This is a genomic window from Paenibacillus sp. Root444D2 (assembly GCF_001426375.1).
Classification (GTDB): domain Bacteria; phylum Bacillota; class Bacilli; order Paenibacillales; family NBRC-103111; genus Paenibacillus_E.
In genome coordinates this window covers 40,261-270,946 of record NZ_LMEO01000052.1, presented here as the reverse complement: position 1 = coordinate 270,946, position 230,686 = coordinate 40,261, and the positions used below count along the sequence as shown (strand labels likewise).

218 protein-coding genes, 2 pseudogenes, 1 riboswitch and 1 other annotated feature (1 of these 222 cut by a window edge) are annotated in these 230,686 nt (G+C 44.4%); of the genes and pseudogenes, 156 read left to right on the top strand and 64 right to left on the bottom strand.

Translation table 11 applies throughout. The features are described 5' to 3' along the window. A protein-coding gene (locus ASD40_RS34710; protein ID WP_057307693.1) for an AraC family transcriptional regulator crosses the window boundary here: on the bottom strand, positions 1-793 show its 5' portion. Its footprint begins 122 nt before the window's first position; only the first 793 of its 915 coding nucleotides appear in the window; it begins with the start codon at positions 791-793; the stop codon falls past the left edge of the window. A 126-nt stretch (positions 794-919) separates the two neighbouring features. Between ASD40_RS34710 and ASD40_RS34705 the strand changes: the two genes are divergently transcribed. The 3 genes from ASD40_RS34705 to ASD40_RS34695 all read left to right on the top strand — a co-directional run bounded on the left by ASD40_RS34705 (position 920) and on the right by ASD40_RS34695 (position 4,755). Next, the gene (locus ASD40_RS34705; RefSeq protein ID WP_057307692.1) at positions 920-2,272 is read left to right on the top strand and encodes a glycoside hydrolase family 30 protein; all 1,353 of its coding nucleotides are present in this window, start codon (positions 920-922) and stop codon (positions 2,270-2,272) included. Next, positions 2,269-4,272: a beta-galactosidase gene (locus tag ASD40_RS34700; RefSeq protein WP_057307691.1), complete on the top strand. Its 2,004-nt coding sequence runs from the start codon at positions 2,269-2,271 to the stop codon at positions 4,270-4,272. Before ASD40_RS34705 ends, ASD40_RS34700 begins: the two co-directional genes overlap by 4 nt. Before the next feature lie 303 nt (positions 4,273-4,575). After that, entirely contained in the window at positions 4,576-4,755 is a 180-nt protein-coding gene (locus ASD40_RS34695) for a hypothetical protein (RefSeq protein ID WP_057307690.1), read from the top strand. An 833-nt stretch (positions 4,756-5,588) separates the two neighbouring features. Here the strand turns inward: ASD40_RS34695 and ASD40_RS34690 are convergent. Further along, entirely contained in the window at positions 5,589-6,638 is a 1,050-nt protein-coding gene (locus tag ASD40_RS34690) for a LacI family DNA-binding transcriptional regulator (protein ID WP_156390276.1), read from the bottom strand. 324 nt (positions 6,639-6,962) lie between these two features. On the opposite strand from ASD40_RS34690, the gene ASD40_RS34685 reads away from it, so the two are divergent. The 14 genes from ASD40_RS34685 to ASD40_RS34615 all read left to right on the top strand — a co-directional run bounded on the left by ASD40_RS34685 (position 6,963) and on the right by ASD40_RS34615 (position 28,642). After that, the gene (locus ASD40_RS34685; RefSeq protein ID WP_057307688.1) at positions 6,963-8,396 is read left to right on the top strand and encodes an L-fucose/L-arabinose isomerase family protein; all 1,434 of its coding nucleotides are present in this window, start codon (positions 6,963-6,965) and stop codon (positions 8,394-8,396) included. A 96-nt stretch (positions 8,397-8,492) separates the two neighbouring features. Then, a complete protein-coding gene (locus ASD40_RS34680; protein ID WP_057307687.1) occupies positions 8,493-9,338 on the top strand; it encodes a transketolase in 846 nt (281 codons plus the stop codon). 2 nt (positions 9,339-9,340) lie between these two features. Next, complete coding sequence (locus ASD40_RS34675) at positions 9,341-10,276, top strand: transketolase family protein (RefSeq protein WP_057307686.1); 936 nt, start codon at positions 9,341-9,343, stop codon at positions 10,274-10,276. Positions 10,277-10,287: 11 nt separating this feature from the next. Further along, positions 10,288-11,796 carry a glycerol kinase GlpK gene (glpK, locus tag ASD40_RS34670; protein WP_057307685.1) on the top strand — a complete coding sequence of 503 codons (1,509 nt, stop codon included), beginning with the start codon at positions 10,288-10,290 and terminating at the stop codon, positions 11,794-11,796. Between the two features lie 3 nt (positions 11,797-11,799). Then, the gene (locus tag ASD40_RS34665; protein ID WP_057307684.1) at positions 11,800-13,539 is read left to right on the top strand and encodes a DUF5605 domain-containing protein; all 1,740 of its coding nucleotides are present in this window, start codon (positions 11,800-11,802) and stop codon (positions 13,537-13,539) included. A 141-nt stretch (positions 13,540-13,680) separates the two neighbouring features. Next, on the top strand, positions 13,681-15,426 hold the full coding sequence (locus ASD40_RS34660) for a sensor histidine kinase (protein WP_057307683.1): 1,746 nt from the start codon (positions 13,681-13,683) through the stop codon (positions 15,424-15,426). Position 15,427: 1 nt separating this feature from the next. Beyond that, the gene (locus ASD40_RS34655) at positions 15,428-17,038 is read left to right on the top strand and encodes a response regulator transcription factor (RefSeq protein WP_057307682.1); all 1,611 of its coding nucleotides are present in this window, start codon (positions 15,428-15,430) and stop codon (positions 17,036-17,038) included. Positions 17,039-17,181: 143 nt separating this feature from the next. Beyond that, entirely contained in the window at positions 17,182-18,159 is a 978-nt protein-coding gene (locus ASD40_RS34650; RefSeq protein WP_057307681.1) for an ABC transporter permease, read from the top strand. A 19-nt stretch (positions 18,160-18,178) separates the two neighbouring features. Then, the gene (locus ASD40_RS34645) at positions 18,179-19,060 is read left to right on the top strand and encodes a carbohydrate ABC transporter permease (RefSeq protein ID WP_156390275.1); all 882 of its coding nucleotides are present in this window, start codon (positions 18,179-18,181) and stop codon (positions 19,058-19,060) included. 83 nt (positions 19,061-19,143) lie between these two features. Next, positions 19,144-20,664 (top strand): ABC transporter substrate-binding protein, encoded by a 1,521-nt coding sequence (locus ASD40_RS34640; protein WP_057307680.1) that lies wholly within the window; start codon positions 19,144-19,146, stop codon positions 20,662-20,664. Positions 20,665-20,750: 86 nt separating this feature from the next. Beyond that, positions 20,751-23,456, top strand: coding sequence for a glycoside hydrolase family 78 protein (locus ASD40_RS34635; protein ID WP_057307679.1), 2,706 nt, complete (start codon positions 20,751-20,753; stop codon positions 23,454-23,456). A gap of 375 nt (positions 23,457-23,831) precedes the next feature. Further along, on the top strand, positions 23,832-26,120 hold the full coding sequence (locus ASD40_RS34625; protein ID WP_057307677.1) for a glycoside hydrolase family 3 C-terminal domain-containing protein: 2,289 nt from the start codon (positions 23,832-23,834) through the stop codon (positions 26,118-26,120). A 16-nt stretch (positions 26,121-26,136) separates the two neighbouring features. Beyond that, positions 26,137-27,798: a glycoside hydrolase family 3 protein gene (locus ASD40_RS34620; RefSeq protein ID WP_057307676.1), complete on the top strand. Its 1,662-nt coding sequence runs from the start codon at positions 26,137-26,139 to the stop codon at positions 27,796-27,798. Between the two features lie 118 nt (positions 27,799-27,916). Next, a complete protein-coding gene (locus tag ASD40_RS34615; protein WP_057307675.1) occupies positions 27,917-28,642 on the top strand; it encodes an MtnX-like HAD-IB family phosphatase in 726 nt (241 codons plus the stop codon). A gap of 57 nt (positions 28,643-28,699) precedes the next feature. On the opposite strand, the gene sspI is transcribed toward ASD40_RS34615, so the two are convergent. Beyond that, on the bottom strand, positions 28,700-28,903 hold the full coding sequence (sspI, locus tag ASD40_RS34610) for a small acid-soluble spore protein SspI (protein ID WP_057307674.1): 204 nt from the start codon (positions 28,901-28,903) through the stop codon (positions 28,700-28,702). A 157-nt stretch (positions 28,904-29,060) separates the two neighbouring features. Between sspI and ASD40_RS34605 the strand changes: the two genes are divergently transcribed. The 3 genes and pseudogenes from ASD40_RS34605 to ASD40_RS39585 all read left to right on the top strand — a co-directional run. After that, positions 29,061-29,720 carry a potassium channel family protein gene (locus ASD40_RS34605; RefSeq protein WP_057307673.1) on the top strand — a complete coding sequence of 220 codons (660 nt, stop codon included), beginning with the start codon at positions 29,061-29,063 and terminating at the stop codon, positions 29,718-29,720. A 10-nt stretch (positions 29,721-29,730) separates the two neighbouring features. Beyond that, a complete protein-coding gene (locus tag ASD40_RS34600) occupies positions 29,731-30,546 on the top strand; it encodes a TrmH family RNA methyltransferase (protein ID WP_057307672.1) in 816 nt (271 codons plus the stop codon). 311 nt (positions 30,547-30,857) lie between these two features. Then, positions 30,858-30,998 (top strand): annotated as a pseudogene (locus tag ASD40_RS39585) (helix-turn-helix domain-containing protein); the annotation flags it as partial. Between the two features lie 756 nt (positions 30,999-31,754). Here ASD40_RS39585 and ASD40_RS34595 read toward each other — a convergent pair. After that, positions 31,755-32,510: an IclR family transcriptional regulator gene (locus ASD40_RS34595; protein ID WP_057307671.1), complete on the bottom strand. Its 756-nt coding sequence runs from the start codon at positions 32,508-32,510 to the stop codon at positions 31,755-31,757. A gap of 20 nt (positions 32,511-32,530) precedes the next feature. Then, positions 32,531-33,988: an MFS transporter gene (locus tag ASD40_RS34590; protein WP_057307670.1), complete on the bottom strand. Its 1,458-nt coding sequence runs from the start codon at positions 33,986-33,988 to the stop codon at positions 32,531-32,533. An 874-nt stretch (positions 33,989-34,862) separates the two neighbouring features. Here ASD40_RS34590 and ASD40_RS34585 point away from each other — a divergent pair. Then, a pseudogene (locus ASD40_RS34585) lies at positions 34,863-35,213 on the top strand (cache domain-containing protein); the annotation flags it as partial. Between the two features lie 121 nt (positions 35,214-35,334). Here ASD40_RS34585 and ASD40_RS34580 read toward each other — a convergent pair. Then, a complete protein-coding gene (locus tag ASD40_RS34580; protein ID WP_057307668.1) occupies positions 35,335-36,045 on the bottom strand; it encodes a FadR/GntR family transcriptional regulator in 711 nt (236 codons plus the stop codon). Positions 36,046-36,187: 142 nt separating this feature from the next. Between ASD40_RS34580 and ASD40_RS34575 the strand changes: the two genes are divergently transcribed. The 7 genes from ASD40_RS34575 to ASD40_RS34545 are packed head-to-tail and all read left to right on the top strand — an operon-like array spanning position 36,188 to position 42,658. Beyond that, positions 36,188-37,342 (top strand): ABC transporter substrate-binding protein, encoded by a 1,155-nt coding sequence (locus ASD40_RS34575; protein WP_057307667.1) that lies wholly within the window; start codon positions 36,188-36,190, stop codon positions 37,340-37,342. Continuing rightward, positions 37,339-38,496 carry a CaiB/BaiF CoA transferase family protein gene (locus ASD40_RS34570; protein WP_057307666.1) on the top strand — a complete coding sequence of 386 codons (1,158 nt, stop codon included), beginning with the start codon at positions 37,339-37,341 and terminating at the stop codon, positions 38,494-38,496. Before ASD40_RS34575 ends, ASD40_RS34570 begins: the two co-directional genes overlap by 4 nt. 52 nt (positions 38,497-38,548) lie before the next feature. Continuing rightward, positions 38,549-39,730: a CaiB/BaiF CoA transferase family protein gene (locus tag ASD40_RS34565; RefSeq protein WP_057307665.1), complete on the top strand. Its 1,182-nt coding sequence runs from the start codon at positions 38,549-38,551 to the stop codon at positions 39,728-39,730. After that, positions 39,708-40,232 (top strand): MaoC family dehydratase, encoded by a 525-nt coding sequence (locus ASD40_RS34560; protein WP_057307664.1) that lies wholly within the window; start codon positions 39,708-39,710, stop codon positions 40,230-40,232. The genes ASD40_RS34565 and ASD40_RS34560 overlap by 23 nt, the downstream gene beginning before the upstream one ends. 6 nt (positions 40,233-40,238) lie before the next feature. Beyond that, positions 40,239-41,072, top strand: coding sequence for an amidohydrolase family protein (locus tag ASD40_RS34555; RefSeq protein ID WP_057307663.1), 834 nt, complete (start codon positions 40,239-40,241; stop codon positions 41,070-41,072). Positions 41,073-41,094: 22 nt separating this feature from the next. Then, the gene (locus ASD40_RS34550) at positions 41,095-41,535 is read left to right on the top strand and encodes a MaoC/PaaZ C-terminal domain-containing protein (protein ID WP_057307662.1); all 441 of its coding nucleotides are present in this window, start codon (positions 41,095-41,097) and stop codon (positions 41,533-41,535) included. A gap of 19 nt (positions 41,536-41,554) precedes the next feature. After that, positions 41,555-42,658, top strand: a complete 1,104-nt coding sequence (locus tag ASD40_RS34545) for a Gfo/Idh/MocA family protein (protein ID WP_057307661.1) — start codon at positions 41,555-41,557, stop codon at positions 42,656-42,658. 564 nt (positions 42,659-43,222) lie between these two features. Here the strand turns inward: ASD40_RS34545 and ASD40_RS34540 are convergent. From ASD40_RS34540 to ASD40_RS34530, 3 genes are all read right to left on the bottom strand, one after another. Further along, positions 43,223-43,693: a hypothetical protein gene (locus tag ASD40_RS34540; protein ID WP_235549498.1), complete on the bottom strand. Its 471-nt coding sequence runs from the start codon at positions 43,691-43,693 to the stop codon at positions 43,223-43,225. Between the two features lie 1,379 nt (positions 43,694-45,072). Beyond that, the gene (locus ASD40_RS34535; protein WP_057307660.1) at positions 45,073-45,963 is read right to left on the bottom strand and encodes a helix-turn-helix domain-containing protein; all 891 of its coding nucleotides are present in this window, start codon (positions 45,961-45,963) and stop codon (positions 45,073-45,075) included. 30 nt (positions 45,964-45,993) lie between these two features. Then, the gene (locus tag ASD40_RS34530) at positions 45,994-46,785 is read right to left on the bottom strand and encodes an AraC family transcriptional regulator (protein WP_057307659.1); all 792 of its coding nucleotides are present in this window, start codon (positions 46,783-46,785) and stop codon (positions 45,994-45,996) included. Positions 46,786-46,954: 169 nt separating this feature from the next. Here ASD40_RS34530 and ASD40_RS39580 point away from each other — a divergent pair, with 169 nt between their 5' ends. The 3 genes from ASD40_RS39580 to ASD40_RS34515 all read left to right on the top strand — a co-directional run bounded on the left by ASD40_RS39580 (position 46,955) and on the right by ASD40_RS34515 (position 48,748). Continuing rightward, positions 46,955-47,371: a hypothetical protein gene (locus ASD40_RS39580; RefSeq protein ID WP_057307658.1), complete on the top strand. Its 417-nt coding sequence runs from the start codon at positions 46,955-46,957 to the stop codon at positions 47,369-47,371. 103 nt (positions 47,372-47,474) lie between these two features. Next, complete coding sequence (locus tag ASD40_RS36850) at positions 47,475-47,834, top strand: SGNH/GDSL hydrolase family protein (protein WP_082562645.1); 360 nt, start codon at positions 47,475-47,477, stop codon at positions 47,832-47,834. Between the two features lie 68 nt (positions 47,835-47,902). Continuing rightward, complete coding sequence (locus tag ASD40_RS34515) at positions 47,903-48,748, top strand: ATP-dependent DNA ligase (RefSeq protein WP_063870892.1); 846 nt, start codon at positions 47,903-47,905, stop codon at positions 48,746-48,748. Between the two features lie 75 nt (positions 48,749-48,823). Here ASD40_RS34515 and ASD40_RS34510 read toward each other — a convergent pair whose 3' ends face one another. Next, positions 48,824-49,042, bottom strand: a complete 219-nt coding sequence (locus ASD40_RS34510; RefSeq protein WP_029195127.1) for an alpha/beta-type small acid-soluble spore protein — start codon at positions 49,040-49,042, stop codon at positions 48,824-48,826. A 177-nt stretch (positions 49,043-49,219) separates the two neighbouring features. Here ASD40_RS34510 and ASD40_RS34505 point away from each other — a divergent pair, with 177 nt between their 5' ends. The 7 genes from ASD40_RS34505 (at position 49,220) to ASD40_RS34475 (ending at position 55,229) form a co-directional block, all read left to right on the top strand. Next, entirely contained in the window at positions 49,220-49,801 is a 582-nt protein-coding gene (locus tag ASD40_RS34505; RefSeq protein ID WP_057307656.1) for a TetR/AcrR family transcriptional regulator, read from the top strand. 902 nt (positions 49,802-50,703) lie between these two features. Then, complete coding sequence (locus ASD40_RS34500) at positions 50,704-51,411, top strand: metal ABC transporter ATP-binding protein (RefSeq protein WP_057307655.1); 708 nt, start codon at positions 50,704-50,706, stop codon at positions 51,409-51,411. Further along, entirely contained in the window at positions 51,357-52,241 is an 885-nt protein-coding gene (locus ASD40_RS34495; protein WP_057307654.1) for a metal ABC transporter permease, read from the top strand. The genes ASD40_RS34500 and ASD40_RS34495 overlap by 55 nt, the downstream gene beginning before the upstream one ends. Before the next feature lie 16 nt (positions 52,242-52,257). Then, complete coding sequence (locus tag ASD40_RS34490; protein ID WP_057307653.1) at positions 52,258-53,202, top strand: metal ABC transporter substrate-binding protein; 945 nt, start codon at positions 52,258-52,260, stop codon at positions 53,200-53,202. Between the two features lie 71 nt (positions 53,203-53,273). Beyond that, on the top strand, positions 53,274-54,494 hold the full coding sequence (locus tag ASD40_RS34485) for a GTP-binding protein (protein ID WP_057307652.1): 1,221 nt from the start codon (positions 53,274-53,276) through the stop codon (positions 54,492-54,494). 34 nt (positions 54,495-54,528) lie between these two features. Further along, positions 54,529-54,678, top strand: coding sequence for a 50S ribosomal protein L33 (rpmG, locus tag ASD40_RS34480; protein WP_029195131.1), 150 nt, complete (start codon positions 54,529-54,531; stop codon positions 54,676-54,678). An 86-nt stretch (positions 54,679-54,764) separates the two neighbouring features. Next, positions 54,765-55,229 carry a hypothetical protein gene (locus tag ASD40_RS34475; RefSeq protein ID WP_057307651.1) on the top strand — a complete coding sequence of 155 codons (465 nt, stop codon included), beginning with the start codon at positions 54,765-54,767 and terminating at the stop codon, positions 55,227-55,229. Positions 55,230-55,466: 237 nt separating this feature from the next. Here ASD40_RS34475 and ASD40_RS34470 read toward each other — a convergent pair whose 3' ends face one another. From ASD40_RS34470 to ASD40_RS34460, 3 genes are all read right to left on the bottom strand, one after another. After that, positions 55,467-56,897, bottom strand: a complete 1,431-nt coding sequence (locus tag ASD40_RS34470; protein WP_057307650.1) for a M23 family metallopeptidase — start codon at positions 56,895-56,897, stop codon at positions 55,467-55,469. 342 nt (positions 56,898-57,239) lie between these two features. After that, positions 57,240-58,253: a hypothetical protein gene (locus tag ASD40_RS34465; RefSeq protein ID WP_057307649.1), complete on the bottom strand. Its 1,014-nt coding sequence runs from the start codon at positions 58,251-58,253 to the stop codon at positions 57,240-57,242. Between the two features lie 168 nt (positions 58,254-58,421). Continuing rightward, entirely contained in the window at positions 58,422-59,393 is a 972-nt protein-coding gene (locus ASD40_RS34460; protein ID WP_082562644.1) for a LysR family transcriptional regulator, read from the bottom strand. 222 nt (positions 59,394-59,615) lie between these two features. Here ASD40_RS34460 and ASD40_RS34455 point away from each other — a divergent pair, with 222 nt between their 5' ends. The 35 genes from ASD40_RS34455 to ASD40_RS34285 all read left to right on the top strand — a co-directional run bounded on the left by ASD40_RS34455 (position 59,616) and on the right by ASD40_RS34285 (position 94,914). After that, the gene (locus ASD40_RS34455; protein WP_057307648.1) at positions 59,616-61,037 is read left to right on the top strand and encodes an NAD-dependent malic enzyme; all 1,422 of its coding nucleotides are present in this window, start codon (positions 59,616-59,618) and stop codon (positions 61,035-61,037) included. 45 nt (positions 61,038-61,082) lie between these two features. Continuing rightward, positions 61,083-61,790 (top strand): gamma-glutamyl-gamma-aminobutyrate hydrolase family protein, encoded by a 708-nt coding sequence (locus ASD40_RS34450; RefSeq protein ID WP_057307647.1) that lies wholly within the window; start codon positions 61,083-61,085, stop codon positions 61,788-61,790. Between the two features lie 67 nt (positions 61,791-61,857). Then, positions 61,858-63,414 carry an ABC transporter substrate-binding protein gene (locus tag ASD40_RS34445; RefSeq protein WP_063870891.1) on the top strand — a complete coding sequence of 519 codons (1,557 nt, stop codon included), beginning with the start codon at positions 61,858-61,860 and terminating at the stop codon, positions 63,412-63,414. Between the two features lie 109 nt (positions 63,415-63,523). Beyond that, positions 63,524-64,441 (top strand): ABC transporter permease, encoded by a 918-nt coding sequence (locus ASD40_RS34440; protein ID WP_057307646.1) that lies wholly within the window; start codon positions 63,524-63,526, stop codon positions 64,439-64,441. A 13-nt stretch (positions 64,442-64,454) separates the two neighbouring features. After that, positions 64,455-65,375, top strand: a complete 921-nt coding sequence (locus tag ASD40_RS34435) for an ABC transporter permease (protein ID WP_057307645.1) — start codon at positions 64,455-64,457, stop codon at positions 65,373-65,375. Between the two features lie 35 nt (positions 65,376-65,410). Next, complete coding sequence (locus ASD40_RS34430; protein ID WP_057307644.1) at positions 65,411-66,409, top strand: ABC transporter ATP-binding protein; 999 nt, start codon at positions 65,411-65,413, stop codon at positions 66,407-66,409. Beyond that, a complete protein-coding gene (locus tag ASD40_RS34425; protein ID WP_057307745.1) occupies positions 66,409-67,428 on the top strand; it encodes an ABC transporter ATP-binding protein in 1,020 nt (339 codons plus the stop codon). The genes ASD40_RS34430 and ASD40_RS34425 overlap by 1 nt, the downstream gene beginning before the upstream one ends. Beyond that, positions 67,421-68,911, top strand: a complete 1,491-nt coding sequence (locus ASD40_RS34420) for a gamma-glutamyltransferase family protein (RefSeq protein WP_057307643.1) — start codon at positions 67,421-67,423, stop codon at positions 68,909-68,911. The genes ASD40_RS34425 and ASD40_RS34420 overlap by 8 nt, the downstream gene beginning before the upstream one ends. Positions 68,912-69,623: 712 nt before the next feature. Continuing rightward, entirely contained in the window at positions 69,624-70,463 is an 840-nt protein-coding gene (locus tag ASD40_RS34415) for a hypothetical protein (protein WP_057307642.1), read from the top strand. Between the two features lie 373 nt (positions 70,464-70,836). After that, entirely contained in the window at positions 70,837-72,420 is a 1,584-nt protein-coding gene (locus ASD40_RS34410; RefSeq protein ID WP_162251363.1) for a sensor domain-containing diguanylate cyclase, read from the top strand. A gap of 183 nt (positions 72,421-72,603) precedes the next feature. Continuing rightward, positions 72,604-73,494 (top strand): LysR family transcriptional regulator, encoded by an 891-nt coding sequence (locus ASD40_RS34405; protein WP_057307640.1) that lies wholly within the window; start codon positions 72,604-72,606, stop codon positions 73,492-73,494. A gap of 146 nt (positions 73,495-73,640) precedes the next feature. Next, positions 73,641-74,507, top strand: coding sequence for a transporter substrate-binding domain-containing protein (locus tag ASD40_RS34400; protein ID WP_057307639.1), 867 nt, complete (start codon positions 73,641-73,643; stop codon positions 74,505-74,507). Between the two features lie 44 nt (positions 74,508-74,551). After that, positions 74,552-75,334: an amino acid ABC transporter permease gene (locus ASD40_RS34395; protein WP_057307638.1), complete on the top strand. Its 783-nt coding sequence runs from the start codon at positions 74,552-74,554 to the stop codon at positions 75,332-75,334. Continuing rightward, positions 75,331-76,041, top strand: a complete 711-nt coding sequence (locus ASD40_RS34390) for an amino acid ABC transporter permease (RefSeq protein ID WP_057307637.1) — start codon at positions 75,331-75,333, stop codon at positions 76,039-76,041. Before ASD40_RS34395 ends, ASD40_RS34390 begins: the two co-directional genes overlap by 4 nt. After that, positions 76,038-76,790: an amino acid ABC transporter ATP-binding protein gene (locus ASD40_RS34385; protein ID WP_047679607.1), complete on the top strand. Its 753-nt coding sequence runs from the start codon at positions 76,038-76,040 to the stop codon at positions 76,788-76,790. The genes ASD40_RS34390 and ASD40_RS34385 overlap by 4 nt, the downstream gene beginning before the upstream one ends. A 27-nt stretch (positions 76,791-76,817) precedes the next feature. Then, complete coding sequence (locus ASD40_RS34380) at positions 76,818-77,828, top strand: LLM class flavin-dependent oxidoreductase (protein ID WP_057307636.1); 1,011 nt, start codon at positions 76,818-76,820, stop codon at positions 77,826-77,828. Positions 77,829-77,859: 31 nt separating this feature from the next. Continuing rightward, entirely contained in the window at positions 77,860-79,053 is a 1,194-nt protein-coding gene (locus ASD40_RS34375; RefSeq protein ID WP_057307635.1) for a M20 peptidase aminoacylase family protein, read from the top strand. Further along, entirely contained in the window at positions 79,050-79,532 is a 483-nt protein-coding gene (locus ASD40_RS34370; protein ID WP_057307634.1) for a DinB family protein, read from the top strand. The genes ASD40_RS34375 and ASD40_RS34370 overlap by 4 nt, the downstream gene beginning before the upstream one ends. A gap of 47 nt (positions 79,533-79,579) precedes the next feature. Continuing rightward, positions 79,580-80,110, top strand: coding sequence for a GNAT family N-acetyltransferase (locus ASD40_RS34365; protein WP_057307633.1), 531 nt, complete (start codon positions 79,580-79,582; stop codon positions 80,108-80,110). A gap of 22 nt (positions 80,111-80,132) precedes the next feature. After that, on the top strand, positions 80,133-81,461 hold the full coding sequence (locus ASD40_RS34360) for an LLM class flavin-dependent oxidoreductase (RefSeq protein WP_057307632.1): 1,329 nt from the start codon (positions 80,133-80,135) through the stop codon (positions 81,459-81,461). A gap of 223 nt (positions 81,462-81,684) precedes the next feature. Beyond that, complete coding sequence (locus ASD40_RS34355) at positions 81,685-82,131, top strand: tellurite resistance TerB family protein (protein WP_057307631.1); 447 nt, start codon at positions 81,685-81,687, stop codon at positions 82,129-82,131. A 106-nt stretch (positions 82,132-82,237) separates the two neighbouring features. Continuing rightward, positions 82,238-82,837 (top strand): TerD family protein, encoded by a 600-nt coding sequence (locus ASD40_RS34350; protein ID WP_057307630.1) that lies wholly within the window; start codon positions 82,238-82,240, stop codon positions 82,835-82,837. A gap of 40 nt (positions 82,838-82,877) precedes the next feature. Beyond that, positions 82,878-83,459 carry a TerD family protein gene (locus ASD40_RS34345; protein ID WP_057307629.1) on the top strand — a complete coding sequence of 194 codons (582 nt, stop codon included), beginning with the start codon at positions 82,878-82,880 and terminating at the stop codon, positions 83,457-83,459. A 61-nt stretch (positions 83,460-83,520) separates the two neighbouring features. Further along, complete coding sequence (locus tag ASD40_RS34340; protein ID WP_057307628.1) at positions 83,521-84,108, top strand: TerD family protein; 588 nt, start codon at positions 83,521-83,523, stop codon at positions 84,106-84,108. A 71-nt stretch (positions 84,109-84,179) separates the two neighbouring features. After that, entirely contained in the window at positions 84,180-85,436 is a 1,257-nt protein-coding gene (locus ASD40_RS34335) for a TerD family protein (RefSeq protein WP_057307627.1), read from the top strand. A gap of 32 nt (positions 85,437-85,468) precedes the next feature. Then, a complete protein-coding gene (locus tag ASD40_RS34330; RefSeq protein WP_057307626.1) occupies positions 85,469-86,206 on the top strand; it encodes a TerC family protein in 738 nt (245 codons plus the stop codon). A 76-nt stretch (positions 86,207-86,282) separates the two neighbouring features. Continuing rightward, positions 86,283-87,386, top strand: coding sequence for an HpcH/HpaI aldolase/citrate lyase family protein (locus ASD40_RS34325; protein WP_082562643.1), 1,104 nt, complete (start codon positions 86,283-86,285; stop codon positions 87,384-87,386). Beyond that, positions 87,331-88,746, top strand: a complete 1,416-nt coding sequence (locus ASD40_RS34320; protein WP_235549497.1) for a phosphoribosyltransferase family protein — start codon at positions 87,331-87,333, stop codon at positions 88,744-88,746. Before ASD40_RS34325 ends, ASD40_RS34320 begins: the two co-directional genes overlap by 56 nt. Beyond that, positions 88,719-89,852, top strand: coding sequence for a cysteine protease StiP family protein (locus ASD40_RS34315; protein WP_235549496.1), 1,134 nt, complete (start codon positions 88,719-88,721; stop codon positions 89,850-89,852). The genes ASD40_RS34320 and ASD40_RS34315 overlap by 28 nt, the downstream gene beginning before the upstream one ends. Beyond that, positions 89,849-90,685: an HAD family hydrolase gene (locus ASD40_RS34310; RefSeq protein WP_057307624.1), complete on the top strand. Its 837-nt coding sequence runs from the start codon at positions 89,849-89,851 to the stop codon at positions 90,683-90,685. The genes ASD40_RS34315 and ASD40_RS34310 overlap by 4 nt, the downstream gene beginning before the upstream one ends. Continuing rightward, the gene (locus ASD40_RS34305; protein WP_057307623.1) at positions 90,682-91,704 is read left to right on the top strand and encodes an ATP-grasp domain-containing protein; all 1,023 of its coding nucleotides are present in this window, start codon (positions 90,682-90,684) and stop codon (positions 91,702-91,704) included. The genes ASD40_RS34310 and ASD40_RS34305 overlap by 4 nt, the downstream gene beginning before the upstream one ends. Before the next feature lie 254 nt (positions 91,705-91,958). After that, positions 91,959-92,531 carry a hypothetical protein gene (locus ASD40_RS34300; RefSeq protein ID WP_057307622.1) on the top strand — a complete coding sequence of 191 codons (573 nt, stop codon included), beginning with the start codon at positions 91,959-91,961 and terminating at the stop codon, positions 92,529-92,531. 93 nt (positions 92,532-92,624) lie between these two features. After that, positions 92,625-93,269 (top strand): pentapeptide repeat-containing protein, encoded by a 645-nt coding sequence (locus ASD40_RS34295; RefSeq protein ID WP_057307621.1) that lies wholly within the window; start codon positions 92,625-92,627, stop codon positions 93,267-93,269. 63 nt (positions 93,270-93,332) lie between these two features. Beyond that, positions 93,333-93,893, top strand: a complete 561-nt coding sequence (locus tag ASD40_RS34290; protein WP_057307620.1) for a 5' nucleotidase, NT5C type — start codon at positions 93,333-93,335, stop codon at positions 93,891-93,893. A 157-nt stretch (positions 93,894-94,050) separates the two neighbouring features. Then, a complete protein-coding gene (locus ASD40_RS34285; protein ID WP_057307619.1) occupies positions 94,051-94,914 on the top strand; it encodes a hypothetical protein in 864 nt (287 codons plus the stop codon). A 614-nt stretch (positions 94,915-95,528) separates the two neighbouring features. Here the strand turns inward: ASD40_RS34285 and ASD40_RS34280 are convergent. Continuing rightward, positions 95,529-96,368, bottom strand: a complete 840-nt coding sequence (locus ASD40_RS34280) for a transposase (RefSeq protein WP_162251362.1) — start codon at positions 96,366-96,368, stop codon at positions 95,529-95,531. A 951-nt stretch (positions 96,369-97,319) separates the two neighbouring features. Here ASD40_RS34280 and yunB point away from each other — a divergent pair. Next, positions 97,320-98,111: a sporulation protein YunB gene (yunB, locus tag ASD40_RS34275; protein ID WP_082562654.1), complete on the top strand. Its 792-nt coding sequence runs from the start codon at positions 97,320-97,322 to the stop codon at positions 98,109-98,111. Positions 98,112-98,121: 10 nt separating this feature from the next. Here yunB and ASD40_RS34270 read toward each other — a convergent pair whose 3' ends face one another. After that, positions 98,122-99,171 carry a M23 family metallopeptidase gene (locus tag ASD40_RS34270; RefSeq protein ID WP_414858765.1) on the bottom strand — a complete coding sequence of 350 codons (1,050 nt, stop codon included), beginning with the start codon at positions 99,169-99,171 and terminating at the stop codon, positions 98,122-98,124. 116 nt (positions 99,172-99,287) lie between these two features. Here ASD40_RS34270 and larC (ASD40_RS34265) point away from each other — a divergent pair, with 116 nt between their 5' ends. Next, positions 99,288-99,776, top strand: coding sequence for a nickel insertion protein (gene larC, locus ASD40_RS34265; protein ID WP_057307616.1), 489 nt, complete (start codon positions 99,288-99,290; stop codon positions 99,774-99,776). Positions 99,777-99,824: 48 nt separating this feature from the next. Here the strand turns inward: larC (ASD40_RS34265) and larC (ASD40_RS34260) are convergent, their stop codons facing one another. From larC (ASD40_RS34260) to larE, 3 genes are read right to left on the bottom strand one after another with little or no spacing between them, the layout of a single operon-like run. After that, the gene (gene larC / locus ASD40_RS34260; protein WP_057307615.1) at positions 99,825-100,679 is read right to left on the bottom strand and encodes a nickel pincer cofactor biosynthesis protein LarC; all 855 of its coding nucleotides are present in this window, start codon (positions 100,677-100,679) and stop codon (positions 99,825-99,827) included. 9 nt (positions 100,680-100,688) lie between these two features. Beyond that, positions 100,689-101,465, bottom strand: a complete 777-nt coding sequence (larB, locus tag ASD40_RS34255) for a nickel pincer cofactor biosynthesis protein LarB (RefSeq protein WP_057307614.1) — start codon at positions 101,463-101,465, stop codon at positions 100,689-100,691. After that, a complete protein-coding gene (gene larE / locus ASD40_RS34250; RefSeq protein ID WP_036632720.1) occupies positions 101,462-102,310 on the bottom strand; it encodes an ATP-dependent sacrificial sulfur transferase LarE in 849 nt (282 codons plus the stop codon). The genes larB and larE overlap by 4 nt, the downstream gene beginning before the upstream one ends. Positions 102,311-102,465: 155 nt before the next feature. Between larE and lipA the strand changes: the two genes are divergently transcribed. Both lipA and ASD40_RS34240 read left to right on the top strand, forming a co-directional pair. Beyond that, on the top strand, positions 102,466-103,341 hold the full coding sequence (lipA, locus tag ASD40_RS34245; protein WP_057307613.1) for a lipoyl synthase: 876 nt from the start codon (positions 102,466-102,468) through the stop codon (positions 103,339-103,341). A 40-nt stretch (positions 103,342-103,381) separates the two neighbouring features. Further along, positions 103,382-103,699, top strand: coding sequence for a YutD family protein (locus ASD40_RS34240; protein WP_057307612.1), 318 nt, complete (start codon positions 103,382-103,384; stop codon positions 103,697-103,699). Between the two features lie 62 nt (positions 103,700-103,761). Here ASD40_RS34240 and ASD40_RS34235 read toward each other — a convergent pair whose 3' ends face one another. From ASD40_RS34235 to ylbJ, 4 genes are all read right to left on the bottom strand, one after another. Beyond that, on the bottom strand, positions 103,762-104,574 hold the full coding sequence (locus tag ASD40_RS34235) for an NAD kinase (protein ID WP_057307611.1): 813 nt from the start codon (positions 104,572-104,574) through the stop codon (positions 103,762-103,764). An 11-nt stretch (positions 104,575-104,585) separates the two neighbouring features. Beyond that, positions 104,586-105,260, bottom strand: a complete 675-nt coding sequence (locus ASD40_RS34230; RefSeq protein WP_057307610.1) for a flagellar brake protein — start codon at positions 105,258-105,260, stop codon at positions 104,586-104,588. Positions 105,261-105,387: 127 nt separating this feature from the next. Beyond that, complete coding sequence (gene glgP, locus ASD40_RS34225; protein WP_235549495.1) at positions 105,388-107,988, bottom strand: alpha-glucan family phosphorylase; 2,601 nt, start codon at positions 107,986-107,988, stop codon at positions 105,388-105,390. 1 nt (position 107,989) lies between these two features. Next, complete coding sequence (ylbJ, locus tag ASD40_RS34220) at positions 107,990-109,228, bottom strand: sporulation integral membrane protein YlbJ (protein WP_057307609.1); 1,239 nt, start codon at positions 109,226-109,228, stop codon at positions 107,990-107,992. A 279-nt stretch (positions 109,229-109,507) separates the two neighbouring features. Here ylbJ and ASD40_RS34215 point away from each other — a divergent pair, with 279 nt between their 5' ends. Next, positions 109,508-109,900 (top strand): globin domain-containing protein, encoded by a 393-nt coding sequence (locus ASD40_RS34215; RefSeq protein ID WP_057307608.1) that lies wholly within the window; start codon positions 109,508-109,510, stop codon positions 109,898-109,900. Positions 109,901-109,944: 44 nt separating this feature from the next. Further along, positions 109,945-110,646 carry a DUF2225 domain-containing protein gene (locus ASD40_RS34210; RefSeq protein WP_057307607.1) on the top strand — a complete coding sequence of 234 codons (702 nt, stop codon included), beginning with the start codon at positions 109,945-109,947 and terminating at the stop codon, positions 110,644-110,646. 220 nt (positions 110,647-110,866) lie between these two features. Here the strand turns inward: ASD40_RS34210 and ASD40_RS38960 are convergent, their stop codons facing one another. Together ASD40_RS38960 and ASD40_RS36835 are read right to left on the bottom strand one after the other, a co-directional pair. Beyond that, complete coding sequence (locus ASD40_RS38960) at positions 110,867-111,100, bottom strand: hypothetical protein (protein ID WP_082562640.1); 234 nt, start codon at positions 111,098-111,100, stop codon at positions 110,867-110,869. Positions 111,101-111,103: 3 nt separating this feature from the next. After that, entirely contained in the window at positions 111,104-111,268 is a 165-nt protein-coding gene (locus ASD40_RS36835; RefSeq protein ID WP_082562639.1) for a YycC family protein, read from the bottom strand. A 156-nt stretch (positions 111,269-111,424) separates the two neighbouring features. Here ASD40_RS36835 and ASD40_RS34205 point away from each other — a divergent pair, with 156 nt between their 5' ends. Continuing rightward, entirely contained in the window at positions 111,425-113,233 is a 1,809-nt protein-coding gene (locus ASD40_RS34205) for a M3 family oligoendopeptidase (RefSeq protein ID WP_057307741.1), read from the top strand. A gap of 57 nt (positions 113,234-113,290) precedes the next feature. Here the strand turns inward: ASD40_RS34205 and ASD40_RS34200 are convergent, their stop codons facing one another. After that, positions 113,291-114,550, bottom strand: a complete 1,260-nt coding sequence (locus tag ASD40_RS34200) for a methyl-accepting chemotaxis protein (RefSeq protein ID WP_057307606.1) — start codon at positions 114,548-114,550, stop codon at positions 113,291-113,293. Positions 114,551-114,833: 283 nt separating this feature from the next. Between ASD40_RS34200 and ASD40_RS34195 the strand changes: the two genes are divergently transcribed. Beyond that, the gene (locus ASD40_RS34195) at positions 114,834-115,202 is read left to right on the top strand and encodes a hypothetical protein (protein ID WP_047681433.1); all 369 of its coding nucleotides are present in this window, start codon (positions 114,834-114,836) and stop codon (positions 115,200-115,202) included. Between the two features lie 56 nt (positions 115,203-115,258). Here the strand turns inward: ASD40_RS34195 and ASD40_RS34190 are convergent, their stop codons facing one another. From ASD40_RS34190 to ASD40_RS34180, 3 genes are read right to left on the bottom strand one after another with little or no spacing between them, the layout of a single operon-like run. After that, positions 115,259-116,077 carry an ABC transporter ATP-binding protein gene (locus ASD40_RS34190; protein ID WP_057307605.1) on the bottom strand — a complete coding sequence of 273 codons (819 nt, stop codon included), beginning with the start codon at positions 116,075-116,077 and terminating at the stop codon, positions 115,259-115,261. A 33-nt stretch (positions 116,078-116,110) separates the two neighbouring features. Then, the gene (locus ASD40_RS34185) at positions 116,111-117,160 is read right to left on the bottom strand and encodes a FecCD family ABC transporter permease (protein WP_057307604.1); all 1,050 of its coding nucleotides are present in this window, start codon (positions 117,158-117,160) and stop codon (positions 116,111-116,113) included. Further along, positions 117,157-118,188: a FecCD family ABC transporter permease gene (locus tag ASD40_RS34180; RefSeq protein WP_057307603.1), complete on the bottom strand. Its 1,032-nt coding sequence runs from the start codon at positions 118,186-118,188 to the stop codon at positions 117,157-117,159. The genes ASD40_RS34185 and ASD40_RS34180 overlap by 4 nt, the downstream gene beginning before the upstream one ends. A 179-nt stretch (positions 118,189-118,367) precedes the next feature. Between ASD40_RS34180 and ASD40_RS34175 the strand changes: the two genes are divergently transcribed. Further along, a complete protein-coding gene (locus tag ASD40_RS34175) occupies positions 118,368-119,366 on the top strand; it encodes an ABC transporter substrate-binding protein (RefSeq protein ID WP_057307602.1) in 999 nt (332 codons plus the stop codon). Positions 119,367-120,440: 1,074 nt separating this feature from the next. Here the strand turns inward: ASD40_RS34175 and ASD40_RS34170 are convergent. Further along, positions 120,441-120,680, bottom strand: a complete 240-nt coding sequence (locus tag ASD40_RS34170) for an alpha/beta-type small acid-soluble spore protein (RefSeq protein ID WP_029194830.1) — start codon at positions 120,678-120,680, stop codon at positions 120,441-120,443. A gap of 160 nt (positions 120,681-120,840) precedes the next feature. On the opposite strand from ASD40_RS34170, the gene ASD40_RS34165 reads away from it, so the two are divergent. The 6 genes from ASD40_RS34165 to ilvD all read left to right on the top strand — a co-directional run bounded on the left by ASD40_RS34165 (position 120,841) and on the right by ilvD (position 127,759). After that, positions 120,841-121,338: a hypothetical protein gene (locus ASD40_RS34165; protein WP_057307601.1), complete on the top strand. Its 498-nt coding sequence runs from the start codon at positions 120,841-120,843 to the stop codon at positions 121,336-121,338. Between the two features lies 1 nt (position 121,339). Next, positions 121,340-121,987 carry a ribonuclease H gene (gene rnhA, locus ASD40_RS34160; protein ID WP_057307600.1) on the top strand — a complete coding sequence of 216 codons (648 nt, stop codon included), beginning with the start codon at positions 121,340-121,342 and terminating at the stop codon, positions 121,985-121,987. A 304-nt stretch (positions 121,988-122,291) separates the two neighbouring features. Beyond that, entirely contained in the window at positions 122,292-123,386 is a 1,095-nt protein-coding gene (locus ASD40_RS34155; protein WP_057307599.1) for a sugar ABC transporter substrate-binding protein, read from the top strand. A gap of 69 nt (positions 123,387-123,455) precedes the next feature. Continuing rightward, positions 123,456-124,964: a sugar ABC transporter ATP-binding protein gene (locus ASD40_RS34150; protein WP_057307598.1), complete on the top strand. Its 1,509-nt coding sequence runs from the start codon at positions 123,456-123,458 to the stop codon at positions 124,962-124,964. Between the two features lies 1 nt (position 124,965). Beyond that, a complete protein-coding gene (locus ASD40_RS34145; RefSeq protein ID WP_057307597.1) occupies positions 124,966-125,952 on the top strand; it encodes an ABC transporter permease in 987 nt (328 codons plus the stop codon). Between the two features lie 121 nt (positions 125,953-126,073). Then, on the top strand, positions 126,074-127,759 hold the full coding sequence (gene ilvD / locus ASD40_RS34140) for a dihydroxy-acid dehydratase (RefSeq protein WP_057307596.1): 1,686 nt from the start codon (positions 126,074-126,076) through the stop codon (positions 127,757-127,759). Positions 127,760-128,009: 250 nt separating this feature from the next. Here the strand turns inward: ilvD and ASD40_RS34135 are convergent, their stop codons facing one another. Next, complete coding sequence (locus tag ASD40_RS34135) at positions 128,010-129,140, bottom strand: permease (RefSeq protein ID WP_057307595.1); 1,131 nt, start codon at positions 129,138-129,140, stop codon at positions 128,010-128,012. 158 nt (positions 129,141-129,298) lie between these two features. Next, positions 129,299-129,565: a binding site (T-box leader), on the top strand. A gap of 65 nt (positions 129,566-129,630) precedes the next feature. Here ASD40_RS34135 and trpS point away from each other — a divergent pair. Further along, positions 129,631-130,614, top strand: coding sequence for a tryptophan--tRNA ligase (gene trpS, locus ASD40_RS34130; RefSeq protein WP_057307594.1), 984 nt, complete (start codon positions 129,631-129,633; stop codon positions 130,612-130,614). A 76-nt stretch (positions 130,615-130,690) separates the two neighbouring features. On the opposite strand, the gene ASD40_RS34125 is transcribed toward trpS, so the two are convergent. Continuing rightward, on the bottom strand, positions 130,691-130,873 hold the full coding sequence (locus ASD40_RS34125) for a DUF5325 family protein (RefSeq protein ID WP_057307593.1): 183 nt from the start codon (positions 130,871-130,873) through the stop codon (positions 130,691-130,693). 154 nt (positions 130,874-131,027) lie between these two features. Between ASD40_RS34125 and ASD40_RS34120 the strand changes: the two genes are divergently transcribed. Then, entirely contained in the window at positions 131,028-131,255 is a 228-nt protein-coding gene (locus tag ASD40_RS34120; protein ID WP_056829533.1) for an alpha/beta-type small acid-soluble spore protein, read from the top strand. A gap of 130 nt (positions 131,256-131,385) precedes the next feature. Here the strand turns inward: ASD40_RS34120 and ASD40_RS34115 are convergent, their stop codons facing one another. Beyond that, on the bottom strand, positions 131,386-132,369 hold the full coding sequence (locus tag ASD40_RS34115; protein WP_057307592.1) for a metal-dependent hydrolase: 984 nt from the start codon (positions 132,367-132,369) through the stop codon (positions 131,386-131,388). 200 nt (positions 132,370-132,569) lie between these two features. Here ASD40_RS34115 and ASD40_RS34110 point away from each other — a divergent pair, with 200 nt between their 5' ends. Next, positions 132,570-132,866, top strand: coding sequence for a hypothetical protein (locus ASD40_RS34110; RefSeq protein ID WP_057307591.1), 297 nt, complete (start codon positions 132,570-132,572; stop codon positions 132,864-132,866). 55 nt (positions 132,867-132,921) lie between these two features. On the opposite strand, the gene gerQ is transcribed toward ASD40_RS34110, so the two are convergent. From gerQ to urtA, 7 genes are all read right to left on the bottom strand, one after another. Continuing rightward, positions 132,922-133,506, bottom strand: coding sequence for a spore coat protein GerQ (gerQ, locus tag ASD40_RS39295; RefSeq protein WP_414858763.1), 585 nt, complete (start codon positions 133,504-133,506; stop codon positions 132,922-132,924). Between the two features lie 86 nt (positions 133,507-133,592). Beyond that, complete coding sequence (locus ASD40_RS34100; protein ID WP_057307589.1) at positions 133,593-134,279, bottom strand: response regulator transcription factor; 687 nt, start codon at positions 134,277-134,279, stop codon at positions 133,593-133,595. 225 nt (positions 134,280-134,504) lie between these two features. Then, positions 134,505-135,200 carry an urea ABC transporter ATP-binding subunit UrtE gene (urtE, locus tag ASD40_RS34095; protein WP_057307588.1) on the bottom strand — a complete coding sequence of 232 codons (696 nt, stop codon included), beginning with the start codon at positions 135,198-135,200 and terminating at the stop codon, positions 134,505-134,507. Then, positions 135,193-135,984: an urea ABC transporter ATP-binding protein UrtD gene (gene urtD, locus ASD40_RS34090; protein ID WP_057307587.1), complete on the bottom strand. Its 792-nt coding sequence runs from the start codon at positions 135,982-135,984 to the stop codon at positions 135,193-135,195. Before urtD ends, urtE begins: the two co-directional genes overlap by 8 nt. A gap of 49 nt (positions 135,985-136,033) precedes the next feature. Beyond that, positions 136,034-137,110: an urea ABC transporter permease subunit UrtC gene (gene urtC, locus ASD40_RS34085; protein ID WP_057307586.1), complete on the bottom strand. Its 1,077-nt coding sequence runs from the start codon at positions 137,108-137,110 to the stop codon at positions 136,034-136,036. Between the two features lie 21 nt (positions 137,111-137,131). Next, entirely contained in the window at positions 137,132-138,037 is a 906-nt protein-coding gene (urtB, locus tag ASD40_RS34080) for an urea ABC transporter permease subunit UrtB (RefSeq protein ID WP_057307585.1), read from the bottom strand. A 172-nt stretch (positions 138,038-138,209) separates the two neighbouring features. Further along, positions 138,210-139,484 (bottom strand): urea ABC transporter substrate-binding protein, encoded by a 1,275-nt coding sequence (urtA, locus tag ASD40_RS34075; protein WP_057307584.1) that lies wholly within the window; start codon positions 139,482-139,484, stop codon positions 138,210-138,212. A gap of 283 nt (positions 139,485-139,767) precedes the next feature. Here urtA and ASD40_RS34070 point away from each other — a divergent pair, with 283 nt between their 5' ends. The 8 genes from ASD40_RS34070 to ASD40_RS34035 all read left to right on the top strand — a co-directional run bounded on the left by ASD40_RS34070 (position 139,768) and on the right by ASD40_RS34035 (position 146,349). Beyond that, complete coding sequence (locus ASD40_RS34070) at positions 139,768-140,070, top strand: urease subunit gamma (RefSeq protein ID WP_029194808.1); 303 nt, start codon at positions 139,768-139,770, stop codon at positions 140,068-140,070. Between the two features lie 30 nt (positions 140,071-140,100). Next, complete coding sequence (locus ASD40_RS34065; RefSeq protein WP_057307583.1) at positions 140,101-140,484, top strand: urease subunit beta; 384 nt, start codon at positions 140,101-140,103, stop codon at positions 140,482-140,484. 13 nt (positions 140,485-140,497) lie between these two features. Next, positions 140,498-142,180, top strand: a complete 1,683-nt coding sequence (gene ureC / locus ASD40_RS34060; protein WP_057307740.1) for an urease subunit alpha — start codon at positions 140,498-140,500, stop codon at positions 142,178-142,180. Between the two features lie 41 nt (positions 142,181-142,221). Beyond that, positions 142,222-142,947 carry an urease accessory protein UreF gene (locus ASD40_RS34055; protein ID WP_235549493.1) on the top strand — a complete coding sequence of 242 codons (726 nt, stop codon included), beginning with the start codon at positions 142,222-142,224 and terminating at the stop codon, positions 142,945-142,947. A gap of 55 nt (positions 142,948-143,002) precedes the next feature. Further along, complete coding sequence (ureG, locus tag ASD40_RS34050) at positions 143,003-143,668, top strand: urease accessory protein UreG (RefSeq protein ID WP_057307582.1); 666 nt, start codon at positions 143,003-143,005, stop codon at positions 143,666-143,668. After that, complete coding sequence (locus ASD40_RS34045; RefSeq protein WP_057307581.1) at positions 143,661-144,515, top strand: urease accessory protein UreD; 855 nt, start codon at positions 143,661-143,663, stop codon at positions 144,513-144,515. The genes ureG and ASD40_RS34045 overlap by 8 nt, the downstream gene beginning before the upstream one ends. A gap of 206 nt (positions 144,516-144,721) precedes the next feature. Next, entirely contained in the window at positions 144,722-145,699 is a 978-nt protein-coding gene (gene cyoE, locus ASD40_RS34040; protein WP_235549492.1) for a heme o synthase, read from the top strand. Between the two features lie 17 nt (positions 145,700-145,716). Then, a complete protein-coding gene (locus ASD40_RS34035; protein ID WP_057307580.1) occupies positions 145,717-146,349 on the top strand; it encodes an SCO family protein in 633 nt (210 codons plus the stop codon). Positions 146,350-146,370: 21 nt separating this feature from the next. Here the strand turns inward: ASD40_RS34035 and ASD40_RS34030 are convergent, their stop codons facing one another. Beyond that, positions 146,371-146,724, bottom strand: a complete 354-nt coding sequence (locus ASD40_RS34030) for a toprim domain-containing protein (RefSeq protein ID WP_057307579.1) — start codon at positions 146,722-146,724, stop codon at positions 146,371-146,373. Positions 146,725-146,892: 168 nt separating this feature from the next. Continuing rightward, positions 146,893-148,059: an MFS transporter gene (locus ASD40_RS34025; protein ID WP_057307578.1), complete on the bottom strand. Its 1,167-nt coding sequence runs from the start codon at positions 148,057-148,059 to the stop codon at positions 146,893-146,895. A 111-nt stretch (positions 148,060-148,170) separates the two neighbouring features. Between ASD40_RS34025 and ASD40_RS37650 the strand changes: the two genes are divergently transcribed. From ASD40_RS37650 to ASD40_RS33985, 9 genes are all read left to right on the top strand, one after another. Further along, positions 148,171-148,326 (top strand): hypothetical protein, encoded by a 156-nt coding sequence (locus ASD40_RS37650; RefSeq protein ID WP_156390273.1) that lies wholly within the window; start codon positions 148,171-148,173, stop codon positions 148,324-148,326. 54 nt (positions 148,327-148,380) lie between these two features. Further along, positions 148,381-148,815 (top strand): hypothetical protein, encoded by a 435-nt coding sequence (locus ASD40_RS34020; RefSeq protein WP_057307577.1) that lies wholly within the window; start codon positions 148,381-148,383, stop codon positions 148,813-148,815. A gap of 40 nt (positions 148,816-148,855) precedes the next feature. Continuing rightward, positions 148,856-150,004 carry a transglutaminase domain-containing protein gene (locus ASD40_RS34015; RefSeq protein WP_057307576.1) on the top strand — a complete coding sequence of 383 codons (1,149 nt, stop codon included), beginning with the start codon at positions 148,856-148,858 and terminating at the stop codon, positions 150,002-150,004. A gap of 172 nt (positions 150,005-150,176) precedes the next feature. Beyond that, complete coding sequence (locus ASD40_RS34010; protein WP_057307575.1) at positions 150,177-150,899, top strand: HAD-IA family hydrolase; 723 nt, start codon at positions 150,177-150,179, stop codon at positions 150,897-150,899. An 18-nt stretch (positions 150,900-150,917) separates the two neighbouring features. Next, a complete protein-coding gene (locus ASD40_RS34005) occupies positions 150,918-152,981 on the top strand; it encodes a peptidoglycan D,D-transpeptidase FtsI family protein (protein ID WP_057307574.1) in 2,064 nt (687 codons plus the stop codon). 843 nt (positions 152,982-153,824) lie between these two features. Beyond that, positions 153,825-155,699 carry an asparagine synthase (glutamine-hydrolyzing) gene (gene asnB, locus ASD40_RS34000; RefSeq protein WP_057307573.1) on the top strand — a complete coding sequence of 625 codons (1,875 nt, stop codon included), beginning with the start codon at positions 153,825-153,827 and terminating at the stop codon, positions 155,697-155,699. A gap of 36 nt (positions 155,700-155,735) precedes the next feature. After that, the gene (locus tag ASD40_RS33995; RefSeq protein ID WP_057307572.1) at positions 155,736-156,470 is read left to right on the top strand and encodes a Cof-type HAD-IIB family hydrolase; all 735 of its coding nucleotides are present in this window, start codon (positions 155,736-155,738) and stop codon (positions 156,468-156,470) included. A gap of 50 nt (positions 156,471-156,520) precedes the next feature. Continuing rightward, entirely contained in the window at positions 156,521-157,000 is a 480-nt protein-coding gene (locus tag ASD40_RS33990; protein WP_057307571.1) for a DUF456 domain-containing protein, read from the top strand. 33 nt (positions 157,001-157,033) lie between these two features. After that, positions 157,034-158,707 carry a putative polysaccharide biosynthesis protein gene (locus ASD40_RS33985; protein WP_057307570.1) on the top strand — a complete coding sequence of 558 codons (1,674 nt, stop codon included), beginning with the start codon at positions 157,034-157,036 and terminating at the stop codon, positions 158,705-158,707. Between the two features lie 16 nt (positions 158,708-158,723). Here the strand turns inward: ASD40_RS33985 and ASD40_RS33980 are convergent, their stop codons facing one another. Then, on the bottom strand, positions 158,724-159,992 hold the full coding sequence (locus tag ASD40_RS33980; protein WP_156390272.1) for a DUF2515 family protein: 1,269 nt from the start codon (positions 159,990-159,992) through the stop codon (positions 158,724-158,726). 254 nt (positions 159,993-160,246) lie between these two features. On the opposite strand from ASD40_RS33980, the gene ASD40_RS33975 reads away from it, so the two are divergent. From ASD40_RS33975 to ASD40_RS33960, 4 genes are read left to right on the top strand one after another with little or no spacing between them, the layout of a single operon-like run. Then, positions 160,247-160,624 carry a GntR family transcriptional regulator gene (locus ASD40_RS33975; RefSeq protein ID WP_057307568.1) on the top strand — a complete coding sequence of 126 codons (378 nt, stop codon included), beginning with the start codon at positions 160,247-160,249 and terminating at the stop codon, positions 160,622-160,624. Positions 160,625-160,679: 55 nt separating this feature from the next. Further along, the gene (locus ASD40_RS33970) at positions 160,680-161,369 is read left to right on the top strand and encodes an ABC transporter ATP-binding protein (protein WP_057307567.1); all 690 of its coding nucleotides are present in this window, start codon (positions 160,680-160,682) and stop codon (positions 161,367-161,369) included. Next, positions 161,366-162,199, top strand: a complete 834-nt coding sequence (locus ASD40_RS33965) for a hypothetical protein (RefSeq protein WP_057307566.1) — start codon at positions 161,366-161,368, stop codon at positions 162,197-162,199. Before ASD40_RS33970 ends, ASD40_RS33965 begins: the two co-directional genes overlap by 4 nt. A 12-nt stretch (positions 162,200-162,211) precedes the next feature. Beyond that, positions 162,212-163,438, top strand: coding sequence for a hypothetical protein (locus ASD40_RS33960; RefSeq protein ID WP_057307565.1), 1,227 nt, complete (start codon positions 162,212-162,214; stop codon positions 163,436-163,438). A gap of 492 nt (positions 163,439-163,930) precedes the next feature. Here the strand turns inward: ASD40_RS33960 and ASD40_RS33955 are convergent, their stop codons facing one another. The 3 genes from ASD40_RS33955 to ASD40_RS33945 all read right to left on the bottom strand — a co-directional run bounded on the left by ASD40_RS33955 (position 163,931) and on the right by ASD40_RS33945 (position 165,913). After that, a complete protein-coding gene (locus tag ASD40_RS33955; RefSeq protein WP_057307564.1) occupies positions 163,931-164,293 on the bottom strand; it encodes a hypothetical protein in 363 nt (120 codons plus the stop codon). A 575-nt stretch (positions 164,294-164,868) separates the two neighbouring features. Further along, positions 164,869-165,060, bottom strand: a complete 192-nt coding sequence (locus tag ASD40_RS33950) for a hypothetical protein (protein WP_057307563.1) — start codon at positions 165,058-165,060, stop codon at positions 164,869-164,871. A 13-nt stretch (positions 165,061-165,073) separates the two neighbouring features. Continuing rightward, a complete protein-coding gene (locus ASD40_RS33945; RefSeq protein ID WP_057307562.1) occupies positions 165,074-165,913 on the bottom strand; it encodes an SPFH domain-containing protein in 840 nt (279 codons plus the stop codon). Between the two features lie 164 nt (positions 165,914-166,077). Between ASD40_RS33945 and ASD40_RS33940 the strand changes: the two genes are divergently transcribed. Then, positions 166,078-166,422: a thioredoxin family protein gene (locus ASD40_RS33940; protein ID WP_057307561.1), complete on the top strand. Its 345-nt coding sequence runs from the start codon at positions 166,078-166,080 to the stop codon at positions 166,420-166,422. A 94-nt stretch (positions 166,423-166,516) separates the two neighbouring features. Here ASD40_RS33940 and ASD40_RS33935 read toward each other — a convergent pair whose 3' ends face one another. Then, positions 166,517-167,038, bottom strand: a complete 522-nt coding sequence (locus ASD40_RS33935) for a general stress protein (RefSeq protein ID WP_057307560.1) — start codon at positions 167,036-167,038, stop codon at positions 166,517-166,519. A 245-nt stretch (positions 167,039-167,283) separates the two neighbouring features. Here ASD40_RS33935 and ASD40_RS33930 point away from each other — a divergent pair, with 245 nt between their 5' ends. The 5 genes from ASD40_RS33930 to ASD40_RS33910 all read left to right on the top strand — a co-directional run bounded on the left by ASD40_RS33930 (position 167,284) and on the right by ASD40_RS33910 (position 171,257). Beyond that, positions 167,284-168,183 carry a COX15/CtaA family protein gene (locus tag ASD40_RS33930; RefSeq protein ID WP_057307737.1) on the top strand — a complete coding sequence of 300 codons (900 nt, stop codon included), beginning with the start codon at positions 167,284-167,286 and terminating at the stop codon, positions 168,181-168,183. A 134-nt stretch (positions 168,184-168,317) separates the two neighbouring features. Beyond that, positions 168,318-168,761 (top strand): UbiD family decarboxylase domain-containing protein, encoded by a 444-nt coding sequence (locus ASD40_RS39575; protein ID WP_057307559.1) that lies wholly within the window; start codon positions 168,318-168,320, stop codon positions 168,759-168,761. Next, positions 168,758-169,711 (top strand): DMT family transporter, encoded by a 954-nt coding sequence (locus tag ASD40_RS33920; RefSeq protein ID WP_057307558.1) that lies wholly within the window; start codon positions 168,758-168,760, stop codon positions 169,709-169,711. Before ASD40_RS39575 ends, ASD40_RS33920 begins: the two co-directional genes overlap by 4 nt. A 36-nt stretch (positions 169,712-169,747) precedes the next feature. Continuing rightward, entirely contained in the window at positions 169,748-170,458 is a 711-nt protein-coding gene (locus tag ASD40_RS33915) for a Cthe_2314 family HEPN domain-containing protein (RefSeq protein WP_057307557.1), read from the top strand. A 7-nt stretch (positions 170,459-170,465) separates the two neighbouring features. Then, a complete protein-coding gene (locus ASD40_RS33910; RefSeq protein WP_057307556.1) occupies positions 170,466-171,257 on the top strand; it encodes an SDR family oxidoreductase in 792 nt (263 codons plus the stop codon). Positions 171,258-171,322: 65 nt separating this feature from the next. Here ASD40_RS33910 and ASD40_RS33905 read toward each other — a convergent pair whose 3' ends face one another. Next, positions 171,323-171,568: a NifU family protein gene (locus ASD40_RS33905; RefSeq protein WP_029194781.1), complete on the bottom strand. Its 246-nt coding sequence runs from the start codon at positions 171,566-171,568 to the stop codon at positions 171,323-171,325. Between the two features lie 95 nt (positions 171,569-171,663). Here ASD40_RS33905 and ASD40_RS33900 point away from each other — a divergent pair, with 95 nt between their 5' ends. Continuing rightward, positions 171,664-171,918, top strand: a complete 255-nt coding sequence (locus ASD40_RS33900; protein WP_057307555.1) for a YuzB family protein — start codon at positions 171,664-171,666, stop codon at positions 171,916-171,918. A gap of 2 nt (positions 171,919-171,920) precedes the next feature. On the opposite strand, the gene ASD40_RS33895 is transcribed toward ASD40_RS33900, so the two are convergent. Together ASD40_RS33895 and mqnE are read right to left on the bottom strand one after the other, a co-directional pair. Further along, entirely contained in the window at positions 171,921-172,985 is a 1,065-nt protein-coding gene (locus ASD40_RS33895; protein ID WP_057307554.1) for an NAD(P)/FAD-dependent oxidoreductase, read from the bottom strand. 44 nt (positions 172,986-173,029) lie between these two features. Beyond that, positions 173,030-174,133 (bottom strand): aminofutalosine synthase MqnE, encoded by a 1,104-nt coding sequence (mqnE, locus tag ASD40_RS33890; RefSeq protein WP_057307553.1) that lies wholly within the window; start codon positions 174,131-174,133, stop codon positions 173,030-173,032. A gap of 413 nt (positions 174,134-174,546) precedes the next feature. Here mqnE and ASD40_RS38945 point away from each other — a divergent pair, with 413 nt between their 5' ends. From ASD40_RS38945 to ASD40_RS33870, 5 genes are all read left to right on the top strand, one after another. Further along, a complete protein-coding gene (locus ASD40_RS38945) occupies positions 174,547-174,738 on the top strand; it encodes an aspartyl-phosphate phosphatase Spo0E family protein (protein WP_235549491.1) in 192 nt (63 codons plus the stop codon). Between the two features lie 132 nt (positions 174,739-174,870). Continuing rightward, the gene (gene erpA / locus ASD40_RS33885) at positions 174,871-175,242 is read left to right on the top strand and encodes an iron-sulfur cluster insertion protein ErpA (RefSeq protein WP_029194777.1); all 372 of its coding nucleotides are present in this window, start codon (positions 174,871-174,873) and stop codon (positions 175,240-175,242) included. Positions 175,243-175,377: 135 nt separating this feature from the next. Next, positions 175,378-175,725: a VOC family protein gene (locus tag ASD40_RS33880; RefSeq protein ID WP_057307552.1), complete on the top strand. Its 348-nt coding sequence runs from the start codon at positions 175,378-175,380 to the stop codon at positions 175,723-175,725. A gap of 80 nt (positions 175,726-175,805) precedes the next feature. Continuing rightward, positions 175,806-176,084 carry a hypothetical protein gene (locus ASD40_RS33875; RefSeq protein ID WP_057307551.1) on the top strand — a complete coding sequence of 93 codons (279 nt, stop codon included), beginning with the start codon at positions 175,806-175,808 and terminating at the stop codon, positions 176,082-176,084. A gap of 149 nt (positions 176,085-176,233) precedes the next feature. Next, the gene (locus ASD40_RS33870; protein WP_057307550.1) at positions 176,234-176,914 is read left to right on the top strand and encodes a glycoside hydrolase family 73 protein; all 681 of its coding nucleotides are present in this window, start codon (positions 176,234-176,236) and stop codon (positions 176,912-176,914) included. Between the two features lie 48 nt (positions 176,915-176,962). Here ASD40_RS33870 and ASD40_RS33865 read toward each other — a convergent pair whose 3' ends face one another. Then, on the bottom strand, positions 176,963-177,124 hold the full coding sequence (locus tag ASD40_RS33865; protein ID WP_057307549.1) for a hypothetical protein: 162 nt from the start codon (positions 177,122-177,124) through the stop codon (positions 176,963-176,965). Between the two features lie 330 nt (positions 177,125-177,454). On the opposite strand from ASD40_RS33865, the gene sda reads away from it, so the two are divergent. Continuing rightward, a complete protein-coding gene (gene sda, locus ASD40_RS36825; RefSeq protein ID WP_373460170.1) occupies positions 177,455-177,619 on the top strand; it encodes a sporulation histidine kinase inhibitor Sda in 165 nt (54 codons plus the stop codon). A 311-nt stretch (positions 177,620-177,930) separates the two neighbouring features. On the opposite strand, the gene ASD40_RS33860 is transcribed toward sda, so the two are convergent. Continuing rightward, entirely contained in the window at positions 177,931-178,932 is a 1,002-nt protein-coding gene (locus ASD40_RS33860) for an NAD(P)/FAD-dependent oxidoreductase (protein ID WP_057307548.1), read from the bottom strand. 411 nt (positions 178,933-179,343) lie between these two features. On the opposite strand from ASD40_RS33860, the gene ASD40_RS33855 reads away from it, so the two are divergent. Together ASD40_RS33855 and ASD40_RS33850 are read left to right on the top strand one after the other, a co-directional pair. Continuing rightward, a complete protein-coding gene (locus ASD40_RS33855; RefSeq protein WP_047681609.1) occupies positions 179,344-180,534 on the top strand; it encodes an NAD(P)/FAD-dependent oxidoreductase in 1,191 nt (396 codons plus the stop codon). Between the two features lie 32 nt (positions 180,535-180,566). Then, positions 180,567-180,848, top strand: a complete 282-nt coding sequence (locus ASD40_RS33850) for a hypothetical protein (protein ID WP_057307547.1) — start codon at positions 180,567-180,569, stop codon at positions 180,846-180,848. 321 nt (positions 180,849-181,169) lie between these two features. On the opposite strand, the gene hemQ is transcribed toward ASD40_RS33850, so the two are convergent. Then, positions 181,170-181,916: a hydrogen peroxide-dependent heme synthase gene (gene hemQ, locus ASD40_RS33845; protein ID WP_057307546.1), complete on the bottom strand. Its 747-nt coding sequence runs from the start codon at positions 181,914-181,916 to the stop codon at positions 181,170-181,172. Positions 181,917-182,107: 191 nt separating this feature from the next. On the opposite strand from hemQ, the gene ASD40_RS33840 reads away from it, so the two are divergent. Continuing rightward, a complete protein-coding gene (locus tag ASD40_RS33840; protein ID WP_057307545.1) occupies positions 182,108-182,392 on the top strand; it encodes a YuiB family protein in 285 nt (94 codons plus the stop codon). 90 nt (positions 182,393-182,482) lie between these two features. Continuing rightward, positions 182,483-183,343 (top strand): alpha/beta fold hydrolase, encoded by an 861-nt coding sequence (locus ASD40_RS33835; RefSeq protein WP_235549504.1) that lies wholly within the window; start codon positions 182,483-182,485, stop codon positions 183,341-183,343. Positions 183,344-183,404: 61 nt separating this feature from the next. Here the strand turns inward: ASD40_RS33835 and ASD40_RS33830 are convergent, their stop codons facing one another. Further along, entirely contained in the window at positions 183,405-184,439 is a 1,035-nt protein-coding gene (locus ASD40_RS33830; protein ID WP_235549490.1) for a zinc-binding alcohol dehydrogenase family protein, read from the bottom strand. 126 nt (positions 184,440-184,565) lie between these two features. On the opposite strand from ASD40_RS33830, the gene ASD40_RS33825 reads away from it, so the two are divergent. The 3 genes from ASD40_RS33825 (at position 184,566) to dnaI (ending at position 187,683) form a co-directional block, all read left to right on the top strand. Next, positions 184,566-184,922 carry a winged helix-turn-helix transcriptional regulator gene (locus ASD40_RS33825; protein ID WP_057307544.1) on the top strand — a complete coding sequence of 119 codons (357 nt, stop codon included), beginning with the start codon at positions 184,566-184,568 and terminating at the stop codon, positions 184,920-184,922. Positions 184,923-185,093: 171 nt separating this feature from the next. Further along, positions 185,094-186,614 (top strand): hypothetical protein, encoded by a 1,521-nt coding sequence (locus ASD40_RS33820; RefSeq protein ID WP_057307543.1) that lies wholly within the window; start codon positions 185,094-185,096, stop codon positions 186,612-186,614. 118 nt (positions 186,615-186,732) lie between these two features. Further along, a complete protein-coding gene (gene dnaI, locus ASD40_RS33815; RefSeq protein ID WP_057307542.1) occupies positions 186,733-187,683 on the top strand; it encodes a primosomal protein DnaI in 951 nt (316 codons plus the stop codon). A gap of 137 nt (positions 187,684-187,820) precedes the next feature. On the opposite strand, the gene ASD40_RS36820 is transcribed toward dnaI, so the two are convergent. After that, positions 187,821-187,964: a YqzM family protein gene (locus tag ASD40_RS36820; protein ID WP_082562634.1), complete on the bottom strand. Its 144-nt coding sequence runs from the start codon at positions 187,962-187,964 to the stop codon at positions 187,821-187,823. Positions 187,965-188,173: 209 nt separating this feature from the next. On the opposite strand from ASD40_RS36820, the gene ASD40_RS33810 reads away from it, so the two are divergent. The 3 genes from ASD40_RS33810 to uvrC all read left to right on the top strand — a co-directional run bounded on the left by ASD40_RS33810 (position 188,174) and on the right by uvrC (position 191,585). Continuing rightward, on the top strand, positions 188,174-188,557 hold the full coding sequence (locus ASD40_RS33810; protein ID WP_057307541.1) for a MerR family transcriptional regulator: 384 nt from the start codon (positions 188,174-188,176) through the stop codon (positions 188,555-188,557). Between the two features lie 142 nt (positions 188,558-188,699). Next, positions 188,700-189,014, top strand: coding sequence for a thioredoxin (gene trxA, locus ASD40_RS33805; RefSeq protein ID WP_057307540.1), 315 nt, complete (start codon positions 188,700-188,702; stop codon positions 189,012-189,014). A gap of 612 nt (positions 189,015-189,626) precedes the next feature. Continuing rightward, positions 189,627-191,585, top strand: coding sequence for an excinuclease ABC subunit UvrC (gene uvrC / locus ASD40_RS33800; protein WP_057307539.1), 1,959 nt, complete (start codon positions 189,627-189,629; stop codon positions 191,583-191,585). Here the strand turns inward: uvrC and ASD40_RS33795 are convergent. After that, the gene (locus ASD40_RS33795; RefSeq protein ID WP_162251361.1) at positions 191,545-193,116 is read right to left on the bottom strand and encodes a CPBP family intramembrane glutamic endopeptidase; all 1,572 of its coding nucleotides are present in this window, start codon (positions 193,114-193,116) and stop codon (positions 191,545-191,547) included. The genes uvrC and ASD40_RS33795 overlap by 41 nt on opposite strands. Positions 193,117-193,390: 274 nt before the next feature. On the opposite strand from ASD40_RS33795, the gene ASD40_RS33790 reads away from it, so the two are divergent. The 4 genes from ASD40_RS33790 to ASD40_RS33775 all read left to right on the top strand — a co-directional run bounded on the left by ASD40_RS33790 (position 193,391) and on the right by ASD40_RS33775 (position 197,501). After that, positions 193,391-194,743: a TrkH family potassium uptake protein gene (locus ASD40_RS33790; protein WP_057307537.1), complete on the top strand. Its 1,353-nt coding sequence runs from the start codon at positions 193,391-193,393 to the stop codon at positions 194,741-194,743. A gap of 14 nt (positions 194,744-194,757) precedes the next feature. Beyond that, positions 194,758-195,420, top strand: coding sequence for a potassium channel family protein (locus ASD40_RS33785; RefSeq protein ID WP_057307536.1), 663 nt, complete (start codon positions 194,758-194,760; stop codon positions 195,418-195,420). After that, positions 195,420-196,670 (top strand): cation:proton antiporter, encoded by a 1,251-nt coding sequence (locus ASD40_RS33780; RefSeq protein ID WP_057307535.1) that lies wholly within the window; start codon positions 195,420-195,422, stop codon positions 196,668-196,670. Before ASD40_RS33785 ends, ASD40_RS33780 begins: the two co-directional genes overlap by 1 nt. Positions 196,671-196,763: 93 nt before the next feature. Then, positions 196,764-197,501 (top strand): response regulator transcription factor, encoded by a 738-nt coding sequence (locus ASD40_RS33775; protein ID WP_057307534.1) that lies wholly within the window; start codon positions 196,764-196,766, stop codon positions 197,499-197,501. Positions 197,502-197,581: 80 nt separating this feature from the next. Here the strand turns inward: ASD40_RS33775 and ASD40_RS33770 are convergent, their stop codons facing one another. Next, a complete protein-coding gene (locus ASD40_RS33770) occupies positions 197,582-198,478 on the bottom strand; it encodes a LysR family transcriptional regulator (RefSeq protein ID WP_057307533.1) in 897 nt (298 codons plus the stop codon). A gap of 288 nt (positions 198,479-198,766) precedes the next feature. On the opposite strand from ASD40_RS33770, the gene ASD40_RS33765 reads away from it, so the two are divergent. Genes ASD40_RS33765 through sdhB form a run of 3 tightly spaced genes read left to right on the top strand, consistent with a single transcriptional unit; the run spans position 198,767 to position 201,967 of the window. After that, on the top strand, positions 198,767-199,420 hold the full coding sequence (locus tag ASD40_RS33765; RefSeq protein WP_057307532.1) for a succinate dehydrogenase cytochrome b558 subunit: 654 nt from the start codon (positions 198,767-198,769) through the stop codon (positions 199,418-199,420). Between the two features lie 16 nt (positions 199,421-199,436). Then, positions 199,437-201,200, top strand: coding sequence for a succinate dehydrogenase flavoprotein subunit (sdhA, locus tag ASD40_RS33760; RefSeq protein WP_057307531.1), 1,764 nt, complete (start codon positions 199,437-199,439; stop codon positions 201,198-201,200). A 2-nt stretch (positions 201,201-201,202) separates the two neighbouring features. After that, positions 201,203-201,967, top strand: coding sequence for a succinate dehydrogenase iron-sulfur subunit (gene sdhB / locus ASD40_RS33755; RefSeq protein WP_047680827.1), 765 nt, complete (start codon positions 201,203-201,205; stop codon positions 201,965-201,967). Between the two features lie 665 nt (positions 201,968-202,632). Here sdhB and ASD40_RS33750 read toward each other — a convergent pair. Further along, the gene (locus tag ASD40_RS33750) at positions 202,633-202,818 is read right to left on the bottom strand and encodes a hypothetical protein (protein ID WP_057307530.1); all 186 of its coding nucleotides are present in this window, start codon (positions 202,816-202,818) and stop codon (positions 202,633-202,635) included. A 158-nt stretch (positions 202,819-202,976) separates the two neighbouring features. Further along, a riboswitch (guanidine-I (ykkC/yxkD leader) is annotated at positions 202,977-203,085 on the top strand. A 64-nt stretch (positions 203,086-203,149) separates the two neighbouring features. On the opposite strand from ASD40_RS33750, the gene ASD40_RS33745 reads away from it, so the two are divergent. Genes ASD40_RS33745 through ASD40_RS33735 form a run of 3 tightly spaced genes read left to right on the top strand, consistent with a single transcriptional unit; the run spans position 203,150 to position 205,827 of the window. Continuing rightward, a complete protein-coding gene (locus ASD40_RS33745) occupies positions 203,150-204,172 on the top strand; it encodes an ABC transporter substrate-binding protein (protein ID WP_057307529.1) in 1,023 nt (340 codons plus the stop codon). 23 nt (positions 204,173-204,195) lie between these two features. After that, entirely contained in the window at positions 204,196-205,014 is an 819-nt protein-coding gene (locus ASD40_RS33740; RefSeq protein ID WP_235549489.1) for an ABC transporter permease, read from the top strand. A gap of 3 nt (positions 205,015-205,017) precedes the next feature. Further along, on the top strand, positions 205,018-205,827 hold the full coding sequence (locus tag ASD40_RS33735; protein WP_327205319.1) for an ABC transporter ATP-binding protein: 810 nt from the start codon (positions 205,018-205,020) through the stop codon (positions 205,825-205,827). 397 nt (positions 205,828-206,224) lie between these two features. On the opposite strand, the gene ASD40_RS33730 is transcribed toward ASD40_RS33735, so the two are convergent. Next, positions 206,225-207,112 (bottom strand): EamA family transporter, encoded by an 888-nt coding sequence (locus ASD40_RS33730; protein WP_057307528.1) that lies wholly within the window; start codon positions 207,110-207,112, stop codon positions 206,225-206,227. 187 nt (positions 207,113-207,299) lie between these two features. Here ASD40_RS33730 and ASD40_RS33725 point away from each other — a divergent pair, with 187 nt between their 5' ends. Further along, the gene (locus tag ASD40_RS33725; protein WP_057307527.1) at positions 207,300-208,358 is read left to right on the top strand and encodes a LacI family DNA-binding transcriptional regulator; all 1,059 of its coding nucleotides are present in this window, start codon (positions 207,300-207,302) and stop codon (positions 208,356-208,358) included. Between the two features lie 60 nt (positions 208,359-208,418). Here ASD40_RS33725 and ASD40_RS33720 read toward each other — a convergent pair whose 3' ends face one another. The 3 genes from ASD40_RS33720 to ASD40_RS33710 all read right to left on the bottom strand — a co-directional run bounded on the left by ASD40_RS33720 (position 208,419) and on the right by ASD40_RS33710 (position 212,127). Beyond that, positions 208,419-209,384 (bottom strand): cation diffusion facilitator family transporter, encoded by a 966-nt coding sequence (locus ASD40_RS33720; RefSeq protein ID WP_057307526.1) that lies wholly within the window; start codon positions 209,382-209,384, stop codon positions 208,419-208,421. 150 nt (positions 209,385-209,534) lie between these two features. After that, positions 209,535-211,295 (bottom strand): alpha-glycosidase, encoded by a 1,761-nt coding sequence (locus ASD40_RS33715; protein WP_057307525.1) that lies wholly within the window; start codon positions 211,293-211,295, stop codon positions 209,535-209,537. A gap of 16 nt (positions 211,296-211,311) precedes the next feature. After that, entirely contained in the window at positions 211,312-212,127 is an 816-nt protein-coding gene (locus ASD40_RS33710; RefSeq protein WP_057307524.1) for an SDR family oxidoreductase, read from the bottom strand. 485 nt (positions 212,128-212,612) lie between these two features. Between ASD40_RS33710 and ASD40_RS33705 the strand changes: the two genes are divergently transcribed. The 7 genes from ASD40_RS33705 (at position 212,613) to ASD40_RS33675 (ending at position 224,319) form a co-directional block, all read left to right on the top strand. Beyond that, positions 212,613-215,777, top strand: a complete 3,165-nt coding sequence (locus tag ASD40_RS33705; protein WP_057307523.1) for an ATP-binding cassette domain-containing protein — start codon at positions 212,613-212,615, stop codon at positions 215,775-215,777. A gap of 285 nt (positions 215,778-216,062) precedes the next feature. After that, positions 216,063-218,390, top strand: a complete 2,328-nt coding sequence (locus tag ASD40_RS33700) for a helix-turn-helix domain-containing protein (protein WP_057307522.1) — start codon at positions 216,063-216,065, stop codon at positions 218,388-218,390. Positions 218,391-218,553: 163 nt separating this feature from the next. Next, positions 218,554-219,513 (top strand): ABC transporter permease, encoded by a 960-nt coding sequence (locus ASD40_RS33695; protein WP_082562632.1) that lies wholly within the window; start codon positions 218,554-218,556, stop codon positions 219,511-219,513. Between the two features lie 24 nt (positions 219,514-219,537). Next, positions 219,538-220,434, top strand: coding sequence for a carbohydrate ABC transporter permease (locus ASD40_RS33690; protein WP_057307521.1), 897 nt, complete (start codon positions 219,538-219,540; stop codon positions 220,432-220,434). 50 nt (positions 220,435-220,484) lie between these two features. Next, positions 220,485-222,137, top strand: a complete 1,653-nt coding sequence (locus tag ASD40_RS33685) for an ABC transporter substrate-binding protein (protein ID WP_057307520.1) — start codon at positions 220,485-220,487, stop codon at positions 222,135-222,137. Positions 222,138-222,314: 177 nt separating this feature from the next. Beyond that, positions 222,315-223,325 (top strand): zinc-dependent alcohol dehydrogenase, encoded by a 1,011-nt coding sequence (locus ASD40_RS33680; protein WP_057307519.1) that lies wholly within the window; start codon positions 222,315-222,317, stop codon positions 223,323-223,325. A gap of 115 nt (positions 223,326-223,440) precedes the next feature. Next, positions 223,441-224,319 (top strand): AraC family transcriptional regulator, encoded by an 879-nt coding sequence (locus tag ASD40_RS33675; RefSeq protein WP_057307518.1) that lies wholly within the window; start codon positions 223,441-223,443, stop codon positions 224,317-224,319. Positions 224,320-224,345: 26 nt separating this feature from the next. On the opposite strand, the gene ASD40_RS33670 is transcribed toward ASD40_RS33675, so the two are convergent. Further along, positions 224,346-225,452 (bottom strand): glycoside hydrolase family 172 protein, encoded by a 1,107-nt coding sequence (locus ASD40_RS33670; protein ID WP_057307517.1) that lies wholly within the window; start codon positions 225,450-225,452, stop codon positions 224,346-224,348. A gap of 130 nt (positions 225,453-225,582) precedes the next feature. On the opposite strand from ASD40_RS33670, the gene ASD40_RS33665 reads away from it, so the two are divergent. Then, on the top strand, positions 225,583-226,494 hold the full coding sequence (locus tag ASD40_RS33665) for an AraC family transcriptional regulator (RefSeq protein WP_057307516.1): 912 nt from the start codon (positions 225,583-225,585) through the stop codon (positions 226,492-226,494). Here ASD40_RS33665 and corA read toward each other — a convergent pair. Beyond that, complete coding sequence (corA, locus tag ASD40_RS33660) at positions 226,487-227,437, bottom strand: magnesium/cobalt transporter CorA (RefSeq protein WP_057307515.1); 951 nt, start codon at positions 227,435-227,437, stop codon at positions 226,487-226,489. The two genes, ASD40_RS33665 and corA, sit on opposite strands and share 8 nt — an antisense overlap. A gap of 109 nt (positions 227,438-227,546) precedes the next feature. Here corA and ASD40_RS33655 point away from each other — a divergent pair, with 109 nt between their 5' ends. Then, the gene (locus ASD40_RS33655; protein WP_235549488.1) at positions 227,547-228,305 is read left to right on the top strand and encodes a hydroxypyruvate isomerase family protein; all 759 of its coding nucleotides are present in this window, start codon (positions 227,547-227,549) and stop codon (positions 228,303-228,305) included. A gap of 178 nt (positions 228,306-228,483) precedes the next feature. On the opposite strand, the gene ASD40_RS33650 is transcribed toward ASD40_RS33655, so the two are convergent. Next, positions 228,484-229,863, bottom strand: a complete 1,380-nt coding sequence (locus tag ASD40_RS33650) for an erythromycin esterase family protein (RefSeq protein ID WP_082562631.1) — start codon at positions 229,861-229,863, stop codon at positions 228,484-228,486. Between the two features lie 129 nt (positions 229,864-229,992). Here ASD40_RS33650 and ASD40_RS33645 point away from each other — a divergent pair, with 129 nt between their 5' ends. Further along, entirely contained in the window at positions 229,993-230,493 is a 501-nt protein-coding gene (locus tag ASD40_RS33645; protein WP_057307512.1) for a GNAT family N-acetyltransferase, read from the top strand. Positions 230,494-230,686: the final 193 nt, after the last annotated feature.

Sequence of the window (230,686 nt, the reverse complement as noted above, 5' to 3'; positions counted from 1 at the left end):
GAGGTAGATCGGGCTGCGCAATGAGGACCTTCGCTTCATGCAATTTAAGATCGGACAAATATTGCCGGGGAGACATCCCAAACACTTTGCGAAAAACCTCAAGTCCGTAACCAGAGCTGATCCCAAGTGAGGAAACAATGTCCTCGATCCGAAATTTCTTTTCTAGCGTTTCTTCGTCTATCGGTGAATATGGATTAAAGGATGCTTTGATGGCCTCAGCAATTGCTTTGGCATACTGAACGGAAGTGGGAGGGATGCTTTCATTCTGATCCTGATCCTGTGCCGGACAGACAAATTGAGACAAGATTCCAAATAACTCAAATAAAGCAGCTTGCAAGCGAAATCGATCAGTTGTCGTATAGTCGCGAGGTTGCATGGCCATTTCAACCCAATCATCGAGAACTTTTCGCAGTTTACCATTTTCCTCGGTTTCAGATAAGAAGAGAATCTTAGAGTTTTTGATCATTTCTTGGCGAAATAGGGGGTCATCTACGTTGAAATGGGCTGTGAAATACGTCATGCCTTCCCTGGATATACAACGGTTAGCATGTTTGAATCCTGGCGGAATCAGAATGATATCTCCGGCTTGCAGCAAGTAACGATTCTTTTCCATGACCGTTTCTTGACAGCCCTTTAGAATTAGATTAACTTCAAAGCCAATATGAGATTCTATGGGCATTTCCCAATTGTTTTCCACTTGCTGTAAGTGAGCTCCAAAAAATTTGACATTCCAATCAAACATGGGAAGCCAATTGGCTTTTTCCCAAGACAAATACTGTTTTTCATTAGCCATATGGGTTCACCTTGGTTTTGGGTAAATTTCACGTTGTTTGGACAATCGCGTATAGATCTATTCTCAATCTATAATAAAGAGAGAAAAGGATCAAGTTGTACGAAAAACGGATGGAGGCTATAGATCATGGAAAACGCTAACATACAGTGGATATCAAGTACGAAAGAATCCGTGTGGCAAGAAAAGCCAGTCTCTAATAATGGCAGTGACGCTGCAAACCTTGCATTCACAGATGAAAAATTTCAATTGGTTGAGGGCTTCGGCGGATGTTTCAATGAGTTGGGTTTCGCCGCGCTTGCTCATTTGTCGGAAAAGGAACGCGGGCAGGTTTTACACTCGCTGTTTCACCCGGATGGTGACCATAAGTTTAGTATTTGCCGTCTTCCGATCGGCGCCAGTGATTACGCACTTGAGTGGTATAGTCTAAATGAGACAGATGGAGATTTTGAAATGAAGCATTTCTCCATCGAAAGGGATCTGAAATATTTGATTCCATATATCAAAGAAGCCTTAAGCTATAATCCGGATTTGAAGTTTTTCGCCTCCCCTTGGAGCCCTCCAACTTGGATGAAGTTCCCTAGAGCCTATAACTATGGCACATTACGTTGGGAGAAGGAAATACTAGCGGCATATGCGCTTTATTTCGTCAAATATGTAGAAGCCTACCGCAATGAAGGGATTACGATTCATCAAATTCACGTTCAAAACGAAGTTGTGGCTGATCAAAAATTCCCATCCTGTTTGTGGACAGGGGAACAGCTCCGCGATTTCATTCGAGATTACTTGGGCCCTGCATTCGAGAAGCATGGGATTGATGCTGAAATTTGGCTGGGAACGATTAACGCGCCAGAACCTTGGCAGGAATGGTTGAAAAAATCGTCATCTGATTTCAATGCCTATGCTTTTACCGTGCTGAGTGATCCTGATGCTTACAAGTATATTAAAGGTGTCGGCTACCAGTGGGCCGGAAAATATGGAATCCAGCGAACCGTTCAAAGCTATCCGGAACTTCGTTATATGCAGACGGAAAATGAATGTGGAGACGGCACGAATACGTGGGATTATGCTAAATACATCTTTAATTTGTATCAGCACTATTTCACGAACGGCGTGAATGCCTACATCTATTGGAACATGGTGCTTGAGCCGAAGGGACGCAGCACGTGGGGCTGGGAGCAAAACTCGATGATCACGGTAGATCCAGCGACCAAGGCAGCGACTTTCAACCCAGAATATTATGTGATGAAGCACTTCTCCCACTTTGTTTCTCCAGAATCTATACGCATAGGGTTAAAAGGTCCTTGGACCGGAAATGCGCTTGCATTTGAAAAGCCGAACGGAGAAAAAGTGGTCGTGATCGCCAATCCGTTTGCAGAAACAAAGAATGTTTGTTTATCAGACGGAGCAAAGGTATATACATTTGAACTTGAACCGGATTCGTTCAATACAATTGTTTTTAGTGGAGGAAATGGGCGATGAAAGAGTTGCTATATGGTGTTGCATATTATAGAGAATACATGCCCTATGAACGATTGGACCAAGATATCCAGATGATGAAGGATGCCGGTATTAATTTGGTGCGAATTGCCGAATCGACATGGAGTACGCATGAACCGCAGAACGGGGTATTCGAGTTCTCTCATGTAGATCGCGTGTTGGATGCGATGCATGAAGCCGGCATTAAGGTCATTGTCGGAACTCCCACATATGCAATTCCTACATGGATGGTGAAGGAGCATCCTGACGTTCTGGCTGTAACTCCTAAGGGGCCAGGGCGTTACGGTGCTCGTCAAATTATGGATATTACGAATCCAACGTATTTGTTTTATGCCGAAAGAATCATACGGAAGCTGATCGGTCATGTTCAAAATCACCCTGCGATTATTGGTTATCAGGTAGATAACGAGACCAAACATTATCAAACTGCGGGTTCCAACGTCCAGTTCATGTTCGTGAAATATATGAAAGACAAGTTCGGGACCCTAGAACGTCTCAATCAGGAATTCGGGCTGGACTACTGGAGCAACCGAATTAACAGTTGGGAGGATTTCCCTTCCGTCGTTGGTACGATCAACGGCAGTCTGGGGGTGGAATTCGCCCGATTCCAAAGGAAGCTCGTCACCGATTTTCTGGCGTGGCAAGCATCTATCGTTAATGAGTATAAGCGACCAGGTCAGTTCGTCACGCATAACTTTGATTTCGAGTGGAGAGGTTACTCCTACGGTGTTCAACCGGATGTAGACCATTTCGCTGCGTCATCGTCTTTGGATATTGCCGGAGTGGATATTTATCATCCGTCCCAGGATGAGCTGACAGGAACCGAAATTTCATTTGGTGGAGACGTTACCCGTTCTCTAAAAGGAACCAATTATTTCGTATTGGAAACTCAGGCGCAAGCTTTTCCTAACTGGACTCCTTACCCAGGACAATTAAGGCTTCAGGCATTCAGCCATCTGGCCTCTGGAGCTAACATGGTCTCTTATTGGCATTGGCATTCGATCCACAATTCAGCTGAAACCTACTGGAAGGGCCTGCTAAGTCACGATTTGGAGTCGAATCCCGTTTATGAAGAAGCTAAGACCATCGGTAGAGATTTTAACCGATTGTCGCCGCAGCTTGTGAATCTGCAAAAATCGAATCGGGCCGCGATGCTGGTCAGCAATGAGGCTTTGACGGCGATGGAATGGTTCCCTCTGCCCGGGCGTCAAGTCAACTATAACGATATTGTTCGGCTTATGTACGACCAGTTATATAAAATGAATATCGGTTGTGATATCGTTCATCCGGACAGTGATGCGTTGGAGAATTATGAGCTGATTCTTGTTCCGGCATTATATGCAGCGTCAGATGAACTGCTTGAGCGGTTGAACGCTTTCGTCCGAAATGGCGGGCATGTCGTCTATACGTTTAAAAGTGGCTTTACCAACGAAAATGTCAAAGTCCGCACCACACATCAACCAGGTGCTATCGATGAAGCTTGCGGTATCCACTACAGTATGTTTGTGGAGCCGAAATCTGTTTCATTCAAGGGTGACCCTTTTGAAGTTGGACCGGAGGACAACAACGTGAACACATGGATGGAACTGCTTACTCCTACAACAGCAGAGGTATTGGCCTCATATGAACATCCTCATTGGGGAGCATATGCGGCTATTACAAAGAACCGCTACGGGAAAGGCACTGTGACTTATATTGGCTGTCTGCCGAGGGCTGCCGTGATGAGTAAGGTGTTGGAAATGACGGTCAAAGATGCCGGTCTATGGGGGAAGGATCAAGATATCCAGTATCCTCTTATTGTTAAATCGGGCGTTAATGACCAAGGGAAGACCATTCGTTACTATTTCAATTACTCGGACCGTAGCGAGACGTTGAAGTATCCGCACGGTGAGGGGAAAGAATTGTTGAGTGGACAGGCTGTGAAGCAAGGTGAGGTCAGGGAGCTGACTCGCTGGGGAATTGCGATTATCGAAGAAGCGTAACTGATGAGGTTATACAAAGAAGACTAACTAGAGAGGTAGTCTTCTTTTGTTGCGCGTGGCTACGTATCGATTGGAGAAAATGCATAATTGACTAAACGTTCGGAAATGCCCAATAAGAATTCGTAGAAGCTTCTATTTCGAGAAGAAATGGCTAGTGTGGAAAATGGGAGTCTCTGGAGACTCTTATTTGATGCCGAACACAGCTCAGATTATCAGCGGCTATGCAAGTATCCACGGAGAGTAGAACCGCGTGAGCATGAAGTGAGTTTGGCGCCTCCCACATTTGAGGGGGGGCTTTTTAGTATGGAACAGTACTATAGCTATGAAAAACAGCCTTACGATCAGGGGAGTTTGCATAAAAGCAGAGTAGATGTAAATATAACGATGAAATTCATCGTTAAAGTATTGGTCTTGAGCAGAAGCCCAACTTTAACGATGAAAAACATGCTTACGAGCACGATAATTCACATAAAGGCAGGGTAGATGGAAGTATAACGATGAAATTAATCGTTAAAATATTGGTCTTGAGCAGAAGCCCAACTTTAACGATGAAAAACATGCTTACGAGCAGGAAAATTCACATAAAAGCAGAGTAGATGAAAGTATAACGATGAAATTCATCGTTAAAGTATTGGTCTTGAGCAGAAGCCCAACTTTAACGATGAAAAACATGCTTACGAGCAGGAAAATTCACATAAAAGCAGAGTAGATGAAAGTATAACGATGAAATTCATCGTTAAAGTATTGGTCTTGAGCAGAAGCCCAACTTTAACGATGAAAAACATGCTTACGAGCAGGAAAATTCACATAAAAGCAGAGTAGATGAAAGTATAACGATGAANATCGTTAAAGTATTGGTCTTGAGCAGAAGCCCAACTTTAACGATGAAAAACATGCTTACGAGCAGGAAAATTCACATAAAAGCAGAGTAGATGAAAGTATAAAGATGAAATTCATCGTTAAAGTGATGATCTTGACCACATAGGATCATTCCACGGAAATAAGAGCCCACAGAGGCTTCTATTTCGTGAAAAAGTGGATAATGTTGGGCGATAGGAGTCTCTAAAGACTCTTATTGGACCGCGAACGTAGCTCATTTGGGTTATTCGGCGGAAATAAGAGCCCCCAGAAGCTTCTATTTCGTGAAAAAGTGGATAATGTTGGGCGATAAGAGTCTTTAAAGACTCTTATTTGACCGTGAATGCAGCCCATTTGGATTATTCCGCAGAAATAAGCCCCCAGAAGCTTCTAAATTGTGAAAAAGTGGTTAAAGGTATTTGAATTGAAAAGCCGTAATAGGCTAGGTACACTTTGACCTAGTTTATCGATGCAAGATTCGCTCGCGAGGAAAGTCTCTCGATGAAATGAGTATCGACTTTGATCTTAGTGCCAGCACTTTGCTCTAATTCAATCGATTCAATTAGCAGATCCACAGCGAGATAAGCCATGCGCTGCTTTTCCACATGGACGGTCGTTAATTCTGGCGAAACAATTACCGCTTCGGAGATATTGTCAAAACCGATAACGGACACGTCATCTGGTATTCGGTATCCGAGTTCTTGAAGGGTCTTCATAGCGCTGATGGCGATATAATCGCATTCGCAAAATAGAGCAGTCGGCAAACGATGCCCTTCCTTCAGGAATGCGAGCAACTGAGCTTTGAGCGAATCTTGGGAGGATAGGATGGTAGGCGCTACGGAAAATTTGTGGGTATTCAGAATCTCCCTGCCATGTTCTTGAATGGCTGCGGTAAAGCCACGTTTTCTTTCCTCGAAATTATGAATTCTCACATTCGATTCAATATAGCCAATATCGGTATGTCCTATCTCACAGAGATGAGTGCCTGCCTGATAGGCACCCATAAAATTGTTGATTTCTACAAAATGAATCGGCAGTGTATCAAAGCAGGTGTCTAAAACAACGAGATGCGATTGAAGTTTGTTGGCAATATCTGCGATTTGCTCCTTATTTAAGTTCGTACCTAAAAGGACGACGCCATTACTTTTCTTTTCCTCTGCAACCATCCGAATATCCCTCTCCAAAAACTCCATATCGATGGAGGAAAAAAGTAAGGAATAGCCTTTCGTACGGCATCGTTCCTCAATGAATTGGATAAGTTCCCTAAAAAATGGTTGTTGATAAAACTGCTCTAGTACGATGCCAGAGTTTGATATGACTAAAAAGGTAAGCGATTTAGCTGTATGGTCAATGGATGGGGATTTTGCTCTAGGGAGGTATCCGCTTTCCTGTGCGATTTGCAGGATGCGTTCCCGTGTTTCTGGACTGATTCCAGGCTTTCCACTGAAAGCAAAGGATACGGCAGATTTGGAAACGCCTGCTAATTTAGCAATATCTTCCATCTTCATTATCGGATTCCTCATTTCATGTTAACTAATTCGTTAAGTAAGTTTAGTTTACAACGATTGATTAACATATACAAGTTGAATCTAATTTGTTTAGTTTGGTTTAGTTGATAATGGACTAAATTTTATTTTAAAATAGCTAAAATAAGTCGTTGACACCTGAAATTCAGGGTGATAGGATGATTTCATAAAGTTTGTTAAGTAAATTGTTTACATCATTAAACACTAAAATTAATTAAAGTTTAGTTATTTCGTTGAATTCTTTCTTACAATGTTTAGTTCTTTATTCATCCATTTATCATTTGATTTTTAGAGGAGAGACATGACATGAAGAAATTTAAACTGGGCTACGCCCCTACCCGTCGTTTTGTATTTAGTGCTGAAGATGCTTTCAAGTATAAGGTTCAAATCCGGGAGAAAATCGAGAGCTTCGGTTTGGACATCGACATCGTGGACTTAGAGGGTCTGAATTCCGAGGGGCTGCTTTATGATGATCATATCAATGCGGATGCGATTATTGAACGCTTCAAAGAAGAAAAGGTGGACGCTGTCTTTTTTCCGCATTGTAACTTTGGTACCGAGGATACCGTGGCACGGGTTGGTAAAGCGCTTGGAAAGCCTGTGTTGTTATGGGGACCTCGCGATGAATCGCCTCTAGAGGACGGTATGCGTTTGAGGGATACCCAATGCGGGCTATTCGCCACAGGTAAAGTGCTGCGCCGGTTTAATGTGCCTTTTACGTATGTGACCAACAGTCGGGTGAATGATCCAGTATTTGAACGTGGATTTATCAATTTCATTGCGGCTGCGAATGTGGTTCGTCAAATGCGTAACCTGCGTATTTTGCAAATTGGACCACGGCCAGCGTCTTTCTTAACGATGATGTGTAACGAAGGGGAACTGCTGGAGCGCTTCGGCATCGAGATTCATCCCATTACGCTGATCGATATTCAACGGACATCGAAACAGATTGAAAAAGGAAGCAGTGCTGAGCTGAATGATGCTATTGCCTACATCAAAGAAAAGCTTGATTACAGCGAAGTTACTGAGGATGACGTGAAACGTATCGCAGCACTGAAAGTAGCTATGAAACAATACGCAACCAAAACCGGCAGTACAGCTATCGCTATCCAATGCTGGTCTTCTCTTCAAGATGCTATGGGAATTATGCCTTGTCTGGCTAATGCGATTCTAACGGATGAACAGATTCCGGTAACCTGCGAAACCGACATTCACGGAGCGATTACCTCCATCATGGTGCAAGCAGCTTCGATGAACCAAGCTCCGACATTCTTCGCCGACTTGACGGTCCGTCATCCTGAGAATCCGAACGGAGAGCTGCTCTTTCACTGCGGTAATTTCCCTGTTTCTCTCTCGGTTGAGGATAAGCCAAAGCTGCGCAAGCACTTCTTGTTCGATGACCATGCGCCAGGTACTCACGAAGGGGAAATCAAAGGCGGCGGAATAACGCTGGCCCGTTTTGACGGCGACCATGGGGAATATCAGTTATTTTTAGGGCGTGCACAGGGTATCAAAGGTCCTTATACACGCGGTTCCTATGTTTGGGTTGAAGTCAATGACTGGTCGTTATGGGAAGAGAAGTTGGTGAAAGGTCCTTATGTTCACCATGCCGTCGGTATACACGCTAATGTGATTCCTGCACTATATGAAGCGTGCCAATATATACCAGGTCTTTCCCCGGATCCCGTGGATCCGACGGTACAAGAAATTCAGGCGTGGCTGCGCGGCTCTGATCTGTAAACCAAGCGTTTGCTTACGAAGCCAGTTTTGCTAAAGCAAAACTCAGTTAGAGCTTACGAAGCTAGTTTTCCTACGGAAAACTCAAAGGAGGATAACATGAATCATACAGAACTGAAAGCAAAGGCTATCCAGATCCGTATGGATCTGCTGAAGATGATACACGGAGCCAAGACAGGACATACCGGAGGCTCCCTCAGTAATACGGATATTTTGACGGCATTATATTATAAAATCATGAAAATCGATCTACAGAATCCGAAATGGGCGGAGCGGGACCGCTTCATCGCTAGCAAGGGCCACTCGGTGGAATCACTGTGGTGCATCCTTGCCGATCTAGGCTTTTTCCCGAAAGAAGAGCTTGAGACCTTCAGTCAATTCGGTACACGTTTGATCGGCCATCCTAATAATAAAGTGCCTGGGATTGAAATGAACACCGGTGCTCTTGGGCATGGGCTTGCTATTTCGGTAGGCATGGCACTTGCGGCTAAACGAGATGGTAAAAGCTATCGTGTATTTTGCCTCATGGGTGATGGCGAGCAGGCAGAAGGCTCTGTTTGGGAGGCGGCTATGGCTGGTCCCCATTTTAAGCTTGACAATCTCGTGGGTATTATTGACCGAAATCGCCTGCAAATCAGCGGCAGCACGGAAGAAGTCATGGGGCTGGAGCCACTTGAAGAGAAGTGGGCGGCATTCGGTTGGAACGTTGTTTCCATTGACGGAAACGATATGGAATCTCTGGTTGAGGCTTTCGGGTCAGTGCCAACTGTACCTGGAAAACCTACCTTGGTCATGGCCAATACGGTGAAAGGCAAGGGCGTTTCCTTTGCCGAAAATAATCCTGCGTGGCACCATCATGTGCCTAACGATACACAGCTTTCGCAAGCATTGGAAGAGCTTTCCGCGGCGCTTGAGCTATTGAGTCAAGAAGGGCAGGTGCGCTAAACATGAATACGATCCCTAACCGTCAGGTTATTTGCGAGACACTATTGAAATTGGCGGAAACCGATCCGGATATTATGGTTCTAACTAGCGATTCCCGAGGTTCCGCGGCTATGGCGCCTTTCGCCAATGCGTTTCCTAATCAATTCGTTGAGGTCGGCATCGCCGAGCAAAATATTGTCGGCATCTCGGCTGGTCTAGCCCATAGCGGGAAGAAGCCCTTTGTCACTTCGCCGGCTTGTTTCTTAAGTATGCGCTCCATTGAGCAGATCAAAGTGGACGTGGCTTATTCTGGAACCAATGTGAAGCTTGTAGGCATAAGCGGAGGAGTTAGCTATGGCGCCCTCGGCATGTCACACCATTCTGTTCAGGATATAGCTGTAGCCCGAGCAATTCCGGGACTTGCGGTCGTATTGCCTGCCGATCGTCATGAAACGAAGAGAATGACTGAGGCTTTAGTTAAGCACCAAGGCGGCGTTTATGTTCGTATTGGAAGAAATGCTGTAGAGGATGTCTACGAATCCGATGACTATGAATTCGTCATTGGCAAAGCGGTGACGTTGCGTGATGGCACGGATCTGACGATCATTGCTACTGGAGAAACCGTTCGGGTAGCTCTCGATACGGAGAAAGCTCTCCAAGAGGTCGGCGTATCCTGCCGAGTCATCAATATGCACACGATTAAGCCGTTAGACGAAGAAGCGATCATTCGTGCTGCCGGGGAAACGGGGCATATCATTACGGTTGAGGAGCACAGTATCTACGGAGGGCTCGGAGCCGCAGTCGCAGAGGTAGTCGTCCAGCATCAACTTGTTCCGATGCGTATTATCGGCATTCCGGATGAACCAGCCATCGCGGGCAAAAGCTCGGAAGTATTCAAGCATTACGGGATCCATACAGATAATCTTAAGCGTGTAGCGCTTGAGATGCTTGGCAAGTAGGTGGGCAGCCCATGATTGAAACCTTTATCCTAGCCATAGATCAAAGTACATCGGGTACGAAGGCTTTGATCATAGATCGTTCCGGAAGTATCATCGCCCGCAGTACGGCCGAACATAAGCAGAGTTACCCGCAATCTGGCTGGGTGGAGCATGATCCTCTTGAGATTTATAACAATGTGAAAAAAACAGCTCATCATGTCATGGAATTGGCCGGCATTGACGCCAATCAGTTAGCCGGTCTGACCATTACTAATCAGCGTGAAACGGCTGTGGTCTGGGATCGAACATCAGGTCTGCCGGTCTATCCAGCTATCGTTTGGCAATGTCAGCGGACAGCGGATCGATGCGCGGCATATAAAGCTGCTAATATGGAAGAGATCGTTCGCGCCAAGACGGGCCTGCTTCTAGACCCCTACTTTTCTGCAACCAAGTGGGGGTGGATATTGGAGCATGCTGAAGGCGCTGAGGAGAAGCTTGGACAAGGGAAGCTTCTGGCCGGGACGGTAGACAGCTGGCTCCTGTGGAAGCTCACGGGGGGCAGCGTTCATGCCACTGATTTTACGAATGCTAGCCGAACGTCATTATTCAATATTCATACGCTAGAGTGGGACAAAGAGTTATGCGAATGGTTCCACATTCCATCTGCCATACTGCCGGAGGTTAAATCCTCCGATGAGATTTTCGGCTATACACAGGATCCTGAGCTATTCTCAGCAAACATTCCTATCTCGGGCATCATTGGTGACTCTCAAGCCGCTTTATTTGGCAATCAATGTTTTGATACCGGTATGGCCAAAGCGACGTACGGTACCGGCACCTCTGTACTCATGAACATTGGCGAGAAACATGATCAGCTTGGAAATGGCTTGGTGACTACCATTGCATGGGGAATGAGCGGAGAGATCACCTATGCTCTTGAAGCAATCATTCGCACCTCTGGCGATACGATCAAATGGGTTCGTGACCAATTGGGCCTTTTTAGCAGTTTTAATGAGATGGAGGAATTGATTGCTCAAGCTCCGAATAACGAAGGTGTATATCTAGTACCGGCATTCGTCGGACTAGGCGCTCCTTATTGGGACCCCTATGCCAGGGCAGCTATTACGGGGATGAGCCGGGGAACCGGGAAATCACATATCATCCGCGCCGCACTGGAAAGCATAGCCTATCAAGTGAAGGATGCGGTAGAGTTGATGCAAGCTGAATCCGGCATCCGGCTGAAAGAACTGCGCGCAGATGGAGGCGCTTCCGATAATACCACGCTTATGCAGTTTCAAGCAGATGTGCTGGAACGCAGCGTCATTAAATCGGAGGTTGCCGAGCTTTCTGCGATGGGTTCTGTTTATCTAGGGGGGCTTGGGGTCGGATTTTGGTTATCGCTTGACGAGCTTAAGAACCGGGGCCAAATTTATTCTGCCTATGAGTCAAAGATGCAGGAAAACATACGTGAACAGCATATCAATGGATGGAAACATGCGGTAGCTTTGGTACTATGCACAACTAAAAAGGCGGAGGCTTAGACAATGACGTTTAATGAAGAGTCGAAGATAGGTCAAATTTGGGCGAGTCCAGCAGGTAGAGCCTTGCTTTTGACATATTTACCTCATCTCAAGGATTCCCCATTTCTTTCGTTCATTAAGAAAAATACGTTGCCATCGTACAATGCGTTCAATCCAGCTTGGACAATAGCACCGGAATTGATGGAGACAATACTCACAGAGTTGTCCCTAATCGAAGTTGAAGCAGAAACGGATGAAGGAATCACTCCAGCCGTCGATTATGAGAACGATGATGTAGCTTTGGGGTCAGCGAGGACCAATGCGCCCGATCAAATTGAAAAATGGGGCGTTTACGAGCTAACGCTTCAAGGGCCGCAACACGGTAATCCGTTCGTGGATGTAAGCTTGGAGGCTGAATTCAATTTCGAAGGCCGAGTTGTCCGTACTCTAGGTTTTTATGACGGGCAAGGTATTTATCGGATCCGTTTTATGCCGGATGCGGAAGGTACGTGGACGTACAGTACCAATAGTAACGCGCGCTCCCTTAGTGGACTGACAGGGCAATTTATATGTACAGCCCCGGATGAGGGGAACCATGGACCGGTACGGATCAAGAATACCTTCCATTTCGCATACGAGGACGGGACTCCTTATATTCCGGTCGGGACCACTAGTTACGTCTGGACCCATCAAGGCGATGAGTTGGAGGAAGAGACGCTGACTACGCTTAAATCTGCCCCTTTCAATAAGATGCGCATGTGTGTCTTCCCGAAATCCTACCAGTTTAACGCGAATGAGCCAGTGTATTACCCTTACGAGGGCTCCCTAGAGGAAGGTTGGGATTATACGCGATTCAATCCTGCCTTCTTTCAACACTTGGAAAATAGAATCTCTGACCTTGGGAAGCTTGGCATCGAAGCAGACTTGATATTATTCCATGGGTATGACCGTTGGGGCTTCTCCGAAATGTCCAAGTCCGCAGATGACCGTTACCTGCGATATCTGACAGCCCGGTTATCGGCTTATCGTCATGTTTGGTGGTCACTCGCCAATGAGTATGATTTGATGTGGAAGAAGGAGACGGAGGATTGGGAACGCTTCGCTAAGATCGTAACAGAGAATGATCCGAATCATCATTTAATATCCATTCATAACTGCTTCGGTTTCTACGATTACAGTCGGCCTTGGATCACTCACTGCAGCATCCAGCGGGTCGATGTTTATCGAACTGCGGAAAATACCAACGAATGGCGTGAGCGGTGGCAGAAGCCAATTGTCATTGACGAATGCGCGTATGAAGGGAACATTGATCAGGGCTGGGGGAACATTTCCGGACTGGAAATGGTGCGCCGCTTCTGGGAAGGCGCCATTAGAGGCGGCTATGTCGGTCATGGTGAAACCTATTTGCATGACGAGGACATCCTTTGGTGGTCCAAGGGTGGGAAGCTTTACGGAAGCAGCCCTGAACGGATCTCCTTCCTGCACAAAATTATGGCAGAGGGCCCTGCAGAAGGCCTGAATCCGTTAAAGTCCGAGTGGGATGCTCCGTCAGCGGGCGTTCCAGATGAATATTACTTGTACTACTATGGCTTTAACCAACCCAGTTTCAGGAAGTACAGCATGAAGCCAGGCATCCGTTACAAAGTGGATGTTATCGACACGTGGAATATGCTCATCAATGAGCAGCCTGGAACTTATGAGGGAGACTTCCGGATCGAGCTGCCTGGGACATCGTATATTGCCGTTAGATTTAGGAAGGTATAGAGATTGATTGACAACAATAATGACATGCAAGCTGACAACAGTTTGCTTGTCATTTTTTGCAATGAACACCGCAGGGTGATTTTGTTCCTGTCTTCGTTGTACAATAGGGAGACCTTACACCTTATAGAGGAGAGCGTCTTCATGCGAAAAATGAAATTATGGCTGAACTCCTTACGTTTCAAGCTTTTCTCTGGATTATTATTCACGATTGTTCCTCTTATCATCGTTTTGCTTATAATCAACCATTACTCGGCTCAAGTCGTTCGCAACCAAGTGGCCCAGTCCAATAAAAACATGCTGAGCTTATACATGGGGCAGATCGACCGCAATTTGCAGGAAGTAGACAACTTCTTGATCAACTTATCCCAAACGAATTTGGATTTACTTGATTTGGATACGGACAGGATTGCCAACGAAAATAATTACATGAAAGCTAAGCTTCGTCTGTTTCAAACAATTAATACCAGTGTCAGCTATTACAAAGGAATCGATTCGTTCTTTATATATTCCAGCCTAAACAAAGATCTGCTAATGACTCAAGGTTTCGGAAGCAGCTTTGATGAACGAAATCAGGTGGCAAATGAAATTGTAAAGATGCTGCAGGATACCACGGTGACTCCAAATGTTTATCGCTGGTATACTTGGCAATCGGAAGGCAACCATTATGTCTATCATGTGATTAAAACCGGTAATGTCTATGTTGGGGCATGGGTAGATGCCAATAAGCTGATGATCCCTCTTCAACTCATTAACCTGGGATCTAACGGTGCGGCGCTTTTAACCTCAGATCAACTAGAACCCATGAGTCACGGAGAATTAATTGAACAGAAAGGCATTCAATTAGCTCTAACCAATCAGGCCTACACACTTTCGGGAACGAATGCGGATTATTTAGTCATGGGGGAACCGTCGAAGAAAGGTAACTTTTATTTATTCGCTTTAATCCCCGAGGAAACCGCACTAGAGAATTTACCTTATCTTCAACGTATTTCTTCCATCATATCGATGGGAGCCATTGCATTTCTGCTGATGTTTGTCTTTTACATGAGAAAAGTGTTCTTGCTGCCGATCAATCGAATCATCCTAGCAATGAGAAAGTTAGGCGATGGCCGTTGGAATTCGCAAATCGAGCATTACCCGACATCTACTGAGTTTAGTATGATGAACGAAACCTATAACCGTATGATTACTGAAATTCAACATCTGAAAATTAATGTCTATGAAGAAAAGTTAATGCATCAGCATGCTGAGCTTAAGCATTTGCAGCTTCAGATCAATCCTCACTTCTTTTTGAATTCGTTGAACATCGTCTACAACTTGGCAACGGTAAAGGATTTCAAATTAATTCAGGAGATGACGAAGTGTCTGGTTGCTTACTTCCGGTTTATGTTCCGAAGTAATTCCTATTTGGTAACACTCAAGGATGAACTGCTTCATACCCAGAACTACTTGCGTATTCAAGAGCTTCGATTTCCGGGGATTTTATCGTATCAGATCGAAGCGCCAGATGCTGTTCTTTCGCTGCAGATTCCTCCGCTTGTCATTCAGACGATGGTCGAGAATGCCATTAAACATGCTGTTAATATGGATGAACAGATTCGGATCGATATCCGGGTGAATACGGAGGAAGACGAAGAAAACCAATGGGTGGTTATTCATATTGAGGATACAGGAGCAGGCTTTCCAGATCCTATTTTGGAATTATTGAAGAGCAATATGGATTTGACTAGTGAAGAAGGGGAGCACATCGGGATCTGGAATGTCAAACGTAGACTACACTTGTTGTATTCCGATAAAGCCGCTATTGATTTCTATAATGAAGTCGGCAAAGGCGCTTGCGTGCGAATCCGCATACCCGCAGATGTTCCACCTACAGGAGGTGAGTAAAATGGTTCAGGTGTTAATCGTCGACGACGAAGTGCACGCAGTGAGGGGATTACAGGCTGGCGTTGACTGGGATAAGCTCCATATTTCTACGGTTCACACAGCTCATAGTATGAAGCAGGCACAAGAGATCTTTGCCACATCTCCGATTGATTTGATGATCTGCGATATCGAAATGCCTCAGGGCTCCGGCATGGATTTATTGAGCTGGGTCAGAGAACATTATTCCCGCACAGAGACGATATTTTTAACGTGTCATTCCGATTTCTCGTATGCAAAGCGTGCGATCCAATTGGACAGCTTCGAGTACTTACTCAAGCCTGTGGATTACGAGGAGCTTGAAGATGTGATCCTGAAGGTTTTGGCCAAAATTAAAAAAGATCAGGAGCTTCTTTCTTTCGAGGAAACGTATAAGCATTATTACCAGCTATGGGAGTCCCATCAGCCACTGATGAAAGAACGTTTTTGGCAGGATCTGATCCAACAAACGATTCCCTCCACCAAGGACAAAATAACGGAGCATTTACAAAAGTATAATTTATTATCTTTGGATGCCATGCGGTTTGTGCTGATTATGATTCGCGTTAGGCGTTGGCATAAGAATCTGAATCAGCGGGATGAACGAATTATGGAGTATGCTTTGAAGAATGCTGCGGAAGAGAAGATTACGCGAAACAATCAGCATACAGCGATCATCTCTCCGGACAATGGATGTTTGCTGATCATGATTCCTTACGAACGCCAACATCAAATGAAGGAGCTTCGAGAGGTATGCGAGGAATACGTGCAATCTTGCAACCAATACTTTTACTGTGATCTATGCTGTTACATCAGCGAACCCGCCTCTCTTCATGAAGTCGTTCCTATGGTGCGTAGAATGGACGATTTGGATCGAGACAATGTCTCTATGGTTAATGAAACCATTGTGCTTTGGGATGTGCGAAAAGGGGAGAGCAGGATAGAGCTCCCATCTTTGAATGACTGGGCAGAGTGGATGAAGCAGGGGTCAAAGGAAAAACTGCTAACTGAAGTTAAGTTATTGTTCAAATCGTTAAGGGAGACCAGAGAAGGAATTGGCGCTCCGCTCTTGCATAGCTTCTATCAAGATTTTCTTCAAATGCTTTTCTTCGTTCTTCAGATGAAGGGATTACATGCGAATAAAGTGTTTGCAGCTAATCTATTCACGGAAAAGCCGGAATTAGTACTAAGATCTATTATCGCTTTGGAAGAATGGGTGCAATACGTCATCGAGGTGGCTATGAATCAGATCCATTCAACGGAAGGGGGCATGTCTGTTGTTGAAAAGGTGAAACAATACGTTGCGGCGCATATTTCCGTATCGGAATTATCCAGGGATGTTATCGCGGCACACGTATTTTTAAACCCTGATTATTTGACACGGGTGTTCAAAAAAGAAACAGGCTTATCCATTTCCGACTATTTGCAGCAGCAGCGGATCCAATATGCCAAGGATTTACTTGCGGGCTCGGATAAATCCATTATCGATATAGCGCTATTAGCGGGTTATTCAAATGTTTCTTACTTCTCGACGCTTTTCAAAAAGGCTGTATGTATGAATCCTAATGAATATAGAAAGCAATTTGAGAAAAGATAGAAAGACTCTGCCCTAAAACATAGGCGTGGAGTCTTTTTTTTCGAAAATGTCGGAAAACCTAAAGTATAAAGTCGTATTCGTGGTGAGCAGCCTAGCTCAACTTCTTCTATACTAAACCTATAAAGAGAAGGAGTTGACACCGGATGAACACCAAAGCAGAAGTCCTATACGAAAAAGCAAAGGTTGTAAGGAAGCCGGGTACGCTGCAGAAGACGTTGAAAACGTTTAAACGCTACCGTGCGCTATTTCTAATGGTCTTGCCTGGTATGATTTATTTAATTATTAATAATTATCTCCCTATGTTTGGGATTGTGATCGCATTTAAAAATATCAACTACCGCAAAGGGATATTCGGAAGTGATTGGGCTGGTCTCAAGAATTTCGAATATTTGTTTAAAACCGCTGATGCCTGGGTCATTACCCGAAATACGATTCTATACAATGGGCTCTTCATTATCATCAATTTGGCTCTGGCAGTCGCTGTAGCTATTTTACTGAATGAAGTGAAAAATCGGTTCATTTCCCGTTTTTACCAGAGTATCATTCTATTACCCTATCTGATCTCGATGGTTATCGTCGGATATTTGGCACTTGCCATGTTGAATGGGGAGAACGGATTTCTTAATCATCATATTTTACCGCTTTTCGGAATCGAGCCTATCTCCTGGTATTCAGAACCTAAATATTGGCCATACATCTTAACACTTGTGAACATTTGGAAAAATGTTGGTTACTTATGTATCATCTTCTTGGCAGCCATTGTTGGGATCGATAACGAATATTATGAGGCAGCGACGCTAGATGGCGCGAACAAATGGCAACAAATCCGGACGATAACACTACCGCTTCTATCACCGGCAATCATTATCATGGCCTTGCTAAGCATTGGTCGCATCTTCTACTCTGATTTCGGTTTATTCTATCAAGTACCTCTTAATTCAGGCCCGTTACAGCCAACAACGGATGTTATTGACACGTATGTATACCGGGGGTTAATGACGCTCGGCGACATTGGAATGTCTTCAGCAGCAGGATTCTACCAGTCAGTCGTGGGATTCGTTCTGGTGTTAGTATCTAACTTTATCATTCGCCGCAAAAGCCCGGAACAAGCTTTATTCTAAAAGAAAGGAGCGTGCTACCATGAAATCGAATCACATGAATCAATACGCGGTCAACCTGATCTTTATTCTCATGGCCTGTGCCAGCATCTTCCCGTTTGTCCTGCTTGTTATGGCCTCCTTTACCGATCAGAAAGCAATTATCAACGATGGTTATTCACTCTTACCAAGTGTGTTTAGTCTAGAAGCGTACAAGTATATGATGAAGAGCTCAACTTCGTTGTTTCGGGCTTATGGCATCACGGTGTTCATTACGATTATCGGAACTGTTGTGGGTTTGGCTATCTCGACGATGCTCGCCTATCCTTTATCACGTAGTGATATGCCGCTTCGCAAAGTGATGTCGTTTCTCGTATTTTTCACCTTGCTCTTTAACGGCGGACTTGTGTCGACCTATCTGATCTACACGGAATTTTTCCATATTAAAAATACGATTTGGGCGCTTATCATCCCTGGATTGCTGACGAACGGCTTTTACATTTTACTAATCAGAACGTTCTTCAGTACTTCGATTCCGGCAGCGATAATTGAATCGGCGTATATTGACGGCGCTTCTGAATTTAAGATTTTTTACCGTATCGTGCTCCCGCTTTCGCTGCCGATTCTGGCTACCATCGGACTGATGCTGGGTATATCCTATTGGAACGATTGGTTTAATGGATTGATCTTTGTAACCGACAGCAAGCTCTTCAGTATTCAAAATATGCTGAATCGGATGCTCAGCGATATTCAGTTCCTTCAGAAGAGCAGCATGACCAATGCTGCACAAGCTTCTTCGAACATACCGACAGATTCGGTTCGCATGGCTATTGCTGTTATCGGAATCGTTCCGATCTTCTGCGCCTATCCATTCTTCCAGAAATTTTTTGTCAAAGGTCTTACGCTTGGTGCTGTAAAAGGTTAACGACCGAGGCTACTCTTGAATCCCTTCGGATTCGATTAGTATAGATCAACCATTATTCATATACATTAGGGGGATTATGAACCATGGAAAAGAAATGGAAAAGAGCTAGTGGATTACTAAGTGTTGTTCTTGCAACGTCGACCTTGCTTTCAGCTTGCGGCAGCAGCAGTAGTGATGATGGGAATAAAGCAGCGACAGATAGCGCTAAGCCTGCCAACTCCAAGCCATATGAAATCACGATGGCGTATATACAGCTAAATGATATGCCTGAAGCGAATCTCGTGTCTGAGGCAATCAGCAAAATTACCAAAGAAAAAATCAATGCAACCGTTAAACTGGTGCCGATCAGCATTTCTGCTTGGACCCAACAAATGAATTTGATGCTGGCAGGAAGCGAGAAGCTTGATCTGATGGTCTCCTCCTCAATTATTGGCAACTTTGGCAGCCAAGTCGCTAAAGGACAATTAGAGCCATTAGACGATTTGCTTAAGAAGCATGGAAAAGGTCTTGTAGACACGGTGGGAATGGATTTGATTAATGGATCCAAGATCGACGGAAAAGTATACGGGGTTCCAAGCTTGAGGGACATTGGCTCCGATAATGGCATCATTATGAGAAAAGATTTGGTGGACAAGTACAAGATTGATTTGAGCAAAATCAAAACTTGGGCGGATCTGGACCCTGTGTTCCAAACGATCAAAGAGAACGAGCCAGGACTGGCGCCATTGGTTCAGCAAACGAACACTTCTATGCCGGGAACCAATATGTACAACTCTATCGTGGATACATTAGGGGACAACCTGGGTGTACTTGCCGATCCGGGGAACAGCACCAAAATCGTGAATTTGTTCGAAACGAAGGAATTTACAGATGCTATTGCGTTAGCTCGTAAATGGTATCAAGCCGGCTATATTTTGAAAGATATCGCTACTTCGCAAGAAACAGGAGTTAACTTGGTCAAAGCGGGCAAGGCATTCTCATATACATCGAATATGAAGCCTGGATTTGAGCAGCAGGAAAAGAATTTGTCCGGAAAAGAAATGGTTGCTGTTCGTTTGACAAAACCTTTGCAAACTTCCGTTTCGATCACAGGTTTCATGATGTCGATTACTAAAAACAGTCAAGACCCTGAGAGAGCTATGCAATTCATGAATATGATGTACACAGATAAGGACATTGCTAACTTGGTCTCCCTTGGTATTGAAGGAAAACACTATGTGAAGAAAGCGGATAACATCATTACGCTTCCAGATGGCGTCAAACAAAGCGGTTACCAATTCAACCAATGGGAAGTCGGCAATAACTTCCTAACCTATGTATGGGAAGGTACGGACCCGAAAATTTGGGATTTGACGAAAGCGCACAACGACAAGGCTATTAAATCGAAAGCAGTCGGATTCACATTTAACGTAGATCCGGTTAAAACAGAACTTGCTGCTGCGACTAATGTGATCAATCAATATAAAGTAGGTCTGGAAAGCGGTACGTTAGATCCGGCATTGACTGCTGAATTCAACGGAAAGCTCAAAACGGCCGGTCTTGACAAGATCATCGCTGAGAAACAAAAGCAAATTGATGCTTGGGCTAAAACGGCAGGTAAATAAGGATGAACATGAACCGTACTCTACAACAGGTGGGGTACGGTTTTTATTAATTAGATCGTGCATTCAGAGTAGGAGGTTACATAGTCATGTTTAAAGTAAAGGATCTTCGTTGTGAATATCAAGTGAATCCGATTGGATTGGATCACAGGTCTCCAAGGATTAGCTGGCGATTGCATGCCACTGAAAGAGCCGCTGTACAGTCGGCTTACCGCATAGAAGTGGCGGAAGACGCAGATTTTCAGCAGACGGTTTGGGACTCCGGGAAAGTGGATTCAGATCAATCGGTTCATGTGGAATTGGAAGAGCTTCAAATGGCTGCGCGCAAACGGTATCACTACCGCGTTCAAGCTTGGAACCAGCAAGGACTATGTTCTGACTGGTCTGATCAGGCCATCTTTGAAACCGGATTCATAGATTCTTCGGAGTGGTCGGCTGAATGGATCAGTGCTCCCGCAGCCCTGCTAGCGGGCTCCGATCAGGTTCCAATGTTTCGACGCGATTTTCACATTGATGGAGAAGTAAGTGCAGCCCGTGTTTACGCCTCAGCGCTTGGTATCTATGAATTAGAGTTGAATGGGAAAAGGGTGGGTGACCACTATTTTGCCCCAGGATGGACCAGCTATAAGCACCGTCTACAATACCAAACTTATGATGTTACGGAACTGCTGAGCAGCGGAAAGAACGGGATTGGCGCCTTATTAGGCAGCGGCTGGTACAAAGGCGTTCTTGGCTGGGACGGGAAAAACGAGCATTACGGAAACCGAACAGCACTTTTGGTGCAAATCCATATTGATTATGCGGATGGAAGGCAAGAGGTCATCGTTTCTGATAACAGTTGGAAAGTGTCAGGAAGTCCAATCTTGATGTCGGAAATCTATGATGGTGAAACATACGATGCCCGGTTGGAGCGATCCAATTGGAGTCTTGGAGATTACGATGACAGCGGATGGTATCCTGCCGATGTGATCGAACAAAGCAAAGATATTTTAGTGGCTCAGGAGAATGTGCCAGTACGTAAAATTGAGAGCATCCAACCTATCGAGCTCATCACGACCCCCAAGGGCGAAACTGTCATCGACATGGGCCAAAACATGGTCGGATGGATTCGGTTTACCGTGCAGGGAGACGCTGGTCATGAGGTCAGCATCCGTCATGCCGAGATTTTGGATCATGAAGGCAACTTCTACTTGGACAACATCCGTAAGGCAAAGCAAACGATCCACTATGTGCTCAAAGGAGGAGGAAGAGAAACTTTCGAGCCTCATTTTACTTTCCAAGGTTTCCGGTATATACGGCTTGATGGGTTTCAGGAACCGATCCGTCTTGAAGATTTTACGGGTATCGTGCTGCACTCAGATATGGAAACAACAGGAGAGTTCACATGCTCCGATCCGCTTGTCAACCAGCTTCAGCATAACATTCGGTGGGGGCTGAAAGGGAATTTTCTGGATGTTCCTACGGACTGCCCGCAAAGAGACGAGAGGCTGGGTTGGACTGGGGATGCTCAGGTGTTTGCCCGTACGTCCGCCTATTTGTCGAATGTCGTACCTTTTTTTCGGAAGTGGCTTCATGATTTGAAGGTCGAGCAAGCGGAGCTTGATGGAGGCGTACCGTTTGTGGTTCCGAATGTTTTGAGTGAGAAGGCACAGTCTGCTTCTGCTTGGGGGGATGCGGCGGTCATCATTCCGTGGACACTCTATTTATGCTACGGAGATAAGCGTGTGCTAGAAGAACAATACGACAGTATGAAAGCATGGGTAGAATTCATCAAACGTCAAGGTGACAATGAATATTTGTGGAATTCCGGCTTTCACTTCGGGGATTGGCTTGCTTTAGATTCTCGGCAAGACAGCTATATAGGGGCTACGGCACGAGATTTTGTCGCAACAGCGTACTATGCCTATTCCGTGTCGTTGGTGCAGAAAGCAGCTGTGGTGCTGGGGAGGTCAGAGGAAGCGGAAGGTTATGCAGATCTGCATACGCACATACTCGATGCTTTTACGCAGGAGTTCGTCACGCCTACGGGTCGTTTATCTGTGCCTACTCAGACGGGACAGGTGCTGTCCCTTATGTTTGGACTTGTCGAGGGCGAAGCCAAGGAACGTGCCGTGCACAAGCTGCTGAAATTGCTCGAAGAGGAGAAGTACCATCTTACAACCGGTTTTGTCGGAACTCCTTATTTGAACCACGTGCTGAGCGATAACGGCAAATCGGAATTCGCTTATAAGCTGTTACTTCAGCAGGATTATCCCTCCTGGCTGTATCAAGTGACCAAAGGCGCGACAACCATTTGGGAGCACTGGGATGGAATTAAGCCGGATGGCAGTTTATGGAGCCCGGATATGAATTCATTTAACCATTATGCCTACGGAGCCATTGGAGACTGGTTGTACCGTGTTGTTGCCGGAATTGATACGGATGAGCAGCAGCCGGGCTATAAACGGGTGATTATCCGTCCTCAGCCTGGCGATGGTCTGACATTTGCAGAGGGGTGTATCGACACGATGTACGGAGAGGTTAGCTGCCGCTGGACGAAATTGGATGGTGAACGATTGGACATGCAGGTGGTGATTCCGCCGAATACAACGGCTGAAATTCGCCTGCCCTATGCTAGTGCGGATGGTGTGACAGAAAGTGGAACAGCTCTTAACGAGGCTGCAGGCATTTCGAATGTTAAGGCTGCGGATATGGGCGTAACGTTGGAAGCGGGTTCAGGGACATACAGCTTCAGCTATATGTTGACGCAACCTATTCCGCCGCTTCCGCAAGTGAAGCCGTTTGTATTTGGCTAAGTAGGTTCATTTGATTGATTGGGGTGAAGGTGATCTAGTTAAAAACATGAGTTCTTACTATGCACGCTCGACAGGTATAGCATTTCCTCGGTCAATGATGCTTCAAAAGGAACAATGGTTCGCTATTTCACTGAAAAACCGTGAATTTGCGATGAAAGAGAACGACGATTCGCTATTTGCCGCAATTTCTCTTTTTTCAAGGATATTTGAGAAAATAACGAACTGACGTTCCTTTTCACTGAACAATGTCTGAATAATTGAGAAATAAGGCATCTACGTTCCTCAATGGCTGAAAAGACAAGAAATATGGCATGCATTTTCCGCTCTCACTAGGGTGTGGCATAAAACTAATTATTAATTACTGGAGGAATAGCTATGAATTCGAAAATTCAAGAACTAATTTCCCAATTAACGCTGGAGGAAAAGGCCGGCTTATGCTCGGGTTTGGATTTCTGGCATACCAAAGGGATAGAGCGGCTTGGAATCCCGTCACTCATGGTGACAGATGGCCCTCACGGCTTACGGAAACAAAAAAAAGACGCGGATCACCTAGGCCTTCATAACAGTGTGCCAGCTACCTGCTTCCCATCGGCCGCGGGCATGGCCGCTTCGTGGAATCGGGAGCTAATCGGCAAAGTGGGCGAGGCATTAGGGAAAGAATGTCAGGCGGAAGACGTTGCGGTTCTACTTGGGCCCGGGGCTAATATCAAAAGGTCGCCTCTGTGCGGTAGAAATTTCGAATACTTTTCGGAAGATCCGTACCTTTCATCGGAAATGGCGGCCAATCACATTAAAGGCGTACAAAGTCAGGGTGTAGGCACTTCGCTTAAGCACTATGCCGCGAATAACCAGGAGCATCGGAGAATGTCCGTTGATGCCGTTATTGACGAGCGCACGCTGCGGGAAATTTATTTGGCCAGCTTTGAAGGCGCTGTTAAGCAGTCACAGCCGTGGAGTGTGATGTGTTCGTACAATCAAGTCAATGGCGAATATGCTTCGGAGAACGCTTTTTTGCTAACAGAGGTTTTGCGGGATGAATGGGGTTTTGAAGGCTTTGTAGTTTCAGACTGGGGTGCGGTTAACGAACGTGTAAAATCTCTCCAGGCTGGCTTGGAACTGGAAATGCCTTCAAGCGCTGGCATCGGAGATGCTAAGATTGTTGCGGCAGTAAGAACCGGCGAGCTTTCGGAGGAAACGCTGAATCTTGCGGTTGAACGGATGTTGACCTTCATCTTTAAAGCTGCAGATAGCAGTAAGACAGACGCTATTTATGATACTGCAGCCCATCATCGGTTGGCTCGAGAGGCTGCACATGAAAGCATGGTGCTTCTCAAGAATGAAGGGGGGATTCTACCGCTTCGCAAGCAAGGGAAGATTGCAGTCATCGGTGAATTTGCTAAGAATCCGCGTTACCAAGGCGGCGGCAGCTCCCACGTCAATCCGACCAAGCTGGACGATGCGCTTGAAGAAATGATGAATGTGGCAGGAGATGCTGCGCAAATCATTTATTCACAAGGCTACAAGCTGGATAGCGATGAAATCGATGAAGATTTGGTAAGGGAGGCCAAGGTAACAGCGGCAATGGCGGATGTAGCGGTACTATTTGTTGGATTGCCTGATCGTTACGAATCGGAAGGATATGATCGTACGCACATGGCCATTCCAGTCAATCATCGCGCACTGATCGAAGCGGTGGCGGAAGTCCAAAGCAATCTCATTATTATTTTAAGCAATGGCTCGCCGGTTGAAATGCCTTGGATTGACAAAGCGAAAGCCGTGTTGGAAGGATATCTAGGCGGTCAAGCTTTTGGCGGTGGGGTAACAGACTTGTTGTTTGGCATTGCGAACCCAAGCGGCAAGCTTGCGGAAACGTTCCCGGTGAAACTAAGTGACAACCCTTCCTTCTTGAATTTCCCAGGTGAAGGCGACAAGGTTGAATATAAAGAAGGCGTATTTGTCGGTTATCGTTATTACGACACCAAAGAGATTGAGCCTCTATTCCCATTCGGGTTCGGCCTCAGCTATACCAATTTCGCATACAGTGATCTGCGGGTAGACAAATCAGCGATCAAAGATAATGAGACGGTTACCGTTCAAGCGACTGTGAAAAATACAGGGGACTATGCCGGAAAAGAAATCGTTCAACTTTACGTCAAGGATGTTCAGAGCAGTGTCAATCGTCCGCAAAAAGAACTGAAAGGCTTCCAAAAAATCGAGCTGCAGCCAGGAGAGCAACAAACCGTTACCTTTGTGTTGAATCAAAGGGCTTTCGCATATTACAACGTTCAAATTGCCGATTGGCATGTGGAAACCGGGGCATTTGACATCTTACTTGGAAAATCTTCGCGAGATATCGACCTTCGTGTAACGATTGAGGTCGAATCTACGGTCACCCTGCCGGGGACGTATAATCGCAACTCGCTAATCGGCGACTTGATGGCTAATCCGCTCACGGTCAATAAAGCCAAAGAATTTATAGGGAAATTCGGCTTTGACGCTCTCTTGGGCGATAACCCAGACATGCTGATGGCTATGATGAGATATATGCCGCTGCGTGCAATGATTGGCTTTGGGCAAGGGCAATATTCGGAAGAGATGTTGGCTGACGATTTAAAGAACTTGAACGCCATCTCGGAAAGAAAAGTAAATGTTAGTACGCGATAAAAGGGGGGACACAGGCATGGTTAATCTGAAAGCAAAACCGTTTCATTTGGACGAAGAAGCGATTCAATGGGTCAACGAAACATTACGTGAATTATCTTTGGAAGAAAAAGTGGGCCAACTGTTCATTACTGTCGATCTACCGTTTGATACTGGAGCCAAAAAGGATTTGCTTAGTATTGGCCCAGGGGGAGTCCATGTATTTGGATTTTCCCCAAATGCAACGAAGCAGCATCAGGCAGCTATCATCCGTGACTTGCAAAAGCGCAGTAAAGTACCGCTGCTGGTTTCAGGCGATCTTGAAAATGGCGGACAAGGCGGGGCAGCCGATGGAACGAATTTGGCTTCAAACATGCAGTTAGCTGCCGCAAACGATCCAGACCTAGCAACCTCGTTTGGAGCTGCAATAGAAGCCGAGGGTCACGCTATGGGGTTCAACTGGGTGTACGGACCGGTCATTGATATCAATTACAACTATCAAAATCCCATCGTCAACATTCGCGCATTCGGTGATACGCCAGGTATCGTGGAACAGACTGCGCTACCTGTTATGAATGCTATTCAGAAGAACAACCGGATGGCTGCCTGCGTGAAGCACTGGCCTGGTGACGGCATGGATGACCGAGACCAGCATAAGGTGCTCACGAATAATACATTAACGATGAAAGAGTGGCGTGAGACCTACGGCCGTGTGTATAGATCGGCGATCGAGAACGGGGTCAAAACAGTCATGAGTGCTCACATCACGCTGCCAAGCTATTATGAAGAATTGGGAATCACAGACGTAAGAACTAAACATACACCGGGATCCTTATCGCCTGAATTGAACATGAAGCTTCTACGGGAGGAGCTTGGGTTTAACGGACTTATCGTTTCCGATGCTACCTCGATGATTGGCATGACGAGCTTTGGCCGACGTAAAGATATCATTCCGCAATGTATTGCGTCGGGTGTTGACATGTTCCTGTTTACGAATAATATGCAGGAAGATTTTCAGGCTATGCTTCAGGGCGTCCAGGACGGTGTGCTCACGGAGGAACGGCTGAATGAGGCGGTTACCAGAATACTGGCTCTGAAAGCGTCACTTGGTCTACATTTGACTCTGGCGGATGAGAGGGATCTTGACGTGGTAGGTTCAGCCGACCATCTGCAGCTTGCAGCGGAAATTGCGAGCAAATCGGTAACGCTGGTTAAGGACACTCAGGGCCTTCTACCTCTAACCCCGCAAAAGCAGAAGCGTATTTTATTATTAGCTGCTTCGGATGAGGCTTCCTTTTTTGCAGATAAAGCCGCAACGGGGGATGAATTCGCCCGGATGCTGAGTGAGGAAGGCTTCACGGTTGTTCGGGAATATGACGTGAAAGAAGAGGGCAACGAAATAGATGCGGTAGTCTTTCTTGTTCAGAAATCGCCCGGATTCATGCAAAACTCCATGCGTCTCTCACCCCAGGAGACAGGAGGACTCTTCAAATGGTACCCTACACAGGTGCCGACAGTCTTTATCTCGCTGGGAAATCCGTACACACTTTATGAACTCCCATCTATGCCTACGATGATTAATGCATATAACGCTACTTTGGCGGTACAGAAGGAAATTATTAGTTGTATGGTTGGCAAGCAGCCATTTCGTGGTGAGTCTCCAATTGATGCTTTCTGCGGTCTTGAGTGGGCTAAGTTATAAGTTGAAATGGTGAGAGTAGAATAGTTAGTGTAGGAACCTGTCCTTTGGGCAGGTTTTTTTGTTGTTATCTAGAAACTATGATTATCGGATTGTGAGTTTAAAAAGGGGGGGGCTGGCCATGCAAAAAATTGCTGTCGTGACAGACTTTGACGGAACATTGATGGATCAGGATGTTGGCGATGTATTAATGGAAGGATTAGATGTGCTAAATAAACCGAAGGTAATTGAAGCATCGAGACTTTTTCGAGAGAAAAAGGTCGGTTCCTTGGCTTGGATTGAAGCGGCATACCCTATGTTTGCGGGTCGGCAGGAGCAGGTTGATCAGCTGATAGAACATGTGAATTTGCGCGAAGGAGCACGCCATTTTATTGATTTTTGCCAGCAGAAAGATGTGCCCGTTACGGTTTTAAGTGATGGGATGCTTTATTATATTGAGCAAATTTTAGGTCGTGAGCAGGTAATAGTGGACCGAGTTATCGGGAATCCGATTACCTATTTGGAGGATGGTCAATTTCAGTTCGGGGTTCAGAATATGAATCAAGCATGCAAATGGTGCGGGTGCTGCAAAGCAAGTGTTGTTAAGCAGCTCAAAGAGGAAGGATGGCTTGTCATTTACATCGGTGATGGCAGCAGTGACTATTATGGCTCCGGCTTTGCCGATTGGATTTTTGCGCGAGCGAGTCTTGCTAGATATTTAAATGAGGAAGGAACGGCCTATTATCCTTTTGAGACGTTTCATGATATTTTAAACATACTAAGATCAGCTTGGGATTCGTTTCTGAGTGGCACCGCAATTCACCGTCTTGAAGGGAGATTTCCTGCTGCCTGTAAATTTCCGGAATAGGATAAAACCAGCTAAGGGAATGCCACAGGCAACCCCCTAGCCAGCTAGATGTTGTAGTCATTCGAGATGTTCTTTGAGTGTTTCTACGAGTTGGTTTTGAATATTTGCCTCACTATGCTGCCATATGATTTCGAAAAGCACACCAAGTCCGGGCAAAACCCGTTCTTCTCCGCCGATGGAATCCTCAATAACTTCCTGAAGCTCATTATTCGATTTATTCTGGACTCGCTGGACGATGGCCTGTCTTAAGGTGATGTTCATTCGTGGACCTCGCTTCCATTTCGTTATCGTTATTAATATGCGCAAGTTTCTAGTCGTTCATCCTTCCATACTTCGCCACCTTTTCATGCATAGTGAGATGGGTACCGTGTGTATGTTATAATATAATCATCTTAGGAATTTGGAGGACACGCCAACGGTGAGAAAGCAATTTGCGATTATTGGAATGGGAAGATTCGGGTCTAGCGTCGCTAAAACATTGTCACAATTAGGGTTTGAGGTCCTTGCTATTGATCATCGTGAAGAGACGGTTCAAGAGGTTTCAGCTTTCGTCACACATGCCGTTCAAGCAGATTCTACGGATGAAGAAGCGCTGCGAGCTCTAGGTATTCGTAATTTTGACGTTGTGGTTGTGGCTATTGGTGAGGATATTCAAGCGAGTATTCTGACTACATTAATCCTCAAAGAAATGGGCATACCTACGATTATAGTGAAAGCTGTTAATGATTTGCATGGAAAAGTGTTAAAGAAAATTGGCGCAGACAAAGTCGTTTATCCAGAAAGAGATATGGGACAGCGTGTGGCGCATCATCTGATCTCATCTAATATTATTGATTACATAGAGCTTTCTGCCGATTACAGTATCGTTGAGATTAAGGTATCTACACAAATGATAGGTAAAAGCCTCAAACAGCTGGATATCCGGGCTAAATATGGCTGCAATGTTATAGCGATCAAACAAAATGAACAGCTGATTATTCCGCCAATTGCGGAAGAGCCGCTTCGAATGGACGATATCTTGGTTATTGTTGGAAAAAATTCAAATCTTCAAACTTTTGAAGTGACTTTTGCAGAGTAGGTAAAGATAAATGACAAGTGCACATACGGAAATTATGTCTGTTCAGAATGCCAGAGTCAAAGAATGGGCGCAGCTTTTAGAACGCAAGGGCAGGGACAAACAAGGAAAATATATCATTGAGGGTTACCATCTGGTTGAGGAAGCATTGCGTGCGGGAGCTCCGGTGGAGACCATTATGTATAGCTTGGAAAAAGGGGTTCCTGCTGGGTTAGCTGAGCAGGTCACCCCATCTGTGGAATGGATCGGCGTCAGCCAGGCTGTGCTGGAAAAATGCTCAGATACGCAGACGCCGCAGGGGGTTTTGGCTGTTGTGGCTCGGCCGCAGCTTGGCATGGACGAGCTGCTCGCCGGCGAGCATGATCTTGTGGTCGTCCTGGACGGCGTTCAGGACCCAGGCAACCTGGGCACGATCATCCGCAGCGCGGATGCCGTCGGGGCCAAGGCTGTTGTGCTCGGCCGCGGCACGGTCGATCTGTACAATCCCAAGACGATCCGCTCGACGATGGGATCGATGTATCATCTGCCGATTGTGGAGGCAGATCTGCTCGAGCTGCTGCCGCGGGCGCGTGAGCGCGGCGTGCGGCTGGTGACCACGAGCCTGCAGGCGCAGAGCTCGTGCTACGACACGAACCTGCGGCAGCCGACGTGGCTGATCCTCGGCAACGAAGCCAAGGGCGTGTCGCCGGAGGTCGCTGCACAGTCGGATGTGCAGGTGATCATTCCGATGCAGGGCAAAGCGGAATCGCTGAACGTCGCGATGGCCGCGACGGTGCTGCTGTTTGAGGCTTCGCGGCAGCGGTTGGTTCCATCGAAAATAAACTCATAACTGTGAGTTGTAATTCACTTTGTCACCGTTTGTAATATAGTTTGTCATAGATTTGGAACGTAGATTTGTCACAACTAATTCAGTCCCGATGTGGCTCAAAGCCTTGATACATCGGGCTTTTTTGTGCAATGAATGAGTGGGAATATATTTGAATTTGCAAGGACACCAAACAAAAGTTCTTGAAATTTATCATTTAAATCTCTGTAATGACTATTGTCATAAACCGGTTTTCTTCAAGGAGGATTACAAGAACATTATAGGAGAAAACGTAAAAAGATTGAGAAAGATACATAACTTAAACCCAAGTTGAATTTTCCAACCTGATCGGTGTTTCTCAAGGCAGTCTAAGTGATATTGAATCAGGTAAAAGTAAACCTTCTATAGATTTGCGGCAGCCGACCAGAATGAGCGACTGCATTTTCGTTGAAATGTGGTATATACGATGTCTGTAAAACGAAAGAATGTAAGTATATCGAGCATATTGAGAATTATTTCGATGATTCAATTTTGCTGTTTACCTGCCCAGATAAGGATCCAGAATATTTAGCCAAGAGTAAGAGAGATAAAGAATTATTTCAATTCAAGATTTCAATGAGTTTGAGAGATAATATTTTATAAATGGGTACGATTCAGATTGTCATCGGACAATTAGCAGGGGCATTTGAGTGAAGTGATAAAATAAACAATAAAAATGAAATACTTGATTGTGACACAAGAAGCTGTAAATATCACCTGTCGGAAGACAATAACATTGTCCATTCCCTACGGCCTTTTGAAGTGCAGAAGCGAGTGATTAATTACTGACTCCGAGCGATTCGGAATTCATCAGATCAGGCTGGGGTTCAGCTTTCGCAATTTAGCGTTGTGGCTTAACTATAACCCATTCAGCTCCCTCAGTCCGATTCAGTTTTCTCACGACGAATACCCGCTTCGCTTATTCGCGGGATTTCACACTTGCCAGTAGTACATAAAGATAGTAAGAGAACCCTTTAGGATTTCGATATTTCATGTAAATATCAAGTGTGGTTGGCTTGATTCCAGTATCTAGTAAGAGCGAAGAAGATAATAAAACAAACCGATTTTCCTGAGTCCATACCATAGCATTATCTGTAGAGACGGCGACAGCCTTTGCAGACAGCAGTATACAAAAAGAGGCTGGGATCGTCCGAATGGGAACATCCTCAGCCTCTTGCTTATGAATGGGGGAGTTAAGGTTTAAATCCTAATGCTTGTGACAGTTCTAAAGCTGTCTGCTTTAATTTCATGATGAAATCGGAATGTTCGGATGTATCAAGTACATCATTCATAAACACCACCGTCAATGCGGCTAAGATAGATCCATTCAGATCCAATACCGGACAGCTAACAGCCGTGATTCCAGCAACTAGGGTTCCGGAGGTTAAGGCAAAGCCCTTGCGCTTAACCTCCTCTAGCTCCTTAAGTAACAGATCTTGAATTTGATCCGTTTTTAGCTCACTTAATATTAGCGATTGTGTTTTATCTTTTGGCAAATAAGCGCTAAATAATCTTCCGGGAGCACTTTCAGTCACGCTCACCCGAGAACCAGCTTTGATTCCTAAATTTACGGCTCGGTTACTTTGTTCCCATCTGACAAAGAAGGGACCACTTTCTCCCCAAATGGCAAGCGCAACGGTTTCATTTAGCGCTTCTCTGAGCTTAGTTATATAAGGGAGACAAATATCTTGGATATCAAGTTTTTCAGATGCTTTGAGCCCAAGAAGAATCAACTCCGTACCTAACGAATACTTGAGATCTTGGTTTTTTTGAAGAAATCCTGCTCTTGTAAAACTCGTGAGATATTTATGAAGCTTGCTCTTGGAAATGTCGCATAAAATGGATATTTCCGTTGCGGTTAGTGGCTTTCTTTCCTCCGAAATCTTCTTTAGAATACCCAATCCCAATTCAACAGACTGGATGCCATGCCCCTTTGATTCCGTTGCCATATCATTCACCTTTCCAAGAACTACTTAGCTAATTCATGCTCATGATGAGGCTTATGTGCTAGTTTATGACCTTTTCCGGTTAAATGAAGTCCAATAGACAAGCAAGCAAGGACTGCTGCAGCAATAAAAGCAATGAAGAAAAGGTCATGATAAGTCATTAATAGAGATAGGGATTGTTGCTTCTGGTCATCACCAATCCTGCCAGACTGGACAACATCTTTAAGTTTGTGTGAATAATCGAAGTTCAAATACCATCCAACCAATAATATTACTATAATATTAGCTAAAAAGCGAATGAATTGAACAGCAGTCATCCGACTTACCAATTCAGGCAATGGACCTCCTAAAGCGGCGCCCGTAAGACCTGCCCCAATCGTGATTCCAAGACCGCTCGATAAGAGAATTAAATTACAAGCCATTATTACTAATGAATAAGAGTCGTTCAAATAAAACCATTGAATCAGAACGAGAGCAATTGCGACTGATCCTATAAGGCCAAGGAGACCGGGCCCTAATTTATCATAAAGCAATGTACAAATTATGGCTGATAATACTACGCCAATAAACATGCATGGCAACAATGATAAGAGTTGTTTGCTTGAAACGATATGCAGTAGTCCTTGGACTGCCGGTAGGCTCAACGCCATGACGACATTGCTTGATACAGCCATTAGTATTCCTAGTACCGGTTTGGGATGCATGATCAATTTGAAGGATATAACAGGATGATTAATCTTGCGTTGTGCAATAATAAAAAGAATCAGTGTAAGTAAGGCTCCTCCGATTACGACCCAGAGATTACCCGGAGAACCAAACCATTGCTCGAGATGGTTTAAGGTTGCCAAAGAAATAACTGAACAAATCAAGATCAGAGATATACCCAATATATCCCAATTTAAATGTTTACTCTCTGTATGGTGCTCATTTCGCAGGAAAATATGGTTCATAATGAATCCAGCTAATGCTAAACCACTTCCCAAATAAAAAATCCATCTCCAATGATGATAAATAATAGCCACATTTCCGATCAATAAACCTGCAATTACCGAACCGAAAAAACCGCCTATAAGAACGGATAAGGAAAGATTTCGTTTCTCGATAGGGAAGGAAAGCAAAAGCATGGGAACCATAATCATGAGCATCACGCCCATACCGATCCCTTGTAGAAATCTACCTACAGACATCCATTGATCATCGACGGAGAATGCTGCCGAGAGCGAGCCAATAATAAAAAGGATCATGGAAATAGAGTAAGTGGCTCGAACTCCTAATCTATGTCGAAGAAGGGGACCCAACGGAATGAATAACGTAAAGGCGATGATGCCAATAATAGCAGGGCTGAACATCGCGTTATTTCCAAGATGAAATGAATCCTGGACAAGTCTTTGACTGGGGATTAAGGCGCTATTAATCATTAAACCTGGCCCAATGGCCAAAACGGTTAAGATAGCGATTCTCCAGTGTTTTTGTAAGTTCATCTTGACATTCCTCCGTAATAATTCACTATTAAGAAACTTAGTGTATTTATAGTATACATTATTTTATCATAAGATGTATAGTAAGGACGTTGATAGCCATTTTACAGCGTATGCCAAATAGATATTACAAAACACCCCGAAATGGGGTGTTTTGTATGACAAAGTGAATAACAACTCACATAACGATGAAATAACAGTGGAGTGTCATTTAGATTAAAGTGATATAAAATTTTCATTTCTCCTATGTAAGATCAAAGAAAAGAAACTGCACCAAAAGTGGAATTACAATCACCGATTTTCATGGAATTCATTATATAATGTATGAAAAGACTGAAATCACCAAAGGAGGAAGTGGTGATTTCAGTCTTTTTGTCTTGCTTGCACCTATACCGAGGAATTAGCATCTATCAATCCACATTATAACTTCGTAGGCGGTTATGATCATGGTGTTTAAAGCAGGTTTGCTTCACGTAACGAACGACAAACTTGATGAAGGGGCTACCGCGGAGACAATTAAAATCAATTTGTTTCAAAATATCCTAATTATTGGTATGGCAAAAAAAATTCTAACACTCTATGATAGTTGTATCTTTTAGTGCTTGGAGGACGCCTATGCGACTTATACATACCAACCCTCATCCCGATTCCAGCCCTTGATTCCGGCCTTTTTGTATTACAATAAATCCGTCGAAACCGTGCAAACCCTTCTATTACAGGACAAGTTTGATATGACGGGTATTGTAAATTCCAACATTGAAAACTACATGAATGAGATAGAGAAGATTACGAAAGCCCCCGACTATTCCACGGAGATCCAACAGACCCTGCAGAGTTTGAAATATAAGGTTGGGATTCAAAGAAAGGAAGCTCATTTTTCGATCAGCCATCATTTAGAAAGATGAAAGAGTTGAAAGGGGAACGTGTTATTATCCCTACCCATAAATCCGACTATTACGTCACTCAAACACCGCGATATATCTTCTCCATCGGGCGAAGTATCCTAAGTAAGGAAAATAAAGATGAAATCGGTGTTATCTACGTTGATCTTGACTTGGATGCCATACAGAAGATTGTAACTCCACTTCAAAACAATAATAACCAATATTATATTATGGATGGAGACAGAAATTTAGTTTACAGCAATGATCAAGAACGGTTAGGAGAACCGTTTCAATTTGGCTTCCTAGTAGCTTTTCATTTACTGTTTTTAAATTTTAATAAATGAGATATTAAACGAAAAGTGGTTGACAGGGTGTATTCTGATCAACCACTTTTTTCGACTAAGCCGTTTTGACCTTCTCTAAATGCCGCTTTAAGCAGCGGTATCATTCAAAAGTTATAGCGAGCTATGATTTACCGATAATGTTGTCATAGAATAGTTTTGATTTTTCGAAAAATGCATGAATAGAATCTTCGATCCGTTTCTTATCCTTAGACTGAATAGCAAGCATTAACGAGCTGCGTATTTCCGTACTGCTTTCGACCGCTCCAGGTACTTTCAATAGCTTTAAACTTGTTTCTCTGCGTAAATGAACAACGGTTTGCATCAATTTGGCATAAATGCGATTACCGCAAATTTCTCCCATGTAAATATCAAACTGATCTAAAAGATCTAAAAACTCAGCCGGATCTTGTTTGTTTTTTGCTTGGACAAGTGCATCAAGAATCAGGAGAAGATGATCTTGTTCATCTTGTGTTGCTCTACCCGCAGCAAGGAGATATACCTCGGATTCGATTAGTTTTCGAGCTGCATACACCTCATCCAAGTTATGAATTTCGCTATAAAACATCCAAGTAATCGTTTCAGGTGAAAAAGGAGCTTGTTGTTCGTTTACGAAGCTGCCCTCACCTGCTTTTATGGTAAGCAAACCGACAAGAGACAAAGCGCGGAGCGCTTCACGAACGCGGCCCCGAGTTACATTGAATCTCTCGGCAAGATCTCTTTCATTAGGGAGCTGATCACCTGGTTTAAGTTGACCTGAAGTAATGATACCGGCAATTTGCTCCATAATCTGCTCAGTAACCGTAACTTTTTTGACTGCTTTTATATCTAACATTCAGGTAGGACCTCCTAGAAATCATTGAAATCATCTTTAATACTTAAACTATACTGAAAATGATTGAGGGTAACAAGGATTTATGGTATCGTACAAATATCGGTACTCTGGTAGTACCAGAAAACCAAGGGTGAGGTAAACAATGATCAAGAAACTTCGTGGCATTACTTGGAATCATACAAGAGGTTATGTTTCAGTTGTAGCTGCTTCACAACGATATATGGAGCTGCATGCAGATGTGGAAATTACGTGGGATAAACGTTCGCTGCAGCATTTTGCGGATTATCCGATTCAAAAGCTAGCCGAGGAATACGATTTATTAATTATCGATCATCCATGGGCTGGGTTTGCTGCGGATAAAAACATTTTGGTCCCTTTGGATCAGGTGCTTCCAAGCGAGTTTATGGCCGATCAAGCTGCAAATACAGTTGGTAAATCGCATCTGAGCTACAATTTTGATGGCTATCAAAGCGCGTTAGCTGTTGACGCGGCAACTCCTGTGGCTTCGTACCGCGCGGATTTATTTGCAAATGACGGGCTTTCATTGCCAGAAACGTGGGAAGATTTAATTGCGTTAGCTAAGCAAAGCAAGGTTGCTTTTGCAGGAATTCCGATTGATACACTGATGAATTTTTATATGCTTTGCTACACGCAAGGCGAAGAGCCTTTTATCAGTAAAGAAAGCGTTATCAGTACAGATATAGGTCTTCAAGTGCTGGATCAGCTTCGAGAACTTACGAATTACTGCACTCCAGAAATGTTAGATTGGAATCCAATTAAGGTCATGGAAGCGATGTCTACGCGCAATGATATTTATTATTGTCCTTTTGCTTACGGATATTCCAATTACGCCAGACGAGGCTACTCCAAATATGTAGTAAGCTCTACTGATATGGTGTCTATAGGGGATCATGGGAAACTGAGATCAACCTTAGGCGGAACGGGGCTCGCTATTTCAGTCAAATGCGCGCAAATGGATGATGCGTTAAATTTCGCCATGTTTACGGCAAGCGCGGGTATTCAAAAAACCATTTATTTCGAGAGCGGCGGCCAGCCCGGACACAGAGCCGCTTGGCTTGATGAAGAGGTCAATCGCCAAACGCAAAATTATTACAAAGACACGTTACCCGCATTGGATCGCGCTTATATGCGTCCTCGTTATAGCGGATATTTTCACTTCCAAGATCATGCAGGTGATGTTATCCGAGATTATATTCGTTATGGCAGTAATCCCAAAGAAGTATTGGCAAAGATGGATAGTCTATATCGCGAATCGCTAAAGGAGGATCATCCATGAAACCGCTTGAAGGACTCGTCGTGCTCGATTTCAGTCAATATCTTTCCGGGCCATCTGCTGCACTCCGTCTTGCGGATCTTGGTGCGCGAGTAATTAAGATAGAAAGGCCTGAAACCGGTGACTCTTGCCGTCAATTGTCCTTAAATAACTTGTTATCGGATGGCGATAGCGTGCTATTCCATACGATCAACCGAAATAAGGAAAGCTATCAAGCGGATTTAAAAGACTCTGATGATCTCATCAAAGTTAAAAAGCTAATTGAACAGGCCGACGTGATGATAGAAAATTTCCGCCCGGGAACGATGGGAAAACTAGGATTAGATTATGAAAGTGTGAAACGAATCAATCCGAAAATAGTCTATGGCAGTGTTACCGGATATGGGAAAGAAGGACCCTGGAAAGGGAAGCCAGGTCAAGATTTGTTAATCCAATCGTTATCCGGCTTAGCTTGGCTAAACGGAAATGGAGATCAACCTCCTGTTCCTTTTGCACTTGCTGTAGTCGATTTATTTACTGGCGCACATCTAGTTCAAGGCATTCTTGCTTGTCTTGTACGTCGTGGACGCACAGGCATTGGAGGGCTAGTGGAAGTTAGTCTGCTTGAATCGATTTTGGATTTCCAGTTTGAGGTACTGACGACGCATTTGAATGATGGCGGACAACTTCCTGTGCGCAGCTCTGTGAATAACGCGCATGCCTATTTAGGGGCTCCATACGGAATTTATGAAACGGCAGATGGTTATCTTGCGCTTGCCATGGGTTCGATTATCCGGGTTGGGGAGCTTCTAGAATGTGATGCATTAGCGTCATTTAGCGATCCGAAAACTTGGTTCACGTGCCGAGATGAAATCAAGAGCATCTTAGCAGCTCACCTCAAGACACGAACGACGCAGGCATGGCTAGGGAGACTAGAACCTGCTGACTATTGGTGCGCCGATGTTTATACATGGGATCGATTGCTTGAACACGAAGGATTTAAAACGCTGAACATGATTCAGGAAATCACGAGACCCGGAACCCCTAGCCTACGAATGACACGATGTCCAATTCGGATTAACGGAACCCGACTTGAATCAGACAAGTGGGCCCCACGCATCGGTGAAGATAATGAAAGCTTGGATAAAGAATTTCTTCTGAGTGAAGTGAGCCATTAAAGCAGAGAGATTTTGCGCGCACGCAAAGATCCCTATAAATGGAGTTGACGGCATGACAATAACAACAATCCACAAACCGCTGGATGGTATTCTCGTTCTGGACTTCAGTCAGTTCCTTTCCGGACCTTCTGCTGCTTTGCGATTAGCCGACCTCGGTGCAAGGGTGATCAAAATAGAGCGTTCCGGAACCGGTGATATATGTCGAACTTTATATATTTCCAATATGGAGTTAGACGGAGATAGCACGTTATTTCATTCCATTAATCGGAATAAAGAAAGTTTCGCTGTGGATTTGAAAAATACGGATGAACTTGAAACCGTTAAAACCTTAATTCGTAAAGCAGATGTACTTATTGAAAACTTTCGGCCGGGTGTTATGGAACGACTTGGACTGGACTACAAGCAAGTTCAAGAAATAAACCCTTCGCTCATATACGGTGAAATTACAGGCTATGGCCATGAAGGTCCATGGCGCGACAGGCCTGGGCAGGATTTACTCGTACAATCGTTAACAGGCCTCGCGTGGCTTAACGGTGATGCAGACCAGCCCCCTATGCCATTTGGTTTAGCTATTGCGGATATGATGGCAGGCGCACAACTTGTTCAAGGGATTTTAGCTTGCTTAGTGCGACGTGGGCTTTCGAGTGAAGGGTCTTTCGTTCAAGCGAGTTTGCTTGAGGCTACGCTGGATTTTCAATTCGAGGTGTTAACAACGTATTTGAATGATGGAGGCAAGCTTCCCGAAAGGAGCAGTATTCATAATGCGCATGCTTATTTGAGGGCTCCTTATAGTATCTACAAGACTAAAGATGGCTATATCGCACTGGCAATGGGGTCCGTTCTAGAACTTGGCAAGTTACTGGAATGTAAAGCTTTAATGACCTATACCGATCCGAATGAATGGGCGACGAAGCGCGATGAAATCAAGCGAATCCTTGCGGAGCATCTACAGAACGAATCAACGCAGCGATGGCTCTCCATCCTTGAACCCGCAGATTATTGGTGTGCTGACGTGATGTCTTGGGATCAGTTATTGCTGCACGAAGGATTCAAAACATTAAACATGACCCAACTGATCACTCGTAACAATGGCACAAGCCTCTTAACTACGAGATGTCCAATCCGAATAGACGGACAAATGTTCACATCGACCATTGGTTCACCGAAGCTCGGTCAGGATAATCTATCAATCATGAAGGAGCTGGCAGGAAATGAACGAATCGAAAAAGGGTAACCGTCCACACCAAGAACTCCCTTTGTTTAATACGGAAGATTGGATGTATGAAGAGTTTGAGGTAGGTAAAAAGATCCGTTCCATGCGTCGTACGCTATCAGAGGGGGAGAGCATGCAATTTAACGCATTAGTGATGGATATGCACCCGTACGTAGCTGACGAAATTTTTGCCAAAGAAGAAGGCATTTTTCAGCGTAGATTAGTTGCTGGGGCTTTTGTGTTCAGTGTAGGTCTAGGATTGATGGCACATAACAATATTCACACATTTAGCTATGGTTATGATAAGCTTCGTTTCATTAAACCTGTATTTATCGGAGACACCATTTACACGGTGCGCACGCATATGGAAAAGCGTCCTAAGTACAAAGAGTTAGGGTTAGTCAAAGTCAGTTACGAAGTTTATAAAAATGAAGGCGAGCTCGCCCTCTACTGTGAACATTTACAAACGGTGAAGTACCGTAATCCGGAACAATGGCAAGATCAAATCGAGAAAAAGGGATGATGAGAGATGAGAATTGATGCCCATCAGCATTTTTGGAATTTGGATAAAGTTGCCTACCCGTGGCTAGTACCTGCTTATGGACCTCTATACCGTACAATTGAAGCACCTGAGCTCGAACCGCTAATTAATGACGCTGGGATTGATAAAACGGTCCTCGTACAAGCGATGGATTCCTACGAAGATACTGATTATATGCTTGAAACCGCTGCCAAGTATGATTGGGTAGCGGGTGTAGTAGGCTGGGTACCGCTGAATAAACCGGACGAAGCTGCGAAGAAGCTAGAGCTGTATACAAAAAATCCTGTATATAAAGGCGTCCGCCATCTGATTCATGAGGAGCAGGATCCAGATTGGGTCGTACAGGATAATGTCATAGAAGGATTAAAGGTGTTAGCATCATTCGGTATGACTTTTGATGTCGTGGCAGTATTACCAAGACATCTAGAGCATGTACCGACGCTTGCTGAAAAAGTACCCAATCTAAAAATTGTCATTGATCATTTAGCTAAACCGCCAATTAAGGATGGGCAGATGGAGCCTTGGGCAAGTCAGATGAAGAAAGCGGCTTCTTATCCGAATGTATACGCCAAATTATCTGGGCTGAATACTGCTGCGGATTGGGAGAGCTGGTCGGCTGCAGATATTAAACCATATATTGATTATGCATTCGAGATATTCGGAGCGGAACGTCTCATGTTCGGCAGTGATTGGCCTGTAGCGAATTTGGCCGGTGATTATGCTAAAGTATGGAAAGAAACAAACAAAGCGCTAGAAGGTCGTTCGAAATCCGAAATTGATGCCGTGCTTGGACATACAGCTGCAAACTTTTATCGTCTATAAAAATAGAATGGAGAATAATGAAATGATCCAGACTCAATTTTTCGAGGATTATGAAGTAGACTCTTCACGGATAACATTAGGCAGAACGATTACCGAAACAGATATTGTTATGCACGCGGGTCAAACGGGGGACTTTTTCCCGCACCATATGGATGCCGAATGGTGTAAAACGCAGGATTTTGGAGAGCGCATCGCACATGGAACACTCATATTTAGTGTAGGGATCGGAATGTCTGCAGGCGTAATGAATCCAGAGGCGTTCTCGTATGGTTACGATCGGCTTCGGTTTGTTAAACCTGTGCATATCGGGGATACGATTCGTGTTCGCACAACAATTTCCACCAAAGCCGAATATCCGAAGCGTCCAGCTTACGGAATCGTGACTGAACAAGTAGAAGTACTAAATCAACATAATCAAGTAGTCTTGGCTTGCGCTCACTTATTGTTGGTGAAGAAGAAATAGGCGAAGGGTGTTGATCACAATGGAACTGAAGCAAAGTGCTTTACTAGATTTAGACTACAAACCCAAGGTACCTCAGAATAAAGGCAAGGGAATCGGTATTGTTGGAGCTGGTGCTATTGTAGAGAACTGCCATCTGCCAGCTTATCGAATGGGCGGTCTGAACGTTGTCGGGATTTATGACACTAATCGCGGTCAAGCAGAAAAAGTCGGAAGTGAATTTACACTCAAAAACGTTTTTGGAACGCTAGACGAGTTATTGGATCATCCCGAAATTGAAGTTGTTGATATTGCCATCCCTTCTAAATTTCAACCTGAAGTGGCCGAGCGTGCAGTAGCGAAAGGCAAACATATCCTTTGTCAAAAGCCGCTAAGCGAATCCTATGCAGATGCCAAACGCATTGTGGAAGCATGTGAGTTAGCGGGTGTTAAAGGAGCCGTTAATCAGCAATTGCGCTGGGCGCCGGGAATTCGGGCAAGCCGTACAATCATTCAAAGAGGTTGGTTAGGACAGGTTACACAAGCCTCGATTCAAGTGAATGTGAATACGGATTGGTCGCTTTGGCCATGGATAACGAAAATTGATCATCCAGAGTTGATGTATCACAGTATCCATTATATTGATGCCATCCGCTCATTATTGGGAACGCCAGATTATGTATACGCTGATGGAGCTAAATTCCCAGGTCAAGTTTGTATTGGTGAAACACGCACATTGATTCATATGAAATTTCCTGGTGACGTGATAAGAGGACTCATTCACGACAATCATAACAATATTGCTGGACAAGATGATTGGTATGCTACATTCCGTTTTGAAGGAACTGAAGGGGTGATCAAAGGTACCAACGGGGCTTTATATAATTACCCTATCGGTCAGAAAGATACTTTAAGCTTTACTTCCCGCCAGATTGATCCAGCTTACTGGTTTACACCGCAACTTGAAGGCAGATGGTTTCCGGATGCGTTTTTAGGCACGATGGGAGAATTGTTGTGTGCGATTGAAGAAGAGCGCGAGCCGGAAAATAGTGTTCAAGATAATTTGCTCACAATGCAGACGCTGTTTGCTGCTTATCGGTCTATGGAAGAAAATCGCCCGGTTTGGCTTACGGAAATTGATTCGTAACCGTTTATGTGCGATCGGTGGTGCTATATTCATGTCATTGCCGCTGAAAAGTAGAATAATCCAAAATAATTCAACGAAATACGCTAAATGTTACAAAACACCCCTTTAAGGGTGTTTCCAATGCCAGAGTGAATTACAACTAACAATAACAAATGTTGCGAGTTATAATTCACTTTGTCACCGTTTGTAAAATAGTTTGTCATAGACTTGTAAAACGTATTGCCTCCGGGTTTATTCACCTATGTCATTCATCTTCCTTTAAGAGCGAAGTAAACTGGAAATGATATGGCAGTTGCAATGCTCAAACAAATAAAGGAACTGGGGGTTATTAATTTCTTCATTTTACAAGGCTCCTTACTTCCTTCGAATTTCCATTAGTCGCAAATAGCTCTAAGGATGGTGTATCATTATTATGGGTTATGAAGAAAATGTTTATTCCTCCAATGCTTGAAAGGAATACCGTTAGAACGTCGCAAGCAGCTGCCGGTGTTTGAAGGGTTTTTAGAAGTTTCTAAGTTAAATGAAAAGAAGTCCCCTCGGTTTAGGAAGGGAACTTCTACTTTTTTATTGAAGATTTTGTATGGTGGTGGCAGTAGACTGTTCTTGTTGTAAAGTTGTTTGTGCTTGTTGGAGCTCTTGTTCTGCTTGTTGTAGTTGTTGTGCACTTGTAGCAGCTAGCTGATGAGCTTGCTGCGCTAATTGGTCCGCTTGAACTGCAGTTTCAAGGGCTTGGGTTGCTTGTTGGGTTACTTGCAGAGATTGTTGTTGTACCTGCTGATTCAATTGCTGCGATTTCTGAATAGTTTGCTGAGCTTGTTGCTCAACCTGTTGAGCTGTTTGATGAGGGTTGATTGTTTTTGCAGTTTGAGTTGTTACCTGAGAAGTTAAAGCTTCTGTTTGAATAGAAGTCGATGATTGGTTTGCAGCTTGTGTTACAGCATTAGATGCAGCTTGTGTTACAGCATTTGATGCGGCTTGAGCTGCTGCGTCAATGACTTGTTTAGTTTTGTCTTGATTATTATTTTGGTTATACAATTTGTTCGCCTCCTTTAATTGGGTGTACCCTTCAATATAATTAATAAAAGAAGCTAAAGTTATTCGTAATAATTCAAATAGGTTTTTAGGCGGTGACTGAAATCGTGCCAGTTACAACCGCTTTTGGTTTCCCTTCATGATTTTATGTTATGTTATATACCATTCATGTCTTTATATTAATAAAAATACAAGAATAACATTATTTAACGTTAATATAGTTGACACTAAATCCGACTGGAAGTATAATTCAATTAACCGCACAACAATGTGCAACTAATACTTAAGGCAATGGCGCCTATCCTACACGGATAGGCGTTTTCTGTCTTTTTGAAAGGGTGAATACGATGATGAAGCGCTTTGAAAGCCTTGTTTTGTTTATCCAATGCCTGCCTGTCGCCCTGAAATGGTATTGACTTTCATGTTAGGTTTTGGGTCTCGAAGATTATATTGGCGAATGGAAATATGGAGAAAAATATGGAAAGGGCCAAAGTATTTGATCTCTTCGGGGGCAAATGCTTTTTTTATCTATCCTTCATACTTCAATGAAACCCGTTACGCACTACGGTATCGCTAGAATTGGCAGTTTGGCGGGCGGGTTACCACAAAAGTCGCGATTAGAACTAAAAGGACCAAGTAGCGGCTCTTACATCTTTCAACAAAGCTGAATTAAATCAATTAGGATAATGAAGATCAGCTACATTAAATATACCCCTATCAGGGGCTTTTTCTCTTTCAATCGCTCTCCCATGATCCTCCGTATTCATTTTGTTCCATCAAGCTTTATACAGGAAAATGGTTGTTTTGCCACGCATGTTTGTCCAAACCTTTTCTATGAATCAATCATAGAATATATCATTCCAAAAGAGAGGATGATAGAATTGGCAAACACAGATGTAAGGCTCCAACTTTTCTCTGGTATTAATTTTACAAATCGGCGGATTGTTCTTAGACGTGGAGGTGTAGCAGTTAGAGATCTGGGTGCATTCCGTTTTGATAACGTACTTTCCAGTTTCCGCCTAAGAAATGTTTCAACCACAGATTCTGTGACACTAGTTTTGTTTTCACGAATTAACTTCCAGGGATCCATTCGCGTATTTCGTGGACGCCAAAGCGTGGCGAATTTAGGTAGTTTCAATAATCTAACTTCTTCCTTAATTTTAGTAGGACGCAACCTTACAAATTCCCAAATTCAACAGATCCAAAGTACGGGTAGACCTCCTCGTGATATTTTAGTTATCAGACAATAACAGATAGGTTAAAAAGACACAGGAATGTGTCTTTTTTTATTATCCCCCTCCCCGAATTTCAGAAATAAATGCATTATTTGAAACGGCAGGAGATTATCTTTCCCTGTCGTTTTGCCGCGTTCATGCGCCATACTACCCCACTGGTCCATTGTTCCGATAATGCTGAGGAGCGACTCCTGCGATCTTTTTAAACATCCGGCTGAAGTAGAAAGGATCTGGATATCCGACTTCCTCAGCAATTTCCTTAACGCTTTTAGCTGTATTGCGCAGCAGGTGTTTGGCATGTTGGGTTTTAAGCTCATGGATGTAGTGATGGATGTTCGTTCCAGCATATTTTTTAAACACCTGACAAAGGTATTCATATTTTCGCTCCAGCACCCGCTCCAACGTTTCTTTGGAAATATCGGACTCGTAAAAATTGTTCAAATGGTTGACCAGCTTGCGGAATGTCAGGTATGAAGTGGGGAAAGACGTGTCCAAATGGCTTTGCTCCAAGAAACTACTTGCCATGAGCCGAAGTATTTCGCCAAGCAAAAGGGTAGCATGAAAACGAAAGTAAGCGTTCGGTCGTTTCATAGTCTCCACTAGTTCTTCAAACAAACCGAGCAGTTTATAACGCTGTAAGGAACGAAACTGACGAGGCACTACAAGCAAATCCTCGTGAAGGATTTCAGTGGTTCTTAGTTCCGTACGTTCGGCATGGACAATATTAAGTTCGGACGCCCGATCCAGCACGAATTCATTGAGGTAAGGTTCGCAAGAAAATTGCACCCAAAAAAATTGGCCCTGTCGTTCATGCGAATTCCAACCGGAATGTGACTCCCAAGGCATCATAAGCAGCGATTCACCGACTTGTAGAGTTGTGCGGACTTCGTTAGTTTGCAAATGAACCGTACCATCGGCAATGACGATCAGCTCGTAATAGGGGTTATGATGCCGACCGAAAAAGGTGCTGTTATTCGCGTCGAAAAGATCCGCCCATTTGACATCAAGCTTGGATAATCGAGACAGAGCGTAGTACATGGCATGACAACCCCCTTTTTCTGTAACAGCTTAAGATTTCCATATCTTCACCTTTTCCTTCACGTAGGTCGAGGGCAGGGTGCCGGTACACTTTTTAAACACTTTGTTAAAATACGACTGCTCGCAAAATCCGAGAAAATCGGAGATTTCTCCTACGTTCATCTGTGAGTTGGTCAACAGGTCGCAGGCGGCGGCAATGCGGATTTGCTGCATGTAGTCAGTGACGGATTGTCCGGTAACCTGTTTGAAAATGGTGCTGACATAGTTAGGGGTTCGCTCCACGTGTTTAGCTAATTCGGTAACGGAGATGGTGCGGTGATAATGATTAAGAATATAGGCTTGAAGCAGCATAACGATACTATAGGATTTGCCCTGTATCGATTGAGAATCGATTTCTTCGTTGATGATAGCAAGCATTTCAAGCAGGATGCTGTGGCAAATGGTGTCCGAGTAGGCAGATTTGCGCAGCCAATGCTGGGTCAGCAGTGAAAATCTCTGCTTGATATAGTCAAAGTTAAAAGGCGTGGTTAAACAACGATCAGGTGCAATAAGCATAGGAAGTCCATCCCCGTCGCCTTGATAATGAAAGTGAGCGACATACATGTCATGAGCTTCTTTGCTCGCATTCAACGCACTGCGCCAAACGCCTTGGGGAACAAATATAAGATCGCCTTTTTGCATAGTAAAGGTATGGTCTTCAACCGTGTAGAGAATGGTTCCATTTGTAATGAGGATTAAAATATGGTTATTTGTCATACTTTTTGGTACATGCCAGTTGTTTGGCTCACAATGCTCGAAATAGATAGCAACCGGTTCGATCATAGAAGGCTCCTTTGACAAATTCTCTTGTCTTTGTTGAGGTTGATGATCATCTTCTTATTGTAACTGAAATCGTAGAATAATTGAAATAATTATTGGATTGTTCATTGTTTCAATAGACCGATTTCACTAAGCTTAAAGGGTAAACTTACCGAGGAGGATGATGAGTGAAATGAGTACTTTATTCAAAAAAGCAAAAGCGCGAGTCGGCGTTATGACGGTTGGTCACGAGCCTTATTGGGCACAATTTCCGGGATTAAAAGAGGAGTTAGAGGGCTACGGCCGTGAATTTGAGGAAATGCTTCGGAAACACGACGTCGAGGTGGTTTCGGCAGGCTTTGTCGATGGTGTAGATAAGTCTTTTGCCGCATCGTCATATTTGAAAAGCCAAGATGTTGATTTCCTATTTTGCTTCTTGAGCACTTATGTGACGTCTTCGACTGCTGCTACCCCAATCCTGAATTTGTCCGAAATGGCGATTTTCGTGACGGATCTGGAGCTGATTAATCTGGTTTCGGATCGAACGGCGAGAGCGGCGCAAATTTTTCTCGGCGCATTGCCGATTCTGCTGTTGTATCCATTCTTATAGCGTTATTTCACCAAAGGAATTGTGATGGGGAGTGTGAAGGGATGAGCAAGGACGTTAGCAAATTAGACTCAGCTTTGAGGGTCGATGACAATCAGGATAAAGCTTGGAGTTGGTACTCACCTCTGAAAGAACCTTTTCGGGTTATGGGACTGCCTTGGCTGAAGCAAGATGCTGTCTACTGCCCATTCTGCTGGTTTCACAAATCCGGCTTGCGAAGGAGGCATTCGACGTCCATATGTTTCGACAACGGGAGGAGCGGAAGCAATTCCAACAGGAAATAGTAGAACGATTGCGGCAAAGCGGAGATGATCACATCCATTTTTTTAATGGAGAAGAGATGCTTGGAATAGCATACGGGGAATGCACAGTAGATGGCATACATCCGTCTGATTTAGGCTACAAGAGAATGAGTGAAGCACTAAAACCGCTACTGGAAAACCTTTTGCATCCTTACCTTAAATGAGTTTTCCTCCAAGTTCCATTAGGCAGATGAATAACAGTGAAGTATCATTTAGCTTAGGGTGATTAAAAATGTTCATTTCTCCTATGCTTGCATACAATGCAAAAGATAATAAACCATTTTACAGTAAAAATCATATAGCGGAATTAAAATTAGAGGGTCTTAGGTGTATTATTTCCAATATGGATAAACTCTATGTTTATACCAGACATAATAACTTGATCACAAATAAATTCCCGGAGTTGTATAAATGCCCCCTGCCTGAAGGAACCATACTTGATGGTGCATTAATGATTATTGATGAGCAAGGGAAACCAGACTTTGAAGCCATGTCGGCCAGATTTTTATCTAGGAAAAACAAAACACCTGTGATATTCTGCGCATTCGACATCTTAAGATACAAGGGAATCGATGTCACGGGTCTAACCTTAATGGGGCGTAAAGAACTGTTGGACAAGGCTTTCATTGAAAATGAGAACTATAAAAAGGTTAACGTGTTTGAAGGGAACGCAGTAGAATATTTTGAGCAGGTTCGTGGGCGGGGACTTGAGGGCATCATCATGAAATCTAAAAAAGAAAATTCCAAATATGAAATAGAAAAACGCTCCAAACAGTGGCAAAAGGTGATCAATTGGACTTATGCGGATGTGTACATATCCGGTTACAGAAAAAATAATTTTGCGTTATTGGCCTCTATTGATGCAGCTGATGGCTCCAAATTCCCAGTCGGGGTTATAGAGTCAGGTGTAACACCAATTCACCAGAAAGCCCTAGATAGTGTGAAGAATCGATTAGTATTCAAGGAAGATCAGAGTTTTGCTTATATGGAACCACGAATCATGGCAAAGATTAAGACAAGAAATTGGACCAAAAGCGGAAAACTGAGGTCGCCAGTATTCATCGAATTCGTTATCTAAATAAAAAAGACTGAATCACCAAAGGAGGAAGTGGTGGTTACAGTCTTTTTGTTTGCTTGCACATCACCAAAGGAATTAGCGTCTAATTCCGCCGGTTAATTGTTGTTCGGCCAATTGAACTAATCTTCTCGTAATGTTACCGCCGATTGCGCCAGTATCACGAGTAGCCATGTAGCCGTAATAACCGTCTTGAGGAATCTGAATACCTAATTCTTGAGCGACTTCGTATTTCATTTGGTCAAGAGCTGCTCTTGCTTGTTGCACGACTAATGTATTGCTGTTTCTTCTAGCCATTTGATTCACTCCTTTTTTGTGGTGTAGAAGTATTTTGTGGATTAAATGGTTTTTTATTCATCTTACATAAATTATTTTCGCAACAGGAAATCATCTACTTATTGCATATACGCGATATGAGCCAGAAGCTGCGGCTAAGTTCTTGATTGCGTAGTCAACTAAGAGTATGATTTCCTTATGAGCAGACCAAGAGAATTTGATGTTGATAAGGTATTGAATCAGTCGATGGAAGTTTTTTGGGCAAAAGGTTATAAAGCAACCTCATTCGAAGACCTCACCAATAAAACTCATGTCAAAAAACAAAGTCTGTATGGCGTCTTTGAAGACAAACGCTCACTTTTTCTAAAAGCACTTGCTCTGTATCGAGCGCAAAATCTCGAGTCACTTCGAGAAATGGTCGATCAAGGCGGGTCGCCAACGGAAATTCTAAACGCCGTTAAGTCCGCTTCACTTTATTCGAAAAACGAAGATAGCCGCAACGGATGTCTAATGGTCAACACAGCGTTGGAATTTGGAATGAGCGATGAGGAAGTAACTAATGAAGTTGAAAGAATGTTCAGTGACGTCCAGCTTGTGCTCGAGGAAGTGATTAGTAAAGGGCAAGCAATTGGAGAGATTACGACACGCTTCACAAGCAAAGAATTAGGAGCCTTCTTGGCAAATGCCTTGCGTGGTACCCGTATTCTAGAGAAAACAGGGGTGCCGGTGGAGCAAATCGAAACCATTCTAAATACCTCGTTTGGATTGATGAAAAAATAAAACCGTATTCGCTTTTAGTAAAGACGGTGGCACATCATATGGCGTTCACTCCTTGGGGTGAATGTTTTTTCTTATACATATAGGCATTTATATGTTCTGGGTTTGGGGTTGTCCCATAAGTAGATAAATCTACTTGTGGACAGCCCTTATTGTCTTTTGACCTAATTGGACATTCGTAATCGTTTTCAGCACGAAAATCATATTTCCATTGGATCTTTTCCAATGGAATCGACTCTCAAGCTTCGATTTTCGTAATTCTATTGGAATAACTCCAATAGAATTGACTTTTAGGGTCCTAAATCACCATTTCCGTTGGATTAACTCCAATGGAAATTGCAGGCAGACTGCGAAATGCATGAGGTAGGGGCTGAACTTTCCAAATAGACTTTGGACAGTCTCTTTCTTATTCGTGAGTTTCAGATTGAGCGCGGTTTTCGCGCTTAATTGGTTCGGGCATCTAGATTAAGCGCGTTTTTCAGCTTCTCAGATTCTGTCGACTTAGCGAGCTCTCGCGGAAAGCGCGTTTTTCGCGCTTAATGGTTCGAGCAATCTAGATTAAGCGCGTTTTCCGCGCTTAATCAGCGCGGACGCGCAGGGTGGTCTACTGAGAAGTCGATTTTCGACTTCTCAGACTCTGTCGGGTCAGGGAGCTCTCGCGGAAAGCGCGTTTTTCGCGCTTAATGGTTCGAGCAATCTAGATTAAGCGCGTTTTCCGCGCTTATTTGCTCTTGACACAACCGCTGGAAAAAGATATATTCTTCAGTGTAATAAGTAATTATTACGATTAATCGAACGTATAGTCTAATAACTTACTTGTAGTTTGGGCTTCGACAGATGAATCGAGGATTGTCACAATTTAAAATCGTAATTTTTACATATAAAGCCGGAAAGGATTTGTTCTTATGCTAGTTGCCTCCATGGATGAGGTGGAATTCGGTTACAATGACGTCCCGTGTATTCAAGACGCGAGTGTAGAGATTCAGTCTGGTGAATTTGTAGCTATTACGGGCCCCAATGGTGCAGCCAAGTCGACCTTGCTGAAATTACTTCTTGGCTTGCTTGATCCTTGGAAAGGGAGTATTTTCTTGTCTTCAACCAATAAAGAGGGGAGCAAGCTGAGAGTGGGTTACGTATCTCAGCAAATCTCCGCCTTCAACAGTGGATTTCCTAGCACGATAATGGAGTTTGTCCAATCAGGCAGATATGCAAGCCGCTCATGGTTTCGTAAACTCGACAAAGAAGATGAAGTGCAGACGGAGAAAGCACTTCGTCAGGTTGGGATGTGGGATTTGCGCAAGCGCAAGATCGGTGAGCTCTCAGGTGGCCAAAAGCAGCGTATTTGCATAGCCAGAGCGCTTGCACAGGAGCCCGATATGCTTGTTCTCGATGAACCGACAACAGGGATGGATCAGGACAGCCGATTTGGCTTTTACGAGTTGATGCATCATCAAGTGAAAGCTCACGGGCGAACTGTTGTTATGGTGACGCATGGCCTTAGTGAGGTTGCACCCTATCTGGATCGTATTATTGAGTTGGAGAGGAAGGAGGATGGCGGATGGAAATGCTGCACTACGACTTCATGCAGCGGGCATTTTGTGCCGGTGGGTTAATTGCTATCCTGGCTTCGATTCTGGGGGTATATCTGATGCTACGGAGGCAAGCATTGATGGCTGACATGCTCTCCCATGTTTCTTTAGCAGGGGTTGCAGGAGGTGCGTATCTAAACATCAATCCAACCTTGACTGGATTCGTCGTAGCTACGCTGGGAGCTATAGCTGTTGAATATGTAAGGAGGTCATATAAAACCTATAGTGAAATTTCGGTTGCCATCATCATGGTGGGTGGATTATCTACAGCTGTGATCATCATGAGTCTCAAGCAAAGCATTAATAAAGGCTTCTCCGCTTATTTATTCGGCTCTGTTGTTGCTGTGAATGAAACCGAGCTTCTCCTTATGTTTGTGGTAGCGATATTCGGGGGCATCTTTTTCTATCTATTCCGTCGTCCGCTTTATCAGATTACATTCGATGAAGATACGGCTAAGACTAGTGGCCTCCCGGTGAAATGGATCTCACTTGGCTTTAGCATCATAACAGGTATGATTGTATCTGCGGCTATGCCAATTGTTGGAGTACTTCTCGTTTCGGCATTAATCGTGCTGCCCGCGGCACTTGCCATTCGAATTGCTCCTAGTTTTACATCCGCACTTTTTATAGCTATGAGTATTGGGTTACTTGGTGTCATTTCCGGACTTACCGCTTCCTATCAGCTTAGTACACCCCCGGGAGGAACGATAGCGCTGCTTCTCTTATTTATTCTTATTACTGGCTTGGGATTAAAAAAGGTCGTTCTGACATTTAGCAAAAGCAAAGCAAAAAATGCAGGTGACATCATCCCTCGTTTTTCCAAAGAAACGACAATTTCATCATTCAACAAATAGTAGGAGGAACAAGGTAATGAAAAAAATCTGGGTAACGAAATCAGTTGCTTTTACCGTACTATCAGCTGCTCTCTTATCGGGCTGTGCATCTAACACCGCTTCAAGCGATGGCAAATTAAACGTCGTTACAAGCTTCTATCCCATGTATGAATTCACTAAGCAGGTTGCAGGTGATCATGCCAATGTGATTGCTTTAATCCCGCCGGGGGCTGAACCCCATGATTGGGAGCCTAGTGCGAAAGATATGCAACAATTGAAGAACGCCAATGTGTTCGTTTACAACGGTATCGTTGAAGGATGGGCGGAGCAATCACTTAAGAGCGCTGACAATAAGAATCGTGTTGTTGTTGAAGCAAGTAAAGGAATTGAATTCATGGAAGGCTTACCGGAAGAAGAGCATCAAGAGGATCACAAGAACGAAGCGCATGGTGACAAAATCCAAGATCCGCATGTTTGGTTAAATCCAGTTCTTGCTGTTCAAGAGGTTAAGGCCATTGTAGTTGGATTAACGCAAGCTGACCCTGCTAACAAAGAGGATTATCGGAAAAATGCGGATGCTTATATCGGAAAGCTCAAAGCCTTGGACGAGTCATTTAAAACAGGTCTTAAAAATGTTAAGCGTAAAGAATTCGTCACGCAGCATGCTGCTTTTGGTTATTTGGCCAAAGAATACGGGCTAACACAGGTCCCTATTGCTGGACTTTCCCCTGAAGAAGAGCCAGCTCCTGATAAAATGGCCGATATTATTAAATTTGCGAAGGATAATAAGGTACAAACGATTTTCTTTGAAACTTTAGTAGATCCAAAGGTTGCGAGTACAATTGCCAAAGAAGTCGGTGCGAAAACGGCTGTGCTGAACCCAATTGAGGGATTAACGGACGATGACAAAAAGAAAAACCTTGATTACATCGGTGTTATGACGAATAACCTGGAAGCATTGAAAAAAGCGTTAAATGAATAAATAGAAACATGTAGTGCTTTTTTTTAATCGTTCAAATACGTAAAATTTACGAATAGAAAGAGGTTGGGACTTTGGTAGATCATAAAATACCTGTAACCGTCTTAAGCGGTTATTTGGGAGCAGGCAAAACAACATTATTAAACCACGTCCTACATAATCGTGATGGCTTAAAAATTGCAGTCATTGTCAACGATTTAAGTGAGGTCAACATCGACGCTGAGCTGATTAGAGAAGGAAGCGGGCTTTCCCGAACGAATGAGAGCTTGGTTGAAATGTCCAATGGCTGTATCTGCTGTACATTACGTGAAGACCTGTTGAAGGAAGTAGAGCGGCTTGCTAAAGAGAATAAATTTGACTATATTCTTATTGAATCAACAGGTGTAGGTGAACCTTTACCAGTTGCGCAAACGTTCACCTATATAGATGAAGAGCAAGGGATTGATCTTACGCAAGTTTGCCGTCTCGACACGATGGTAACCGTCGTAGACGCCTATCGTTTCTGGACGGACTACTCCTCTGGAGAAACGCTCCTTGAACGCAGTCAAGCTGTGGGCGAAGATGATACTCGCGAAGTTGTTGATCTTCTGATTGACCAAATTGAGTTTTGTGATGTCCTGATTTTGAATAAATGTGACATGCTGGAAGAAGATGAGCTGATTGAGCTAGAGGGCGTGCTGCGCTCCTTACAACCTAGAGCCAAATTCATTCGTTCGGTTCACGGGAAGGTAGCTCCAACAGATATTTTGAATACTCATTTATTTAATTTCGATGAAGCAAGTACGTCCGCAGGCTGGATGCGGGAAATGGAGAAGGAAACCCATACACCAGAAACCGAAGAATATGGCATTTCCTCTTTTGTCTACGAAAGAATTCGCCCGTTCGAGCCTTCGCGGCTGATGAGTTGGATGGAAGATTGGCCGGCGGAGATCATCCGAGCTAAAGGGATCATGTGGCTTGCAACTCGCAATGATCACGCTCAGAACTTAAGCCAAGCAGGTCCTTCTATTCGCTTCGGTCCAGCAGGGTATTGGGTGGCGGCGCTGCCAGATGGTGAAAGAGGAGCCGATCTCGAAGAAGACGCGGAACAAATCAAGCATTGGGATGATACCTATGGAGATCGCATTAACAAGGTTGTATTTATAGGCATTGAGATGGACCGGGTTAGTATAGTGGCATCTTTGGATGCCTGCTTGTTAACGGATGATGAAATGCAAGGAGATTGGAATCGTTTCGAGGATGAGCTGCCGAATGCCATAATGGAGTTGGAGGAAGCCTGCCCTTTGCCACAATAAATTCAGTAATGATGTATGATAGGAGGTGAACAGTATGAGAGTCATTATTACATTGGCGTGTACCGAAACTGGTGACAGAAACTATACAACGACGAAGAATAAAAGAACCCAAACCTCTCGTTTGGAGCTGAAAAAGTATTGTCCGCGTCTGAAGCGTCACACGCTTCATCGTGAAACACGTTAATAAACCAAGAAAGTCCGGGCTTACTTGTCCGGGTTTTCTGCTTTACGAAAGGGATTATAATATCCCAAAGGAGGTTGATGGGTTTGATGAGTTTGAATACCAATGAGGCAAGAGATGTCATTCTAAGTCATCACACGGATGCTCATTGGCACCGCCGCGAGCAGGAATTATTGCAATGGGCAGCACGTGAGAAACAGCGCAAGCACGCTAAGAAGACCAAACTTCTCGGACATATCAACGTGGATACCGAATTGTTCCCTGCCTTGATACTGCTTCAGCAGAAGCAAATAGCAACTGAATTCTCTTGTGCAGGTGTAAGCCCGCTTGACGAACCGGAAGACCATTCCCTGTATGCTTATCTCACGATCATAGCCTCTGAGCGAGCCGAGCAATTTGTCCAATTGACCATGAAGCGCATGAGACATCGCTTATTGATTTCCTTTGAACCCGCAAGGAACCGATACGATCTTTCATCCTTTTACATAGGCCACAACCGTTCCTTTTGTCAGATGATCCAGCTATGCGCTGAAATTTTTGAGAATGAAGTTTAGGCACTGAAAACGTACAAAAATGAGTTACGACAAAATCGCTCACGGTTATGTAGCTTACAATCCAAGAACCTTACCAGGTGCGATTTCGAATCATTGATGGGGAGCATCCAAAGTACCATTTAGTGACCGAGCGTATGGAGCTTCCACGCTAACCAACAGTTTCAAGCCCATTAGCTGCAAGGAGCTGTCCCAAAAGTCAAACATGACTAGGACAGCTCCTTTTTGATGCAGACTTTTTTATTTTGCCTTGTCAATCAGTGTGTTACCGTTAAAGTCTTTAATGATAATTCTGTCAGCGATGAAGGAGGAAACAGGATCAGGCCGGACAAAGAGATGCAGATTTCCTCCGCCTGCCGGGTATGGATCGACAGGAGTGTCAACGTCAATATACATGCCATACTGGCTCTGATTGTTGCGGTTCGTTGAACCTTGGCCAACGATATCATAGTAATCTGCGATTTTTGTTTGTCCTTGGCCCTTCAGAATGATCCAGCGAATAGTGTTCTGCTGGACTGGGATGTTGATGTCAACTGTATTGCTTGTATCGGTGCGGAACGCTGCGGTGACCGTCGGTTGGCTATGAGGCAGTATTTCCATCGGGTTCTTGCTTCTGGATTCGTTATTGGTTTCGGAGGTTAGTCCTACCATGTAAGTAATGTGTAAATGGTCGGAATTCGCGCCGGTGTGCCCCACATATCCAATCAGATCGCCGGCTTGAACCGTTTGACCCACCGTCAATCCCGAAGCGAATGCGCTAAGATGTAAATAACCGGTCCAATGTTTATTTCCGTGATTGACAAGGACTTTGTTGCCAGGACCTGAGCTGCCGTTATCCGGAGTAATATTAGTTACGGTTCCATCCATCATGGCATAGACAGGGGTGCCTTCCGGAGCATTTATGTCGATCCCGGCATGGTAATCATAATCCCCGGGCCTGCGGGGACCGTATGGATAGCGGATTTCGTCCCCATTGATAGCAGTTGAAAAGCTTAGAGGCCAATAGACGCTGCCTGTAGGCGGGGCCACAGGAGTAACTCTAGCAACATTCGAATCGGCACTTGTGCCGGCGGAGTTGGTAGCGTTGATGGCAAAGTAATATATAGAGCCGTTTGTCAAGCCTGATTTGGTAAATGTCGTATTGTTTACTCCGCTTGCCACAGTCGAATAAGACCCGGTCGAGGATGTTTTCATCTTAACCGTATAGCTCGTATTACTGCCCGATGCTTCCCAAGCGAGAACAGCTTGTCCATCACCCGCTACTGCTATCAATGCGGTCGGTGCAGCTGGAACCGCACTTGGTTTGGCTGAAACAGCGCTGGAATACTCACTTGTGTTACCCTCGGAATCGATAGCCGCCACCTTATACCAGTATGTAGTCTCGTTGTCTACCCCGGTATTGGTAAAAGACGTCGATGTAATATTGTTGGCAATGTGCTTGTATTTGCCATCGCTGGAGGTAGCCCGTGAAATCTTATGTTTAACAGCGCCGGATACGGCATTCCAATACAGAGTCACTTCGCCATTCCCGGAATTAGCCTTAAGTCCGGTGGGTGCGGGAAGTGCAGCAAGGACATTCGTATTAAATAATACAAGGAAAAGTACGCTCATCAATAAACTCCAAGAAATGCTTTTCTTTAATAAGCGCTTCTGCTTCTGTAACGTAGACATAAAATCTCCTCCTAATCGTATCGAACTATAGATCCTGTAAAACGACCTAACTTACAAATCCATAGAATAGACGTTAGTAAAACTGGAAAACTAATGTAGAGCTCATGGCCTCACCTCCTTTCTAATAAGCAAGAATTGAACAGGAGAATCTTGTAAACGCTTTCTTTTTTTGAATTGTAACATTGAAAATTTCTTATATGAAATACGAAATACTTATATTTCTATAATTAGGGGTTATATATTCGCCTAATCATTTTCAAAAAAATAACCCCATGCCTTTATGAAAGGCATGGGATTAGTTGATATGTTTGAAATGATATTTTTAAAAGTAGAAAGTGTACCTTACATTAAATTTCTAGTAAGTCGAATATCTGCCATGGTTAACAAACCAACCTGATTAGACGAATGCATCGTTTTTGCAGTGTTAACTACAACATTGATGGTAGCGGTGTCGCCAAAAATACCTTGTGGGACTACAAACTCTACAGTACCCATATCATTCGTTTCCAGAATGATCCTGTCCTCCGTAACAACGTCTACAGACATGATCAGGTCCAATTCAATGGGTATTCCTTCCTTCGTAGAACCCGTTGAATTTTGATGCAAGCCGTTTACTTCATTTTTACTTAAGGGTCCTATTGCTAAGACAGTGTCTTCTTGGGAAATGGTTGGTTCAATTTTATTAATAACTTCGGTTAAGGTCAGATTCAAACCATAAGCAACAAGACGCAATGATTCCTCAAGTCCGACATGACCTATGCGGTCGTTTTGTGCAAGCTGGTGAAATTCTTCCGGTGACATACCAATACCCACTTTTTTCTGCAGGGGAATACGGCGTTTGGAGACATCTACCTTACGGTAAACTTTAATTTTGGACAACGATTGCGTCACAGAAGTGGAAAATAAAGTCATAGAATCCATGATATATCCCGGATTAACTCCGGTACCAATGACAAACTGTCTTTTATCGCGAGCATAAAGATCAATTTCTTTGGACAAATCCGAATAGCGGTGCCATGGATAAGCTAATTGTTCACAGGTAGAAATGACGGAATATCCTTGATCAAGTAACTGCTTTATTTGCGGCCAAACCTGTGGCAGGTTGGATCCTGTTGCATGGAGTGCAAGTTTGCGCCCCTCTAGCCGTGCCGTATCGATTTCATCTAAATTCTGAACAACATGAATCCCCACAGCAGTGCTCTCTGCTAGTTCTCCGACATCCCTTCCGATTTTTTGAGGATCAATATCAACCGCACCAATTAACCGAATATGATCGGATTGCAAACAGCTTTGCATAATTTTGATGCCTATTGGACCTAAGCCATAGGAAATGACATTCATTTTTACAGTATTCATGAACCTTACCCCTCTCTTAATTGGTTTTCATGAACAATGTAACATCATCAGAAATAATGCGAAAATATGAATATATTATACATTTATAATCAGGGGTTATAAGTAGAATTATGCCAGGTCCTCAAGGTTGAGAGTCGGTATTCGCCATTAAAAAAACAGCATCCCGATTCATGATAGATGCTGTCCTACGGTTTGAGATGATAATGTCTTGGATTTCATAGACTCTTTTGTAGTGTAATGTGGTAAATGCTCCAATATAGACAATGCGTCCTTCGTAATTAAAGGTACGCTTACGTCGTTCCAAATGACAGAAATCGAACTGAAAAGAGACAGGTTTTTCAATGCAATAGCTTTGATCTTGTAAGAATTTAAAAGTTCCAGCATATCCTGCGGCATTAAGGTAATCCCGATTCCATTGGAGATCAGATTGGCAATGGTCAAAATTTCCGGCCCGGCCCCGATGGTTTTTGGAATGAATCCAGCGGTAAGGCAGGCATGCTCCAGCAAATAATAAAGAGATGGCGAATGCTTAGGGTCATAATGTAAAAAAGTTTCGTTTTTAAGCTCGTAAAGATCGATCTCATCTTGTACGGCTGCCGGATGCTGGCAGGATAAAGCCACCTTCATAGGATGCTTGGAAAACTCTATCCACTTAAGCGGCGGCTGTATCGTCTGTTTGAGGTCTATCGGAGTTCGGATAAAGGCGAGATCATATTCGCTTTTCTGTACAAGCTCGGCTGCGTGAACGGAGGTTGTTTCCTTGATATAAAATTCGATTAACGGATGCTCTTCTTTTAATTTTTTAATAAGGTAAGGGACCATATTGCTTGCAGCGGATGGAACGGTTGCGATTCGAATAGTCGTTTGCGGGACAGTTCCGGATTCCACAAGCTGAGAGATGGTTTTTTCAATGTTATCGAATGAGGGTAAAAGATTCTTATGAAGATAATCGCCTTCTGCGGTCAATGTAACGTTTCGGGTCGAACGGTTTAACAGTTTAATGCCGAGTTCTTTTTCGAGCGCTGTGATTTGCTGGCTCAATCCGGGCTGGGAAATATGCAATTTCTGGGCTGCATGGCTGAAGTTAAGACAAAAAGCGACTTCCATAAAATAACGTAATGACAAATAACTTACTTGCATATGAGATATCTCCTAATATATGACAATATGATTCGACAATTTATTATAGCATTTCAATCTGCTTTTGTAACCGGAATTGTTCGAAACGCTATCAGGATAACGATAATTAATAATTTCTACTTATATATTTATAAGGAAGCAGTATTTCCAATTTCTCTCATGTCGTATTAAACTATAAACATATTAAAGCGTTTTCATAAGCGCTGTGAGAGGGGAAAGAGTATGGGGAAAATAGCCTTTAATAAAGGAGAAAATATTATACTGCGTATTGAAATGGACTCTCATATCAAATTCGGTGAGGTTGCGACAGGCATTACAAGGGCAGGGGGGGACATCATAGCCATTGATCTGGTGGACGCGGGAAAGAATATTTCAGTAAGAGACCTCACGATAAACGTCGCCGAAGCGGGGCAAATCGGTGAAATTGAGAAAGCGGTTTCTAGAATCCCAGGGATAAAGCTGATTCATGTATCCGACCGTACCTTTCTGCTGCATCTTGGTGGGAAAATTTCGACAGTGCCCAAAAGCCCGGTTCAAAACCGCGACGATTTGTCCCGGGTGTATACACCGGATGTAGCCAGAGTATGTATGGCGATCAAAGAAGATCCTGCCAAAGCATTTACCCTCAGCATCAAGAAAAATACAGTAGCTGTGGTCTCTGACGGAAGTGCTGTTCTCGGGCTTGGAAACATTGGGCCCAGTGCAGCTATGCCGGTCATGGAAGGAAAGGCGGTCTTGTTTAAACAATTTGCGGGAGTAGACGCATTTCCGATCTGTATCAGCACGCAGGATTCGGAAGAAATTATCCAAACTGTAAAGCATATAGCCACCGTATTCGGCGGGATTAACCTTGAGGACATTTCAGCGCCACGGTGTTTTGAGATTGAACAACGGCTGCGTGAAGAATTGGATATTCCGGTTTTTCATGATGACCAGCATGGGACAGCGGTTGTCATGTATGCAGGGTTGCTCAATGCTTTGAAACTCGTGAACAGATCTATGGAGGAGATCAAGGTTGTTGTATGCGGAGTTGGCGCTGCCGGGGTGGCTTGTACCCGTATGCTGCTTGCGGCAGGTGTAAAGGAGATCGTGGGCGTTGACCGGCGGGGGATACTGACCGCTGACCAAAAGTATGATAATCCGATGAAGGAATGGTTCGCAATGGAAACGAATCCAAAGCGGCTTTCGGGTACCTTACGCGATGCGTTAAGAGGAGCAGATGTATTTATTGGCCTTTCCTCTGGAGGTTTGTTAACGAGAGAGGATGTCATGACGATGGCGGCAAATCCAATCGTGTTCGCCATGGCCAATCCCGATCCGGAGATTGTCCCAGAGGATATCGAAGATATAGCTGCGGTAATTGCAACAGGTCGATCGGATTATCCGAATCAAATCAACAACGTGCTTTGTTTTCCAGGAATATTTCGTGCGGCCTTGGATTGCAGAGCAGTCACAATTAATGAAGAAATGAAGTTTGCAGCAGCCGAAGCTATCGCCTCGATCATTACTGACGAGGACAGAAGTAAGAGTCATATTATACCAAGCGTATTTAATCATAAAGTAGTTAGCGCAGTTCGGAACCGGGTAATTGAAGCGGCTATTCGAACGGGTGTAGCCAAAAAAGTGCCGAAGGATTTCCGCTAACAAAGATATATAAACTCGTGGTATTTTGCAGAAGGAGTGTATGAATTGAAACCTATTATTGGAATTACATCGAATATCAGAGATGAGAAACTGCTGACCACCGGGTTGAGTAATATTCGTGCAATTGTAAAAGCGGGCGGAGTGCCGATCGTACTGCCTAATTTGTCGGAGGATTCAGAAGTAGACCGACTGGTAGAATCAATTGACGGCTTATTGGTTACTGGAGGAGGAGATGTTGACCCCAATATTTTCGGAGAAGAACCTCATCCGGAATTAGGTGAAGTATGCCCTGAAAGGGATCATTTCGAAATTATGATGATAAGCAAATTTTTGAAATTAGATAAACCAATCCTGGGCATCTGCAGAGGCAGTCAAATGATTAACGTTTCTGCTGGCGGGGATCTCTTTCAGGACATTTATGCCCAACATGATCATCAGCTTTTGCAGCATAGACAAAACGCGCCCCGGAGCCACTTAACGCATTTTGTAGATGTTGATGAAAACTCGCTGCTCCATCAAGCTGTTCAATCCACCCGTTTTAAGGTGAACAGCTACCACCATCAAGCGGTAAGAAAAGTTGCTGAAGGTTTTGAAGTATGCGCAAGAGCCAGTGATGGTATCATTGAGGCATTTGAGTGCAAGACGCACCGTTTTGTTTTGGGCGTGCAATGGCATCCAGAAAATTTGACCGACAAGAACGATATTTACTCTCTGAAACTGTTTAATGCTTTCGTCCAGGCTTGTCAATTTTAGTTATCCGGCTTTTCTTTATTGTGGCTGTTGTTATGTTGTGAAAAAAATAATAGGGGGATATATATATATGAAGCATTCTATTAAAGCAGCTCTTTTATGTTTTATTGCATTTGCAGTTTTGCTGGCGGGTTGTACCACTAGTAAAAATAATACGGCTCAACCCGACAAGAAGGATGAAAAGCGTCCACTGACAATCGCGCTGCCTACAGAGGTCAAATCCATGGATCTTTACGCCCATAATGATTTTGTAACATGGATGGCAGTCAATAACATGTACAATACATTATTAAAACGCGACGCTAAAGGAAACATCAGCACTGATTTGGCAGAAAGTTATAAAAAAGTAAACGATACGACATGGGAATTTGATCTTAAAAAGGGCATTAAGTTTCATAACGGCACAGAAATGACTGCAGAGGATGTCAAGTTTTCCTTCGAAAGAGCAGTTGCTGAGAAAACGCTGGGCGAAAGTGTGTATTACAAATCAATTAAAGAAGTGAAGATTATTGATCCGTACAAGGTACAATTTATTACGGACGGACCAAACCCACTTTTCTTGAGTGTCATTGCCCGCACAAGTGCTGCAATTTTACCTAAAAAATACATAGAAGAAAAAGGAATGGATTCCTTCAACCAGCAGCCTGTTGGAACAGGACCGTTTAAGTTTGTTGAGTGGAAAAAAGGCAGCTACCTTAAGTTGGAGCCTTATGAGCAATACTTCGAAGGTGCCGCAAAAGATTGGAGCCAGGTAGTGTTCCGTATTCTTCCTGAAGGCTCGACAAGAGTTGGAGAGCTTTTAACGGGTGGAGTGGATATTATTCCCTCAGTCGGCAGCAATGATTGGCCACGTGTGAAAGGAAATGATAAAACCGGGATCGTAAGCGGTGCTTCGAACCGTGTAGCATTTCTTGTTCCAAAAGTTACTAGTCCAAAATCTCCAATGGCAGATCAGAGAGTCAGGGAAGCCGTTGAGTTGGCAATAGATAAAAAGCTGATCATTGATAAATTATTAGGCGGTTTGGGTACTACGACGCGAACACGCATTACGCCAGGTAATTTCGGGGCAAATCCAAAATTGTTCAATGTTGCTGTATATGATGAAAAGCGTGCTAAGGAATTATTGAAAGAAGCAGGATACGAGAATGGCTTGGAACTGACGATGCAATCGACCACAGGACGTTATGCAAAAGATAAGGAAGTTACTGAGATGATAGTCGGTATGCTGGCTAAAGTAGGTATTAAGGTGAAATTGGAATTACTTGAATTTAGTGTTTATGAAGAAATAAGAAAAGTAAACAAAGTCAGTGATTTACATATGGTTTGGTTGGCTAACTCTAACTTCGATGCTTTCACTATGGTCAGCGAGCATCTCACTTCGGTTAGAAGCTTAACTAATTTGGGTCTTAGCAGTCCGGAGTTGGAAGAGATATTGAAAAAAGCTGAAAAGAACATGAATCAAGATGAAAGGGACTCTCAGTATCAAATGGCACAACAAGTGGAAGCGAATCAATTTTTGAGATTGTACCTGTATCTGGAGCATAACAGCTACGGAGTAAGTAAATCTGTGAACTTCACCCCTCGTTTAGATGAAATGTATAAAGTATACGAAATTTCAAAACGCTGATATTTGCTTATTTAAAAGCTGATCTTTCAATAGGGGCAATATTTATGCCCCTATCTTTTCAATATTACTTAACAGCTTGTTCGCATAATAACATAAGGAAGTGAATTCCATGAGAAGTTATGCCCTAAGACGATTGGCACAGATGGCTCCCGTGTTGTTGATCATCGTTTCTATCGTATTTGTCTTGATGCACTTATCCGGGGATCCTGTTGCATTAATGCTTCCGGAGGACGCTACCCAAGAAGATATGGATGCACTCCGGAAAGCTTTAAATTTAGATAAACCATTCTATGTTCAATATGCGACCTACTTATGGAATGTGCTGCATGGTGATTTCGGTAAATCATTCCGGTTTAATCAGGATGCGCTGGAGTTGGTGCTTGAAAGGCTGCCTGTTACATTAGAGTTGGCTGTAGCCGCCAAAATAATCGCAATTTGTTTGGCAGTACCGCTTGGAATCTTGTCCGCAACACACAAAAACTCTATTCTCGAACTTTTTGTAACGACAGGGACCGTTCTCGGAAAGGCGATGCCCCATTTTTGGTTTGGGATTATGCTTGTTCTCGTGTTCGGTGTCAACCTTCAGTGGTTACCGGTTTCGGGAAGCGGCACATTCTTACATCTCATTCTGCCGGCTATTACGCTTGGATTCGGTAATGCCGCTTATATTGCCCGGTTAACCCGTTCGAGTTTACTTGACTCCTTACATCAGGATTACGTTAGAACGGCAAAGAGTAAGGGATTAAAGAATTCTGTTGTCGTCTACAAACATGCATTCAGAAATGCTTTGATTCCGGTCGTTACGATCATTATGATGCAGATTGGCGGTATGATCGGCGGTGCTCTAGTTACGGAAGCCATCTTTGCATGGCCAGGATTAGGCCAATTAATTGTACAATCTGTTAATTCAAAAGACATGGCAGTAGTACAAGCAGCTATATTTGTTGTTGCTGTGTCCGTCATATTGATTAATATAGTAACGGATATTCTTGTCGGATGGCTCGATCCGCGTATCAAGTACAGATAAGGGGAGAAGACGGATGATAAGTAGTGAGCAAGCAGTTCCGGCGAGTCGACTCATAAAGGAAAATAAAAAAGAAAATCACCGTATCTTCTTTTGGTTTAGATTATTGCTCAAAAGTAAAACAGGTACGATCGGCTTTGTAATTATGTCAATTGTTATCTTTACGGCGTTATTTGCACCGTGGTTGGCTCCTTATGATCCTTCAGAACAACATATAACCGATATGCTTGCCCCTCCTTTCTGGTTGGATGGCGGAAGCATGCAGTATGTTCTTGGTACCGATAACTTGGGCAGAGATTTATTAAGCAGAATCATATACGGCTCCCAGGTTTCTTTGGTTGTAGGATTATTCGCGATTATTGTGGCGGGTGCTATCGGTTTATCCATTGGTTTGATTTCAGGTTATTACGGCGGATGGCTGGATAATGTTTTTATGAGATTAGTTGATTCTTTTTTGGCTATTCCTAATATTCTGTTCACTCTAGTTATATTGAAAGTAACCGGACCCGGTATGTTTACTCTTATTGTTGTGTTGGGTGTCACGAATTGGGTAGTTTATGCAAGGGTTATCCGAAGCGAGGTATTAAGTCTAAAAGAAAGAGAATTTGTCAGAGCCGCAAAATCGATTGGAGTACGTGATGGGATGATTATGATCCGACATTTATTACCAAATGTGTTTTCATCCTTTTGTGTGCTTGGGACATTAAGCATGGCGACCACCATTATTTCGGAAGCTTCACTGAGTTTCTTGGGTTTAGGCATTCAACCTCCTACTATTTCTTGGGGCGGAATGCTGAGCACCGGACGTGAATACTTGGCTACTAATTGGGGGCTCGCAACTTTCCCTGGAATAGCCATAACTATCACGACGCTAGGTATCATATTTTTGGGCGACTGGTTGCGTGATATTTTCGACCCTCGTTCTCAAGACATCTAATAGTAGGCATCATTCATGGAGGGAGGAGAAATACATTGAAACAACCTATTTTACAAGTTAATGGATTAAAAACTTACTTCTTCACGGATAAAGGCGCAGTGCCGTCTGTTGACAACGTTACTTTCACATTACAAGAGGGGGAAACACTTGGTATTGTGGGGGAATCTGGATCAGGCAAAAGCGTAACCTCCCTTTCTATTATGGGGTTGATTGAAAGTCCGGGAAAAATTGTTGAGGGAGAAATTCGTTTTCGGGACCGGGATTTATTGAAATTAAGTCATCATGAGATGCGGAAGATTAGAGGCAAGGAAATCGGTATGATCTTTCAAGAGCCTCTGACCGCATTAAATCCGGTTTTCCGTATCGGCCATCAAATTCAGGAATCACTTATGAACCACAATAACATGAACAAGACAGAGGCAAAGCAACACGCTTTGGAGCTGTTGAACAAAGTTAAAATACCCCGGCCTGAAAGTGTATACGAATCATATCCCCACGAACTAAGCGGTGGTATGCGTCAAAGAGCGATGATTGCGATGGCGATTTCCTGCAATCCTAAAGTGTTGATCGCTGACGAACCGACAACCGCCTTGGACGTTTCTATACAAGCGCAAATTTTGAAAATAATGAAAGAAATTATTCAGAATGAAGGTAATTCCATAGTCTTGATTACTCATGATTTGGGTGTAATTGCTGAAATGGCAGACAGAGTTGTCGTTATGTACGCAGGCCAAGTTGTCGAACAATGCAGCGTATATACATTATTCAAGCATCCAAAGCACCCTTATACGCGGGGGTTGTTAAAAAGCATACCAAAGTTGCACAATATCCTGGAAACCTTGGATTCCATAGAAGGCTCGGTCCCTAACCCGTTGAACATGCCGGAAGGTTGCCGCTTTCATCCGCGTTGTTCCTTAGCAACCGGGGCATGCAGCCGTAATGAGCCGCGTTTAACAGAATTAGCGTCGGATCATCAGGTTAGATGCTTAATGTATCAGGAAGAATTCGAAAAAGAATGGACGGAGAAGAGGTGATGATAGTGGATACGAAAGAACAACGCAAAGTGCTCCTGAAAGTCCACGAGTTGAGCAAGCATTTCGAAATTACCAAGGGCTTCATAAAAAGAAAAACGCAAATATTAAAAGCGGTAGATCAAGTGAGCCTCACTGTTTATGAGGGTGAAACTCTTGGTATTGTGGGTGAATCGGGATGCGGAAAATCGACGTTGGGGAATATGATTATGCACTTAATAGAGCCTTCCTCCGGGAAAATATTGTTTGAGGATACTGATCTTAGCGAAATGTCACGCGAAACGCTTCGCAAAAAACGAAAGGATATTCAAATGATTTTTCAAGATCCGTTTTCATCATTAAATCCTCGTTTGAAAATATTTGATATCATAGCTGAACCGCTCCGTACTCACGGGATTGCTAGTGGGGATAAATTGGAAGAAGAAGTACATAAGCTTCTGGAAGCGGTGGGCTTATCTGCGGATTTTGCAAAGAGGTTCCCTCATCAATTTAGCGGCGGGCAGCGTCAAAGAATAGGAATAGGACGAGCATTATCCTTGAAACCTAAATTGATCGTTTGCGATGAACCGGTGTCCGCTCTGGATGTGTCCATACAATCACAAATACTTAATCTTCTTTCCGTTTTACAGAAGCGTTATAAGCTGACATACATTTTCATCGCTCACGGCCTTCCGGCAGTTGCCTATATTAGCGATCGCATTGCAGTTATGTATCTTGGAAAAATTATGGAAATTAGCAAAAAGGAAGATTTGCTTAACCGTCCTTTACATCCTTATACCGAAGGGCTTCTTGCCTCCGTACCCGTTTCGGATCCGGAACTTCGCGGAAAAGAGAAGAAAGCATTGGAGGGGGAAACTCCAAATCCGTTAAATCCACCTTCAGGCTGCAGATTTCATACCCGCTGTCCCTACGTACAGGATCGGTGCCGCGTAGAGGAACCGCAGTTACGTCAGATAGGTTTGGATCGATCCGTTTCATGCCATTATCCACTTGGGGAAATAGAGGCGTCACTTTATGGGTAATCAGCATCAGTATGGTATCAGTTCAGCACATCCTCTGGCGACGGAAGCGGGGATGTCCGTAATAAAGGCCGGAGGCAATGCGGCAGATGCCGCTATCGCGGTTTCGTATATGTTGAGCGTGGTCGAACCTTATGCTTCCGGGATCGGGGGAGGCGGTGTCATGCTAATATTGCCTGCAAAGATAGAAGAATCGGTAGTGTGTGATTACCGGGAAGTTGCACCTTTGTCGGGAATTATCTCGCCAACAGAGATTGGGGTCCCGGGCTTTGTAAAAGGCATGGAGAAGGTGAATGAATTATTCGGTACTTTGGATATGGTAACCTTAATGGATCCTGCTATAAGAGCTGCTGAAGCGGGTTTTGCCTCCGGTGGAGCCTTACATCGGCAATTGGTGAATTCTCCACAATTGATTGCAGAACAGCATCCAAGCTTTTTTCCTAAGGGGGAAGCTATTCGTCAAGGAGAATGGCTGAAGCAGCCAGTACTTGCAAAGACGATGAGAGCAATTCGTGATAACGGCTCCGATTGGTTGTATCAGGGCGAGCTGGGGCAACAAATTTCGGCTATGGTAGACGGAATGACACAAGACGACTTTCGGGACTATCGCGTGTCCATGAAAAAGCCGATCTACAGTGAATACGACAATTACGATGTGATCACAACACCTCCGCCTTTCGGAGGTGTAACGTTGATCCAAGCGTTAAAGATCAGTGAGTTGCTGGAGCTGCACGAGCAGCAGAAGCAATCTATCCCTTATATACATCAATGGGGCGAGGTCATAAGGAAATGCTATGAGCTGAGAAAAAGCACAATGGGCGACCCGGACTTTTGTTCTCCGCCGGTAGAAAGGCTGATTAGCCGTGAGCTGATCGGCTTTTTGGCTGACAACATCAGACCGGACATCATATCAGAGATACCGGCTACTCTGGACGATGTTGCTAATACAACTCATTTTTCCATTGTGGATAAAGATGGAATGTGTGTGTCTGCGACAAATACAATAGGCGGTTTTTTTGGTCCGGGCATTGAAACAGGCGGATTTTTTCTCAATAATCAAATGCGTAATTTTACGAATGATGCAATCTCCCCTAATCAGGTGCAGCCGGGAAAAAGGCCTCAAAGTTACGTGTGTCCGACGATCGTACGAAACCGTGAAAGAACCATTGTGATTGGCTCGGCAGGAGGCAAGCGTATCCCTATGATACTATCTGTCATTTTGGAAAACGTTATTAAAAAAAAGATCGGCCTCGAAGAAGCAGTAGCTGCCTCGCGGTTTTTTATAGATGAAAGAATGATATCTGTTGAGAGCCCGCTTCCGGCTGCTGTGGCAGATGATTTAGCCAAGCTCGGATATGAGGTAGTGAACAATGAGGATCCTATGTTTTACGGGGGGATTCACGGATTAATGAGATGGCATGAAACAGGACAAATAGTTGGTGCTGCCGATCCAAGAAGGGGAGGAGCAAGTCAAGTAAGCGAATAAGATACAACCCCTAAACACAATGCGGAATAAACTTTATTGCTGTAAGAATATTAAAAAGAGGCGGCTCATATTAGCCGCCTTTATTGTATTCACTTAATGGATAAGAGGGAAAGGAAGGATAGCCAAACTCCAATTCGTCCAAGCAAAGAGTGCAGACTTCACCTAGTATTAGGAACTCCCCGGTTTTGCTGTTGCACCTTGGACATAGCAGATGTCCGTTCTTATTAGCTTCCTTATCGATCGTTCGATCGGGTTGGGCGGAAATAATAATTTCCTCAGCCATTGAATGGATGTTGTTTATCACACTTCTCAATCCTTTCTTGTACTCATAGTCTGCTTTATGATCTCATAAATAGTATACACTATATTTAAATAGTGTGTACTATTTAAAATATTATAAAGTCATAATGATGTCTTATATATACTTAAGTTTATATTTTTTTCATAACCGAACAGTAGTGACAATTTGATTGCGGATATGTTTAAAGTAGCATTAGAACTTTTTTGACCCCAAAAAACCGCTAAGTCGGTTAATCTTTTTCTATCGGTTTCCGTCGTCAATTGTGACCCCTGCATATGTAAAATTTACGTTCTCGACGATGTGTTCTCATATTCCTCGCTGATGTCGAAGGGAATGCTTCTGTAATGTTTGATAAAAATAGTCAGTAGGGGGAACTATTCAATAAAAAAGAATAAAGCGGAGGTTATAAGAATGGAGCATTCATTACTCTCAGAGTTGAAGGAGCTTATTACCAATCTGGAGCAAAAAAAGGCTGAGACCCGTTATACGATTCCCAGTGAAATTATGGGGGCCACGAAAAAGGCGAAAAACTTGGAAAGATTCTTATACGATATATTTGCTGTAGTTAATGGCAGCGGCGGGATTAACCTGTTGAGTATTATCCGTAGGGAGTTTGGCATGAGCGTGGAACTTACAGATCATATCGATCAGTGGGCACCATACAGCAAAGATCAATTTGAAGATGCGCTCCATGATGTGATTGACCGGGCTGAAATTCGTGCGGGAAAGCAAGGGTTATTTTTTGAAGGTTCGCCTGATAAAAAGGAAGCCGCAGAAGCACTGCATTTGCTTAAGCGTATCGCCCATGCCGCGGTTAAGTGTCAATTTAGTCCAAAACTGGCTGGACCACATGCTTATATTGAAATTTTGGACCATGTAATCCAGTTCTATGCACTTCCCAATTCGTTCCTTGATGATAGCATGATCAAATACAGAAGCCTTCTGTCCTCCGATAGACTTTATGCAATGTCGGGGAACGATGATACCATTACAGCTGCATTGAAGAGTCATGTAAAAGAGTGGTACCAACGTTCAACCTATACGTTTTTAGAAAAAAGCGAATGGTATCATACGTACGAATCAGTCCTAGATTATTTGTACGTTTTAACGGAGGAGCAGCTAGAATGTTTACGGATTGATTTCATCGAGCATATCAGGAATGAACTTAAACTAGTAAAAGTAAAACCTGAGCTGCACCGGGTGAAGCTTCTGAAGTCCATGCTGGAAACTGTTTTGAACTGGAAGGTTTAGTTACCACGAAACCGCTTAATTTCGAAGAAGCACTCATATTAACAGCCATCGCTAATTGTTCGATACGCAAAGGCTCAGCAAAATCTTGCTTAAATAAGCTAATTGCTTTAGCGATAGGTTCAGTGGTGAAGTATGAATATTAGCGGTTGAATGATGTTGTATAAAGTACAACAATTGCTGCCTTAATCTTGCCTCTCACTCCTCGTTGTTGCATCATGTACAACGCAACCTTTCAAATACTCTCGATTAAGATTGGCGCGAGCGGGTTATATCATTATTTAGGTTTAATTGTATGCATGGCATTAAAAATGAAGGAGATCTGTCGAAAGTTGTCGAAACGACTCGTATCTATCTTTTTTAGGAGATGAGGAGTATGAGAACAACCGATGCTGCTCCGCGGATACGACTTGTTCATTTTATAATTCTATTGATGCTTGTATCTATTTCAATCATTTCTATCATTCAAATAGCTGCTTCGTTTAAGGCGGAACGAGATTCCTTGTATGAAACGACACTAGAGCTTAATTATGAAAGCGCCAAAAAAATGAGCGTGACTATGAACTCCCTTTTCAAAGCGATGGAGAGAAGTTTGAAAGTGACCTCTGAACACCTGGAGAAGAGTATGCAAACACCAGATTCTATCCAAGCCCAATTGGATTTGGTAACGAGGAGCAGCAATTACTTTAATTCACAAATGGTCAATGACGCCAATGGGAATGTCTTAGCCATTTCTCCTGTTTCGGTAGGTCTCACAAGCAAAAAACTGACATCGAAAGCCATATTAGATGCGATTGAGCAGCGAAAGGCTGCGATCTCAGCACCTTTTGAATCTGTAACGAATAGGCTTATTGTATTAATGACAAATCCCATATTTAATTCCTCAGGCCAGTATTTGGGTTCATTAGGAGGCGCTATTTATTTACGAGAAAACAATGTGTTAAATGATATATTCGGTTCCAACAGCTACTCTCCATCAGGTTCATATATCTATGTTGTTGATGGGGCTGGAAATCTTATTTATCATCCAGATCACAATCGGTTAGGTGAGAACGTAAGTGCCAATCCAGTGGTAGCCAAGCTCATTAATGGACATAGCGGTAAGGAGAAAGTCGTGAATACCTTGGGAGTGCCGATGCTTGCTGGATATTCTTATGTCCCTGCTAACGGGTGGGGAATCGTTGTGCAATCGCCGCTGGAGGAGATAAATGAAAAATCGATGCGTTTGATTCAAAATGCCATTCTGTATTCATTACCCTTTCTCCTGCTAATACTTATACTAACAGCATGGTTGGCTAAGAAGCTGACTCTTCCCTTTGCTCGATTGGCTGCGACCGCCTATAAAATCTTGAATGGCAAGCAAGTCGCAGATCTGCCAAAGGTTAGAACGAATACGTATGAAGCCTATCATTTGTACAAAACCATGTTAATCACGATCGATGCTTTGCAAAAGAAAGCGAATCAATATGAACTGGAAGCTCAAACGGATAATTTAACGGGTCTTGCCAACAGAAGGAGCATGGAAACACAAATGCTCGACTGGTTGGAAGAAGGTACGGGTTTTTCTCTCATTGTACTGGATATTGACCATTTCAAAGTGATTAATGATACGCACGGGCATCTTGCAGGAGATAAAGTTCTGAAATATTTAGGAAAGCTTTTGCTTGCAATGGCAAGTGAGAACGAGCACTACTTCCGGTTTGGCGGAGAGGAATTCATTGTTCTAATGCCCCATATGACGAAAGAGGATGCGTATCTATATGCAGAGAAAATCCGTAATAAGTTGGAATTGACAATAAGCCCAGTAGGGCAACCCATCACGGTATCTCTGGGAGTGTCATCATTCCCAACAGACGGAGTGACGGCACATGAAGTGCTAGAACATGCGGATCAAGCGCTCTATTTTGCCAAAGGAAAAGGGCGGAATTGTACCGTTGTTTACGATCCTAAGTATACATAGTCAAGGACCTTAGTTCACCCGCAAGAATTTGCGGAACGAGCTAAGGTCTTTTTCTAATGAAACAGCATTTCTTGTATTGACAGTGATTGGAAGATCGCTTATAGTTATTAAAATATTTAATTCCGAGTTAATTGATTGGAATAATGTGCATGACTATTTTTTCTCATCTGGAGGGGCACTACGATGAATATTGAGAATATAGAAGCGTTCGTGTATGTCATCCACTATGGCAGCTTTAACAAGGCATCGGAAGTATTATTCCTTTCCCAGCCTTCAGTAACAGCTAGAATTCAATCGTTAGAACGGGAACTGGATTGTCAGCTCTTTGATCGAATTGGCAAGCAAGTTCATTTAACGGATGATGGCAGGAAGTTTCTCCCTTACGCGCAGCAATTACTGCAAACCTTCCAGAAGAGTAAAATCCATCTTAAGCAGAAAAAGGCGCTGCCTAATGAGCTGCGAATTGGCTGTACGGTATCTGTATCTAATTACATGATGCCAGCAATCATCCCCAAGCTGAAGCATAAATACCCGGAAATCAATTTTAAACTAACGACCGGAATAACGGATGATCTCGTCAACAAGGTTCTGAACCGAGATGTGGATATCAGCTTTGTGCGGGGAATCACCCATCCAAGTATTTTGTCAGCGAAATTTTATGAAGATCCTATTCGACTCTATGTTTATGAAGGGCATCCCTTTATTGGAAAAGAAAACTTAACGATTCAAGATATCGGACGTCAGGCTCTTATTTTCTTTGAGTGCGGCTCGTTAGATTGGATGCGAATTCACCGTGTATTTGATAGTTTGAAGGAGTCGCCCAACATCCAGATTCAGACGGATAACTCCGAAACAGCCAAGAAGCTGGTTCTACAGCGTGCAGGTATCGCTTTCTTGCCTGGGCTTAGCGTCAGTCAGGAAGTTAAGGACAACAAGCTATTTCCAATCGACTTTCCAGAGACAGCAGGCATTGCTTTACAGACGAACTTGATTACGTTAAATGGGGAGAATACGTTATTCTTCAACAGTATTTTGGATATTTGCAAAGGGTTATGGGGCCGAGCGAAAGGGTAATATCAGATTCTTATATATGCTTATAGAAAAACTCTATTATCCAGTTGTGAAACTAGATGATAAATTAATGCTAGGTTAATTCATACAAAACAAGTAGGAATTATAAGCTTAATATTTTGTAACCGAAAAATGGAGGGTATATACAGATGAGAAAATTAACAATCCTTGGAACAACACTAACTTTGGCTATCGTAGCAGCAGGCTGCGGGGCGAAAAATACAGAAACAATCGCATCACCAAAGGCAGCCGCTGAAGGTACGAAGGCTGCTGCAGCTACAGCTTCTGCAGCGGAGCCTGTCAAAGTGAAGAAGATCATTGTTGGAACAGGCACCAAATTTCCGAACGTAGCTTTCCTAGATAAAGACGGTAAGCTTACCGGTTATGATATTGAGCTTGTCAAAGAACTGGATAATCGGCTTCCTGATTACGAATTTGAATTCAAAACGATGGACTTCGCTAACCTGCTTCTCAGCTTGGAAACGAACAAAGTTGACTTTGTTGCCCACGAAATCGAGAAAAACAAAGAAAGAGAGCAAAAATACCTTTTCAACAACGAGCCCTATGCCTACTGGAAAACAAAAGTTATCGTGGCTAAAGACAATACCAACATTAAATCGATTGATGACTTGAAAGGTAAAAAAGCGTTAACGACAGCGACTAGTGCCGAAGCAACGCTATTAGAAAATTATAATAAAACAAACGATAACGCGATCAAAATTGTTTATCAAAGCGGTGCTGCCAACGATTTGGTTAGTCAGCTTACAACAGGACGTGCGGACGGATCATTAGGAGCGGATTTCTTGCTTCCGCTCGTCGACCCGCAAAGTAAATTAAAAGCAGTGGGACCGATTATTGAAGAAGCTGAGGTTCGCTTCCTCTTCCGTAAAAATGATAAAGACGGGCAAGATCTTGCGGATAAAATCGACGTGGCGTTAAAGGCTGTGAAGGCAGATGGAACGCTTTCCAAACTTAGCATTCAATGGCTAGGCGGAGACTATACGAAGAAAGATTAATAAAGCTTTGAGTAAGAACGGTACAGAAAGGTGAGATCGTCCGAATGGAACAACAATTTGAAATCACCTATGTCTTTGATTTTTTACCCAAATTAGTCTCTTATCTGCATATCACATTGTTTATTGTAGCTAGTTCTATGCTGCTGGGTGTGCTAATCGGATTCCTCATAGCGCTGCCAAGGCTGTATGAGGTTCCCGTGTTAAGAAGGATATCCCAAATCTATGTGTCATTTTTCCGGGGGACACCGATCCTCATACAGTTGTTCCTCATCTATTATGGTCTTCCCGAGATATTGAAGCTCATTAACGTCGACGTCTCTAAAGCCCCCGTCCTGACTTTCGTCATTTTGACTTTTGGCCTGCATGGCGGTGCTTATATCTCTGAAGTCATTCGGGCAGCCGTGAAAGCCGTGGATCGAGGGCAAATGGAGGCTGCCTATGCGATTGGTATGACAGGTTACCAAGCTTTTACACGTATCATCATGCCACAAGCGCTTGCTATATCGATACCGAACTTTGCGAATCTGCTTATCGCCAATTTGAAGGATACTTCGCTAGCGTTTTCGTTAGGCGCGATGGAATTGATGGGGAAAGCCCAGACACTTGGAGCGGCAACACAGCATTTTATTGAAACTTACATTTGTTTATCGCTCATCTACTTTGTCATTTGTTACGGGCTGGAGAAGTTGTTCTTGGATATCGAAAAAAGACTGCTGCGGCATGAACAAGCCATTGTTCAACGTGAATCGAAGTTTACCTTTAAGCGGTTATTTAAGACACCTTGGGCTGCATCCGCTCAAACGGATAAAGGAGGGTATCAACCATGAAGCTCGATCTAGGGTTTATCGGTTCCGCCTTTATTCAGCTGCTCTCTGCTTTGCCCATTACGCTGCTAATTACGTTCGTATCGGTTTTTTTCGGATTTCTGATTGGATCGGCCGTGGCGATCATCCGAATATACCGCGTACCCGTTATCCATTACATCGCAAGCGGCTATGTGACGTTCATCCGAGGAACACCGATGCTGATGCACTTGCTGCTCATTTATTTCGGATTACCAGTGATTATTGATTCTTTGGCAACAGCCATCGGTTGGAGCTTCCGGTCGACTTCTATTCCAATGATCGGTTTCGCCTTTCTTTCCTTCTCGATTACAGCAGGAGCCTATTTGGCTGAAGTAGTAAGATCAGGCATTCTAGCGGTGAATAAGGGGCAAATCGAAGCTGCCTATTCCATCGGCATGACAACACCGCAAGCGTTAAGGCGCATCGTGCTTCCTCAGGCATTAGCTGTTAGCTTGCCTAACTTATCCAATTCGTTCATTGGAATGCTTCACGGTTCTACACTGGCTTTCACGGTATCCGTTGTTGAAATTAACGCCAAAGCGCAAATCGTTGCTACGACAAATTGGAAATTCTTTGAATCTTATATTGCCGCGGCATTCTTGTTCTGGGGAGTGACGATCCTGATTGAGAAGATAACGGAGCTGCTTGAGAAACGGATAAATATTTATAACCGAGGTGGTGTACGATGATCAAAATGGCAAATATCACCAAAGCATTCGGCAAGCATGAGGTGCTGAAAGGTATCAATTTGACGGTGAAAAAAGGAGAAGTCGTCTGCATCCTTGGTCCAAGCGGTTCAGGCAAAACGACGCTGCTTCGCTGCATCAATTACTTGGAGAAGCCGAACCAAGGTGAGGTAACGATTGGGGATTTCACCATCAATTGCAAGCGCCCGAGCAAACAGGATATTCACACGCTGCGCAAGAAAACGGCGATGGTATTTCAACATTACAATTTATTTAAACATAAAACGGTGCTAGAAAATGTGATGGAAGGCCTTGTCATTGTACAGAAGCAATCCAAGGATACTGCACGGCAAACAAGTATTCAAATGCTGGAAAAAGTGGGGCTGGGCAGTAAGCTGGACGCTTATCCAAGCCAATTGTCAGGCGGACAGCAGCAGAGAGTAGGTATTGCTCGTGCGCTGGCTCTTAATCCAGAAGTAATTTTATTCGATGAACCAACCTCTGCCCTTGATCCTGAGTTAGTCGGTGAGGTGCTCGAGGTAATTCAGAAAATCGCCAAAGAAGGCATTACGATGATCGTCGTTACGCACGAAATGGGCTTTGCTCGTGAAGTTTCGAATCATGTTGTTTTTATGGATCAAGGTGTGATTGTGGAAGAAGGAAGGCCTCAGGATATTTTTAGCGATGCGAAGGAAGAACGTACGAGACAATTTCTGAAACGAATTACGCCGGAGTATACGTTTAACATTTAAATTTACAACGAATACGGAGTGGATGACATGGGGATCAAACTTAGTATTTTGGATCAAAGCGTTATTTTCCCGGGGGAGAATGCGGAAGCCGCTCTGCAGCATACAATAGAGCTTGTGCAATTAGCGGAAAAGCTGGATTATCATCGCTTTTGGGTGTCGGAGCATCACGATTCCGATCAATTGGCCGGTTCTTCACCCGAGGTGCTAATCTCTCATTTATTAGCGAAAACAGAGCGCATTCGCATTGGCTCTGGCGGCATCATGCTGCAGCACTACAGCCCGTACAAAGTAGCTGAAAACTTTAATGTCCTTGCAACATTAGCACCTGGAAGAGTAGATCTCGGTATCGGAAGGGCGCCAGGCGGGCTTCCTCGTTCTACGAAAGCTCTGCAGCAGGGCATCACAGAGCCAGCTACTTTGCCGGAGAAGCTGAAGGAACTCAAACAATTTGTTCATAATCGATTGGATGCTGATCATCCGCTTACAGGACTTCGGGTATCTCCGATTCCGACACAACCAGCGGATATCTATCTGCTTGGCGCCACTGCGGCTAGTGCAGAATTAGCTGCTGAATTAGGGCTTCCCTATGTATTTGCCCAATTCATTAATGGTGATCATGCTGTGGCAGCTGCTGCTTTTGAAGCGTATCACAATGGATTTAATCGAGAACATGGCGGACAGCCGAAGGCGATCCTGGCACTGTCCTTAATTGTGGCTGACACAGAAGAAGAGGCCAAAGTGCTGGCTGGCGAGTATAAGAATGTCAAAATTCATTTGGAAAACGGTAAAACACTGACGGTTGGAACGCTTGAACAGGCCGAGGAGTATGGACGGCAAACACAAGCTAAATTCACCGTAGAAGAGAAGGAAGCGGAGATAACGAAAGGGACCAAAGAATCCGTCCGCCAAAAGCTGCTGGACATCCAGCAAACATATGGGGTAAATGAGTTTATTGTTACCACGTCGGTGAAAGATTTCGCCAAGCGTTTGCGGTCATTTGAATTGCTTAGTGAGGCGTTCTCGGAGCTGCTTGTGTAGGTAAAAACGCCATACATCTTTTTGGAGGGGAATGAGCATGAGCGAAGCGCTATCGGAACAATCACAGTCGGCATTTGAGCAGAAGCTGATCGCGATTCGGCGTCATCTGCATCAAAATCCGGAATTATCGAACGAAGAAGTTCGAACCACTGCATCGATCCGAGGCTGGCTGCAGGAAGCGGGTATCCGAGTGGCTAACTTTCCGCTGAAATCCGGTCTTGTCGCGGAGGTTGGTGGTCTGCACGAAGGCCCGATTATTGCGCTGCGAGCCGATATTGATGCTTTGCCTGTCCAGGAAGCTACTGGACTGGCTTATGCCTCATTGGTTCCGGGCACCATGCATGCTTGCGGACATGATTTTCATACCGCAGCCATTCTGGGCGCCGCTTTCTTATTAAAGCAGCAAGAGAAAGAGCTGCAGGGCACGGTTCGCTTCATTTTCCAACCGGCAGAGGAGAAAGCGCAAGGAGCAGAGCAGGTCATCAGGAGCGGAGCATTAGAGGGGGTTCGTGCAGTATTTGGGATGCACAATAAACCTGATCTTCCTGTGGGCACAATCGGCATTAAACCGGGACCCCTTATGGCATCTGCTGATGGGTTCGTTGTTGAAATCGAGGGAAAGGGTACACATGCTGCGGTGCCTGAAGCGGGGGTAGATCCCATTGTAACCGGCGCACATATCGTCACAGCACTCCAAGCGATTGTAAGCCGGAATGTGAGTGCGCTGCAAAGCGCTGTGATAAGCGTCACCAAGATACACAGTGGAACCGCTTGGAATGTTATACCGGATAAAGCTGTCTTAGATGGAACGGTGAGGACTTTTGACGAGGAGGTTCGAGCCACGGTTCTGAGCAGGTTCGATCAGGTGGTTCATGGTGTAGCGGCTGCTTTTGGTACGAAGGCATCAGTACGATGGATCAAGGGTCCACCAGCCGTGCAGAACGATGCGGGGTTAGTGGAATTAGCAGCACGAGCTGCGGATTTTGCAGGCTTGAAAGTCATCGCGCCTACACCATCTCTAGCAGGGGAAGACTTTGCTTTCTATCAGAAGAAGGTGCCAGGTATCTTCTTATTCATGGGTACGTCGGGTACGCAGGAGTGGCATCATCCCGCTTTTGATCTCGATGAGCGCGCGCTGCCAATCAGTGCCAACTATTTTGCCATATTAGCGGAGCAAGCTCTTGAGCAAATTAGCTCCAAATTCGAAGTGGAGGTTTCAGGATGAGCCAACTTGTAATCGATATTAGGCCTTATTTAGATACGTATAAACAGTTGAGAACAGCGATTGAAGGTCTTACGGAAGAGCAGTTGAAATGGAAGGAGAACGCGGATAAATGGAGTGTGATGGAAGTTCTATCTCATTTGACCGATCACAACATCGTTGTTTCCTTTCGTATCCGCGAGATCATTTCTGGATCCACGGTCCCACTGCCTGCCTTTGGGCAAGATGCTTGGGTAAGTAGTGCCAAGGCGAATGAAGGCGCAGCTATAGATATTTTGGACGCTTTCCAAGCGTTGTTGACCTATAACAGTCTATTATTGCGAAGATTATCCCCACAAGACTGGGAGAAAACGGGAGTTAACTTCAAAGGACAGACGTTAGCATTGACGGATGTCGTTCAATCTTTTACCGCACATGTGCAGGTGCATCTAGCCCAAATAGAGCGGATTAAACAAGCTAATCAAGCAACGGATCTTTCATGATATAAAGCCGACTAAACCTATATGTGATAGAAAGAGGTGTGGGGGATATGAGTACAATTAGGATTCGGATTCGTGAAGCTCGTACGGAAGACCGTGAGGTGATTAGGCAGCTTCTTATTGATGCCTACAGTCAGTACGAAGCAGTTCTTCCACCCGAAGGATGGCAGCAGTACAAAGACAACATTCTTGCCTCTGTAGATGGCGACGCTCCTTCTGCACGACTAATTGCGGAAATCAATGGGGAAATCGTGGGCAGCTCCCTCTTGTTCCTGTCATCTCAGGTTGCCTATGGGCTTCCTGAATTGGATATCCATACGCCGATTATTCGCTTATTGGCTGTTTCCCCGCGAGCTAGAGGTAAGGGAATCGCAACGGAGCTCATTAAAGAAAGCGCCAGACGAGCGCTGGAATTGGGGGCATCTACGCTGCATCTGCACACTTCCGATATGATGGAATCTGCCGTGAAGCTTTATGAGCGTTTAGGCTTCGAACGGGCATTTGATAAGGATATTCTAAAAGGCGAAAACGTAGTAAAAAGCTACCGTCTGCAGCTCAAAGAAACAGCGATTCTTCAATAATTATCATAAGGACGTGATGACGATGTCAAAACAAAAGCAATTGAAGCTTGGAGCTATCATTCATGGTGTCGGTGGAAACATATCAGGATGGCGCCATCCTGAGGCGATTACAGATGCCAGCGTCAATTTTGGCTTTTATAAACAGCAAGCCCAGAAAGCTGAGACCGGTAAATTTGATCTGGTTTTCATTGCGGACGGTCTGTATATTACCGAGAAATCCATCCCTCACTTTTTGAATCGGTTTGAACCGATTACGATTCTTTCGGCGCTGGCTGCTGTCACGTCCAACATCGGACTCGTTGGTACACTTTCAACTTCCTACAGCGAGCCATTTACAGTGTCCAGACAATTCGGATCGATTGATCTGATTAGTGATGGGCGTGCAGGCTGGAACATCGTGACTTCACCTCTAGAGGGATCGGCTAGAAATTATAGCAAAGACCAACACCCCACACATCCTGAACGATATCGAATCGCGAATGAATTCTTGGAAGTAGCGCGTGGACTTTGGGATTCCTGGGAAGACGATGCCTTTGTCCGGGATAAAGAAAGCGGCGTATTCTTTGATCCGAGCAAACTGCATACGTTGAACCACAAAGGGGAGTTTTTCTCTGTACAGGGTCCACTCAATATTGCGCGTTCGAAGCAAGGTCAGCCGGTTATCTTCCAGGCAGGGGCTTCTGAGGATGGTCGGGCTTTCGCGGCTAAAGTCGCTGATGCCATATTTGCCGGACACGAAACGATTGAAGAAGCTAAGGCTTATTATCAGGATATAAAAAGCAGAGCAGTAGCTTATGGCCGTTCAGCCGAAGATCTCGTTATTCTTCCTGGGATTAGCCCGATTATCGGACACACAGAAGAAGAAGCGGAAAGTAAGTATCAAGAAATTGCTAATTTAGTTACGATCGATAAAGCATTGGATTTTCTGGGGCGCTTCTTTGAGCACCACGATTTCTCTCAATATCCACTTGATGAACCGTTCCCTGATCTCGGTGATTTCGGCAGCAACAGTTTCCGCAGCGGTACGGATAAAATCAAGCAAACAGCGAAAGAGAAAAACCTTACTTTGAGACAAGTGGCGCTTAGCGTTGCTACTCCACGTAATGAGTTCACAGGAACAGCTGAACAAGTAGCGGATCGTGTCGAACTCTGGTTCAAAGAAGAAGCGGCAGACGGCTTTATTATAGCTGCAGCTCTTCCCAAAGGATTGGACGATTTCGTCGATCTCGTTGTGCCAATCCTGCAAGAGCGCGGTATTTACCGAAAAGAGTATGAATCTGACACGCTGCGGGGAAACCTAGGCGTACCGATTCCTGCAAATCGTTACACGAAGGTAGAGGCTACTATCTAGAAATCAGTTAGTTGTACTCATTTCCATTTTATTTACTTAGTCTTTAACCGCCCGTTTTGGGCGGTTTTATGGCGTTTAGGTTGAATTATTTTCCAAAGCAGCTCCGAAATTCCAAAATTTGAAAACAAATGTGTAATCGTATAAACTGTGAACATAGACTATTGTGGAGAAAAATGTAGCCTATAGTCAAAATGTGTTACTAAATCTTATAGGTGGTGCTGAAATGAGTACGTTTAAATCATGGTTTTCAAATGCAAAAACAGGCTTATCCGATCAAGTCAAAAAATTTCAAAACAAAGATTTTCTGGATGCCGTTGTAGCGGGTTGTGCGATTGTAGCGGCAGCTGACGGCAGTATTGGTAATTCAGAAAAGGAAAAGATGATTGGTTACATCAGCCGTAGCGAAGAGCTTAAAGTATTTGATGTCAGTAATGTCATCGCTCGCTTCAATCACTTTGCTGGCAACTTTGAGTTCTCAAACATTGTAGGCAAGCAAGAGGCGCTTAAAGTTATTTCCAAGTTTAACAATAAGCCGGAAGTTGGACGAATTATCATTGCGGTATGCTGCGCAATTGGTGCTGCAGACGGAGATTTTGATGATCAAGAGAAGAAGGTTGTCAAAGATATTTGTACAGCGCTGAACCTCAATCCTAGCGAATTTAGTCTGTGATCGTCGGTTTACAAAACATTTAATCGGAAAAATGAAACGTGTTCGAACTTCATCCGTATCAAATGAAAGAGTGTACGAATACAGGATATGAAGGGAGGTGACCTCGTTGACAATTAGTTTGGTCAAAGGTCAAAAGATTGATTTAACAAAAGGTAATGCGGGTCTTTCCAAAGTTGTAGTTGGACTAGGTTGGGATCCTGCAGTTGTGGAGAAGAAAGGTTTCTTCGGATCCAAAAAAACAGCAGTTGAAATTGATTGCGACGCTTCCGTCATCTTACTAGATGAGAATGGGAAATTGACGAAAGAGAAAAATGTTGTTTTCTTCGCAAACTTGCAAAGCCCTGACGGTTCAGTGGTTCACTCCGGTGATAACCGCACGGGGGAAGGCGATGGCGATGATGAGCAAGTATCTGTTAATTTAGGACAAGTTCCTGCGGATGTGAGTAAAATCGTTTTCGTTGTTAATATCTACGACTGCGTCAATAGAAAACAAGATTTCGGTCTCGTTCAATCCGCCTATATCCGGTTAGTGAATGATTCGAATAACCAAGAATTGATTAAATTTAATCTGACCGAAGATTATTCAGGTAAAACATCTCTTATTGTTGGTGAACTTTACCGTCATAGCGGCGAATGGAAATTCAACGCCATTGGTGAAGGCAGCACGGATACAACGGTTGGACAATTAGTTAAACGCTATCAATAATAGCAACACCAAATCCCCTTATAAAGCGAGGTTATATTCAATGGCAATTTCACTATCCAAAGGTCAAAAAGTCGATTTAACAAAATCAAACCCAGGTCTAACTAAAGTTGTTGTTGGTCTAGGTTGGGACACGAACAAATATGATGGCGGTAAAGACTTCGATCTAGACGCTTCCATTTTCGCTGTTAATGCTTCTGGTAAAGTAGGATCTGAATCGGATTTCATCTTCTACAACAACCCGAAGAATGCGAATGGTTCAATCGTACATAACGGCGACAACCGTACAGGTGCTGGCGATGGCGATGATGAGCAAGTAAGTGTTGATCTAAGTGCAGTTCCAGCTGAAACTGAGAAAATTGCTTTCTGCATCACAATTCATGATGCTGAAGCAAGAGCGCAAAACTTTGGACAAGTTTCCAATGCTTACGTTCGTATTCTTAACGAAGGTTCAGGCGCAGAATTGATCCGTTTTGATCTTGGAGAAGATTTCTCCATTGAAACAGGCGTAGTCATCGGTGAATTGTACCGTAACAACGGCGAGTGGAAATTCAGCGCAATCGGTAGCGGCTACAAAGACGGTCTTGCAGGATTAGCTCGCGATTACGGTTTACAAACTTCCTAAGATTTTTATTATCATGCTTACGATGCTAGTTTTCTTGCGAAAACTCTAAGGAGATGCAGCAATGACAATCAGCTTGTCAAAAGGTCAAAGAATTGACTTAACCAAGACGAACCCTGGCCTCAGCAAGGCTATCATCGGATTAGGTTGGGATACGAACAAATATAGTGGTGGGCATTCATTCGATTTGGATGCATCAGCCTTTTTGCTTCATGCTGAAGGTAAAGCCAAAGGGCTAGAGGACTTCATTTTTTACAACAACTTGGTTGGTGTTAATGGTTGTGTCCAGCATACCGGCGATAATCGTACAGGTGATGGCGATGGGGATGACGAGCAAATCAAAGTTGATTTCTCCAAAATCCCTGCACATATTCACCGAGTAGGAATAGCTGTCACGATTCATGATGGAGCGAACCGCAACCAAAATTTCGGACAAGTATCGAATGCGTTCGTTCGGCTTGTTGATGAGGTAACGAATCGGGAGATTTTACGTTATGACTTGGGTGAGGATTTTTCTGTAGAAACGGCTGTAGTCATTTGTGAATTGTACCGAGACAGCCAAGGCCAAGAATGGAAGTTCCAAGCTGTTGGAAGTGGTTTTCAAGGTGGTCTTCAAGCCCTTTGTAAAAACTACGGACTTGATGCCCAGTAAATTCAGAACAGGTGGGGTGGTGCAAGTAAGGCATCACCCTTCAATTATTGAGTACGGAAGGGACAGCCCTTATGCATATATCTCTTGTAAAAGGCCAAAAGACGGATGTTACAAAAACAAATCCGGGACTCTCACAGATTGGTATTGGACTCGGATGGAACTCTCCTGCGAACATAGATCTGGATACTTCAGCATTCTTACTAGGCGCTAATGGGAAGGTAGATAATGACGAACAGTTGGTATTCTACAACAACCCTACCAAAAGCGGTGTGAATTTCATCGATCAACCCTCTCAAGGGTCCGATAAGAAGCAATTTTCTATTCAATTTTTGGGCGTTCCAGCCAATGTTGAGAAAGTTGCTATCACACTAACCATTCATGAGGGTGAGAAGTTAAAGCAGCAATTCAGCCAAGTGACACAAGCTTATTTACGGATTTTTCATCCTAGCACAGGGCAAGATATGTTGCGATATGAATTAGGAAATCAATTCTCCGTTGAGACAGCTATTGTTGTAGGGGAACTATATAGATACGGCACAGAATGGAAATTCAGTGCGATTGGATCTGGCTTTTCCGGTGGGCTGAAAGCGCTGTGCGGTAATTTCGGAATCGAGGTTAAGGATGAACCTACACCTAACCCTGTACCTAATCCGACACCGACGCCTCCCCCAGTTTCAACTCCGGCGCAAGCGAGTAAACCTCCTCTTATCCCTCCGGCTCCAATTAATCTGAATAAGATTGAATTGAAGAAGAAGGGCGATCGCATTAGTCTTGAGAAGAAGACAACAGGCAATCTAGGGGAAATTGTTATTAATTTAAACTGGAATCAGAAGAAGAAACCTGGTGGATTTTTTGGGAAAAGCAAAGGTATCGATCTGGATCTGGCTTGTTTATATGAATTAAAGAACGGTGAGAAGGGCGTTATTCAAGCGCTTGGCAACCGATTTGGTTCACTTCATAGAGAGCCGTATATTGCCTTAGACGGTGATGATCGTACGGGCTCGGTAACAACAGGAGAGAACATTCGAATTAATGGGAATAAGCTCTCTGAATTTGACCGCATTCTAATTTTCACTTTCATTTACGAAGGTGCAACCACTTGGTCTGAAGCAGATGGCGTAGTGTCCATCAAACAAGATGGCGGACCTGACATCGAAGTGAAATTGAATGAACATGATAATCGTCACGGCATGTGTGCCATTGCATTAATTCGTAACCAAAATAATGAAACATTTAGCATTGAACGGCTTGTTCAATATTTCTCCGGACATAAGGCGCTAGATGAAGCCTTTGGATGGGGAATGAGATGGGTTGCAGGAAATAAGTAAATAATTAGCGAAAAATACAGGAGGGTCAAGGCATGTCAGATTTTTTTCAAAGTTTTATCAACAACTTCCTTAACTTTTTCAATTGGGAAGTGCTTTCAACAACACTTTCAGATCCGGTTAGCTGGGGAATTATCGGGACACTAGTTATCTTAGAGGGGCTTTTATCCGCTGATAACGCATTGGTACTGGCAGTAATGGTAAAGCATTTACCGAAGGAGCAGCAGAAAAAAGCTTTATTCTACGGACTCCTAGGTGCCTACATCTTCAGGTTCATAGCTATTGGAGTAGGTACGTTCCTTGTTCAAATTACTTGGATTAAAGTGCTCGGCGGTGCCTATCTCCTTTGGATTGCCATCAGTAATCTTTTCTTCAAGAAGAAGGAAGAGGAAGGGGAGGTTAAGAATAAAGGACTTTCCTTCTGGCGAACTGTTCTTGCTGTAGAAGTCATGGATATTGCTTTTAGTGTCGATAGCGTACTTGCTGCCTTTGGCGTAAGTGACAAGGTTTGGGTATTGTTCCTTGGAGGCATCATAGGTGTACTTATGATGAGAGGCGTGGCGCAAGTCTTCTTAAAGCTCATTGACAAGATTCCAGAGTTGGAGAAAGCAGCCTTCATCCTTATTATCATCATTGGTCTTAAGATGATTGCAGGCGCATTCGGTGTCCATATTTCACATGTTCTTTTCTTCTCAACCCTTATTGTCATATTTGGAGGCACGATAGTTCTTAGCTTGCTTCGCAAAAAGGACAAGCAGGAATCAGCTAACTAATAATACCGACTTATACATTGACAATCCCTCCTTTACGGGGGGATTGTTTCTTAAACGAAAGAGGGAGGAATCGGGAATGAGATATTTTAATTATTTAACAGCGGATGAAGAGAAAGCTCTATTTTATTTACCTCCGACTTCCTTCCATAATCATTCGCGCAAAGAAATCCTTGCTTATTCCATTGGTGCTGCTCTTTATATGCCGGCTACACGTACCACGTTCGCAGAAGATATCGCTTTTGGTAAAATTGAAGGTCTAGTTTCAGTAATTCTTGATTTGGAAGATGCCGTTGGTGAAAATGAGGTTCATGCCGCGGAAGAATCCTTGGTGAATCAAATGAATAAACTAGCCACCTTCATTGAAGTCGGAATTCTTCATACGGATAATCTTCCGCTTTTATTCGTACGAGTAAGAAGTGTGAATCAGTTAAATTATTTGATCGAAAGATTAGAAGAAAATGTAGCCCTTTTAACGGGATTTGTATTCCCGAAATTTACCGCAGACAATGGTGAGGCTTATTTTCAAATACTAGAAAATTATAATGATGAGAGACCGCCTTCCGCACCCATGCTATATGGTCTGCCAATTCTAGAGTCCGGACCTGTGATTTATAAGGAAAGCCGTACTCATACGCTTCAAACGATAAAGGAGATCCTAGAGCAATATAAGAATTTAGTCCTCAATGTAAGAATTGGCGCCACGGATTTCTCCAGCTTATTTGGTTTGAGACGCAGCCCAGACATGACCATTTATGACATAACGCCGATTAGAGACTGTGTAGCTGACATTATTAATATATTTGGACGTGTTGATGCCTCTTACGTTATTTCTGGACCTGTATGGGAATATTTTCCCCAAAAGGGTTTAGTTCGCGAAGTGATTATGGATAAAGAGAATGGCATGATTGGCAAGACAATTATTCATCCAACTCATATTAAACCCGTTCAATCGCTATACGCGGTGACCCATGAAGAGTATACGGATGCTACAAGCATTATTACGAGCAATAATGGCGATCATGGCGTTATTAAGAGCGCGTATGCCAATAAAATGAATGAAATCAAACCTCATTTAAGCTGGGCCAGACGTATTCTTTTACGATCACAAATTTATGGGGTGCTGCATGAAGAACAACAATATGACGGATTATTGCTCAAGCATAATCGAGCATACGTATAAGATCGCAGGTGATTTAGAGCTTCAAGTGACATTGACCTCTAATCCTTTTGAGATTCCTCTCGACTCTCTGTTCGCCATGGCGGCAAGAATCAATAAGAAACGATCGTTTCTGTTTGTTAGCAAAGTGCTGGGTAAACATATCCCTGTGAACCCATATTCCTCCTTATTAAGCGGGGCTTCATTAGCACTACTTTTACAACAAGCCTTAAAAGGTTCTATGCCGCAGCAATTAATCCCTCAAGCCATTCAAGGCATTATAGATCCTTCTCAGGCCGAGGCGGCCTATAAAGAAATTATGTCCTATCGATTAAGTTTACCGCAATCTGTTGTTTTTATAGGGTTTGCTGAAACGGCTACAGCCATCGGACATGCCGTGTATGAAACCTTTGGTCAGGGTGGCAGCTATATTCATACCACGCGTGAAGTGATCGAAGGATCGGCATCCATCATTAATTTCAGTGAGGAGCATTCCCACGCTGTAGCTCATTATTGTTATGCGAAGGATCCTAAGATGCTTACACATCCTGAGATTGTTGTCCTTGTAGATGATGAAATTACGACAGGTAAGACATCTTTGAACATTATTCGAGATATGCAGGGGAAATTTCCGAAGAAAACCTATTATATCCTTGCTCTGCTTGATTGGAGAACCCCAGAGGATCAGCAGCAGTTTCTGAAGCTAGAGCTCGAGCTAGGAATCTCCATCCACGTGCTTTCCTTAGTCAAAGGTGAGGTAAAAGTAACGGGTTCATCAGAAAGTTTAACTCCTCAAGTTCCTGTCCTTCCTATTCCAAATCAAATGGGACCCATTCACTTCACGTATATAGATCATCTATTTGCTCATGCTCCTTACGTGAGCCAACATCCATATTTACAGCAGAGCGGAAGATTTGGTCTTACTCCGGAGGAAAGCGAACAATCCAGTCATTCGATATCTCAAGCCGCCAAGCAGTTGAAACTTACTCGCATAGGTAAGAAGACGTTGTGCGTAGGCACAGGTGAGTTTATGTATATCCCCATGCGAATTGCCGCAGAAATGGGAGAGGGTGTGTCTTACCAATCGACGACGAGGAGTCCAATTCATACCATTGATACAGATGATTACGCAGTCAAGGTAGGCTATCCATACTCATCTCCAGAGGATCCCGAAGTTACTCATTTCCTATACAACGTTCCGGTAGGCATGTATGACGATCTCTATGTATTCATGGAACGAGAAGCTGATCCAGCTTCAATGCAGCCATTGCTCCAAATTCTTCAAACGAGAGGGCTGAAAAGGATTCATATTGTCTTTTTCTCTCCTCAAACGTTTGAATGGAAGGAGAATGCAGTATGGAAGATTGGCGAGCTAGACCAATAAAGGAGCCTAGGCACTTGGGAAGCTATCCAGCTTCTGATGTGACATTCCTTCTTAAGGATTTGAGCGAGGTTCAGCTGGAAAAGTCGATGGATGCGAGAGAGCTAGCCATTCAATCGGGTACTCATTATTCAGAAATGCTGCCGCAGGAGCATCTGCCAACGTCCGATTATTTAAAATTGTACCGAGAGACGCTGCAGATGTCAGCCAAGAAGGTAGCATTAGCCGTCGGTACTACCGCAGAGCTTATTCGAATTAAGAAAGGACCGAATACGGTGCTGGTCTCTCTTGCGAGAGCGGGCACACCGGTCGGTATTCTAATAAAACGTTACCTGCAAGAGGTGCATCAGTTGGACTTGCCTCATTACAGCATCTCAATTATTCGAGGTAAAGGGATTGACGAGAACGCTCTGTTTTATATCCTGCAAAAGCATCCAGACACGAAGCTTCAATTCGTCGACGGGTGGACCGGCAAGGGAGCAATCCGTAAAGTGCTTATAGAGGCTTGCAGCAAGCTGGAACGAGATTACGGGATCAAGCTGGACCATGATCTTGCTGTACTTGCTGATCCTGGCCATTGCACGGATATGTTTGGAACGAGGGAAGACTTCTTGATTCCGAGTGCATGCTTGAATGCGGTGGTATCCGGTTTAATGAGTCGAACGGTGCTGCGCGAGGATCTCATTGGGCCATATGACTTTCATGGTTCCAAATATTATAAAGAGTGGTTGGACCAAGATCTCTCCAATCATTTTATTGCGGAGATTGTACCCTTTTTTGGCGAGGTCGTGAAAGAAGCAGAGCATAGTGCTCGTGAATTACTCCAGCATCCTCCGACAATTTCATGGAAGGGTTTGCGAGATATTCAGGCGATTCAGAACGAATATCAGATTGCGGATATCAACTTAATCAAGCCCGGTGTTGGAGAAACGACCCGTGTGCTGCTCCGTAGAGTGCCATGGCGGATATTAGTAGACCGTTTAGATAACCCGAATATACGCCATATTCTCCTTTTAGCTGAAGCTAGGGAAGTACCAATAGAAGTGTACCCAGGTCTCACTTATTCCTGTTGTGGTATTATTAAATCCGTGAAAGGAGATGCCGAATGATATTTGCAAGCGATTTAGATCAAACGTTAATCTATTCACAGCCTTTAGAGCGTGCCGAAGAATTAGGCGATCGCATTATTACAGCAGAGCTCATTGACGGTAAAGTGAGATCGTATATGTCCACAAGTTCCTACCAGCTGCTTCAAAAGTTGATGACGGAGCTCATTTTCATCCCTGTTACGACACGAACCATGCAGCAGTACAATCGTATACATTTAATTAGTCAAATGTTAAAGCCCACCTATGCCGTTACGAGCAACGGCGGGAATATTCTGATAGATGGACATCCCGACCTGGAATGGCAAGCCTCTGTAGTTGCTCGCGTTAGTGAATCAAGTGACCATGTGCAGGATGTCAGGATACTGCTAGATCGTGTCCTTAGTCCGGAATGGGTCATCAGTTCCAGCTATTGCGACGAGCTATTTTTTTCCCATATCATTGACCGGGCAAAGCTGCCACTGGAAGAAATTACCCAGATGAGTGCAGAACTTCAGCTTATGGGTTGGAGCACTTCCATTCAAGGAAGAAAGGTCTATGTCGTTCCCCAAGCCGTTAATAAAAGAGATGCTGTTCAGCATCTCAAGCAATTAACAGGGGAGAGCCAAGTTGTGGCATCTGGTGATTCCCTTTTGGATCGGATCTTGATTGATTTCTCTGATTTCTCTATCGCTCCTAGGCACGGAGAATTATTTCGACAAGAGCAGCTTCAATCGACGGGGAATTATTTATTTACCGAGGAATCCGGGATTTTCGCTACGGACGAAATACTTAAGTATGTTGAATCCGTAAACATAGAACAAGCGAATCTATTTGTCATTAAGGAGTCCTCATGAAAAAAGTATGGTTTAACCGTTGGTTTTCAGTAGCCTTTCATTATATGAATAGCATTCGCAATAATGAGGATGGCGTCCAATTCAAAATGTACGCTACACATCCGGACCGTACTCACATGGCTCTACAGGCGGCTGATTTCGCGGATACCGAGCCTGTTTTAGGTGATGATGATTATGTGGAGTTTGCCCTAGATTTTTGCAAAAAGCACGGCATTGATGTATTCATTCCCAGATTGCATATGTATGCAATTGCGAAGCATATTGATTTGTTCGAAAAAGTAGGAACGAAAGTAACGGTTTGTCGTGACCTTGAGCTATTAGAGAACTTGCTGGAGAAGCAAAAGTTTTATGAATCCATTAGGGAAAGGAACATTATTTCAATCCCTGATTATCATGTGGTCAATACAGCAGATGAATTTATGACAGCCTACGAGGCGCTCGTTAGTGCAGGTCATAAGGTTTGTATGAAGCCAACGAATGCTGAAGGTGGTATGGGCTTCAGAATCATCAGCAATGGGCGGGATACATTAAGTGACCTGTTCGGTACAGTTACTCCATATCTCTCTACGGAACAGGTATACAAGACCTTATCATCCGTAGATCGTTTCGAGGACTTGATGGTGATGGAACTATTAAACGGCTTTGAGTACAGTATCGATTGCTTAGCATCGGCTTCTGGGGAATTACTTGCCGCTGTACCGCGTCGCAAAGCGGATGGAAGGCTAAGGCTGCTTGAGGAAGTGCCTGAGCTAATTGAAATTGCACATCAGGTTGCTGCCACCTACAAGATCCCGTTTAATTACAACATTCAAGTGAAGTACAATCAGGGTGTGCCTAAATTACTTGAGATTAATCCGAGAATGTCTGGCGGGTTGCATGTGACTTGTCTATCAGGTATTAATTTCCCTTATTTAGCAGTGAAATCAATTTTGGGTGGGCATGTGGACAACCAAAAGCCTAATTATGGCATTCTGGCCAGTCATATTGAGAAATACGTTATTATGGATTTAGGCGAATAAAAGAAACCGTGCATCATATCTTTGAATAAGATGAACAAATCTGTCAAAGAAGGTGCAAAGGATGATAATAAGCGGGATTATACTTTCTGGAATAATCATTGTGCTCATTGTCGTAGCAAGCGCTGAAAAAGCAGAATATGTGTCTAAATTTCTTGAAAAATAGTCATCTATGAAACCTGAAAAGGTTTCTTTTTTTTGTTATGATTTGGTAGAATATAAGAATAGATTTGTGATGCTGGGGAGGGGGCTGTACGTTGCTGGATTTTACATTTGAGATTGTTGACGAGTCTACAATTAATACCAGAATTTTGTATGCCAACGAATGGTTCACTTTCAATATATATGAGAAAGATCATGTTTGGACACTTCATCCCTTTGATGGTATGTTAATACGGAATAAAGATATGTGTCAGCTTGTGATTAATGAGCTGCTCAAAAATAAATATTTTCATGTCATGTGCGCGAAAGAGAATATCCTATTGTCGGAGCTGAGGACGACAGTTGATTTAAGTAGTAGAACGAGCATGTCTACACCTAGACCTTCTCCTTCACCTAGAGAAGAACTGGATGATGAGCTCCCAGACGATATAAAGTCATTTATGGATTATCATACCTTGGATGAAATTATAGACTTGGAGAAACAAATTATTTATAAGCGAATGACTTTTTATAAACAAATGTTAGAGGCCATGTTCATGCAAGGGGCAGGACCGGCAGACCAGGAATTTATCCAGATTCAATCCATTTATATGATGTGGAAAGAATCGTATGAGAAATTGAAAGGGTTAAGCGATCAAGATTTGTCTGGTGGGAAGAAGAGATGGTAGTATAAAGGGAGACTTAAATACCAAAGAGTAAATGTTCATAAAGCCGTAAGGCTTATTTTTTTGCCCTATCACTTGATTACAAAGGAGTACCAGATGAGCATTACCAAAATTGAAACACCGAAAATCCCCAAAGAAATACCAGCCATAACACTGCCGAACGAGGAAATGCAGCCGGAAGATAGCTTTCATACGGGTATTATAAGTGATTGTATCATTGACAATCAGTCCGGATATAAAGTCGCGTTTGATAAAGTAATATTTCGTAATGTCACTTTTACTCGGATATCGATGAAAAACATAGAGCTGACAGATGTTATTTTCGAGAAATGCGATCTATCCAACGTTGATTTTGGTGAAGCTACGATCCATCGGACTGAATTTAGAAATTGCAAAATCATTGGCATTGACCTGACAGAAGCAACCGTCCGAAACGTCTTATTTCATACATGCTTGGCCGACTATGCGACCTTTCGAATGGCTAATTTCAAGCAGGTTGTTTTTCAGGAATGTTCGCTTTTAAATGCCGATTTCTACGAATCTACGCTGCAAAAAGTGTATTTCGATAACTGTCAGCTGGACCGGGCACAATTCACGGGTGTGAAGCTTGCGGGTATTGATATCAGCAGCTGTGAATTTACAAGTTTAGGTGTGAGTATAGAGGATTTGCGCGGCTGCATCATTTCGAGGGGACAAGCCTCTGTTTTTGCAAGTCTCTTCGGACTTATATTGAAGGAATAAGGAGAAAATAATAAAGGAAATTGCTCCGGCAGTCTAGTATATCCGTGAAATGAGGAGTTAACCTTGAAACTCGGCTTTGATATTGATGATACACTTATTAATTTAAGAGAACATGCCTTTCATATTTATAACCATAAGCTAAAGCAAAATATTGGCTTAGATGCGTTCCATGCCTTAACGACGATGGAAATTCACAGTGCCTTTGGTTTGACGAAAGAAGAAGGAGGCAAGCTATGGTCTAGTCTCCGCGACGACATATATTATTCTCAGTGTCCTTCTTTTCCTCACGCCGTAGACATCTTACAGGAACTAGTGCATCAAGGTCATGAGGTGTACTATATCACGGCAAGGGCTAAAGAACATACAGACCGAACGAAAAACTGGTTAATAGCCAATGGTTTCCCGGTGGTTGAAGGACATTTTTATTGTGGGATGAGTGATTCCGAGAAAGTACATATTATTGAAAAACTGAACTTGGATTATTATTTTGACGATAAACCGGCCGTTCTGGAAACCTTGTCTCACCTCCCATTGAACTTATATGTGAAAGATAGATCGTATAATCAGCACTTGAACCTGCCTAGGATTGTATCTTGGGATGAACTCAGAGAAATTATAAAATGAAACACAGCTGAACTCCTAATTGTTAAGGGGTTCAGCTTTTTTACACATTTTACTAGATTTACAATAAATACAAGTGTAGATAATCATCCAATGACATTCTTCCTTTAATGTCAGTCTATGAGGGTGAACCTTCCATATGGGTAGAGGAGATGAATGGATGTTAAAGAAAAATGCTCTGATGGCCGTCCTAGTGGCCGTAGTAGGAACAAGTTTACTTGCTGGTCTAGGCGGAGCACCTAAGCCTGCCGCAGCTGCGAGCAACATGGTACCGAATTATGAAGTGAAGCTTCTCCTTAATCCAATTGCAGTTCTTGGATCTGACTTTAAACTTACAAGCAGCGTAAAGACTGCATTTGGCATGCCTGATAGCGTGACCAAGATGAACGTCCAATTCCTGGATACGAACGCCAAGGACATTTATAACAATGGGTGGAGTCCGCGGATTCGTAAGACAGAGGGAGAGAGCGATTTCGAGCTTACCTACAAAAAGCGCTATGCAATTATTGGCAACGATATTAATGGTGCCTTAACACTTGCAAACCAACAGGGCCTTGATTCAAGCGATATTGGCTATGAGGCGCAAGTCGAGTGGGGATATCAGAAGAAAACACTTAGTATTACACGTCCAAAGACAGGTACTAAATCAGGCTATAGCGGTATGGACCTCCCAAACCAAACCGATTCCCGCAGTCTTCTGATTAATAATGCTCCTGATAAGTTTAATAATTGGCTATACAGTGGATGGGGGACTAGCAAGCTTTCTTCTTCCCGTGTCTACGGCCCGGTTCTAGCCAAACGTTCAGTCGGAACGTGGAGCGGCCAACAGCTTTATATCGAAGTGTGGCCAATTGTTAATGCAGCTGGTACGGACACTGAATACATTGTTGAAGCTTCATTTAAAACAAATAGTGAATCGACAGCATCCACTAAACACGATGAATTAATTACCTATCTGCAAAGTAAAGGCTGGTTCCTCGCACAAGATTCACTGAAAACACAACTAATCATGGATCGGTATTAAAAAGATTATCTATAGGACACCGACCATAAAACGAACCAAGACGTATCAAGATATAGCACCAAGAGCTAAGAACAAGAGCCAGCCGAGAGCCAAGAGCTAAGAACAAAGAACAAAGAACAAAGAACCAATAGCCAAGAGCGAAAAACAAGCGCGAAGCACAAAGAACGCGAACCCAAGATCCGAGAATCGGGGGCCGCGACCCAAGAACCCAAAACGAGATCCCAGAACCGAGAACCCAGAACCCCGGAACTCCGGAACCAACCCCCAACCCCAACCCCAACCCCAACCCCAACCCCAACCCCAACCCCAACCCCAACCCATGAATTCAACACTCTACCACCTTTCAACAAAGGTGGTCTTTCTCTTCCAGTCCTACTATGTTCACTATCCCTTTAACTCAGAATGAGCGCAGATATGAATGATTGATCGAATGATTGAATGATTGAATGATTAAATGATTGCATGTATGTATGTATGTATGTATGTATGTATGTATGTATGTATGTATGTACGCAAGATCAAGCTGCTTGTCGGAGGAAACTAAATTTTATTTATTTCTATAATTACAAGAAATTGAATAGCCAAATAGCATACTACTGTTAGTCTTATTGTAGCTAATGGGTGAAGCAGAGTTGAATTAAATGGGCAAAAATAGGTATGTTTTTTGAAGAAAGATTTAGTCGATAACTAAATTCGTCTAAGTACTTTTGTAAATGTTTGGGGCCGAGGCCATGGAAGGTGTTATTTATCCATTTACTAGCCTGTTTAGCGAATACGAGTAAAGGGCGAAGTCGTGTGGGGGTATAAAAACCTGTAACAATCTCAATATTGTGTGTATCGGATTCTATGTGCTGTTGTTGGAAGGCTTTTGTTTCAAAACGAGGAATATGTCTTTCTTTTGGATTCGTAAGAAGAACGTGCTTTATTTTGAGGTAGGTAGATTCATTCCATTCATTAACTGATGAGCCTATGAGAAGAAGGTGCTCTTGCTTGTGTTTGTGAACAGAAGGATTATAAGGTCGTCCATAGATAGCTGAATGAATACAAACTGAGCCCGAAAGCGGAGTTTCATTATCGGTATTATGAATCATAGAACGGATTTTATATAAGATTAGCCAGGCAGTTTTATAAGTAACCTTAATAAATTTAGAAAGTTCGATTGCGGTCGTACCTTTATTTGAACGGGAGAAAAGAAAAAGAGCGAGCATCCATTTACTTAGATCAGTTCGGCTTCCCTCCATAATTGTCCCGGATATTAAAGACGTTTGATGGCGACATTGACTGCATTCGTAAAGTGGAAGACGACGGGTAGTTGTCACATAAGCATGGTAGTGATTACAACGCGGACAGCTAAAACCTTTAGGCCACTTAGTATGAAAAATATACTGGATGCAAGCATTATCGTTGGAAAAATGATTTTGAAATTGATTAAGTGACATACTTGCAAAATTCATATGCATCTCTCCGTTTGTGTTGAAATGGGAATGTGTGTTCCTATTAATAATATACCAAACATATGGTCTTATTTCAAGGGAAGATGGAAAATATTTGATTGGAACTCGGATTGTTTTCTAATTTCTGAGTGATGGGGATAGTGTCCATAGAGGTGGTGAAAAGTTGGATTGGATGCAAAGTGAGGTGGCATGGGAGAGAAGATACTAATGAGTTGAGATACATGTTTTGAGACAAACCAGGACGGAAAGGACTTGGACAGGACAAGTTCTGTCAGCTGAAGGATGTGGTGGGTAAGTTAGTGAGATCAAATCGCTGAGGTGCAGACGTTAGTAGATAAGGAATTGAAGAGACGGACGTGGGAGTAAACATGATGATGGGTCGCAGTGTGAGTAGATACGAAGTGGATGAGACGGACGTGGGAAGTAGCAATGATGATGAGTCGCAGTGTGAGTAGATAGGTAGTGGATGAGATGGACGTGGAAAGATGCTAAGAGGATGGGCCGCAGTGTGAGTAGATACGAAATGGATGAGACGGATGTGGGAAGTAGCAATGATGATGGGTCGCGGTGTGAATAGATACGAGATGGATGAGACACCCGTGGGAAGATGTTAAGCTGATGGGGCCTAGGCGTGAGAAGATAGGGAATTAATGAGACGTATGTGGAAAGAAACTGAGATGATGGGTCGCAGATGTGAGCGAATACTAATGATGGGGATAACTGAGCAGTCGTAAGTAGGCTAGACCCATTGGGGTTCAGACACGATAATGATATGGATGCGCATGGGTTGGGATATAAGTGGAATCGGGAGGGAGTTGAGTTAGATTAACAAAGGAGATGAACGTATGACCGTTGAGGGGACTTGCTGTTGGGAACGTGTCTTCTTTTTCACTCCATGTCCGCATAAGGTAGTACTAATTGATTTGAGTGGCTAGGGGAGGGAATGGGATGCTGCTAAGGCGACGCTGGAGAAGCAGACCTACAGGGAAAACAAACCGCAAAAAGGTGCTGTTGATCGGTCTTCTCATCTTTGTCTTATTTGGCGTGCAGTTTTTTATTTTCGTAGAACGTAATCTTAGACCTCCACTGATGAATTTGGCAAAAGTACGCATAAAGCAGATAGCAACACAGGCGATTAATAGTGCTATTGCGGATCATGTGGCTGGAAGTACGAGTGCGGAGCAATTAATTGATTGGAAGATGGATAAAAACGGTAAAATAACAGGATTCATGCTTAATTATAATGAGCATATGCGTATAACTGCGGATACGATTAAAACTGTGCAAGGTGAACTAAAAGATTTACAAAGTATTTCAGAGCATATTCCGGTTGGGCAAGCGATGAATAGTGCGATTCTCTCCTCATTTGGCCCTGATATTCCGATTCGGCTGCTGCCAGTTGGTAATGTTAAGGTTGATCTGAATACACGTTCTCAAAATGCGGGAATTAATATGGTTATGTTTGAAGTGTATGTTCGCATTATTGCTGAAGTATCTGTGATTATACCCTTTGATTCCGATACTGAAATTGTGGAAACTGAAATTCCTATTTCATATTCTCTCGTGGTTGGGGATGTCCCTACCTATTATTATGATAATAAGGGAAATCCTGTGGGTAGTAATAAGGATGCGGGTCCACCGAGTTTATCGTTGCCTAGTATACCGAATACCGGAACAACAACACCAAAGGTAGAGGGAGTTACAACGCAAGAAAGCAAGATACAAAAAGAGCCGCCCCAATAATGGAGCGGTTTTATTTTTTCTTTTTCATCCGATCTTCACGTTCCCATTTGCGAAGGGAGGGGTAAGGATCGAAGCTCCATTCGGTTAGCCCATTATCACGATAAAGTCCAAAATGAAGATGAGGTGGAAATTTACCTGATGTTCCCGGCTTACCATAACCAGAACTACCTACCCAGCCGATGGTTTGTCCAGGTTTTACAATATCGTTTTCTTTGATTCCTTTTTGAAAACCAGAGAGATGGGCGTAGTAGTGATAAATATTGTTCACATCTCGAATACCAATCCGCCAGCCTCCGTAGGGATTCCAGCCTTTAATTTCCACAATGCCATAGCAAGTGCTTCGTACAGGAACACCATAACCCGCGAATAAATCTGTTCCTTCATGAGAACGATGCCCACCCCATCCGCGACTGTCTCCCCATGTGCTGCGATAGGAGTAGTCTGCGTTCACCGGCAGTGGAAAAGCATGCTCACCAACATCAAGGGTACCTAGTGTGGCATAGATTGTAGCGAATTGTTTGATACGTTCAACACTGCGCGAGTTTTGATAATAATTCCATAAGTTGATTTGTATATTTTCTTCTTGGTTTCCATTATTACTCATTAGTGTGGCCATAGCTGCCAGTACGTCTAAATCGTTGTTTCGATCTGCGATGCCGTCACCTGAACCATCTCGACCGTAACCATGAAAGAAGGAGATGCTTCTAGGATTCGTATCTTGCTGGTCTGGATTCAATAAGCCCACCCAATCTGATTCAGGGAAGTAAATGCTGGTAATCCCTTGATGCACGGGTCTTTTTTTAGCGAAATTCATCGTTCTTTCGTACTGATCAACTGCGGCAAGGTATGCCCATGGAATGCCTGACAAGATGCTTGTTTTTTCAAAAAGCTCTTTCCGCTCAGCGTTCAAGCTCGGGTTAACCTTAGATGGAGCTGCGGTAAAGAATTGGTCAGATGCAGCGGCATGGGATTCAGCACTGCCTGAAAGAGTCACGGATTCGGTTGCTGATAGGAGGAGGCTAAGAACAAGAACCCGCGACCAATACGGTCTGCTTTTCATCTCTATCATCCTTCCTGAAATGTTAGTTCTTAGGATGTACTCTTCTATGAATGTTTATCCCTGCATCTTTCGTTGTTATCCGATTTTTGCTATGATGCCTGTAAGAGGTGAGGAACGTGAGTTTTAATCATAGGGATGAGCATGTTGACGATAGTATGTTGTTAATTCAGGCAAATCTGGATGATATGAATCCGGAGTGGGTTTCTTATATAATGGATAAGCTTTTTGAAGTAGGTGCGAATGATGTATTTGTAGTTCCGATAATTATGAAGAGAGGCAGACCAGGGATAATGCTGAATGTGCTGGTTGAAAATGAACGGCTTTCTCTTGTAGAGGAAGTTATTTTTAGCGAGACAACGACACTTGGCATCCGGTATATGCACGCTTCCTGTCATAGATTGGCTAGAGAATTCGAGCAAGTGCTAACACGATGGGGAATTTTAACGGTAAAAGTCGGTTATCATCAGGGGAAATTGGTACAATATGCACCAGAGTTCAAAGAATGCGAACAAATCGCTAAGGAGCATCAAGTACCTTTGAAGCAGGTATACGAGGAAGTTAGGATGCAGTTTATACAGCAAAAACAAAAAAACGTCTCCTCCTGATTTGAAGGAAGAGGCGTTTTTGATTTTACAAATAGTCGCCTTAGAGGCTCATGTATGGTGTGGGTGTGTATGTGAATGTTCATGTTGGTGGTGATGATGATCATCATGGGTATGTCCATGACCATGCTCATGTGCAAGGTGCTCGTGGCTTACTTGCCATTTTCCAATATAAGGATCAACTTTACCGACTACGACACGAAGCACATTAGGTTGATTCGGTAAATCTCTTGTGCCTGCACCGTAACCGATGGTATCAACGATCATAGGCGGAAAGCTTTTAGAGAACTCGTCCACGATTCCGGAAATAATACCGGCACCAGTTGGGGTAGTCATCTCTAGGCTATAGTTGGTTGAAGCAATAGGTAACCCTCGCATCATTTCCAGTGTTGCTGGAGCGGGTACGGGATATATACCATGATCGATATGTATCGTTCCTGAACCTAGTGGTACTGGAGAGGCAAAGATGCGCTCGACTTGTAGGGAGTCAATGGCTAAAGCCACACCTACGATATCTACAATGGAATCTATGGCTCCGACTTCGTGGAAGTGCACTTTTTCAACGGGGATACCATGGATTTTAGCTTCAGCAATACCGATTTTTTCAAAGATAGCTAAGCTGAGAGCTGTTACACGCTCATTGAATCCTGCCTGTTGAATGACTTGTACGATTTCTGAGTAATGACGATGATGTTTCGGCGGATGCTGTGGGTCTAGAATGACATCTAGCTTTAAGGCGGAAATACCACGCTTAACAACGCGCTTCCATTCCAACATGTACGGCTCTAGCTTGATTTTGGTAAGCTCTTCTTCAATGTAAGCTCGATCTGCTCCCGCATCTACTAAAGCACCAAGGGTCATATCGCCGCTGATTCCGGAGAAGCAGTCTAAATATAAAATGCGCATTGTAGGATCTCACGCTCGTTTCGACATATTTTTGTTAATGAGCCCTGCATAGTAACCAGCTCCGAAGCCGTTGTCGATGTTCACTACTGAGATTCCTGGAGAGCAGCTATTTAGCATCGACAACAAGGGGGCGATACCTGCAAGATTCGCGCCATAACCGATGCTTGTCGGCACAGCCACGATCGGTTTGGCTACAAGCCCGCCGACGACGCTGGCGAGCGCGCCTTCCATGCCGGCAACGACCACAATCGCGTTTGCACCGCGAATGAGCTCTAGCCGGCGGAAGAGTCGGTGAATGCCTGCTACACCCACGTCGAATATACGTTCAACGTGGCTGCCCAGGCATTCTGCTGTAAGAGCCGCCTCCTCCGCCACGGGGAGGTCGGAGGTACCTGCACACACGACGGCGATATAGCCGTCGTGGACTTTGAGCATGGGCCGCTTGAACCAGGTCAGCGACCTCGCAGTTTCGTGGTAGGTGACACCTTCCACGGCAGCGGTAACATGGGCGGCTTTGGCCGCGTCTACGCGCGTAGCGAGCACGCGGTCGGTGTGCTCCATCAGCCGCCGGAAAATTGCCTCGATCTGCTCCGCGGTCTTGCCTTCCCCGAAAATGACCTCGGGGAAGCCCGTTCGCTTCTCGCGATCGATGTCGAGCTGAGCAAATCCAAGATCAAGGTTAGCTGGGCCAGCGGCGCTGCCTTCCTTGATGATTTGCTTTTTGGCTTCTTCTACGTCCAGATCGCCCGCCTGGACGAGCTTTAAGATTTTCTCTAAGTCCATCATAGGGATGCTTCTTTCACCTTGTCTTTCGTCTCCTTGGACAGCACTTCGTTCATGCTGCCCGTGCGGTAACCTTGTAAATCGAGCGTCACGTAAGTGAAGCCGAGCTTGCTGAACTTTTCATAGATCGCATCACGGTGTTCGACGACTTTATGAATCTCATCCGGCATAACCTCGATCCGGGCAATTTTCTCGTGGTGACGTACGCGCACCTGATACAATCCAAGCTGGGACAAGAAGTATTCGCCTTCGTCGAGTTGATCGATTTTCCACTTCTCAATTTGCGTCCCATAAGGGATACGAGAAGACAAGCAAGCAAAAGACGGTTTATTCCAAGTACGCAGTCCTAGCTCTTTGGAAAGCTGTCTGATCTCGTCTTTGGTCATTCCGGACTCCTGCAAAGTACTACGGACGCCTTGCTCGTTCTTGGCTTGTAGACCCGGTCTGTAATCACCGAGATCGTCCATGTTCGAACCATCAAGAATATAGGGGTATCCTAACTCTTTGGCTAGTTGCTGCAAATGTGAATAAAGTCCCGTTTTGCAATGGTAACAGCGATCTGGATTGTTAGCGACGAAATTCGCATTCTCTAGTTCCTTGACCTCTGTTTTGTACAGTGGGACACCGATTTGTTCTGCTAGTTCAACGGCGGCATCAAATTCCCGAGAAGGGAACGTTTCGGATGCTGCAGTGACGGCTAAGACTTGATCTCCGAGCTCCTGCTGCGCACGTTTGAGGACGAATGTACTGTCAACCCCTCCGGAGAAGGCGATTAATACTCGGCCCATACCTCTTAAAATTTCTCCAAGCTTGCGGTCTTTCTCTCGCGTTACTTCTTGTATGCTCATGTTTCTTCCCTCCCATACAGCCTTTACGTGATAGGTTAAGCTGTTTTGGCCATCTTGATAAGTGTATCACAACTGAGTGGCAAAGTGGATTGTTTTGTCAGTCATTCATGTTATAATAACAAGAACGAGAAACCAAATAAAAGGCGGGAAATATAGTGCCTACAAAGCCATTAGAGAGAAAACCAGACTGGTTAAAAATCAATCTCAAGACAGACGAGAATTTCAAAGAAATAAAGTCAATGATGCGTTCCAAGACGCTGCATACGGTTTGCGAAGAAGCCAAGTGTCCAAACATTCATGAGTGCTGGGCGAATCGTACAGCCACTTTTATGATTTTGGGCGATATTTGTACCCGAGCATGCCGTTTCTGTGCAGTCAAAACAGGGCTGCCTACCGAGCTGGATCTGGAAGAGCCAGAACGTGTAGCGGATGCCGCTTTGCAAATGGGACTGCGTCACTGTGTCGTCACTTCCGTAGCGCGCGATGATTTGGCCGATGGCGGCGCGATGATATTCGCTGAGACCATCAAAGCGATTCGCCGCAAATTGCCAATGTGCACAGTCGAAGTGCTGATCCCCGATTTCTTAGGTCGGGAAGAGTCACTGGCCACGGTTCTAGAGGCTAAGCCTGATATCTTGAACCATAATATGGAGACTGTTGAACGCATGTCAGACCGCGTTCGCTCGAAGGCGAAATATCGCCGTTCTCTGGAACTGCTGGAGCGTTCGAAGCGTATTGCTCCGAACATCCCAACCAAATCCAGCGTCATGATTGGCGTTGGCGAGGAGTGGGACGAGCTGCTGCAAACGATGGAGGATTTACGCGCAGTTGGCTGCGACATTATGACGATTGGGCAGTACCTGCAGCCGTCTACAACGCATTTGGCTGTAGCCAAGTATTATACGCCTGAGCAGTTTGCTATGCTCAAAGAAGAGGGCATGAAACGTGGCTTTAAGCACGTTGAGTCGGGGCCGTTGGTACGCAGCTCTTACCATGCGCATGAACAGGTTCAAGCCGCATCAAACGTTTAAATTAACGAACGGATCATAGAAAGGAGAGCTTCCTACCATCATGATTCATATTGCAAACAAAACATACGAGCTCGTTACAGACCATAAGAATGGCTGGAATTTTGAAGTTTTTAAAGAACGTTTTAGCGAAGTGTTGGAGCGATACGACTATATTGTCGGCGATTGGGGTTACAGCCAGCTAAGGCTAAGAGGCTTTTTTAAAGAAATCCATCCTAAAGCGACAAAAGAATCATCGATCGCGGCTCTTCAAGATTACTTGAATGAGTACTGCAACTTCGGCTGCGCTTATTTCATTATCGAAAAAGTGAATGGCGCAAAGCAGCAAGTGCCCTCTGAAGTGATTACAACTACTACTTAATGTAGTTGAAACCAAAAGACGCCTCTCATTCTCCAACGGAGTGAGGGGCGTCTTCTTACTTTTTATTTCACTTCTAACCCAACAAAAGCTTCCCGAACCCTATTCCAGAAAGGAAATGGACGGAACCTGGCAAACTTAACTTTCACGTTGGCTGCTACACGGCAGCGGATAGAAACAACGTCGTTTCGCTGCAAGTACAAGTGATCAAGTGATAAAAGCATATTCTGCTGCGCCTTGGGATAAATGTCACAGTGATGATGCTTCGGTAAAATCATGGAAGAGCCGAGTGTGCGGTAGACCCTATTGTTAATCGAAGCAATCTCTGCAATTTGAATGGCTTCGAGCGAAGGGTGAACCATTGCCCCGCCTAAGCTTTTGTTGTAAGCTGTGCTGCCGGCAGGCGAGGAGATGCAAATCCCGTCACCGCGGAACATTTCGAACATTTCATCGTTAACGTGAAGTCGCGCGACTAGCGATACTTCGATTCCTCGTATTGTAAATTCGTTGAGTGCCAGATGCGTCTCGGAGCCCTTTTCTGTCGTAATTTCAATCTCAACGACGGGGTACTGTACAACACGCAGCTCCTCGGGGGTAGTGACGCTGAACATCAATGAAGCTAGATGGTCCAACTCATCTGGTTTCCAATCTGCGAAGAAACCTAAGTGTCCAGTATGGATACCAACGAAAGCGATGTGATCAAGCTGCTGCACGTATTTATGAAAAGCTTGCAGCATCGTGCCGTCTCCGCCAATAGAAAGGACAATGTCCGGATTTTCTTCATCCCTAGGCATGCCTTGCTGTGCGGCGAGTTTGTGGAACCGCTCTGTCAGCCCCTTGGAGATGTCATCGCCTCGTTCAATGACGTTGTATTTCAATTGGTTTCCTCCTAAGAAGTAATCGAGCAATATTTATCAATGTCCTGAAGTATCGATTCAGGTGTATGTCGGAATTCGGCAGCGACCCGATAAGAATCATTACTGAAATTCGTCACTCTAATGATTTCACCATAAGCCGTAATAGGATGGGGATACCCAGGGAGAATGAAGCTGAATTCCAGAAATAAGGGAAAGAAGAGCCGATTCGTCGTAACGAAAGAAAGCCCGCTGGCACTAATATCAAGCAGTTGTCCGGAAAAGGCGACTCCCTTACTTGCGGATATGCCGCGAATGCCAACAATACGCAGTGTGATCGGTGTTCGAAGGGAGAGCTTAGCTCGGCTGTACCTTCTGTTCTGATGATGATGAATTTCTTCGGGAATGGATAGCGAAAGGTAACATATCGTCTTCTTTAATTCAAGTTGAATTAAATCGACATAGGCGTAATATAAAATTCCACTGTCTTTAAAAGAAAACTCAATGAAAGAAATATGCTCTAATTTGTCGAATGGAAAAATTCCAGATAGCTCTAAACAAACAGTGAATGAAGCTTCACCTATTTTATCAACGGAGAAATTTTCTTCATAGCAAAAAGGCTGCCCATCTTTGGATTCTCCGACAATGATCAAATGACAATCCGTATTCGGTGCGATATATGCCAATTCCAGTGCCTTATTCCAATCCATAGCATCACCAAGTGGTTAGATTTGCATTCATGAACGCATGCACATACCGTAAGTTCTCTATTCATAATAATTTATAAAAGAAAATAAGAAAAGCCCCAAACGGGGCTTTATCTAGGAATTCACGTATTTACTGCCACGATAATGTGGTGGTGACTAGGGAAAGTTCAAAGGAATGTGCGAAGTTAGATGAGATGGGTCGCACGCGAATAGAGAAGTGAGGCCCATGAATGAGATGCGATGGAATGGTCGCTTTATAGCTCTGCATCTGTTCAATTAGTTCACCTATCGGCACCATTGGAATAATTTTTTGCTCCCATGTTTCGCCATTTTCCTCGTAATAAATGACTTCTACTGCCGTATCTTGCGGCCAAATGGGGCCGAAGTGAACTTGTGTCGTAATTTCCTTCGTTGATGGTTTTATTTCGTTTAACGGTACTTCCGTTGATAATTTGGCAGAGCGGTCATCGATGCCAATGATTTTCACGTGATACCAGTTCGAACGGATGAACTGTTTGTAATCGGCAACCTTCGTTGCAACTTCATAGTGATTAGAAACAAAGAGACGGGCTCGCTGCGCTGTCGGCAAATAGGTGAGCTCTGTGTAGTCTTGCACCATGCGATGCGTGTTATAGACCGGGCTCAGCGATTGGATAGAACGCTTCATGCGGCTGATCCATTGATGCGGGAGTGCTCCTTGATTGTAGTACAGCGGAATAATTTCTTTCTCTAAAATGTGATAGATGGCTTGCGTATTTTCTTTCTCTTGTGCAGCCCAGTCCGCTGCTCCTGTGGAACCGATAGCCCAGCCGTTCGTACCGTTGTACCCTTCCTCCCACCAGCCGTCGAGTACACTAAAATTAAGTACCCCGTTCATGGCCGCCTTCTGACCGCTCGTTCCACTTGCCTCAAGAGGTCTACGGGGGTTATTTAACCAGACGTCTACGCCTTGTACGAGGTAACGGGCCATATTCATGTCATAGTTTTCGAGAATAACGATTTTTCCGACGAACTCTTTCATTTGCGAGACGCGATAAATTTCACGGATAAGCTCTTGACCTGGGTAATCGGCAGGGTGAGCCTTGCCAGCAAAAATAAATTGTACGGGTCGATCGGGATCATTGATGAGCTTCTTAAGTCGGTACAAATCATTAAAAATGAGATTAGCTCGCTTATAGGTCGCAAACCTTCTGGCGAATCCGATGGTTAATGCCTTGGGATTTAAATATTGTCTGACTTCCTCAATCCGCTCTTCAGATTCTCCGTTGCGTTTTCGCTGCTCGAGCAAATTTCGCCTTGCGTAACGAACTAAATTTTCTTTCAGTTGTTGGTGCACTTTCCAGATGGATTCGTCTGGAATGACCTCGATCTGCGCCCACTGATGCTTATTGGCTTGTTCTTCTCGCCATGAACCGGGCAGGAAACGATCAAGCAGTTCTTTCCATTGCGGCGCTGTCCATGTGTCCATGTGTACACCATTTGTAATGGAGCTAATGGGAACTTCGCTTGCATCGATGTGACCGTGAAATTCTTTGAACATTTCTCGAGATACTTGACCGTGCAGCTTACTGACCCCATTGCGCAGTCCGGCTGTATTCATGGCCAAGTGGGTCATATTGAATTGCCCCGTATGGTGGTCGAGACCTAATGCTACAATGTCCTGTTTGTGCCGTGACAGCTCACTTAGAAGAGGCCCGAGATAGTGTTCCACCATCTCGATGGAGAATGTGTCATGCCCTGCAGGTACAGGCGTATGGGTAGTAAATACAGTGGCTGATCGAACGGTTTCAACCGCCACATGAAACGGAAGACCTAGATGCAGAAGCTCCTTCAGTCGCTCCAGCGTGAGGAAAGCAGCATGCCCTTCGTTGATATGGTACACGTTAGGGTAGATGTTAAGCAGTCGAAGCGCCTTAACACCTCCAATGCCAAGAACCATTTCCTGTGCAATCCGGGTATCTTGATTGCCCCCATACAACTGAGCGGTCAGCTCTTTGTCCGCTGTATTGTTAGCTTCGTGATCGGCATCCAGCAAATAGATTGAATTACGGCCGACACGCACACGCCAAACCTGTAGGGTGATGGCGCGACCAGGCATATCAATGGAAACGGTGAGCTGTTGGCCGTTTTGCTGCACAGGTTCGATTGGAAGCTTGCTGAAGTCATAGGGGTATAATTCACTTTGCTGACCACCGGAGGTATCGATTTTCTGCGTGAAATAACCTTTTTTATAAAGCAGTCCAACACCGATCAAAGGGATACCCAAATCACTAGCAGATTTCGTATGGTCACCAGCTAAGATTCCCAGTCCTCCTGAATAAATCGGCAAAGATTCATGAAAGCCGAACTCTGCTGAGAAGTAAGCAATTTGTACATAACCTTGATCCGGATGCTTCTCTTGAAACCAAGTGGTGCCATTCATATAAGCATCGAACTTGGCAATTACTTGTTGATAATTTGCTGCAAAATCTTGGTTTCCGCTGAGGGCCTCAATCTGTGAATTGTCCAACAGGTGAAGTAAAAGAACAGGATTGTGGCCGCATTGATCCCATTTTACAGGATCCATTTGTGCAAAAAGCTGCAAGGCGTCATGGTTCCAACTGAACCATAAGTTGAATGATAACTCATTCAAACGCTCAATCGCAGGAGGCAAATGTTTCGCATCTTGGGGGAAGGCTATTTGCATATCTGGATGTTCTCTCCCTTTATGATCATGATCGTGATTACCCATATTATCTTGTTCCACCAACCTTTTCATACACGAGTTTAAGTAAGGAATATGCAGCAAAGAGTCCGGCAATGACAGAAAAAGCACCAAGGAAGACCGTTCCGCTAATTGGCAGCATTAACCTGAGATAGCTGAGAACAGGAGAAGCCGAATCATATTGAGGTAAGAAAACAGTTTTGGATTCTCGGAAAATTTGCATAGGCTCCCAAAAAACGAGAACAATAGCAGCGGAGAGCAAGGCATGGATGAAGCGCGCGGTGACAAATGGCAAGTAACGCAGATTCGTATGACTTAATAGGCTAATAATTTGAGCATGAACGGACATGCCGCCCCATGACAAAATAAAAGCGCCGATAGCTACTTTGCTGGAGAGAGCTAACGACGCGGGAGCATTCCCGGCAGCCTTCGCCCCCAGTGTCACCTCAAACAAACCGTTCATAACAGCTTGTGATAACTCATGAGGGAGTCCTGCGATTTCTAGGATGGAGGATATAAGCAGGTAAATAGCGTTCATGATCTTAGCTGCTGTTAAGACTTCTAAAACAACAGAGAAGAAAACAACTAATCCACCTACTACGAAAATCAAGCTGAGCGACTGTAGGATGGATTGACTCAGCAGTGTGCCTATGGATCTGCCATCGTTGGTTCGAGCGCTGTGCATCGCTTCAAAAGCACGTTTCCAGACCCAGCCCTTGCTCTTGGGTTCCTGCTCTGTAGGCAAGCTCTTTCTGCCGTGAAATCGCATCATTAAACCTATAAGCACGGAGCCTCCATAATGAGCAATAGCCAAGATCATAGCCAAAGAAGGATCGTGGAAGAAGCCTATTGAAACGGCTCCGATTAAGAAAATCGGATCAGAGCTTGTTGTGAACGCAACGAGTCGCTCACCTTCCTCACGGTTGACAAGCTTCTGCTCCCACAGCTGGGAGGTCAACTTAGCTCCGACCGGATAACCGGCAGCGAAGCCCATAGCCATTACGAAGCCGCCAATGCCAGGGATACGGAAGACGGGACGCATCATCGGATCGAGCAGTGTGCCGAAGAAATGAACGATACCGAAGCCAAGCATAATTTCGGATATAACGAAGAAAGGGAAAAGTGCTGGGAAGAGCACATCCCACCAAATGGAAACGCCGCGTAAGGCTGCTTGAAGGCCGTCATGAGGGAACGCAAATAAGCATAGAATAATGGCAACAACAACAAAAGCCATAAGTAACGCAGCCGTGAAATTTCGTTTCTGCATGAGATTGGATACCTCCTCCTACTCAACTATATGAACAGGATGGGACATACATGCCGTCCCAAAATACTTAGACTTTGGTACTGTTCATAGCCTAGTTTTATGGTAAAATAGAACTAGTGAAGTCTTATATCCTAGGCAGCGGGAGTGATTCAAATGACAGGTGTCATTGCTGGTTTGGTTGTATGTATGTTCGTATTTGTCATTCGGGAAACGCTCATGCATGCAGGGGATGAGGATTTAGAAAATTATTAAGTAATACGAATAGCGAGGTTTACCCTAATGTCAGAAAGTAATCGCAGCACGTTGTACGAATTGATGGGGGGAGCGGAGACGGTACGCAGACTCGTGGAAGCCTTTTATCCAAAAGTTCAGCAAAATCCACTACTGTCGCCTCTGTTCCCTTCGGATATAGGACCCGTTATAGATAAACAGTTCATGTTTTTAAGTCAGTTTTTTGGTGGTCCAACCTTGTATTCAGATGCGCATGGACATCCGATGATGAGAGCAAGACATATGGCATTTCCTATTACAGTAGAACGTGCAGATGCATGGTTAAGCTGTATGTCGGAAGCTATGATTGAAGTAGGACTACCGCCTGATTTACGGGATTTTTTACTGGAACGGCTGAAAGGCTCTGCCTATCATTTTATTAACACATCAGAAGAAGAATAGTTCTTCTTTCCTACATACAATATTGTGAAGGCGGGGTTTCAAGGATGGTCGAACCTTTATATGATATTTCAGTGAAATGTACATATTGCGAGAATTCCTACAAAACGATGAAGGTTCGCCCAAGCTTCAAGAAAGCTAGCAAAACGGATACAGATTTCTGTGTTCATTATAAAGACATCAACCCCGACTTTTATGTCGTGAGGGTCTGTCCGTTTTGTGGATATGCACATACGGAAAATTTTTCGGATAAATGGAAACCAGCGCAGAGGGAAGTCTTTTACGAGAGAGTGGCTCAAAACTGGTCCATGCGCAATTATTGCGGAGAAAGAACTTGGGAAGATACGCTTCTGAGTTACAAGTTAGCTCTTCTTAGTGCGCAGATTAGAGAAGAGAAATCGCGTGTTGTTGCAGGGCTTCTACACCATTTGGCATGGTTGTATCGTTCCAAGGGAGATTGGGAGCAGGAGGAGCGTTTCCTAACGTTTGCCTTGGACGCATATGTCAGTGTGTATGAAACAGAAGGTTTGGATCTCAATAATGCACGACTCATGTACTTAATAGGAGAGCTGAATCGCAGATTAAGCCGCTTCAATGAGGCGGTCAAATGGTTCTCCCGCATTATTAATGACCGCAAGATTATGGATGCTGGTATGATTAGAGCAAGTCGTGAACAATGGATAGCAACCCGTGAAGATATGCTTGCAATTCGTATGGAGCTCCCAGACGAAATGAAACAAGCTACATAGTGAATATTGCCGATAAATCAAATGAACGCTTATCCATTCTGGGAGTTGACTTCTGCCCTTGAATGATTAAGCGTTCATTTTTTCATTGGTTATTTTTAGTTGCACCTGCGAACTTTCATTGCCATGTAATTTAACGTAACTAACGTACATGCGCTTGTCAAAGGAACGAGGTACTCATTCATAGGGACGCTTTCTACTCCTTGCGCTTGGAAGCTAGGAATCATTTGCGTATTGCGGTGTCCGCCAATAAATAATCGCGATCTGTATCGACGAGCGTCAGCTTATTATGGCAGCAAGGAAAAACAAGCAGCTTTTTTTTACCTTCGTGAATAGAAGTCAGTTCGTGGATTTTCAACGGCAGCAGCACATTGGGGCTATGGCAAAAGGGACATTGGGCCACATAAATGTCCTTCATAATAATGTCATAAGGCCAAGTGTTAGCGAAAGGGATCAAAGCTTACTTCGATTCAGGATCGCTATTTTCCGTAGAGGAAGCTTTAGCGAGCTCCGCTAATTTTTGCAGTAAAATATGTTGTGGCATATGCATGAGATGTTCTAAAGGCACCTTAAGTTGTTCAGCTAGCTTAACGGCCGTTTCTGGAGAAATTTGTAACGGTTTCATAATTGAAAATCACCCATCCTGTTCCGAATATATAGTGTGGGAACTATCTATAATTGAATCATACTTTTTATCTATAAGCAATGAGCAAGATGAGTATGATTGGCGATCAGCTGGCGTTTATGATTTAATAAAAGATGGAAAGGAAAGGTGATAGCTTTGCTTAATTTACCTCTTAATCAAACATGGAATTTAGAAACCTTTTTTCCTGGGGGAAGCGAATCTCCAGCATTCGCAGCTCATCTGAAGGAGCTTCAAGCATCGATTGCTGCTTTTCAAGAACAAGTACGAAATACCCCTTCACCACAACAGGCAGAAGATACAGATTCGCTAGTGAAACTGATCGAATTGTTTCAGCATAATTTGAAGCATATCCATGAGGCGGATTCTTTCGTAGGCTGCTTATTAGCGGATAATCAGAAGGATAAGAAAGCGCCTGTACTTAGCGGACAGGTCAAAAGCTTGTTTGCAGAGCATCTGTCATCGCTCACCCATTTTGATCAAGTTCTGACGGGGATCCCAGACGATGTATGGTCAGCTCTACTGCAGAAAGAGCCGTTCAAAGCCATAGCTTTTCCGCTCCATGAGCGACGTGCCTTGGCCCAAGAGAAGTTGCCGCCTGAACAGGAAGCCTTAATTAATGATTTGGCTGTAGATGGCTATCATGGGTGGGGAGATCTGTATAATACGACCGTTGGTCAATTCCGCATGCCTGTAGAGGTTGACGGTAAACAGGTGGAGCTATCCGCCGGTCAAGCGTTTAATAAACTGCATACGGAGAATCGTGAAGAACGACTGGATCTATTTGAAAAATGGGAACAAGCATGGACGGATAAAGAGGAATATTGTGCCGAAGCATTAAACCATTTGGCGGGCTTTCGTCTTCAGATTTATAAATACAGAGGTTGGAAAAATATACATAAAGAGCCGCTTGCTATCAATCGTATGGAAGAGAAAACGCTGAATGTCATGTGGGACGTGATTGACCGAAACAAGGATATTTTCGTTGCCTATTTGAACCGTAAAGCGAAACTGTTAGGTGTTGAAAAGTTGGCTTGGGTTGATGTGGATGCACCACTGGGCGATTCCTCGAAGAAAATTTCTTACGACGAAGGCGCTACTCTGATTGTAGATCAATTCAAACGGTTCAGTCCGAAGCTGGCTGCCTTTTCGGAAGAAGCTTTTGAGAAGCGCTGGATCGAAGCTGAGGATCGAGCAGGGAAGCGGCCTGGTGGCTTCTGTACATCTTTCCCGATTGCGGGTGAGACGCGTATCTTCATGACTTACGGCGGAACGCTAAACAATGTATCTACATTAGCTCATGAGCTAGGTCACGGCTACCATCAGCACGTCATGACAGATATGCCTGCGCTAGCGCAGGAGTACGCGATGAACGTCGCTGAGACAGCCTCTACCTTCGCTGAAATGATTGTAGCGGACGCAGTTGTGAAGAGTGCCTCTACAGATGAAGAACGCATCATTTTACTCGAGGATAAAATCCAACGGGCAATCGCTTTCTTCATGAACATCCATGCGAGATTCATCTTCGAAACGAACTTTTACGAAGCACGTAGTCAAGGTTTAGTTAGCGTTGAGCGTTTGAATGAGCTCATGGTGGATGCGCAGAAGCTGGCTTACAAAGATGCTTTAAGCAGCTATCACCCGCATTTCTGGGCAGCTAAGCTGCATTTCTATGCGACTGATGTACCTTTCTATAATTTCCCCTACACGTTTGGTTACCTGTTTAGTGCAGGGATTTATGCAAGAGCGGTGCAGGAGGGCACAGCCTTTGAAGAAAAGTACATCTCTTTGCTTAGAGACACAGGTAGCATGAACGTGGAGGAGCTTGCTCAGAAGCATCTCGGCGTTGATCTGACAGAGCCGGATTTCTGGCAAAGTGCTGTGGATATGGCAGCTCAAGATGTGAAGCAGTTCATGGAACTGACAGAAGCTAAAGTTCAAGTGTAAAGAATAAAAGGCTTTCCCATGATTGAAGTGGGAAAGCCTTTTTTGTGCGAATAAAGCTTATAATTTGAAAATTTGAATTGTCTGTTGTAACTGTGTGACTACACGCGTCATCTCTTCGGCTTGTGTCACGATTCCTTGTACTGTAGCGATCTGCTCATTCATAGAAGCAGAAACTTCTTGCGTGCCAGCCGCGGATTCCTCCGTGATCGCCGATATGTTCTCCATTGCCGCAGCGATTTGTTCGGAGCTTGTCAGCATTTGTTCGCTTTCTTCCGCGAAACGGGTAATTTCTTCCGAAATAAAGCCTACGCTTCCGACGATCTCTGCGAAAACAATTTCGGTTTGCTCGATTAACACGGTTTGTTTCTTCACGACATCTTCGTTCACTTGAATGCTGCGAATGGCTTCTTGTATGCCTTGCTCAATGCTTTTCACGAAACCGAATACTTCACGTGTAAGAGAGGTTGATTCTTCAGCTAACTTGCGCACTTCCTGAGCGACGACTGCAAAGCCCCGGCCATGTTCGCCAGCTCTAGCCGCTTCGATGGAAGCGTTTAGGGATAAGAGGTTTGTTTGCTCAGCAATCTCGGAAATGGAACGAGTAACGCTGCTGATGCCTTCAGCTTGACGAGCCAGCATGTCGATTGTATCGGATACCTGCTGTGTAACTTCTACGTTTCGTTTCATACCGATGCCTTGGCTTTCAACGGACGTGCGTCCTTTCTCTACAAGGGTCATCATCTGATCCGAGCGGTCTTTCATTTCTTTTGCAGATCCGGCATAGCCCTCGATTCTCACTTCAATATCTTTGGAGGTGATCGAAACACCAGAAACTTCTTCTGAAATTTGCCCGGCACCTGAGGCCAGCTCGTGGGCCGAAATGCTCACTTGTTCTAGGACAGTACGGAAGCTTTCATTTTTAACATAAATATCGCGGCTTGTTTGAAAAACCTGCTTCGAAATTGTTCCTGTGTCGCGAAGAATTTCGCGGAGTTTATCTATCATTTTGTTAAAAGATTGGCCAAGCTGTCCAAGGGTATCATCTGAGGTTACGGTTACTTTTTGAGAGAAGTCCCCTTTGGAAATGTTGAGCGCTATTCGGGATAAATCAGCAATGGGTTCCGTTAGCTGATTCTCGAACCATCGAATGAACGGGTAGCTTCCTCCAAGAATAATAAGTAGGAATATGATACCAAGTAAGCGATTCCAATCTGAGGCAAATGTAACAATCAGCATGAAGATTGAGTTCAAACCAATAAGTGCATAACAACCAAGTTGTAGTTTCTTTCTGAACGATAAGGATGATACTTTATCCAATCCGACCGACTCCTCTGCGAAATTTGTTTATTTGTGTTGGAATCCATGATGTATGCTTGCAAATTATAACATTGAATCTGGAAATATTCTACATCATTTCGACAAATATCGTTCGTTTCTTACATGCGAAATGGGATTTACATTAACATTACATAAAAAATAGTAAGAATTGTGTGAATAATGTAAATTTACTGTTGAATTATGTAAATGGTGTTAGTATAATAGGTCTACAGTCGCATAAATTACATAATAAGTAAAAAATTAAAACTTAAGGAGGAAAGTAATGAATTTGGATCAAATACCACTCGCTAGACAAATCGATTTGGTGTTTAGAAAGATCAAAGAAGAATTATCGCATGTGAATTCTGGTACCGTGTTTGTGCACATTCGCAACAACGAAATTGGTAAATTTGGGATTAAGCACCTTCCGTTTGAAAGTAAGGACGGCGTATTGCCTGCAACCACGACCAAAGGTTTGACGGAGCTGCAGTATCAATCCTTCCGGCAGATGGCTATTGAATCTTTGAAACGGAAGAAAAGCTGGACCCATGGTGAAATTTTGTTCGATTTCACAATTAGACAAAACCTAGTTTCAGCAAGTATTATGTTCGAAAGCAACTATAATATGGCTAATTTTGCAAGAACGATTTAGCACTTATACCTTTTAATTGTAAACAACCCCAGTCACGTAGATGACCGGGGTTGTTCTTATTTATGGGGAAGAATGCGACCCTTTCCGTAAGGGATACACATAGGTGTACGGAAGATAGGATCAGGCGCAACGCTGCATTTCATATCGAACACATCTAGAAGCAGCTGCTCGTTCACGATGTCTTCTGGCTTACCCTCTGCATAAACAGAACTATCCTTAATGGCGACGATATGATGGGCATAACGGCAAGCCAGATTGATGTCATGCAGTACCATCACGATCGTGCGTTGTTCGTTCTCATTCAGCTCGAAAAGCAAGTCCAGTACCTCAATCTGATGGGTTAAGTCCAGATAGGTAGTGGGCTCATCAAGTAGCAGTGTAGGGGTGTCCTGCGCCAGTGTCATGGCGATCCAAGCTCTTTGGCGCTGCCCGCCAGATAAGGAATCCACACTGCGATCCGCGTATGTGAGCATATTCGTAAGCTGGAGGGCATGCATGACTTTGCTCTCATCTTCTGAAGACCACTGCTGCAGCCAACTTTGATAGGGGTAGCGTCCTTGCTTCACGAGCTGTCGTACGGTAAGTCCTTCGGGCGCTGAAGGTCCTTGAGGGAGGATGGCCATTCGCCGAGCTACCTCTTTGGTTGAGAGTTTGGCAATTTCCGTGCTATCCAGTAGGATTGCACCTGATTTCGGCTTCAGCAGTCTAGCAAGTGAGCGTAGAAGTGTTGATTTCCCACAGCCATTGCTGCCAATAAATACGGTGATTTTGCCTTTAGGTATTTGTAAATTCAAGCTGTGAAAGATGGTCGTCTCTCCGTATGTTAACTGAAGCGATTGTGCTTCCAGTGCTTTTTCTTTTTCCAGGGTGGGCATAGGTCTATTCTCCTTTAAGTAAAACCGCTGTTGTTAACCGCGATTTCTACTGCGATATAGCACATAGATGAAGATAGGGGCGCCGATAGCTGCTGTGAAAACACCTGCCGGAATATCGAGCGGTTTGAACAAGAAGCGTCCTGCTAAATCAGCTAACAGCAAAAGCAGGGAACCTGTCAACGCGGACACAGGGATAAGCGCGCCGAAGCTTGGACCTACGAGCTTGCGGGAAATATGCGGAGCCATGAGACCAATGAAATTGATCGCACCTCCGAAGGCGACTGCAGCCCCTGACAGTGCAACGCTAAGGATAATCAGAAGGAAGCGTTGACGTTGGACGCTGCTTCCAACACTGCGGGCGATATCTTCACCCAAGGACTGTATGGTAATGTGACGCGCATACAAGAAGATGATGGGAATTAACAGTGAGACCCATGGTAAGAGCGGGTAAACCGCTTTTTTCCAGGAAACTCCGTAAATACTGCCAGTCATAAAGGTTAGAGATTGATTAGCTAGAATAATTGGTCCGGAAAGCAGCATGAGATAGGATAGTGCGCTCATCGCAGCAGTAAGTCCCGTCCCAATCAGGACAAGCCGCAGAGGCGTGATCCCATTTTTCCATGACAGTGAATAGACCAGTAAGGTAGCGGCGAAAGCGCCAATAATAGCGGCAACTGGCAGCCAGTGAATACTGATTTTATCTGAGAAAAAAAAGAAAAAAGAAACAGCCCCAAGTGTAGCTCCGCCCGTAGTGCCAATCGTGTCCGGCGAGGTTAGCGGATTTCGTACAATGCCTTGCAGAATGGCTCCAGCTACACCAAGCGATGCACCAATTAAGACAGCAACAATGACTCTAGGTAGACGTAAAGTTCTGACGATCATCATGTTTGGATCAGTCCCGTAACCAAAGACAGCACGAACGACTTCAGCAGGTTTGATATAAATGCTTCCTATTCCTGTACTCAGAATCATCACGATGATGACGGCAAGGAGCAGGAAAAGAGAAACAATCAGAGATTTCTTACTGATTAGATAAGAGAACCCTTTGTTTCGTATGGTGACATAACGATGGGAATGACTCATTTCAGAAGTCCCCCTTTGCGAGCGATGTAGATGAAGAAGGGTACTCCGAGAATGGCTGTAGCAACACCGACATGAACTTCCTTAGGCATAACAATGAAACGAGCTATAATGTCTGCACCAACTAAGAGAATGCCGCCTAGAACCGCACAATACGGAATGACCCAGCGATAGTCGATTCCAACAAGAAAGCGAACGATATGCGGAATGATAATCCCTACGAAAACAATTGGACCCGCAACAGCAACAGAGCCTCCCGCAAGAATGACAATCATAACAGCGGCAATGAATTTCACGTATACGGTGCGTTGTCCAAGCCCTTTGGCTACATCATCCCCCATAGATAATATGTTGATGTGCGGCGATAAGAATATAGCACCAATCCAAGCGATTAGGATATAAGGGTAAACGGATTGGAGCATGGCCATTGTCCGTCCTTCGACGGATCCGACAAGCCAATATAAGACCTGGTCAAAGGCTTTGCCATTTCCAAGCAAGATACCTTGGGTTAACGAAGCGAAAAATGCCGTCATTGCTGAGCCTGCTAGCGTAATTTTCATTGGGGTTAAGCCATCGCGGCCTAAGGAACCGAGTCCATAGACAAGCGCAGAGCTGAATGCAGCACCGACAAATGCAATCCATGTAAACTGAGTAAGGCTGGAAACATTAAAAAATCCAACGGATAACACGATGGCAAAGGCAGCGCCTGAATTAATGCCGAACAAACTTGGGGAAGCCAGCGGATTCCGTGTAATAGCTTGCATAAGCGCGCCTGCAACGGCCAAGCTTCCTCCTACGAGGGCAGCTATCAAGGCTCTTGGGATGCGTACGGTTTGGATGATGATAGCCTCGTTTGTTGGTTTGGCTGCTTGCGCAAAGGAGGTCACAATTTGATCCCATGAATACGTATGTAGTCCGAACATGACGCTGCTGAGCATCATTGCAGCCAACAAGCAGCAAGCTGCGAGTAATCCAATACTTTTATAGAAATGGTGAAGACGTTCTTTGCTTGAATAACTTGAATGGTTCATGAATGAGTGCCTGCTTCCTTAAATGCTGCTTCATTTATTTTAATGAGTCTGACTAGCGAAGTCAACGAATATGATAATCATTATCAATATAGATTGACAGGCAGGTGATAAATTAGTAATATATGATAGATAATGATAATCGTTATCATCAATTGACTGCGTGGAGGGAACTCATTTATATGTTTGGAAAAAGAAATCGTCAACAAGGAAGAGCTTGGGCTCTTATTGCACTTATGTTTATTTTGTCCGTTGTTTTGACGGCTTGTGGTGATAAGCCAGGTTCACAGCCTTCGGCATCTGCAGCAGCTCAAGAAACAGCGAAGGCGGAAAGTACTCGAACCATTAAACATGCCATGGGAGAAACAGCTGTACCAGCGAATCCAAAGCGTGTTGTCATTTTGACCAATGAAGGAACGGAAGCACTTCTTGCGTTAGGCATAAAACCGGTAGGTGCGGTTGAATCTTATTATGGAAACCCATGGTTTGATCATATTAAAGCTGATATGCAGGGTGTAACGACAGTTGGCGGTGAATCACAGCCGAATTTGGAATTGATCGCATCGCTTAAACCCGATTTGATCATTGGCAATAAGATGCGTCATGAGAAAGTCTACGATCAATTAAAAGCCATTGCTCCAACGGTCTATTCGGAGACGCTGCGCGGTGAGTGGAAAAGTAATTTCCTTTTATACGCTGATACACTAAATAAAAAAGCCGAAGGCGATAAAGTCATCGCAGCTTTCGATAAACGCATTGAGGATTTCAAAAGCAAAGCAGGCGATAAGCTGAAAGAGAAAGTGGCTGTCGTTCGTTTTATGGGTGGCAAAACCAGATACTATTACGGCAATATGTTCACGGGTGTTATTTTTAAACAAATCGGTATCGTTCGCTCGGATGCTAAGAGTGATGAGAAATCGTTCGAAGACATTACCAAGGAGCGTCTAACGGAGCTTGATGCTGCGGATAAAGTATTTTATTTTACTTATGAGACCGGAGATGGCAAAGGGACCAAGCAAGAGCAGGAATGGATGAATGACCCGCTCTGGAAAAATCTTAAAGTGGTTAAAGAAAATAAGTTAATCAAAGTGAATGATGCGACTTGGAATACAGCTGGCGGTGTCAAAGCGGCTAACATCATGCTGGATGATTTGTATAACCTATATCAAGTGAAGCCTTAAAACGAAGGGACTGCTTATTATGAGCAGTCCTTTATTTTTTTGGGGGACGGGGGTAAGGTGATAGATTTACATAATCAAACGGTAAGTTATTAGATTTTCTTATCGTTTGTTTGCTAGTTCTTTGGTAGGAATTACTCCAAAATTCGATTTTAGAGCCATTTAGCTTTCGTGAGTGAAGAAAGGCTATAGAGATTGCTTTAGAGATTACCAATGTTGTATTCTCTACAACAATTCACACGCCAAAAGGCTATTTAGCAACTTGAAGTTGCAGTTTGTACAACTTTTCGAGCTCATTTGTTGCAAAATGGCCTGTATGTGAATGAATTGGCGCTTCAGCAACTAATTGGGTTCAGCAGCTTATTCTCGTAATTGGCGTTAGTTGGGGCGGATTTGAAAGTCTAGTCAATGTAAATGTGGTGCGGAGCAGAGATACCGAGCGGCACATTGTCCGCCTTTACGTGGGCCTTGAGGATCCGCAAGAACTGATTCGGGATATAGACGATGCGGCTGCGGCTACCTTACTATGAATATCATGCCCCGAGGGTATAAGCTCGGAGGAACCGTATGCGACAACTCGCCATACTGATCTATAGAGGCCTATGCACTTGTGCATGGGCTTCCTTTATTTTTGGTTTGGGGGTAAGGTGATGAACCTTAGCTTAATTAGGATAGTTAGCTATTGTTGTAGATAGTGCAACAATCGCTGCCAATCCAGCCTTTCTCCCTTCATTGTTGCATAATGTACAACAATTAGGCCAAATATAGGCGATTTCTTAGCAATTGGGCTCGAAATGTTGTACGAACTGCAACTTCAAGCAGAAAAATAGCCTCTAGGCGTGTGAATTGTTGTAGATAATACAACATTGATATCACAATAGCCCAATCTATCCTCACAAGTGCGGAAAGACTCAAGATCAAATCTTGGAGTCATGCCTATCAGAGGTTAGCGAGCATAATGTATGAATCGAAAGTCTCAGCCGTTTATTTACTTCCATAAGCATAAAAGAAGGGCTTCTTCCAAGTAGGTTGCTACTTAAAGAAAGCCCTTTTAAAACGTAAGTATAGGGGAAACTGTTATCTGCTGAATTTACCGGCAGCGCCGCCAGCAAGTTGCTGTTCAGCAATTTGCACGAGACGACGAGTGATGTTACCACCGATTGCTCCTGTATCACGAGAAGCCATGTAGCCATAGTAGCCGTCTTGAGGAATTTGGATGCCCAATTCTTGAGCAACTTCATACTTCAATTGGTCTAGTGCTTGTGTAGCTTGTGGAACAACTAGTTGGTTGCTGCTACGAGATTGTCCTGATGCCATCTGATATCACCTCCAGTAATGGTAGTATAATCTTTTTTAGGAATTATACTCATAACCTAAACTGGAAATTTTAACCACATTAATAAACCTTAAAAGCAGGAATGCACAGTCTTTGCTATAATGAGAAAACCGAATAAATGGGAGAGCGGAGGCAGGAGTTATGTTTGATATATCCATAAAGGGCTGGTCCCTAGATAAGGATTTACAAATTATTCAGGCAGATGTCCTCATGGCGGTGGACGATAGTATCATTATTGAAGAGCCTCTCTGTGTAGATGTGGGGCTTCCGGCGTTCTTGTACAGTGCCCTACATGATACCGCGCCGAATCGTTTTGCGCCAGCGGATCAATGGGAGCGAATGCCGTTCTTTGTATGCGGCTGCGGAGATCCGGAGTGTAGAGGTTTTTCGTTCGTTGTCCGTCATCTGGCGGATGATCAAGTGGAACTCGTATCCGTTGAGGAGCGCTCTAACGGAACGTATCGCGAGCTTGAAACGCATATCCTCCCTAGCTTGGAGTACAGTAAGAAGGTTTTGGCGGTAGGCGAAGCGTATCTTGCGTTTATTAAAGGTTTGGACTATCGGCCTTATTTCGGTGATACAGTGAAAGTGGTCGAGGATCTTGTACATCAAATACATCAACAATTATGGAGTGAATAAGATGGCGGCAGTGAAATATTATGTTGTTTGGGTGGGACATCAACCAGGGATCTACCGAACATGGGCGGATTGTCAGGCTCAGACTAAAGGTTATCCGCAAGCTAGATTTAAATCGTATGAATCGGAGCTGGAAGCACGTCAAGCGCTGGAGAAGGGGTGGCAGAAGTCGCTGAATTTCTCTGGAAATGGGGGGACAGCAGCGACTGCAAAAGGGAAGTCTGCTACCCCTGAGACAGCTCCAGAAGTTGATTATAACAGTATCTCTGTCGATGTTGGCTGTTCCGGGAATCCAGGAATTGTAGAATACAAAGGCGTTGACACGAAGACGGGTGAGATTATTTTCTATCAAGGCCCTATTTCCAAAGGGACGAATAATTTAGGTGAGTTTCTTGCTATTGTTCATGGGCTCGCTTATTTGCAGAAGCAAGGAAGTGATAAAACCATTTATACCGATTCAGTTACAGCTTTGAGCTGGATACGTAAAAAGGAGGTTTCCACCAATCTAGTTAGGGATGCTTCCACAGAAGAAATATGGATATTAGTTGATCGAGCGTTGAAATGGCTCAAAACAAACACCTATTCCAATAAAATTGTGAAGTGGGATACGCGGAAATGGGGAGAAATCAAGGCTGACTTTGGAAGGAAATGAGAAAACCTCTATCGAGGCTATTCAAGGATGAGCGACCGCGTTTAACGAGGAGAGACTTTGGTCTACGACCAAAGATCCCTATATTAGGTTTTATCGCCAATAAGAAAGTGGTTTTCGGGAACCGAAAGCTTATACTTTCTTATGTGGTAAAAAAAGTCGAAATTTAAGAAAAAATATCTTCAAATGTATTGACGGGAAATCCTCCCAATGCTAATATACAGTAATTCCTATTAAATTACTCGGTATAATGTTTTGATAGAGTTAATAGGAAATAGAGTCAAGCATTAGATCGGGAGGGTAACTCATGAAAAGAACGAAATTAGGCGGTTTATTCATCATTTTGGCTTTAGTAGGAAGCTTGCTTGCAGCCTGCGGACAAACAGAGAACAGCGGCGCGACGGCAACACCTGCAGCAAGTGCGAAGGCAACTGACGCAGCTAAAGCAGCAGATTTAAGCGGAAAGAAAATTGCACTCGTGATGCAATTCAATACAGGTACATTTTCGTCTCAGTATGTAGAAGGCGTGAAGGAACAAGTAGAGAAACTTGGCGGTAAGGTAACGGTATTCGTTGCTGATACGGATCTGGCGAAAATGTCATCCAATCTGGATGCAGCGATTAATCAGAAATTCGATGGTATTCTCATCGATCATGGAACAGCTGAAGCATTGGAAGCAGGCGTGAAGAAAGCACTTGAAAAGAAAATCCCAGTTGTAAGTTTCGATTCGATCCTTTCTGTTCCGGGTGTTACGTCCTTAGAGCAAGGCGATCAGAAGATGGCTGAAGCTACGCTAGAGCAGCTTGCGAAGGATGCCGGCGGTAAAGGGAACATCGTGAAAGTATGGGTAGCCGGCTTTGCACCGATGGAACGCAGACAACTCGCTTACCAAGCTTTCCAAAAGAAATATCCAGACATTAAAGAAGTCGCTGCTTTCGGTACAGCCAAAGATCCTGCGTTAGATACACAAACGCAAATGGAAGCGATTCTGAAGAAATACCCGAACAAAGGCGATATTACAGCGGTATGGACAGCTTGGGATGAGTTTGCGAAAGGCGCGTCCCGTGCCATTCAACAAGCAGGTCGTACAGAAATTAAAGTATACGGGATTGACTTGAGCGATGAAGACTTGCAATTGCTGCAAGATCCAAAAAGCCCATGGGTAGCATCAGCTGCGGTAGATCCGAAGGATATCGGTCGCGTGCAAGTGCGTTACCTGTATCAGAAGCTGCATGGTGATCAAACGCCTGAGAAAGTGGTACTGGAGCCTGTTTATGTATCCAGAGACCAACTGCCGAAGGACAAGCAAGTAAATACAACACAGCTTAGCGAATATGTCAAAGGCTGGGGCGGAAGCCAACAAGGCTATACCGACTGGTTAAAAGCTGCAGAAAAAAAATAGTGTTGTCCAATGCGGTCCCATCGTCAATATGCGATGGGACTTTCAGATTAAGATGAGAGGTGAATGATGATGTCGGTAAACAACGGATCTTTGCTGCATATGAGAGGCATCTCCAAATCGTTCCCCGGTGTGAAGGCGCTTCAGGAGGTTGATTTTGACCTGCAAACCAAAGAAATTCATGCCTTGCTCGGGGCTAACGGTGCTGGCAAGAGCACCTTGATGAAGATTTTATCCGGCGCTTATACCCATGATACGGGGCAAATTTCGATAAACGGCCAGTCTCTCCATATACAGACGCCTAAGGAAGCTATGAACCAAGGTATCTATTGCGTCTATCAAGAAGTTGATACAGCCTTGGTGGCTGGGCTTACGGTGACCGAAAATGTCATGATGGATAAAATGGTTCAAGGCGGTGCCTGGGTCAGCTGGAGAAAGCTGCATCGGGAGGCTGAAGGGATTCTAGCAAAGATCGGGGCTGCGTTCTCTGTTCGCAGCAAGGTGGACGAGCTGAGCATCTCCCAGAAGCAGCTAGTACTTATCGCAAGAGCGATGGCTCATAAGGCCAAGATCATCATTTTCGACGAGCCGACAGCCCCGCTTAGTCTGGAGGAGTCAGAGTGGCTGTTCCAGATCATGGACAGCCTCAAGCGCGAAGGGGTGGGGATTATCTTCATCTCCCACCGCTTGCAGGAAGTGTTCCGTGTCGCTGACCGGATCACGATCATGCGCGACGGCCGCCACGTGCTCACGCAGGCGGCCGCAGACATGGACATCGCCGGGGTCATTGAGGCGATGCTGGGCAAGACCTTCACCGAGGAGTTCCCCAAAGCCGATGTTCCAATCGGCGATACCCTCCTCGAGGTGAAAGGGCTGCGCCGCGGCACCAAGGTGCGCGGCGTCAGCTTTGCCCTCCGCCGAGGTGAAATTCTCGGCGTTGTGGGGTTGGTCGGCGCCGGCAAGACGGAGCTGAGCCGGCTGATCTTCGGCGCCGACGCCGCGGACGGCGGCGAGGTGTGGCTCGCCGGGCGCAAGCTCGCGCTGCGCCAGCCGGAGGATGCCGTGCGCGCCGGCATCGCGCTCGTGCCCGAGGAGCGGCGCAAGCAGGGCGTCCTCGTGGAGGAGACGGTGAAGCACAATCTGTCGCTTCCGATATTGCGCAAGCTGAGCTCGCTCGGCTTTGTGCAGCGCGGCGCGGAGAGTGTGCACGCGGCGAAGATGGTAGAACAGCTGGGCGTGCAGCCCAGCGATCCGAATCGCGTGGTGAAGCATCTAAGCGGCGGCAACCAGCAGAAGGTGGCCGTGGGCAAATGGCTGCCGACGAATGCCGATGTCTATATGTTTGATGAGCCGACCAAAGGGGTCGATGTTGGCGCGAAAAGCGATATTTTCCGCTTAATCGGTCAATTGGCGTCGGAAGGTAAAGGCATTATTTATTTATCCTGCGAGCTAAATGAAATTATAGGAATTGCCGATCGCATTTTAGTAATGAGCTACGGTTCTGTGGTGAAGGAGCTCTCCCGCGCGGAAGCGACGCAGGATCTCATTTTAACGTATGCGAGTGCGGGGGAGGCTGAATAGCATGAAGGAAAGAAGTTTGGATTTTACGTTTAAATACGGCGCTTTGTTCATCATTGCGTTGGTGGTTATCGTCTTTTCGTTCATTAATGAAAATTTTATGACTTATGATAATATCGCGGATATTTTAAGGTCGATATCGATTGTGATGTTTGTCGCTATTGGGGTCACGTTATCGCAAATTGTGGACGGGTTTGATTTATCCGTAGGTTCTACGGTTTCATTATCAACAGTAGCTGCGGCTGCTTTGATGGTTTGGTACCAACAGCCACTCATTCTGGTCATCATTGTTCCTCTTGTTATAGGTGCTGTCATCGGTCTCATAAATTCATGGCTCATCGTAAAAATTCGCATTCCCGATTTACTTGCTACTTTAGCGGTGATGTATATCATCGGTGGCGTGCAAAAAACGTATACGAAAGGCTTTTCCATCTATAATAATATGAGATTCCAAGACGGTACGGTGGCCAAAGGAAAGTTTACGCCGGAATTTCTGTGGATCGGTCAAGGTAAGCTCCTTGGTGTACCTGTACCTGTTATTCTTATGATTGTGGCTGTTATCGCTGTGCATGTCTTTCTGACATACACCCGCTGGGGGCGCCAGCTCTACATTACGGGGGGCAATCGGGAGGCAGCACGTCTCTCCGGGATTTCCGTTAATAAAATCCGCTTAGCGGCCTATGTGCTATCAGGCATTTTCGCAGCGTTCGGTGGTATTCTGTATGCTTCTCGTGTCGGTTCAGGACAGATTGATGCCGGTGCTCCGCTTTTGATGGAAGCTGTTGCCTCGGTGTTCGTCGGGTATTCCGTGCTTGGTGCAGGGAAGCCTAATGTCATAGGGACTTTCTTTGGTGCAGTATTGATTGGCGTATTGCTCAATGGACTTACGATGCTGAATGTGCCTTATTTCGGATTTGATATTATCAAAGGCGGAGTGTTAGTGCTGGCTTTGGCCATAACTTTCGTTCATTTGAATCGACGCAAAGCCTAAAGAGGTAAGTATTGGTATTACATTGACGCGTTATCACACTAAAGAAAGAAATTTTACGAGAAGTGTGGTATGATAGATTCATTATTTTCATATATGAAATGAAATCTAGGAGGAATATAGAATGGCACATCCGAAACAGCGCAGTGACATGATTAAAAAAGGATTCGACCGTGCTCCACACCGCAGCTTGCTGCGTGCAGCCGGCGTTAAAGAAGAAGATTTCGGCAAGCCGTTTATTGCGGTTTGTAACTCTTATATAGACATTATTCCTGGACACGTCCACTTGCAAGAATTTGGTAAGCTCGTGAAGGAAGCAATTCGCGAAGCTGGTGGTGTTCCTTTCGAATTCAACACTATTGGTGTTGACGATGGGATTGCTATGGGCCATATCGGCATGCGTTACTCCTTGCCAAGCCGTGAAATTATTGCGGATTCCTTGGAAACGGTTGTTAATGCACACTGGTTCGACGGAATGGTCTGTATTCCTAACTGTGATAAAATTACACCTGGTATGATCATGGGGGCCCTCCGCGTTAACATCCCTACGATGTTAGTGAGCGGCGGTCCAATGAAAGCCGGTAAAGATAAAAACGGTAAATCGATTTCCCTTTCCTCCGTATTCGAAGGCGTGGGTGCTTTCCAAGCTGGTAAATTAGATGAAGCTGGCTTAGAAGAGTTAGAGCAATACGGTTGTCCGACATGCGGATCTTGTTCCGGTATGTTTACAGCGAACTCCATGAACTGTTTGGCTGAAGGCCTTGGCCTGGCTATGCCGGGTAACGGTACAATTCTGGCTGTTGCGGAAGAGCGTAAGCAATTCGTGAAAGATTGCGCCAAACAATTGATGGTCCTGATTGAAAAAGACATCAAGCCTCGTGATATCGTTACGATCGAAGCGATCGATAATGCATTTGCTCTTGATATGGCGATGGGCGGTTCCACGAACACAGTTCTTCACACACTTGCTATTGCGCACGAAGCTGGTATACACTATCCGATTTACCGAATTAATGAAGTGGCAGAACGCGTACCTCACCTAGCTAAAATCGCTCCGGCTTCAGATTACCATATTGAAGATGTGCACTTGGCAGGCGGTGTGAGCGCGGTAATTAATGAGCTGCTCAAAAAACCGGGCGCTTTCAACGGTGACTGTCTTTCCGTAACAGCGCAGACGCTTCGCGAGAATGTAGCTGGCCGCGAAATTCAAAATACAGACGTTATCCGTCCGTTGTCGAACCCGCACAGCGAAAGAGGCGGACTAGCTGTTCTGTTTGGTAACCTTGCACCTGAAGGCAGTATCGTTAAGGTCGGCGCGGTTGATAAATCCGTTGGCGGACGTCACGTTGGTCCAGCGATTTGTTTCAACTCGCAAGACGAAGCTTTGTACGGTATTGCGAACGGTCTTGTTAAAGAAGGCCATGTCGTTGTTATCCGTTACGAAGGTCCGAAGGGTGGACCTGGTATGCCGGAAATGCTGGCTCCTACTTCCCAAATCGTTGGTATGGGTCTTGGCGCGAAGGTTGCATTGATTACTGACGGACGTTTCTCCGGCGCATCCCGCGGGATCTCGATCGGTCATATCTCACCGGAAGCGGCTGAGGGCGGACCTTTAGCATTCGTACATGATGGCGACATCATTGATGTGGACATGGACGGCCGTAAAATCGAACTGCAAATCAGCGATGAAGAATTCGCGAAACGCCGCGAGAGCTGGACAGAGTTCCAACCGAAAATCCAAACTGGATATTTGGCGCGTTATACGAAAATGGTGACAAATGCTAGTGCAGGCGCCATTCTGAAGTTTTAATTATTGATGTATCAAAAAAGGGAGTTCGCGATTGATGCGAGCTCCTTTTTATATGTTTTGGGTTTGGGGCAGCAAAGCTTCTCAAACACTGTCGGCTCAGCGAGCTCTCGCTGAAAGCGCGGTTTTCGTACTTAATTGTTCGGGTGCTCCAGTTTAAGCGCGCGCGTTTTCCGTGCTTATTTATTTGAGGCTTATGCTGTTGATTGATTAATTGGTTGAGAATCCCGATATGCAAGTTCCAAATCTCCTTTTAAGCTAAAAAGAAATGCATAATAAGCAATGATCCCGCCAATACCGTAACTGCGACGACGATGGAGAGAGTCAGCACGAAACGGGCTTTAAAGATGGAGAGCATCATCAGCGTACTTTTCACGTCAATCATAGGGCCGAACACAAGGAAAGCCAGCAAGGAGCCTGGAGAGAAGGAATTGGCGAAGGAGGCAGCCACGAAAGCATCTGTTGTGGAACACAGGGAGAGCAGGTAGGCAAAGCCCATCATGAACACATGTGAAATGAAAGGTCCCTGACCGATCGCGGATAAGCTGTCTTGGGCAACGAAGGTTTGGATAAGGGCGGTCAGGAAAGCGCCCAGCATCAAGTATTTACTCATTTCGAACAGCTCGGTCGTACCGTGGCTGAGCATAACCATCATGCGACCACCGTCGTGGGAGTGATTGTGGCCTTGGTGATGATCATGATGATGTCCATGATCATGATGGTTATGATTATGGCCTTGGTGGTTATCATGGTCATGGTCGTGAGCGTGAATGTGGTCGGCGTGATGTCCAGGGCTGGAACCCCCGTGGTGGTGCAGTGTGTTTGCCTGAATTTCGATAGGATGACGCAAAGGACTGCCTTTCAGGAAACGTGTCAGCAGCAATCCTACGATGAGTGCAACGCCAAATGTAAGCCCCATTCGCGAATAGGCCATCGAAGTCTCGCCACGGAAAGCCATGAACGTCGAGGCGAAGACGATAGGATTCAGAATCGGACCGACTAGAATGAAGATGACGGCTATGTACACTGGCATTCCTTTCCGCATGAGCCGACGAACGAAAGGAATCATTCCGCATTCACAGAGCGGGAACATGATGCCGAGTACGCAGGCAAATAAGATGCCTCCTAGCGGGTGCCGCGGCGTCATGCGTCTGATGAACGCTTCAGGAATAAAGTTTTCAACGACTGTGGATAGAAGTACGCCTAGTAACATAAAAGGCAAAGCGTCGAGAAAAATACTCATGAAGGCTTTAAAGACGTGCTTGAATTCATAAATGACCAAACCCATAGGAGGAAGCTCTCGCGTTGTCATGATTAAGATGAGGAGAAACGCGCAAATCACGGTGGAGATAGGAAGGCTCCAGCGGTATAGAGTCGATGGCAATTCGTTGACACCCCTTTGTCCGTTGATGCGTCCCCGAAGGACGCGAAGTTATTTTACCCATGGAAAGGCTAGTATGATCTATCCTATGTACATGCAGGTTCAGATAGGACAATGTCCTTGATTGACAATGGATTGTAAGGGTGTATAATAATATAAAATCAATCGCGATGATAGGAACAAGTAAGTTTGTCTTTCGTTTCTCAGAGAGCCGGTGGTTGGTGTGAACCGGTGAAACAAGCAAACCGAATGGATCCTTGAGCATGAGGCTGAACACAGTATGCAGGTTGCCGGAACCTAGGCCGGAGAACATTCCTCATCTGTCCAAGTATGCCAAACGGCAGCTCCCCGTTATCAGAGCCTGAAGGTCTTATTGAACAATTGTTCACGGACAAATTAGGGTGGTACCACGGTCTCTCGTCCCTTGCGGGGAGAGGCCTTTTTGTTGTTTTTTTAGACCATACGAAGTTAAGAATTCTGGAGGGATTATCCAATGAAACGAGTACTATCCGGTATGCAATCCAGCGGACAGCTGACGATTGGCAATTATATTGGCGCACTTCGCAATTATGTGAAGCTGCAGCATTTGCATCGCTGTTATTTTATGGTTGTTGATATGCACGCCATCACGGTTCCTCAGGATCCGGCAGCGCTGAAGGAGCAAACAGAGTCCATAGCTTCGCTTTATATTGCTGCGGGACTAGATCCTAGTAAAGCATCCATTTTCCTACAATCCCATGTTCATGCGCACGCTGAGCTCGGCTGGATTATGACGACGCTGACGCATATGGGAGAACTTGAGCGTATGACACAGTTCAAGGACAAGTCTGAAGGTAAGGATTCCGTTGGTGCAGGCCTATTTACGTATCCATCTTTGATGGCTGCTGATATTTTGCTGTACAATGCCGACTTAATTCCGGTTGGAGATGATCAGAAGCAGCATTTGGAGTTGACGCGCGATTTGGCGAACCGCTTCAATAACCGTTTTGGTGAAATGTTCGTCATGCCGCAGCCTTATATGCCTGAGATTGGTGCGAGAATCATGTCTTTGGATGATGCATCCAAAAAAATGAGCAAAAGCAGTCCGAATGCAGGTAGTTACATCGCCATGCTGGATGAGCCGGATGTGATCCGTAAGAAGCTGAGCCGTGCGGTCACTGATTCAGGCCGTGAAGTGAAATATGATCCGCAAAACAAGCCTGAGGTAAGTAATTTGATGTCCATTTACTCACACTTTGCTGAGATGAGTTTAGTTGAGATTGAAGCCAAATACGATGGGCAAGGCTATGGTCCTTTCAAAAAGGATCTAGCTGAACACCTCGTGGCTGTTCTCGAGCCGATCCAACAACGCTATCGTGAAATTCGCAGCTCAGGCGAAATTTTCGACATTTTGAAAAAAGGTGCGCAGGAAGCAGCTGAAGTGGCTGATCAAACCCTGCTCGAAGTGAAAAAGCGGATGGGCTTTGTCGTTATATAAAAAGCAAAAAAGAGCTCGAACAGCTAATATAGCTGTTTGGGCTCTTTCTCTTTTGACGCAATTGTTGATTCCGTCGTTAAGACCGCGTATTTTTTTTGCGAATCTTCGCTTTAACTACAAATCCATATCCAATAAAGCCTAAGGAGATGATGGAACAGGCAAAGACCATCCAAGGCTGCCTGAGGGCAATGAATAAGCTGATGGAGGCAAGCAGCAGGGTGCCAACAAAAGCGAAAAGAAGAGCGAGTGGTTTGCTCATGAATGTGACCTACTTTCTAGAAGATTGAACAGTGTCTTCTTATTTTAAACTTTTTTGATCGCTGTGCATATAAATTCATTTCCTCCACATACTATCTTTGCAAGCTTGCAAATACATCAAAGATCATAGCTGACTGAAAGGAGTTTGAATCCTTATGGCACAAAATCGTAGCAGTAACACATTGGTAGTTCCACAAGCCAACCAAGCTTTAGATCAATTGAAATATGAGGTAGCTCAAGAGCTGGGCATCCAAATTCCTCAAGATGGTTACATGGGTTATATGGCTACTCGCGATGCTGGTGCAATCGGGGGTAACATTACTCGTCGCTTGGTGCAAATTGCTGAGCAAACGCTGGCAGGACAATCTGGCTTCCGCAGCTAGTTTAGCCTGACTTCGTTCATAGCTTTTCCTGTTTAATGTAACAATAAAGCCCAGGGGCCTAAAAACCTCTGGGTTTTTTCTGTCTTTTTTAAAGTAAAGAAAAGACGCGTTTGGTCAACGCGCCTCTTTTCTAATAAAGATCCACTTTCAGCTTCTTTTCAAGCCTAGTGTCACTTACCCAGCCCACATAAGAATCGAGTGTTTGGAAATTGTGATCCATCCGGACAACACCTACGAAAGGATACTGCTTGCGGTGACGATAACGCACATCAGCCCATCTTACTTCGTACCCGAAGCGGTGTTCTTTCACTTCAGCACATGTGAAGGATGAGAAGTAGAGTAAGGCTTGGATGTCTTCGTGACTTTTGGACACCTCGATGGCTGGATGGTCTTCACATTTGACAGTGTCGATCCACCTTAGCTTCGAATTCTTCAGCTCACCCAACTGAAAGGTACCGTCTGTTCTTCGTTTCACTACGTTCCACACATAGAGGTTGAATGTTACAATTAGTGTGTATTTATCCCCGGGCATATGGGTGGGGTCTTTGCGATAGAGCCCTTTTTCTACGATATAATGGTCGAGAGAGCGCCAGATATAATATAGAGCGATAACCCCGTACAAAGTCGGGAACACGAGCTTTGGACTCGCAACATGGAAAGACCACATGAAAATAGCAGCGATGTGGCTTGAGAAGATAAAGGGATCAAAGATGTGTATGATGTTCCATGACACCCACTTTTCAGAGAATGGCCGGAACGCTTGTGTACCATATGTGTTGAAACAATCTGTGAAGACGTGAAAACAAACGGCGATTCCTACCCACATACCAAGGTGCAGCAGAGGGATTCCATGGAAGAAAAGAGCGAGAGCTCCAGTGATCAGCAGCGTCCATAAAAGTAAAGCTGGCAAAGAGTGAGAACGACCACGGTGATTTCGAATGTAAGTGGCGTTCCCCTTAAAACGAAGCAGCCCGTCCACATCCGGAATCTGCGAGCCAATAACAGTTCCTATGAAGACTGCAGTAGTTGCCGCTGTGTCCGCAGAAACGCTAGGGTCAATTTGTGACAGTCCCGCTAACCCTAAACCAATTACGAGATGAGTGCCTGTGTCCAAATGGGTTTCCTCCTAAGAATTTTCCGTAGAAAATTTTCTTCGTAAGCATGGGCTGAGTTTTCCATAGAATAACTTACTTCAAAACGCGCTCGACCTTATAAGACGACGGAATCATTTATCCTTGTAAGTCTGGTCATTTTTCCGTCTTTTTATTAGTTTACCATTTTGGAGCAAAAAATAAATCAGAGGGAGATCTAAAAATGTCCAAAGTTTTTGTAGAGTATGCCATAAAACCCGCTTTTCGGGCGTCTTTTCTCATCTATATGCAGGAATGGCAGCGGAGGGAAGGGCGATTTGAACTGCTGAAGGGAACGGATCAGGAAGGGCTTTTTGTGGAAATTTGGAAGGAAGTTACCTATGAGGAGTATCTCTCGTTAAAACAAGAACGTTTGCATGGAACCGAAAATGCTTCACACCAAGCCGTATGGGAAGAGTGGGTTGAAGGCGGCCTGCGCAAACTGCATATGTGGCATTTCACAGAAGTAACCTCTACATGACAAAAAAAAGCCGCTGCTCTAACGAAAGAGCAAACGGCTTTATGTGTGATCTAATTTATGCTCTCTGTTGGCCGGGTCCGCCGCCAGAGTATGGATAGTAATACTGAAGTTCCTCGTCGAATGTAATGTAGTCTAGATTCACCATGAGCAATAAGAAACGCATACCAGTGGCTGGATCGCTGATGATAATATGATCGCGGCCAGCTGCCTCAAGTTTGCCTTTGAAAATTTTGGCATTCCATTGCGAGTTATTTTCGTATGTCATGTAGATTGTAGCCATTTTACCAAGGTTCAAACGGAGAATATTTTCGATATAAGATTCTTCCATGGGGAGAAGACCTGGTACATTTACACCGGTTTGCAGACCGCCAGTAGGTGGAAATGCCGCTCCCGTCGGTGGAAAAGCAGTTCCAGCAGGTGGAAATCCAGCTCCACTTGGTGCAGGTTTATTCGCACCCGTTGTTGGAACGGGATAAGCCGGAAAAGGATATCCGTAAGGGGCTTGTGAGGTCATGCCTTGGTTTCCTTGATTACCGATTCTGTAAGGGCTATTCAACATTTTTGTGTTTCCTCCTTGAGCTTTCCTTGAGAAAGCTTTCTTCATAATTGAAATTTGAAACAAATTCTTAGTGCGTGTCATTATCCATAATCATCATATTGTGCATCTGCCTATTTGGTGACTGGTTTTTGCTGGATTACCCAAACAAAAAAAGCCCCAATGGGAGCTCACATAAGTAGAAATTTATAACCGACACCCCAAACCGTCTTAATATATTTCGGTTCTTTGGGATCAGCTTCTATTTTTTTGCGAAGGTTTGCGATATGTACATCGATTGCACGTTCAGTTACATAGGAATCGAAACCGCGGACCCGGTTCAAAAGCTCCTCCCGGCTGTATACTCGTCCTTGATTCTGCCAAAAAAGTTTCATAATTTCGAATTCAGAGAAAGTGGTCTCTATTAGTTTGCTATGTACAAAAAGGCAGCGTTTCTCTAGATCCAGTTGAACGACTTGCTCGGTCGTATCTGTAGATTGAACTGGCGGAGGGAAAGCATGTGAACGTCGCAGTAAAGCTTGTATTCTTGCCGATAATTCCCTCATTGAGAATGGTTTGCATAGGTAATCATCAGCGCCAGTCTGCAGGCCTTTGACGCGATCGGAGACCTCATTTTTGGCGGATACCATAAGAATGGGGATGGTTGACGAATTTCGGAAGTCAGTGCATAGTTGAATTCCGTCAACATCAGGCAGCATAATATCAAGCACGATGACATCAGGTTCGAAATCTCGGAATAACACTACACCTTGACGGCCATTTTCCGCACGCATGACTTGATAGCCTTCTTCGTACAGATAAATCGACATCATTTCACCAATGCTTAAATCATCTTCAATAATTAAAATCTTAGACATAAACGTTCCCCCTCCTTTTCCTTCCAAAGGTTCGGTGCTCGATATGCCGGACGCAACATTCGATCCTATATATCCATGTTATCATTATACATTTTGTGACGTCCAGTTTAACTTCATAATTAGTTCCTTCGTATGAAAAAAAAGAAGCTGGACGGTACTTGACGCCTAATTTCATAGGTCAAGTAATCCAGCTTCCTTCTATAATGTGAGTCCATGTAAGGAGAATCATACCGTTAAATGCTTTCGGACTTGATCTTCGCTCAAATGCTCGGCATGACCTTCGGCAGCTATTGTCCCTCGGTCCAATACATAATAGTAATCAGCGATGCTTGTAGCGAACTCTAAGCTTTGTTCGACCAGCAATACAGCAATTTCTCGATTACGTTTAATTGATTCAATGATGGCTTCAATCTCCATGACGATAGAAGGTTGGATACCCTCCATCGGTTCATCCAGCAGCAGCAGCTTGGGGCCTGGGGCTAAGGCACGGGCTATCGCTAATTGCTGCTGCTGCCCGCCGCTAAGGTCGCCGCCTTTGCGTTGAAGCATCTGACGAAGCACGGGGAAGGTGTCGAAAAGAGAATCAGGGAGCTTTTTTCTTCCATCTGTTGCAGCTTCAAGCCCAAGCAGCAGGTTTTCCTCGACCGTAAGCTGTGGGAAAATCTCGCGGCCTTGCGGCACGTAGCCGATCCCTAATTTAGCCCGTCGATCCGGTGGGAATGACGTTATATCCCGTTCATTATAGTGGATCGCGCCGGACTTCGGCTGAATGAGTCCCATAATGCTCTTCATGAGTGTGGATTTCCCTACACCGTTGCGGCCCATTAGACAAACGATTTGCCCAGGCTTCACCTGAAGGTTGACATGGCGTACAACCATACTCTCACCGTAACCGGCTTCTATCTTCTGAAGGTTAAGCACCTCGCTCCACTCTCCTTCCTAGATAAACTTCAGCAACCTTATCATCATTCTGAATATCCTGCATCGTGCCTTCCCGAAGCACGGTGCCTTCATGAAGTACCGTGACCGTTCTAGCGAACTTACGAACAAACTCCATATCGTGTTCAACTACGATGATCGTCTGATTAGCCGCTATTTCGTGAAGCAGCTCACCTGTTTTCTCAGTTTCGCTATCTGTCATGCCAGCGGCAGGTTCATCCAGCAGCAGTAGATCGGGCTCCTGCATAAGCAGCATCCCGATTTCAAGCCACTGTTTCTCGCCGTGAGAGAGTGATCCTGCTCGCTCATTGACTTTGCTTTGCAGGCCAATCATCTCGAGTCGGAGATGCAAGCGTTCTCGCTGTTCACTCGTCGTCTTGGTCCACAGTGCGCTAAGGAGGCCGCGCTGCTGTTTCATAGAAAGAGCCAGATTTTCAAAAACGGTTAATGTTGAGAAGACGGAAGGTGCTTGGAATTTACGACCAATGCCGAGCTGTGCAATTTGGTGTTCTTGGTGTCTGGTAAGATCAATTGATTCTTTGAAATAAACATGACCTTGTGAAGGCTTCACTTTCCCGCAGATGACATCCAAGAGCGTTGTTTTACCTGCTCCGTTCGGCCCAATGAGAAACCGAAGCTCGCCATATTGCAGGGAAAAGTCCAGATTGCGTAAGGCTTTAAATCCATCAAAGCTCACTTCAAGCCCTTTAACGCTAAGGATTTTCTCTCCGGTTACAGGTTGTTGTTTCGCTAATTGTCCTAGCATTGGGATGTTCCCCCTTCAAATTTCATAACATTAAGGATGTGGTGTATGGTTAGCTTGCTTCTTGCGATGAAGAAATCGGCTTAGGAAGCACGGGTTTTTTCCAATTGGAGGTGTAGTGTGCAATTGTACCAACGATACCTTTAGGTAGGAGCAGTACTACAATAATGAACATGGCACCGAGCATAATAGGCCACCAAGCGGGGTAAGCTTCGCTAAACGTTGTTTTAGCTGCGTTGGTGATTAATGCTCCAAGAACGGCGCCTCCGATCGTTGAGCGCCCCCCGATTGCCACCCAAAGAACCATTTCAATGGAAGGGACAATGCCCATTTGTGCGGGTGAGATAATGCCTTCCTGAAGGACGAAGAGAACACCGGCAAGTCCGGCTAATCCTGCTGAAGCGCAGTAAATGAATACTTTAAAGGTGACTGGATTGTAGCCAATAAAGCGAACCCGATTTTCCCCATCACGAATGGCTGTGAGGATGTTTCCCATGCGACTGGTAACGAGCAGGCTGCATAGGATAAGAACGACAATAACAATAGCTAAAGTGAGATAGAAAAATAATAATTTCGTAGATTGTGATTGCAGATTTAAGCCAAGAAAGGTGGTGAAATTGGTTAGTCCGTTAGTTCCACCTGTATAGCCTTGTTGACCAACAAATAACGTGACGGTAATAATGACTAGCGCTTGAGATAATATGGAGAAGAAAGCACCTTTAATGCGATTGCGGAATGTAAAGTATCCTAAAATGAATGCAACGATCATTGGAACGATGAGAGCGAGAAGAAATGCAGCGCCTGCGTTATGGAAAGGAACCCAGAACCAGGGTAATCTCTCAACACCGCTCCATGACATGAAATCGGGCAGCTGATCTGGCGTCGCGGCGAGCTTAAGATGCATGGCCATACAATAAGCGCCAAGTCCAAAGTAGACGCCATGGCCGAGGCTAAGAATCCCGGTATATCCCCAAATGAGATCAATTCCCATGGCAATGATGGCATAAGCGAGAAACTTGCCAAGAAGGGAAAGACGGAAGTCTGACATGAACAGAGGAGCCAATGCGATAGCGATCAAAAAAACGGCATAGACAAACAATTTAAGCTTGGATTGTCCCGTTAAGAGCATGGAAGATGCCACATCCTTTCTTCAATCTAAGGATCTTGAACGGATCGTCACAAGTCCCATCGGTTTCCATTGCAAGAAGGCGATTATGAGCGTAAAGACAAGTACTTTACCAAGCGTAGCACTAGTTGTGTATTCCAATGCTGTATTGAAAACCCCAATACCTAATGCTCCCGCAACGGTTCCAATCAGTTTGCCGATTCCACCAAGTACAACAACCATGAACGCATCCACAATATAGTAAGTGCCTATGGTTGGTCCAATAGGTCCAAGCAGCGTTAAGGCGCATCCGGCAATTCCTGCCATAGCGGAGCCAAAAGCGAAGGACTGAGCATCTACTCTCCGTGTGGAAATACCGAGACAAGCAGCCATTTCGCGATTTTGCATAACAGCTCTCATGCGTCTTCCTCCGGCAGAGTGGTACAGGTACATATAAATCACCAAGATACATAACGCAACCAAAGCAATAATAAAGAGGCGCTTGTAGGGGAGAATGAGGTCGGCCGATAGATGAAGTCCGCCTTCCAACCATTCGGGTGCTTTAACAGCCACATTAGGAGCACCGAAGATGGTGCGCGCAAGCTGCTGCAACGCAAGGCTTACTCCCCAAGTAGCAAGCAGGCTGTCTAGCGGTCTGCCGTACATGAATCGAATGAGAAAAACTTCGAGCAGCCAACCGACAAAGAAGGCTACCGCAAACGCAACACCTATCGATACGATGAAATACCATCCGAAAGCGGAAGCCGGTAGAAACTTCTGGAACCACTGCTGGACTAGATAAGCCATGTAGGCGCCAATCATGATGAATTCGCCATGTGCCATATTCATAACATTCATCAAGCCGAATGTAATCGCAAGACCTATGGCGATCAACAGCAAAATGGAGCTAAGGCTTAGACCGTTAAATAATTGAAGAAACAGCAGACTCATGTCAATCCCTCCCAGTGAACCCCGAGTAAACAAAATAAACGTCTACGCCGTCCTTCTTGGACGGGGGCGTTTATCCAGAAATATAGCCGACTTATCGTGTGAAACATATAAATTCTTATATTTGGTGAAATCCAGGACTGCTGTTAGGCAGTCCTGGCCTCAATAACTACCTTTATTTTTTCGTTACTTCTCCGCCCCAAGGGTATGTTTTGAGGAAAGGATCTGGTTTGAGTGGTTGGCCGGAGTTCCATATTTCTTTGATTTGGCCATCAGCCGTAATTTGACCGATACGTGCCGTTTTGGAAATATGTTGATTCTCTCCATCAATAACCACTTTACCTTCAGGTGCGTTAAACTCGATACCTTTGGCAGCAGCTTTCACTTTCTCTACGTCAAAGGATCCTGCTTTCTTAACAGCAGCAGCCCATAAGTACACGGCTGTGTAACCAGCTTCGATCGGATCATCCGTAACACGGTCTTTGCCGTATTTAGCTTTGTAAGCTTCGACGAATTTTTTATTCTCAGGTGTATCTGTTGTTTGGTAGTAATTCCAAGCTGTATAGTGTCCATCTAGAACGGATGCTCCAATACCGCGAACCTCTTCCTCAGCGATACTTACGGACATTGTTGTTAGATCCTTGGATGAAATGCCTGCATCTTTCAATTGCTTGAAGAAGGCTACGTTACTGTCGCCGTTCAGCGTATTGAAAATAACGTCTGGCTTCTCTTTTTTGATTTTACTAATGATTGTATTGTAGTCCGTGTGTCCAAGTGGTGTGTATTCTTCGGCAACTAGCGATCCGCCTTCAGCTTTCAACTGCTCTTTAATAATTTTGTTGGCTGTTCTTGGGAATACATAGTCCGAGCCGAGAAGGTAGAATTTCTTGCCTTTGTTTTGCAGAAGCCAAGTTACTGCTGGAATAATTTGTTGGTTCGTTGTTGCGCCAATGTAGAAGATATTAGGTGATGATTCCACGCCTTCATACTGTACCGGATACCACAACAAGCCTTTGTTTTGTTCGACGACCGGAAGCACGGCTTTGCGGCTGGCAGATGTCCAGCAGCCAAATATCGTTACGACGCTGTCTTTTTGCAGTAGCTTCTTCGTTTTCTCTGCAAAAGTCGGCCAATCGGATGCACCGTCTTCAATCACAGGCTTGATTTTTTTACCTAAGAGTCCCCCAGCTGCATTAATTTCGTCAATCGCCATAAGTTCAGCATCTCTTACAGATACTTCGCTAATGGACATGGTGCCTGTGAGTGAGTGAAGAATCCCAACAGGTACTGTTTCATCCTTCGTCTCCGCTTTAGCTTCTGCGGCTTTGGTAGCCATAGGTGTAGTTGTCGTGGATGCAGTTGGCTCCGTCTTTGCACAGCCAGCCATGACCATCATCAAAGCCATACTCAAAGCGACTGTGAGCTTACCTTTGTTTCGTATCTCTCTCATTCACGTCCCACTCCCTTTGTTTACAAGATTTGGATTACAAGGCTTATGATAAAGTGCGAAACAAGTTAGTGTCAACATATATGACATTTATAAAGGTTTTTTTGTTAGTGGCGCACAAAAATTAGTTATTCCTTTGTGAAAATCACATAAAATACGGAAAATAACTTCAGAAATTGTTGGTTTGATGTCATTATATCTAACATTAATGATTTACAATCTTGGAATACACGAATATAATAAGGATAAAGGATTACCAATATTCGGATTTTAATGAGGTGAAGATGTGCATTTAACGGAGAGAGAAAAAGAAAAGCTGCTCATTACTGTGGCTGCTGATCTTGCACGCCGAAGACTTGCCAGAGGCTTGAAGCTGAATTATCCCGAAAGCATAGCGCTGCTAACATCCGAGATTATGGAAGGAGCAAGGGATGGATTGACCGTTGCACAATTAATGGCATTCGGCACAACGATTCTGAGAGCGGAGCAAGTTATGGAAGGTGTACCTCAAATGATTCATGAGGTTCAGGTAGAGGCTACGTTTCCTGATGGTACTAAATTAGTTACCGTACACGAACCAATAACCTAACTATAATGAATAATCGAAAGGGGCGAGAAGATGGTTCCAGGAGAATATCGAACAGTCAAGGGATATATTGAAATGAATATAGGAAGACAAACGATTGATCTTATCGTTACGAATACAGGAGATCGTCCCGTTCAGGTGGGTTCGCATTTTCATTTTTTTGAAGTGAACAGAGCATTGGAATTCACGAGAGAACAAGCCTACGGCATGCGATTGGACATTCCCGCTGGAACGGCTGTCCGTTTTGAGCCGGGGGAACAGAAACCTATACAGCTCGTTGAACTTGGCGGAGCCAAACTTTCTTATGGACTAAATAACTTAAGTAAAGGCTTAGCAGCTAAGGGGAATATGTCAAGTGCTGCGAGAGAAAGATGGCAAGCGTGGGAGGGAAAGCCTGGTGAATCGAATAGATCGTAAAAGTTATGCGCTGATGTTCGGGCCTACAACGGGAGATGCCATTCGTTTGGCTGATACCGAGCTTTGGGCACAAATCGAACATGATTACACCGTCTACGGTGATGAATGTAAATTTGGCGGCGGTAAGGTCATTCGCGACGGGATGGGGCAATCTAGCGGTGCAACCCGTGGCCAAGGCGTTCTAGATACCCTGATAACGAATGCTGTCATCATTGACCACTGGGGTATTGTCAAAGGTGACATCGGCATCAAGGACGGTCATATCGTGGGTATCGGTAAAGCGGGGAACCCGGACATCATGGATGGCGTGCATCCCAATATGATCGTGGGCGCAAGTACGGAAGTCATTGCGGGTGAAGGTAAAATTGTAACCGCGGGCGGGATCGATGCTCACATTCATTTTATTTGTCCCCAGCAAATTGAAACGGCGCTTTCTTCTGGCGTGACGACGATGATTGGTGGAGGAACAGGGCCTGCTACAGGTACGAATGCCACAACTTGCACACCAGGAGCATGGCACCTGCAGCGTATGCTGGAGGCAGCAGAAGCTTTTCCCATGAACTTGGGCTTTACGGGCAAAGGTAATGCTTCTTTTCTAGCTCCGTTGACGGAACAAATTGAAGCGGGAGCTATTGGTTTGAAGCTTCATGAAGATTGGGGAACGACGCCGGCAGCAATCGACACTTGTCTCGAAGCAGCGGACCACTATGATGTTCAAGTAGCTATTCATACCGATACATTAAATGAAGCGGGATTTCTCGAGGATACGCTCGCAGCCATTAAGGGCCGTACGATTCATACGTATCATACTGAAGGAGCAGGCGGGGGGCACGCGCCGGATATTATCCGTGCGGCTGCTGAGCTTAACGTACTCCCGTCTTCAACAAACCCGACACGTCCGTATACGATCAACACGATTGAAGAGCATTTGGATATGCTCATGGTGTGTCATCATTTGGACAGCCGTATTCCCGAGGATGTTGCTTTCGCGGATTCTCGAATTCGCCCGGAAACGATTGCTGCGGAGGATATTCTTCATGATCTAGGTGTCTTCAGCATGTTAAGCTCAGATTCCCAAGCAATGGGGCGGGTTGGCGAGGTCATTATTCGTACATGGCAAACGGCCGATAAGATGAAGAAACAGCGTGGGCCGCTGGCTCCCGATACAGAAGAAGGCGACAATTTCCGGATTAAACGTTATATCGCCAAGTACACGATTAATCCAGCGATTACGCATGGGATTTCGCACCTTGTCGGTTCCATTGAGCCTGGAAAGTTCGCAGATCTTGTCATATGGAGCCCGATGTTCTTCGGGGTTAAGCCGGATCTTGTGCTCAAAGGCGGCAGCATTGCTTATGCGCAAATGGGAGATCCGAACGCATCAATTCCAACGCCGCAGCCTGTATTTGGACGTCCGATGTTTGCTGCTTTTGGTAAAGCTTTGACGCAGAGCTCGATTACCTTCGTCTCTCAAGCAGCTTATGATCGCGGCATCGCTGAGAAATTAGGGCTCCAAAAGCGTGTTGAGCCTGTGAAAGGGTGTCGTCATATATCGAAGAAAGACATGATTCATAATAACGGCACACCTTCCATTGAAGTAAACCCAGAGACCTATAAAGTGAAAGTTGATGGGGAAGCCATTACATGTGAACCGGCGACCGAGCTGCCAATGGCGCAGTTATATTTCTTATTTTAAAAGAGTGGGAAGTCCGCGATCGAGGTGACGACATAAAAGCGATGGCAACAAAGACAACGACATTCATTGAAGAGATGACGCCGAGGTTTCACTGGCTTGCTTATCAACAACTTCTAGATTCAGCATTGCCTATTGGCGGATTCTCACATTCCTTTGGTTTGGAAACGCTCGTTCAGCAAGAGCGATTAACAACGATTGAAGAGCTCGAAGCTTATATTCGCACAATGCTCGCTAATAGCTGGGCAACGTCAGATGCGATGGTAATCAAAGCTGCCTATACCCATATTCCAAGGGAGGAATGGGATCAGCTCTGGGAGATCGATCACATGCTGCATGTGCAGCGTGTATCGAGTGAAGCGAGGAGCGGCGTTCAAAAGATGGGCCGCAGGCTTCTCCAACTATCGCGCTCGATGTACCCCGAGCTGAACTGGCAGCCTCTGGACGAAGCTGTGAAAGCCGGTCGCTGCAGCTCCAATCATCCGATTGTTCATGCATGGGTGAGCTATCACCTCGGTGTGCCCTTACATCAAGCGGCGGAAGGCTATCTTTACAGCTGTATCATGACCTGCATCAACAGTGCGCTCAGACTCATGTCCATGGGGCAAACTCAAGGACAAATTCTTCTTGCGAAACTGATTCCTTTGACCGGAAGCGAGTGGCAGCGTGTAGCGCATTTGGATCCCTTGGATGCTTACACAAATTCACCAGCCGCAGATCTGGCCATGATGCAGCACGAAACGCTGTATTCGCGTTTATTCATGTCTTAATGTTGTAACTCGTAAAGGCAATTTTGCCCTAATCATAATTTTAGGAGGAATGACTATGTGTCAAGGTCAAGGTCAAGGTCACCATCACCACCAATGGGAAAAACCAGCGGTGGATCGGAGTCGCCCCATGCGTATTGGGATCGGCGGGCCTGTTGGTTCTGGTAAAACAGCGCTAGTGGAGCGTCTGGCTCGGAAACTCAACAACCGCTACAGTATTGCGGTGATTACGAATGATATCTACACAAAGGAAGATGCCCGAATTTTGATTAGCTCCGAGGCACTGCCCGAGGACCGCATTATTGGGGTAGAAACAGGCGGATGCCCGCATACAGCGATTCGTGAGGATGCTTCGATGAATTTCGAAGCTATTGAAGAGCTGGAGAAGCGATTCGATAATCTCGATATTATTTTCATCGAGAGCGGCGGCGATAACTTGGCTGCAGCGTTCAGCCCAGAGCTGGTGGATCGCTTCATCTATATTATAGATGTCGCCCAAGGGGAGAAAATACCGCGCAAAGGCGGACCTGGCATTATGCGTTCTGATATGCTCATAATCAACAAAATCGATCTAGCACCGTATGTAGGCGCCAGCCTGGAAGTGATGGATTCGGATACGAAGAAGATGCGCGGCGACCGTCCGTATATTTTCTCAAACCTGATGGGCGGCACAGGGCTTAACGATATTGTCACATGGGTGGAACAGGAGTTCAGCCATGCCTAGTGTGACCGGGGAGATTAAGGCGGAATTTGCAGTACGCAGCGGCTTGACGCAGCTCGTCCACAAATACCACGCCTCCCCGCTCAAAATCGCCAAAACGTTTCGTTACGAGAACGAAACGCTCATCCAGGACGCCCATCCTGCGGATCAATTGGGCGTCTATATGATGGACTGCTCCCCAGGACTCATGTCGGGAGATCATTACGAAATCAACGTGCGCCTTAGGGAGGGCGCACGTGTTTTTCTAACGAACCAATCGTTCACGAAGGTTCATCCGTCTGAGGTTGGTCACGGAAGTACGCAGCGTCAGACGCTGCATTTGGAAGCTGACGCGCTGCTGGAATACATCCCAGAACCTATAATGCTCTATAAGGAAGCAAGCCTAGTCGCAGAAATGGATGTTCATTTATCACCAGGGTCAGCCTTGATTTTCTCGGACGTATGTTGCCCGGGACGAACGCAGCGAGGCGAAATATTTCAGTACTCCCGTTATGTGAATCGTATGAAAGTTTGTCATGGCAAGGAATTGATTTTTTATCAGAATCAAAGAATTGAACCGCAAACTATGCAGCTATCAGCGCCAGGTTGCTGGGAGCGGGAAACACATCTCGGCAATCTATACATTTTCTCGGATCGACTTAAACAGCTGCATCTCGAGAAAGTACTGGAGAGTCTTGAAAAGCTTGAGGGTATAGAGGTCCGCATTGGAGCCAGTCTTACGTATAAATACGGTTTAATCGTCACCGTCATGGGAAGACATGCTTGGGAATTACAACTGGCTATGACGAAGGCATGGCATGATATTCGCCGAAACTTATTTGCATTAACGCCACTCTTGGTTAATAAATAATAGGATTAAACATGGAAGGGGCCCTTGGGGGCTCCTTTTTATATAACAATCGAATGTTCCGATCATTTTCCACGCATACTGGAAGGAGAATCGACAATATGATGACAACTGACTGCACTTCATTGTCAAACGATGTAAGGGTTGGTATGATGAGAATGTTCATTATTCAGTTTGCTCGGAAATTCGACATAGAGGAGGACGTTTACGTGGAAAATCAAGTTAGCTACGAAAGCGTTTCGAACGGTTCGTCACAAGGGTCCATTGGGACAGAATCCATAGAAGCTAGCAATATACAAGCATCGGCTGAGCCGGTGACCTTGAAAGATTTCTACCGCTTGGTAAAGCCAGGCATTATTTATTCTAATTTAATGACGGCCTTTGCTGGCTACTGGGTTGCTGCCCATTGGGATGTAAGCTGGGTACACCTTATTATGACCATGCTAGGAACTGCTCTTGTCATGGCAGGAGGAACGGTACTCAACAATTATTTGGACCGTGAAATGGATGCAAAGATGGAGCGGACGCAAAATAGAGCTCTTCCAAGTGGGAGAATGAGTGCGAATGTCGTTCTATGGTACGGTATTATTTTAGGGACCATCGGTTTAGGAGTCCTATATTTTGGAGCGGAATCCCCGCTTGCAACGTTGATCGGACTGATTGGATTGTTCTTGTATGTTTGGCTTTATACAGCATGGTTTAAGAGAACTTCGGTTTGGAGTACATTCGTTGGGGCATTCTCTGGCGCTACTCCTCCCGTTATTGGATACTGTGCTGTAAGTGGTACGGTTGATCTAGGTGCTATTCTCCTTTTTGCTTTCTTATTCCTCTGGCAGCCTCCGCATTTCTGGGCTCTTGGGATTCGCCGAATGGAAGAATATCGCGCTGCAGGATTCCCGCTTTTACCCGTCGTGAAGGGGACTTACGTAACCAAAATCAGTATGGTGCGTTATGTGGTTTTACTTGTACCTGTAACTGTGATGTTAACGGCTTACGGATATGTAGGTTACATGTTTTTATTCGCATCAACCATCTTAGGATTGATTTGGGCTTTCATGAGTATCAAAGGCTTTAAGGCAACAGGTGAGGCCGAAGTGGTATGGGCTAAGCGTATGTTCTTGTTTTCACTATTGTATTTAACTCTCTTATCGTTCCTCATGGTCATAGATACCGTGAAAATTAGTTAGAATTGAGGGCTGAAGTCATGAGTACGTTTTTAGGGAAAAATTGGTTTAAGCTAGCGCTGGGCGCTATTTTAATTGCCATGATTGCATCATTTGCCTATAAATTATGGGCTAACAGCAGTGAACCGGACCAACGTTTAACAGCAATGAAACAAGCTCCTTCGTTTCAACTGCAGGACTTAGATGGCAAAACTGTTACCTCGCAAGATATGGATGGTAAGGTTAGACTTGTCTACTTCTTTTATTCCTTTTGCCCGGATGTTTGTATGCCGACGACATTCTTGCTTTCTCAGGTTCAGGAATCCTTGAAGAAAAAAGACTTACTGGGTACTAAAGCGGAAATTGTCTCCATAACAGTCGATCCAAAGCGAGATACACCGGAAGTGCTTAAAGAATTCGGTAACCGATTTGAATCGAAGCCAGTTCCGGGCGGGTGGACATTCCTCCGTGGTGAGGAATCGAAGATTCACAAGCTTGCTGAAGATTTTGGCATTATGGTGGTTAAAGAGAAAGATGGTAATTTCTCGCATTCCAATGCAATTTTGCTGGTTGACCCAAAAGGAAAACTCCGGAATTATTATGATGCAAGCAATCCAGAGTTGGATGTTGACCATATTGTCAAAGATGTCGTGACCTTATCTAAAGGAAAGTAAGTCAATCCTTCATCGTATTAACTATTCAAAAGCAGGGTCTGGAGCAGGGTATTTGATATACTCATCCAGCCCTGCTTTTTCTAATTGCTGAATGATGTATTCCTCAGGTGTTCCTTCCACGCCAGCATACCCTCTACGCGTATATATGTGTTCTGCATCTGGAAACGTTTCTCGCAATAGAAATCGGATCTTTTTGCCGGAAGCATCATTATCCGTAAATATGAACACATGATTGTCGTCCGCTTTTTTCCTCAGGTCTTCGAGAGTTAATGAGCTGGGGGTACCGAATGTACACAAGATCAGGACACTTTCATCAACCACGCGTTTTAATCGGCTTTTATCATTTTTTCCTTCTACTATGATTACAATCGACATGAGATTTCCTCGCTTTAGGTTTTTTTGTAGTATAACCCGTTTTCGCAAGTGATCCAAGAATTTCATTCGACGATTAGGCAAATATGATGCTCTCATTTCCCGGGAAATGACAGGGATTGACAGCGCAAAAGACGGCTTGATAAGCTCAAGCCGCCATTTAACTGGCAATTACGTTGTGATTGGCGTTTTAAATGTGCGCAGCGGTAAGAGGGAAAGTGCTAACATTAAGACGAAAAACGCGATGAAGTAAGAGGAAATGTGGTCGCGAAGCTGTCCGGCCATCATTGGACCGATAAAAGCGCCGACGGAATAGGAGATGGAAAGAAGGGAAAAGACGCGTCCATATCGATTGCTGCTTGTTATGCCGGCAAGAAGAGCAGCAAGAGCGGGATAAATGACTCCTTTCGCCATTCCGATTAGGAAAAGAGAAACGGTGAGCGGTATCGGCCACTGAATGGCTAAACCGAAGAAAACGACTGCAAGTGATAAACTTCCACAGACCGTTCGAATAAACGGAGGAATCTTATTTAAGAACCAGAAGCTGATGCTTAACAGGGCGCCTAAGCTGATTAAAGTGAAAAAAACGCCGGACGTTAGAATAGAGTCTCTGGCCGACTGCATAAGTGGAAGCTCAAAGAAAAGAATGCCTTGTGAGCAGGAGAGTGCCATCGGAATGAGAAAGAATAACCATGGAATCGTTACGCTGGCGGGTACATCTGATTCATCACCCAGCATGCCATGACCATGGTGATCTAAGATGGGAGATTTGCTCCCTGTTTGGGCTAAAAGCTGCTTTTCTTTCACACCGAAGATGGCAAGTATGCCTGTGATAATCAGAATCCAACCTAAGACGGAGAAGGCAGTTGTGAAACCGATTTTGGCAACTAATACAGCGCCTGCCGCTGGAGATACCACGGAAGCAAGGGTATGTATGAGACCGTTGCCAGCCATCAGTTTACTTTGATGTATGCGATCCCTAGCTATGCGTGCAAGCAACGATAAGCAGGCAGGAGATAAGAAGGCGAGCACGAATCCGCTAATCGAACGAATGTATAGCAAGTGCCAAGGATCTTTCACATTGGATTGAAAAAGTAAGATGATCCCTGCTACAATCAGGCTAAAGACGATAAAGATTTTACTTCCGTATTTGTCTACGCCATAACCAGCGATCAGATTCCCAGGCAAGTGTGTGATCGAGTATACGCCCATAATTAGCCCTATAAAGGAAGGAGCTGCTCCTAAAGATAAGGCGAAGGGAGAAAGAATCGGGTACTGCGCGTGTAAATCAAAAAAAGCAACAAACATAAATAAGTACAACCAAATAGCCGTTCGCATGTTCTCACCACCTCAATCTTTTAGACTTGTCTCTTCTTAAGATGTACGCCGCTCGTCCCATAGATATGACCTTTCCATACAAATGACACAATTCTGTTTTTAGGAGGCTTTATGGATGCATATGTGATTGTTTTACTTGCCGGCGTGGCTATTTTCCTGGTTTTTCGGTTGAGACAGTCTTTTCGAAAGACGAGAAGTAGAATCGATAAAACAGAGGAGATCGAACGTAAGTTAGCCCTGTTAAGGAAAAAAAGAGATGAAGATTAAGGATTCCCTGTAGTATGATAGGAAGGGACTTTTGGATAAATAGGAGGGGTTAGTTTGGATCAGTGGATTTCCTTTGCGCAGGATCGTTGGTACTTAATTGTGGCCGCTATTATTGTGCTTTTTATCGTGATCGGTATTGTGAAAACTGTGGTGAAATGGATTCTGGTCATTGCGATTGTTGGGGCTCTTGTCGTTTATGGAGCGAGCTATAAGGATAAAATAAAGGATATTGGGGCAAGCGTGGTCTCGCAAGTTGGGGATGAAATCAAAGATAAGGCGGTCAGTACGTTGACCTCGGAAGCTAAAGATGCCCAATTTAAAGCGAATCCCGATGGTTCCTTCCTCATTACGACGAAGAGCTTGAAGGTGGAAGGCAAAGCTGGGACGGATGAAGTACAAGTCACCTTTCTTGGTAAAACGTTTAAGATGAACGCGAACGCAGCCGTTAATGCTTTCATCGAGGAAGCAAAGAAAAACGCTAAGCAGTAAGTAGAGTAATATGATTATTAAAATAGGATGGTGAGGAATCATGACGGATATGACGTGGTTACAATCAACTTCGATAAATTTAATATCCATCGTGATCGTTCTCACATTTGCAGGCTCTGTCGTTCAAGGATTTTTCCGGGGAGGTTCAGGTTCTGCCAAACATCTTCTGTCTATGCTCGTGGAGGCGGTTATCGTCATCCTGTCCATGTTTATCGCGTGGAAAGGGGTCCAGTGGGTATCGCCAATGATTCAAACCTGGCTGAAAGGACAGAATTTACAAATTCCATCCGTAGAGATAAGCATGCTTAAACAAACTTATTATACAGTCATGACGAGTATCCGTGATTTCCCGCTGCTGCGTTTCGGTGTACTGTTTTTACTTGGCTATATGATCGTGAAGCAATTGCTGAACCTATTGGTTGATCCTTTGCTAGGAGGTTGGTTGGCTAATCGTGATCCTTACAGAGAGCGCAGCAACTCTTTTATTAGTTCTGTGTCTGGTGGAGCCATTGGTTCTGTCGCAGGATTCGCTAGGGCCCTCATACTTATTGCTGTGCTTTTCATTTATGTAACGTTATTCCCGCACTCTTTGGTCACACCTTATATTGAATCATCCCAGATGTATCAGAAAGGTGCAAAAGAAGTCATTTCACCCTTCACGGGTGACTTCATTGCCGACAAAGTGCCAGTGTTCACACGTGCTGTTGAACAGGAATTTACGAATATCCTGCAGCGTAAGTATGAAGTTCTAGACGCGAAAATTCCAGGCAATATTTCAGATACAGCCAAAGAAGTAACCGCCAGTGGGAAGACGGATGAAGAGAAGGCCAAGCTGTTGTATAAATGGGTAGGCAACTACGTCAAATATGATTGGAATAAGGTAACCCTTTATGAAGAGAAACGAATCTGGAAGGAACAGACGCCGGAGGATACCTTCAACACCCGCGAAGGAGTTTGTATAGACTACTCCAGGTTGTATGCACAGATGGCCAGATCCATCGGCCTTGATGTGAAAGTAGTGACTGGACTAGGCTACGATGGGCAGGGCAGCTACGGTCCTCACGCTTGGAATGAGGTTTACCTGAAAGAGTCGGATCGCTGGGTACCGCTAGATTCCACCTGGGTGGCAAGCGGAGGCAACTGGTTCAATCCGCCTAACTTCGACCAAACTCATGTCAAGGACGCTTAGAAAAGTATCAGTATGAAGCCTTTCCTTTGGAGATCAAAGGAGGGCTTCTTTTTATATAAGGCGACCGATCATTTAAGGGAAATCATGGATAGATCTGGCGGGTTTTCTCATATGATGATTAAATGTGGTACACTAATAAGATAGGATTGTTTATAAGAATAAGGGAGATTGTATGCGGAAACCACTTCAGGAATACAAGATGATTTACTTAGATGCTGGGGACACTTTACTTACGATTCCAGCAGCTCAAACGATACTCAAACAGTATTTGCAATTGCGATCTGTGGATCGTGATGAAGCTCATATTAGTGAACTATTTACGGAAGCTTTTCGTCTTTTTTATTATGTGAATAAGCAGGATAATTTCGTGGTTTGCAGTCCAGATTCAGACCGTGAGTTCTGGGTTAATCTATATAAATACGTACTTCATAAATTGGGCATTCACGAGGTGTGGACAGAGGATGAGATTTATTCCTGCTGCCACGAGCTCTACGACATTTACACGGCACCCGAGTATTATGAATTATTTGATGATGTTAAGCCATTTTTAGACGGTTTGAAGGCTCGAGGGTTTCGAATTGGGATTATCAGCAATTTTGCTCCCACCTTGAAAGCCATACTGGAGGATAAGGGGATTTTGCATGATTTCGATCCCGTCATTGTTTCAACTGAAGTTGGTCTAGAGAAGCCAGATCCGGCGATTTTCCAACTTGCCCTGGACAGGGCGGGGCTAGAGGCTAAGGATATTCTTTATATCGGCGACCATGAAACGAATGATATTTGGGCGCCAAATCAAGTCGGTATCGATGCTGTGCGAATTATCCGTTATTCCTATCATACAGGAGAGGGTATTCATTCCCTGCTTGAGTTGTTCCATGAACAAGCCATAGCATAAGAAAGGATCTGAGAAGTGATGAAGTCATCCATTATGGATGATCCGAAGAAAAAAGAAATTACCAAAAAGCGGCACTTTTCGTTTCGGATCAATATATTTTTCTTTATAACCTTTTTATTATTTTCGATATTAATCGTACGATTGGCTATCTTACAATTCGTTCAAGCCAAAGATCTTAAAGCGGCGGAAAATACGAATACGAATCAGACAACGAGTATCGCCCCCATTCGAGGCAATATCTATGACTCTACAAAATCTCCTCTGGCTTATACAATTCCTGTTCAGTCCTTGTTTTTCCGTATTGAACCAGGTCAACAAAACAAGGATGAAGTAATTGCGCTTGCTCAGCGGCTAAAAGTAGATGTTTTTGATAAATATGCCAAACCGAATTCGGTCAGTCCAACTCCGGAAGAGATCGTTCTAGCGATGGATTTAGGTTACGATATCAATAAAAATAAGGTGAAAGACCCAAGTTACTACTGGGTTCCGCGGCGGATTAAAGCCGATTTGTCCAAGGGAGAAATGGCCTATTTACTTGAACATAGAGATGAATTTAAGTGGCTAGAAGTAACGGAGGAGAGTATCCGTACTTATGAAATGGATGATGATAACAAGACCACGATAGCCACACATTTGGTTGGATATTTGAAATCATTTTCTACACAAACAGCCAAGGATATTTATAAAGACAGCCCAAATAGCGAAGAATACCTGAACTCAGAAAATGTAGGATTTGACGGCATTGAACGCATGTATCAGGATGAGCTGCGCGGTAAAAATGGGAGTAGGAAATATCCCGTCAACGCGGCTATGAAAATTATCGGAAGAGCCGAAGTGACAGCACCTGTCAAAGGGAATAATCTATACTTGTCAATTAATAAAGATATCCAGAAGGCAACCGAGAGGATACTGGAGGATCATATCAAATATTTACGCAGTCCGACTCATGCCAATGATCTGTATATGAAAACAGGGATGAAGGCCTCCTCTGGTTTTGCTGTTGCGATGGAAGTGGATACAGGGCGTGTCGTTACGATGGCGAACTATCCGGATTACGATGCTAATGCATGGACCGGAGGGATTTCGCCGGATATTTACAAAGAAATTGGTACGTATATTTCCAATGGATCTATCATGACAGCTAAATCCAAATATCCAGATGAAAAAGAGAATGCGAAGCATCCGTCTTCCATTGTTTTTATGGGTTCAACGATTAAGCCTTTGTCGGTATTAATTGGACTTAAGGAGAAATTATTCGGCGCTTATGAGAACTATTACGATTCAGGATCGTTTAGTTTTGGTAAGGGCGGGTCTAGTACCATCACAAACTCGGGGAAAGCAGCTTACGGATATATTAATGCTTCTGGGGCTATTGAACACTCTTCTAACACGTATATGTCCGAGAAAGTGGGCATTCCCTTCTATTTGAAATATGGGGGAGAAACACCAAAGGTCACGACGAAATGGGCAGAATACCTTGCGAAATTTGGCATGGGTGTGAAAACAGGGAGCGGTCTTCCAGGTGAGTTCGCAGGTTCTAATGATTTCGTTAAAAATGCCCAAAAAGACAGTTACCAATCAGCAATGGTCTACGCTTCATGGGGACAAAATGAAAAAACGACTACGCTGCAGCTTGCTCAATATACAGCTACATTGGCTAGTCGCGGTAAACGTATGAAGCCTCTTTTTGTAGATGAAATTCGAGATTACCAAGGTGAATTAGTTAAAAAAATTGAGCCAGAGGTTATTGAGGATTCCTCCTCTGAATTTTCTAAAGAAGATTGGAATACCATTATCCATGGTATGAAAAGTGGCGCCGAGGGCATTGATGAATTACCGTATAATGTAGCACGCAAAACAGGTACATCGACGCAAGCAGTTTCGGGAGGCACGGTAGAAAATGCTGTGTTTATCGCATTCGCTCCTGTAGAGAATCCAAAGCTAGCCGTAGCTGTTGTTGTACCAGAAGGCGGATTCGGACGCTACGGGGCATCCCCGATAGCAGCCAAAATTTTTCAGGCATATGACGCGGCGAACGACGGTATTCTGACGAAGCTCGGCGGCGGGAAAAGGCCGTGGTAAGTGATTAGGATTACAGGAAAAAAAGTGATTATAAAAGGGGATCTGCAGAAGCAGGTCCTTTTTTTCATATGTTTTTGGGTTAAGGGTAAGCAAAGCTTACCCCTTATTTATAGGGCTGCTGCGGTAAACGAATGTATGCATCGCTAAAGTGGGGAGCGCGTGGAAGTGACTTGATAGTGAGAAAACACGCTTAAAATCGGAGGATACATCCGGAGCCTCCTTAATGTCTGCTGAAGCGATGAGATTCAATACTAAAGTGTGAGAATGCAGCTAAAGTGGCGTGAGACGTCTGAAAAAGACCTCTCAAAGAATATTGAATGCTCGAGACTGTCGATTCATTCGTCCAATATTGCTCTACATGGAGGTGTCTTAAATCGGGATCAAATGTCCTATATGCTGAATTGAAGTTGCTGGATGAATGAATATTCGAGGTTGAATGATGTTGTAAAAAGTACAACAATTTCTGCCCAAGTCTCGTCTATCTCCCTTCATTGTTGTATTTTTAGCAACATTCGGTTGGATAACACCTAGTTAAGCAGTACGCGTGTGCAGGAACCGTTTGGCACCCTTGAGCATATCCTAGTGTAGGGGAAGGAACATTTCCTAACCCAAAAGTTGCACAAGGCAAACTTTTATGCGCAGAGGAAAGGTGGAGGAAGGCATGAAAAAAACCAGGTTATCAGCTTCATTAAAGCGACTTCTGATTTCCATCATTTTTCTATAGGATACAGCGCCTTCACGTACTTTCATCGCATTTCCAGAATGACGGACAGATATGGTATACTAATATATCGGTTGTCGAATAGAAAGATTGATGAATGGTACGGAGGAGTGAGTTTCACCATGTGTGGTATTACGGGTGTGATGTATTTTGAAGATAGAGAACCAACCACTGCAATGTTGCAGCAAATGACAGATGTTATTGTTCATCGGGGTCCGAACGATTCCGGTTTTTGGACGGATAATCGTATTGGTCTTGGCTTTCGCCGCTTGTCTGTTATTGACCTGAAAGAAGGGCATCAGCCTTTGGCTAATGAGGATGATTCTGTGTGGATCATTTTCAACGGGGAAATTTATAACTATAAAGCCCTGCGCAGTATGCTGCAGGAGCGCGGGCATCAATTCCGCACGCAAAGTGATACGGAGGTTATCGTTCACCTTTATGAGGAGTATGGAGAGGAATGCGTCAAATACATGCGCGGCATGTTTGGCTTCGTAATTTGGGACAAGAAAAAGAAGCAGCTGTTCGGAGCGAGAGACCACTTCGGCATTAAGCCGTTTTACTATCATGTCAATGACCGCCAGTTCTTGTTCGGCTCCGAAATTAAGAGCCTGCTGGCTGCAGACGGCATGAATCGGTTGATTCACACGGACAGCTTGCTGAACTATTTGACCTTTCAATACGTACCTGAGCCTAACACGATGTTCCATGGCATTCATAAGCTTCCACCAGGGCATACGGTCAAAATAACGTTTGACGGAGAAATGTCGATACATAAGTATTGGGATCCCATGTTTGAGCCGGAGGATCGTCCGTTTGACTATTATGTAGAGCAAATTCGGGAAACATTGAAGGATTCGGTCAAGCTCCACATGGTCAGTGATGTGGATCGCGGCTGCTTCTTGTCGAGCGGGATTGACTCGACGGCGATTGCTACACATATGCGGAATATCGAACCGATCCGCACGTTCTCCGTTGGCTTCGAAGGCGCCAACAATGAAACGCCGATTGCCGCCCAAACGGCTGCAGCACTCGGTACAGAGCATTACGACAAAATCATCACGCAGGATGATTTCTTCGGCACGATGCCGAAAGCGATCTGGCACCAGGACGAGCCTGTCGCCGATCCTTCGGCCATTGCCCTTTATCACGTGGCGAAGCTTGCGCGCGAACACGTGACGGTTGTACTGTCCGGCGAAGGCGCGGACGAGCTGTTCGGCGGCTACCGCATTTATCGCGAGCCGCAATCCTTGCGTCCGATCGACCAGCTGCCGGCATCGGTGAAGCGCATGCTGAACCGCTTCGCTCGGATACTGCCAAGCAGTGTGAAGGGCCGCAACTATTTGCTGCGCGGCACGACACCGCTTGAAGAGCGTTTCCTCGGCAACGCCAAGATTTTCTCCGAGGATATGAAAGCGGAGGTACTGCGCCTTGATAGCGAGATGCTGCGCAACTATAAGAATCCCGTGCAAATTGCTGGCGATTATTACAGCAAGACGAAGCATCTTGATCCAGTTAGCCGGATGCAGTATATCGATATGAATCTATGGATGCCTGGCGATATTCTGATGAAGGCTGACAAGATGACGATGGCTCACTCACTCGAGCTGCGTGTTCCTTTCCTCGATAAGGAACTATTCGAAGTGGCACGCCGCATTCCGGCAAAGTACCGAATCGCGAATGGAACGACGAAGTACATTTTCCGCAAGGCGATGGAAGGTATCATTCCTGATCCCATCCTGAACCGTCCGAAGCTGGGCTTCCCAGTGCCGCTGCGCGATTGGATGAAAGGCTCTATGGGCGATATGGTTTTGGAGCAAATTAAGTTCAGCGGGATTGAGGATTATATTGACATCAACGCTGTGGAACGCATGCTGCATAAGCATCGTAATAATCAGGGCGACTATGCTCGACGCATTTGGACCATCTATATATTTGCCCTCTGGCATGTGACATTCATGGAAGAACTGCCTAAGAAAGTGCTCGCTGCTTACTAGATCTACTAATGACGTAGAGACAGGGGATGGGAAACCGTGGGATCTTATAAATTAATCGCCCTCGATATGGACGGCACCTTGCTGGACGATGACAAAAAAATATCAGTTGAAAACCGAGAAGCGATTCAGGAAGCTACTAAAGCGGGTAAGATCGTTATTATGTCTACAGGACGCGGAGCTGTAAGTGCCATGCCGTATATTCAGGAGCTGGGGCTTAACTCACCGCTTGTCGTGGTCAATGGGAGTGAAGTATGGGAGTCTCCGTCTAAATTGCTTAAGCGGACCCTGCTTCCAGTTGACACAGTACGTAATTTGCATAGTCTAGCTCAAACGCATGATTGTTGGTGGTGGGCTTATTCGGTGCAAGGTGTGTTCAATCGCGAGAGCGAAACCATGGACATTGACAGCCAAGAATGGCTAAAATTCGGTTATTTCACTGAAAATATGGAGAAATTGCAGCAAATCCGGGACATCGTAGAAGGATGGGGAACACTTGAAATAACGAATTCCCATCCCTCTAATATTGAACTTAACCCATTAGGCATTAGTAAGGCGAGCGGTGTGGAGACTGTATGTCAGCTTCTAGGCATTAGCATGTCTGAAGTCATTGCGATGGGGGATAGTGAGAACGACATCGCGATGATTCGTGAAGTAGGTCTTGGTGTAGCTATGGGCAATGCACAGGATGAAGTGAAGCGTATTGCTGACATTACGACCGTTACCAACAATGAACATGCCATTGCTAAAGTAATTCGCACCTATATGTTGTAGAAGTAGAAGTGAAGTGATAAACCATCTTGGATTGGAGGAGATGCGTTTTTATGATCACCTTAGGCTGGACATTAGTTATCCTTTTATTTGTAGTGGGCATGATTGGTGCGGTTTATCCGGTGCTGCCCGGTGTGTTAGCGATTTATGGAGCTTTTTTCATCTATGGTTGGTTGATCAGCTTTGAGCCGTTCGGATTCTGGTTCTGGCTTATCCAATCCTTGATTGTCATTATCATCATGGTGGCCGATTACGCAGTAGGTGCACTAGGGGTAAAGAAGTTTGGAGGCTCGAGGGCGGCTATCATCGGAAGTACAATTGGTCTACTCATTGGGCCTTTTGTTATTCCAGCTTTCGGCTTAATCATTGGCCCCTTCTTAGGCGCAGTGATTGGTGAAATCATCATCGGTACATCGTGGAAAAAGGCGATAAGTGCCGGTGTCGGCTCTGTACTCGGTTTCTTTGCGAGCAGTGCGGTGAAAATTGCGCTTCAGCTGGCGATGATTATTATCTTTTTTATCTGGGTTTTTTAATGGAATGAATACTGTAAGAGAGTAGGAACGGACTTGACGAAGGAAACCAAAGATTCTCTAGTAAAAGGGACGCTCATTCTCACCGTGGCCGCGCTAATAGCGCGGTTTCTCGGCGTTTTCCAGCGAATTCCACTGGTACACTTGCTTCATGAGGAAGGAATGGGCAGTTATTCCATTGCTTTTAATCTATATTCGATCTTACTTGTTGTAGCAACAGCAGGTATCCCAAGCGCACTAAGCAAAATGGTGTCCGAGAAGTATGCAATCGGAAGACCTGCAGAAGCACAGAGGATTTATCACGCGGCCATATGGTTTGCAGTCGTTGCGGGAGTCGTAATGACGGTGATTCTATATGTCTTTGCACCGATCTATGCCGAGAACATTTCACATGGTGGACCGGATGCCACCCTAGCTACTCGCGCAATAGCGCCAGCTATGCTGTTCTTCCCGCTTATTGCCATTATGCGGGGCTATTTCCAAGGTAGGCAAAACATGATGCCTAACGGGATTTCCCAGGTTGTGGAACAAATATTCAGACTCGTAACCTCAATCGGACTCGCATTTATTTTATTGAACATCAGCTTAGGTTGGGGAGTTGCGGGTGCATCTTTTGGAGGGGTCATGGGCGGGATTGCGGCACTTGCCGTTATGCTTTACTATGCTATGAAGCTGAAGCGTAGAGATGCGCAGTCAAACATAGCGGCCGAGCAGATAGCTGCTGGAAGCACGCAATCGACCCAATCACATACGCCAGTTCGATATAGTGAAATCTATCGCAGCTTATTGAAGCTGTCGATTCCGATCGTTATTTTCTCAGTGACGGTTACACTTGTGTATGCGATCGATACCTCGATCATTATCCCGCTCTTAGAAGGGACCATTGGCAGAAGTGAAGCGCTTGGACTTGTTGGTATTATAGGAGGACGTGCCCAGTCTCTGGCGGGGATTCCGATTATTTTGGCCATTGCGCTTAGCCAATCGGTCGTTCCCATCATCTCAGCAGCCTATTCACGCAAAGATTTGAAACAGGTTGGCCACCAGACAACAAGGGTGCTTCAACTCTCGATACTTTCTGGGTTACCGGCTGTATTGGTGATCGCCATTGCTGCCCGTCCATTAGACTTCTTCATGTTCGGGCATGAAGATACCGCTTTTGGCATGAGTCATGGACCTCACATGATTTCACTGCTCACATTAGGAGCTATGTTTCAAATTGTGATGCAGACATCAGGCGCTGTCCTTATGGGCATGGGCCGAATGAAACCGCTGATGTTGCATGTTGCTGTTGGTATTGCGGTCAAACTAGCTGGTAGCTTCTTACTTGCGCAGTGGTTTGGCATCTATGGAATCATCGGCTCAACGGGTCTTTGTTTCATTGTCATGTCTTGGCTCAATTTACGCTCGCTTCGTAAAGAAGTCGACTTTACGATCCTCGGACGTCGTTTCATCGGATTACTGTTTTCCATCGTTGTCATTGGTGTCCTTGGTCTAGGGGCAGAATGGCTCACACATACGTATGTGCATCCTACTAGTTGGTATCGACTAAATGAAGGAATAAATGCAGTACTTGTTTGTGGCTTCTCGGCTGCCTTGTATCCATTGATGCTGATGGTAACACGTGTTGTAACGAAGGACGATGTGAAAAACTTCCCATCCCCTGTGCAAAAGCTAATCGCCAAAGTGAGTCGTCTTATCAAACGTTCCTAGCCATAGCCAAGCTTAGTCACCGGATCACTTTCTTAATCGCTTGGGCAGCTACAATGCCTAACTCAATCTTGCTTAAACCAAAGTACACCTCTTTCGTTAAATCATAAGGAATCGGTACAGGAATGGAGCGCATATGCACCAGTGGCTCCTTCACGCTCGTGAACCAGTCACCAGGCTCTACAGGGGCCAAGCTCCTGTCAGGCCATACCGATGTAAGCTTAGGACTATAAAACGGCTGTGTTCCTTTCTTAAGGGCGCTGCCATCCAACCTCTCCTGATATTTCATATCGGGAGGGGTTTTTCTTATTTGGGCAAACAGGTGTGGCCAATAATCGGAACGTGATCCAGTATGGGGAGTTGCGGCCGCAAATCTAAGTACGCTTTGAAGTACTTCCGGTGCTCCGAAAAGTATCGCATACAAGCTTTTTCCGAATTCGATGCGTTCTGTTAAACTAGCGAAATTCTCAAGTATAAGTCCAGCCAGATGCGGCTGAGGTGCGTGGGTTTGGTCGGAAGCGGGAAAAAAGGGAAACCCGATTTGATTCAATTGTAACCATGCTTGTGTTTTGAACAAAGGCGTATTCAACACGTTCTGCTGAATCTGCTTATTCTTTACGATTCGTTGTTCGATGTAGTTTTGTTCATTAACAATAAGTGCAATCGTTAGGGCGGCCGATTCTTGATTCGTCCAGAAGTCGCTCCAAACAGGGACCATCCAGGACGAAATATCCATATGCGGCAGGAGGTGAAACAAACTCATCTTTCGCTTCTTGCTTTCGCCGTAGAGCAGGAGTTGAGGATAAGCATCTTGAAAAATAAGACCGTTCGCTCTTTCCAGAAAAGCAAATAGATGCTGAGCCATTTCATTGCTTATCAAATGTGGCAGCAGCTCCCCGCGAAGATCGGTCATACACCAGCCCCCGTTGCGTGAAACCATATGGGCAAGCAGTGCCCAGTGAAGCTCCGGATGATCCTGATAACAAGACCAATACGCGTTAGTTCGTGTCACATTATTTCGGTTTTCCCGCTGGGTCCGTTCCTTAATTCGATGAACAATCGCCCTCTCATCTGTCGAGAGAGGAGCACTTACGACACCGCTTTGGTGCAGATCTAATTGATGTTTTAAACCCTTTTCCAACCGTCCTATGAATGCTGTCGTGACAGGAATTTCTTCCAAAGGGCCAACTATTTTAGCAGTGGAATGCAAAAGAAGCGATGCTTGCTGCTTGAACAGCTGTGCAACTGCGTTCGGCAGTCCTCTCATTTTGCTTAGAACACCTTTCATGTTCTTACCTCTTGGTTTAACTGTTCCTCCCAACACCAATTACCTCCCCGACCTTCAAGAAATCCATGCCTCTAGTGTTTGCTTATTCACTTACAGGTATGTGGGAACGCGGCCAATTATGGCTATGGCTTCCAATCATCTCTTGACAGACTAAGTGTATGAAGTGTATAGTACACTTCATGATGTATGAACCAGTTAATACACACACTAAATTTATCCAGTTTTACTAAGGAAGGGACATAGGAGATGGGTAGATGAACATTACGTTTAACAACCGCGATCCGGTTTATCTGCAAGTTGTGAAGTATTTTAAAGAAGAAATCGCCACAGGCAAGCTAGCTTCAGGACAGGAGATCCCGTCTAGGCGTGAATTGGCGGGTTTGCTTCAGATCAATCCCAATACCGCACAAAGAGCTTACAAAGAGATGGAGGAGCAGAAGTTGATCACAACAGAAGGAAATTCCCCTAGCCGGATAACGACGGATGGACGAATTTTGAATTCGATTCGTGAGGAGCTCATACAGGAGGCTGTTGAGGTATTCGTCCAATCGATTAAGAAAATCGAGCTGCCAACGGATGAACTGCTTCGCTTTGTGAAAGAGAAGTATGAATCGGAGCGTGCTAGAGGGTAATGCCGCATGTTTACGAAGATTTTTTTGTTAAGCAACACTCGAAGGAGGTCAACAAATGATCGAAGTAGATAAGATCGTTAAGAAATACGGCAGGAGAAGAGTGCTGGATGAAGTTTCATTCACGGCTGAGAAAGGCCAAATCACTTGTCTTATTGGCATAAATGGCGTCGGTAAATCGACCATTATGAAATCCATCATGGGTCTAACACCCATCAGTAGCGGTCAGATTCGGATTGACGGTCAGCTTTTAGATAAACACACGTACAAAAAGGTTGTATTTATTCCTGATACTTTGACCATGCCTACCCATTTGAGAATTGCAGAGGCGATGCAGTTTATGCAGGATTTCTATTCGAATTGGAATAGTAAACGAGCGCAGGAGCTTCTAACTTTTTTTAAGCTTAAAGCCGAAGATCGGATAGGCAGCTTATCCAAAGGGAATTCAGCTAAAGCCAATCTACTGCTTGGTCTATCGCTTGATGCTGATTATTTACTTATGGACGAGCCTTTTTCTGGGATTGATATCTTTAGCAGGGAGCAGATCACGGACGTTTTCACCAGTCATCTCGTCGAGGACCGCGGAGTCCTGATAACGACACATGAAATCCATGATATCGAGCACTTGATTGATAAGGTTGTTCTACTCGATCAGGGCCGAGTGATGAAGCAGTTTTATGCTGAGGAGATGCGTTCCAAGGAAGGCAAGTCTGTTGTAGATGTCATGAGAGAGGTGTATCTGGCATGAATCGTTATGGTAAACTGCTGAATTGGGAAATCGTCCGATTTAGCAAATTTTATGGCGCATTATTGGTAATAACGCTGCTTTCGCAATTTCTCGGCATTTGGTTACAGGCGAATAGCTATATGAGTAGGGCTGAAGAAATAATGGATAGGAATTCGATTTCGCCTGTCCAGTATGCAGAGCAGTTCGGTAAGATCAGTATTTCAAATGGCTATCAATCCATTTGGTTTGAAGGACCCATTAGTCTATGCGCTGCGGCGCTCATCCTATATATTTTTCTAATTTGGTATAAGGAATGGTTCGGTAAAAGTACGTTTGCTTATCGACTTCTCATGCTCCCCACATCCAGAATGAATGTATATCTGTCCAAGTTAAGCACCATTGTCCTGTTCGTATTAGGGCTGGTAGCCTTTCAATTAATGTTGATTCCTATTCAAATGGCGGTATTTGACGCAATGATTCCCGGTGAATTCAAACAAGCCGTGACCATCTCGTCTCTAATTCATAGCCATCCTTTTTTGCAAACACTGCTGCCGTCCTATTTCATTGAATTTGTCCTCTATTACGGAGCGGGTGTGATGGGTGTGGTTGTCCTGTTTACGGTGATTTTACTAGAACGCAGCTTCCGATATAAAGGCATCGCAGCTGGAGTTGTTTATTGCGGCGCGGCTCTTCTGCTTATGTTAATCCCCATCCTACTTGCGGAAGACTGGCTTCGGGATTACTTATTCCCCAGCGAGGTTCTCATTCTACAAATTATCATTAGTATCTGCATCACAGGTTTTTCTTTGTGGTTCAGTTCCTACTTATTACGAAAAAAAGTGACCATTTAAGGAGGTGCGCCCATGAAACGTTACTGGATACTTGCGTTGCTTATTCCGTTTACTGCCTTGTCGATTAGTATATATTACGTTACAGCTGCTGAGGATGTTAAGCCAGATTATTATCTGAAAACGCTTGGGGGCGAGGAAAAAGAAGCTTTACCTATGACCGTTCAAGCTCGATATGAAAACGAGAGGGTTGATATTCAAACGAACGGGAGCAGCTATCCAAGCGAACAGCAGTCCTATATGAAAAGATTGGATTCATCCTTCTATTATTTAGAGGAATTAGGTGGTCTACTCGAAGAACATCGCTCCTTCCTGAGAGGGAAGAGGAATGTGAATGCATTTTTTGAAGATGAAAAAGGTATTGCTTACGTAGGTTTTGAAACGGGGTTCGATTTGGACAAAATTCAATATGATCTCCTCGACATCTCGTTTTATCAAAAAGGAACTAAAAAAAGCGAATCCTTCCAGGTGAAGGTGCAGAAGAATAAAGATGAGTACGTCAGTATCTTGGATGTTCAGGTGAAAGAGCGGACGATGAAGCTGATGATATCTCAATATCAGCAGTCAGGTAAATATTCGACACCCAATAATTCAGAATACTATATGTATACACTGGACCTCGATAAGAAGAGTATTGTGGAGAAGAAGTTGGTTGCTGCCGTTACCACCCAAGACAAATCGATACGGACAGTAATTACCAATATCTGGTCAAGCGGCTTGATCAAGCCGAGCAACTACGCAATCTTTGATCGAACCTCATACCAACTAAACGGTACGAAAGAGGATACTGCAGAGGCAAAAAATCAAGTAATCGTGAACCGTGATATTCTTGTTTATGATATATGGAATGGTCAAATGACGACGATTCAAAGCGATCCGGTACATGACATGCTGATAAAGGGAAACCCGGAAAACCTGTCCATTCGATATATTGGCGATGATCTCTTTCTCACCTTGTTGTCAGAGTCTTCGGAATCTCGAGTTCTTCAGTACCAGTTAGTGGAGAATAAGCTTAAGCATGACGTCAAGCTTACTCTTCAAGATTGGCAAACAGAATGGGGCAGAGCACACAACACCCAAATTGCCAATAATCGTTTATACATGCTCGCTTTAGGAAGGAAAGATCCGGGGGTAGTTATTGCTGACTTGGATACAGGGAAGATCGTGTATCAGGGTGTGATTGAAAAGAAAGACGAATTAGGAAGCAATAGGTTATCATTTGAAAATATATCAGTTAGGTAGCACTGTTGCCTAATACTTTAACTGATAGGGAAGGGGCCGTGAGGCCCCATTTTTCATCATAAAAGTTTATTTAGGCTAGATAGTTACGGATTTTTGCAAGCTAAGTGAGATTGTGGATATATATGCATAATTATTTGTTAAATGACTATGTTTTCCTTGCGTTTTTGGGAGAAGTGGGGATTAGGAAGGCAAGTTGTACAACGTGCAACAATTTTCTTGATTTCTTCTTGAAAAGCTCAAGATGCTGTATGTTCTACAACAATTTATCCTTTTTATGTGCTATAGAGCTACTTTAGATTGAAATTTGTTGTATTTAGTACAACATTCGGTTGGAAAATGAGGAATAGCTTGCCTAGTGTTGTACAAATTACAACTTTACACTGACGGCTAAGCAAGAAAATTTTAATGCATTTACATTTTGGGTGTAGCGGGGTTTGCATCAACCCTTTACAAACACTTTTACCCAAGGTTGGTATAAACCGTTTATTTTAACTATTCCGGTTTGCTGTTGATATTCTGGTATTCCGGTAAATCCCCCAGATTCATAGCTTCAATATGCTTCTTGGTTTCTGTCGTCCCCAACTGGTACACAAGAAAATAAATATCCTTAAGCCGCTCATCATAAGTGCGATTTTTCATGTCCTGATCTTTTTCTGGGAACGCCTCGTACGGAGTACTTGCCCGTTTCATCAATTGTTTATCTACCAGATTGATTTCCCGGAATTGTTCAATGAGCTGGAGAAGCTCAGCTTCATCGGCGCGGATCTCGAACTCATAATGGTCTCGAATGAGCACTTCACTGGCTGGCACGACTTCTTGCCGTCCGACGCTAACCCAATATGTTGTTCTTGGCATGCTGTATCACTCCTTATCTCATCTTTATTACTATTTACCCGGAAGTCGATGCTTAGAAACTTATAAATAGAAAAGGGGCTATCTCAAAAGTAGATAATGAACATTGCCCCCTCGCTTGATACTTAAAAGAAAGACCCTATTCATTGTGCTGCCTCAAAACAGGTAGCATAACTCCAAAATTTGATAATAGAGCCGATCAGCAGCTTTATAAAGGTAGATCGGTTATAGTGGTTGCCAATTGTTGTAATTTATACAACAATTCACACGTGGAAAGGCTATTTTGTAAGTGGAAGTTGTATTTTGTACAACATTTCTAGCCTATTTATTGTAGAAATGGCCTTTATGTGGCCCAATTGTTGTACATTATACAACAGCGAAGCGAAATCGGCGGAATCTAGGCGGAATTGTTGCACTATATACAACATCATTCAACCTAGAAGATGGATTCATTCAAACCTTATATCAGACGTGTAATTATAAATGTAAAAAGACCCGAGAGAGGTCACTTTTTCAAAGTGTCCATCTTTCAGGTCGTAGTTCATAAGTGTACTTGCGGACAGCCCGCGTGGCAGAAATCACTCATCCGTCTTTTCCAAATTGGCTTGCTCTGTTCCGGGTTTAATCATACGTCCAGTTCGTTGGAGCGCTTCACGCAGCAAATACTCGATATGACCGTTCACACTGCGGAATTCATCCTCCGCCCAACGCTCCAGAGCCTCGTACAGCTTAGGATCAAGTCGGAGCGGGAAATTCTTCTTAGGAGCCATAGCCCTGGTCCCGTTAGTACAACGAACCGGTATTAATGACCGGGCTCGCTGAGCGGTCCGATACAATCGCAACAAGCAAATTGTTTATCATAGCCGCTTTTCTTTCCTCATCTAGGTGCAAGCCCTCGGACTCCAACCGAGAGATAGCCATCTGAACCATACCCACAGCGCCATCAACAATAATTTGGCGAGCGGATAAAATAGCAGAAGCCTGCTGGCGTTGAAGCATAGCACTGGCAATTTCAGTCGAATAGGCGAGGTGGGTCAGGCGAGACTCAATGACTTCTACACCTGCTACAGACAGACGCTGCTGCAGTTCAAGGCTAAGCTCAGCGGCAACCTCATCTGCATTGCCTCTAAGCGAGTAGCCTTCGCTTTCAAAACGGTCATAAGGATATTTGCTGGCGACATGACGCAGCGCCGTTTCACTTTGAATTTCAACGAATTTTTCGTAGCTGTCCACATCAAAGAGGGCCTTGTAGGTATCGACTACTTTAAACACGATGACGGCCGCGATCTCGATAGGATTTCCTTCAATATCGTTTACTTTGAGTTTCACACTGTTAAAATTGCGCACCCGCAATGAAATTTTCTTTCTGTTTGAAAAAGGAACAATGAGCCATAGGCCGTTCTTGCGAATTGTACCCAAGTAGCTGCCGAAGAAAGTGATGACAGAAGCTTCATTCGGATTAACAGCAGTGATTGTCGAGACGAATATCAGTCCCAGAATAATAAGGATGATGCCCGGCACAATTCGTTCCTGCGTAAGAAGGAAAACGCCAATCCCACCGCCGATAATAAATAACAATAAACCGAGAAAACCATTTAACGACCAAGCATTCGTTTCTTTCATTCTTGCAGCACCCTTTCAAAGTATATCTTTTTGATATTTATATGATATCACTTTTTACTTTTACTGTAAATATATTTCAAATAAATTGCAGCCTATCTTTAATCTTGATACAATTGTTTGGACATGCTATAAGTTAATAAATTCTAAGCAATGAGGTGCTCGTCATGATTAAAGTATCCAATGAACAAGCTTTTCAAGAACAAATCTCGCAGCCCACGTTGACCATTGCTGTATTCAAAGCAAGTTGGTGCAAAGACTGCCACTATATCGAACCCTTCATGCCGGCAGTGGAGCAAGCTTATTCTGGACGTATCACGTTCATCGAGTTAGACCGCGACGAAGTGCCTGATCTTTGTGAGCAGTTGAATATCCTTGGTATTCCAAGTTTTATTGCTTTCCGTGAAGGCCAAGAGCTGGTTCGTTTCGTCAGTAAATTGCGTAAAACACGCGAAGAAATTGAGGAGTTCCTGGGCCGTGCAATCGAAGTGTCCGATGCGTTAAAGTCGTAAGCACAAAAAATCTCTCTTCTGAGTTAAATGGGGTCAAGATTGACCCCATTTAACCAAAGAGAGATTTTTTTATAACCAAGCATATATTTATGATTTATGATCGATAGCCATACTCAGGGGTATAGGTGTTAGCATTCAGCGATTTGTTATTGCGAAATGTTTCATAGGCTTTATGATCGCGGGTGGAGTCAGATTCGACGAGGACTAGAATTTTCCCATCCTTGACGTAATTATCATAATCTTTGGCCTCATTCTCGGGAATACCTAAACCGATTAAGCCGCCGACAAGGCCGCCTGCACCCGCGCCAACGGCTGCGCCGGTCAATGTCGCGACAATAGGGCCGGCTGCTATGATAGGGCCTATACCTGGAATGGCAAGTGCACCAATACCCAGCAGTAATCCCGTAACGCCACCTAATACACCGCCAGCAGCAGCACCGGTTGCTAGTCCTTCTTCCGCTTTGGTTTCTGTTTCATCCTCGATTTGACTTAAACCCTCGTTATTCCTGCCGATAACTGAGATATCATCTGCTCTGTAGCCTTCTGCCTTGAGTTGGTTAATCACGCGAATGGCTTCTTCTTCCGAATTGAATACTCCAATAATGTGCTTACCCATAGATAAAACCTCCTGCAATCGATTTTGGTTGAACAGCAATAATTTGGTGCTCATCTTTTATTTACCCTCGTCCCAAAAGTTGAAACATTGAATGACTTTTGAACTTCAGGACGGCCTTCCGCGCGGTTTCGGAGCTTTGTAACAATTGCGAATGGATTTGCCTACTTATTACAGCTATAATTGAAAGCGGAGCAACATCATTCGACATGATTAACAGAAGTAATGACATAAAAGTAGGTGCAATCATGCAAAAATTGATTCAAAGATTAGCGAATCTTTCGGCCATTGGCATGTTTCTTATTCTTGCAATGGGTGCCTTAGTTACGAAGGCTGACGCAGGTAGAGGCTGCGGAGATGAGTGGCCCCTGTGTCATGGGACATTCGTCCCGGCACATACGATTTCTTCACTAATTGAGTACAGCCATCGATTGGTGGTAGGCATTGTGACGTTAATCCTGGTTGCTACATTCATTCTTGTATTTCGTTATGTGAAACGTAGAGATGCCAAATTTTTTATCTCCGCTACGGTATTGATGACGCTCATTCAAGCAGCAATGGGGGCTATGGCTGTCGTATGGCCGCAATCTTCACTCGTCTTGGCCTTACATTTCGGATTATCCTTATTGGCCTTTGCTTTTTCTTTGCTGCTAGCCATTGTTTTTACGCCATGGGGGCAATTCCAGCGTGATACGGCCATTCGTAGCAGTTTTAAAGCCCTTGTATGGATAACGACGATATACAGCTATGTCGTTGTTTATCTGGGTGCATTCGTTCGTCACACGGTTTCATCAGGCGGATGTTCGGGCTGGCCTTTATGCAATGGGGAAGTAGTCCCTGAACTCAGCGGGGCAACGGGTATTGTCTTTACCCACCGTGTAGCGGCATTACTGCTCTTTATATGTATTTTGTTTCTTTACTTACAAGCCAAACGTTATTATCAGGGCTCAGACAAGCTGAGGTTTGGCAGCAAATGGGCGCTAATTTTAGTGTCTCTGCAAGTGTTTAGCGGAGCCGTTGTGACCTGGTCAATGGGGAATGAAGTCGCTTATTTATTTACCGGCATGATTCACGCGGTTATTGTTTCTTGCATGTTTGGATTCTTATGTTATCTATGCGTACTTACGCTATATGACCGCAAAGCTTAATACCTGACGGACGAGCTCCTTGGAAGCACGGCAGGGCTATCTTTGCGGTAGAGGATGCCTTCTGACGCGGAAGGCTATTTCCTTTTTACTTCCAATTACTCATCTACAATCCCACAGTCAAAGGTGGAACCTACATGGTACCAACGAATTTAAGAGCTTTTCTAGATATTTTGCGCCGCGAAAATGAACTGATTGAAATCTCCTCTCCAGTAGACCCTAATCTAGAACTTGCCGAAATTCATCGGAGTGTCATCGACGAGCAAGGTCCAGCCTTGGAGCTGCCACAGCGTCTGCTGGCGAATGCAGCCAGCCGCTTAGCTGAGTGGCCGCTGGTCCTCTTAGTGGATGACGCCAGCGGCATCGCGAACGACCAAACCAAATTCTTATGGACCGTGTTCACTCGGTTCAATCCGGCAAGTGACATGTACGCGCAGTCCAGCGTGAATCGTCATCACATCGTCTACGAGGTTCCGATTGTGATTGATGCTCGTATGAAACCAGGATATCCAGATGAGTTGTTCCCGCGGGAAGATATCGGGGAACTCGTGGATCGCCGCTGGAAGGAATATTTCGCATGAATGAGTATCGGTTCCGTTCCTTTTATCCACATGCAGGGTTTGTTCTGGTGTATATCCTTTGGGGCATTAATCTAGCTTCGCTGAAGATTGGGGGAAGAGAGTGGGATTCCCTCGTTTTTAACGGGTTGCGCTTCGCGAGTATGATTCCGTTGCTGTGGGTTTATACTTACTTTTATTATCGATCGCGTTCGCTGAAGATGCAGATTGCCGGTAGAGATCTGCTCCTTATATGTGGGTTAGGCATTCTCAATGCCATTGGCATGGAAGCTCTTCTGCAGTATGCCTTGCAGTTCTCTAACTCCGCGAATGGCGCTGTATTAGGGCGCGGCTTCATGCCCGTCATAACCGTTCTTTTCGCTTTAATTGCCGGTCAAGTGAGGCTCACATGGCGCATCCTTATCGGAATTCCATTAGCTTTATGCAGTGTAATCGTCATTGTCTCAGGCGGGGTTGATGGATTCCATCTTGGAGGAGAAACGTTCCGAGGGGATATTCTATTATTGATGCGCAGTGTTATGGGAGCCATTTATCTCATCGGTATGAATCGACTTGTGTTGCGCTATCCGCTGCCGCTGCTGATTTCACTCGAAATGACAGCAGGGGCGCTCTCGCTACTGCCTTTCGTTCTCTGGCGTGCTGACGCCGCCTATTTTGCGGCCATTTCTTCGACAGGCTGGATCAGCTTAATTTATACTTCCTTGATGGCTACTGCATTAGGATTTTCTATACACAACTGGAGCTTAGCTAAGTTAGGGCCGTTCAAATCTTCTGCTTATGGGTATTTACTTCCTGTAACTGCAGCTATTGCGGGCTACATCTTTTTGCATGAGTCGATTTCCCTGTATCAATGTTTGGGTGGTGTTGGGGTTTTGGCAGCTATGTATTTGGTACAGCGGGATCGTTCACAGAAGGTGAAACAGACCCTAAGCGAACAAACAACAAGTCTATAACCGAACAAATTTGCTAGATGAAAAAGGGGTGTGCCCGTGCTGCGAGTATTGTTCAATGAACCGAAACGAATAGATAGCGGACTTCTTCTAGAAGCCGGTAACGCGGTTAGAACGTATATTGAGCTGTTGGAATCTAAGGAACATAGCCGCCTAGCTTCAGAGTATCCCAAGTATCATAGACGGGCGATCTGGAGCAAGGGGTTTATTGATGCCTTGGATGAGCTTGAACAGAGCAAATATTGCTGTGAGCGTTACGCTGAGCATATCAGTAAGGCATTCTTGGAGGAAATGAATCCGCAAGAGATCGAAGAATATCATCGATTTGTTTATTTTTATAAAAATGCCTTCATTCGCTTGTTTTCGATCTTGGACAAATTGGGCACGTTTATGAATGATCTTTTCGAGCTGAAAACAGAGACGCTTAAGTCTCGTTTCTCGTACTTTACCGTACTGCGCCGTATGCATGAAAAGCAAATCCACGGTTCACTAGAGCTCCAGCTTTATAATCTCAAAATGGATTATAAATCGTCTCTAGATCGACTGCGCAATCAACGGAATATGGAGATTCATTATATTAACGCTGAAATGCTGGATGATCTTATGCAAAAAGAGCCGATTCCCGGTGAGCGTATTCACGTTGAAAATGTGAAATCAAATATCGCCGATCTGCAGCAGGGATTTGAAATGGTGTGCCGAACCTTAACAATAGCTTTCTCTTATATTACGGCAAGTATTGCAAAGGGGTAAGAGGACCATGGAATTAAGAGGCCGAACGGTTCTTATTACAGGCAGCGCCAAGGGCTTGGGGAAAATGACCGCGATCACCCTAGCGCAGCGGGGCTGTCAGGTAGCTGTCAATTATGTAAATAGTGAAAAGGAAGCTGCTGAGCTCGTCCTTCGATTGGAAGATCTGGGTGTTCGCAGCGTGGCCGTCCAAGGGGATGTCGCCAAACGCGATGATATTATACGTATGGTGGAACAAACAACATCTGCGCTCGGTCCGATTGATATTCTCGTGAATAATGCTGGACCTTTCTTCAGAGAGCGGCGCTTTTTCGCTGATTATAACGTCGATGAGATTGAGTATCTGATGCGCGGCAATTTGCTCGGCGTCATGGAGCTTGATCATCTAGTTCTGCCTATGATGCGGGAGAGACGATGGGGGCGAATCATCCATTTTGGATTCGGTAAGGCGGCTGAAGCAAGGGGCTGGACGCATCGCGCCGTATACGCGGCGGCTAAGGTAGGCTTAGTTTCCTTCACGAAAACGTTGGCCGAAGAAGAGGCGAGCCATGGGATCACTGTCAATATGATATGTCCTGGCGATATTCGAGGTAAGAACAAAGAACGGACGATGCAAGAAGCTCGTCTGGAGGTTGATGGGGAAACACCGGTAGGAAGACCGGGGACGGGCGAAGATGTAGCTAGAGTTATTGATTTCCTTTGTTTACCTGCATCTGATTTCATTACTGGAAATATAATGGATATTTCTGGTGGGCTCGATCCGATCCAGCCTTTGCCAGTGCTTAACCAGCGTAAAAACTAGCCCTTAATACATAGGCAAAAAGAGCTTACCATAGAGGTAAGCTCTTTCTTATGATATAGTCGTATTTAGAATACCTGTACGACTTCTGTTATGCCTTCAACCTCTTCAACCAATGCGCGTTCAATACCAGCTTTCAACGTGATTGTTGAGCTTGGGCAGCTGCCGCAGGCACCCATCAGTTTCAGCTTCACAACACCGTCTTCTACATCAACGAGATCTACGTCACCGCCATCGCGTTGTAGAAAAGGACGGAGTTTATCTAAAACTTCAAGGACTTCATCATAAATTACTTCTTTTGTTTTTTCAGTCATTTGATTCATCTCCTTTCTTCTATTATTATATTACAATAATGATTAAATGAAAATGGTTTTCAACTTGAATATCAACATAAGGTGGAATTTATATAATGAGACCAATCATTGAGTTTTGTGCCAGTAATATGCATCATGGAACCGATAAAGTCATGAAAGCTTTGGAACAAAATCCTGACTTCGACGTCATGGAATACGGCTGTCTAGGCAATTGCGGACAGTGCTATATGGAACCTTATGCGCTTGTGAATGGCGAAATCATTGCAGCTGAAAGCGCCGATGCTCTTCACGAGCGCATTTTAAACCGCATTAAAGAAATTGAAGCAATGTACGAACTTCTTGGAGACTAATCTTACCCGAAGTGGCGTTTCGACTTCCACAGTACACCGCTTTTGAGCACACGAGCGATTTTGCCCGTCATTAACGTACGTTTACCCATGATGCCGAAGCCGGCCTTTTTACCCAGAGAACCGAGCGTACCTCTGAGTTTAATTTTACCAAGACGAGGCGTATCGCCTTTCCAAATCGACAGCATGGCTTCGGCAATCTGCTTGCCTTGGGCTTGCGCCGCTTGCGCACTTGGAGAGAACGGCAGGGAAGCGCAGTCCCCTACGACGAACACTTCTTGATAATCTGGAATTTGATGATACTCATTAAGCATGATACGGCCCTGACGGTCTTTGGGCACATTCAATGCCTCAACGATTGGATTGGGCTGAATGCCTGCTGTCCAGATTGTAGCATCGGTTTTAATAATTTCATCCCCGTTGTACAAATCTCCACCATCTAGTCGGACTAACGATACCCCCGGACGGAGTTCAATATGATGCTCCGTCATCCATTCGCGGACGTACTGCTGCAGATTGCTCGGGAAAGCGGAAAGTAAGCTTGGGCCACGATCAATCAATCGAATGTTCAAATCAGCCCGGCTTTCACGGAGCTCAGCTGCCATTTCAACTCCGCTTAGACCTCCTCCAATAATGGAGACTTGTCCATATGGCGCAATGTCGTTAATGCGCTGGTAGGTAGCACGTGTTTGGCAAAGAGTCTGGATGCTGGAAGAGTACTCTTTAGCACCGACAATTCCATGATAACTATCCACACAGCCGAGACCGATAACTAACCAGTCATACGATAGCGGTTCTTGATCTTCAAAATGAATTTGCTTGTTGTTCAAATCGACGCTAGAAACCTCACCGAATGTTAGAAGCAACCGCGGGTCATTTGGATAGGCAACACGAATATGTGTTTCAGCAATCGTACCTGAAGCTAATGCATAATATTCCGTTTTTAATCCTTGAAAAGGGCTTCGGTCAATAAGTACTAGCAGTGTATCTTCTGGCAAATCCTTCTCCAGCATGTTTAAGGCTATGGTCAAACCGCCATAACCGCCTCCGAGAATTACAAACTTTTTCATCCCATCCAATATCCCTTCTGAACAATATCTCTTCTCTAGTATGACTAATATACCCTGATTTCATTATAAAAGGTGTCACGTTCAACAGGAATGCGTCCTGCGCCTTTAATAAGATAAACGAGCTCATCTCGTGTAAGACCTTCTGGTGATAATGCGCCGGCAGCATGGGAAATCTTCTCTTTCACGATCGTACCATGTGCGTCCGAAGCACCGAAAGTGAAGGATAGCTGGGTCAATTTCGTACCAATGTTGATGAAATAAGCCTTAATATGCGGGAAATTATCCAGCATCAAACGGCTAATCGCAATGGTTTTCAGTTCATCCCAAGCTGCTACCCGATGTTTGAGGCCTGCGTTTTTGCTTGCTGGCTGAATGGAATTAGGAATGAATACTAAGAAGCCGCCTGTTTCATCTTGAAGCTCACGCAGCAGCATCATATGACGAATGCGTTCCTCTTTCGTTTCAATTGAGCCGTACAGCATCGTTGCGTGAGTTTTCATACCGAGCAAATGAGCGTTACGATGTACGTCAATCCATTCCTCCGAGGATGCTTTTTCTACTTTCATTTTCGTTCGGTAGCGCTCCGTCAGAATTTCGGCTCCTCCTCCTGGAAGAGTGGACAAACCTGCATCCATTAGCGTCTTGAGGACATCTCGGAAGCTAAGACCACTGATACGCGAGAAGAATTCAATTTCAGCCGCTGTATGAGCTTTAATCGTAACGTCAGGGTAAGCTTGCTTCAGTTGGCGGATGCAATCCACGTAATATTCAAAAGGCAAATGCGGGTTATGCCCTTGGCTAATATGAAATTCTTTAATTTCTGGATTAAAATTTTCAGCTACATAATCTAACATTTGACTAGGTGTCAGTGTGTATGAGCCTTCTTCACCTTCGTCGCGGCGGAAATGACAAAAAGCACAATGCTCCTCGCACACATTCGTAAAGTACAAACTCATATTTTGGACAAAATAAACCTTGTTTCCGTTCATTCGCGTATTTACTTTGTTCGCTAATTGACCGATGGTTAGCAAATCGTCCGATTCATACAAAAATAGCCCATCTTCCATAGATAGACGTTGACCATTCTCAACTTTGTCTGCAATTTCGGCCATCCGTTTGACCGGGTCTGTAGTGACAACACTCATCATTATTCCTCCTCTGAATAGTAAATAAAGTCCATACTGAATCGACGCATTCAGCTAGATAAGGACTAAATGCGTTATGTGGTGTGAGACGCTCGCGTACCTGTTCATCCAGTTCGGTCAGGAATTCACACTCTTAATATAGGGATCTTTAAACGGAGTTTAAAGTCTCTCTGCTTAGGGATCTTTGAGCGTAGTTCAAAGTCTCTTCGTCTTGTTTCTTCTATTATACGTGTAATCCATCACATCCATTATAAACCTCCGTGTTGGGAGGGGCAATATCATTAGATGGAGATAAATTGACAATATACAAATATGACATTATTTTTCCTGCTATATGAGGAAATGTTATTCCCAATATTAACAAATTCCTGTATACTATTGCAATGTGATTACGTAGGGCTAAAGGTGATTAAATCGTGATATCAGTATTCGTGACCGAACCACAGGAACGATTAAATATAGAAATAGAACAGCTTAGAGGCCATATGGTTTCCTTAGGTACGGCATACGGCTTCCTTCATCCAGAAGTGCAGCAGTGCAGTCGAGAGCTCGATCAATTGCTGTTACAATATTATGCGATAAGACATAACCGTAAAGTTTATGGCTGAAATGGCTATGAATGACTGCGCAACTGCCCTTGAGCAATGCGTCAGATAGGAGTATACTTGATAGTAAGCATTACGAAAACTTAGTATAATGCCAGTTTTCCATAAGGAGAACTTTAGGGAGGGATTTCCGTTATGATTAACATTAGTGAATCAGCGTCAGATAAGATTAAAGAGCTTCTATCTTCTGAAGAGTCACCGAACCTATTCTTGCGTCTAGGAGTCAAAGCTGGAGGCTGTAGCGGTTTCTCTTACGGCATGGGCTTCGATGATGAGCAGAAGGATGACGATAAAGTATTCACCATACATGGCCTCAAGGTCGTTGTGGACGAAGATAGCTCCAAATATTTATACGGTGTTGAAATTGACTACACAGACGCAGGCATGGGCGGCGGGTTCTCCATCAATAACCCGAATGCCGTAGCATCGTGTGGATGCGGCTCTTCCTTCAAAGTGAAGGATGAAGAGGGCTTAGTTGAGAAGTGCGACGATAAAGTCGAGGCTTAATACGTGATTACGACCTCCAAGCTTATGTGCGATGTTAATACACAGAAGCTTGGAGGTTTTTTTATGTTAAAGAACAAAGAAAGAAGAGTGTCGAATGGTACAATAGGGATAAATAGGGAAGTGGAGGATTAAATCATGCAACTACGCGAATCTGGTGTCATTTTATTTTGCGAAGATTACGAACGAGCCTTAAATTTTTACACGGAGAAAATTGGTCTTCCTATTCGTGAACAAAAAAGTAATTTAGCTGTACTTGATTTTGGTGGCAGTTATTTAATGATTGAGGATAATGGCACTGCATCAACAACACAAAAGACTAGAGCGCAAAATCCAACAGTGATAAGGTTCAACGTAAATGATTTTGAAGATACTATTTCGGAGCTATTAAGTCGCGGTGTGAATGTTGATGTACATTCATTTAATTGGGGGAAAATTGGCGTATTCATTGATCCAGAAGGAAACAGGATAGAGATCAAGGATTAGTCTTATGCATGTAATTTCAAATGATATAATATACATAAAAAGGAATTCCTGCAGTTGATGAGAGGAGTTGTATCCTATAAGTGAATTGGAATTTTAATGTTTCAATCATCTCTACAATTGTTGTCATTTTCGTATTAATACTGTTTTACAGAAATAGAGATGAGGACGAAGGATATTTAGGGTTGAAATTAGTTGGATATTACATTCTAGGTACATTCAATTTAAAAGTTGGTATTTTAATTCCTATTGGATTTATTATTTGGCTGCTTTTGTTTCACCCGAAGACGAACCGAACGATAAAGCGATATTCGGCTATATTTGGATTACTTATGATGTTGCTTGGTCATTGGATATTTTAGCTCCCCGAGTGCAGGATCGTTGCACTTGCGGGAGCCTTTTTTACATTATTCGCAAAAAACAAAAAACTAGCGGAACCCTTTTAAGCATTGAGAGAATAGAATAGATTGAAAGGTTTACTTTACTAGTGATATAAGAAGGAGGTGTGTCTATGGCAACTAGGCAGGAATTTATTGAGATCATTGCGCCTATTGCTGTGAAGCTTCGTCTAGAGAACTCACCGATCTATCCTTCCGTGAGAATCGCGCAAGCCATTCAGGAGACTGGGGGCAATATGAACGCGTGGAACAATCTAGTCGGTTATAAGGTTGGTAATGGCATACTGACCCCATATTGGCAGGGAGATCGCGTTTCAACAACGACATGGGAAGTTATTGGGAGTATACGCTATGATAACGTACCAGGAGATTTTCGCGCATACCCTACGGTTGAGGCAGGTTTTCGTGATCAGGATTACCTTTTTGGATCCCCTCGTTATGCTAGCGTCAGGATGGCGAGAAGTCCTGGTGAGCAAGTGAAAGCTTTGCAAAGCAGTGGTTATGCATCGGATCCCTCTTATGCAAGTAAACTGAATGCGATAATTCAATCTTATGGTTTAATTCACTTTGATGAGGAGGTCGTGCGTATGTTAGAGAAACTGGAGGAACAAATTGCAGCCTTACAAAATAGAGTTAGTTCCCTAGAGGAGCAAGCAGCGATGGAGGTCGTACCGCAATGGGCGAAAACTGCTGTAGACGCTGCGATCCAAGCCTCATTAATCGATACTCCGGAGAAAGGGAGCTATGATTTCTATCGATTATTAACGGTTCTGCATCGGAAAGGGATCATCTAATGGCATGGAAGAAAAAAAGGCCGCTAGTGTATAACGGGTTCTTTATCCCTAATACACCATGCGGCCTTTAATTTTAACATTATCACCATACTTGGCTTTCATGAGCTTACTTTGCTCTAGCATGAATGTGTAAATCTCTTTCAAACGGTTCTTACGAGGTTTAATCGTTTCTTTAATTTCACCATTTAGTACAATATCGTAAACGATCATGTCATTCGCTCCTTTATTTTGTCTTTCTACTATCATTGTAGGCTATGAATATTAAGTCACGATTAAAATTTCTTTTCAATTGTGTGAACAAGCTTAAGGATTTGTTAACTGAGAGTAAAATAATTCCGATGTTTCGATCAATTTTTTTTATCGGCTGACTGAGAGTTTAGCGTGTGCATAACTTTATGCACAGTATCCCCTATAAATACAGCGTGTTTATGGGACATATTAACAATCTACCCACAGGATATGCACAGGTATCTGTGGATAACGGAACGCTTGTTCTAATTTTGCCCCCATGATAATATAATTACAAATTATAGAATAAAGGTGATTTCAGTGAGACAAATTAGTGACGAAACATTGATCGACTCTTATTACAAAGCATTGGATTTGAGATTGGAATCAGATTTTGTTGACCTGTTGCTCGCAGAAATACAGAGACGTAATTTAAAACTTCACGTTTACATCAAAGATGAAACCCCACTAAACTAGAGCGTTTCTTCATGTAGTTATTTCAATGGTAAAATTCTGGTGGCAGTCAGCGCAGTTTACCAGATGAAGGCATTGATTATTCTGTGAGCCTAGTGTCCCATCTGACATGGAGATATCATCAATCTCTCTGTAAGGAGAGTAGGGACCTAGATAGTCACTCCATTTCCCGCAATCATTCATCTGTTGTGAACAAACAGGACACACGGTATTTAGCTCCTGTAGGCCGTTGCAAACCGGACATATATATGACAAAGGGGTATTCCTCCTAATCCGTAGATTAGGTTTAGAATACCCCATTATATTTAAGAAGATTAAAATTTTAAGTTACTGCTGTGTCCTGGTGAAAGTTTTGCATTAGGGTCGATATAGACTTTAGCGTTATTAATCGCAGTAGGTGCTTCACCAAAGCCAACAGCAATCAGTTTCAATTTTCCCGGATAAGTTGTGATATCCCCGGCAGCGAAGATGCCTGGAATGTTTGTTTCCATTCTGGAGTCAACAACGATTGAGCCGTTTTCAATCTCAAGGCCCCATTCGGAGATCGGTCCAAGGGAAGAAACGAAGCCGAAGTTAATGATAACAGCATCGACATCATGTACAGTTTCTTCGCCCGATTTGATATCTTTAAGCGTTACTTGCTCGATGCGGTCATTACCGTGAAGTTTGGTGATTTCCGTTGGAGTTACAACGTTTACTTTGGAGTTCATCAGGTTTTCTACACTGTGCTCATGTGCACGGAATTTATCTCTACGGTGGATAAGTGTGACTTTATCCGCGATAGGCTCAAGCATTAAGGCCCAGTCAACTGCTGAATCGCCGCCACCGCTGATTAACACTTTTTGGCCAGCGAAAGCATTCAAATCGCTAACGAAGTAATGCAGGTTTTTCTTCTCGAATTGCGCGGCTTCGGGTAACTCAAGACGGCGCGGTTCGAATGCGCCAACCCCGCCTGAAATAATAACGGCGCGGCTGAAATGTGTGCCTTTGTCAGTTGTTATTTCGAAGAGACGCTCTTCTTTTTTGATGACTTGGTGTACTTTCTCTTCCAGGCAAGTGTTGATCTGAAAGTGTTTCATTTGAGCTAACAAGTTGTCCACTAATTCTTGTGCGGTTACTTTCGGGAATCCAGCTACATCATAAATGTATTTCTCAGGATATAAAGCTGCAAGCTGACCACCAAGCTGCGGCATACTTTCGATAATTTTTACTGACGCTTGGCGCATACCCGCATAGAAAGATGCGAACATTCCAGCAGGGCCTCCACCAATTACTATGATATCAACGATATCTTGATTTGTTTCTCTCTCGTTCATTCTTAGACTCCTCCGATTCAGTACTTTTGATGTGGTAAATATATGTGTATTGCCATAATCATTATTTCATTATAAACGTCTCTTCTATTGAAGGAAACAGAAAAATGAGATTTCTTTATATAAATCGCTTATAGATACGATAAATTATGTTTGCAATAGTTGGGCAAGCTAGAAAGGCCCTTATGCCTTATTTTAAGCCAAAATAGCACTTGATATTTACTTATGAAAATTATATTATATCATGAGAATCGGTTTACGCATGTTGTGACTAATTTCATCCTGTTTCATCATAATTCGCTGCAGCTGGGTGCAAACTAGAGGCAGTATACTACTTTTGAAGCTGTTTGTGTAATTTTTCACAAGATAGAGAAACCATAGGACTATAAATACGGATATGGAAGTGAGAGAGAAATGAGTAGAATACCAAGAATCGTTATTTTAGGAGCAGGCTATGGCGGAATCCTATCCGCAATTCGTTTGCAAAAAGAATTAAACTACAATGAAGCCGATGTAACGCTTGTAAACAAGCATGATTATCATTACATTACTACCCATCTCCACATGCCTGCTGCAGGAACCGATAATCCTGAAAATGCACGCGTGAACATTTTGAAATTGATTGATGAATTTAAAGTTGATTTCGTGAAATCCACAGTTACACAAATCCGTCCGCACGAGAAAAAGGTTATTCTCGAAGACGGTACGCTTTCCTATGACTACTTGGTTATTGGTCTTGGTGGCGAAGCTGAAACTTTCGGTATTCCTGGGCTTAAAGAAAACGCATTGAACATTCGCAGTATCAACAGCGTTCGTTTCATTCGTGAACATATTGAGTATCAATTCGCGAAGTACAAGCGTGAGCCAGACCGCAAAGATTACCTGACATTCGTTATCGGTGGAGCAGGATTTACTGGAATCGAGTTCATTGGTGAGCTTGCTGACCGTATCCCACAGCTTTGCAAAGAGTTCGACGTCGATCCTTCCCTTGTGAAGATCTATAATATTGAAGCAGCTCCAACGGCACTTCCAGGATTCGATCCTGAGCTTGTTGAGTATGCGATGAAAGTTTTGACTGACAAAGGCATTACTTTCAAAATCGGTACAGCGATTAAAGAATGTACGCCTGAGGGTGTTCTGATTGCTGGCGATGAGTTTATCAAAGCTGCTACAGTTGTTTGGACAGGCGGTATCCGCGGTAACCATATGCTTGATGAAGCTGGCTTCGAAACGATGCGCGGCAGAATTAAAGTCGATGAGCACCTGCATGCGCCAGGGTTCGATAACATCTATGTCGTTGGTGACTGTTCCATCGTGATGAACGATGAAGGCAGACCATACCCTCCAACAGCTCAAATCGCTATGCAGCAAGGTGAAGCTGTTGCGCACAACCTGATTGCTTCCATTCGCGGTTCGCAAATGAAAACTTTCAAATACTCCAACAAAGGTACTGTTGCTTCCTTAGGTAAAGGTCAAGCCATCGGTATCGTAGGATCCCGTAAACTCAAAGGTAACGTTGCAGCCATGATGAAAAAAGTGGTTGATATGAGATACCTCTACATTATTGGCGGTATTCCACTTGTTATACGTAAGGGACGTTTCTAGTCTAGTCATCATTATTTAACGGGGGGATCGCCATGCGGCACTGCAGTGTCCAAGTAAGAGGACTTCTTACCCGGGATGAACTGGATCGTTACAATGCCCTGATCGAGGTCGGTCACTTTCTAGAGACTGAGAAACGTTATGATCATGTAGCTGTTGTGCAAAAGGAAATTGATATTCTCATTCTTCCTGCGATTGAACGCTTGAAGGAAAAAGGTCGTCAGCGTGACCGTGATACGGAAGTGTATCTGGCTCGTAAAGCGCAGATGGAAGCTGAATTAGAGGCTGCCCTGCGTGACGACGAGGATGAGGAATAAAAGACGAAGAAGCTTTGCTCTTATGAGCGAAGCTTCTTTATTTCATTTTGCTAATGCCATTAGTGGCTAGCCAGTGGGCGTTTTAGCCCAATTTACAGAAATAAGAGTCTTTGGGGACTCATATTTTACTGAAAGTATCGCATTTTGCAAAAATAGAAGCTGCTAAAGACTTCTATTCTGCTAATCCATGGGGGTCTAAGCCCAAATTTACAGAAATAAGAGTCCCTAGGGACTCTTATTTTACCGAAAAGGCAGCATTTTGTACAAATAGAAGCTGTTAGAGGCTTCTATTCTAGCGCCAGTGGGGTTTGTATGATTATCTTAAATTTGAATTAATTTAGCAAATTTATCAGGTGTCAGCAGGTTGCCGACGTAGAAGTCGCCGAATTCACCGAAACGTGCGCTCACTTCGTCGAAACGCATTTCATAAACAAGCTTTTTGAAATGGAGAGGATCGTCGGAGAACAGGGTTACGCCCCACTCCCAATCATCCAGTCCTACGGAACCAGTAATGATTTGTTTAACTTTACCCGCATATGTGCGTCCAATCATGCCATGGCTGCGCATCATCGTTTTGCGATCTTCGGCAGGGAGCATGTACCAGTTGTCATTGCCATCGCGACGCTTATTCATCGGATAGAAGCAGATGTGCTTCGATTTAGGCAGGATAGGCTTCAAGCGGGCTTGAATATCCGGATCTTCCGAAGGATCCACGCCTGGCTTTGCCAGATAACTGCTTAATTCTACAATGGATACGTAGGAATAGACCGGGATTGTAAAAGCGGCGAAGCTTGATTTATTAAACGTATTTTCCAATTCATTCAGTTCTTCAAGCGTTTCGCGCATTTGCATGAATACAAAGTCGGCTTTCTGACCAACGATGCTATAAACGGCAGTACTGCCTAGTTTATCATTCTCGAATTGCTGCCACTGGGACAGAAATGTATTCAGCTCGTCCGTTGCGTGCTTACGCTCCTGCGGGGTTGCAGCATGCCATGCGTTCCAGTCGATCAGACGGAAATCATGGAGCGCATACCAGCCTTCCAGCGTTTGTACGGCTTCACTCATTGGTTTTCCTCCATTCAAGGGCTAATATCCCCTACATTGTATCCAATTCATGGGGAAAGGGCAAATGAACAAAGGGTGAAGAAGGAAATGTTCAATTTGTGTACACTTTACCTGTGACATTTCGTGGATTACAATTATAAGGAAGTCAGATAGATGAACAGGCTTCTTACATTGTTAAGGGGGAACGTACATTGTTACAAATGGTCATTGCCACTGTCTTAATGATAGTGTTATTTTTTGGGATCGGGTTTATATTAAATATGCTAATGAAAACAACATGGTTTCCGCTTTATGCTTTTATTGCTTTGGTTATCGGTGTTGTTATTTATGGTTCAATTGGAGAGGCGTCTTTTCTTTCCAGCGGAGATAGCTTCACCATTGTTGATATTATTCCAGCTATCGGTGGTTTAATTGGCGCTATTTTAAGTGGATCGGCCATTAAAGCCCTGCGGATTAGAGGCTTCAAAATGTTTTAAGGTTCTCATAGAAAAAGGCAGAACTGGTCATTCTAAGGTTGAGTTGCCTAAATTGACCTTTCGGAGGAGACTATTTTGCCCTTGGCTCATGTGAACGGAACCCAATTGAATGTTGAGATTACGGGGACTGGTACCCCAATCGTCTTTATTCATCCACCTTTATTAACCTTACAGACTTTTGCTTATCAAAGAGAGCAGCTTTCGGACCATTATCAAGTCATTACTTTTGATATCAGAGGGCACGGCGCGAGCAAGTCGTCAGAACGTGCATTTAGCTATGCGCTCATCGTTGAAGATATAAGGCAGATGCTAGATTACCTGGGTATTGAAAAAGCGTTCCTATGTGGTTATTCCACAGGCAGCTCGGTGCTGCTGGAAGCCCTGCTTACATATCCGAAACGTTTCTTAGGGGGAATAGTGGTCAGCGGGATGTCCGAGTTAACAGATCCTTATAACAAAAGCAGGGTATGGCTCGCCGCGCAGATGGCCGGTTCTGGTCTCTTTATGAATTTGTTGAAAAAAGCGATCACCTTCGGGAATGCGGATAATGCTGCTACTTATCAGGAACTGTACCAAAGCTCCGTTAGCGATGATGCAAAAAATGTGAAGCCGTATTATGAACAGGCCCTTACCTACACCTGTACGCGCCGTCTTCGGGGGATCCAGCATCCGATCCTATTGATTTATGGTCAAAAGGACCGCACATTTCATCGGTATGCGAACATACTCCATGAAGAGCTGCCGCATAGCTCCCTCTATTTCATAAAGGATGCTAAGCATCAAATTCCGATTAAAAACCCTTCAAAGATGAATGACTTAATCCGGCTTTGGGTGGAAAGCCTGGAAGATAATCAGACACAGCGTCTACTATTGGACTTAGCGATTGCAAAGAAGTTGAATCCGGTCATGTATGGCCAGGATGTTCAGGTAAGTCAGCTGCCGCTTCATTAAACCAGCTGATAGAAGGAAGAGTCTGTTGAGGAAACTCAACAGGCTCTATTTTTATCACATGTTAAAAATGTTCCAAAACCACTTTTCCAACTGTGTTGCCTGCTTCAATCATAGCATGGGCTTTCCGCAAATTCGTAGCATCGATTGGCTCCAACCTTTCGGCCAAAGTGGTACGGATGGTACCATTATCGATTAGTCTAGCAACCTCATTCAGCAGCTTATGCTGTTCAATCATATCGGCTGTTTGGAACATGGAGCGAGTGAACATTAATTCCCATACAAACGTTACACTTTTATTTTTAAGCAAAGTCAAATTCAGTGGTTGGTCTGTCTCAACGATGGAGCAAATTTTGCCTTGCGGCGCAATCGATTCGGCCATGTTCTGCCAGTGCTGCTCTGTACTATTTAAACAAAAAATATAGTCGGCATTCTGTAATCCGATAGCTTGCAATTGAGGAATGAAAGAATGGTAGTGGTTGATGATATGATCTGCGCCCATTGTTTTCACCCAATTGATTGATGCGGGGCGGGAAGCCGTACCGATCACCGTCAGGCCGGCATACTTCGCCAGTTGTGTTGCAATGGATCCTACACCTCCAGCAGCACCTATAATCAAAATAACCTTACCTGCGTTCATGTCTTTATTGTGGGACACACCCAATCGGTCATAAAGTGCCTCCCAAGCTGTGATGGCTGTTAAAGGCAGCGCTGCGGATTGAGCGAAATCAAGCGTTGAAGGTTTCGTTCCGACGATACGTTCATCGACGAGATGAAACTCGCTATTTCCACCCGGGCGTGTAATGCTGCCTGCATAATAAACCTCATCGCCTGGTTGAAATAATGTGCATTCCGGTCCTGTTTGTTCCACTATTCCCGCGACGTCCCACCCTAAGATTCTTGGTGATGCCTCCGTCTTATCTTTTGGAGCCCTTACTTTGGTATCGACTGGGTTTACAGAAATAGCCTTAACTTTAACAAGTAGATCTTTACCTGTAGGAACCGGCTTTTCAATTTCCACATCAATCAAGCTTTCCGAATGCTCCACTTTTAAATACTTATATAGACCTACTGCTTTCATAGTCTCTCTTGCAATCATTTTCCCATCTCCTCATTTAAATAATTGTTTTTATGTTGTTAGTTTAATCGTTCCGTTTTAAAATAGTAAGTACGCACAATCGTGTTATGTAGTATCAATTTGTATACTATAAGGAGTTGAATGTGAATGCGGGATCGTAAAAGCGGGTACGGCAACCTTCATAATGATGAGGGCTGTCCAGTTGAATATACATTGGATGTTATTGGGGGCAAATGGAAAGGTGTCCTTTTATATCACCTCATTGGAGGGACCAAAAGATTTAATGAATTCAAAAGAATCTGTCCGTCCATTACTCAGAGAATGCTGACCCTACAACTAAGGGAGCTGGAAGAGGACGGCATAGTCCACCGCGAGGTGTATCATCAAGTGCCTCCAAAGGTCGAATATTCGTTGACTGACTTCGGGCAAACATTGGTCCCTATTATTTTACTTATGAAAGAATGGGGCAATGCTTACAAAAACAAGTCGGAATGTCGCCTCTAACGGCAAAGTTGTCGGAATTTTGCCGTCCGAAAGGTTGGTTTTTTCATATTAGGTAATATTATCTTTCTCTCGTAGATACCAAGCGTGTCGATTTTTGTGGTAGACTAATAGAGAGAAACCGAGAAGCTTTCGTAGCTTCAATCGGTTGAGGCAGGATGGTGCTGTAACGGAATGAGAATGACGAATATGCTGCATTTCACCGAGAACCACAGGTTTTGTGTGAACCGTGAGTTTTCTTTGAGCAGTCTGGATTATAAAATGTTAGCTATTATGTATCAGCCTATGATTGGCGGATTGGCTATTAGCCTCTATCAAGCACTCTATCTGCAGATGAGTGCAGAAAAAGTCGGATATTCGCCGCTGGAACAGCAGCGAAAGCTGTTTCTGCTGCTCGAGCTTGAGCAGGGGGAGCGAGGGCGCAAATATCTCATTGAGCAATCTTCGAAGCTTGAAGCCATAGGGCTCCTGCAGACCACTCGCAAGTTTCTGCCGGGCGAAGAAGACTATGTCTTCGTATACACCTTGTTCCCTCCACTTGGCCCCAATGAGTTTTTCCGGAATCAGCATTTGACGCTGCTGCTCCGCGATAAGGTCGGCAAGTTCATGCTCCTGTCCCTTCGGGAAGAGCTGCTCTCGTCAGAGCCGGAAGAATGTCGTGACGCGAGTGAAGAGAACCTGTCTGTTCCGTTCTATGATCTATTCCGTCTCAATACCCAGGTGGTTGATTATGAGCTGGAGCAAGCCCTGTATGAGGCCTCTGCCAGTAAACAGGGAGACGCTCGTATGGACGTGACAACCAAAGGCTTCCAGTATGCGGATATTATCATGAGGTTTCCGCGAGGAGCGAGCAATCGTGTTTTCGTTGAGGCTCTCAAACATAAACCGGATCAGATGGCTGCAATTAATATTGTGGCGAAGAAGTACAACCTATCGCTACAGGAAACATGCCGTTTGCTGGATGAGGATGGCGCATTCACCGAAGAGGGTGAGCTGCAAATGGATCTTATGCAGTATAATGCGAATCTGTTCTACAGACAGAGCAAGAAGCGGGATGAGGAACGAGAGCGCACGTTGTCTAGATCGGAAGAGAAGTCACAAGGTGAAGCGAATGACGATGCGCTAGACACATCTGGAGACAAGTCAGTTGAAATGGCTTATTACCTAGAAGTGCCGCAGCAGCTGCGCGGGGAATGTACAGATCATCAATACAATTACATTATGCGAAATGAGCCGTACACGGCAGTTCTGAAAATGTTCTTCACTCAGGGCTCCATTCCGGACGGTGTACTTAATATATTTGAGAAGATTGATTTGAATTATAGATTGAAAGAGGAAGTCATTAATGTCTTGATCCACTTCCTACATATCGACCGCCGCTCGTGGGCCAAGTCCTCGATTGAAGCAGTCGCATCGGATATGCTGGGCAAGCAAATTATCACTTACGAACAAGCGGTGGAATATGTGCGTGAGAAAATCAGCTACAAACAAAAGGCAGCATCCAAGGTGGAGGCCGCTAAAGCTAGCGGTGGTTCTGTAACTAGAGGCCGACAAGGCAAGACGCAGAAGCCTCACATTCCGATCGTTGTTCCAGATGCCGGCACAGCAGCGGCTTCAAGGCTGACGGATGAAGAGCTGGAAGCCGCGAGAAGGATGGCGCAGAAGCTGGACGAGCGCTTTAATCGGAAGAGCTGATGGTTATAGGTCTCACACTGCCTTTGATGTAAAGAAAACTAACCCAAGCGTAAAGAAAAGTAACGGAGAATGCTGTTTTAAACAACGTACAAGAGAATCATAAGGAGGTGCAGGAAGCATGGATTCCCTGTCTCACTTACTCAAATCAATGCCGCAGTCTGAATGGAGACGGAAGGCAGAAGCGAAAATTAAAGTTGTCATGGACGACGTCTTAGTTCACAAATTTCGCCAAAAGTACCCATTTGTTGATGACTATACCATAAAGATTAATATGAACAAGCTGTATCAATATGTGACAGAGTTCAAAAACTGTTCGAACTGTCCAGGTTTAGAAAATTGTCCGAATGATATGACGGGGCATTATACGATGTTAACAGCCGACTCCGTCAATGAAAAGCCGTTTGTTCATGAGGAAAAGGTAGCTTGCAAGAAGTTCAACGCGAAGCAGCTGCAGGATGCCATAAGCAGCCGAATCCGCACCTTTCACGTGGATCCGCGGATGATTTCGCGCAGCTACTCTTTTGGAGATATCCTTGAAACGGATCTGGATCGAGCGAAAGCCGTTATGCAAATTAACGACTATGTCAGCTTGACGATGGAAGAGGGGCTTCAGACTAGAGGACTCTACTTATCCGGATCGTTTGGGACGGGGAAGACGTTCCTGATGGGTTATATGCTGCATCAGCTGGCCAAAGTCGGTATGACAGGCGCAATCGTCTATATGCCGGATTTTGCTGAGGACTTGAAGGGGATGTTCCAGGAGCCCTACAAGCTGAAGGAAACGATTGATCTTCTGAAGGAAACGGATCTATTAGTTTTCGATGATATTGGCGCGGAGAATTTGAATCCGTGGCTGCGAGATCATGTCATTGGCGCTATCGTGAATCATCGTATGAATCGTAAACCGACCTTTTTCACATCCAATTATGCGCTCTCTGATTTGGAGAAGCATTTCAGCTTCACGAATAAAGATGGTGACGAGGAGTACAAGGGACAGCGGATTATGGACCGTATTCGTCCTTTTGTCGATGTGGTTGTGGTAACAGGTACGAACAAGCGTGGGAAATAATAAAAAGCTGTACAGATGAGTTCATCTGTGCAGCTTTTTTGATCAAATAAGAAAGTATAAGTTTTTTCAAATGAAAACTGCATGAAAAACCGCTTCACACGGAGTGCAAAGCGGTTCTCTTGCAGGCTTGGACATTCCTATTTCATAACTTGAATCACGGTTGCAATGGCTGCAATTAGAAACAAAAAGCCAAAGAAAGCGCCAAAGCCAATGCCTACATCCATGAAATCATTACGCGGTTCTTCGTACACGTGAAGCTCAGGGTGTTTAGGATCGCTCATGTGGTTACCCCCTACGTCCGACATTCGTATGTTTAAGTTTAGTATACCCAAATTCGTCGAAAGTTGTAAAGCTAATCAAAGTGACAATTGTGCAAACAATAACAGATAGTAGCGGAAAGTATTAAATAAGACTTGACTCTAACATTAGTGTCATGGTTTACAATGAAATCATCCTTACTTGATCAAGGAAAAGGAAAAAGGTGAAGGCCATGCGGATTAGTGAGTTATCCAAGCTTACCGGAGCCAGTATTCGTTCTTTGCGGTATTATGAGGCGAAGGGGCTAATCGCGACGCAGCGTGAAGAAAACGGATATCGGGTGTTCAACCAGATGGCTGTTGAGCGCGTGAAGACCATTCAGTTTTATTTGAGCTTAGGCTTTACGACCGAACAGATTGAAAGCTTTCTCAACTGTGTCATGAAAAATCAGGAGTCGATGTGCGATGATTTGCTGCCACTCTACACAGAGAAGCTCGAAGAAATCGAACAACAGATGCAAATGCTGCAGCTGCTGCAAGCTAATTTGAAGGATCGTATTGCTTATATCGAGCAGCAAAGACTTCAGGGGCTGCCTGTAGGTTTACCAGCTAAGTAGATCCAACTTCAACCTTTTTGCTAACTTATGGCTTGGTTGAAATGACCCACTGGTGTGGTATACTTTACATGTTGACGTTCATCGGTAGCTAGGTACTACTTGATGTTATAAATCAAATCCATTCTTAGAAGGAGGAACTATCATGTCAATCGTGAATGTTTCTGATAACAGCTTTAAAGCCGAAGTTGAAGGAGAAGGTACAGTACTTGTAGACTTCTGGGCACCTTGGTGCGGACCTTGTAAAATGATCGCTCCCGTTTTGGAAGAGCTTGATAAAGAAATTGAGTCCTTGAAAATTGCAAAAGTAAACGTGGATGACAATCCAGAGTCTGCTGCGCGCTTTGGTGTTATGAGTATCCCAACATTGATCGTTTTCAAAGACGGACAGCCTGTTGATAAAGTGGTTGGTTTCCAATCCAAAGAAGCACTGAAAAATGTGGTTTCTCGTCATCAATAATTTGTTACAAACTAGAAACAATTGTTCGTGAGAAAAAGCTCTTTTTCTGCTATGCTGAAAAGGAGCTTTTTTTTGTTTTCTGTAGGGGAGCGTTTATAATTGGCGGCTGCTTAGACGATTATGTTGTATTTTGTACAACAAAAATGGCTCAATTCCTCTGTAACTCTCATATTTAGCTGAAATTGTTGTATGAAATGCAAGATTAGCGGCGGAATGGCTTGTTTTAAGGTGTAAATGTTGTACGTAGTACAACATTGGGGACCTAGGAACTTAGGAAGAGTTAGGAGCAAGGAAACTTAGGAGCTTGAGAACTTGGGAACTTAGGAGCTTGGGAGCTTGGGAACTTGCAGCTTGGGAACTTAGGAGCTTGGGAGCTTGGGAGCTTGGGAACTTGGGAACTTGGGAACTTAGGAGCTAGGGAACTTGGGAACTTAGGAACTTGGGAACTTGGGAAATTAGGAGCTTGGGAACTTGTAGCTTAAGCGCTTGGGAACTTGGAGTTTAGGAATTGTGAACTTGGAAACTTAGAACTTAGGTACTTAGAGGGCTTAGAAAGTACGAACTTAACGGGGAAATATGGGGTAAGTTTTTGTGCGAGAGGAGATTGGATGCATGACCGAGCATGAGCATGAGGACGCTGGAGTCCGCGAACAGAGTCTGGAAGTAATTAAACACAAGCTGAGCTTATTACCGGATAAGCCAGGTTGCTATATCATGAAAAACCGCGAAGGTACGATCATTTATGTTGGAAAAGCGAAAGTACTGAAGAATCGTGTGCGCTCCTACTTCACGGGCAGCCACAGTGCGAAGACGCAAAAACTAGTCAGCGAAATCCGCGACTTTGAATATATAATTACCTCCTCAAACATGGAGGCTTTAATTCTTGAGTGTAATCTGATTAAGCAGCATCATCCTCGCTACAACGTACTCTTGAAGGATGATAAGACGTTCCCGTACATCAAGATTACACATGAAGAGCAGCCGCGCTTAGAAGTCACGCGGCGGGTGTTTAAAGATAAGGGCAAGTACTTCGGCCCTTATCCAAATGCCTTTGCGGCCCAGCAGACGAAGAAGCTGCTGGACCGGCTTTATCCACTGCGCAAGTGCAAGACAATGCCCGAGAAAGTATGCCTATACTATCATATCGGGCAGTGTCTGGCGCCTTGCGAATTCGACGTATCCGCCGAAACGAACGAGCGGATGGTGCAAGAGATCAGCCGTTTCCTGAACGGGGGACACGACGTTATTAAGGAAGAGCTGACGGCCAAAATGTTGGCCGCAGCGGAGGAACTGAACTTTGAGCGCGCCAAGGAACTGCGCGATCATATCATGAACATCGACGCCGTGATGGAGAAACAGAAGATCACGACGGCAGATGCGCTAGACCGCGATGTCTTTGGTTACGCGGTCGACAAGGGCTGGATGGCTGTGCATATCCAGTACATGCGTCAAGGGAAGCTCATCGAGCGTCACGTCTCGCTGTTCCCATATTACGGTGATGAGTACAATGACTTCATCACCTACGTTACTCAGGTCTACAGCGATAATCCGGCGTTGCCTAAGGAGATCTTCCTGCCGACGATGCCGGTACAGGTGGCAGTCGCTCCTACTACTGCTCCTACTGATGCTGAACCTTCCGCTGAAGCCACAATTGAAATTCCAGCTGAGGTCCCTGCTGAAGTTGTAGCTCAAGTAGAGGCCGAAGAGAAGGATGTCCGCGAAGCATTGGAATCCTGGCTCAAGGTCAAAGTGCATATCCCGCAGCGAGGGTTGAAGAAGCAAATGGTCGATATGGCCAAAGACAACGCCCGCAATGCGCTGGATGAGAAATTCCGCTTGGTAGAGCGCGATGAGCGCCGCACGACCAAGGCGGTCGAGAATCTTGGAGAGTGGCTCGGCACGGGAACGATTCGACGCATCGAAGCATTCGATAACTCGAACATACAAGGGACGAACCCGGTTTCGGCAATGGTCGTCTTCGTGGACGGCAGGCCCGATCGTAAGGAGTACCGCAAGTACAAAGTCAAAACGGTCGTTGGCCCGGATGACTACGAAACGATGCGAGAGGTCATTCGCCGGCGGTATGAGCGTGTGCTTAAGGACAATCTAACAATGCCTGATCTGATCGTCGTAGACGGAGGGAAAGGGCAGATCTCAGCGGCAGTCGACGTGCTGGAGAATGAATTAGGCCTGTTCATTCCGATCTGTGGACTCGTGAAGGACGCGAAGCACAAAACAGCGCAGCTCATGATCGGAGATCCCGCAGAAGTTGTGCCATTGCCGCGTGATAGCCAGGAGTTTTATTTGCTGCAGCGGATTCAAGACGAGGTTCACCGCTTCGCGATTACGTTCCACCGCGAAACAAGGGCGAAGTCGATGGTTGTCTCACAGCTCGACGCGATTCCCGGCATCGGGGAGAAGCGCCGGAAGGCATTGCTTAAGCACTTTGGCTCCGTGCGCAAAATAAAAGAGGCTGAAGTTCAAGACTTCAAGCCTCTGGGTATAGGTGAGAAATTAGCTAACGAAATTCTCAAAGCGCTTCAAGGCGAGGCGGCGGCTCCCCAGGAATAAGGGGACCCCGCCTTTTTGCATGCAGCCAGGCTAGCAGCAAGCCGATCAAACCAGGCAGCAGGATGTAGAAAATACCAGCAAGCACATCGCTTACATGTCCGAGGTAGAAGAGGGACATCCCCATGAGGATGCTATCCATGCAGGCATGGGCGAAAACGGCGGTAATGAAACCATACTTTAGGAAGACATAACCTAGAATAATGCCTATGATTGTGACCTCGATTAGCCGAGTATAGACTGGATAAATTGGATACTGGGTATGACTTGCCGCCCAAATCACGCTGGGAATGGCAATCGCAATAAAGTTGGAGCGAAACAGCTTTTTGAATAGAATGATGCCGAGCAGCCTGTAAGTCGCCTCTTCAGATATGGCAGCAACCCAGGCCATAAGCGGGAAGAATCGAGGTTCTACCATATTAAGAACAGAATCGGACGGATCGTTCACAGCCCAAACATCAAAATTCACTTCACCTGTGTAAAAGAGCACCTGCTGAATGCCTAGGATGAAGAAAGCCAGCAAATAGCCGCGCCCCATGCCGCTATAAACCTCAGCTCCAAACGATGATTCCTTCCAAGCCGGCCATTTCCGCTCTCCGATTGAATTCCACAATCCATTACCTGCTACAAGAGCTAGGTAGAGAGAGATGCCGAGCAGGACAGTCACTACATTCATGAAAATAATAGCAGCCCATGTTGCGAATTGATCGTTCAGAGCTCCACTCATAGATCTAAAAGCAGGGTACATATTAAAGTTGTTGGTGATATAAATGGCTAAAAAAATGGCTGTTAATAGCAGGCCTCTACTGAATTTCATATGTTTTCTATAGATGATGGCAAATACAATCGCGGCAATGGTCATGATGAGTGTGAAGCCCATGGAAATCCAAGTCATGATAGATGCGGAGCGATCCTGCTGATCGATCCAGACTTGATGTGACGCAGGTAAGCTGAACAACACGTTAAAACCGGTCAGATTTTTGTCATCGAAATCAACTCGAACCTGTAACTTTGCTTCACCGAGCGGTTTTGTTTGCTTTTCATAAAATAAGGTTGTTCCATGGTTTGGGTCGTCTTCGGCAGTCCGTTTATCTATGAGTGCAAAGTCTTCCGGTTCAAATCCTTGCTGCCGAATCTCCTGCTTGGCCAAAATGTCTGCTTTCTGCTTACTGATGATTGCTTGATCGGAGGTTTTTTGCGTTTCACGCCATCCAATAACGGAAGCATTCATGTAATTAATCTCAACTTCAAATTGACGGTTGGTCTTGGTGTCTTCTACGCTTACTTGATAATAATCAATGGGGTAACGCTCCCCATAGTCCTTCAAATAGTTTTCTAACAAATGCTCCTTTTGCAAATAACCGCTTCGGTCCTTCTTGGACTGATAAACAACGTAGGTTTGCGGGTTATGCAAATTGTAGCGCTCACTTACAAATTGAGCTGCATGATCCGCAGCCTGCTGCTTCGTGATAGAAGGGTTGTCTGCTGCCGTCGGCTCTTCGGCCTGAAGGCCGTATAATGCGGATATTCCCAAGTAAAGAGCAACTCCAATGCATGCAAGGAAGAGGAGAAAACGATTTAATTTTGGCCTAATCATAGTGAGTTCCCTTCTACATTTCCGATTCTGAAATCACATCTTTCACGTTATCATAGTTTAAAAAGAAAGCCAATTTAGTGGTAAAGAATTAAAAACAATTATATAATACCTATCAATTGGATACGTTCGGAATTTCTAAATAATAACGGGGGAACCCTACCGTTAACGTATTGGAAATCCTTATGTCGTTTTTGCAAACACAGGAGGCATTATGATTAAAAAAATGAATATTTGGCGATTAACGCCTCCACAAATTCTCGTTCTCGGATTTGCTGCGATTATTTTCTTAGGAGCAGGGCTTTTGACGCTTCCCTTTGCTTCGGCAACGGGACATTCGATTGCTTTCATTGATGCGTTGTTTACAGCGACTTCGGCAACATGTGTGACAGGTTTGGTCGTCGTGGATACAGGGAGTGCCTACACGATGTTTGGGCAAATCGTCATTGTGAGCTTGATTCAAATCGGCGGATTGGGTTTCATGACAATGTCGACTCTAATCGCTTTTGCCTTCCGTAAAAAAATCACGTTAAAAGAACGGCTAGTTCTGCAAGAGGCTTTTAACCAAGGCAGTATGGAAGGTATTGTTCGACTCATCCGTAAAGTAATTATTTATTCGTTATCGATTGAAGCGATTGCAGCCGTGATTTTTACGATTCGTTGGACGTTTGACTTGGGATTTACAAAAGCCCTTTACTTCGGTATTTGGCACGCCATCTCCATGTTTAATAACGCTGGTTTTGATTTATTTGGGACGGTCGATGCGCCATTCGTATCCCTAACCGGCTATGTGAATGATTTCGTAGTAAACTTTGTTGCTATGGCGCTTATCGTGCTTGGGGGGATTGGTTTCATTGTTATGTCTGATTTGATGGACTATAAGACTAAGAAGAAGCTTTCCCTGCATTCCAAAGTGGTACTTAGCATGACAGGTTTCCTTATTGTGTTTGGAGCTATTATCATCTTTATATTCGAATATACCAATATCAGAACCATGGGTTCGCTGGATTTAGGCGGGAAAATATTAGCCTCCTTCTTCCAATCGGTTGCCCCTCGTACGGCTGGGCCGAATACGGTTGATATTGGGGCACTTCGCCAAGCTTCTCAATTTTTCATTGTCATTCTTATGTTTATTGGAGCTTCTCCCGGTTCAACAGGCGGGGGCATTAAAACAACGACATTTACGATTCTAATTAGTGCTATAGTGACGATGATCCGTGGGAAAGAGGATATTGTTATTTTCCGATATCGTTTGGCTAAGGATCGTATTCTCAAGGCTATTACCTTAACAATGATGGCTTTATTTTTAGTTATCATTGTCACGATGCTCTTATCGACGACAGAGGATGCACAGTTATTGAAAATTTTGTTTGAAGTGACATCCGCCTTCGGGACCGTAGGTTTGACTATGGGTTTGACGCCTGAATTAACAACATTTGGGAAGATCCTCATAAGTTTGACGATGTTTGCTGGGCGACTAGGACCCATCACACTAGCCTATGCTTTACAGCCAAAGCAAGAGAAAGAACTATTTAGATACCCAGAGGGTAAAATCACGATTGGATAAGGGGAACTAGAAACATGAAAAAAAATCAATATGTCGTAATCGGGCTGGGTCGTTTTGGAGCCAGTATTTCCAAAGAACTCATAAAGCTTGGTTATGAAGTGTTGGGTATTGATAAAGATGAAGAAGTCGTTGATGAGCTGAGTTCTGTGCTTACCCATACGGTAGTTGCGGATGCGACGGATGAAGAGGTATTGAAATCATTAGGCGTACGAAATTTCGACTGCGCTGTTGTAGCCATTGGAGATGATATTCAATCGAGTATCCTAGCGGCCATTGTTCTTAAAGATTTGGGGATCAAAAAGGTTGTCGCTAAGGCATTGTCCGAATTGCATGGCAAAGTACTGAATAAGCTTGGTGTTGACCGCGTCATTTATCCGGAGCGAGATATGGGAATTCGTGTTGCCCATCAACTGGTGTCCCCTAACCTTCTGGACTATATTGAGATTTCCAAAGAGTATACGATCGTGGAATTGTCTGTCCCTAAGAATCTATGTGGCTTTGCTCTTAGAGAGCTGGACCCTCGTGCTAAGTATGGCTGCAGCATTGTGGCTATCAATAAACAAAATGGGATTATCATTGCACCTACAGCGGGTGATATCGTAAATGAGAATGATGTGATGGTCATCATCGGAACCAACAATCAAATTGATAAATTTGAAAGTGAAGTCATCGGATAATGGAAAATACAACCTCGATCCTAATTGAACATGTTATTATTTTGCTTGTGCTTATTTTTGGATTGGGCATGATATCTGGGAAAGTGGCACAATGGTTGAAGCTTCCTGACGTTGCTCTGTTCCTTATTGCAGGTATGCTGGTGGGACAAGCCTTTCATTGGATTACAGAATCCAGCACATCTTTTACGAATCAATTCATCCTTGTCGTTGGCTCTACCTTAATCCTCTTCGATGGAGGGCGCAATATCAGACTCTCTGGTCTTCGCAAGGTATGGCTTACTGTAAGTTTACTCAGTGTTCCTGGCGTTCTTATCACATGCGGCGCAGTAGCGGTAGTCGCGCATTTGCTGCTGGATTTGCCTTGGCTTTATGCCTTATTGCTGGGAGCTATTATTGCTTCAACGGATCCTGCAACCCTGATCCCAGTGTTTAAACAAGTCAAAATCCGTCCGAAAGTGCGTGAAACGGTTGAAAGTGAATCTGCTTTTAATGACGCGACGGCTTCGATTCTAACTTTTTCTTTATTAGCGATTATTCTGGGTACACAAGAGGTTTCTGTTGCTTCGGGTGTCATTGATTTTGTGAAGACAGCACTGGGGGGGCTTCTAGTTGGTGCGGTCATTGGGTATGTGATGACTTTCCTGACGGCACATTTGAAGCTTGGTCACCTAAGAGACTATGCAACAATAGCGATGGTTGTGACTTCACTTGGTGCTTATATCGCGGGAGAAGCAATTGGTGTAAGCGGTTTTATGGCGACCTTTACAGCGGGATTGATCTGGGGGAATGCAGGTACTTTTAAGCTGGAAATGAATGATAAACAGCTTGAAATGGAGCATTTTTCAGAAAATATTACGGTCATCATGCGCATGCTCATTTTCATCTTACTAGGCAGTCAAGTGAACTTCCCATTAATCTTTGAGCATTTCTGGACAAGCCTAGGCGTTATCTTTGTATTTATGTTTATCGCGCGGCCGCTTACAGTTCTGATCTGTACATGGCCGGATCGTAAAGCAAAGTGGAAACGAAATGAAATTCTGTTCATGTTCTGGGTTCGAGAGACAGGTGTTATACCCGCGGCGTTATCCGGAATGGTAGCTGGGATGGGCGTTCAGCACAGTGATCTTATTGCCAGTGTTACGTTCATGGCCGTGCTTATAACCATTTTGTTTCAGGCAAGCACAACTGCTTATGTGGCGCGTAAACTGGGTCTTGAAATAAAGCCCGACGATCCCGACAACCATGATTAATATAAATTTCTTTGATCGCCATTCGACTATTCAATTAATAAATTTGCGAGTACATATACAACAAGAGAATTTCTAACTGAAGGTGGACTCCCCATGTATAAGGTATTAATAATTGAAGACGATGCCATGATCGGCGATATGGTCACTATGTATTTAAGTGAAGAAGGATTTCATGTCATAAGAAAAGCAAATGGGGCAGAAGGCATTGCAGCAGTCTCTCAGTTTAATCCGGATGTAATTTTGCTTGATCTGATGCTGCCTGATATGGATGGTCTTACCTTATGCAGACAAGTTCGGGAAACCTCCAAAATACCTATTATGATCGTCTCGATGAAAAATAAAGTCGTTGAACGCGTTAACGCGCTCGGGGCAGGTGCGGACGACTATATGTGTAAACCGTTCAGTATGCATGAAATGAGTGCGAGAGTTCACGCTCTTATTCGGCGCTCCAACTTGTATTTGAAATCGAGTATGAACACTCGTCAAGTAACGGGAGCAGCTGGGGGATCAACAACTGCGGTACTAGAGGCAGTCTTGGATATCGATAAGAAAATTACACTCAATCCGAATACGCGTTCTATGCGTGTTCATGGTACTCTCGTAGAGACGACTTACTCGGAATTCGAAATTATGAAATGCTTTGTGAATCATCCTGGTCGCGTATATAGCCGAGAAGATTTACTGCAAACGGTTCGCGGATTCGACAGTTTGGTGACGGACCGGGCCATTGATGTGCATATTGCTAACCTTCGTAAAAAGATTGAGGACAATCCCAAAGAACCTAAGTGGATTCGGACGGTTTGGGGTGTAGGTTACAAGTTTGTTTATTAGAAAGGTTAAAATAAAGATGAAAAGGCGATAAATAGGGTGAATCCCCATTTACCGCTTTTTTTCATTAACCAATGCAGGTTTTATTTCTGCTTGGCGAAGTAATTGATTGCCTGATTTATAAATTTCATAGACGTCATATTATCCGCTGTATGGTCCGAGTAAATGAGTGAAGTCGTTCGCTTGGTCTGTTCTAATTCGACAAGATTGCGCAAAATCAATTCATTATTACGTATTAAATCTTCTCGTAAATAGGATCTTGGAAGCAATGTTGCCGTTTTGCAGGTTGAAACGAGTCGGATGATGGCTTCGAAGGAGTCTATCTCCATTTGTACGTTGGGCAATATGGTATAACGGTTGAATAGCTCATCCATCAAAATGCGATACCAAGTGCCTTTGGAGAAGAGAATCATCGGCAATTCATTTAAGTCGTTCATTGTGATGGTGGTGTGATCGATAAGAGAATGCCCTAGAGGAAGTACCAGACATAAGTGATCATCGAATAAAGGCTCGCAATGGAGGCTGGAAGCATTAATTTGGGAAGCGACGATACCGATATCCACTTTGTTTTCTTTCGCCATGGTAACAATCTCGTGCGTCTTACCCGTAAGCAGCTTAATTTCTGTCAGTGGGTAATCCTGCAAGTAGTCCGTGATGAGATCCGGTAGCGTTGTTTGCAGCGTTGTCAGGCTTGCTCCTATGGTAATCGAGGTGTGGCTGCCCGCCGCTTTATAGGTTTGGATCGCTTGCTTGAACTTGCGCTCCAGATGACGCAGTTCTAAGGCATGGTCATAGCAAATTTGACCGACTTTGGTCAGCTCCAGCCTTTTACCTTTACGGTTAAAAAGTTCTACGCCCAGCTCTTCCTCGAGCTTCATTATTTTGCGAGAGAGAGCCGGTTGTGAGATGTTTAATAACTGAGATGCTTTATTGAGGCTTACTTGTTCGACAACAACAGCAAAAACATCCAAGAGTTCCATGTTTCTATCGTCTCCTTCAGCGCAATGCATATGTGTATTAGTTATAAGTGTATATAAAAAAACGGCACTTCCATTATAAGCATGAAAGAGGTACGATGTACATGTCACTTTTTATTCACATTTCTTGGACGAAGGTGTATAATCATTCACTGATTTGGCAAAATAGGCTTGGATGATTATGGGTTGACGCTCGTTTGCGGCGAGAGTACAATGGTATGTGGCTTGTCTTGTCTGATAATGTCGGATAAATGATGAATGAATTTTTATGAGGGGGGAATTGGTTCAATTATGGGTAATTCGTATTACTTTCGAAAGATCCACTCTTTGCTTGGCGTAATTCCTGTGGGCTTCTTTCTTATTGAGCATTTGCTCACGAACTATGAAGCAACAAAGGGACCAGGCGCGTTCGTGGATCAAATTAACTGGTTAAATGGCTTGCCATTGGTGCTGTTTCTAGAAATCTTCGGAATCTGGATACCGCTTCTTTATCATGCGGTATATGGTCTGTATGTAGCGTATCAAGCGCGTAACAACGTTTCGCAGTATGGTTATTTCCGTAATCAAATGTTCATGCTTCAACGTGTTACTGGTGTCATCACATTCTTGTTCGTTGCTTGGCATTTCTTCGAGACCCGCTTGCAAGTTGCATTCGGTAACGTAGCGCACGAAGAGCTTGGCAGGACGATGCATGATATCGTGACGAATCCGGTTATGTTTACGATCTATGTCATCGGTACGCTATCCGCAGCATTCCATTTCTGTAACGGCATGTGGTCGTTCTTGGTTAGCTGGGGAATTACAATTGGACCGCGCGCGCAGCGCTTTTCATCCATCATCTGGATGGCTTTGTTCGTTGTCATGGCCGTGATGTTTATTATGTCATTGACTGCATTTACAGATACGCAATTTCAGCTTCCGGTAGAAGCGCATACGGGGCATTAAGGGAGGGTGAACAGAAGTGGCTAATTCAAAAATTATCGTCGTCGGCGGAGGCCTTGCGGGACTCATGGCGACAATTAAGGCAGCAGAGGCCGGGGTACATGTGCAATTGTTCTCCTTGGTTCCTGTTAAACGTTCCCACTCCGTATGTGCGCAAGGCGGCATTAACGGTGCGGTGAATACGAAGGGCGAAGGCGACTCCACGTGGGAGCACTTTGATGATACAGTTTACGGTGGAGATTTCTTAGCAAATCAACCACCTGTTAAAGCTTTGTGCGATGCGGCTCCAGGCATTATTCACTTAATGGACCGTATGGGCGTTATGTTCAACCGTACACCAGAGGGTCTTCTGGACTTCCGTCGTTTCGGCGGTACCAAATATCATCGTACGGCATTCGCAGGCGCTACTACAGGGCAGCAGCTTTTGTACGCACTCGATGAGCAAGTACGCCGCTGGGAAACAGCTGGTCTTGTAACGAAATTCGAGCATTGGGAGTTCCTTGGTTCCGTTCTCGATGATGATGGCGTTTGCCGTGGTATTGCAGCACAAGATTTGCGGAGCATGGAAATTCAAACATTCCCATCCGACGCGGTCATCTTGGCTACAGGCGGTCCTGGTATCATTTTCGGCAAAACAACGAACTCAGTTATTAACACAGGTACGGCAGCAAGTGCTGTATATCAACAAGGTGTTAAATATGCGAATGGTGAAATGATCCAAATTCACCCGACGGCGATTCCCGGAGATGACAAGCTTCGCTTGATGTCTGAATCTGCGCGTGGTGAAGGCGGACGTATTTGGACATACAAAGACGGGAAGCCTTGGTACTTCCTAGAAGAGAAATATCCGGCGTACGGTAACTTGGTGCCGCGTGATATTGCAACTCGTGAGATCTTCTCGGTGTGCGTAGACCAGAAGCTTGGTATTAATGGCGAGAACATGGTTTACCTCGATCTTTCTCATAAAGATCCGAAGGAGCTTGATATTAAGCTTGGCGGAATTATGGAAATCTACGAGAAATTCATGGGCGACGATCCGCGTAAAATTCCGATGAAAATTTTCCCTGCGGTTCACTATTCCATGGGCGGAATCTGGGTTGATTACAACATGATGACGAACATTCCCGGCTTATTCGCTGCTGGTGAGTGTGAGTATCAACATCACGGTGCGAACCGTCTTGGTGCAAACTCGCTCGTTTCGGCCATCTATGACGGAATGGTTTCCGGTCCTAAAGCGGTTGAGTATATCCGCGGCTTAGAGAAGCACGCTGATGATACGTCCTCGATCGTATACGATCGCGAGAAGAAACGTCATACAGACCGTTACGAGAACTTGCTCAAAATGAACAATGGTACGGAGAATGCCTATGTTCTCCATAAAGAGCTTGGCGACATGATGAATGCTAACATGACGGTTGTTCGTTACAATGATCGTCTCGAAGATACGATTGGCAAGATCAAGGATTTGAAAGAAAGATACAACAACATTAACATCACAGATACAGCTCGTTGGAACAATCAAGGGGTTGCGTTCACACGTCAGCTCTGGAACATGTTCGAGTTGGCTGAAGCGATGACACTTGGCGCCTTGCTGCGTAACGAGAGCCGTGGCGCGCATTACAAGCCAGAATTCACTGAGCGTGATGATGAAAACTTCATGAAAACAACAATTGCCGATTGGACGCCAGATGGTCCGAAAATCAGCTATGAAGATATCGATGTATCTTTGATTGCACCGCGGAAACGTGATTACTCCACGGAGAAGAAAAAGGGAGGACATTAATCATGGCTGAGACACTAAGCGCACAAAAAACAGTGAAGTTTATCGTGACTCGTCAAGAGAGTCCAGATTCCAAACCTTATACCGAGGAATTTGAAATTCCTTATCGCTCCAATATGAATGTCATCAGCGGTTTGATGGAAGTACAGCGTAATCCGAAGAATGCGAAGGGTGACAAGACGACGCCTGTATGCTGGGAGTCCAACTGTCTCGAGGAAGTTTGCGGAGCTTGTTCCATGGTTATCAACGGTAAGCCGCGTCAAGCTTGTTCGGCTCTTGTTGATAAGCTGGAGCAGCCGATTCGCGTAGCTCCAATGAGCACGTTCCCTGTTATGCGTGACCTTGTTATCGACCGTGGACGCATGTTCACTGCTTTGAAGAAAGTCAAAGCATGGGTTCCTATCGACGGTACGTATGATCTTGGACCAGGACCTCGTATGGCGGAGTCGAAACGTCAATGGGCATACGAGCTTTCCAAATGTATGACATGCGGCGTTTGTCTTGAGGCTTGTCCGAACGTGAACGACAAGAACTCCTTTATCGGACCATCCGCGCTTTCACAAGTTCGTCTGTTCAATGCTCATCCAACGGGTGAAATGAACAAAGACGAGCGTCTGGATACGTTGATGACAGATGGCGGTATCGAAGGCTGCGGTAACTCGCAGAACTGCGTACGCTCCTGTCCGAAAGGCATTCCACTGACGACTTCGATCGCAGCACTGAATGCAGATACAACGAAACATATGTTCAAAAAATGGTTAGGCGTGTAAACTCCGCTTAATAAGGATAAAGCCCGATACCCTGATCTTCAGGGTGTCGGGCTTTTTTTTACGCCGGAAGAATTCAGCTAGACCTCTGACACTGGTAACCACGGATTTCATTCGTCAAATTTTGTTTTACACTGATGTGTCTTATATAGGAATCCATCGTCATATTTCTACCAATCGCGCCTCTCCCTACTTTGTTGCATAATGGACACTATCGATTGATTCACAACTCTAAAATGTGATTTTAGAGTCATTCAGCTTTCGTGAGGGCAGTTGGGCTATAGTGATTACCAATGTTGTATTTTCTACAACAATTCACACGCCAAAAGGCTATTTTGCAACTTGAAGTTGCATTTCGTACAACATTTTGAGCACAGTTGTTGTGAAATCGTCTATATTGGGCCAAATTGTTGTACAATATTCAACATCGAGAGGTGAAAGGCTGGATCTAGGCAGTAATTGTTGCACTTTTTACAACAGTATTCTACCGCGAATGAATGAATCGACGGTCTCTAATGTACAACAATTCAGCCATAAACAGACCGTTTTGCAACAAAAGGCTCAAAATGTTGTACAAAGAGGGAGAATTGGGTATTTTCGATAAAACCCCGCACACAGAAAAAGCACATCAGGAGGATCTCCCTGATGGGCTTTGTAGGGGTATGAGGCTAGTCAGCGGGCAGGCTATCAGCTTGGGTGGCTGCTTGATTATTTATAGGGGAAATCAGGAGAGGATGCTCGGATAGGGGATGTCCTTCTTGAATATCAGAAACAGAAGGTTCCGCTAATGCAACAGGTTTAGGTTGAATAGGCTGATTATCTAACATCGTGATGTGGAAATGAATCGAGTACATCGTATACACCTCCGTTATTCGCAATATATGTTATATATTATTACACAAATAGCTATTTTGACAACCCATTATTTATTTGTGTTATATATATTGACATACAAGTCGGATGTAAGTATGATTAAGACAAATGTAAGACATCGAAGTACCAACCTTATAGCAAACTTGTTTTCTAGGGTTCCGCGACAGAATGAAGGCTGTTGGTCAGGTCCAAGAGAAGACACACGGTGAGCTTCATCGTGCACACGGAGGGATAAAAGCCCGGGAGGATATCAGAATATGATATCGTTCCGGGTTTTTCTTTTTACCAGTACAAATGGAGAGGGAGATCGGAATGAGACAAAGAGTAATATTTCTGATGATGGCGATGCTGTTGGTTTTTACAGTAGTTAGCGGATGTACGGGCAAAGGGGCAACAAGCACGACAACAGGAAAAAGCGGAGAACCGATTAAATTGGCACTCAGTCCATGGCCGGGTTGGTTTGTATGGTATTTAGTGAAGGAAAAGGGTTTCTTTGAGAAAAATGGGGTTAACGTTGACCTCGTTTGGTTCCCGGTATACAGTGATTCCTTATCGGCATTGGCGTCTGGTAAAGTCGATGCGAACAGCCAAACTTTAAGCGATACGCTTGCTCCAGCAAGTAAAGGGATTAAACTCAAGGCTGTGCTGGTGAACGATAACTCCAATGGCGGAGACGGTGTTGTTGTGAAGCCGAGCATTAATTCATTGAAGGATTTGAAGGGTAAGAAAGTAGCGACTGAGCTGGGAACGGTTGATCACCTTCTGATGCTTACCGCACTTGAAAAGGCGGGGCTTGCCGAGAAAGATGTTGCTTACACGAATATGACGGTTAACGATGCAGGACCTGCTTTCATTTCAGGCAATTTGGATGCCGCGGTGCTATGGGAGCCGTTCCTAAGCAAGGCGATTCAGGAGGGCAAAGGCAAGCTATTATTTTCCTCCAAGGATACACCGGGACTTATCCCTGATCTGCTAGTTTTCAAAGAAGAAATAACGAAGAATCGTCCGGAAGATGTGAAAAAAATCATCAACGCTTGGTTCGATGCTTTGGATTACTGGAAGGCCAATCCAGAAGAGTCTTTGAAAATTATGGCCAAAGCGGCAGAGACGCCGGTTGATGAATATAAAGCTGGTGTGGATAGCGTTAAGATTTTCCAACTTGAAGATAATGTAAAAGCCTTTCAAAAGGGTGATAACTTAGAATCCCTGCAATTCACTTCGCAGAAGACAGCTGAGTTCTTGAAGGGATTAGACATGCTAACTTCCATTCCGAAGGCGGAAAGCTTCTTAGATGGACACTTTGTAGAAGAAGTGCTGAAGGAACGCAAGAAATAACAACTGGAGAGCGAGGGCTCTAAATGGACACCATGGTGAAAAAAAGACGCAAATCAACTTTGTTTGCCATACGGGGCGATATTAGCCGTAGAACATATACATCCGGTGTCGTGCTCGTTGTTGTGATAGCTATGCTCTTCTGGAGTGTGCTCAGTTATGGTGATTTTGTAAATCGCACGTTCTTGCCTACACCGGATCAAGTACTTCGTCAGTTTGCAATTCAGCTACAGAGCTCTGTTTTCTGGAACCATGTTGGTATTAGTATTTTTCGAGTAGGGGCAGGTTTTCTGCTTGCTTGTTTACTGGGTATTCCGCTTGGCATTTTGGCTGGTACGTTTCGCTTCGCTGAAGCGCTGCTCGTTCCTCCGACAGAGTTTATCCGGTATATGCCTGCGACGGCTTTCATCCCGCTCATTATGGTTTGGGCAGGGATTGGTGAATGGGCAAAGGTTATCGTCATTTTCATCGGCTGCTTCTTCCAACTCATGCTGATGGTGGCCGATAATACACGTTCGGTATCCAATGATTTGCTTCAAACCTCCTATACCCTTGGTGCGAACCGTTGGCAAGTCATCGAGAGGGTGCTTATTCCTGCTCTACTGCCGGATTTAATGAACACTATGCGATTAATCATTGGTTGGGCTTGGACATATCTCGTTGTAGCTGAGTTGGTTGCGGCTAGCAGCGGACTAGGGTTCTCTATTATGAAAGCGCAGCGGTTCCTCAATACAGATCTGATTTTCGTAGGGATTATCGCCATTGGCTTGCTTGGATTACTAACGGATCGCACATTTGCTTATTGTCACCGCAGATTTTTCCCGTGGTTGGAAGGAGGGCGTTAAATCATGCATGCTTTGAATAATATGGCGCCCTCTGATGATAGAGTTATGGCTATGAGTAAAATTACGGCGACGGATGTAACGAAGGTATATAGCACGAAGAAATCCCAGTTTGTTGCTTTGGACAGAGTTTCGTTCCACGTAGATGCACATGAGTTTGTTAGCTTTGTTGGTCCTTCAGGTTGCGGCAAGTCCTCGCTATTGAGGATCCTTGCGGGATTAGAATCGATGACGACAGGATCGCTGAGCATTTCTGGACATGAGATTGATGGTCCTGGTGCTGACCGTGGGATGGTATTCCAGTCGTACACTCTATTCCCATGGCTTTCTGTAAGGGAGAATATCGAGTTCGGGCTGACACTAAAAGGCGTACCATTATTCGAAAAGAGGGCCATTTCCGACCACTTCATGGAACTTGTCGGGCTGCAGAAGTTCGCCAGATCGCTACCGAAGGAGCTTTCGGGCGGCATGAAGCAGCGGGTCGCCATCGCTCGGGCCCTCGCGAACAATCCGGAAGTCCTGCTGATGGATGAGCCATTCGGTGCGCTCGATCCGCAGACGAAGAACTCGATGCAGGAGCTGTTATTACGTATTTGGGAAAAGGAAAAAACCACCGTCGTTTTCATTACCCACGACATCGAGGAGGCTATCTTCTTATCACAACGCGTGTATGTGATGCAGGCGCATCCAGGAAGGATTCGCCAAGAAATCGTGATTCCACAAGGACTTCGTGAGACCTTGGAGTGTAAAGATACGGAGTCGTTTATTAAGCTGAAGAAGCAAATTATTTCGCTTATCGGGGATCATGAGGAGTAAGGAATTGAAAGAGACTTGGCCTTAATGGCCGAGTTTTTTTGTGTTTGGGGTGGCGAGTGTGGTTTGTCTTGAGACGGCAGAGACAGACCCTCGGAGAATTCCCAACCCCGCCACCCTACTTAGATGTAAAAAGATCAGCTAATTGTGCTCAAATCACCATTTTACATGGAATAGCTGCATTTCCTACATCTAAAACCCCCCCCCAGGGAATGAGGGATTTAGACCTTATGGAGGAAATTAGCTGCACTTTTTGCAGGTAATCCATCCTGAGTACGTTCAACCTGAAATATAAATGTACAAATTGCAGATAATTGTGAATCCTGGAGCAGCAAGAACAGACCACAGACTACAGGCCACAGACCACAGACGGATCTACGCACAATAAACAAGCTAGACGCTACAGTTTGACCAGGACAAGACCGGCAAAGAGAAGGAATAGGGCAATGGTTTGAAAGAGGGTAAGACGTTCTTTGTAAACCAGTACAGAGCCGATAACGACAACAAGTCCATAGGTAGAGAAAATGGGAGCAACGATGGAACCTGGCCCCATTTGCAGCGCGACGGAGTAAAGCTGAAGGCCACCGTAAGAGAAGCAGCCCGAAAGCAGCCCCCATAGAAGTCCTGTGCGACTTGGTAACGCATCATAGGTAGCTATGAGTCCTTGTTGGACAGGCTTTTGCTGCTTCTTGGTGTGGTTAGCTGCGGCTATGGCGAACCAGATAGCAGAGAGCAGATAACTGATGAGCAGAATAGGCGTATTCGCTAAAGCTAGCTCGGCAGTGACTTTCAAACCGCCATTGCGGAAGAAGAACAGAAGTCCGCCCAGCGCAACGAGTGCGAACCATTTCTTCTCTTTGATTGTGAGAGGCTCTTTGAGCTTTATCGATACAAGTACCGCTGAAGCAATGAGCAGGACGATGCCGCCAGCCTCCGTGCTATTTATGTGTTCATTGTAGATGGTGACGGACATGAGAATGACTAGCAAAATATTTAAGTTCATTAGCGGAGCTGTCAAGCTTGCCGGACCATTCTCGAGAGCCTTCATGAACACAACATTGCCCCAACCTGACCCAACGCCAATGATGATGCCAGCTAACCAAACACGCCAATCGTCTAAGAAGAGGGAGCCTTCCCATAAGCTGTTCACAGCGAAGCCAAGTGTTCCTGTGAGATAGAGTCCGAGTAATAGGTGCGGTGTAGAGCCTTGGCGCATTTGACTCACTTTCATAAAAAAGCCGGTTAGACCAAATAGTACGGCACTGCCGACTGCTGCAATAAACCACATGATGTGTGAACTCCTTACGTTTTCTTTTCATAGGCTGCATGCATCCCCAAGCCTTTGCTTTTTCGAATACACACGAATCTTTTCATTATAGCGAATTGCAATAGGAATGCACAGATTATCGAAATTTGACGAGCGATTTGCTTATCGATAAAATGAGTTAAAGCATTTCAAGAATGAGGGATTTCCTATGAAGAAAAGTAAACAGCCCACCATTGTCGATGTTGCTTCCGAAGCGGGCGTTTCCATTGCGACGGTTTCCAATGTTTTGAATCGGAGAAAGGTGCCAATGTCGCCGGAGACGATACGGAAAGTGGAGGAAGCCGTTGTACAGCTGGGTTATCGCCGCAATGTGATGGCAACGAACCTTAGCCGGCGCCGATCCTATGAGTTAGGCCTTATCATACCGCATTTCGGCGGCTATTATGGCCGATTTGCAGAGAAGCTGGAGCAGAGAGTACATAGTTTCGGCTATCATTTATCCGTATTTTCAGCAGCGGGTATGGATCCAGTGATCGAGAAGCGTCACCTGGAGCACTTGCTGCAGCGAAGAGTAGACGGTTTAGTGAGCCATGGTTTAGCGATGAGTATGCAATCGACCCAGCAATTAGTCGGTGAGGGCACACCGCTGGTTATCTTTAATGGCTGGGGCTGGCCTAGTGATATCGTTAAATTGGCGGTTAATTTGGATTTCGCGAAGGCTTCGACGGAAGCTGTTCAGCATTTCCTCGGGAGCGGCTGCCGCTCCATTATTTATGCCGGCAGGCGTAAAGGGATGGGGGCCAATGAGCAGCGTATTCAAGGGTTTATGGCAGGGTTAGGTGATCATGCCGAGTCGACGGTGCATGCGCTTCTAGATGCTGGAGAGCTCGGTATTGAAGGTACACTGGAGGAAGCTCTGCGCATAAGCGGCGAGCAGCGACCTATCGGCATCTACACCTTTAATGATGCATTAGCATTGGAGCTTCTAGCTGTGTGTCATGAGCGAGGTATTCGTGTGCCAGAGGACGTGCAGTTGATTGGCATGGACAATGAACTATTTTCTAAGGCTAGCTTCCCCTCAATAACAAGCTTCGACATGCCTGTCGATTTGCAAACGAGCTTAGTTGCCGCTTTTCTGATGCAGCAGATTGGTGAAGACTTGGACGAGGAGGATACACAGCTGCTGGAAGAGCACCTTCCGCGAATTCTCGGACATGAGCTGTTGATTGATCTGGAGATGATTACCCGTAAGTCTACAACAACATGAAAAGACCGTTATACTCTCATTAAGATGAGAAGTATAGCGGTCTTTTTGGCATGTCCCTTATTACAATCGAAGCCCATTTCTATTCGTTTGTCTTTGATGCTTCAAGAACTCTTTGCCATAATCTCCATGTGGATTAATGTCTGCATGTTCGATTTGGATGGTGGAGTGCTCGATGCCATATTTACTTTTCAGCGTTTCATTAATCGCTAGAATAACACAGAAGGGTTGAATGTTGGGATTGATGAACACATGTGCGGTTAAAGAGTAATGATCGGTCGAAACCGCCCACAGATGCATCTCATGCACATCTTCGACACCTTCAACACGCGCGATGTCGCTGCGAATTTCATCTAAGTTGAAGCGTTCAGGCACGGACTCCATCAGAATCAGGTAAGATTCTCGAATGATTTTGCTTCCGCCAGTAAAAATAATGCCGCCAATGACCATCGAAATCAGTGGATCGAACAAGAGAAGACCTGTGTAATAAATGATAATAGAAGAGATAATGACGCCTACCGAGCTGAGTAAATCACCGAAAAAGTGCCACAGCGCGCTTTTCACATTCAGATTGTCCTCTTCTTTCACACTGTTATGGAGAACCAATGTAAGCACAAGATTGACAACGAAACCGATGGAGGCAATTCCAAGCATAAGAGCCAATTTAATTGGCTGCGGGTCAATGATACGTTGAATCCCTTCGATGAAAATTCCCAAAGCAATGATACATAGGGCTAATCCATTTAGAAACGAAGCGATAATCTCAAACCGCAGGAAACCAAAGGTGAATCGCGCATTAGGCTGACGAGTAGCCAGCTTCAGAGCAACCATACTAAGTCCTAAAGCGATAACATCGGAGATCATATGCGCAGAGTCGGATAGCAAAGCAAGGGAATTCGAAAGCACCCCGCCAACAATTTCTACAATAGTAAAAAAGGCGGTCAGTATGAGAGTCACCCATAACGTTTTTCTGGATTTGCTCTGTTCTTTAACATGATGGAGATGGTGATAGTCGTATTCGATACTCATACGGTTCCTCCTTATTTATAATTATTCTAATTAAACTATTATATGCTAGACCTTCGTCAGGCGCAACTGATTTTGTGTAAAGAGTATATGAAGAGTGTGAGAGGTCGCATCGGGCATAGTAAAAGCCTGATTTCTTAGGCTTCTATTTATCTATGTTTCCAGCAGGGATCTGTATAAAATCCGATAGCCGAATGGCTCGATTTCCATACGAATAAAACCATCAACAGGCTTCAGGGACCCGCCGCTGAACGCATCCTGCCAATCTTCCATTTCCGCGTCCGCGGGATGGGCAAGAATGGCCGTATTTTCCGAATGATTCATCCAGATTGTAAAATGTTCCTGCTCATTCTTACGTTCATAAATGATCCTGCCATCCTCGGCGTCCGCCCGAAGGAAAGAGAATCGGCCGAAACGAAGCACATCATGGTCGTTGCGCAGCTGGATAAGCTGCTTGTAAAATTCGAATAAGTCCCTGTCCTGCTTAGCTTTGTCCCATTCCATACATTGTCGGCAGTCTGGGTCCTGCTGACCCTTCAAGCCGATTTCGTCGCCGTAGAAAATGCAGGGAGTTCCAATATAAGTGAGAAGGAAAATAACAGCAAGCTTTAGTCTGTCCTTATTCTCATTAAACATAGTCAATACACGCGGTGTGTCATGACTGCCAAGCAGATTAAACAAAACTTCATTCGTTTGCAGCGGGTAGCGCATAAGAATATGATTCATATTTTCGGCAAAAGAGAGACCGTTCGGTTGATCTGACTGGAAAAATGCCAGTACCCGTTCAGAGAAAGGGTAATTCATGACCGAATCGAATTGATCACCAAGAAGCCAGCGCAGCGAATCGCTCCAAGCTTCACCGATGATGTAGGCTTCCGGATTGACCGATTTGACCACTTTACGGAAATCTCTCCAGAAGGAATGGTCTATTTCATTGGCAACATCGAGACGCCAACCGTCGATGTTCACTTCCTTCAACCAATACTCAGCCACATCCAGCAAATATTGCTTTACTTCTGGATTCGTGGTGTTAAGTTTGGGCATCGAAGCGAAAAACCCGAACGTAGCATAGTTGAGCGGACCCTCCTTCACTTCAACTGGGAAATCACGAATGTGAAACCAATCGACGAAGGCAGAATTTTCACCCTCAGCTAGCACATCTTGGAAGGGAGGGAAGTCCACACTCGAATGATTAAAGACCGCATCTAGAACAACTTTCACATTGCTTGCGTGGCAAGCCTCAACCAGCTTTTTTAATAAGGCAGTGTCTCCGAAATGAGGGTCTACCTTTTTATAATCGATCGTATCGTATTTATGATTGCTCGGTGCTTCAAAGATCGGGGTGAGATAGATGGCCGTTATGCCTAATTCCGTCAAGTAATCGAGATGGTCCATAATGCCCTGCAGGTCGCCTCCGAAATGAGAATCATGCGTTGGCTGTTCGCCCCATTCGAGTACCCCATCGGGATCAATGCTTTGATTACCATTAGCAAATCGGTCCGGCATAATTTGATAAAATACAGCGGATTTTGCCCATTCTGGCGCCTTAAATCCATCGATTTCATGCATATAGGGCATTTCATAATAGCCTGCGGGCGGGCCCGGCTGCTCTTCGAAAATACCGGCTTCGCTCATCCATAACTTTTCATCACCAGATTGCAGTTGAAATGCATAAGAGAACCTTTTCTGTGCCGGCGACAATTCCGTTGCCCAGTAGTCGAAATAGCGATCCGTAGCTATTTTCTTCATAGCATAATCATTGTGATAATTCGCCCAATCATATTTATCGCCCGTCACCGCGGTTACTTGGTCTACATCATTCTTTTTGGTGCGGACTCGAAGATGAAATGTATCCTTGTTATAGGAATAAGCCCATTTGGTATGGGGGGAATGGTAAAAGCTCTCGATCTGCATGGGAAGTTCTCCTTTATCATCCGTGGATTAACGATTCGGCGCCGTCGATGAAGACGGAAGTTCCGGTAATATGGTCGGATTGATCCGAAGCGAGAAAAAGCACCAGATTCGCGACTTGACTAGCGGTTCCGGATTTGTGTCTCAGTGGATGATCTCCTTCGGGAAATTCAATAGGGATCGTGATTTCTTCCAACTCGGGTCTGCGATCCGTATTCTCATCAATATTCGTTTCGATCGCGCCAGGACAGATGGCGTTTACACGAATCTTATAACGCGCCAATTCAAGCGCAGCCATTTTCATGAAAGCCACTTGTCCGGCTTTGGAAGTGCTGTAAGCGCTCATCCCAAAATTGGAGAAAACCCGGTTGCCGTTAACGGAGCTAGTAATGATGATGCTGCCACCATGCTGTTTAAGAGGCTCAATAGTATGTTTGACGCACAAGAATGTGCCGGTTAAGTTGATATTAATCGTTTGGTTCCAATCCTCTAGTCCCATATGTGCGATGGGAGAGAGAACGCCGTTAATCCCTGCGTTGGCTACCAGAACATCGAGACGACCCCAATGGTCCATGACGGTTTGAACGGCCTGTTTCACTTCTTCTTCGACGGAAATATCGGCTTCTAAGGAGATCGCTTCTCCACCGGCAGCCTGCACTTTGGCTACTGCTGCTTTAAGCTCACTGCCTGGGCGGTTGAGCAGCCCGATTTTGAACCCTGATTCAGCTAAACGTATAACGGATGCTAAGCCAATGCCGGAGGATGCGCCGGTCACAATGGCGACTTTCTTTGAAATATCGTATGATTCTGGATGGTTTTGTTCTTGTGCGGTCATTGGAAAAAACCTCCTAAATGAATGGAATGCATGTATAAGGTCATTACCCTCGCGTTGAGGGATCGAATCTTAGAGGTTAGAAGGGAAGTGAATAAAGCGCTTTCTAATTTGTAACATAATTGAAATGTTTCTGTTATGGTTTCATAATGTTGGTGAGGTATTATAATAACCAAGACCCCCTTTTTAATATAAACTTTTGAACCCGGCCCCGTTGGCTGGGTTCCTTTTTTTTGTGTATGACAAATAACCCTTATAAAATATGCCTCACAGATATAATCCCCCTTTTCAGATCGATATCTGAAAACCTCAACTCACGAATTTCACCCATACGCATACCACAATGAATTGCTAATATAAAAGGTAGAATGTGAAAGAATAATAGAATGGAGCTGCCGAGTTCTTGATTCGAAAAAAAAGCAGTTTATACATTTAACTCTGTGATAACATGGAAAGACTAAGTTTAAAAGAATAGAGAGGATGTACGTATGAAAATAAATCGATTAATTTCGAACAATATTAACCTATTAGATGCAGAACTACCGGTAGATAAATCGTTAGGAATTGCTGGTTTATCTGGATCTGGTAAAACAACATTTTGTCAAACCATTGGTGAAGAATCCAAGAAGCGTCTCGTTTCTTTATTGCCAAAGGCTGAATATCAGTATTTATTTCCTGAAATTATGGAAACTAATTTCAGTGCCATCAAGATGGAAGAAATGCCTTTAGTCCTTTTTCTCGGAAAATCATCGATTTCATCCAATCCTCGTTCAACCATTGGCACACATACGGGTGTGTTTAAAGAGATTCGTATAACGCTTGCCGAAAAATTTAATCTTTCTCCAGAAGTTTTTTCCTTTAATAATGCCTTAGGCTGGTGTCCAGATTGTAAAGGGCGCAGTATGACCCAAAATGTCGATTGTCCCAAGTGCAAGGGTAGGCGCTACAATCAAGAAGTTGAGCAATATAAGATGGAATTATTTAATCAACCACATAGCATTTCCGATATGAATAACTTAAGCATTGAAACGATTCTTTCTCTTGCAAAGGAATTACAAATTAGTGAAGCGAAGCAGCATATTCTCCAAAATATAATCAATATGAATATGGGTTACTTAACAATAAATCGCATTATGGGTACATTGTCAGGTGGGGAAATAACACGACTTTACTTGGCCGAATTCATGGCAACTAGTGAAAATACGGTTATTATCATTGATGAAATCTCCGTGGGTCTTGATCACCAAACATTATTGAAAATTTTAGATGAGATTAAACAATTGGGGTATAAGAATCAAATTTGGCTGATTGACCATTCTGACACCGTGCTGAGCACAGCGGATGAGCAATTGTTCTTTGGACCTGGTAGTGGTAAATACGGTGGGAAAATTGTTGAAGAATCACCACGTCCAAAACCAATCCATTGTGATCTAAATAAGGCAATGCCAACAGACTACTATCAATTTCATGATCTTTACTGCCGTAATATTCAAATGGCTGAAATTCAGATTCCCAAGAATAGACTTGTAACCTTTACGGGTGAGTCGGGATGCGGTAAATCTACACTTGTCAATGAGTGTATAGTTAAAGATTTTCAGAAGCGGTATCCCAAAGATAAACTGGTCGTGGTTGGGCAAGATCGAAATCAATCGATTTCCAGTAGGTCGACCGTTGCGACCTTTCTTGATATTAAAAAGAAACTCACCAAATATAGTGAGGATATTGATGATATTTTTCAGCGCTCGATTGAAGAAATTATTGATGAACTGCCAAATGAAGACATCGCTCATAAACGATTGAGTTTATTGATTAAACTTGGACTTGGTTATTTGACGTTGGAAAGAAAAACACAGTCCTTATCGACTGGCGAGTTTCAATGTGTTCATTTAGTTTCTGAGCTGTTTGCTAATTCGAGAAACCCACATACCCTTTTTATTTTTGACGAGCCTTCAAAAGGTTTATCACAAAATATTTTAAACCAATTCATTGATAGTGTTAGGGACATTCTGGTAGATGAATCTGTCTCTATCCTGATGATTGAACATAATGCCTATATGATGGAAAGCTCTGATTTTATCATTGATTTTGGAAAAAGGCAGCCTGAACCTGTGAAGCAGCTTGATGTTGTCAGTCATGATGATTATTATCGTCAAAAAGATAAGGAAGATAGCAAGGCCTCCATGCATATTTCTTCCACACTCAAGCCCCAAAACGGTATTCACTACTTACAAGAAAATCAGCTGGACTATTTTAAAAAGGCAGAAAACGTCTATAAGGGTGGTATCTTAAAAAGCTTATCGCCAATTGCCCATGTGATTTATGGTGAATATGAATCTGAAAAGATTGCACCTGTCATCGCCATTGATCTTGAACGACATCTGTATAGTCAATATAGTTTTCTCTATGAAATAGGTGGACTGATCAACCATATTGTGGCTGCTCATCCGACCAATAAAGATACAAGAAGCTTCGATTTCTATTATCAAGACAATCACTGTCCGAGTTGTTCGGGGCGTCGTGTCATTGAACAATTTGATATGGATGTTCTCATTCAAGATAAAACGGTCCCTTTCTGGGATGGTATGTTACTTCCAGAAGTCATGGATGTCTTGAAATACTATCAACATGCCAAATTGCACTTCCTATTTGAAGAGATAAAGAATGAACTGGGTCACGATATGAGTAAAAGCTATAATGAGATGTCAGAAGCAGAAAAGCGTACTTTCTTATTTGGTTATTGGGAAAAATCATTTTATGATAAAGCAGGGAAGGCTTCGAGAACATGGGAAGGCTTTAATCTCATCCTTGGGCGTTATATGGTTATTTCGAAGAACATTCCTCTTAAAGAGCAAATGAAAGCCTCAAAAGAAATGATTACCTGCCCAGTTTGTCATGGAACCGTGTTAAACCATCATAAAAAGCTAAAGTTTGGTGACACGGATATTCGTGAGATTATTCAGCAGCCGATTGATCAGGTGATAAAAACCGTAGGGAAGTTACCTGAACTAGAAAAACTAAAATCAATTGTTGGCAGCGATCTTGCACTTACGGAAGATGTCTCTTTACTTCCAAGGGAAACACAAGTTGCGCTGAAGATGCTGGAGCTGGAGCTTGCAAGCTTTGTGGGCTATGAAGTGGTTTTACAAAATGCCGTACCATTTTGGGACAAGATTAAAGGTAACCTCGAGGCGATTAGCAGTAATAACTTGATTACCATCTGTGACTTTGCCAATATTGCTGAAACTAGAGAAACCATTATTGATAAGTATTTCACCAATGGAAAATATAAAAAACTAACTTATGTCTATGAAGTGTTTGGTTACAATAAAATTGTTACACAGATTAATAAAATTAAAGCAAGTCATCCATGCCCATTCTGTGGCGGGAAGAAAGTCATTTCAGAAGATGGTCTTCATGACGGCGTATTTAAGTTATCGGTGCCATGTGTTAGCTGTTATGTAAGTGGCATCAATGATGAAGGGCGCAAGGAAATCGTCGATGGTATAGATGTACAAACATGGCTTACTGGCAAAGTAAGTGATGTTGTTGCTGAAAACTTACTAACTGAGGCAGTTGCAGATATTCCTATCTTCAATCGTATTCGTGAGTTGAATAAACGAGATATGATGGCGGTTTATCATTGCCTGAAGTGAAATACGCTAGCTCAAGCCTTTAAAAATCATCAAAATCTGTAACCCACGCCCCGTTGGCTGGGTTCCTTTTTTTTGTTAAGCACAAAAAAGTCTCATTGCATATCTAGCGATGTATTTCAAGCTTCCGATTACCCGCTTAGCAAGGTATACTTAAGGTAACAGCTTATCCTTTTGGGATGAACGCCGCAACAGATTGCAAACGCATACATAAATGCAAATCATGCGCAAGGATTACTCTCGATATGATCGAAACAGGGAATCGTAAAGGAAATGGGGACATTTACTATGCTGTTCAAGAGAGAGAGAAGCGTTAATGTTAACGTGAACAAAGGAAGGCACCGCGTGTTTGCGCGTATTCTAGTTCCTTATCTTGTTTTTCTGATGCTGCCGATGATTATCGGCTGGGTCATTTATCAGAAGACGACTGCGCTGATCGAAAGCGAAGCAACCGCGAGCCATATGAACCTGTTGGAGCAGAGTAAAGATATCCTCGATCGAAGACTGGAGGAAATCGCCTCCATTACCCAGCAGTTAGCGGCAGATACAAGAATTATGCGGTTTCTGTCTGTCACTGATCCTTTTGAGGGGACGAATACGTACCGGGTTTTGGATACGAATAAAAGCTTGTACGATTACAGGATGTCTAACAATTTCATATTTAATTATTATGTCTTGTTCAAAAATAGTGAAATGGTGTTAACTCCGGGGGCTAGTTACTCTTTTCAGCATTTTTTTGATCGGGTAGCTCAATACAGCAAGTATGATTATGATTCATGGTATGACTTCGTCGCCAAGCAATTTCATACACGCAAAACCTTTGCGTCTGAGGAAGTTATCGTACAGGGTGTGCCCTATTCCATGCTGACGTATATGCAATCGCTGGGGTACCCCGGCAATCCTCAGGGCGCTATTGCTGTCATGATTGACCAGAAGGAAATCCAGAAGCTGTTTCAAGGGCTGAACATTTCCGAAGGGGGATGGGCTTATATTGTGGATGGCGAGGGGAAGATCGTTAGTGAGCTTTCGGCGAGTAAAGCCCCCTTACCGATCGAGATCGGCGATCTGATTGACGATAGAGGCGTAATCGAGCAATCGCTGCAATCGAAGCAGATGATGATTACGTATACGAAATCCTCCTATAACGGTTGGACGTATCTGGTGGGACAGCCGACCTATGTTGTACTGGAGAAGGTTCGTTATATTCAGAAAATCATTTTCTCTTTGACGTTCGTCTTTCTTGTCGTGGGTGTCTTCATCGCGTATGTGCTGGCTTATCGCAACAGTAAACCATTACGGAATATCGTAAACTTGATTCTGGAAAAAGCGGACGTAATTTCGCACCAGAGAGACGCCTTTGGATTAATCGGAGAAACGGTAACCGGTTTGTTCCATAATAACCATAGAATGAAGTCCGAGATCGAGCAGCAGGTTCCTTTGCTGCGGGCTGCGTATTTTCAGCGGCTGTTGAACGGGCAATTTATTTCGGCACGTGATGCAGATGCACTTTTAAAATATGTTGGTATGGATTTGCAAGGGATGTCCTATCGGGTCGCGGTTGTTCATTTGCGAGGCTTCGATAACGGCTACAACGATGATCTGTTGGAAGAACTGGATATGAAGCGTTTGCTGGCCAAAGAAATGTTGAGAAGGGCGATTGATCAGGAAGGCTTTGTTTACGATATAGCGGAGGATCAGTTCGGGTTGCTTTTTTGTTATAGAGCTGAGCAACCAGAGCCCTACAAAGAGCTTATTGAGCAGAAGCTGAAGGAAGTAAGTGGGGAGATGAAAAGCCAGATAAAGCTGGTGTCCGTCTATGGTGTAGGCGGCTTATGTGACAGCCTCACTAGCATCTCCAGATCGTATGAACAGGCTCGAGAAGCATTGAATGTACAATTGTGGAAAAATGAGAATGAAATCGTATGGTTTGACGAGCTCCCGACGGATATGAATAACTATTATTTTCCGCAAGATGTGGAGATCCGTTTAATCAATTTGGCGAAAGCTGGGGACCATGCTGAGGTTCAGCATATGCTTGATGAGATATACCATGAAAATTTCCAACTGAGGCATCTTTCCTTCGCTGTTATGCAGTTGTTCTTGTTCGAAATGTGGGGAAGTCTGGTAAAGCTGCTGCCGCAAATGGAGCTTGATCAGCAAGAGGTTTACAGACGGATCCAGTCACTGAGCAGCGAGATTGACTCCTATGAAAATATGCGCAAAAATTATCAGTCGATCCGCGCAACCTATCAATGGATATGCGAAAGCGTGAACGATCATAAGAAAAGCCAAAATGTGCAGCTGATCCAAAGTATTCTTGGCATGCTGCAGAACGCATATATGGACAGTGACCTTTGCCTGGATGTAGTGGCCGATCGCTTTCGCATCTCGAAAGTGTATCTCTCCCAATTCTTCAAAGAGCAAACGGGCATTAATTTCTCTGACTATTTGGAAAATATGCGCATGAATCGGGCCAAAGATCTACTGCAGACAACAGAGCTAACCATCCTTGAAATTTCCGATAAGGTTGGCTATAGCTCTTCCAATACATTTTGTCGGGCATTCAAGCGGCTGCATGGCGTTAGTGCGACCTCCTATAAGAAATTACATGGATAAGAATGCGGCACTTTGTGTCGTATTCTTTAGTTTTGCACATTCATTTAGAAGTGCACATGGCTGAATCTTAATATTTGCACATAAAGAAAGCGCTTTCTGATATACGGCTTGAGGCGATTTCTTGTAACCTTAAGGTATCAATTGAAAGGGGGGAGAGCGCACAATGAAAGAGGTTGTATTAACCAAAGCAAGCACCGGAGCAAGCAATCTGCTGCTTGTTGCAAGGAAGCAAATGAAGAAAAGCTGGCAATTGTATGCCCTGCTTGCGCTTCCAGTTATCTATGTCCTTGTATTTAAATATTATCCAATGTACGGGGCGCAGATTGCCTTCAAGGATTATATTGCCTCCAAGGGTGTCGCTGGAAGCGAGTGGGTCGGCTTGAAACACTTCATCCGATTTTTCAACTCTTATGAATTTGTGAAATTGATGAAAAACACGTTGATCATCAGCTTGTACAGCTTGCTTGCCGGGATTCCGTTTCCGATTATTCTGGCTCTATCATTGAATTATGTGAAAAACCAGCTGTTCAAAAAATCCGTACAGATGATCACTTACGCCCCCCATTTTATATCCGTTGTCGTGATGGTAGGGATCGTTATGGAGCTGCTCGACCCCCGCAATGGATTAGTGAACATGCTGCTCGGTCAATTGGGCTTCGAACCGATCAATTTTATGGCCAGGCCGGAATATTTCAGCTCGATCTATGTCTGGTCAGGTATTTGGCAAAATGTAGGCTTTTCCTGCATCATTTATTTAGCTGCTTTAGCGGGTGTTGATCCCGCGCAGCATGAAGCGGCTGTCATTGATGGAGCAAGTAAATTTCAGCGCATGCTGCATATCGATCTGCCAAGCATTGTTCCGGTTATGATTATCCTGCTTATTTTGAACACCGGACATATTCTGGATCTGGGCTTTGAGAAGGTACTGCTATTGCAGAATCCGCTGAATGCACGCACCTCGGAAGTCATTGATACGTTTGTTTATAAGGTCGGTCTAGCCTCCCAGGCGATGAATTACTCTTATTCCACGGCCATCAATTTATTCAAATCGGTCATTGGTTTGATTTTACTGATCTCGGTTAACCAAATGGCGAAGAAAGCTAAGCAGGAAAGCCTATGGTAAGTGTGACAAAAGGAGGAAGTCATCATGGAGCTTGCTAACATTCGGGAAGCCAGCAATGACCGTTGGTTTAACGTGATCAATTACACGGTGCTTACCTTATTTCTCATTATAGTGATGTATCCGCTAGTTTTTATTGTAAGCGCATCCTTCAGCAGCCCAGACGCGGTTATCTCAGGGAAGGTGTGGCTATGGCCGGTTCAACCTACACTCGACGGTTACGAGGCTGTTTTTAAACATAAGTTGATTTGGAGCTCATTTCGCAATTCCGTCATTTATACGGTTCTAGGTACAGTCATCAATGTCGTACTAACGATTATGGCCGCTTATCCGCTCGCACGTAGAGACTTGTATGGGAAAAATGCCGTCATGCTCTTGCTGGTGTTCACTACCATGTTTTCTGGCGGGCTCATTCCGAGCTACCTGTTGGTCAAAGATCTAGGCATGCTTAATACGATTTGGTCGATGATTTTGCCAGGGGCGATGAGTGTCTTTAATGTCATTATTACGAGAACTTATTTCAAAACGACTATACCGGAAGAGTTGTTGGAGGCCGCTCAGCTGGACGGCTGTAACGATTTCAAGTTTGTATGGAATGTCGTTATTCCGTTATCTGGTCCGATCATTGCTGTCATTACCCTTTATTCGGCGGTAGGCTATTGGAATCAATATTTCAATGCGCTGATCTATTTAAAACAGCCGAGCCTTTATCCACTCCAACTAGTGCTTAGGGAAATACTCGTTCAGAATGAGGTAGATCCCGCCATGCTGTCCGATTTGGGACAGGAAGCGAATCGGGAGGGCCTGCGGGCACTGCTTAAATACTCTCTGATTGTCGTCTCATCGCTGCCGCTCATGATGATTTACCCTTTTGTACAGAAGCATTTTGTTAAGGGGGTCATGATTGGTTCGTTGAAAGGTTAGTCATTCAAAGAAAATTTTCTAACGAAAAATGCTAGGGAGGGTTCTTTTTGATGAAAAAATGGATGGTAGCAAGCTTAGGGTTAGCCTTGTGCACAGTCTCGGTATTAAGCGGTTGTTCAGATAAGGAAGCAGCGCAATCAGATGCGACTCCAAAAGTGTCAGAGGATCGGGTGACTGCAGCTGGGGAATTACCTATCACGAAGGAAAAAACGACCTTAAAGGTTCTTGTAAAGGGAAGCGCATTTGTTGAAGACTTTGCAACGAATGAATATACGAAGTACCTGGAGGAGAAGACGAACATTCATATTGAATGGGATGTTGCCCCGGAGAAATCAGCGGTAGAAAAGCTTAATTTGGTGCTCGGAAGCGGAGATTTGCCTGATGTGATCATGGGCTTTGACGTTAGCCCTACGCAGCAGCTGATCTATGGCAGCCAAGGAGATTTCCTCGATTTAAAGCCCTTTATTGATAAGTATGGCGTCGAAACCAAGAAGATGTTTGAGCAGGTGGATGGAGTGAAAGATGCTATTACGGCGCCAGGTGGTAAAATATATGGACTGCCGCTCGTGAATGAGTGTTTCCACTGTTCAATGGGGCAAAAAATGTGGATTTACAAGCCATGGCTGGATAAATTGGGGTTAGCTGTGCCAACAACGACGGATGAGCTGTACAAGGTGCTAAAGGAGTTTAAAACAAAGGATCCGAACGGCAACGGAAAAGCAGATGAGATTCCGCTTGCAGGTGCAGCGGTGGGACCTGCGGTCAATATCGACTCGTTCATTATGAATGCTTTTATACTAAATCCTAATAATACCAATCGTTTGTACCTCAATAACGGCAAGGTGGATGTGCCTTATAACAAGCCGGAATGGCAAGAGGGCCTGAAGTACCTGCACAAGCTGTATGCCGAAGGTTTGATCGCGCCGCAGTCCTTCACACAGGATCGGGATCAAGCGAAGCAAATGGGGGAAAACCCCAACATTAATATATTGGGCGCGGCGATAGCTCAGCATAACGGGACGTTTACAGCCTTCAATGGACCGAGCGGAAGATGGCTTGAGGTTACCGCCGTTCCAGTGCTCAAAGGGCCGAAAGGCTTGCAAGTAGCGCCCTATACCAATAGTGTCTCTCAAGGGCGTTACGTGATTACGAAAGCGAGTAAAAATCCAGAAGCCGCCTTCCGTCTAGCGGATCTGATGTATACGCAGGAGATGACACTGCGTAATGCAGAAGGGCGTCCTGATGTGGAATGGAAATATGCGGCTCAAGGCGAACTCGGCATCAATGGCAAGCAAGCCATTTGGAAATATACCGAAGCCAAGATGGCAAATGTTCAAAATGTGAAATGGTCTCAAACCGGACCATCGCTTAGAACGAATGATTTCCGCTTAGGCTTGGTCGCCGATCCGAAAAACCCATTGGAAGTTATTTTGTACAATGAAACGAAAAACAAATACGAGCCTTATAAGCAGAAGCTGGATACTGTCCTTCCGCAGCTGTTTTTCACGAATGAGCAGGCGATGGAGCTAGCTGATCTCGAGAAGACGATTACCGATCATGTCAAAGAGATGACCGCACGCTTCATCATCGGGGATGCGAATCTGGAGAAAGAATGGGACGGCTACCTCAAAAATTTGGATAATATGAACCTGAAGCGTTATCTGGAAATTTATCAAGCTGCCTATGATGCGAAGAAGAAGTAGATTTATATGATCGATAGACGGGTCGACAATCCAGCGATTAACTCTGGAAAGTCGGCTCTTTACATTGTACATCCCTTCTATCGTTGTTTTCGATAAAAAATCATTTCTTACGTCAAAGACGCCTCCAGTAAAAACATTTATATTGAAAATGAGTTCAATACAAAGGAGTGCGTTGCGATGAAGAATAGGAAGGTAATGTTCCTCAATCCATGGCAGGTTGAAACGGTAGAAGAGAAGTTCACCCTACAGATTGGCGATCAGGAAGTTCTGGTCAAGAAGCTTTATACATTAATCAGCCCGGGAACTGAATTGGCCATGCTGTCAGGCAACGAATCTTGGTTTCGCATGCCGGGTATTCCAGGCTATGCAGCTGTAAGTGAGATTGTGGAAGTAGGAGCAGGAGTAACGGGGTTTAATTCCGGTGATATTGTTTTTCATTATGGGAACCACACGCAGTATGAGGTTGTTTCGATCAGAGGGACTTTTCTTAAAGTTCCAGACAACTTGGATTTGAAATGGGTACCGTTTACTCGGATGGCAACCGTCGCGACGACAGCAATTCGTGTATCGAATATTGAGTTCGGAGATTATGTAAGCGTAACGGGGCTTGGACTTATAGGAAATATGGCAGCTCAACTGGCGCATTTACAGGGTGCTACTGTGATTGGTATTGATTTATCGGAGGAACGTCTTCGAATTGCTAAGCAATGCGGTGTTATTCATGTTATTAGTGGTGGAAAAGACAGCGTGAACGAGCAGATTGCCGAAATCACGCATGGAAAAGGAGTTTCAACCCATATCGAGGCTACAGGGGTGCCTCAAGTAGCTGTTCAAAGTCTCGAGTGGATCGCTAAATTAGGCGAAATCATTTTCCTGGGCAGTCCTCGAGGTGAATATAACACGGATGTTACTGAAATTTTGAACTACTGCCATCTGTATGGACGAGGTTGTATTACGTTCAAGGGAGCACACGAATGGCGGTATCCAACCGAACCTAATGAGTTTGTGAAACATTCCTTGGTTAGAAACTCAAACATCGTATTCGAGCTGATGAAGCAGAAACGGCTGCAGGTCGAACCTTTAATCAGCCATGTACTGAAGCCGGAGGAAGCGAAGGAAGCTTACGAAGGACTCCGAGTGAATAAGGATCAGTACAGCGGTGTTTTATTTGACTGGAGCGAGACATGAGTCTTAAGGGAAAAGTTCGCATCGGCATGTTAATATATGGAAAATGTGAATACGCTTCAGTTATACTTGAGAAATAAGGCAGTAGGTCCTCAATCATTTCGCAGGAGGGAAGTACATGGAGACTTGGCTGAACAACATCTCGCCTTTCGTCAGAATGGTCAAAATTCATAAATCCTTCTCTCTGGCGGGTGAATGGATGGATTACGACCATGTGTATACGTATATCGAGCAAGGGGAAGCTGAATTTTTTTTGGACGGGATCAAATATCAGGTGAAGGAAGGAGACATTCTCCTTATGCCTCCCTTCATGGCGCATATTATTCGCTCTACGTCAGAGGTGCCATTGATCCAATATATCTTTCATTTTGATTTGTATTATGACGAAGAACGAAGTTCTTGGAAGGACCAAGCGATTACGGAAGAGCGTAAAGCAATTGCAAACAAGGAGATGCAGCTAGCATCTACCATTCCAATTTCCCACCTGCAGCTGCCGGACCGGATTGAGTTAAAGAAAAGATTCCTGATCATGCAGAAAGAGTTTCTAGATATGAGATCGGGTTATTCGTTGATCCTTAAGGGGATTTGTTTGGAATTATTAGTCCTTTTTATGAAGGGACAAGTGGGCCATAACGATAAAGAAGGTAAAATGACAAAGGGTTGGGTGTTTATTGAAAAAACCATCCATTTGATCAATGAAAGATATGGGGACCCTGAGCTGGATAATCATACGATAAGTAAACAGGTCGGAATTTCGACCAATCATTTATCTTTTTTATTTAAAGATCAGCTTGGCATTACGATTCATAAATATTTGACCCATATTCGAATCGAGCAATCGAAGATAAGAATGATCGAAGGTAATCAAACATTAACCGCTATTGCTGAGCAGGTGGGCTTTTCAAGCATTTATTTATTCAGCCGATCTTTCAAGGCTACGGTCGGAGTTATGCCTAGTATGTTTATAGCGATGAATTCTCAGCCAACCATTTCTTAGAATAAGCAAAGAGGTTGGTGTGTTCATTATCGCGGCCATCTCCGGTGAACGGGAAGCAGTATGGGGAAATCCGCATGAGGCTCCATCTGATACCAATAGGCAACGGAGGAAACATCGTCGGTTCGTTCGAAAAGCTCTCTGCTGTTATGACCAATCTGTTGAATCGTAACGCGCAGATCGCTCTCGAAATGGATGGGGTCTGGAAGATGCCAACGATATAGTCCATGCATAGGCACGGAATCTTCGCCGAACTTCTCTTTGAGGGTCGAATCCGATTTGGAATAGAACGGGTATCCTAGATAGGGAGTGCTGTATGGCACCTCGACGGGGATCCCGTTTTCTTTTTCGTAAAAGCACCAGGCTCCACCGAAATAATCCTCCGTCCCCGTCCCGCAGAGGGTTGGCCATTCTTCATCTCCATCCAAATAAAATTTAATTTCCCCTTCGCCCCACCAATAACGTTCTAAGGCTGCCCATGCCACATAGGTACCGACATATGTTCCCTTGCCTTTGACTCCGTCCAAAATAGTGTAATCTTTTCCTTCCGTTGTGATATTCTCTCTTCTCCACTGGGCGTGAAAATAAGCCGTATTCTCCGGGAGCGAATCAACGAGTGTATAATGAAACTGATAGAAGAAGCCTTGAATATCCTCGGCATGCTGATTCTCAATCGTAATTTTGGCTGATTGTCGGAAAGGCATGGGGAAGTAACAGTTCATGCCACCTGTAGGATTCACGACGATCGGCTGCGAATTCACCTTGCAGCGTTCACCAAACCCATTGCAAAAGAAATCGCCCAGCGGCACTTCCACGGAAGGCGAGGCTTCATCATCCCAGTAGATGCGGAGCACTAAATCTCTAAGGACAAAGTTCCCCTTAGGCGTAGCATTCGTACAAGTGATCCAGAAGTGCTGCAGGATGCCAGTTCCTTGAATATCGGCCAGAACGACTGTTTCTCCTTGAGGTAAAGTGATGCACGGCCTGCCTTTGCGGGCAATACCTAAATTGCTTGCTGCTTTCCCGCCTTGTCCCTTCTCACCGGTCGGATTCTCTGCCGTGATCCAACGGGTTTGGCCTTGTGTCAGGAATGGTGCTGCAGAGAGTTCATGGATAAAGCCTTGATTTTGCGACATAGGAACATCCACCTCTATCATTATTGTTATATGAACTTGAAAACATTATATAATGAAGGTAAGCGTGTTCATTTAGCCAAAGTTAGTTAAAAGTTAACTATTATTGCTGAAAAGGAAGGATTCTACCGCCGTGAGCTTTCAAAATGTCTCCCCATACATTCGTATTGCGATGGATAGTATCATACAATCTCCTTGGATGTTAAAAGAAAGAATGCTTTGGGACTACGAGCTATTATATCTAATGGAGGGCCGAGCTGACATAACGATCGAGGACAAGACCTATGAAGGCAGACCGGGGGACTTGTTTCTATTTAAGCCTGGGAAGAGGCACTCCATCCAGATCATAGGTGATAACCCGATTCGGCAGCCGCACGTGCATTTTGATTTGTTCGAGCAGGCGGATAGCGGGGACGTTAAGGTATCGTTCAAAATGCTGCAAGACATGGATGAGACGGAGCGAAGCTGGTTTCGTAAGGATGAGCTGTCGGGCGCACTCGTTGATCTTCCAACCTATATTCGATTAAGGGAGCCGAGTCGCGTGGAACAACAGCTTTTTGGAATCATATCGGAATTTGAAGCGAAGCTGCCATTGTATGAATGGCGTCTAAAGGGTAGTCTACTGGAATTAATTACCTATATAGTGAGGGAGCATGCGTGGAACGGACGATTATATGAAAACAGTCTTCACCAAGAGCTTTTATTGGATATTGAGCGTTACATCGCGGCTCACGTTCACCGTGAGTTGAAATTGGATGAGCTATCGGAGCGATTCCATATCAGTAAATACTATTTGATCCATTTGTTTAATAAAGTATTCGATGTAAGTCCGATCCAATATCACCAGAGAATCCGGCTCGAGCGAGCCAAGAATATGATCAGGCATACCTTAATGCCGCTTCAGGAAATCGCAGATCAATTAGGATTTTCCGGTATTCATGCCTTCAGTCGAGCTTTTAAGAAGAAGGTGGGGGTTTCGCCTGCTGGTTTTAGGAAAGAATTCCGTGATGAGCATCGCTCAGAATCTGTAAGGTCTTTTATTTAAACCAGCCCTTTTTCCAAAACCAAGCGAACATGCCGAATCCAATTCCGAACATGATCACGAGAATTGCAAAATAACCGCCGTGCCATTTCAGTTCAGGCATATAAGCGAAATTCATCCCATAAAGACCAGCAATGAACGTTAATGGCATGAAGATTGTCGTGATTACGGTCAACGTTTTCATGATGGTATTCATTCGGTTTGAATTCAGGGAGATGTAGCTATCCCTCATATCAGCCGTCATATCGCGGTTTGAATCAATCATTTCTGACAGCTTGAGCAGATGATCATGAATGTCCGTGAAGAAGACGAGCTGATCGCGAAGACGCTCGATTCGATCTGTATTGATAACCCTGTACAGCAAGTCACGCATGGGCACGATGGTGCGGCGCAATTTTAACAATTTGGCCCGAATATCAAAAATATGTTTCATTAAGGCTTCAATGGATTCGGCATCAAAATTATTCTCGATATCATCTAATTGATCTTCGATTTGGTAAACACTTGGAAAATATTGATCCACCAAATTATCAAGAATTAAATAAGCCGCATAAATATGACCTTCATTCCGCAAGTTTTCTTGTTCTGAAATACGGCCCCAAGCATCCTCAATTTCCCTTGATTCATGCAAATGAAAGGTCACAATGTAGTTACTTCCCAGAAACATGTCCACTTCTTCAGCATCCAGTGTCATAGTATTAATCGCATGCATCACAAAAAAGTGAACGTTTTCATAGTGATCCATCTTCGGTCGCTGCAGTAAGAAAAAGCAGTCCTCTATGGCCAGCGGATGAAAATGGAAATGCTCCTTCAGATATAGCGCTTCCTCATCGCTCGGATTATGAAAGTCGACCCAATACCACTGAATGCTCGGGTCTAGAAGCTCCTCGAAGGGGACATTATGGAGCACCTTGAAGTCCATGGTAATAGCAAGGGAACGAATCATAAGTAAAACTCCTTGAGTCATATTTTCATCTGCTTAATTTTACCATACAATAGGGAGAGTTCAGAAATGTTTGGTCCCTAGCACAAATAACGTAAATTGGGAAAGAAGGATGACAATGAGGCTCTCCGTCTGTATGGATGCCGTTTATAGCAAGTATGATTTTGCTCAAAGTGTTAAGGAAGTGAAGCAAATTGGCTATGATACCATTGAATTCTGGTCATGGTGGAATAAGGATTTGGACGAAGTCGCACATGTGGCGAAGGATGCTGGGGTTTCAATTGCCGCCTTTTGCACCAAATTTGTGAGCTTAGTCGATGAAACCATGCGTGAAACTTATATAGTTGGACTTGCCGAATCCATTGAGGCAGCGAAGCGATTAAATTGCTCTCAGCTCATTTCACAAGTGGGTCAGGAACTTGAAGGTGTGTCCAGAGAAGCGCAGCGTCAGTCATTGATTGATGGATTAAAAGCATCCGTTCCGTTGTTGGAGCGGGAAGGGATAACATTATTGGTAGAGCCGCTGAACACACTTGTGAACCATAAAGGATATTTCTTAGCTTCATCTGAAGAAGCATTCGATATTGTGAAGCAGGTAGGGAGCCAGCATGTGAAAGTGCTGTTCGATATTTATCACCAACAAATTACCGAAGGTCATCTTATTACGAATATTCGTGAAAATATGGCTTGGATAGGTCACTTTCATGCAGCTGGCAATCCAGGGCGACATGAGCTGAATAATGGCGAGTTGAATTACGAGCAGATCTTCAAGGCCATTGATGAAACTGGATTCACTGGGTATATCGGTTTAGAGTATTTTCCATTGGAGGAACCGAGTGTTGGATTAAAACATCTTATTAATGACAAGTGAAAGCCATAAGTTGTACGCGGTGCAACAATATCCTTGATTTCTTCCTTCCAAGCTGTGGAAATAGAAGCAATAAAGTTGTATTTCGTACAACAATCTTAAATACATAGGAACTGAGCTTGATATCGACTCTGCTATAGCGTGAAGCATCGGCGTTTTGGGTGGTAGTGCTTGTGTGAAATCACACAAGCACTTTTTTTATGGTTAGCGGATGAAGCGCATGGCTTTCATCCACATGTACGAAGGCGTCGTACCGCCGAGCCATAAGAGAGGGAATGTAATTCCCTCTCTCATGGCCAGAGCGGTACACGACCCCGATGGCACGGTGCCCGAGCACCTCGTGCCCGAGAATCGGATCCTCCTTGCTTAGCAGGAGGATCTGATCATGCGCGCCGGCGCGATGCATGAGCTCCTCCCAGCTGCCCGGCTGGGCAGGTGGCACTTGCATCGTCGCCATCGGCGCGCCCCAGGATGTCGCGGCGATGACCGTACCGCGGTAAGTGCCGAAGCCGATGGCGAACACATCGGCTTCGCCGTGCGCTTCGCGCACGAGTTGGCCGACGTTCACCATACCGTCGGCCAACATGTCTGTTGCACGCGCATCGCCGACGTGCGTGTTGTGCTCCCAGACGATCACTTTGGCGTCTGGGCCGTGGTGGTCGGCGAGGCGGCGCAGCGCCTCGACCATGTGCCGGTCGCGGACGTTCCACGATTCCGCGTCGTGACGAACCATGGTGCGGTAGTAATCCTCAGCGTTCACAGCAACAAGCGCGTTCAATTCCGCGCTTAAAGCTGCTTCGCTGTCTTCTTCATACCGCACGCGTTTCGCGTGAAGCGCTTGAAGCAGCTTCACAACCTCATCTTGGCAGCTTTCGCCGTAAAAAGCCGCCGAAACCCCATAATTTTGCCCCTCCTTTTCATAAGAGTCGAAGCACTCAAATGCCTTCCGCGCCAGAGCTAACTGCTCAGGGGTGCCTTTTTCCTGTAAATAACGTTCGATCTCTTCTAGTGACTCCCATAAGCTATAAACGTCCAAACCGTAAAACCCGACTCGCTCTTCCATCGGCTTATTTGCATTGTGCTGGTTAAGCCACTCCATCAACTCGCCAACCTCTTCATTGGCCCACATCCACGTCGGCCAGCGATTAAAAGTTTCCATGACCTCGCGGGAGCTTGGCTTGGCATCCTTGTACTGCTTTACATAACGGTTAACCTCATAACATGACGGCCAGTCGCCCTCGACAGCAATAAAAGAAAAACCTTTCGTCTCAATTAATTTACGGCTTAGCTCCATGCGCAGCTTATAAAATTCTGATGTACCATGTGTTGCCTCACCGAGTAATACGTACTTCTTGTCTCCGATTGCTTCAACTAATACATCCAAATCTTCGGGGGTCCTCAGCTGTACAGCTTGCTGTCTAATCTGTTCCACAATGACGTCTTCAACTTTCACTTGTTTGACTCCTATTCCTAAAGATTTACATTCTGTAGTATGTACAAAAGTGCATACAAAAAAAGCGATTCGAATGGATTCGCTTTTTTTGTAACACAATTGGAACATTCCTGTTACAGTTCTCTAACATAGTAGGTGTATTATAATAAACAAGACCCCCCTTTTTTAATATAAACTTTGGACCTGGCCCCGTTGGCTAGGTCCCTTTTTTTGTTAAAGAGAAAGGATGATGACAAAATGGTTCGCACAGGAGAACGGTTGTACATCCGCCACTTTGAAATGGGAGACTCGGAAGCTCTGCTGGCGTTGATGGTGCGCAACCGGCAATTGTTTGAACAGGTGGTACCGATTCGGTTAGATTCGTTCTACACGCTGGATCACCAAGCCAGCAGCATTGAGCTCTGGCAGCAGGCGGATAAAGAGGGACGGCGTCATTCATTCGGTATCTTCCTTAAAGGAACGGATGAGCTCATAGGGGAAGCCTCCCTTTTCGAAATCATTCGCGGACCACTGCATAAAGCGATGCTAGGTTACTGCCTAGATGCAAGTCATAATGGCAAAGGTTATATGACAGAAGCCATCCATCTTGTTCTGGATTACGCTTTCCGGGAAGCGGGACTCCATCGGATCGAAGCTGGGGCTATGCCGCATAATACCGGATCTATCCGGGTGTTGGAAAAGGTTGGTTTCCGTCAGGAGGGCCTAGCGAGGGAGAATGTGAAGATTCAAGGCGTATAGCGGGACCACGTGATGTTTGCCATATTGGAAAGCGACTCTCGCTAATGAGAAAACCTCTATCGAGGCCATTCAAAGATAAGCGACCGCGTTTAACGAGGAGAGACTTTGGTCTACGACCAAAGATCCCTATAAGCGGAGAGACTTTGGTCTACGACCAAAGATCCCTATAAGCGGAGAGACTTTGGTCTACGAC

Excerpts from the sequence above, each read along its gene's own strand:
- rnhA (WP_057307600.1), top strand. The coding sequence starts at position 121,340 with ATGGCGGCAGTGAAATATTATGTTGTTTGGGTGGGACATCAACCAGGG.
- ASD40_RS34280 (WP_162251362.1), bottom strand. The coding sequence starts at position 96,368 with ATGAATTTTGCAAGTATGTCACTTAATCAATTTCAAAATCATTTTTCC.
- dnaI (WP_057307542.1), top strand. The coding sequence starts at position 186,733 with ATGGATTCCCTGTCTCACTTACTCAAATCAATGCCGCAGTCTGAATGG.
- ASD40_RS33905 (WP_029194781.1), bottom strand. The coding sequence starts at position 171,568 with ATGACTGAAAAAACAAAAGAAGTAATTTATGATGAAGTCCTTGAAGTT.
- ASD40_RS34675 (WP_057307686.1), top strand. The coding sequence starts at position 9,341 with ATGAATACGATCCCTAACCGTCAGGTTATTTGCGAGACACTATTGAAA.
- ASD40_RS34195 (WP_047681433.1), top strand. The coding sequence starts at position 114,834 with ATGAATTTGGATCAAATACCACTCGCTAGACAAATCGATTTGGTGTTT.
- ASD40_RS33955 (WP_057307564.1), bottom strand. The coding sequence starts at position 164,293 with ATGCCAAGAACAACATATTGGGTTAGCGTCGGACGGCAAGAAGTCGTG.
- ASD40_RS33715 (WP_057307525.1), bottom strand. The coding sequence starts at position 211,295 with ATGCAGATCGAGAGCTTTTACCATTCCCCCCATACCAAATGGGCTTAT.
- ASD40_RS33685 (WP_057307520.1), top strand. The coding sequence starts at position 220,485 with ATGAAAAAATGGATGGTAGCAAGCTTAGGGTTAGCCTTGTGCACAGTC.
- ureG (WP_057307582.1), top strand. The coding sequence starts at position 143,003 with ATGTGTCAAGGTCAAGGTCAAGGTCACCATCACCACCAATGGGAAAAA.
- ASD40_RS34295 (WP_057307621.1), top strand. The coding sequence starts at position 92,625 with ATGAGCATTACCAAAATTGAAACACCGAAAATCCCCAAAGAAATACCA.
- ASD40_RS34340 (WP_057307628.1), top strand. The coding sequence starts at position 83,521 with ATGACAATCAGCTTGTCAAAAGGTCAAAGAATTGACTTAACCAAGACG.
- ASD40_RS34565 (WP_057307665.1), top strand. The coding sequence starts at position 38,549 with ATGACAATAACAACAATCCACAAACCGCTGGATGGTATTCTCGTTCTG.
- ASD40_RS34010 (WP_057307575.1), top strand. The coding sequence starts at position 150,177 with ATGCGGAAACCACTTCAGGAATACAAGATGATTTACTTAGATGCTGGG.
- ASD40_RS34580 (WP_057307668.1), bottom strand. The coding sequence starts at position 36,045 with ATGTTAGATATAAAAGCAGTCAAAAAAGTTACGGTTACTGAGCAGATT.
- ASD40_RS34375 (WP_057307635.1), top strand. The coding sequence starts at position 77,860 with ATGAGCATGAGCGAAGCGCTATCGGAACAATCACAGTCGGCATTTGAG.
- ASD40_RS33935 (WP_057307560.1), bottom strand. The coding sequence starts at position 167,038 with ATGGGTAAGCACATTATTGGAGTATTCAATTCGGAAGAAGAAGCCATT.
- ASD40_RS33745 (WP_057307529.1), top strand. The coding sequence starts at position 203,150 with ATGAGACAAAGAGTAATATTTCTGATGATGGCGATGCTGTTGGTTTTT.
- ASD40_RS33930 (WP_057307737.1), top strand. The coding sequence starts at position 167,284 with ATGCAAAAATTGATTCAAAGATTAGCGAATCTTTCGGCCATTGGCATG.
- ASD40_RS34665 (WP_057307684.1), top strand. The coding sequence starts at position 11,800 with ATGACGTTTAATGAAGAGTCGAAGATAGGTCAAATTTGGGCGAGTCCA.
- urtA (WP_057307584.1), bottom strand. The coding sequence starts at position 139,484 with ATGAGAGAGATACGAAACAAAGGTAAGCTCACAGTCGCTTTGAGTATG.
- larC (WP_057307615.1), bottom strand. The coding sequence starts at position 100,679 with ATGCGCATTTTATATTTAGACTGCTTCTCCGGAATCAGCGGCGATATG.
- ASD40_RS34560 (WP_057307664.1), top strand. The coding sequence starts at position 39,708 with ATGAACGAATCGAAAAAGGGTAACCGTCCACACCAAGAACTCCCTTTG.
- ASD40_RS34230 (WP_057307610.1), bottom strand. The coding sequence starts at position 105,260 with ATGGATTGGAATAAGGCACTGGAATTGGCATATATCGCACCGAATACG.
- ASD40_RS34345 (WP_057307629.1), top strand. The coding sequence starts at position 82,878 with ATGGCAATTTCACTATCCAAAGGTCAAAAAGTCGATTTAACAAAATCA.
- ASD40_RS34625 (WP_057307677.1), top strand. The coding sequence starts at position 23,832 with ATGAATTCGAAAATTCAAGAACTAATTTCCCAATTAACGCTGGAGGAA.
- ASD40_RS34690 (WP_156390276.1), bottom strand. The coding sequence starts at position 6,638 with ATGAAGATGGAAGATATTGCTAAATTAGCAGGCGTTTCCAAATCTGCC.
- mqnE (WP_057307553.1), bottom strand. The coding sequence starts at position 174,133 with ATGATGAGTGTTGTCACTACAGACCCGGTCAAACGGATGGCCGAAATT.
- ASD40_RS34125 (WP_057307593.1), bottom strand. The coding sequence starts at position 130,873 with ATGAGCAAACCACTCGCTCTTCTTTTCGCTTTTGTTGGCACCCTGCTG.
- ASD40_RS34030 (WP_057307579.1), bottom strand. The coding sequence starts at position 146,724 with ATGTCGATTGTAATCATAGTAGAAGGAAAAAATGATAAAAGCCGATTA.
- ASD40_RS33725 (WP_057307527.1), top strand. The coding sequence starts at position 207,300 with ATGAAGAAAAGTAAACAGCCCACCATTGTCGATGTTGCTTCCGAAGCG.
- ASD40_RS34100 (WP_057307589.1), bottom strand. The coding sequence starts at position 134,279 with ATGTCTAAGATTTTAATTATTGAAGATGATTTAAGCATTGGTGAAATG.
- ASD40_RS34575 (WP_057307667.1), top strand. The coding sequence starts at position 36,188 with ATGATCAAGAAACTTCGTGGCATTACTTGGAATCATACAAGAGGTTAT.
- ASD40_RS33750 (WP_057307530.1), bottom strand. The coding sequence starts at position 202,818 with ATGTACTCGATTCATTTCCACATCACGATGTTAGATAATCAGCCTATT.
- ASD40_RS33705 (WP_057307523.1), top strand. The coding sequence starts at position 212,613 with ATGAAAATAAATCGATTAATTTCGAACAATATTAACCTATTAGATGCA.
- ASD40_RS34530 (WP_057307659.1), bottom strand. The coding sequence starts at position 46,785 with ATGATCGAACCGGTTGCTATCTATTTCGAGCATTGTGAGCCAAACAAC.
- ASD40_RS33770 (WP_057307533.1), bottom strand. The coding sequence starts at position 198,478 with ATGGAACTCTTGGATGTTTTTGCTGTTGTTGTCGAACAAGTAAGCCTC.
- ASD40_RS34360 (WP_057307632.1), top strand. The coding sequence starts at position 80,133 with ATGTCAAAACAAAAGCAATTGAAGCTTGGAGCTATCATTCATGGTGTC.
- ASD40_RS34655 (WP_057307682.1), top strand. The coding sequence starts at position 15,428 with ATGGTTCAGGTGTTAATCGTCGACGACGAAGTGCACGCAGTGAGGGGA.
- ASD40_RS34355 (WP_057307631.1), top strand. The coding sequence starts at position 81,685 with ATGAGTACGTTTAAATCATGGTTTTCAAATGCAAAAACAGGCTTATCC.
- ASD40_RS33940 (WP_057307561.1), top strand. The coding sequence starts at position 166,078 with ATGATTAAAGTATCCAATGAACAAGCTTTTCAAGAACAAATCTCGCAG.
- ASD40_RS33830 (WP_235549490.1), bottom strand. The coding sequence starts at position 184,439 with ATGATTGCAAGAGAGACTATGAAAGCAGTAGGTCTATATAAGTATTTA.
- ASD40_RS34695 (WP_057307690.1), top strand. The coding sequence starts at position 4,576 with ATGGAACAGTACTATAGCTATGAAAAACAGCCTTACGATCAGGGGAGT.
- ASD40_RS34155 (WP_057307599.1), top strand. The coding sequence starts at position 122,292 with ATGAAAAGAACGAAATTAGGCGGTTTATTCATCATTTTGGCTTTAGTA.
- ASD40_RS34410 (WP_162251363.1), top strand. The coding sequence starts at position 70,837 with ATGAGAACAACCGATGCTGCTCCGCGGATACGACTTGTTCATTTTATA.
- ASD40_RS34590 (WP_057307670.1), bottom strand. The coding sequence starts at position 33,988 with ATGAACTTACAAAAACACTGGAGAATCGCTATCTTAACCGTTTTGGCC.
- ASD40_RS33960 (WP_057307565.1), top strand. The coding sequence starts at position 162,212 with ATGAAACGTTACTGGATACTTGCGTTGCTTATTCCGTTTACTGCCTTG.
- ASD40_RS34475 (WP_057307651.1), top strand. The coding sequence starts at position 54,765 with ATGAGTTTGAATACCAATGAGGCAAGAGATGTCATTCTAAGTCATCAC.
- ylbJ (WP_057307609.1), bottom strand. The coding sequence starts at position 109,228 with ATGCAGAAACGAAATTTCACGGCTGCGTTACTTATGGCTTTTGTTGTT.
- glgP (WP_235549495.1), bottom strand. The coding sequence starts at position 107,988 with ATGGGTAATCACGATCATGATCATAAAGGGAGAGAACATCCAGATATG.
- ASD40_RS34460 (WP_082562644.1), bottom strand. The coding sequence starts at position 59,393 with ATGCAAGTAAGTTATTTGTCATTACGTTATTTTATGGAAGTCGCTTTT.
- ASD40_RS34145 (WP_057307597.1), top strand. The coding sequence starts at position 124,966 with ATGAAGGAAAGAAGTTTGGATTTTACGTTTAAATACGGCGCTTTGTTC.
- ASD40_RS33720 (WP_057307526.1), bottom strand. The coding sequence starts at position 209,384 with ATGAGTATCGAATACGACTATCACCATCTCCATCATGTTAAAGAACAG.
- ASD40_RS34620 (WP_057307676.1), top strand. The coding sequence starts at position 26,137 with ATGGTTAATCTGAAAGCAAAACCGTTTCATTTGGACGAAGAAGCGATT.
- ASD40_RS33730 (WP_057307528.1), bottom strand. The coding sequence starts at position 207,112 with ATGTGGTTTATTGCAGCAGTCGGCAGTGCCGTACTATTTGGTCTAACC.
- ASD40_RS33965 (WP_057307566.1), top strand. The coding sequence starts at position 161,366 with ATGAATCGTTATGGTAAACTGCTGAATTGGGAAATCGTCCGATTTAGC.
- ASD40_RS34390 (WP_057307637.1), top strand. The coding sequence starts at position 75,331 with ATGAAGCTCGATCTAGGGTTTATCGGTTCCGCCTTTATTCAGCTGCTC.
- ASD40_RS34015 (WP_057307576.1), top strand. The coding sequence starts at position 148,856 with ATGACGGATATGACGTGGTTACAATCAACTTCGATAAATTTAATATCC.
- ASD40_RS34175 (WP_057307602.1), top strand. The coding sequence starts at position 118,368 with ATGTTTGGAAAAAGAAATCGTCAACAAGGAAGAGCTTGGGCTCTTATT.
- ASD40_RS33895 (WP_057307554.1), bottom strand. The coding sequence starts at position 172,985 with ATGAAAAAGTTTGTAATTCTCGGAGGCGGTTATGGCGGTTTGACCATA.
- ASD40_RS33645 (WP_057307512.1), top strand. The coding sequence starts at position 229,993 with ATGGTTCGCACAGGAGAACGGTTGTACATCCGCCACTTTGAAATGGGA.
- ASD40_RS34400 (WP_057307639.1), top strand. The coding sequence starts at position 73,641 with ATGAGAAAATTAACAATCCTTGGAACAACACTAACTTTGGCTATCGTA.
- ASD40_RS33780 (WP_057307535.1), top strand. The coding sequence starts at position 195,420 with ATGGAAAATACAACCTCGATCCTAATTGAACATGTTATTATTTTGCTT.
- ASD40_RS34190 (WP_057307605.1), bottom strand. The coding sequence starts at position 116,077 with ATGCCCACCCTGGAAAAAGAAAAAGCACTGGAAGCACAATCGCTTCAG.
- ASD40_RS33650 (WP_082562631.1), bottom strand. The coding sequence starts at position 229,863 with ATGTTCCAATTGTGTTACAAAAAAAGCGAATCCATTCGAATCGCTTTT.
- ASD40_RS33710 (WP_057307524.1), bottom strand. The coding sequence starts at position 212,127 with ATGACCGCACAAGAACAAAACCATCCAGAATCATACGATATTTCAAAG.
- ASD40_RS34335 (WP_057307627.1), top strand. The coding sequence starts at position 84,180 with ATGCATATATCTCTTGTAAAAGGCCAAAAGACGGATGTTACAAAAACA.
- ASD40_RS34320 (WP_235549497.1), top strand. The coding sequence starts at position 87,331 with ATGAAGAACAACAATATGACGGATTATTGCTCAAGCATAATCGAGCAT.
- ASD40_RS34285 (WP_057307619.1), top strand. The coding sequence starts at position 94,051 with ATGTTAAAGAAAAATGCTCTGATGGCCGTCCTAGTGGCCGTAGTAGGA.
- ASD40_RS33790 (WP_057307537.1), top strand. The coding sequence starts at position 193,391 with ATGATTAAAAAAATGAATATTTGGCGATTAACGCCTCCACAAATTCTC.
- ASD40_RS34445 (WP_063870891.1), top strand. The coding sequence starts at position 61,858 with ATGAAGCATTCTATTAAAGCAGCTCTTTTATGTTTTATTGCATTTGCA.
- hemQ (WP_057307546.1), bottom strand. The coding sequence starts at position 181,916 with ATGAGTGAAGCCGTACAAACGCTGGAAGGCTGGTATGCGCTCCATGAT.
- ASD40_RS34170 (WP_029194830.1), bottom strand. The coding sequence starts at position 120,680 with ATGGCATCAGGACAATCTCGTAGCAGCAACCAACTAGTTGTTCCACAA.
- ASD40_RS34065 (WP_057307583.1), top strand. The coding sequence starts at position 140,101 with ATGGTTCCAGGAGAATATCGAACAGTCAAGGGATATATTGAAATGAAT.
- ASD40_RS34240 (WP_057307612.1), top strand. The coding sequence starts at position 103,382 with ATGATTCATATTGCAAACAAAACATACGAGCTCGTTACAGACCATAAG.
- ASD40_RS34705 (WP_057307692.1), top strand. The coding sequence starts at position 920 with ATGGAAAACGCTAACATACAGTGGATATCAAGTACGAAAGAATCCGTG.
- larB (WP_057307614.1), bottom strand. The coding sequence starts at position 101,465 with ATGATGGACTTAGAGAAAATCTTAAAGCTCGTCCAGGCGGGCGATCTG.
- ASD40_RS33695 (WP_082562632.1), top strand. The coding sequence starts at position 218,554 with ATGAAAGAGGTTGTATTAACCAAAGCAAGCACCGGAGCAAGCAATCTG.
- ASD40_RS34645 (WP_156390275.1), top strand. The coding sequence starts at position 18,179 with ATGAAATCGAATCACATGAATCAATACGCGGTCAACCTGATCTTTATT.
- ASD40_RS34465 (WP_057307649.1), bottom strand. The coding sequence starts at position 58,253 with ATGAATACTGTAAAAATGAATGTCATTTCCTATGGCTTAGGTCCAATA.
- ASD40_RS34545 (WP_057307661.1), top strand. The coding sequence starts at position 41,555 with ATGGAACTGAAGCAAAGTGCTTTACTAGATTTAGACTACAAACCCAAG.
- ASD40_RS33700 (WP_057307522.1), top strand. The coding sequence starts at position 216,063 with ATGCTGTTCAAGAGAGAGAGAAGCGTTAATGTTAACGTGAACAAAGGA.
- ASD40_RS34650 (WP_057307681.1), top strand. The coding sequence starts at position 17,182 with ATGAACACCAAAGCAGAAGTCCTATACGAAAAAGCAAAGGTTGTAAGG.
- ASD40_RS34385 (WP_047679607.1), top strand. The coding sequence starts at position 76,038 with ATGATCAAAATGGCAAATATCACCAAAGCATTCGGCAAGCATGAGGTG.
- ASD40_RS33945 (WP_057307562.1), bottom strand. The coding sequence starts at position 165,913 with ATGAAAGAAACGAATGCTTGGTCGTTAAATGGTTTTCTCGGTTTATTG.
- ASD40_RS34165 (WP_057307601.1), top strand. The coding sequence starts at position 120,841 with ATGTTTGATATATCCATAAAGGGCTGGTCCCTAGATAAGGATTTACAA.
- ASD40_RS34395 (WP_057307638.1), top strand. The coding sequence starts at position 74,552 with ATGGAACAACAATTTGAAATCACCTATGTCTTTGATTTTTTACCCAAA.
- ASD40_RS34660 (WP_057307683.1), top strand. The coding sequence starts at position 13,681 with ATGCGAAAAATGAAATTATGGCTGAACTCCTTACGTTTCAAGCTTTTC.
- ASD40_RS39575 (WP_057307559.1), top strand. The coding sequence starts at position 168,318 with ATGGTACCAACGAATTTAAGAGCTTTTCTAGATATTTTGCGCCGCGAA.
- sdhB (WP_047680827.1), top strand. The coding sequence starts at position 201,203 with ATGGCTGAGACACTAAGCGCACAAAAAACAGTGAAGTTTATCGTGACT.
- ASD40_RS34555 (WP_057307663.1), top strand. The coding sequence starts at position 40,239 with ATGAGAATTGATGCCCATCAGCATTTTTGGAATTTGGATAAAGTTGCC.
- ASD40_RS33740 (WP_235549489.1), top strand. The coding sequence starts at position 204,196 with ATGGACACCATGGTGAAAAAAAGACGCAAATCAACTTTGTTTGCCATA.
- ASD40_RS33765 (WP_057307532.1), top strand. The coding sequence starts at position 198,767 with ATGGGTAATTCGTATTACTTTCGAAAGATCCACTCTTTGCTTGGCGTA.
- trpS (WP_057307594.1), top strand. The coding sequence starts at position 129,631 with ATGAAACGAGTACTATCCGGTATGCAATCCAGCGGACAGCTGACGATT.
- urtD (WP_057307587.1), bottom strand. The coding sequence starts at position 135,984 with ATGCTAGGACAATTAGCGAAACAACAACCTGTAACCGGAGAGAAAATC.
- ASD40_RS34110 (WP_057307591.1), top strand. The coding sequence starts at position 132,570 with ATGTCCAAAGTTTTTGTAGAGTATGCCATAAAACCCGCTTTTCGGGCG.
- ASD40_RS33980 (WP_156390272.1), bottom strand. The coding sequence starts at position 159,992 with ATGAAAGGTGTTCTAAGCAAAATGAGAGGACTGCCGAACGCAGTTGCA.
- ASD40_RS34055 (WP_235549493.1), top strand. The coding sequence starts at position 142,222 with ATGGCAACAAAGACAACGACATTCATTGAAGAGATGACGCCGAGGTTT.
- ASD40_RS33675 (WP_057307518.1), top strand. The coding sequence starts at position 223,441 with ATGGAGACTTGGCTGAACAACATCTCGCCTTTCGTCAGAATGGTCAAA.
- ASD40_RS34210 (WP_057307607.1), top strand. The coding sequence starts at position 109,945 with ATGGTCGAACCTTTATATGATATTTCAGTGAAATGTACATATTGCGAG.
- ASD40_RS34150 (WP_057307598.1), top strand. The coding sequence starts at position 123,456 with ATGTCGGTAAACAACGGATCTTTGCTGCATATGAGAGGCATCTCCAAA.
- sspI (WP_057307674.1), bottom strand. The coding sequence starts at position 28,903 with ATGAACATCACCTTAAGACAGGCCATCGTCCAGCGAGTCCAGAATAAA.
- ASD40_RS34380 (WP_057307636.1), top strand. The coding sequence starts at position 76,818 with ATGGGGATCAAACTTAGTATTTTGGATCAAAGCGTTATTTTCCCGGGG.
- ASD40_RS34635 (WP_057307679.1), top strand. The coding sequence starts at position 20,751 with ATGTTTAAAGTAAAGGATCTTCGTTGTGAATATCAAGTGAATCCGATT.
- asnB (WP_057307573.1), top strand. The coding sequence starts at position 153,825 with ATGTGTGGTATTACGGGTGTGATGTATTTTGAAGATAGAGAACCAACC.
- ASD40_RS34415 (WP_057307642.1), top strand. The coding sequence starts at position 69,624 with ATGGAGCATTCATTACTCTCAGAGTTGAAGGAGCTTATTACCAATCTG.
- ASD40_RS33970 (WP_057307567.1), top strand. The coding sequence starts at position 160,680 with ATGATCGAAGTAGATAAGATCGTTAAGAAATACGGCAGGAGAAGAGTG.
- ASD40_RS34185 (WP_057307604.1), bottom strand. The coding sequence starts at position 117,160 with ATGAGTCATTCCCATCGTTATGTCACCATACGAAACAAAGGGTTCTCT.
- glpK (WP_057307685.1), top strand. The coding sequence starts at position 10,288 with ATGATTGAAACCTTTATCCTAGCCATAGATCAAAGTACATCGGGTACG.
- ASD40_RS33975 (WP_057307568.1), top strand. The coding sequence starts at position 160,247 with ATGAACATTACGTTTAACAACCGCGATCCGGTTTATCTGCAAGTTGTG.
- ilvD (WP_057307596.1), top strand. The coding sequence starts at position 126,074 with ATGGCACATCCGAAACAGCGCAGTGACATGATTAAAAAAGGATTCGAC.
- ASD40_RS33690 (WP_057307521.1), top strand. The coding sequence starts at position 219,538 with ATGGAGCTTGCTAACATTCGGGAAGCCAGCAATGACCGTTGGTTTAAC.
- ASD40_RS34405 (WP_057307640.1), top strand. The coding sequence starts at position 72,604 with ATGAATATTGAGAATATAGAAGCGTTCGTGTATGTCATCCACTATGGC.
- ASD40_RS33865 (WP_057307549.1), bottom strand. The coding sequence starts at position 177,124 with ATGATCGTTTACGATATTGTACTAAATGGTGAAATTAAAGAAACGATT.
- ASD40_RS34305 (WP_057307623.1), top strand. The coding sequence starts at position 90,682 with ATGAAAAAAGTATGGTTTAACCGTTGGTTTTCAGTAGCCTTTCATTAT.
- ASD40_RS34215 (WP_057307608.1), top strand. The coding sequence starts at position 109,508 with ATGTCAGAAAGTAATCGCAGCACGTTGTACGAATTGATGGGGGGAGCG.
- ASD40_RS33860 (WP_057307548.1), bottom strand. The coding sequence starts at position 178,932 with ATGAACGAGAGAGAAACAAATCAAGATATCGTTGATATCATAGTAATT.
- ASD40_RS34045 (WP_057307581.1), top strand. The coding sequence starts at position 143,661 with ATGCCTAGTGTGACCGGGGAGATTAAGGCGGAATTTGCAGTACGCAGC.
- ASD40_RS33855 (WP_047681609.1), top strand. The coding sequence starts at position 179,344 with ATGAGTAGAATACCAAGAATCGTTATTTTAGGAGCAGGCTATGGCGGA.
- ASD40_RS34615 (WP_057307675.1), top strand. The coding sequence starts at position 27,917 with ATGCAAAAAATTGCTGTCGTGACAGACTTTGACGGAACATTGATGGAT.
- ASD40_RS34440 (WP_057307646.1), top strand. The coding sequence starts at position 63,524 with ATGAGAAGTTATGCCCTAAGACGATTGGCACAGATGGCTCCCGTGTTG.
- ASD40_RS34420 (WP_057307643.1), top strand. The coding sequence starts at position 67,421 with ATGGGTAATCAGCATCAGTATGGTATCAGTTCAGCACATCCTCTGGCG.
- ASD40_RS34455 (WP_057307648.1), top strand. The coding sequence starts at position 59,616 with ATGGGGAAAATAGCCTTTAATAAAGGAGAAAATATTATACTGCGTATT.
- ASD40_RS36835 (WP_082562639.1), bottom strand. The coding sequence starts at position 111,268 with ATGAAACCGTTACAAATTTCTCCAGAAACGGCCGTTAAGCTAGCTGAA.
- ASD40_RS34005 (WP_057307574.1), top strand. The coding sequence starts at position 150,918 with ATGAAGTCATCCATTATGGATGATCCGAAGAAAAAAGAAATTACCAAA.
- ASD40_RS34120 (WP_056829533.1), top strand. The coding sequence starts at position 131,028 with ATGGCACAAAATCGTAGCAGTAACACATTGGTAGTTCCACAAGCCAAC.
- ASD40_RS33850 (WP_057307547.1), top strand. The coding sequence starts at position 180,567 with ATGCGGCACTGCAGTGTCCAAGTAAGAGGACTTCTTACCCGGGATGAA.
- ASD40_RS33810 (WP_057307541.1), top strand. The coding sequence starts at position 188,174 with ATGCGGATTAGTGAGTTATCCAAGCTTACCGGAGCCAGTATTCGTTCT.
- ASD40_RS33820 (WP_057307543.1), top strand. The coding sequence starts at position 185,094 with ATGAGAATGACGAATATGCTGCATTTCACCGAGAACCACAGGTTTTGT.
- ASD40_RS34500 (WP_057307655.1), top strand. The coding sequence starts at position 50,704 with ATGCTAGTTGCCTCCATGGATGAGGTGGAATTCGGTTACAATGACGTC.
- ASD40_RS33825 (WP_057307544.1), top strand. The coding sequence starts at position 184,566 with ATGCGGGATCGTAAAAGCGGGTACGGCAACCTTCATAATGATGAGGGC.
- ASD40_RS33775 (WP_057307534.1), top strand. The coding sequence starts at position 196,764 with ATGTATAAGGTATTAATAATTGAAGACGATGCCATGATCGGCGATATG.
- ASD40_RS33735 (WP_327205319.1), top strand. The coding sequence starts at position 205,018 with ATGCATGCTTTGAATAATATGGCGCCCTCTGATGATAGAGTTATGGCT.
- ASD40_RS34700 (WP_057307691.1), top strand. The coding sequence starts at position 2,269 with ATGAAAGAGTTGCTATATGGTGTTGCATATTATAGAGAATACATGCCC.
- ASD40_RS34035 (WP_057307580.1), top strand. The coding sequence starts at position 145,717 with ATGAGTACGTTTTTAGGGAAAAATTGGTTTAAGCTAGCGCTGGGCGCT.
- ASD40_RS34515 (WP_063870892.1), top strand. The coding sequence starts at position 47,903 with ATGTTCATTTCTCCTATGCTTGCATACAATGCAAAAGATAATAAACCA.
- urtC (WP_057307586.1), bottom strand. The coding sequence starts at position 137,110 with ATGCTCTTAACGGGACAATCCAAGCTTAAATTGTTTGTCTATGCCGTT.
- ASD40_RS34570 (WP_057307666.1), top strand. The coding sequence starts at position 37,339 with ATGAAACCGCTTGAAGGACTCGTCGTGCTCGATTTCAGTCAATATCTT.
- ASD40_RS34600 (WP_057307672.1), top strand. The coding sequence starts at position 29,731 with ATGACAAGTGCACATACGGAAATTATGTCTGTTCAGAATGCCAGAGTC.
- erpA (WP_029194777.1), top strand. The coding sequence starts at position 174,871 with ATGATTAACATTAGTGAATCAGCGTCAGATAAGATTAAAGAGCTTCTA.
- ASD40_RS34640 (WP_057307680.1), top strand. The coding sequence starts at position 19,144 with ATGGAAAAGAAATGGAAAAGAGCTAGTGGATTACTAAGTGTTGTTCTT.
- ASD40_RS39580 (WP_057307658.1), top strand. The coding sequence starts at position 46,955 with ATGAGTACTTTATTCAAAAAAGCAAAAGCGCGAGTCGGCGTTATGACG.
- ASD40_RS34325 (WP_082562643.1), top strand. The coding sequence starts at position 86,283 with ATGAGATATTTTAATTATTTAACAGCGGATGAAGAGAAAGCTCTATTT.
- ASD40_RS33870 (WP_057307550.1), top strand. The coding sequence starts at position 176,234 with ATGGCAACTAGGCAGGAATTTATTGAGATCATTGCGCCTATTGCTGTG.
- ASD40_RS34270 (WP_414858765.1), bottom strand. The coding sequence starts at position 99,171 with ATGAAAAGCAGACCGTATTGGTCGCGGGTTCTTGTTCTTAGCCTCCTC.
- ASD40_RS34470 (WP_057307650.1), bottom strand. The coding sequence starts at position 56,897 with ATGTCTACGTTACAGAAGCAGAAGCGCTTATTAAAGAAAAGCATTTCT.
- ASD40_RS34495 (WP_057307654.1), top strand. The coding sequence starts at position 51,357 with ATGGAAATGCTGCACTACGACTTCATGCAGCGGGCATTTTGTGCCGGT.
- ASD40_RS34510 (WP_029195127.1), bottom strand. The coding sequence starts at position 49,042 with ATGGCTAGAAGAAACAGCAATACATTAGTCGTGCAACAAGCAAGAGCA.
- ASD40_RS33990 (WP_057307571.1), top strand. The coding sequence starts at position 156,521 with ATGATCACCTTAGGCTGGACATTAGTTATCCTTTTATTTGTAGTGGGC.
- ASD40_RS34365 (WP_057307633.1), top strand. The coding sequence starts at position 79,580 with ATGAGTACAATTAGGATTCGGATTCGTGAAGCTCGTACGGAAGACCGT.
- trxA (WP_057307540.1), top strand. The coding sequence starts at position 188,700 with ATGTCAATCGTGAATGTTTCTGATAACAGCTTTAAAGCCGAAGTTGAA.
- uvrC (WP_057307539.1), top strand. The coding sequence starts at position 189,627 with ATGACCGAGCATGAGCATGAGGACGCTGGAGTCCGCGAACAGAGTCTG.
- larE (WP_036632720.1), bottom strand. The coding sequence starts at position 102,310 with ATGAGCATACAAGAAGTAACGCGAGAGAAAGACCGCAAGCTTGGAGAA.
- ASD40_RS34680 (WP_057307687.1), top strand. The coding sequence starts at position 8,493 with ATGAATCATACAGAACTGAAAGCAAAGGCTATCCAGATCCGTATGGAT.
- ASD40_RS37650 (WP_156390273.1), top strand. The coding sequence starts at position 148,171 with ATGGATGCATATGTGATTGTTTTACTTGCCGGCGTGGCTATTTTCCTG.
- ASD40_RS34550 (WP_057307662.1), top strand. The coding sequence starts at position 41,095 with ATGATCCAGACTCAATTTTTCGAGGATTATGAAGTAGACTCTTCACGG.
- ASD40_RS34310 (WP_057307624.1), top strand. The coding sequence starts at position 89,849 with ATGATATTTGCAAGCGATTTAGATCAAACGTTAATCTATTCACAGCCT.
- ASD40_RS34180 (WP_057307603.1), bottom strand. The coding sequence starts at position 118,188 with ATGAACCATTCAAGTTATTCAAGCAAAGAACGTCTTCACCATTTCTAT.
- ASD40_RS33920 (WP_057307558.1), top strand. The coding sequence starts at position 168,758 with ATGAATGAGTATCGGTTCCGTTCCTTTTATCCACATGCAGGGTTTGTT.
- gerQ (WP_414858763.1), bottom strand. The coding sequence starts at position 133,506 with ATGACACGCACTAAGAATTTGTTTCAAATTTCAATTATGAAGAAAGCT.
- ASD40_RS33785 (WP_057307536.1), top strand. The coding sequence starts at position 194,758 with ATGAAAAAAAATCAATATGTCGTAATCGGGCTGGGTCGTTTTGGAGCC.
- ASD40_RS36820 (WP_082562634.1), bottom strand. The coding sequence starts at position 187,964 with ATGAGCGATCCTAAACACCCTGAGCTTCACGTGTACGAAGAACCGCGT.
- ASD40_RS34685 (WP_057307688.1), top strand. The coding sequence starts at position 6,963 with ATGAAGAAATTTAAACTGGGCTACGCCCCTACCCGTCGTTTTGTATTT.
- ASD40_RS34535 (WP_057307660.1), bottom strand. The coding sequence starts at position 45,963 with ATGTACTACGCTCTGTCTCGATTATCCAAGCTTGATGTCAAATGGGCG.
- ASD40_RS34025 (WP_057307578.1), bottom strand. The coding sequence starts at position 148,059 with ATGCGAACGGCTATTTGGTTGTACTTATTTATGTTTGTTGCTTTTTTT.
- corA (WP_057307515.1), bottom strand. The coding sequence starts at position 227,437 with ATGATTCGTTCCCTTGCTATTACCATGGACTTCAAGGTGCTCCATAAT.
- ASD40_RS33655 (WP_235549488.1), top strand. The coding sequence starts at position 227,547 with ATGACAATGAGGCTCTCCGTCTGTATGGATGCCGTTTATAGCAAGTAT.
- ASD40_RS34595 (WP_057307671.1), bottom strand. The coding sequence starts at position 32,510 with ATGGCAACGGAATCAAAGGGGCATGGCATCCAGTCTGTTGAATTGGGA.
- urtB (WP_057307585.1), bottom strand. The coding sequence starts at position 138,037 with ATGAGTCTGCTGTTTCTTCAATTATTTAACGGTCTAAGCCTTAGCTCC.
- ureC (WP_057307740.1), top strand. The coding sequence starts at position 140,498 with ATGTTCGGGCCTACAACGGGAGATGCCATTCGTTTGGCTGATACCGAG.
- ASD40_RS34315 (WP_235549496.1), top strand. The coding sequence starts at position 88,719 with ATGGAAGATTGGCGAGCTAGACCAATAAAGGAGCCTAGGCACTTGGGA.
- rpmG (WP_029195131.1), top strand. The coding sequence starts at position 54,529 with ATGAGAGTCATTATTACATTGGCGTGTACCGAAACTGGTGACAGAAAC.
- ASD40_RS33680 (WP_057307519.1), top strand. The coding sequence starts at position 222,315 with ATGAAGAATAGGAAGGTAATGTTCCTCAATCCATGGCAGGTTGAAACG.
- ASD40_RS34505 (WP_057307656.1), top strand. The coding sequence starts at position 49,220 with ATGAGCAGACCAAGAGAATTTGATGTTGATAAGGTATTGAATCAGTCG.
- ASD40_RS34425 (WP_057307745.1), top strand. The coding sequence starts at position 66,409 with ATGATAGTGGATACGAAAGAACAACGCAAAGTGCTCCTGAAAGTCCAC.
- ASD40_RS34490 (WP_057307653.1), top strand. The coding sequence starts at position 52,258 with ATGAAAAAAATCTGGGTAACGAAATCAGTTGCTTTTACCGTACTATCA.
- ASD40_RS34370 (WP_057307634.1), top strand. The coding sequence starts at position 79,050 with ATGAGCCAACTTGTAATCGATATTAGGCCTTATTTAGATACGTATAAA.
- ASD40_RS33880 (WP_057307552.1), top strand. The coding sequence starts at position 175,378 with ATGCAACTACGCGAATCTGGTGTCATTTTATTTTGCGAAGATTACGAA.
- ASD40_RS34330 (WP_057307626.1), top strand. The coding sequence starts at position 85,469 with ATGTCAGATTTTTTTCAAAGTTTTATCAACAACTTCCTTAACTTTTTC.
- ASD40_RS33910 (WP_057307556.1), top strand. The coding sequence starts at position 170,466 with ATGGAATTAAGAGGCCGAACGGTTCTTATTACAGGCAGCGCCAAGGGC.
- ASD40_RS33670 (WP_057307517.1), bottom strand. The coding sequence starts at position 225,452 with ATGTCGCAAAATCAAGGCTTTATCCATGAACTCTCTGCAGCACCATTC.
- ASD40_RS33950 (WP_057307563.1), bottom strand. The coding sequence starts at position 165,060 with ATGGCTCCTAAGAAGAATTTCCCGCTCCGACTTGATCCTAAGCTGTAC.
- ASD40_RS33900 (WP_057307555.1), top strand. The coding sequence starts at position 171,664 with ATGAGACCAATCATTGAGTTTTGTGCCAGTAATATGCATCATGGAACC.
- ASD40_RS34435 (WP_057307645.1), top strand. The coding sequence starts at position 64,455 with ATGATAAGTAGTGAGCAAGCAGTTCCGGCGAGTCGACTCATAAAGGAA.